This is a genomic window from Oceanobacillus oncorhynchi (genome assembly GCF_000821065.1).
Lineage (GTDB): Bacteria > Bacillota > Bacilli > Bacillales > Amphibacillaceae > Oceanobacillus > Oceanobacillus oncorhynchi.
In genome coordinates this window covers 3,918,015-4,148,700 of record NZ_CDGG01000001.1, presented here as the reverse complement: position 1 = coordinate 4,148,700, position 230,686 = coordinate 3,918,015, and the positions used below count along the sequence as shown (strand labels likewise).

The following is a 230,686-nucleotide window of genomic DNA, read 5'->3' as shown; positions in this document are numbered from 1 at the left end:
GCTACCGCTGCGGATTCCTGGGACTGCTCCACATGGAAATTGTCCAAGAGCGTATTGAAAGAGAATTTGGTATCAGTTTAATTACGACTGCTCCAAGTGTTATTTTTGAAGTTGAGCTGACGAATGGTGATGTATTTTCGGTTGATAACCCTTCTGAAATGCCAGATCCACAAGTAATTGAGGAAGTACGTGAGCCATACGTAGAAGCTACAATTATGGTTCCGAACGATTACGTCGGAGCAGTGATGGAAATTGCCCAAAAGAAACGCGGGAATTTTGTAGATATGCAATATTTAGATGATATTCGTGTAAATGTAGTCTATCATATTCCGCTTTCGGAGATTGTATATGACTTCTTTGACCAGTTAAAATCACAGACAAAGGGATATGCTTCATTTGATTATGAGCTGATCGGCTACCAGCCTTCCCGTCTTGTGAAAATGGATATATTGCTTAATGGCGATTCAATTGATGCGTTATCGCTTGTTGTCCACCGTGACTTTGCGTATGAACGCGGAAAGCAGATTGTTGAAAAGCTGAAGACACTAATTCCAAGACAGCAATTTGAAGTGCCGATTCAAGCAGCAATCGGTAACAAAATTGTAGCCCGTTCTAATATCAAAGCGGTACGTAAGGATGTAACAGCAAAGCTTTACGGCGGAGATATTTCCCGAAAAAGAAAGCTTCTTGAAAAGCAAAAAGAAGGTAAAAAGCGTATGAAGATGGTAGGTTCTGTAGAAGTTCCTCAGGAAGCGTTTATGGCAGTCCTGAAGATGGATGAGGATTAACTGCTGAAATAATCTATTGTCGCTATTAATTAATCCCGTTACCGTGTTTTCTGCCGGTTGCGGGATTTTTTAAAGAATAAGAATGCTTATAAAAATAGCTGTAAATAGCCGCTGCGGAAAAATACTACGCTTTCCATGGGCCCCGATCCGAGCTCATCTCCTTTAAAGAAGACTTGCTGATTGGCAAGAATATCGTGTTTTAATGACTAAGCGATGTTCTTGCCTTTGAATTAGGAGGTCACAGGCCGATTTTTCGTTTACATTGCGAGAGGACATAAAGTATTATAAAATAACTTCAGAAATAACAACTGGTGTTTCTGAAGAGGAAAACAAGAAAGAGTTATCTTATCTGTTTTTTTAACAAAGGAAGGAAGTTCAATCGATGCAAGTTCAGTCAGTATATATTCATATTCCTTTTTGCAAGCAGATCTGCCATTACTGTAATTTTGTAAAATACTTTTACATGGAGACGAAGGCAGATGCCTTTATAGATGCTTTAATAAAAGAAATAGACACAGCTATCCCAGGAAGGAAAAATGTCTTTCGGACGATTTATATGGGCGGAGGAACACCAACTGCTTTGTCGATGGAGCAATTGCAGAAGCTTTTTCAGTTTTTAAATGAAAAGTTTGACCTCTCCTCCTGCGAAGAATTTACAATCGAAATCAATCCGGGGGATATTGATACGGATAAAGCAAAATTACTTCACGGTTATGGTGTAAATCGAATTTCTTTTGGAGTTCAGGTAATGGATGATGAGATGCTTGAAAAAATCGGGCGCATGCATCGAGTGAAGGATGTTTATACAACAGTTGATATTCTTACACAGTCAAATTTCTCTAATATTAGCCTGGATTTAATTTATGCTCTCCCGGATCAAACCGTTGCCCACTTTGAAAAAACTTTAAAGGAAGCACTGCAATTCGGTCTGCCGCATTATTCAACCTATGCGCTGCAAATTGAACCGAAGACCGTGTTTTATCATAAACGGAGAAAAGGAGCCCTGCACCAGCCACCAGAGGATGATGAAGTAGAAATGTATCAGCTGCTTCAGGAAAATATGAAAAAGCAGGGCGTCTATCAATATGAAATAAGTAATTTTGCCAAGCCGGGGTTTGAGAGTAAGCATAATTTAACCTATTGGAATAATGATTATTATTTTGGTTTCGGAGCAGGGGCTCATGGTTATTTACCGGGAAAGCGGACGGCAAATTATAAACCGCTGGGGACTTATATGAAGGAAATTAGCCGCAGCGGATCAGCAGTCGAACATTTTGAGGAAATAACCCTGCAGGATCAGATTGAAGAAGAATTATTTCTGCAGCTCCGAAAAGCAGAAGGAATTAATACAGAAGCATTCAGGGAAAGATATGGACTATCGCTGGATAAATTATATCAGGAAGAGTTACTTCAGTTAACAAACGATAAATTAGTAACTTACCATGATGGAAGCTATGTATTGACAAATAGAGGAATGCTTCTCGGGGACAGGGTTTTTCAGCAATTTTTATTATTGGAGAACTTTGAACAAAAAATAAAGGAAGTAAAAAGCCAAACGGTTTGACAAAAGAAATTGAATTTGATAATTTTATTATAGATTTAGCACTCAAAAGATGAGAGTGCTAACAGAGGTGATCATCATGTTAACAGATAGGCAACTTATGATATTGCAGGTGATTATTGATGATTTTATAGAATCTGCTAAACCGGTCGGCTCCAGGGCATTATCTAAAAAAGATACCCTGCCGTACAGTGCCGCAACCATTCGAAACGAGATGGCGGATTTAGAAGAATCGGGGTTTTTAGAAAAGACGCATACATCTTCTGGACGCGTGCCTTCAGAAAAAGGATATCGTTATTATGTTGATCATTTAATTGGTCCTGAAATCCATCAGCATGGACTGGGTATCATTGAAAGATTAACAAATAACGGGATATATGAGTTTGAACAGATTGTGCAGACGGCAGCAGAAGCCCTTTCTAAACTGACCAATTATACGTCTATCATTCTTGGACCGGAAATGTTTGAAGCAACCGTAAAGCAGATTCAGGTATTAGCACTATCCGATCAATCAGCAGTAGCGATTTTGGTAACAAACACAGGGCATGTAGAGCACCGTTCCTTTACATTGCCAAAAGGAGTTTCATCATCTGATATCGAAAAGCTCGTCAATATTTTAAATGACCGTCTTCAGGGCGTTCCGCTTTATCGAATTCCCGAGGTGATTCAAAATGAAGTAGCTTCCTTGATGATGAAATATATGAATGGAGTTGATTCTTCTATCAATTGGATTCGCACGCTCTTCACGCAAGAGCAGGCAGTTAAGCTTTATTTTGGCGGGAAAGCCAATATTTTAATGCAGCCGGAATTTAATGATGTGGATCGAATTCGTTCGTTTTACTCCCTGATGGAGCGTGAGGATGAAATTGTAAATCTCTTGAAAAACTCCAATCAAGGTATTAAAGTTTCTATTGGCCATGAAAATGAAGTGGAAGAGATTAAAGACTTGAGTTTAATTACTGCTTCTTATCACATTGGCGGCGGCCAGATGGGTACCATTGCACTGCTTGGTCCTACGAGAATGGAATATAAAAAAGTATTATCCTTAATGGAAATCATTTCAAAGGAAATGACTGGTGCAATGGGGAAATGGTATAGTGATAAATCATAAGGAAAACAAGGATTTTAGTTTTCTAACTATATCTTCTATGGTATAGTTTTTAATTGGAAATTAGAAAAGAGGTGCCTGAGTAGATGTCAGAGAATGAAAAAAAAGAAGAAGCAATGCAAGAAGAACAGGAAATTGTAGAAGAGACAGCTGAAGAAGCAGGTACAGATGCAGAAACTGCAGAAGAAAATGATGCGTCAGAAGCTCAAATAGAAGCACTGAAAAATGAAAAAGAAGAACTGGAAGGCCGCATGCTTCGTTTGCAGGCAGAGTTTGATAATTATAAACGACGTACATTAAAAGAGCGCGAAGCAGATCGTAAATACAAAGCACAGGATATGGTTCAGGAATTGCTTCCTGTGATGGATAATTTCGAACGCGCGCTGCAAGTAGAAGTATCTGAAGAAAATAAGAGCATCCTGGAAGGAATTGATATGGTGTATCGTCAATTAAAGGATGTATTTACGTCACAGGGTGTTTCAGTTATTGAAACAGAAGGTGCTGACTTTGACCCGAATGTGCACCATGCAGTAATGCAGATTGAAGATGATTCTGTAGAAGCAAATAAAGTAGTGGAAGAGCTGCAAAAAGGATATCTCTTAAAAGATCGGGTTATCCGCCCTGCAATGGTAAAAGTAAACAAATAATTAAAAAAAGTGTCGCAGAAGTATTGAAGGAGGAAATAAAGAATGAGTAAAATTATCGGAATCGACTTAGGAACAACAAACTCATGCGTATCAGTGATGGAGGGTGGCGAAGCAGTCGTTATCCCTAACCCGGAAGGAAATCGTACAACACCATCTGTTGTATCCTTTAAAAATGGAGAAAGACAAGTTGGGGAGGTTGCAAAACGTCAAGCAATTACCAACCCGGATACAGTTCAATCTATCAAACGTCATATCGGTACTGACTATAAAGTAACGATTGGCGATAAAGACTATACACCGCAAGAAATTTCAGCGATTATTCTGCAGCATATTAAATCCTATGCAGAAGATTATATTGGCGAAAGTGTAGATAAAGCAGTAATTACGGTTCCTGCTTACTTTAATGACGCAGAACGTCAAGCAACAAAAGATGCTGGTAAAATTGCTGGTCTTGAAGTAGAACGTATTATCAACGAACCAACAGCTGCAGCGCTTGCCTATGGTATTGATAAAGATGATCAAGATCAAACGATTCTTGTATATGACCTTGGCGGCGGTACCTTTGATGTATCTATCCTTGACATTGGCGATGGCACATTCGAAGTTGTTGCAACAGCCGGAGACAATCGTCTTGGCGGAGATGACTTTGATGAAGTCATTATCAAGCATATGGTAGAAGAATTCAGAAAAGAAAATGGCATTGATCTTTCTAAAGATAAAATGGCTGTACAGCGCTTGAAAGATGCTGCAGAGAAAGCGAAGAAGGATTTATCTGGTGTTGCACAGACACAAATTTCTCTGCCATTTATTACAGCAGGTGAAGCTGGTCCATTACACTTAGAAATGACATTATCACGTGCGAAATTCGATGAGTTATCATCTGATTTAGTAGAACGTACAATGAAACCGACTCGCCGTGCGCTTTCTGATGCAGGCTTGTCGAACAAGGATATTCATAAAGTTATCTTAGTCGGCGGTTCTACACGTATTCCAGCTGTACAGGAAGCAATCAAGAAAGAATTAGGTCAAGATCCTTCTAAAGGCGTAAACCCGGATGAAGTTGTAGCACTTGGTGCAGCAATCCAAGGCGGTGTCCTTCAAGGAGACGTGAAAGACGTATTATTACTTGACGTAACACCACTTTCTTTAGGTATTGAAACAATGGGCGCTGTGTTTACAAAACTGATTGAACGTAATACAACTATTCCGACAAGTGCATCTCAAACATTCTCTACAGCAGCAGATAACCAAACTGCAGTAGATATCCATGTACTTCAAGGTGAGCGTGAAATGGCGGCAGATAACAAAACGCTTGGCCGTTTCCAATTAACAGATATCCCGCCTGCACCGCGCGGAATGCCTCAAATCGAAGTATCCTTTGATATTGATGCGAATGGTATTGTTAATGTTAGAGCGAAAGATTTAGGTACAAATAAAGAACAATCAATTACGATCAAGTCTTCTTCCGGTTTATCTGATGATGAAGTAGATCGCATGGTCAAAGAAGCAGAAGAAAACGCGGATGCGGATAAAGCACGCCGTGAAGAAGTAGAGCTTCGCAACCAGGCAGATCAGCTTGTATTCACAACAGATAAAACATTGAAAGATTTAGGCGATAAGGTTTCTGCTGAAGATAAACAACAGGCAGAAGCTGCAAGAGATGAATTGAAAGAAGCTTTAGAGTCTAATGACCAAGAACAAATTAAAGCGAAAAAAGAAGCTTTGGAAGAAAAAGTACAGCAGCTTTCTGCTAAGCTTTATGAGCAGGTACAACAAGAAGCTCAAGAAGCACAAGGAGCAGAAAATGCAGAAGGTCAGCAAGGTGACGATGTTGTTGATGCAGATTATACAGAAGTCGATGATGACGATAAAGAAAATAAATAATGAATAACTGCTGAATAAAAGTCAAAGTCAGGATTCTCTTGGCTTTGGCTTTTTTACAGACAGGATAGAAGCAAGATAGTGCTTACAGGTAAATTAGTTTGAAGCTGATATTCATTGTTGCCATAGACAAATGAATGATGATATGATTAAACTTATGCAATCAGAGTATCGGGAGTGAATAATTTGGCAAAACGAGATTATTATGATGTCTTAGGTGTGGATAAGGGCGCCTCAAAAGATGAGATAAAGAAGAGCTACCGGAAACTGGCTCGTAAATATCATCCGGATGTAAATAAAGAAGAGGGCGCAGCAGAAAAATTTAAAGAAGCAAAAGAAGCTTACGAAGTATTAAGTGACGATCAGAAAAAAGCACAATATGATCAATTTGGGCATGCAGGCGCACAGGGTCAAGGCTTCGGAGGCTTTGGCGGCGGTGGCGGAGCTCAAGACTTCGGTGGTTTCAGTGATATTTTTGATATGTTTTTCGGTGGCGGCGGACGTTCACGTGATCCGAATGCGCCACAGCAGGGCGACGATTTACAATATACGCTGATTCTTGATTTTGAAGAAGCGATTTTTGGAAAAGAAACCGATATTGAAGTTCCAAAAGAAGAAGAATGTGATACGTGTCATGGTTCAGGAGCCAAACCGGGAACAAAAGTAGACACATGCTCCCATTGTCACGGCTCGGGTCAATTAAATCAAGAACAAAATACGCCATTTGGCCGTGTTGTCAATCGCCGCGTGTGTCATTACTGTAATGGTACAGGGAAAATCATTCCTGAAAAATGTGAGACCTGTGGCGGTGCTGGAACAGTTAATAGAAAGAAAAAAATTCATATTGATATTCCAGCCGGTATCGATGAAGGACAGCAAATCCGTGTAGCCGGCAAAGGAGACCCTGGGAAAAACGGCGGTCCAGCAGGGGATTTATTTGTTGTTATTCGTGTTCGTAAACATGATTTCTTTGTCCGCGAAGGTGACCATATTTTCTGTGAACTGCCACTTACCTTTGCACAAGCGGCTTTAGGCGATGAAATTGAAGTGCCTACGGTCCATGGGAAGGTTAAATTACGAATTCCTGCCGGCACTCAAGCAGGGAAAACCTTCCGCTTAAAAGGAAAAGGGGCGCCAAATGTTCATGGCAGAGGCCAGGGCGACCAGCACATTAAAGTAAAAGTAATGACGCCGACAAATCTGTCAGATAAACAAAAAGATTTACTGCGTCAATTTAATGAATTAGGCGGAAATGAATCCACCGATGAACAAGAGGATAATATTTTCCAGCGTTTTCGTAAAGCGTTCAAAGGAGACTAATCAGAGTAGTCCTCCAGCTTGTAGTTTTGATGATATTTTCAGATAAGCAGGCTGGAGGCATCTCTGTTTCTTGGTATAATTAAATATAAATTTTTGGATGAACTTATTTTTATTCAGGAATAGCCACGTCCAGCTCCAAGCGCCAAAAACTAGGAGATTTCACGTCGCGCCCTACGATAAAGAAGACTAGGTGATTGACAAGCCGACAGGCGCAGTCAGAGCCGTAGTCGCACTTATGCCCTGTGGGTGAAAGTCAACATCGGTTCGTCACCTCACCGTGTTTCCTTTATCTCTTTAAGTAATGGAAGTTCGACCAAGGTCGAACCACCCCAAAGTTCGGGGCGCAATCTCTACGTTTTTAAACGGGCGCTTTGCGCTTTTGGCTTATAGATATTTCAAAAGAACGGCGGTGTACAACATGAAATGGTCAGAGATTACAATTCTTACGACAAATGAAGCAGTGGAGCCTATTTCAAATATTTTGCATGAAACAGGTGCGAGCGGGTTAGTTATTGAAGATCCATTAGATTTAAAGCATTTTGAAGGGGAAGGCTTTGGAGAAATTGTGGAGCTTGATCCCGAAGATTATCCGGATGAGGGTGTCCGTATCAAGGCGTATCTGCCGATGAACAGCTTTTTAGGTGAAACGGTTGAAGAAATCAAACAGGCAATCAACCAATTACTGCTTTACGATATTGATTTAGGGAAAAACGAAGTAAGCCTAAGTGAGGTTCATGAAGAAGAATGGGCGAGTGCCTGGAAAAAGTACTATAAACCGGTTAAAATATCCAATCGGATTACAATCACTCCAACTTGGGAGGATTATCAGCCGGTCTCTACGGATGAATTAATTATTGAACTGGATCCGGGGATGGCTTTTGGAACAGGGACCCATCCTACAACCATATTAAGTATTCAAGGTTTAGAAGCGTATGTGCAGCCTGATGATAAGATTATTGATGTGGGCTGTGGTTCAGGCGTCTTAAGCATTGCTTCGATTAAATTAGGCGCTGAATCTGTACAGGCTTTTGATTTGGACGATATAGCTGTTAAAAGCACCAATTTGAATGTGAAACTAAATCATCTTCAAAATCAAGTGACGGCGAAACAAAATAATTTACTTGATGGGGTAGACAGTCAGGCTGATGTCATTGTCTCCAACATCCTTGCTGAAATTATCGTCCGATTTGTAGAAGATGCTTATAAAAACCTTCGACCTGGTGGTCATTTTATCACTTCAGGAATTATTCAGAAGAAGAAACAATTTGTCCGTGATCGTCTGACAGAAGCTGGTTTTGAGATTATCTCTGTCAGTGAATTGGAAGATTGGGTTTCCATTGTTGCCAAGAAACCAGAATAAAAGCAGGTGATGGCTGATGCAGCGCTATTTTATTTCGAAAGAACAAGTAGAAGATCAGACAATCAAAATTACTGGAGAAGACGTGCACCATATCGCCAGGGTGATGAGAAATAAGCCCGGCGATGAGATTATTTGCAATACGGATGACGGAAAATCAGCGCTTTGTAAGATTGAAGAAATACATGAAACAGAAGTGCAGGCAGTCATCGAAAGCTGGTTGGATGAATCTGTTGAATTGCCAGTGGAAGTAAGTATTGCACAAGGAATTCCTAAGGGTGATAAATTTGAATGGATACTCCAAAAAGGAACAGAGCTCGGTGCAGCGAAATTTATTCCCTTTGCAGCGGATCGTTCTGTTGCTAAATGGGATGAACAAAAGTTTCATAAAAAAGCAAAACGTTTCGGTAAAATCATAAAGGAAGCCAGCGAGCAGAGTCATCGCAACCAGATTCCTGAGCTGTTACAGGTGATGCAGTTAAAAACATTGATAAAAGAAAGTGAAACCTATCATGTAAAGCTGTTTGCATATGAAGAAGAGGCGAAGGGAGCGGAAGGAAATACTTCTGCTTTTGCATCTGTATTGGATAACCTGTCTGATCATGACCGCATTCTGCTGGTAATAGGTCCAGAGGGTGGTATCTCTGCAGAAGAAGCTGCTAGTTTGAAAGGTGCCGGCTTCCAGCAAATCCGGCTTGGAAAGCGGATATTGCGTACCGAAACGGCGGCGTTATATGCGCTTGCCAGTATTTCTTATCATATGGAAGAATTAAGGAATAAGAATTAAAAGGTAAACCAGCCTCTTTTCGGTTGTTTTACCTTTTTTCTTATATATCCATAATTTTAAGCCCGGCGATATGTCAATTCAGATAAGCTTCTATTATTTGCAGGACGCCGGATTCATCATTGGAAGGAGCTCTATGTTTAGCGGTCTTTTGCACTTCCGGGCTGCAGGTTTCCATTGCATAACTGTGTTCTGTTAAAGCCAGCATCTCTAAGTCATTATTGGCATCTCCAAAGGCGAGCAATTCATGTGGGGAGATATTCCATCTGTCTAATAATATGTTTAATCCGTTTCCTTTGTTTACTCCGGGAATAATCATATCGATACTGCCATGGCCGCTGGAAACCGCCTGCATCTCTCCTTGAAAGGCTTGATTTAATTGATAAACGATGTGACTGGTTTGATTGACTTCTACATTTAAAGCAAATTTAACAAACGTATCATCCGGCAAAGAATCAAAATGTTCCACTTCTTTTAATTGGTGATAATAATGCTTGGCAAATTTTTTAAAATCGTTGTCAGCGCTTTTTAAAATATATGCACTGTGTAATCCACATAAAATAAACGCTGCTTTATCTATGCTGTGTATTAAATAGTCAACCGCTTTTTGAACAAATTCATTAGGAAAGCTGTCGATTGTTTCCAGTTTAGGAGAGTCATAGATAATCGCTCCATTTTCCGCTACAAAATAAATGTTATCTTCTTTTCCTTTGAAAAAAGATGTTAATTGGGCGTATTGATCTCCGCTTGCAACAATAAATTTTATCTCATTTTCTTGAAGCTGCTGAAAAATACCGTCAAATCTTTTCCGGTCATAATTACTGCTGGAGTCTAAAAAAGTTCCGTCCATATCCACTGCAATTGCCTTTATCATTGGTAAACCCCCATTGTTTTTGATAGACTTGCATATACTGTTAGTTTATCATCTAATCATGACATACTCACTTGATATACTTTGCAACCATGCGTTCATTTAATAAATCAACTATTGTGTTTGAAAGATTTGACAGGCGCACCAGGAAAATATAAAATTTTACTGTTTAAAGTCATTTGCCATGACGCTGTTAGGAGTGAGAATGATTGAATTTTGAAAGAGAAAAATCGATAGAGCATAATCCTACGGGAGCAGCCCGATTAGGATTAGCATTGCTTCTTGGTCTGCTTGCTTTTTTAGGGCCGCTTAATATCGATATGTATTTACCTAGTTTTCCTGAGATTGCGCGAGATTTAGACACAAGCGCTACACTCGTACAGGCGAGTTTAACAGCGTGTCTGCTAGGTCTGGCGATTGGGCAATTATTTGCCGGCCCCATCAGTGACGCTCAGGGCAGAAGGAAGCCATTGTTGATTGCTACGAGCCTGTTTGCGGTAGCCTCTATACTATGTGCTTTTGCTCCAAATATCATCTTATTGATTGCCATGCGTTTTTTACAAGGCCTGACTGCCTCTGCAGGAGTCGTTCTCTCCCGCGCAGTTGTACGTGATGTGTTCAGCGGACAGGCACTTACGAAGTTTTTTTCGTTATTGATGGTTATTAATGCGATTGCTCCCATGATCGCTCCGATGATAGGCGGTTTTATTCTGTCATTTGATTCGACCAGCTGGAAGAGTATCTTTTTCTTTTTAAGCGCGGTCGGACTGCTCACCGTTACCATTGTGGCAATAAAGCTTAAAGAGACGCTGCCGCCGCATAAGCGTATTCCAAGCTCAGCAGGAGCTTCGTTAAAAACAATGGGCAGTCTGCTGAAAGACCGTTCTTTTATCGGCTATGCCCTGGTCGTTGGTTTTATCCACGGGGGAAGCTTTGCTTATGTATCTGGAACGCCATTTGTTTATCAGGATATCTATGGGGTCTCCCCGCAAGTGTTTAGTGTATTATTCGGTATCAATGGACTGGCAATTATCACAGGCAGCTTTCTCATTGGACGCTTCAGCGGGATTATAGCAGAAAAAACAATGCTTCAAGCAGCGGTTATCACTGCACTTACAGTCACAACCTTATTGCTTATCATGACCATTATCGAAGGACCTTTAGCATTGATTGTTTTATTCATATTTATTTATATGATTACAATGGGAATGATATTGACAAGCACCTTTACATTGGGGATGTCCAAGCAGGATCATCGCGCAGGAAGCGCCAGCGCCGTTTTAGGGATGCTTCCATTACTACTTGGTTCTATTTTTTCACCGCTTGCAGGTATTAATGAGGCATCAGCTGTTCCGATGGGGGCAATCATATTTACCACCACGCTCATGGGCTCTATTGTTTTCTTTACCCTTGTTAAAAAGGATGAGGTAAAGGGATAATTGAAGATTTAACTATCTGATGTGAACTAAAGGACTGACTGCGTCAATCATATATTACTTCATAATAAGGGAATCAAGAAGGAATATATGAGAAATAAAAAGAGATAAATACTGGCTTTCAAGCACTTTTGGCTTTCCCAGTGCGTTTATTTTTCAATTAATCTTTCGCCTTATCTTTGAACATAAAAATTGTTTTCGTATGCTGGATAGTAAGAAGTTCGCAGATCTTCCGACGAAAGATACGGTTTATCGCTTTTTAAACAAGTCTACTTTTAACTGGCGACGTTTCCTGCTTGGCTTCTTCTGTCATCTCGAAAGTATGCCATCATCGTCCTAAAGTATTTATCATCGATGATTCCTCTTATGACCGGGAATAGAAGCAAAAAAGTAGAATTATTAGCCCGGTGTTTTGATTATGCTTCTCAAAAGATGGGGTTTTATAAAGGATTCCGCATGTGACTTTGGGTTGGTCCGATGGCGTAATTTTTATGCTTGCAGCCTTCTCTTTATTAAAATCGAAAAAGCATCAAGTCAACGGTGTTTCTAAAGATATCGATAAGCGCAGTTCCGGATATAAACGCCGTCAGGAAGGCTTACAAACTGCACCGGAACAAATTCTGGGTATGCTTCAGCGTGCCATGAATGCCGGGATAGATCCCTCTTATGTGTTGATGGATTTCTGGTTTACTCTACCACCCTCTGATCAAAGACATCAAAGAACAGGGTATTGATGTGATTGGTATGGTTAAAAATTTAAAACAACGTTATCTGGTAGATGGCAAACATGTCAGTTTATAAGAAGTTTATCGTCTGGCAAAATCGGCATTCGGCAAGAAAAGCATTCTTCGTTCCATTCACACCACATAAGCCAATGGTGTGCCTGTCAAAGTCGAATTTGTGCGTAATCGTAATAAAAGAGCGACTGGCTCGCTATTTTGAGTACAGATTGTACTTTTAGCAATCAAGAAATTATTCGTATCTATGGATGCACTGGGGAGTCTTTTTCAAGACAACCAAATCGATTTTGAACCTACAAAAAGAGTTCCAAAGCCGTTCTTATGATGCCTTTATCAGTCATACCACGATTGTATTTACAAGGTATATCGTGCTTTCTTGGCAAAACCGTTGTAACACGGATGATCGAACACTCGGCGGTCTATTTTATGAATTGTGTGATGAATTGATGAACTGGATTGGGCTGTTGCTTTACAGAAATTAATCGAGACTCTTGATGATGCCATCCAGCATATCAATAAAGCAATACAAAAATTAATCAAAAATCAAGTACAGTAATGAGTGGCAGGTTTACTTAACTATATCAAGGGTTACATGTCTATTTCAGTGTGCGAAAGTTGAGTTAAAAACAAAAAAATCCTTTTTTAAGATGAATCTCTAGAGATTTTTTCTATATTTAAACATTACTGATAGCGTTTCCAAATAAAGAATGATAACATATAAGGAAGAAAGGATTAATTTCCTTGTAATTTGTATTAAAGGAGTGATATTTTTTTCTTAGTCTTGTAGATGCTATGCCGCATACAAAAAAGTAAAGGATGATTAAAATGAAAAAAGTAGGAATGTTGTTTTTTCTGACGTTTTTGTTGTTACTGTTCTTTACGGGAAATGTATTAGCAGCAGAATCAAGTGATAGTTTGGCTAAAGAAGAAATTAAGATGAATGAGTCGATATCGTACGATGGAGAATCGGAAGAAAAAAATCAAAATGTCGCACCTATAATACAAAGGGATTCTGAAAATAATGTATCCTTACCGTCTGAAGGGACAGGCAATACCTCGCATACATTGATTGAGGATGATTTATCTGATGTTACTGAAGGAACTTACGATAATTATAGTATTATAGGTCCCGATCAAAGAACTCGTATAACTAATACTACTGCTTTTCCTAATAGAGCTGTTGTAAGTTTAGTAATACAATTCCCAAATGAGCCAAATAATTTAATTGGTTGTTCAGGTTTTTTAGTAAATGAGGATACTGTTATAACTGCGGGACATTGTGTTTATGACCATGGAAAAGGAGGCTGGGCTGAAGAAGTGACCTCTTTACCCGGCAGAAATGAAAATGCAGCCCCATATGGTAGCTATGGATTTGAAACGTTGTATACAGTTACTGGGTGGAGAGCAGATCAAAACTCAGAATATGACTATGGAGCTATTAAACTAGCAGGAGCTCCAGGAAACGATACTGGATGGTTTGGATATAGAACTACAAATGCAGAATCAAATCCATCTGGGCTAACTTTTAATGTTACTGGATATCCTTGTGACAAACCAAATGGTACTATGTGGACAGATTCTGGAACTATTCTTTCTGTGACTGACAGACAATTAGGATATGATGCAGACACATATGGTTGTCAAAGCGGATCACCTGTTCACAGAAATTATTCAGATACTGGTCATACTGCAATAGCCATCCATGCTTATGGAGTAGGTGGAACTAATCCCCCTTTAAATAGAGGAACACGTATAACACAAGATGTATTTGATAATATTCAATATTGGAGTAATGAGTAATTGATTCGTTTGTTAAGCTGTCTAACTATTTTTTTTCTAGTCTTATTTGGTTGTCAACAAGAAGAATCCTCAAACGAGGCTAATTTACAGTCAGGAGTAGTTTTTATTATTTTAAATAAGGATCAGTCACCAGTAGAAAATTTTACTATAACTATTGTACAAACAAGCGAGCCTTCTCCAGATATAGGTGTAAAACCAAAACCTACTGATGTTAATGGTAGGACTGAAATGGAATTAGCAGAAGGAGAGACTTATGAAGCTGCTCTTGTTATAAGTGACTATACAACTCAATATGAAGAATTTACTGTTTCAGAGGATAAAAAAGATAATGAATTTACGTTTATCCTTGAGAATTAATAAAATACAGTCGGTATTTTATTATGATTTTTGAAAAGAGGCTGGGACAAAACCCAGTAAAAATAGGCTGTTGAGAAACCTTCGACAGTCTATTTTTATGTCCAATAGGCCGTAATTATTTGGTATAATAGAAGTACCAAACAAAGACGGTGATGAGCTTGTTTCACACGAGAAAACGCACGCAAAACGAAATGGAATTTGTTTGCTTAGAAGACTTAGTTCCCCAAGACTATTTATTACGAAAAATAGATAAATACATTGATTCCTCTTTTATTATTGAAAAGTAAAACCTTATTATTGTGAAGATAATGGTCGTCCTACTCTAGATTCCCTTATTTTATTCAAAATGATGTTTGTTGGGTATTTTTTTGGCATTTGTTCGGAACGCCAATTTGAAAAAGAAATTCAAACAAATAATGCTTACCGCTGGTTTCTAGGTTTAAAACTGACCGATCCAGTTCCCCATCATTCTACCATCAGCTGGAATCGTCGAACTCGTTTTAAAGATACGGAGATTTTTCAAGAAATTTTTGATGAAATTGTTCTCCAGGCAATCAATCACCGTATGGTTGGAGGAAGAGTCCTTTTTACGGATTCCTCTCATTTGAAAGCGAATGCCAATAAACATAAATTTAGCCGGAAAGAAGTCGAAGTGGAAACACGAGGCTACATAGAAGAACTAAACCAGGCCATTCAAGAGGATTGGAAACAGAATGGGAAAAAGTCCCTAAAAGATAGAGAGGAAGTGAAACAAGTCAAAACCATTCGAAAAAGTAAAACAGATCCGGAAAGTGGTTTTATGTCCCGAGACCACAAACAAGAAATGTTCTGTTACTTAGATCATCGAACCACAGATATGAAATATAATATTATTACAGACGCCTATGTCACTCCGAGAAATGTACATGATTCGGTTCCTTATTTGGAACGGTTAGACCGGCAGATCAAACGGTTTGATTTTATCGTGGAAGCAGTAGCTTTAGACTCGGAGTATTTAACGAATCCAATCTGTAAGGGGTTAGCTGATCGGAATATATTTGGTGGCATCGCTCACCGTCGCTATCACCCAACGAAAGGATTATTTCCGAAGTGGAAATTTCGTTATGATGAAGACCGAGATAGTTATACTTGTCCGAATAGAGAAGAATTGCCATCTGCCTATCCAAGCAAGGGTAGATAGATGGGAGTTTATTTCCGTGATATATCTTGTTTTTCTCTTGTTTTTTTAAAACCATATAAAAAAGCTTGTAGAGAAAGTATGGTATTTTCTCTACAAGCTGACCACTAGTGTGAACTGGTGTTTTTTGATTGTAAACTAATATTTAACAAATTAGTAGATTGATTCCTTGAAGGTGTGCCCTATTATTTATCAAGTAAGGTGGTTATTCCGAATTCATCACTCTTGGCTTTGTTTCTTTTTGTGATTGAAAGCGAAATTTATAGAAGGTAGTGAAAAAATAAGCCTTTTACGACTCTATCCCTATCAATAGCGTACCAAAGGAAATCAATTCTAAGATCTGTTGGCGAGGCCTAGACCCAATAGTCATTAAGCTAACAAAGATGAGACCTTGTAGAGCCCCTCTTTTGTTAACTTGATAGTATGCTATGAATCCAGACCTCTTCCATCAAATACTAAAAATCGGGTGTTACAGTCAACGGTAAGCAGCTTTGCTATGGTTCTTATTATTGTTATTTAAAAAGCTGTTGTATTATTAATGGCTCTTGCCTCAGCAGAAAGTGGCTCTATTTCTCTCAATCGGTGGTAAAAAAGACCGCTCAAGTGGTTAAAAATCGTCCGCTGTATTCATTTTGTATTCTATTTCTAATTATTTATGATATCATTAAATACGGATAAACTAAAATTAACTGTGAATGAAATGAAAGGATGATATATAAATGGCTGAAAAATTGCCAAAAACAGTGAGCTTCCATACGCTTGGCTGTAAAGTAAATCACTACGAGACCGAGGGCATCTGGAGAATGTTTAAAGAGCAGGGCTATGAGCGAGTAGACTTTGATCATGATGCAGATGTGTATGTTATTAATACATGCACAGTTACCAATACAGGGGATAAAAAAAGCAGGCAGACCATCCGTCGTGCCATCCGAAAGAACCCTGACGCAGTCGTTTGCGTAACAGGCTGCTATGCACAGACTTCTCCTGGTGAAATCATGGAGATTCCCGGAGTAGACGTGGTTGTCGGCACACAGGAGCGTAAAAACATCTTCGCATATATTGAAGAGCATGAAAAAACAAAGGGACCTGTTAACGGCGTGTCGAACATTATGAAAAACCGTGTGTTTGAGGAAATGGATGTTCCAGTATTCACAGACCGTACACGGGCATCACTCAAAATCCAAGAAGGATGTAATAATTTCTGTACGTTTTGTATTATTCCATGGTCAAGAGGGCTGCTTCGTTCCCGAGATCCTGAAAATGTTATTGCGCAGGCAAATAAATTAGTAGAAGCAGGATATAAAGAGCTTGTACTTACCGGAATACATACAGCAGGATACGGAGAAGATTTAAAAGACTATAATTTTGCGATGCTGCTGGAAGAACTGGAGCAGGTAGAAGGATTAGAACGTATCCGTATCAGTTCGATTGAAGCGAGTCAAATTACAGACGAGGTTATACGTGTGCTGGACAGAAGTAAAAAAATCGTCCGTCACCTGCATATTCCGCTGCAATCTGGTTCTGACCCGGTATTGGCCAGAATGCGCCGTAAGTATTCCACGGACTTTTACCGTCAGAAAGTGAAAAAGATACAAAAAGCATTGCCTGGACTTGCTATTACATCGGATGTTATTGTCGGATTCCCTGGAGAAACAGAGGAAGAATTCCAAGAGACCTGTGATTTCATTAAAGAAATCGGTTATTCGGAGCTTCATGTATTCCCATTCTCCAGAAGAACCGGCACGCCGGCAGCAAGAATGGACAACCAGGTGGAAGATGAAGTAAAAGAAAGACGTGTGCATGAATTGATTACATTATCGGATCAGCTTGCAAAAGAATATGCTTCCAAATATCAAGACGAAGTGCTGGAAGTCATTCCGGAAGAGCATGCAAGTGAACAGGAAGATAATCAGCTTATCGGTTATACAGATAACTATATGAAAGTGCAATTTGAAGGCTCAGCTGATTTGATTGGTAAAATTGTTAAAGTGAAGATAATAGAGTCTGGATATCCTGTGAATAAAGGTGTTTTCGTACGTGTGATGGATCACGCGACACATGTTGCAGAAAAAAACGCATAAAAGGAGATAACAATCATGAATTTAGCATCTTATATTGACCACACATTATTAAAACCTGACTCGACAAAAAGTCAAATTGCAAAAATTGTCGAAGAGGCAAAAGAAAATAGGTTTGCATCTGTTTGTGTTAATCCGCATTGGGTTGTTTATTGCGTGAGTGAACTAAAGGATTCCCCAGTGAAGGTATGTACAGTCATTGGCTTTCCTTTAGGAGCTACGACGACAAAGACAAAGGTTTATGAAACGAGAGAGGCCATCGAAAATGGAGCAACAGAAGTAGATATGGTTATTAATGTCGGAGAACTGAAGGCTGGCAACGAAGCATTGGTGAAAGCAGATATAAAAGCAGTTGTAGATACCGCAAAAAACAAAGCTTTAACGAAGGTCATTATAGAGACAGCTCTATTAACAGACGAGGAAAAAGTATTAGCCTGTCAATTAGCAAAAGAAGCTGGAGCAGATTTTGTAAAGACCTCGACAGGATTCTCTGGCGGCGGCGCAACCGTGGAAGATATCAGATTAATGCGCGAAACTGTCGGACCGGAGATGGGAGTAAAAGCATCTGGGGGAATCCGAGATCTGGAAACAACGGAAGCGATGATTGAAGCTGGAGCAACACGCATCGGTGCAAGCGCCGGAGTAGAGATTGTCTCTGGTAAAGAAGGAACTTCAGATTATTAATAAATAACCATTGACCGCTTAGCGGGATTATATTATAATTTAAAAAGGCATGAAAGTATGTTCATGCTCGCATTAAAAATGGTTTTGTGCTTCGGAGGGAGGGAAATTAGCATGTCAAATACAACTCGCGTTCGTAAAAACGAGTCTCTTGAGGATGCTCTTCGTCGCTTTAAGCGTAGTGTATCAAAAAGTGGTACATTACAAGAATATCGTAAACGTGAACACTATGAAAAACCTAGTGTACGCCGTAAGAAGAAATCAGAGGCTGCTAGAAAACGTAAATTCTAAAGAAGGTGTGACGTATGACGCTACTTGATCGATTAAATCAAGATATGAAGCAGGCGATGAAGAACAAAGATAAAGAAACCCTGAGCGTTATTCGCATGGTAAAAGCTTCTATTCAGAATGAATCGATTAAGCTTGGAAAAGATACTCTATCTGAGGACGAAGAATTAACTATTCTTTCGAGAGAAGTTAAACAGAGAAAAGATTCCCTCCAAGAATTTAAAAATGCTGGAAGAGAAGATTTGGTTGAAAAGACCGAAAAAGAATTGGAAATACTGGAGCAGTATTTACCAAAACAGCTTTCAGATGAAGAATTAACATCGATCATTCAGGAAACAATAAAAGAAGTTGATGCTGGCTCCATGAAAGATATGGGGAAAGTAATGGGCTCCGTGATGCCTAAGGTTAAAGGACAGGCAGACGGTGCCAAAATTAAACAAATAGTAGAGCAGCAATTGCGATAAAGAAAACCAACCCTAAATCGGGGTTGGTTTTTTAATTTGTCCAGAAAACCAATGGCCGCAGTGAAACGAAGGAAAAATGAAAGAATCATTCAACTTGTCAAACTTAGATGAAGCTTTCTCTAACCTGAGGAGATATGGTACTATCAAAGTATACCCATCCACGAAAAATGAAACCTTTTAGGGATTACTTTCGTAAATATAGATAAGGTGCAGGAGGAGGGGGTGACTCAAGTTGAAAAGACATCGTAAGCGGTTAGCTGTATACATATTGTTTGTAACAGTTTTAACCATCGTATCCATATTTACTGGAACGCAGACAGAGGCTGAGCAGGGTGAAGGTGAAACAGTTTATATTGTTCCAATTGAACGGGAAGTGGAAAGAGGCCTGGAAGCATTTATTGACCGGGCTACCACAGAGGCGATGGAAAGCGGGGCAGATCATATTATTTTTGAAATCGATACGCCTGGCGGCCGTGTTGACTCTGCCGGACAAATTGGTTCGCATATCCAAAGTATAACTGTCCCGACAACGGCTTATATTGTCAATGAAGCATTATCTGCCGGATCTTATATTGCGTTGTTCTCTGATAATATTTATTTTAATCCGCATGCAACCATGGGAGCGAGCGGGATTATTAATCAAGATGGAACAGCAGCAGATGAGAAAGCACAATCTGCCTGGCTTGCGCAAATGAGAAGTGCTGCAGAATCAAATGACAGAGATCCTATTTATGCTGCGGCAATGGCTGATAACAGTATTGATTTACCGGAGTATGGAGCTCCTGAAGGACAGTTCCTGACACTCGGCCCGAGAGAAGCAGTTGAAGTTGGATATGCAGAAGGAATTGTTTCTAACCGTGCTGAACTTCTGGAAGAGCTTAATCTGTCTGAAGCAACGGTTGTAGAAACAGAAACTTCGATGGCAGAAGAACTGGCGAGGTTTTTAACGCATCCGGTTGTTATTCCTATTTTATTATCTGTTGCCAGTATCGGTTTGATTGTAGAACTGTACTCTCCAGGTTTTGGCGTGCCGGGAATATTAGGACTGGTATCCTTAGTATTATTCTTTTATGGGCATGTTGTTGCCGGATTAGCAGGCATGGAGGCGCTGCTGCTTCTTATTATCGGTATTGGTCTGATTGTAGCAGAATTCTTTGTAACCGGCGGGATTCTGGGAGTGCTGGGAATAGCTGCGGTGATCGGTTCCTTATTCATGTCAGGGTATGATATGGTCCACATGTCAATGAGCATAGGGATTGCCTTTTTGATTGCTGTGATTCTTGCTATTATCTTATTTAGAAGAATAGGTATGGATAAAGGGGTTTTTCGCCATATTGTTTTAAGAGACAGTACAGCAACAGAAGATGGTTATGTATCCTCAGTAAACCGTTTAGAACTTGTCGGACTTGAAGGAAACTCATTAACAGCGCTGCGCCCCTCTGGACTGGTAGAACTAAATGATGAAACAATTGATGTCGTGTCAGACGGCACTTTTGTTGACAAGGGTAAGAAAGTGAAAGTAATTCGTGTAGAAGGTGTTCGTGTCGTTGTTAGGGAAGTGAAATAATTATTTTTTAAATCAGGAGGAATCAGCATGGACGAAAATATTTTAATGCCGCTTATTATTATTGCGGTCATCGTTATTGCTTTAGCTATTTTATTTACTTTTGTACCAGTTGCGCTATGGATTAGTGCCTTGGCAGCCGGAGTAAAAATCAGTATCTTTACACTTATCGGTATGCGTTTGCGCCGGGTAGTGCCAAACCGTGTTATTAATCCGCTTATCAAAGCGCATAAAGCCGGGATGAATGTGAAAACCAACCAGCTGGAAAGCCACTATCTGGCAGGCGGTAATGTAGACAGAGTAGTAAATGCACTTATCGCAGCACAGCGGGCAAATATTGATTTATTATTTGAACGTGCAGCTGCGATTGACTTAGCGGGCCGTGATGTATTAGAAGCGGTACAAATGAGTGTAAACCCGAAAGTAATTGAAACACCATTTATTGCCGGTATTGCAATGGACGGCATCGAAGTAAAGGCATTAGCCAGAATTACCGTGCGTGCCAATATTGACCGCTTAGTCGGTGGTGCAGGTGAAGAAACAATCATCGCCCGTGTCGGTGAAGGGGTTGTAAGTACCATTGGTAGCTCTAATGCACATACAGAAGTTTTAGAAAATCCAGACATGATTTCTCAAACTGTATTAAGTAAAGGTCTTGATTCTGGAACTGCTTTCGAAATTTTATCCATTGATATTGCTGATGTGGACATCGGTAAGAACATTGGGGCAATCCTGCAAACTGACCAGGCTGAAGCAGATAAGAATATTGCTCAAGCGAAGGCGGAAGAACGCCGTGCAATGGCGGTAGCACAAGAACAAGAAATGCTTGCCCGCGTACAGGAAATGCGCGCGAAAGTAGTAGAAGCCGAAGCAGATGTACCGCTTGCATTAGCAGAAGCATTGCGTTCAGGCAAAATGGGTGTCATGGATTATATGAACTATCAAAATATTGATGCTGATACAGATATGCGTGATTCCATTGGTAAGCTTTCTACAGATAATAAGGATGACGACCAAAATAAGTAATTAAAATGAAAATAAAGGAGGGGGCATATGGACTGGATATTTGAAAATCTGTTTCTTATTATTATCATTATTTCTGGAATAGTTGCATTTCTGGGGGATTCTAAAAAGAAACAGGAAGAACAGAAAAAAGAGCAGTCTAGACCTCCAAATAAACAGGCGCCGTCAAGACAAAGACAGCAGCGTTCCCCGCAAGAAATGAGAACGAGGCAGCAGACACAAAGAAAAAGAGAGCAGCCTCGTGCCGAGCGTCAAGTCTACAGAGAGGGAGCACGTCCGGATATTTCTGCTGGAGGTATTGAAGAGCAGCAGAGAAAACAGATGGAGCGGATGACAAATCGCTATCAAACCTCCTCTCAAGAAGATGTGGAAGACGCAAAGCAAAATTTCAAAGACTTGATTGTGGATCGCAAGGATGAAGCAGATAGCCCAGGAAAGAACGAAATGAAGAAGCGTGTTTCTGGAAATCTTGATGGAAAAGGATTAGTCAACGGTATTATTATGGCAGAAGTCTTAGGACCGCCGCGTGCGAAACAGCCGTATAGAAGTATCGTGCAAAGAAGAAAATAAAAGGAAATATCAAACACCTTAATCGGCATTGTTATGCTGGTTAAGGTGTTTCTTTGTTTTTCCTCGTATCTAGTTCTGTTCAAAGCATTATTTACATATGTATCAATGAGGGGGGATCATCATTGAAAAAATGGCAACAAAGAATCCGTTCGCTTTTAATGGAGCAATTCTCTCTTCCATCCGATGTTGTTATGGAAATGCCGCGCATAACTATCATTGGACATTTGCATTTTTATATTGAAAATCATCAAGGCTTAGCACTGTATACAAATGAAGAGCTTAAACTAAAGGTAACAAATGGGTTTGTAAGCATTAAAGGACATTCCTTTGTGCTTAAAATGATGCTTCCAAAAGAAATTATGCTGGAGGGAACGATTTCTGAGGTAATTTTTTTAAATCATGAAGGTGAAAAAGAAGATTGATGCTTCCATATTTACAAAACTGATGGAAACTTCCTTTTTAGAAAACGTCTTTTGATAAGCGCAGCATGATTTTATGTAAAGTTCAGGATAGCAGATAAGCAATGGGAGGTTGAAATGAAAAAACAAAATCCGCCGTCGATACGTGCTTACGTTACTGTTCGTGTGAAAGGTGTCAAACCGGAATTATTTCTGCAAAAATGTGCCAGCAAGGGCATCCCTATTTGGGATGTAAAAAAAATAGATGCTGCGTGCTGTGAGGCTACAATTATGTTTAAAGATTTGGGAGCCTTAAGAAAGTTAAGGAGAAACTCTTTGTATAAAGTTTCCTTTGCCGGTCAAAAAGGCTTTCCTTTTTTTCTTTCGAGGCTCAGCCGAAAAAAATTCTTACTTGCTGGTATTTTTACTGGTTTTTTATTTTTTTTCATTTTGTCTAATTTATTATGGTCTGTTCATATCACTGGCGTGCCAAAAGAAATTGAAGAAAAAATAGAAACAGAGCTGGAGGCGTTTGGAGTGTATCCCGGTGTCTGGTTATTCTCTCTTGCTACTCCAAAAGATATCCAACGGCAGCTCTTAAATGAAGTTCCGGAGCTGCTCTGGACAGGCGTTCAGCTTCAAGGGACCTCATTGCAACTGGAGGCTGTTGAAAAAACGATTGTGGAGGAAATCCCTCCTGGAGAACCAAGAGATTTAGTGGCAACGAAAAAAGGTGTTATCACTAATATGTATGTTTCTAGAGGACGAGCTGAAGTTAGTGTGAATGATTACGTGGTTCCGGGGAAAATATTAGTGTCTGGTAATTTAAATACGGAGGAAGGAGAAGATAATACAGAAACGGAAGAAGACCCGGACAAACCAATTGCTGCAGAAGCAGAGGTGTTGGCAAATACGTGGTATGAAGTTCATGTCACTGTGCCGCTTCAATACCAGACAGAAGAGATAACAGGAAATCAGAAAACGAAGCATTATTTGCGTTTTGGTGATGTACAGCTTCCATTTTGGGGATTTAAAAACCCCGATTATTCCCATTCACAAGAGGAGCGGAAAGAACAGCCCATTCATTTTTTAAAATGGGAGCTTCCTTTCTCTTATGTTTCCAGTGAAATTAGTGAGACAGAAAAAACAGATGAAGAGCGATCCAATGAGGAAGCAATTAAGGCAGGGGTGGAGCAGGCTAAAATACAATTATTAAATGAGCTGGGGCCAGAAGCGACGGTATTATCGGAAAAAATTTTACATGAACATATAGAGCATGGTAAAGTTGAATTAGTCTTATATCTTTCGGTAGAAGAAAATATTGTAAAAGAAGAACTTATTATTCAAGGAGACTGATTATGCCCGAAAACTTAGTGGATATTGATTTACAATTAGAAGGTGCCAATGAAGCACTTGCTTTATTTGGTACAAATGATAAACATTTAAAACAGCTGGAAGCTTTACTTGATGTAGACATTATATCCAGAGGCGAATCCATCCGCGTTTCTGGAGAGAATCAAGCAGTGCAGTTAGTACAAGAGATTCTGCTGACTATTTTAAGCGTTATCCGGAAAGGACAGACAGTTTCGGAACGGGATGTTGTCTATGCTGTAGACTTGGCGAAAAAAGGTAAGATAAAACAGTTTGAAACGTTATTTGAAGATGAAATTACAAAGAACTATAAAGGAAAGTCCATTCGTGTAAAAACACTTGGACAGAAACAATATGTCCAGGCAATCAAGTCAAAGGATCTTGTCTTTGGCATAGGCCCGGCCGGAACAGGAAAAACGTACCTGGCTGTGGTGATGGCCGTTCATGCGATGAAGAACGGACTGGTGAAAAAAATTATTTTAACCAGACCTGCCGTGGAAGCAGGCGAAAGCCTAGGATTTTTGCCAGGTGATTTAAAGGAAAAGGTAGATCCTTATTTGAGGCCATTGTACGATGCTTTGCATGATGTATTAGGCACAGAGCATACAGCTCGTTTAATTGAAAGGGAAACGATTGAAATTGCGCCGTTGGCCTATATGCGGGGCAGAACCTTAGACGATGCTTTTGTTATTTTGGATGAAGCCCAGAATACAACACCGGCTCAAATGAAAATGTTTCTGACGCGCTTAGGGTTTGGCTCGAAAATGATTATAACGGGAGATATGACACAAGTAGACCTCCCGAAAGGTATTGTATCCGGATTAAGGGTTGCTGAGCGGATGCTTAGCCCAATCGAAGGCTTAGCCTTTGTTCATTTGCAGGCTGCTGACGTAGTGCGCCACCCACTCGTTCAAAAAATAATAAATGCTTACGAAACAGAAAGTGAGAACGAAGGGTGAGACAAAAGAATGTCTCATCCTTGTTGTTCATCATAAAATTAATCTCTGATTAACGTTTAGATATCCATGCTGCATATGGACAAAGTTTTTCAAAGGCTTTTTAGAGCTAATGATGGAAAATTAAGTAAAAATATCAGGTGAACAGTATGTGACTTTGTTGTTTTGCTATGATCAAGGAATTCACTTAATTTTAGATAATTTCATCCCAATCCGTTGGATGGAAGTGGTAAAATAAAAAGAGGAGGTGAAGGTGTTGAAAAAAAGATGGAAGAAAATACTTCCTTTTTTTAAAAATAATCGAAAATACTTTATTGCGATTGTCCCGGCTCTTATTATAGGAGTACTTGTTTTTCTGACGTTATTAGATAATGTACGTACAGATACATATGATATTCAGCGTTTTGCTGTTTCTGAAGAGACAATACGTTCCCCGATAACGATTGAAAATAAGCAAGAAACGGATCAGCGAATCAGGGAAGCAGTCAATGCCGTTCCTGATCGGTACAGCATTTCCGAAGAGGTGACAGAGGAGCGATTAAATTATGTAAACGAAATTTTTGACGCTGTATTAACCATCATTGCGGAACATGATGAAGGAGCTTTAGAAGAGGTATATGAAGAAGAAGCAGTTGAATTAAGAGCGTTACTATCGGAAGAAATTCGTTCAGAAATTTCGGAAGATGTGCTGATTTCCTTGCTGCAGCAGCCGGAAGAGGACTTGGAAGAAGCGGGGGCAGTATTTTCCGAGAGTTTGGAAAGCGTATTAGAGCAAGGTATCAGAGCAGAGAATATTCAATCTGGAATTACCAATATAGAGCGTGATTTAGCTTATTCGGAAATGAATGAAGGTTTACAGGAAGATTTAATGGAGTTAGCAGAATTTGCGGTCGTAGAAAATGCTTTCTTTGACTATGAGGCAACGGCTCAAGAGAAGAAGGACGCCGCAACACTTGTGGATCCTGTTGTTATTCGTGCTGGTGAAACCATTGTTCGCGAAGGCCAGACCATTACAAATGAAATCTACGAGCAGCTGGAGCTGGTAGGCGTATTATCACAGGAGGGCAATATTTACCCAATTCTGGCGTTGGGATTTCTGGCAGCGATAATTGCATACTTTTTCGGGATGGAATGTCTGCAAATTGCAAAAGATAAGAAATGGAACCTTCTGCCGATTGTAGCTGTTTCCCTGTTAAGTGCACTGGCTATTTTTGTTATGAAAATCCAAAGTTATTTCTTTGACCAGTCAAATGCACTCTATTTGGTAACACCTATTGCAGCTATTGCTATTTTATTAAAAGTATTAATCGGCGATCGTTCAGCAGTACGTCTCAGTATCTTATATGCAATTTTAGCAGCATTTATGTTTAACAGTTATATTGCCGGAATGCTGCACGTCGAAGCGGCTATCTATTTCCTTTTTTCTCAGCTCGCCGCAATTGTGTTAATGAAGAAATTAAGTGAACGCCTTGTTATTTTAAAAACAGCGATTGGACTGATTTTAATTCATTCTGCTGTCATTATCTTATTTCTATTCCTGTCCTTTGAAAAATATACGTGGTTCGATGTCTTTTTATACCTTGGTTTAGGGATAGTTGCAGCTTGCCTTTCAGCTATTTTGGCAATTGGATTATTGCCGTTGTTCGAAAGCTTTTTAGGTATATTGACAGATATGAAACTCCTGCAATTATCTAATCCTAATCAGCCGCTGTTAAAACGGCTGCTGGTGGAAGCGCCGGGAACGTATCATCATTCGGTAATGGTAGCCAACATTAGTGAGACTGCCTGTGAAGCGGTGGGAGCAAATGGTTTGCTGGCACGGGTGGGCGCTTACTATCATGATATTGGCAAAACTGTGCGGCCGGCCTTTTTCATTGAAAATCAGATGCCAAATAAAAATCCACATGATAAATTGCCGCCTAAGGAAAGCGCAGATATTATTATCCGCCATACAACTGATGGAGCAAATTTGTTAAAGGCGCATAAAATGCCTAAGGAAATCATTGATATTGCGAAGCAGCATCATTCGAATTCTTTAGTGCAATTCTTCTATATGAAAGCAAAGGAGCTGAATTCGGAAACAGAGGAAGCAGATTTCAGATATCCCGGGCCGAAGCCGGAAACAAAGGAAACGGCGATTGTCTGTATTTGTGATTCTGTCGAGCCGGCAGTCCGTTCCTTGCAGGAACCGACACCGGAGACGATTGATTCCATTGTGTCATCGATTATCAATGGCAAAATTTCAGATGGACAATTAGATAACAGTCCTTTAACATTAAAAGAGTTAAAAATCATTCAACATACGGTTTGTGATTCTTTGAAAGGAATTTTCCATTCTAGAATTCAGTATCCGAAGAAGGAAGGGGATAAATAATGCTTATTGATTTTCAGGATGAAACCAATGCTGTGTCTGATGAACATAGAGCGCTTGTCGAAAAGCTGCTGACCTTTGCCGGAAAAGAAGAAAAAACAGCTGCTGAAGCGGAAATTTCAATCAGCTTTGTGGATAATGAACAAATTCAAGTAATCAACAGAGATTATCGGGATAAAGATAAACCGACGGATGTTATTTCATTTGCAATGCAGGAAATGGAAGACGAAGAACTTGAAATTGTTGGCGAAGGGCTGCCGGTTGTACTGGGAGATATTATTATTTCGATAGATAAAGCCAAAGAGCAAGCGGAAGAATACAATCACAGCTTTGAGAGAGAGCTGGCCTTTTTAGCGTTACATGGATTCTTACACCTGCTTGGGTACGATCATATGAATGCAGAAGATGAGAAGGAAATGTTTCAGAGACAAGACGAAATTTTAGGTGCATTTGGCATTGAAAGATAAGAAAAGAGTTGTTGGATTCCGTTATGCTTGGGCAGGGCTGAAAACGGTGGTGAAAAAGGAGTCGAATTTCCAGCTGCATCTTGCCGCTATGACGATTGTAGTTGCAGCAGGCTTCTTTTTCCATCTTTCTCTCATCGAATGGGCGGTTATTTTATTAACCATTGGTTTAGTGCTTATCACTGAAATGATAAACAGTGTCATTGAGCGGGTCATGGATTTTATTCAGCCGGGTTATGATGAAAGAATAAAGGAAATAAAGGATATTGCAGCTGGTGTTGTCCTCGTGACGGCGCTGATATCCGTTGTAGTCGGAATACTTATTTTTGGTCCTAAAATAATGCAATTTATATAATAGTATGATAAAAATAATGTTTATTGAACGATTATCCAGCTTGATAACGTTATTAGCAGATGTGGTTGTCATCAGGCCTTTTGCCGGCAACCGTGTTGCGTTAATGCAGTTAAGAAAGTCTGAAATTAACTGTCAAAAGGGAGGAGCTTGACCAAGCTCCTCCCTTTTTGTAATTCATTGTATGATTGTTAAAGGTTTTGTCGATATAGTGAAACTAATTAAAAAATGTAGTATGATAGGAAGCAAGCAAACAATGAATACTTCCGCCACTTCATTTCTAAAGAAATTGGAGGTGTGGGTTTCTGGGGTGTCGACTTTCAAGATGACGATTAACCGCCAGTGGAGTTGACACATCGGTGTGCTAAAAACACCCAACCCCGCTATCCCATTGGTCCTGCCTTTGGGGCTACTTTTCAGCTTACCTGAGGTTCACACATTTGTGTGCCTTGGCTGACATATTTGGCTTGAACATTTTACGTGGCAAAGCAACGATTCTCGCCACAACCTGCAATGTTCAGTTTTCAAAGAGCGTCTTTCAAGAACATTATAACATACGAACTTAAGTTCGTGAATGCAAAAAGGCGATTCATCTCTCATTTACTCATTGGATTTTACCCTGCACATTCCTTGAGGTTGGGAGTCCTCTCGCCTAATCAAGAATAGAAATTCGGAGGAAAACAGCATGACAAATAATTTCAAATCAGGCTTTATTGCTATTATAGGCAGACCAAATGTTGGAAAATCAACATTCATGAACCGAGTGATTGGTCAAAAGATCGCTATTATGAGTGATAAGGCACAAACAACACGAAATAAAATACAAGGTGTTTTGACAACAAAGGAATATCAAATGATTTTCATTGATACACCGGGAATTCATAAACCGAAGCACCGATTAGGCGATTTTATGGTACAGGTGGCAGAGAATACCTTGAATGAAGTAGATCATATTTTATTTATGATTAATGCGGATGAAGGTTACGGCCGCGGGGACCAATATATTATTGATTTGCTTCAAAAAATAAAACAGCCGGTGTATCTGATCATTAATAAAATCGATAAGATTCAACCGGAAAAGCTTATGCAGCTGATTAATCAATATAAGGATTTTTATGAATTTGAGGAAATTATTCCTATTTCTGCATTGGAAGGGAATAATGTAGATCATTTACTAGAGGTGCTCGCTAAGCAATTGCCGGAAGGTCCGCAATATTATCCGGAAGATCAAATCACGGATCATCCGGAAAGGTTTGTTATTTCTGAGCTTATCCGCGAAAAAGTATTGCATCATACGAAGGAAGAGATTCCGCATTCGATTGCCGTTGTCATTGAAAATATAGAGAAGAACGAAAATGATAAATTATTGGTACAAGCAACGATTGTTACGGAAAGAAGCTCTCAAAAAGGTATTTTGATTGGCAAGCAGGGCGGTATGCTGAAAAAAATCGGCCAGCAATCACGCCGCGATATCGAAGCATTGCTTGGGTCTAAGGTATATTTAGAACTTTGGGTGAAAGTGAAGAAGGATTGGAGAAACAAACAGAATCAATTACATGAATATGGCTTCCGGCTTGATGAATATTAAAAGATATGGCAGACCGGATACGCTGTTTTGATTCGTTTTTTGAATATCCTCTTAAAGATGGTAATATTTTATACTAATGAAAACGTTAAATCGAACCAACCTATAAAAGAAGCGGGGCATTCATGTCAGGCTGTCCTCTTTCGCCAGAAAAACGTCTTATTCGTTAAAGGAAGTCTTAAAACCGGATTTCGTATTCTTAGAATCCCTTCTGCAGTAAAGTCAAAGCTTTAGAAAATGCTTGGTTGCACTTGAGAAGTAAATAGAAAAGTTTTTTCTTTCCTATTTGTGATGAGTCAGTTACAGCAAAAAAATAATTAGAAAGGTGGGGTTTCTTGTGTTAGATGCAACATGGAATTTGTTTTATCAAACAGGAAACATTGAAACCTATTTATTATTAAAAGAACTAGAGCAGCAAGGACAATTAAGTCAGGAAAAAAGACAAAATGAAAATACCCAATCTTCTATGGGCGACGGTATAGATTTGCCATCTTTGTAACCATGTCGCTTGAAGCATGATAATTCCTGCGATAAAGTGAAGCTTTATTCAGCCGGGGATTTTTCATCTCCCTGAAGGAATTTAGTGAAACTGTGATAACAAATGAGGGCGGGTGATTTTACGTGCTGGAACAGATAGATGGTATGGTATTAAAAACAAAAGATTATGGTGAAACACATAAATTAGTGACTATCTACAGCGGAAAGTTTGGTAAATTCCAAGCTCTGGCAAAAGGTGCAAAAAAACCAAAAAGTCGAATGGCTGCAGTTACTCAGCCATTCGTTTTTGCCCGTTTTTTTGTTTATCTTGGAAGCGGATTGAGTACGATTCAACAGGGAGAATTATTAAACTCCCATCGTAAGATACGTGAGGATTTTGTGAAGACGGCTTATTGCTCCTATATTGCAGAGCTTACAGATAAGCTGCTGGAAAACCAAAATATAGATCCGTACCTATTCGATCAATTTCAACAGACTATAGCTTGGATTGAAGAGAATGATCAGGCTGAAATCCCGATAATGATGTATGAATTAAAACTTTATAAAAAAGCTGGATTCGCTCCAGTGTTAAATCAATGTATCAATTGCGGGTCGACGCAGCAGCCTTTTGTGTTTTCTGTAGTGGAGGGCGGTTTCCTGTGTCCGAAATGCCGTCATCTGGATCCGGAAGCAATCGAGCTTGCGCCGAAACTGGCAAAGCTTCTCTATCTCTTTTCTGAAGCAGGATTAGAGCGTATCGGAACAATTCAAATGAAACCGGACAATGTGAAAATGTTTCAGGCTATTTTAAAAGCTTATTACGAACGCTATGGCGGATATTATATTAAATCCCGCAAGTTTCTGGATCAGCTCGATTTGTTTAAGAATTAATTGACAAGCTGCAGGGTAATGGAGTATGATTTGTACATAAATTAACGTATTTTAATTTTATACAAGTTGATAATTACATGATAACTGCAATGATGAAGAGAAGTACGGAAGCATATTCTGTAATAAGCGAGTCCGGGATTGGTGCGAGCCGGATGTATAGAGGCTTTTGGAAGGAACTTCGGAGCAGTATGAAAAAGAGGCTCTTGTTATAGAGAGCAAGTAGGGTGGAACCGCGGTTTAAGCCGTCCCTATGTCTGTCGTTCAAGCAGACATAGGGACGGCTTTTTAGGTTTTCAGCTGATAGCGTGGCTATAATGAGGTTTTTTATCATCACCAAAGGAAATACTTACAGTAAATTTCGATCCATTAAAGGAGTGGAGTAAATGAATATTCAAGAAATGATTTTAACATTGCAAAATCATTGGTCAGATCAAAATTGTATTTTAATGCAGGCATATGACACTGAAAAAGGTGCAGGAACGATGTCTCCTATGACATTGCTGCGAAGCTTGGGACCAGAGCCGTGGAATGTTGCCTATGTAGAGCCTTCCAGACGACCGGCGGATGGCAGATATGGGAAAAATCCGAATCGTCTGTATCAGCATCATCAATTTCAGGTAATCATGAAGCCATCTCCTGAGAATATTCAGGAACTGTATTTAGAGTCCTTGGAAAAATTAGGGATTGATCCGCTTAAGCATGATATCCGCTTCGTAGAGGATAACTGGGAAAACCCGACGCTTGGCGCAGCCGGTCTGGGCTGGGAAGTATGGCTGGACGGGATGGAAATCACACAGTTTACCTATTTCCAGCAAATCGGCGGTTTGGAAGCAAATCCGGTAACGGTCGAATTAACATACGGGATTGAGCGGTTGGCTTCATATATCCAAGATAAAGAAAATGTATTTGATTTAGAGTGGAATAATGGAGTGACTCTTCGTGATATTTTCTATCAGCCGGAATATGAGCATTCTGTCTATACATTTGAAGCATCCAATACGGATATGTTATTTGATTTATTTACGAAATATGAACAAGAGGCCAAAGCAGCCATGGAGAAAGGACTTGTCTTCCCGGCATATGATTATGTTTTAAAATGTTCACATACCTTCAACCTGCTGGATGCAAAAGGGGTTATTTCCGTAACAGAAAGAACAGGCTATATCAGCCGAATTCGTAATCTTGCCCGCAGTATTTCAAAAATTTATGTACAAGAACGTGAAAAATTAGGTTTTCCGATGTTGAAAAAGGAGGCAAACTAGAGTGGCACAGGATGTATTGATTGAAATTGGATTAGAGGAGCTGCCGGCTCGATTTATAGATGATGCAGAAGCGCAAGTATTGGATAAAACAATCAAATGGCTGGATGAACAGCGTATTTCCTATTCGTCTGCAGTCTCCTTCTCAACGCCGCGAAGATTGGCTGTCCTTATAGAAGAAGTGGCAGAAAATCAGGTATCCATAGAAGAGGAAGCAAAAGGACCTGCTTTAAAGATTGCCAAAGATGATGAGGGAAATTGGACAAAGGCCGCGGAAGGCTTTACCAGAGGTCAGGGAAAAACAACCGATGATATTTATATCAAAGAGATCAAGGGAACTTCCTATATCTATGTAAAAAAATTCATCGAAGGAAAAACAGTGCAATCATTACTCCCGGAATTTAAGGATATTATTGAGTCCATCACATTTGGGAAAAATATGCGCTGGGCAAATGAAACATTGCGCTACGCCAGACCGATCCGCTGGCTGGTAGCACTTTATGGAAATAAAGTGATTCCTTTTGAGATTGCGCATGTGAAAACAAGTAATTTCACCTACGGACATCGTTTTCTCAGCGATAAGCTGACCATAGGGGAACCCAAGCAATACGAACAGCTGTTAAATGAGAATTATGTCATTGCAAATGCTGAAAAACGTAAAGAGAAAATTGTAGAGCAGCTGGATACACTGCAAACCAAAAATGGATTTCAGATTCCGGTGGATACAGAGCTTTTAAATGAAGTGAAAAACCTTGTAGAATATCCGACTGCTTTCGTAGGCAGTTTCGCAGATTCTTTCCTTGCTCTGCCCAAAGAAGTACTTATTACGTCTATGGCCGAGCACCAGCGTTATTTTCCGGTAGAACGAGACGGAGAGCTGCTGCCTAAATTTGTAGGAGTAAGAAACGGTGATGATTACGAATTGGAAACCGTCATCCGGGGAAATGAGAAGGTACTTCGCGCGCGTCTTGCGGACGCAGAGTTTTTCTTTGAAGAGGACAAAAAACTTTCAATTGATTTCTTCCAGGAGAAGCTGACCAGAGTTGTATTTCAGGAAAAGCTGGGTACGTATACAGACAAAGTAAACCGGGTTAAAAAAATTGCGAGTCATTTAGCTGAAGAACTTGCTTTAAAAGATGGAAAAGAGATTGCCCGAGCTGCAGAAATCAGCAAATTCGATTTAATGACCAATATGGTAAATGAATTTACGGAATTACAGGGCGTAATGGGCGAGAAATATGCTGCATATTTTGGAGAAACAAAGGAAGTTTCTCAAGCCATACGTGAACATTATTTACCAAAACAGTCTCACGGTGAACTCCCTGCAACAACAGTCGGCGCCGTACTGAGTATTGCAGATAAGATGGATACCATTGCCGGCTGTATCAGTGTCGGACTTATCCCGAGCGGTTCACAGGATCCATATGGTTTACGAAGACAGGCAACGGGAATTTTACGTATTTTGCAGGATCAGCATTGGGATGTGACAGTAGAATCACTCATTAACTATACTTTATCTGTATTAGCGGATGCCGGTTTAACTGTAAATGCCTCTGCGAATGCTGATTTGCGCACATTTTTTGGCTCCCGTGCTGCCTATTTGCTCCGTGAAGAGAACGTAGAATCAGATATTATTCATGCAATTACAGACAATCAGCTTGGCGTATTTCATTTTGCAGTAGATAAAGCACATGTTTTATCTGTGAAAAAAGCAGATGAAGCTTTTAAAAACTCGCAGGAGGCGCTGGTGCGTGTTCTGAATCTGGAAAATAAGGTAGAGGATAAAAATCATGAAGCAGACGCTGCGCTTATCCAAACAGAATCAGAACAAGCATTTTACGATGCTGTGAAATCTGTGAAATCAAATTATGCTGCACATTTAGAGGCACAAAACAGTGAAGCGGCATTACAGCTTCTTGCGGATCTTGCTGATAATATCCACGCATTCTTTGATCATAATATGATTATGGACGATAATGAAGAAGTAAGAAAAAATCGTCTATCTATGATTCATGAGCTTTCTATGCTTATTTTGCAATATGCGGATTTACGAAAAATAGCGTGGAAGCAGCATGCATAGAAATATAGGAAGACTTCTGCGATGACGACAATTAATCTAAACAATTTTAAACTTTCTTCACTTTAGAGGATGTTTAAAAAGGTTTTCTCTCTTAAAAAAAGGTTTTTTAGTGAATAGAGTCGAATAGTAATGAATGTACCATGTTTTAAATATGAAAAGCATGGTACATTATCCTTCAATATGCCAAATTTGATGCAGCTGATATCTGGAAAGCATCCTATTTATTTGCAAATAATGCGGCAGTTTAGGTGGTGAAAAAGTGGACTTATCGAAAAGACAGCAGCGGATTATAGAAATAGTAAAAGCAGACGGTCCCATCACGGGGGAGCAAATAGCAGACCAGCTGGCGCTGACCCGGGCCACATTGAGACCGGACCTGGCTATTCTGACGATGGCTGGTTTTTTAGACGCACGTCCTCGTGTTGGCTACTTTTATACAGGTAAAACAGGTTCAGAATTGCTGACAGAAAAGATAAAGCGGTATAAGGTTCATGAATTTCAGCAGGTCCCAGTAGCTGTAAATGAAAAGGTATCAGTATACGATGCAATATCAACGATGTTCTTGGAAGATGTCGGCACACTTTTTGTTGTCGATGAAAATTCATGCTTGGTGGGAGTTCTTTCCCGAAAGGATTTGCTGCGTTCAAGTATGGGCAGGCAGGACCTGAGCTCTATCCCTGTACCGATTATTATGACAAGAATGCCTAATATAACTGTTTGCCGAAAAAATGACCTGCTGGTCGATGTAGCTCATCAGCTTATATCCAAGCAGATCGATGGTGTCCCTGTAGTAAAAGATACCGAAAATGGTCTTGAGGTTATCGGCCGTATTACAAAAACAACGATGACGAAACTGTTGGTTGAATTAACAATGGAAGATACAATATAATTTTTTAGGTGCTAAGGGGAGGATGTCGAGATGAAGGAGCAGCAAGTTATTTATGTGTTATCTGATTCTGTTGGAGAAACGGCCGAGCTGGTAATTAAAGCAGGCTTAAGCCAATTCAAAAGCGGGGATTATAAAATTCAGCGTATTCCTTATGTAGAAGATAAAGGAACGATTGATGAATTCTTACAACAGGCAAAATTGAATTCAAGTCTTATCGGTTTTACACTGGTTAATCCAGAATTGCGAGCGCATTTAAACAAGCGTGCAGCTGAACTTGATATTGAAGCAATTGATATCATGGGTCCGACTATGGACGCCATGGAGCGTGTTTTTAGTGATCAGCCCCGTTTAGAGGCAGGACTTGTTCATAAACTGGACGAAGATTATTTCAAAAAGATTGAAGCGATTGAGTTTGCTGTTAAATACGATGACGGGAGAGATACGCGGGGCATCACCCGTGCCGATATCGTATTGATAGGTGTTTCCAGAACCTCCAAAACGCCACTGTCTCAATTCTTGGCACACAAACGCTTTAAAGTAGCAAATGTTCCGATTGTTCCAGAGGTAGACCCGCCGGAAGAGCTGATGATGGTCGACCCTAAAAAATGTATTGGTTTACGTATCTCTTCAGAAAAATTGAATGGCATTCGGAAGGAACGTTTAAAAGCGCTGGGACTGGGAGACCAGGCAACGTATGCAAATGTAAGCAGAATTGAACAGGAGCTCGAATTTTTTAATGATGTCGTTGAAAAAATTGGCTGTCCTGTTATTGACGTGTCTCATAAAGCAGTGGAAGAAACAGCAAACCAAATTATTAGAATGTGGCAAAGCAGACAATAATAATCATTTTAAAGCTTTGCAAGAGATATAATAACAGTATATTTTCAGGATAAAAATGGTAGGAAAAGCATTCTGTACGCAACTCTCACGGAATGTTTTTCTTTGTTCCATAGATTTATATACAAATTAATAGAAATCTATTAAAAAATATATTATAATGGTAAATCGTATGAGCAGATTTAAATAAAATGCAATTTTAATCATAATTTGCTCTGAAAAAGAAGGAATCTATGTATCCTTTGTAGAATCTATGTTAAGGCTATTTTTTTTGAGAATAAGAAAAAAATATGTCGAATCATGAAAAATGGAGCAACTAAGTTTAAAAAGGAGGATTTTGCATAATCTCTCTAAAATGTGTTTTAGCATCCTATAAAATCAAATAGAATAGTTGGTGGTAAACATGGCTAATCAAATACCTGAACCAATTATTGAGGAAGTGAAAAAAACCAATGATATTGTCGATGTCATTGGAGAGTACATTCAATTAAAAAAACAAGGTAAAAACTATTTTGGTCTATGTCCCTTTCATGGCGAAAATACACCCTCATTTTCAGTTACCCAGGATAAACAGATTTTTCATTGCTTTGGCTGCGGAAAAGGCGGAAATGTATTCTCGTTTCTAATGGAAATGGAAAATTTCACATTTTATGAGGCGCTGAAATATTTAGCTGACCGAAGCGGTGTAGAGCTGCCGACAGCATCCATTCCCAAAGAAACTTCTTTATCAGAGGAAACAGAGCAGATGCTCTCTGCGTATGAATGGTTGACAAAATTATATCATCATCTCATAAAGTATCAAAAAGATGGGAAGGATGGATTAGAGTATCTAAAAAGCCGCGGGCTTACGAAGGAGACGTTAGAAGAATTCCAAATCGGATATGCTCCGGATAAGCGCGATTTCACAGCGAAGTTTCTTATACAAAAAGGATATTCTAAACCATTGCTTTTGAAAAGCGGTATTTTAGCAGGAAACGATAATAATGAAGTCATCGACCGTTTTCGCGGCAGAATTATTTTCCCTATACGGAATGCATTGGGGCGCACTGTCGGTTTTGGCGGCAGAGCAATGCATGATGACAGCGGTCCGAAATATTTAAATAGCTCGGAAGGCGAACTTTTTCAAAAAAGTAAGCTTTTATATAATTTTGACTTGGCAAAGCGCCATATCCGAAAAGAAAATGAAGCTGTTTTAATGGAAGGCTATATGGATGTTATTTCTGTTTATCAGGCTGGCGTGAAAAATGTAGTGGCTACGATGGGGACCGCTTTGACAGAAACGCAGGCAAAGCTTTTAAACCGCTATGTCGATACGGTTATTATTTGTTTTGATGGGGATAGTGCAGGGATAGAAGCCCGTTATAAGTCGGCACTTCTATTGAGGTCTGTCGGCTGTGATGTCCGTATTGCCAATTTGGATGCAGAGGAAGACCCGGACAGCTACGTCCGGGAGCATGGAGGCGAAGCTTTTAAAGAAAGGGTTCTGCGCACAAGTGACAGTTATATGAGTTTCTTCATGCGATATCAGCGCAGACACTTCAATCTGCAGCTGGAAAGTGAGCGTATTGAGTATATCGAGCGCGTTTTAAAAGAACTTTCTATGATTGAGAGTGCGCTGGAACGGGAATATTATATTCAGGAATTGCATAAGGAATTTGATTTGTCTGTAGATACCTTGATGAGCCAGCTGGCTCAGTATCAGAAAAGCCAGCCTTCCGCGAAGGATAATCAGCGTGATAAGAGTTATACTAAGCCATATGTACCTGCAAATAAGAAAAAGTTATTTCCGGCATATGTTAATGCTGAAAAAAGAATTTTATCCTATATGCTTCAGGATGCCTATATAGCTGAAAAAGTACAATATGAGCTTGGAGCGGGATTTAATGTAAATGACCATAAAATTGTTGCAACACATTTATATGCTTTTTATGAAGAAGGTAATTCACCCGATATTAGTTTATTTATGGAGAGACTGTCTGATGAACATTTAAAGAATCAAGTCATTGAATTGGCGATGTCCAGCGATGTCCAGCATAGTACAGAGGAAGAAATCGATGACTATCTGCGAATGATTCATCGGGAGGCGGATCAAAGTCCGGCGAAAAAAAGCTTAAAAGAGCAGCAAAGGAAAGCGGAGCAGGAAAATGATCCATTGGAGGCTGCCCGCTTGGCAATGGAGTTAATCCGGCTGCAGAAGCAAAATAACGAAAAATAATTCAACAATTTGGAAGGAGGGGGACTCATGGCCGAACAAAAACCTTCGCATATGAAAGAACCCGAACTGACATTAGAGCAAGCAAAAGAAAAATTGGTTGACATGGGTAAGAAACGCGGTACACTTGCGTATGAAGAAGTGGCTGACGGTTTATCTAATTTTGACATGGAACCCGAACAAATGGATGAGTTTTATGAGTATCTGGAAGAACAGGGTGTCGATGTGTTAGGTGAGTCTGAGGATGACCCCGAGATGCAGAAAATCGCAAAAGAAGAAGAAATCAACCTGAATGATCTCAGTGTTCCTTTAGGGATAAAGATCAATGACCCGGTCCGTATGTATTTAAAAGAAATCGGCAGAGTAGACCTGCTTTCTGCAGCAGAAGAAATTGAACTCGCTTCCCGAATTGAAGAGGGAGATATTGAAGCAAAGAGAAGGTTAGCGGAAGCCAATCTTCGTCTCGTTGTCAGCATCGCAAAACGCTATGTTGGACGGGGGATGCTTTTCCTCGATTTGATTCAAGAAGGAAACATGGGTCTGATCAAAGCTGTTGAGAAATTTGACTACCGCAAAGGGTTTAAATTCAGTACCTACGCAACCTGGTGGATTAGACAGGCAATTACCCGTGCAATCGCGGACCAGGCCCGTACCATTCGTATCCCGGTTCATATGGTGGAAACCATTAATAAATTAATCCGTGTACAGCGCTCTCTGCTGCAGGATCTGGGACGTGAACCGACACCGGAGGAAATCGGCGAAGAAATGGAATTAAGCCCGGATAAGGTGCGCGACATTCTAAAAATCGCTCAAGAACCTGTATCTTTAGAAACACCAATCGGAGAAGAAGACGATTCACATCTAGGTGATTTCATTGAGGATCAGGAAGCAATCTCTCCATCCGATCATGCAGCTTACGAATTACTGAAAGAACAGCTGGAAGATGTATTAGACACATTGACAGACAGAGAAGAAAATGTGCTTCGTCTGCGGTTTGGATTAGATGATGGAAGAACGAGAACACTTGAAGAAGTAGGGAAAGTATTTGGGGTAACCAGAGAACGTATCCGCCAAATCGAAGCGAAAGCATTACGTAAATTAAGACACCCAAGCCGAAGCAAGCGATTGAAAGACTTCCTTGATTAAGGTGTTATACTGAAATAAGTTCATTCTGAATACTGGAATATGCAAGTTCCCGTTTAACGGCTTGCGTATTCCAATTATTGTTTTATATGAATTCATAGAGGATATTCAAAAGTCCATAAAATAAGATTTTGCTTTTTTAACATTTAAATGGTGACGCTTCCGGGGTGGATTTATGAATAATCATGAAAAAAACCAATTGATTATCCAGGAAATTTTAAAGTGGAAAGAGAATCGTTTATTGCCGGAAGAACAATGTGATTTTTTATTAGCATTATATACTAAAGGCGGAGAAATAGAAATAACCAATAAAAATAAAAATTGGCTATCTACATGGAAAAAGCTTCATTTTACCATGATGTTGATGATATTGGTAAGCGTTATCTTTTTAGATTATTATTATCAATTAGCCGGCTCTGTCGGGGCAGGTATTTTAAGTTTTGTTTTCTTTATAAATATTCTAATCTGGTCAGGAACTGGAAAGAATGCATCACGGCGTTATCGTTATTTATTTATATCTATTCAATTGTTATATGTGTTGCAGCTTTCTATTTGTATTATGGATACTTTTGGATTAGGAGCTTATAATAATTTTATGATTACTGCCAATGGCATTGGATGGATTGTTTTTGGATATTTGAAAAAGCTGCCTGTTATTCGTTATTTGGGAGCAGCTTTGACTATAGGAATCATCACTTTTGTCGTTTTTTTTAAATATCTTGGATAATCCTTTAAAAATTTTTAGATTTCGAGTAAACTAATAGTAGTATTAATTTATAATATTTGGATTACATAAGGAGGAAGCGTAATGAAAAAGAATCCGGTTATACCATATGCAATTATTGCCGGGCTGGGGCTGATAGCTGTCATTATTATTTCTGTAATTGGTATTGATCAAAGACAGGCTATTCAAGATGCTGAAGAAAATGGTGGAGAACAGACAGAAGAGGCAGAAGGAGGAGAAGAAGGCGGCGAGTCTACCAGTGCTGATGCTGGAGAAGAGGTTTTCCAATCCAATTGTGCCAGCTGTCATGGTCAAGATTTAGCAAGTGGTTCTGCTCCTGATTTAACACAAGTTGGAAGCACTTATTCTCAAGAAGAAATTGCTGATATCATTGAAAATGGAACTGACGGAGGCATGCCGGCTTTCCCTCAGCTTGCAGGTGAAGAATTAGATGCACTCAGCGAGTGGTTAAGCGAGCATGAATAATATATAATAAAAGAAATGAAAGCTTTCTGATTCGTACAGAAAGCTTTTCTTATTGGAGAAATACAGAAAAGAACTGTCTTTAAAAGGAGAACAAATAATGAACCAGAATGTCACCCTATCGAATCGTTTGAAAATAGTTGCTGAATATCTGCCTCAGGGAGCGCATTTCGCAGATATTGGTTCAGATCATGCATATCTGCCTGCCTATGTCTGCCAAAGAGATAAAACAGCAAGCGCTATTGCCGGAGAAGTGAATCAAGGGCCTTTAGACAGCGCCAAAAAAACAATTCGATTTCATCAATTAGAGGAACGAATCGATGCCCGTTTAGGAGATGGTTTATCTGTCATAAATGAAGGCGAGGTCAAACAAATCGTCATTGCAGGGATGGGCGGAGGATTGATTACTTCCATCTTAGAAAACCATGCTCCTATTGCTAAATCTGCTGAACGAATTATTGCACAGCCTAATGTAGACGCAAGAGCAGTCAGACGATGGTTTGATCAAAATGATTTTATACTGAGAGCAGAAGAGATTGTGGATGAGCAGGGACATATCTATGAAGTGCTTGTTGCGGATCGTTATACAGAAGCCTCTTCACCATACAGCGATAATGAACTGAAGAAGGGCAGGCAGCTTTTATTAGGTCCCTATTTAATGAAAGAGAAGAATGCTGCTTTTATTAAAAAGTGGTCACAGGAAATAATGAATATCGAACGAATCATTTTGCAAATGCAGCAGGCAAAGCAAATAAATCATGAGAAAATAGCTGATTTCCAAACAGAATTATACTGGATGAAGGAGGAACTTGATCATGAAGGAACAAACGACGAAACACGCTGATTTTTTTCGGATTATGGACAGCTGGGCACCGAAAAGTTTTGCCTATCATTGGGATAATATCGGTTTACAGACTGGACGGTTTCATGATACGACATCTCAAATTCTGATTACACTGGATGTGACGGAGGAAGTAGTTGATGAAGCAATTGAAAAAGGGGCGAATTTGATTATTGCCCATCACCCTTTGCTGTTTCAGCCTTTAAAACAGATTAATGTCGATCATCCGAAGGGGAGAGTGGTACAAAAGCTTTTAAAAAACGATATAACGGTCTTTGCTGCACATACCAATCTGGATATCGCCGAGGGTGGTGTAAATGATTTATTAAGTGGCGCCCTTGAATTGAAAAATAAAGAACCCTTAGAAGTGTTAGAACAAGAGTCGCTGCTTAAAATTGTTGTTTTTGTTCCAGAGTCGCATGTACAGGAATTACGGGATGCTCTGCATCAGGGCGGAGCTGGCCAAATTGGCGATTACAGTCATTGCACCTTTCAAAGCGCCGGACAAGGGACTTTTCTTCCGTCAGAGCAGGCTGTCCCGTATATTGGCGAGCAGAATGAAATGACTTTTGTCGATGAAAAGAAGCTGGAAGCCGTTGTTCCTAAGAAAAATCTAGCCAGGGTGATAGATGCTGTTATTTCAGCCCATCCTTATGAAGAACCGGCTTATGATATGTATCCATTGGAAAATAAAGGACAGTCGATTGGAATCGGACGCTTTGGTGTCCTGGAATCCCCGGTTTCAATGAAGGCATTCATTGAAACGGTGAAAAAGAATTTAGACATGCCTCGCGTGCGTGTTTCTGGTAATATAGAAAAGAATGTAAAAAAAGTTGCTGTCCTGGGAGGAAGCGGGGAGAAATATGTCAGTCATGCGCTCCGAAAAAAAGCGGATGTATATATTACAGGAGATATGACATTTCACGCTGCTCAAGATGCAGAGCAGATGGGACTGACAGTCATTGATGCCGGTCATTATATCGAGAAGATAATGAAAACAGCAACCAAGGAAAAACTTATACAGGAAATACCTGCATTCAGGTCAAAGGTTTATGTATCTGAAGTAAATACAGACCCGTTCGTATTTATGTGAAATAGATAGTTAAATGATTTATTTGAGTGATAAGCATTTTAACCAGCATAGTGTTTTTGAGGTCTCCCTCTATAACACGTGGTAGAAAATGTCATAGGCTGGATATTTATCACGGAGAACTGTCCGTAAAACTCCCGCCTTAAAATAAAACGTAAAAATAAATGTATTTGTATTTAGGCGGGAGATAACGGATGCTAGCTCCTTGAATCACTCAACTAACTCTCAGTGGGTGAAGAATATAAACCAATGTTGTCAGGTTAATGAATTTTATGTTTGTTATAAATAGGTAGTAAAAATCTAACTAGCGTAGTTTTTTTTCGTAGCGGCTGGCTATTAACCTGAAAGCGTTGGAAGAACAAAAACTTCCGCTGAGTGAAGTTTCGTTTTATTTCAACTTATTATAGAAAAGATTTCAAAGGAGGGAAACAGATGGAAAAAACATTTGCAGAACTATCCCTGGATATGGATATCCAGGATATTATTCAAGAATTGGATTTTAGAAATCCGACTGCAATCCAAGAAAAAGTAATACCTGCTATCTTGGATGGAAAAAGTGTTATTGGTCAATCCCGGACCGGTTCCGGCAAATCGCATGCATTTTTATTGCCGATGTTTCAACAGCTGGATGAGAATCAAAAGAAAGTGCAGTTTGTAATTACTGCGCCAACAAGGGAACTGGCAACACAGCTTTACAATGAAGTAAGGAAAATCATTACAATTGCGGATAAGACAGAAAAATGGACAGCCAAGCTGCTTGTCGGCGGTACCGATAAACAAAAGGCAATTGAGAAATTAAAAACACCGCCAATGATTGTGGTGGGGACACCAGGGAGAATTTTAGATTTGGTAAAGGATGGAGCATTATCCATCTATAGTGCGGAATCGTTTGTGATTGACGAGGCGGACTTGATGCTTGATTTAGGCTTTATTGAAGAAGTAGATCAATTATTAGTACGCGCGAAGCAGGATATTCAGCTGCTGGTCTTCTCGGCAACTATTCCACAGCGCTTACAGCATTTCTTTAAAAAATATTTAAGAAATCCGGAATATATTAAAATGGAAGAGCATTTTTCTCCGGAAACGATGGAGCATCGGCTTATTCTGAAAAAGCATCGGGATGAAGCGAAGATTATTTGGGATATTTCCAAGACAATCCATCCCTATTTAGCGCTGGTATTTACAAATGGGAAACAACAGGCTAATGAGCTGGCAGAAGCGCTTGGAGGCTATGGCTTGGATGTTGGTGTCATTCATGGCGGTCTGACGCCCCGGGAGAGAAAGCGTGTATTGAAAGAGATACAGCAGCTGCGCTATCAATACGTAGTCGCAACAGATTTAGCTTCAAGGGGAATTGATATCAAGGGTGTCAGCCATGTAATTAATGCCCAGCTTCCAAAAGAAGAGCATTTTTATATTCATCGTGTCGGCAGGACAGCACGAGCCGGACTAGAGGGCACAGCAGTCAGTATTTACAGCGAAGAGGACGCCCGTTTAATCGAAAGATTGGAGCAAAAGGGACTCACGTTCTCGTTCGTAGAGGTTAAGCAGGGTGAATGGACCGAGGATAAATCCTGGAATGAAAGAACACGCCGGAAAACTGAAGACACAAGTAATGACCGGGAAGCGTGGAAGCGCGTAAGAAAAGCAAAGAAAGTAAAGCCGGGCTATAAGAAAAAACAAAAGCAGCAGCAACAACAAATTAAAAGACAGCTGACAAAAGAGCAAAACAGGAAGAAGCGTTAGGAGGAATAAATATGGTGAAAATCGGTTCTCATGTTTCAATGAATGGCAAGAAAATGTTATTAGGATCCAGCGAAGAAGCTGCTTCCTACGGGGCAAATACCTTTATGATTTATACAGGCGCACCGCAGAACACAAGAAGAAAGCCGATTGAAGAATTAAATATTGAAGCTGGATTAGAACATATGGCATCTCATGGAATAGCTGACATTGTTGTGCATGCGCCGTATATTATTAATATCGGCAACACGGTAAAACCGGAGACATTTGAATTGGGCGTTAATTTTCTGCGGAGTGAAATCGAACGTACCGAGGCTCTGGGGGCAAAACAAATCGTACTTCATCCGGGAGCGCATGTGAGAGAAGGCCCCGACAAGGGTATTCCGAAAATTATCGAAGGATTAAATGAAGTGCTTGAACAAAAAAATGATGTTCAAATTGCATTAGAAACAATGGCTGGAAAAGGCTCCGAAATGGGCCGTACATTTGAAGAACTGGCTGAAATTATTTCTGGTGTTACGCACAATGAACATCTCTCTGTTTGTTTGGATACATGTCATATTCATGATGCAGGCTATGACCTCGTCAATGATTTTGATGGGGTATTGAATTCATTTGATAAAATCGTCGGATTAGACCGTCTGAAAGTAGTCCATGTCAATGACAGTAAAAATGACCGCGGAGCTCATAAAGACCGTCATGAAAACATCGGTTTTGGCTACATTGGCTTTGATGCCCTCCATAAGGTTGTTCATCATCCGCAGCTTAGCGAGCTTCCTAAAATCCTTGAAACACCTTATGTAGGCACAGATAAGAAAAATAAAAAAGCACCGTACAAGTATGAAATAGCAATGCTGCGCGAAGGTGATTTTCAAGAGAATTTAAAGGAAATCATTATGGAAGGCTAGTCCCGTATAAAATCAAACTTTATTCAGCGGGGGTTTATGGTCAATTAATCATGATAAATTAAGAAAGATGAGCACCCTATATATGGGAATGCTCATCTTTTTTAATTTCAGCCGGTTTTAGTTTTCAAATAAATGCTCCATCCCATATGATTTAATGACCTCATCCATTAACTGCTGTGCTGCTGCTGCTGTTTTCTGATCCGTGATTTTTGTAAGCTCCATCATAAAGCGGTCACGATCTGCCTGGTCAAATGGATTAGGTGCAGAAGTTCTTAAATAATGTACAATCTGGTCTGCTTGTGTACGTGTGATAGCAAAGCCGTATTCGGCACTATAATGTAAAATTTCATCTGGGGTTAATTTACGCAGTTTATTTTTAATCATTTCTTTGATAAAGAAAGACATATCATCCCTCCTTTTGAATATCCTCTTATTTTCTTCCATCATGTAAATATATGCAGACAACAAAAAGATTATACCATTCTTTGCTAAAAATTCCGCATGATACCTGTATGAAAACCTGTAGATTCCGTATGCTAATCATATAATTCTAAAGTATAAGGAGTTTATCTCATGAATGATAATGATAAAGACAAACGTATACAGGATATGCCGAACCATGGACAAAGACCACAGCATGAACATACAAATGAACAGTTAGACAGCAAAAGAATGGAAGAATTTTCAACAGAATTAACCGATGCCAACCTGTTGGAATTTGAAGATGAGAAAAGCTTTAACCCGGGGACAATATATGGATGGGGAAGTATCATCTTAGCAATTATTTCATTTTTTACCTGGCCGGTTATTTTAGGAGCCGCCAGCATTGTATTCGGGTTTGTAGCACGAAGCAGAGGGACAAATATTCTTGGTATTATCGGAATTATAGCAGGAGCTCTTTCTTTGATTTCCGCTTTTTTCATTATCCCTTTCTTTTCCTAGGCGGCATTTCTAAGCATTAAAATTATTTAGCAAAAAGCTGCATTTCATAATAAAAAGCAAGCATTCACTTTGAAAAATAAAGCGGATGTTTGCTTTTTCTAATGCTCCTCTTGAAATTGTGGGAAATAGTAAACTTCATGTACATGGATGTCATTGGAGGAGATGTTTGGGTTCAATGATTCAAAAGCCTTTAAAATATTCTCAACAGAGACAGTGTTGACCGTTATGGTTTGGATTTCTTCTGTAATACTGAGAACCGTATCTCCAGGATTTACTTTTACCGGAACAGCTTCAAAAGGAGGCAGTTCCAAATTTTCATTATTTGAAACGGAGGTTGTCCCGTCTGAATGAGCTAAGTCTTGAAAAATACTGACTGCAACTAATATAATAAACGTAATCAGGGAAATTCTACGCAAAAATTCCATAAAAAATCTCCTTTAATGAAACTATTTTCTTTCCTCATACGTACATATAATATAGAAGAGGATGTCAAAAAAGTCCTTCTTATCGTTTTTATATATACATGATAAGCAGGGCAACGAGAGGGTGTGAATGGTATGGACGTGGTTGAATTACAATGGGTTGGATTTCTTGCCTTATTTTTTGGAACTTTATTTATATTAGGTGAAATGTTTGTAAATATGCGTGGTATATTTGGTGTATTAGGGCTGGGATTTATAACTGTTTATTTTACGGTATACACAGAAACCAATTCGGTCTTACTCATGTTTATTATATACTTCCTGGGAATATTACTGATTATTATTGATGGCAAAGTGTTGAACGATGGAACCTTGGCTACAATTGGACTGGTTTTGATGATCGTTGCCGTTGCATTGCCGCAGCCGGATTTTGCAAACGGTCTTTATGCGGTAATCAGTATCGTCATTGGAGCATTTTCATCTCTGGCGTTTTTAAAAGTATTTAAACGGAGACAGATGTGGACGAAAATCGCTTTAATGGACCAGCTTACAAATGAACAGGGCTACAGCTCGCTCAGTAAAGAGTATGAAGCTTTGCTGGGAGAAGAAGGCGTTGCGCTGACCGATTTTAGACCTTCCGGTACGATTGAAGTGAATAAAAAACATTACAGTGCTGTATCTGGCGGACGCTGGATTAAAAAAGGAACGCCGATTAAAGTAGTGGCAGTGGATGGAACCAGTGTCCGGATAGAGGAGCTTAAAGAAGATTAATTAATAGTTCGTAATTAAATAGAATAACCCTGAAACAGGATTCATTTCATAAAGCTGGAGATGAATCCTGTATTTGTATGCGATTGGTCCTAATATTATACATATTTTCATGAAAAAAGCAGATACTAAGCATCCCTTTCTATTCGAATGTAAACAAATATTAAATCTATGTAAATTTTTCATCAAACATGTTTACATTCTCTTTAGAATCATCAATAATGAATGAGGCGCAAAATTCTACAAAAGTTTACATAAGAGGTAGAAGGGATGAAGTTTTCGTGGATATCGATGTTCAAAGTTTAATTATTGAATTTCTCGGAGGAATCGGCATATTCCTAATGGGGATAAAAATGATGGGAGATGGACTCCAAAAATCAGCAGGAGATCACTTGCGGGATATTCTGGACCGGTTTACAACCAATCCATTCCTGGGTGTGCTTGCTGGGATTATTGTAACTGTGCTTATTCAGAGCAGTTCGGGAACTACTGTTTTAACTGTAGGGCTTGTCAATGCCGGTTTTATGACATTAAGACAGGCAATCGGTGTTATTATGGGAGCGAATATCGGTACAACCATAACTGCTTTTATTATTGGAATAGATGTTGGGGAGTATTCGTTATTATTTTTAGCTTTAGGTGCGTTTACAATCTTTTTCTTTAAGAAGCAAAAAATTGTAGCGGTAGGACAGGCGATATTCGGTTTTGGAGGTCTATTTTATGGGCTTGAATTAATGAGCAGCGGGATGACACCTCTCCGCTCTTTACAGGCATTTCAAGATTTGACAGTTTCTATGAGCGATACACCAATTCTCGGAGTAGTTATTGGTACCGTATTTACTGTAATTGTACAAAGTTCATCAGCAACCATTGGTATTCTGCAAGGATTATTCGCTCAGGGTGCAGTTGACTTAAAGGCAGCTGTTCCTGTATTATTTGGCGATAATATCGGTACAACCATTACAGCTGTTATTGCAAGTATAGGTACATCTGTTGCTGCCAAACGAGCTGCCTATACACATGTAACGTTTAATTTACTAGGTGCGATTATTTTTATTATCTTGCTCTATCCGTTTACTCAATTTATTTACTATTTACAATCCAGCTTAAGTTTAAACCCGGAGATGACCATTGCGTTTGCGCATGGAAGCTATAATATCGCAAATACGGTTATTCAATTTCCATTTATCGGTGCTTTGGCATGGCTCATTACGAAGCTGGTGCCTGGAGATGATGTCATTATTGAGTATAAACCAAAGCATCTGGATTCTATTTTCCTTCAGCAGTCTTCCTCGCTGGCACTGGGCCAGGCTAAGATGGAAGTTGTCCGTATGGGGAAATATGCGTATCAAGGTTTAGAGGAAACCCACAGTTATGTCACTACGCAGAATCCGAAAAATTCCGAGATGGCTCTGCAAATTGAAGGAGCGCTGAATAATCTGGATCGTAAAATAACGGAGTATTTAGTGGATATCGCTTCTACCAACTTAACAGAACCGGAAAGTATAGAACATACCAGCTTAATGAGTACAATTCGTGATATTGAACGAATTGGCGACCATTTTGAGAATGTGGTTGAACTGGTGGACTATAAAATGTCCAACAAAGTTTCGCTGACAGATCAGGCAATTGAAGATCTCAACAAAATGTTTGATTTAACGTATATGACAGTTAAACAGGCTGTTGAGGCTTTAGAGGCAAACGATCGGGAAGCGGCTTTAGAAGTTATTCAAAAAGAAGACCAAATCGATAAAATGGAGCGGAAATTCCGTAAAAACCATATTATCCGTATGAATGAAGGCACTTGTAATGGATCAGCAGGAATCGTTTTTGTCGATATCATAAGTAATTTAGAACGAATTGGCGATCATGCTGTAAACATTGCTCAGAACGTCTTAGGAGACCATTAAGGATGATCTGATATAAAAGGGCTCTATCTGTTGTAATGAAGCGGATAGAGCCCTTATTTCATCTATTTCGGGATAAAAGGGGAAGAGAACGCTTTTAACGTGATAACTGTCGGTCATTATTATGCAGCGCGGAGGTGCATAATTTATCAACAGCATTTATGGAACATCTGATTATTTTGAAGCATGCATATTAAAAAGAGGGGATAACAGATGCGATAGAAATACAGCTTTTTCTATATATTACCGGAAATGAAAAAAGTTTTTATAAGTTTTTGTTGAAATATGTTATATTACATGCTATTATAATTCTTGCAGTCAACTTCTGATAAAAACTTTTGCAACACCGCAAAAAAAGTTGTTGACATAATCAACAGAACATGATAAATTATATTTTGTTGCTAATTAAAACAAACATTATTCCACAGTAGCTCAGTGGTAGAGCAATCGGCTGTTAACCGATCGGTCGTAGGTTCGAATCCTACCTGTGGAGCCATGGCGGTGTAGCTCAGCTGGCGAGAGCGTACGGTTCATACCCGTGAGGTCGGGGGTTCGATCCCCTCCGCCGCTACCAAAAAATATACATACATTTGCTATTTCATGGCGGCCGTGGCGAAGTGGTTAACGCACCGGATTGTGGCTCCGGCACGCGTGGGTTCGATCCCCACCGGTCGCCCCATTCAATAATAGTAAAAGGACCCTTAGCTCAGTTGGTTAGAGCTATCGGCTCATAACCGATCGGTCGCAGGTTCGAGTCCTGCAGGGTCCACCATTTATTCTGTCTGGAGGTATACCCAAGTCTGGCTGAAGGGGTCGGTCTTGAAAACCGAGAGGCGGGTCAAACCGCGCGGGGGTTCGAATCCCTCTACCTCCTCCATACATATTTCACAACAGAATGATGGAGAGCTTTTATATCAAAGCTCCATGTACGGCTTGGTAGCTCAGTCGGTAGAGCAGAGGACTGAAAATCCTTGTGTCGGCGGTTCGATTCCGTCCCGAGCCATCTAAAAAACAAGCACAAAGCTTGTTTTTTTGTGTGCTTTTTTCAGATTTTGCAAGCGGAATCTGATTCTTTTTATAAATATTTTGTTGTTTCTTTAAGGGAAAAAAGTTTCCCTAAATCAAAATGGGATAGTCAATAATATGTAAACGGTTATTTAATAAGGAATGTTTGATACATATCAGTGCAAAATATTTGCAAGAAATTCTTACCTTTGATAACGTATAAATTGTAGAAATAAAATCATCATTTATTTTAAGGAGGAGTTACACATGGCAAAATTTGAATTACCGGAATTACCTTATGCATACGATGCATTGGAACCATCTATCGATAAAGAAACAATGAACATTCACCATACGAAGCATCACAACACCTACGTTACCAAATTAAATGATGCATTAGAAGGACATGAAGATCTGCAAAACAAATCAGTTGATGAGCTTGTGAGGGACTTAAATGAGGTTCCTGAAAGCATCCGTACTGCTGTACGCAACAATGGCGGCGGACATGCTAACCACAGCTTCTTCTGGAAGACTTTGTCACCAAACGGCGGCGGAGAACCAACTGGCGAGCTGGCCGATAAAATCAACAGCAAATTCGGTTCTTTTGACAAATTTAAAGAGGATTTTGCAGCTGCGGCAGCAGGACGTTTCGGTTCTGGCTGGGCATGGTTAGTATTAAACAATGGCGAGCTTGAAATCACAAGCACTCCAAACCAGGATTCTCCATTAACAGATGGTAAGACGCCACTATTAGGATTAGATGTATGGGAGCATGCATATTATCTTAAATATCAAAACAGACGCCCGGACTATATTTCTGCATTCTGGAATGTTGTTAACTGGGATCAAGTAACAAACAATTACGAAGCAGCAAAATAAAGAATAATTATAAAAGCTTGCAGATAACTTTATGTTTCTGCAAGCTTTTTGTATAGATACGGCTCCTTCGCTAAAAATAAAAGAAGAAGGAGTCGTTTTCTATGCAATTACAACAGCAGTACAGAAGATATAAACAACAAAAAGATGAATATCGGGATCTTTGGATACTCTTGCTTATCGGCGCTTTATATGCAGCAGGAATCTTTTTATCAAATACATTTGTTAATGTGTACCTATGGAAGCAATCCGGAGATTTTTTTGTGATTGCTAATTATCACTTGGCAAGCTATGTATTCCAGGCATTATCTTTTATTTATGCTGGAAAATTATCCAAAAAAATCGATCGCATCATTATATTGCGAATCGGAATTCTTTTTTTATGTTTCTTTTTTCTGTTCGTTCTTTGGATCGGCGAGCTGGCTGCATATTATAATTTTATACTCGGTTGTTTATTGGGAATAGGGTACGGTTTTTTTTGGTTAGCTTATTATGTACTGACCTTTGAGATTACCGAACCGGATACAAGAGATTGGTTTAATGGCATTTCCGGCACACTGACCTCGTTTGCAGGTATGATTGGACCGTTGCTTGCAGGATGGATGATTTCAAAAATGGCCGGGGATTTTGGCTATACCGCTATTTTTATCATTTCCTTAAGCCTGTTTATTGCTGCCATTATTGTAAGCTTTTTTATTATACGAAAGGGAAGCAGAGGAAGCTTTGCTTTACCTGCTGTCATCAATGAAAGAAAGAAAAATAAAAATTGGAAGCGTATTTTACATGCTCACTTTTTTCAAGGGCTGAGAGAAGGTATTTATGGTTTCTATATTACCATCTGGATTTTTCTTGTTACGAACAGTGAGCTTATTTTAGGGGTTTTTAATTTATTTCTTTCAGGATTATCCATTATTTTTTATTTTGTTGCTTTAAAATGGATTCAACCTGCATTAAGAAAAAAAGCCATTTTATTTGGCGGAATCTTACTGTTTGCTTCTATTTTTATTATTATTTTTGAAATGAGTCTGTTCTGGTTGATTGTATACGCGGTGATTATCGGAATTGCCTTCCCAATTCTGACCGTTCCGTATCAATCCCTGACCTATGATGTAATTGGCAGAGCGCGGATGGTCAGCGAGAGAAGAGTGGAATACATTGTAGTCCGGGAAATTTATTTGAATCTGGGAAGAATTGCTTCGATTGCCGTGTTTATATTTGGCATGTTCCTATTTCCGCATGACGTGATTATCCCTTCTTTACTGATTATATTCGGCGCTGGACATGCCATCATCTATTTTTGCATCCGGAACATTTTTATTGGACCGTCAAAAAAACAAAAAATCGCATTAAAAGAAGATTTTACGGACGAAAAAAGTCGCTAAATGTGGTAAAATCAAACAGTGGTCTCTATTATAACTTGAACGATTATAAGCGGAAGGTAATTGTGCCCCGAAGGGCGGAGTTTCTTTTTATAATTTAAAGGTTTAAAAAGATGCACATAAATGATTCATTGTATATACTTTTAAACGAGCTATACAGTTTAATGCGATGCAAGTTCAAAATAGATGTGAAGGAGGAGAAAAGTGGTAGACAAGAAGAAAAAGAAAAAACGGGCTCAGCTTCCCGTTCGCATGAATATTCTTTTCTTTGCTATCTTCTTATTATTTTCTGCACTCATACTTCAGTTAGGTGTTGTTCAAATTCTAAACGGGGAAGCTTATCAGGACGAAATTGAGAGAACCAATTTAGATACGACAAGTATACCTGTACCCCGGGGGAAGATTTATGATACAAACGGGAAATTAATTGTAGATAATGAAGCGATGTATTCCATTACGTATACGCCTCCCAAGGGTGTGCAGGCGGATGACCGTCTGAAAGTAGCGGAAACATTGGCACAATATATTGATATGAGTGACGACCAATATATTGATCGAATAACAGACAGAGACAAAAGAGAATATTATTTATTGTTACATCAAGAAGACATAGAAGAGCGATTAGAGGAAATTGATACAGAAGAAATGGACAATTCTGAGGTTTATAATGCGACGCTGGATTTGATTACGGATGAAGAAATTGCAAATTTTTCCGGTGGCGAATTGGAAATTATTGCAATCAAAAAAGAACTCGATAAAGCATATGCGCTAACCCCTCAAATTGTAAAGAATGAAGAGGTTTCCGCAGAGGAATATGCTTCTGTAGCGGAAAATCTGGATAAATTGCCTGGTATTAATGCTACAACGGATTGGAATCGTGTCTATCCAAACGGTGATACATTAACAAGTATTTTAGGCAGTATCTCCAGCCAGGAGCAGGGAATTCCGGCAGAGGATATGAGTGCTTACCTGACGAAGGGATACAGCCGGAACGATCGTGTCGGCAGGAGCGGGCTGGAAGAGCAGTATGAGGATTTTCTGCGCGGGCGTAAAGAACAGATTCAATATACGACACGCCAAAACGGGTCGATTGTCGGTTCGGAAACCATAGTAGAGGGAGAACGAGGCAAAGATTTGGTGTTAACAACAGATTTAGATTTTCAGCAGGAAGTGGATGAGATTTTATTAGATGAGTTTCAGTCCATGAAAGCAAAAAGCCCTTATGAAAATCGATTTGCAACCAATGCGTATGCTGTGGTTATGAATCCGAAAACAGGAGAGCTGCTTGCTATTTCCGGTCTGAACTATGATTCGGAGAAGAATGAGTACAGCGATGCAGCATTTATGGCTTTAGCCAATGCGCATGAGCCTGGTTCCAGTATTAAAGGAGCAACAATTCTTACTGGTTATGATTCGGAGGTAATTTCACCGGGCGATGCTTTCAATGATGCGCCGATGAAGTTAGCTGGAGCGCCAGTGAAAAAATCTGTTTCAGCAATGGGAACCGTTAACGATTTAAGTGCTTTAGAAAGGTCATCCAATGTTTACATGTTCTATGTTGCTTTACGGTTAGGGGGAGACTATCGTTACCCAATGCCGCATAATGCCAGCTTGAGCATAAATATAGGAGAAACCTTACAAACGCTGCAAAACTATTTTAATCAGTTTGGCTTAGGAGCATCTACGGGGATTGATTATCCATATGAAAGTACCGGCGTTAGAGGGGAAGCCCCGGATAACCCTGGTAATATTCTTGACTTTGCTATTGGCCAGTATGATACGTACACAACCCTGCAGCTTGCACAATATGTATCAACAATTGCCAACGACGGCTACCGTGTCCAGCCGCATTTCTTAAAGGAAGCGCGTGATCCAATCGCTTCTTTAGATGAGCTGGGGCCTTTGTATTATTCCAAAAACACATCGGTAATGAACCGGATTGAAATGACAAATGACCAAATCAGCCGTGTGCAGGAAGGATTCCGTCTTTCCTATCAAGGATCACAGGGAACAGGACGCGGTTTTTTTGCGAATAAATCCTATAATCCGGCAGGAAAAACAGGAACAGCGCAGTCATTTCAGTATGTAGACGGCCAGGAGTTTGCCCTTAATAATTTAACATTAGTCGGCTATGCGCCTTATGATGATCCGGAGGTTGCTTTTGCCGTGGTTGTACCGTATGTTGGAATTGGTGAAGGAGACCAGGTCAACCTGAAAATTGGTGAACGTATTTTAGATACGTATTTCGAAATAAAAGAAGAGCATGATGAAGATGCGGAAGGTGATTCTTCCGAAGACAGTGAAACTGAAAACGAAGAATAAAAAAACTTCTACCCGTAACGGGTGGAAGTTTTTTTGTGAATCATATAAAAAATGAGCAGCTCCCGGATGGAACAGCTCATTTTAAATTTGATGATTTTATTCGGAATACGTGGTGATGACATCGCCAATTTCGCTGAACGACATCTCGCTATCGATTTCATAGGTTCCAGGTATGACACTGCCGCTTAAATCATTATCATCCAGATAATCATTAAAGTCCCACGCGTCATCAATAATACCGGCATCTTCTAAAGCATTACTGATAGTGGAAGGCGGTGCGCCGTCCTCCAGTGTGATTTCTACTTCAATCACATCAGAATCCTCGGATGCTTCGTCATCTTCATTGCTTTCTGAGTCGTTATCATTACTATCTTCGTTCTCATTGCTTTCTTCATCATTACTATTTTCTTCTTCATCTGTGCTATCATTTTCATCCAAATCGTTGTTTGAATCGGAATCTGCTTCTTCGTTTCCGTTTCCTTCATCTGCATCGGAATTTTCTTCTTCCCCATCTTCTCTGCCAACGCTATAGGCAATGTATTCATCCTGAGTCAATACGGCATAACCTTGATCTTCCAAAACCGAAATCAATTCTTCCGGCTCGGTATCCTTCAGATTGCCTGAGGATTGACCGCCAAAAAGATAAATAGCGAGAAGCAGGGCACCGCTGGTTAATAGACCGACAGCAAACGCTCTTACATGTTGTTTCATGATAATACTCCTCTAATTATTATTTTTAGGTTGAGACGATACAGCGTCGTCAGATATATTTTGAGGCAATAATTCTTCTTCTAAAACAGATACTTTCTTTTTCAGCTGATATGTATCTTGCATTGTTGTAATAGACAATTGTTCAAGCTGACTCTCTACTTCTTCCAGACGATCGTTAATAAAGAATGACAGGATAAATAGAACAATTCCAATGACGACAACTGCCAAAATGGCAACTAACATTTTTAATTCCCTCCCTTTATGAGGATGTTCAAAAGCCTTCAAATGTACGCAGCGTAATAGGTCCGCGTTTACCCGTCGCAGCGGCTGCATTAAGCTGACCACATTGAGACCTGCGATTACTCGGTCTATTAAAACCGTTGCTGTGATTACTCGTCCCGCCGAATACCATTGGAAACTTTTTGAACACGCACTTTATGTATCATTTATAGTTATACCATAAATTAAAAGAAGTGACTATGCTAAAAGCTGGAGAAATCTTGATAAACGTCTGCTTTAACTTTAATAAATCAATGTATGAAAAGTTTTCGGATTCTTTGAAGAAACATTCTTGATAAATTGAAGAAACTTTGATAATATAATTAAAGTCTGTACAGTTATGTAAAAAGGCAAGTTGAAAAGTTTGGAGGGATAGATATGCGCGTAAATATAACGTTAGCTTGCACGGAAACAGGAGATCGTAACTATATTTCTACAAAAAACAAACGTAATAATCCGGAACGTATTGAGCTTATGAAATACTCACCACGTCTTAAAAAACATACCCTACACCGTGAAACTAAATAAGCATTCATAAAAAACTCTTATCTGATATTATTGGATAAGAGTTTTTTTATCTATGGAGGTGGATTTCTCATGTCAGAAAAAAAGATGCTGCGGCAGCATATGCTGACGTATATAAGCGGATTGTCGGAATTTGAACGGAAAAATATAGAAGAAAAACTGCAGAATCAATTAGTGGCAAGTCCTGTGTTTCAGCAGGCTGCGACAATAGGCATCACAATCTCCACGGCTCAGGAGTGGGCTACATCTTCCATCATGGAAAAGGCATGGGAGGAAGGAAAGATAATCGCTTCCCCTAAATGTATTGTGAAAACGAAAGAAATGCAATATTATGTTTGGAATCAGCTCGATCAAATCGAAGCTGGCTATGCCGGGATAAAAGAACCTATTCCAGAAAAAACGACACCTATAGCGCCTGCTGATATCGATTTGCTGCTGGTGCCTGGTGTTATTTTTGACAAGGACGGCTATCGCATCGGTTATGGCGGCGGGTATTATGATCGTATGCTGGCTGATTATAAGGGTGTAACGATTTCACTGTGTACGGAAAAGCAGCTAGTTGATCGTATTCCAAGAGAAAGTCATGATTTGCCTGTAGAGCTGATTATAACAGAAAAACGAACTATAAAAACTTCCAAATAGCATATCTGATGTATAAGATGGCTTTCTTCGTTGACAATAAAAGATGTAAAAGAGGTTGTTCAAAAAGGGTACTATCTCGAAGGAGGTCAGGAAAATGATGCGCTTTATCTTTGTATTTGCGATGCTGCTATCCATTGCATTCCTTTTTATGAAATGGAGGTACCGCATTTTAAACAGCATGTTAAATTGGAAACAGGGGAGAAAGTACCTGGTACCGCTGCTTGGTAATATGATTTTGTGGAAAAAGAAAAAGGAAATGGTTTAATTTCTAAATCACTATTTTTATTTTCTTCACCATTCATCTGCATGCTCCCTCTTTGTCGGCGAATCGAAACGAGAGCTTACTCAGGATGGTAAGACAGGTGTGCTTTACGAATCTGTTTAAAAATTATCTTTGCACCCTGGTTTACTGCAAACGGAAAATTGTACCTGATTATAAATATTTGGTATGCTTCAAAGAGGGGAGGATGATTTATGGACATACCTATGCAATATCGGGCGTATGAGCTGGTGAATAAATTAACAACACAAGGTTTTCGAATTATTGCCGGTGACTATAAAACGGATGAAATCTGGCTGGAGCGCAAAGCTGACAGAAAATCCGCTATTGTTCGAGTGAAACCGCAAACGTTTGATTGGTCGAATCACCTGCGTCAGGATTCGCAGATTGCCTACCAGCAGATGCAGCGGATCAGGCAGGCTATTGCGAGCTCAAATGCTGTCTTCTATTCAATTTATATCGCAGAAGAACTGCCGGTGGATGATTGGGAAGACGTAAAGCACCCGCGGGGAGAAGGAACAAAGAAAGCTCCAAAGATGCATACATATTATCTTGCTGAAGCAAATGAAGAGGAAGAAATCAGTCAATTAAACCATGATCTACATATTTCATTATCTTCGGATAGAGAAAAGTATGTAACAGAAACTGATAAAGAAACTGCCGCAAAGCGCATGAAAGATGTTTTATTTCAAGAAATACAGGAAGAAATGGAGAATCGTAAGAAAATATTTTCATTTTCGAAACCGTTGTTTACATACATATTGATTGCTTTCAACGTACTCATTTTTATTTTTCAAATAACCAGCGGAGAAATGGAGAATACACAGCATTTAATTGATATGGGGGCAAATTTTAATCTGCTTGTCATGGAAGGAGAATGGTGGAGATTCTTCACATCGATGTTTTTACATTTAAATTTTCTTCATTTGATGATGAATATGCTTGCTTTATTCTACCTTGGCGCAGCCATTGAACAGATATTCGGGAGGATCCGGTTTCTTTTTATTTATTTCCTGGGCGGTTTAACAGGTTCTATTGCAAGCTTTGCTTTTTCTATCAATGTGTCAGCAGGGGCATCGGGCGCTATATTCGCTCTGTTTGGCGCACTTCTCTTATTTGGGTTGATTTATAAGAAAATCTTCCTTCAGACAATGGGCTTTAATATCATGCTTATTTTAGGGATAAACCTTGTGATTGGATTTACTATTCCTGAAATCGATATGGGAGCGCACCTTGGCGGACTGGCCGGCGGGTTTTTGATTGCTGCAGCAGCCTATGTCCCAAACAAAAAAAATAAAAAGAATCAGCTGCTTGCTTTGGTTGGTTTTGTTGTGCTAAGTCTTGGATTGTTTATTTATGGCTGGTCTTTCAATTCTTCATCTCCAGAGTTGAAATTAATTGAAGTAGAGATGCAATTAGAAGAGAATCATTTTAACGAAGCCATTTCCATTGCAACAGAAGCTTTGGATGATACGAATGATGAGACGCTGATACCTTATTTCCTTTTCCATCGTTCGTTTGCGTATATTCAAGAAGGAGAGTATACAGATGCTGCAGAGGATTTGGAAGAGGCTGTTCAATACGACCATAGACTGCCGCAAATGTACAATAACCTGGCCGTTTTATATTCAAGGCAAGGCGCAAGTACCGCAGAAATCGAAGCTATTATTGATGAAGGCTTATCTCATTTTCCAGATGATGAAGAATTATCCAAGCTGAAGGATGATTTGCAACCTTACTGATTAAAAAACCAGACTGCTGAACGTGAATGGCAATCTGGTTTTTTAGTGTGTTTTAAATGATGTAGCATGTATAGATTTCATCTGGTGATATAAACTATCTACATCCTATGATATAAGGTGATAAAATTGACCAATCAGATGAAAAAAGTAGCTTCAAGTTTAGAAACCAATGTTTCTTATCTAAAGTCTTATCTGGGAGTGGATAAAAGCTTCGACATAATTAATTTAGACTTAAACTATGCCGGGAAGGATATGGCTATGTTTATGGTCGACGGGTTTGCAAAAGACGATATCATGCTTTATATTATGCAATCGCTGCAAAGGCTTCAGCCGAATGAGCTGGATACCGATACATTACGAAAATTAATGAAGAGAGATATTCCCTATATTGAGCTGGAAGAAATGAAAGAAATGGATAAAATAGTCGATTTTATCCTTTCTGGAGCCACTGTTTTATTTGTGGATGAAATGGATAAGGCAATTATCATTGATGCAAGAGAATATCCGGCAAGGTCTCCAGAAGAGCCTGATTTGGAAAGGGTTGTCAGGGGCCCCCGTGATGGATTTGTGGAAACCCTCGTATTTAATACGGCATTAACCAGGCGCCGGGTCAGAGATCGCTCCTTAAGAATGGAGTTTACACAGGTAGGCAGACGCTCTAAAACAGATGTGGTTATCAGTTACATAGAAGATATAGCTGATTCCAGACAGGTGGAGAGGCTGAAAGAGTTACTTGACGGCATAGATACAGACGGGCTGCCAATGGCAGAAAAGTCGATTGAAGAATTTTTTAGCCGCCGATATTGGAATCCCTATCCGGCGGTCCGTTATACCGAGCGGCCTGATACAGCCGCTTCTCATCTGTTAGAGGGTCATATCGTGCTTATTATTGATGGCACTCCCAGTGTGATGATTACGCAGACAACATTCTGGCAGCATTTGCAGCATGCAGAAGAATATCGTCAAAAACCGAGTGTCGGAGCGTATTTACGAATTGTTCGGTTTATTGCCATTTTTTTTTCTCTTCTCCTCCTGCCGTTATATTATTTATTTTCAGTACAGCCGGAGCTGCTGCCGGCAGCATTTGATTTTATCGGACCGGAAGATTCAGGTGTTATTCCATTGCTGGTTCAATTTTTAATCGCCGAGCTGGGCCTAGATATTTTAAGGATGGCATCGATTCATACGCCATCAGCACTGGGAACGGCTCTTGGCCTGGTTGCTGCAATCATGATTGGCGAGGTTTCGGTAGAAGTCGGCTGGTTTTCCCATGAGGTGGTTTTATATATTGCGACGGCAGCCATTGGCTCGTATGCCACGCCGAGCTATGAATTAGGGATGGCCAACCGCCTTGTCCGCTTATTTTTATTATTTACAACGGCTTTGTTCGGTGTCGGCGGATATGTTGTCGGTGTAACCATTTGGCTGTTATTTTTAATAAAAATGAGAACGTTGGATACGCCTTATTTCTGGCCGCTGGTTCCATTCTCCGCAAAGAATATGCGTGATACCTTTATTCGTTTTCCATTACCAGAGAGACATCTGCGTCCATCCATATTACGGCCGAAAGATCCAGATCGTTGATTCGATTTGGGTCTTTTTCGCATTTCCCATTTTCATGCCCTTTTGGTATAATGTTTTTGGTGATAGCATGGAGAATATACACGATGTACGAAAACTGCTGTTGAAGTTTGGTACTTTTATTTATACAGCAGATCGTTTAGGTGATTTAGAATTAATGATAATGGAAATAAATGAACTATATGAATGGAAATTGATCAGTGTAGAGCAATTTCAACAAGCGTTATTGCTTCTGAAAAAAGAGATAAGAGAATATAAAAAGGGGACGGAAAACAATGAGTGAACTATTAGCAGGCGTAGATATCGGCGGTACGACCGTTAAAATTGGATTTATTACAAAAAATGGAGACATCATTGAAAAATGGGAAATCCCTACGGATTTAACAAATGAAGGGGTCCATATCATTCCAGATATTTGGGCAAGCATTGAATCAAAATTACAGACGCCGTCATTCAAGGATGCTTCTATTAAAGGAATTGGCGTCGGAGCACCGGGCTTTGTAGATGCGCATGCCGGTATTATTGCAGAAGCTGTAAATATTGGCTGGAAAGATATTCATTTAGCGGAAGAGCTTGAAAAACTGGCGAACGTTCCCGTTTATGCTGAGAATGATGCCAATATTGCCGTATTAGGAGAGAACTGGGTCGGTGCAGGGAATCAATCCAGAAATTTAATTGCCATCACACTTGGTACAGGGGTTGGAGGCGGAATTATCGCAAATGGGTCCATCTTAAATGGTGCCAATGGAATGGCTGGTGAAATTGGCCATATTGAAGTATTAGAGAATGGTTATTTATGCAACTGTGGTAAAAGAGGATGCTTAGAAACTATTACATCAGCAACAGGCATCGTCAGACAGGGAATGGAAAAGGTGCAGACAAATCCGGACTCCAAATTGGCGAAATTATTTCAATCAGAGGGAAGTATTACCACGCAGCATATTTTTGAGCTGGCAAAACAGGGAGACCAGGCTTCCAAGGAGATTATTGACTATACCGCAGATGTTTTAGGTAAAGCGATGGCAAATATGTCAATGATTATTAATCCTTCCAATATTTTGATAGGCGGCGGTGTTTCCAATGCAGGGGATTATTTAATCGATGCTGTTACAAAAGCATTCAGAAAACACGCACTGCCAAGGATAAGCGAGGTATGTACGATTAAAGTTTGTCAGCTCGGCAATGATGCAGGCATTATCGGCGGAGCGTATCTGGTATATGAAAATAATAGTTAATTGATTTTCAGACTTGATTTTTTTAGATTATCTACTAAAATAGTAATTTATGAACGGGTATTAAAATAAAATGATTTAATGTGAAACCTTTTGCTTGCCAAATCGTATGAAAAAGATGTAGAATTCATTAATTGTAGGTTTACATTAGTTTATAAAATGGGAAGAAGTATGTTAAAGGATAAACTCGAATTCCTGTTTTTATTATTTAGGAGAGGATATAATGAAACGATTTAAAAAGCCAAAGATACCGCTCTATGTCATAGCGGCGTTACTTCTTGGCCTGAAAACGTATATTGTCTATCGATTTGTATTTAATATTGAACTTGATAACTCCATGCAGGAATTAATTCTGTTTATTAATCCATTTGTGTCAGCATTCTTAATACTGGCATTAGGGGTCTGGTTTAAAAAGTCTTCCAGACAAATGAAATATATTCGGTATGCGATGCTGGCGATGTCACTGATTGTCTGGGCAAATCTGGTATTCTATCGCCAATTCACAGACTTTATCACCATCCCGCAATTATTTATGGGAAGCAATATGACAGATTTAGGATCCAGTATCTTAACTTTGATTAAGCCATGGGACCTTTTCATTTTTGCTGATGTGGCGATTGTCTGGTATATAAGTAAGAAATTTGCAGGAAGTTTATCTGTCTTGTACCCTAGAAGTGGAAAAGTCGGTGTTCTGGCGTTTTCATTAGTTTTACTTGCAGGTAACTTTTTCTTAGCAGAAATGGAAAGACCGCAGTTATTCACCCGTGGTTTTGATCGCGAATATTTAGTGAAAAATATCGGGCTGCTTAACTATCATGTATACGATGTAGTTGTTCATTCTAAAAATGAATCACAGCGTGTTTTTGCTGACGGAAATGAAATTCCTGAAATTCAGGAATTTATAGAAGAAAATGTAGATCATGAGCGCAGTGAAGAGATGAATGGTGTTGCGAAGGATAAAAATATTATTTTCCTTAATGCAGAATCATTGCAGCATTTTGTGATGAACAGTGAAGTTAATGGGGAAGAGGTTACGCCGTTCCTGAATGATTTAGCTCAAGATGAGGATACGTATTACTTTGATAATTTCTATGAACAAACTGGTCAGGGAAATACATCTGATTCCGAGTTCTTAGTAGAAAATTCATTGTACCCGCTGTCCCGCGGTGCTGTATTCTTTACCCACGGAGGAAATGATTATCATTCCTTCCCGGAAATGATTAAAGAAGCCGGTTATACTTCTTCCGTATTGCATGCGAACAACAAAAGCTTTTGGAATAGAGATGCTATGTATGACAGCTTAGAAATCGATGAATTCCTTGGTGAGGAATCATACGATGTCACACCAGAAGATTCTGTAGGATGGGGTTTGAAAGACAAACCGTTCTTTGAACAATCTATCCCGCTTCTGGAGGATTTGGAAGAGCCGTTCTATTCCAAAATGATTTTACTGACAAATCACTTCCCGTTTGAATTAGATGAGGAAGATGCAACAATTGATAAATTTGATTCCAATTCCAATACACTGAACAGTTATATCCCAACTGTCCGTTATATGGATGAGGCAATTGAAGAATTCTTTGATGAATTGAAAGAATCCGGTATGTATGAGGATTCCATTATCGTTATTATGGGTGACCATATTGGAATCAGCGCAAACCATAATAAAGCGATGGCCCAATATTTAGATCAGGATGAAATTACTCCGTATGATCAGGTGCAATTGCAGCGTGTACCATTATTTATCCACATCCCTGGAGACGGTAATGGCCAAGTAATGGATGAGATTGCCGGTCAAATCGACTTGAAGCCAACCATGTTGAACATGCTTGATGTCGACCCTGGCGAGGATATCTATTTCGGTAATGACTTATTCAGTGATGACAGAAAAGACTATATCGCATTACGTAATGGCGATTTTGTCAGTGATGATTATGTAAGTACAGCTGGAATCTGTTATGACCGCGAAACCGGAGAGTCAATGGATCAGGCCATTGAAGAAGAGACTGATTCTGAGGAAGAAGCAAGTGAAGAATTAGAACAAGTAGAAAGTGCTTGTGACTCCATTCAAGAACAAGTGGATACAGAGCTTTCTTATTCCGACTCCATCATATACGGAGACTTATTCCGATTTGTTGATTTTGGAGATGAGGAAGAAGAATAATAAAAACGATGCAGGTGATGAGCGCCTGCATCGTTTTTTCTGTATTAATTAATCAGCTGTTTCTATTGTTGTATTTTTGCTTTACAAATAATCTAATAAAATAAACAAAAACGATTGCTATAAATGCAATATTAAAGAATCTCGGCTCTTTCATAAAAGAATAAATAAAAAAACACAAAGAGTGATGAACATAATGATGCTGCCCAGCAGGTCTGCTTTAGAAAGTCGCATTTAATCACTCCTGGCTTCGTATTTATAATTACTTGCAAATGAGTATGTATAAAAGTGAAGATGCCTTAATCAGGCTTATTTTGCTTCCTGTGGTATTTTTTATTTTTACTATTTGGAGAACAGGCTTTTTTAAGATAAGAAAAATCAGGAGCACTATTAGACTTTTAAAACACAGTGTTGTTGTTAACGAGATATACGCTGCGGGAAGTGGAGTGTAGTTCTGAATCCTGATATTACTCACTTCATGAAACCCGTTGAAGCGGCCGCCACCAACTTTTTAGATACTCCTAAAAGTGCAATAAAAAACAGACTCCTTTCATGTTATGCAACATAAAAAGAATCTGTCCGTTTCGTTTTAGCCCGTAATTTCTGAAATAATAGTCGCGATGGAGAAGAATCCAAAGACAACTGCAGTCAGAGCAGAAAATAACAGCGCCAGTATATTTTTATATTTCAACTGACGAATCACTGATACGACCGCTAATAGTGCAACTGCTAAAAATATAACTCCTAATATAATATGGCTCATCCGAAATTTTCCTCCTTTTCAACGTAATTATTCTTGTGTAAAAAGTCAGTATTTAATACTATGTAATTATCGTTAAACTATTTATATTTTATAGTATTTCCAAGTGTTTGTCGAGTTATTATAAAAGAATGGAGAGATAGGTATGGAAATTATTGCGATGCCGGTAGGTTTAGTCCAGGCAAATTGCTATATCGTTTACAAAAAAGAAGAAAAAGATGCTTTAGTTATCGACCCCGGCGGTGAACCGGAGAAGATTATTGCTGCCATTGAAAAACATCAGCTGAACGTGAGGGCAATATTACTGACCCATGCTCATTTTGATCATATCGGTGGTTTGGAAGGGATTCGGGAATTTACAAATGCACCGGTTTATCTTCATAAAGCTGAATGGGATTGGTTAGGGGAGCCTAAATTAAATGGATCAGCTAAATTAATGGGTCAGCCTGTAACTGCGCAAGCGGCAGATAAAGAATTAGAAGAAGGACCATTGGAAGCTGGCGGATTTTTCATGGAGGCATTACACACCCCTGGTCATTCGCCGGGAAGCATCAGCTTTGTTTTCCCTGAAGATAATTTTGCTGTTTGCGGAGATGTCCTGTTTCAACAGGGGATTGGAAGAACAGATTTAGTCGATGGAGATATAGATATTCTTGAGCATTCGGTAAGGGAGAAATTATATCGTTTGCCGGAGGATCTGACGGTTCTTCCCGGCCACGGGCCAGCAACGACAATCGGCTATGAGAAGAAAAATAATCCTTTTTTTCCGGCATAGAAAGGTAGTATCTTTATTGCGGGGACCAAAATTAAATCGAGTAGAGGGAAAAGCTAAATAACTTTTCGCCCCTCTCACACCACCAGTACATACGGTTCCGTATACGGCGGTTCAATTTATATTTCAGTGTGTACTTTTAGATAACGGTCTAAGGCAAAGGGGATACCTCTTTGCTTTAGTCTTTTATTAGACAATGCTCTCTGAACAACTTTCGACAACCCAGTAAATCGGAAACCTTTCCTACAATAGGTTAGCCCCTTGGCTTCTTCCTTTGGTATACCAAGTTGTATGAGAGATTTAATTCTCTTTTTGTTGTTCTTCCATTGTTTCCAGATAATTACTCTTATTCTGGAGCGCAACTTCGCATCTATAGACTCTAAAACGCTCTTCATATTAGCTACCCTAAAATAGTTGACCCAACCATACATGACCTGTTTTAACTTGATGATTCTGTCGTTTAAGGAAATACTCCAATTTCGCTTTGTTAATCGGCGCAGTTTCCTTTGGAATTTTTGAACCGACGTTTTACTGGGTCTCGGTTGAAATTTCCTCTTATTTGAGTCATAGTAAAAACCAAAGCCTAGAAATGTTGTTTTCGTAGGGCGTGAGATTTTACTTTTCTCCATATTTACCTTTAGCCCCAGTTTCTCTTCGATAAATGTTGTAATGGAAGTAAGAACTCTATTTGCCGCCTTTTCACTTTTGACAAAGATAAGGCTATCGTCTGCGTATCTTACGAAACGCAGACCTCTTGCCTCCAGTTCCTTATCTAACTCATTCAACATAATGTTACTTAGAAGTGGACTAAGGTTGCCTCCCTGTGGGGTTCCTATAGTTGTATCTTCATATTTCCCATCGACCATCACACCACTTACGAGGTATTTTCGTATCAGAGAAATGACATCACCATCTTTGATTGTGTGCGAGATTATTCGCATTAACTTATCATGATGGACAGTATCGAAAAATCGTTCCAGGTCAATATCCACTAACCACTGGTATCCGTCATTGATATATTCCAATACTTGCGTGATTGCCATTTCGCAACTTCTTCTTGGTCTGAAACCATAACTGTAGTCACTGAATTGTTTTTCAAATATCGGGCTGAGCACTTGACTAATTGCCTGTTGGACAACTCTGTCAACCACTGTTGGAATACCCAATTTGCGCATCTTTCCATTTTCTTTCGGAATTTCTACGCGCAGTGCTGGCATTGGTTTGTATTTTCTTTTCTGGATTTGCGTTCGCAATTCCTCTTTGTGTTTCCTTAGGTATGCTTTCAGTTCATTTACTGTTACGCCGTCTACCCCACCTGCACCTTTGTTTCGGTACACTCGAAGATAGGCTTCGTTCATATTTTGATCGCTTAAAATCTTTTCTAAAATTTCCACACTCGTTTCTTCCTTTCCTTTCATGTGACGGAGAACACTTCTATTTTGACTATCCTCTGAGATACGCTCATACTTTCATCATTAACACATTCAGAAGTTTATTCTTCGTGCATTCATGGCGTAGAAACACTATAAATTGTTCAGCCCTTCATGATTTTCATCACTACTACGGCATCGGCTGACTTCTCACGATAAACCTTTTTCGACCAGCTTTCTTTTTAGGGGACTCCTCAGCTGTCCGTGAGACCTCCCAGGGTAAGACAACTATCTTTCCTCTTTTACTCGCCTAATTTACTCTGCAGGGTTACGCACATCTTTTGGATTTTGACTTGTTATGGAGCCTTATCCGCCTACAGAGCCTTCGTATCAGATTTCTGTTCGTCGAGCCAAGATTTTGATACACGCTTCCTTCAGCCTTTACCTCACGATAAATGCTTTGCGCTTCTCTAGTGGTTGGTCGATGTGTACCTCCACAGTGGATTTCCACCACCTAGATAGTCGCCATGCCTGGCGCACATAGAAAAAAGACCATCTATAATCCAATACAGATGGTCTTTTTTCGATGTTTTTAATGTCCAAATCCAGGTACCAGGATAAACTCAGAATACCAAGTATATCCAACAATAAATACCGTACAATATGCACCAAATAGATACATGTACATACGTTCAGACAGCTTTAAGTAACTCAGTGTAAGGAAAAACGCCGTTTGAACCAGGAATAATAGTGCAGTATTCAGCATGTCACCTACATAAAACATAACTGTAAAAATACCTGTCCAAAAGGCAAGAACACGAAACATGCGGTCCATGTCTTCCCCCTCCTTTATAGGTAACGTTCTCATAGTTATTATATACGAGCAAGAAAGGATTGTAAACGATTCTTAAAGATATCATGCCCAATTAGCATAGATTTAATTTCAAAACAATGAAAAATCATTCACATTAATGCTGAATCTGTCCTTTTATACGTAAGGGCGGGATAATCGATAAGTATGATTGCTATCTGTCGGTTTGATTAAAAAAACGATATAAATTGTATTGTTTCTTTCTTTGTGAAGTGTTATGGTAACATCTCCTTGAGGAAAAACATAATCAGTCTGATAGGGAAAAGAAATCTCATCATCACCTGTTTCGTTCCGTAATTGCTGATATGCCATTTGAAAAAGTGTTTCTATTTCTATATGATACAGCTGGTTTTGAGCGACAGCTTTTGACGTATGGTAATGATAAAGCAAAAACTGGATTGAAAGAAATACAATAAGAATTACCCAGACGACATGAAATAATAAAAACCCTTGCTGATTATGGATAATTGTAAATCGTTTTTTCATAAACGTCACCTGATTCTTTGGTAATGGTTAAATAAATGGCGTTTGCATGTTCTTCAAACGTAATATCAGCAACCTGACGAAGATAAATTTCATGGCCTAATCCATTTACCTGCCTGCGTACCGTATTATTGTAGAGGCTGACGCGGGCTATACTTTCTGTATGGTCGTTTCGATCGGCAGCACGGATATATAATTGATTATTCGCTACATGCGCAGAAGAGGAAGACATGACATCATAGTGTAATTGAGTGAAAAATTGTTGTACAGATAAGGCTTCCGTATTTGTTTGTTTCAGCTGCAATGCAGACAGAGCGTAAGATACAAAAGGCAGTGTTAATACCAGGACGGTCATAGCAACAAGCATTGAAATGAATGTAAAACCTTTTGTATTACTCCATAATCGCGTAGAGGCATTTACTCTCTTTTTTTTGTTTTGCATTAGTCCATTCAGCACATCCTTTCAGGTACTCACCTTCCAGCGAAAAAGAGAAGGCTGCAGGCGTCTGATATGGAGTTACGGTGTAGTAGTCCTGAAAAGGTGCCGCTCCCGCCAGCACGCCCTGCATGTCATCATGTAATTTACTTGTGATTTGTACTTTTTCAATGGAATTGTACTGTTCTTTGGCAATGATGGAGAGAAGCGGCAAAAGTATCGTGAGCATGGAGAATAGAAGCAGGGATGCGATTAAAGTTTCAAATAAGGTAAACCCTTTATCTTTTTTCCACATAGTATCTGCCTTTCCCTAACGGAAATACAATCTGATAAGGCTCTCCTGCCAAGCTTACTCGAATCGTCTGGGGGTTTTTTATAACCCCGCTGATGTAGAATTCAACATTTTTGGGAAATGAGGTTACTAACGAAAATTGAGCCGGATATTCCCGCTTGATTTCTCTGAATCGATCAAGCACAATGCTGTAGCTGTCCGGGTTAAACTTTAGTACATATGGGATATCGTTTTCCTGCATGCCTGCTGTGCTTTGCAAGTAGAGCACATCCATTTCTAATGTATCAAAAAAATGCTGCAGCTCTAATTTTTCTATTTGCTCCACCTGCTGCCTTGGAATGAGTAAAAGAATAATCGACAGGATGGATAATGCGAATAATGCCTCAATCAGTGTAAACCCTCGTTCAGTTTGAAGCATTTACAACACCATTAGAAATGGAGAGCTCATTTCCGTTTGAGCATGTCCGCTGGTCTTCGGTGATATAATCAGCGCTTACCAGCTGATTCATACTGGAAGGTAAATTGCCTGTATCAATATGATAAGCATCTGCCTGAGCTTGTACGACAGAAATTAATGCATCACAGCCCTTCGAGTGAACATCCCCTGTTTTCTTTCCCAGATTCGGTATAATTAAAATCATTATTACCGAGATAACCATTAAAACTATCAACATTTCAATCAGTGTAAATGCTTTTGAACTTTTTAACATAAAACCGCTCCTTTACATTGTATTCATCAATTCAAACATAGGCGACATCAGACTAACGTAAATCAATATGATAAATGCGCCGATAATTGAGAAAAAAACCGGTTGGATATAAACAATGCTTTTTTGAAGCCGCTGATACATGGTATCAATCGAAATATCTGCATAGATAGCTAAATCCTTCGCCAGGCTTTTCGCATCCATATTAGAGGATAAAATATCCGTCAGATGACTCTCTAAAAATTCCATTGTTGTTAACAGTCCGTGAATGGTTCTTCCTTTAAAGTATTCCAGCTGCATCTGCTTCGCGTAATAAGAAATAATCGGGAGCTTAGTCTGCCGGGACATATAATTTAATAATTCCTTCATCGGCATTCCGGTTTGCAGGAGAGAGCTGTATAATGCGGCAAAGTGGAAGGATGTTTGTCTTTTTACGTAAGAGCGGTAGAGAGGCACTCGTTTATATATAGACAGTTTTGTTTCTAAAGAGATATTATTTCTTGAAAATAGCCAAACAAGTACAACAAGGGTGGAAAAAACAAGAAGAATTAGGAGAGAATATCCGAGCCATGCAGAAAGAAAAATAACAGTCTGCAGCAGCATGGGAAGCTCACCAAACATCAGCTGCTGGAAGGAAGGGATGACGCGTGAATAAATAAAAAATAACAGCCCGCTGAAAATTATCATTAATATAAGGGGATAACGCACTGTTTGCTGAAATTTACGAATGTAGTGAACGCGTTGCTGAAATAATTGATAGCAATGCTCGATTCGTTCATAAATATCTGCTTTTTCCCTTACTACAAAAAGGTAAGAGACAATGGAATGGTGGAAACCAGCCTGATCCATTGCTTCATCCAGCTGCTTTCCCGCTTCCAGATTACTTAAAACCTGTTTGGAAATGTGTTCTAACTCACCGTAATATTTCATTGCATCTAAGGAATGGACGAGGGTAAGGCCTCTGGAAAGCATGCGCTGCAAAACATGTAAAAATTGCAGCTGGGTGGTAATCGTTAACCTTTGATTATTGGGGAGAAATCGTTTCAGTAAAGCCATAAGCAAATGCCTTTCTTTGTAAATTTTTAAATTGCTGCTTTTCCGGGAGAGCTTGCAGGCTGCCTTCAATGGCTTTTGTCAGGTGGATTCCTTCAATCAATTCTCCGATAGCACTCCGCTGCTGTTTATTCTTTCTTCTGATTGGAATAAGGCGCAAAGCACCTACTCCAATCAGAATCTGATGAAGATCGGCTGTTTTGATACCCATCTCTTTCAAACGGAAAATCGTACCGACAGCATTCTTTGCATGCAGCGTACTAAGGACGAGGTGACCGGTCAGAGCAGCCTCTACGGCAAAGTGCGCAGTTTCTTTATCCCGTATTTCCCCGACCATCAGAATATCAGGGTCATGACGCAACGCAGCTTTTAATCCCGCTTGATAGGAAATACCTGCACGCTCATTTATTTGAACTTGCAGAATTTGCTTTATTTTTCTTTCGATGGGGTCCTCTAAAGAAATGATTTGACAAGGTCTTTCTTTCATTTCCGTTTCTAACAGGGAATATAATGTAGATGATTTCCCGCTTCCTGTTGCCCCGGTTATCAGGATAAGGCCCGATTCATGGCTCATCCATCTTCGCATTTGCTTTATTTGTTTTGGAAAAAGAAATAAATAATCCAGCGGTAAAGTGTCATTTTGAGGAAGAATCCGGATGGCAATCGTTTCTTGCTGATAATGAGGAAGGGTTGAGATACGAAGTGCATAATCTTTTGATTCGAAACTCCAGATCATCGTACCTGCCTGAGGCTTTCTGCTTTCACCGATATCCATATTCGCACTAAATTTAAAAAATGTTCTTAAAAGCTGATATTGCTTTGTTAAAATGGTCCGGATGAAGGTACGTTTTCCGTGGATGCGGAAGTAAATTTCTGTTTCCTGCTCATAGGGATAGAAGTGGATATCGGATGCATGCTGCTTCGTGGCCGACTGAAAGAGATCGTCAGATAATTTTGTGACGTGATTCATTAGCTCACCTCCTTTACAACTATTTCTGACATAACTTATAATTCGACATTCTTTTTAAATGTCCTTCTTTTTATCAAAAAAGAATAGAATTTTTTTAATTGTTTAAACTAAAAATAGAACGGTCTTCAAAAAGGAGCGATGATAGAGTATGAAAAGCAATGACTATATCCGTTTTCTGACAGAAGAAGCGGTGAAATACATGAACTTATCTTCAGAAGAAAAAGCAGAGCGCAAACAAAAAAAGAAGAAATCATCTTATCCGATCTATGGTAACAAATGGCTGGGGGTTATTCCTTTTTCCATTCAGTCCTGGTACCATGAAAGAAAAAATAGCCGGGATTAATCCGGCTCAGGCTGTCGAGAAACCCTCGGCAGTCTATTTTTATGTGGGAAACAGCCCCAATTGACCGTAATTATTTGGTATAATAGAAGTACCAAACAAAGGCGGTGATGAGCTTGTTTCACACGAGAAAACACATGCAAAATGAAATGGAATTTGTTTGTTTAGAAGATTTAGTCCCCCAAGACCATTTACTACGGAAAATAGATAAATACATTGATTTCTCTTTTATTATTGAAAAAGTAAAACCTTATTATTGTGAAGATAATGGTCGTCCCTCTCTAGACCCCCTTATTTTATTCAAAATGATGTTTGTTGGGTATTTTTTTGGCATTCGTTCGGAACGCCAACTTGAAAAGGAAATTCAAACAAATAATGCTTACCGCTGGTTTCTAGGTTTAAAACTGACAGAACCAGTTCCTCACCATTCTACCATCAGTTGGAACCGTCGAACCCGTTTTAAAGATACGGAGATTTTCCAAGAAATTTTTGATGAAATTGTTCTCCAAGCTATGAATCACCGTATGGTTGGAGGAAGAGTTCTTTTTACGGATTCCACTCATTTGAAAGCGAATGCCAATAAACATAAATTTAGTCGGGAAGAAGTCGAAGTGGAAACACGAGACTACGTAGAAGAACTAAACCAAGCCATTCAAGAGGATCGTAAACAGAATGGAAAAAAGGTCCTAAGAGATAGAGAGGAAGTGAAACAAGTCAAAACCATTCGGAAAAGTAAAACAGATCCGGAAAGTGGTTTTATGTCTCGGGACCACAAACAAGAAATGTTCTGTTACTTAGATCATCGAACCACAGATATGAAATATAATATTATTACAGACGCGTACGTCACTCCGGGAAATGTACATGATTCGGTCCCTTATCTGAAACGGTTAGACCGGCAAATCAAACGGTTTGATTTTATCGTGGAAGCAGTGGCTTTAGACTCCGGTTATTTAACGAATCCAATCTGTAAGGGATTAGCTGATCGGAATATATTCGGCGTCATCGCTCACCGTCGCTATCATCCAACGAAAGGGTTATTTCCGAAGTGGAAATTCCGTTATGATGAAGACCGAGATAGTTATACTTGTCCGAATGGAGAAGAATTGCCATATAAAACAACGACACGAGAAGGTTACAGAGAATTTAAATCAGACCCAAAAAAGTGTATATCCTGTCCGCTTTTGAAACAGTGTACCCGCTCGAATAATCATCAGAAAGTAGTCACCCGTCATGTTTGGGAAGAACATAAAGAACACGTGCGATTAAACCGGTTATCCGTTTCCGGAAAAAAGCTATACAAATTTAGAAAAGAAAAAGTAGAGCGAAGTTTTGCAGACTCTAAAGAGCTGCATGGACTTCGCTACTGCAGGTTGAGGGGATTGCAGAATGCGGGAGAGCAAGTATTACTCACCGCAGCCTGCCAGAACATGAAGAAGATTGCCATCTACCTATCCAAGCAAGGATAGGTAGATGGGAGTTTATTTTCATGATATATCTTATTTTTCTCTTGATTATTTTAACCATATAAAAAAGCTTGCAGAGAAAATACCATACTTTCTCTACAAGCTGAGCCGGGATTAATCCGGCTATTTCTCATTCATTGTGGATGCAGTTAAGTAAAAAATCCCTCCGTTAATCACTTGAAATGTAATCATTGGTTTAAACCGCTTCTCCAATGCTTCTAATTCTTCTACATGCCTTGGATGATCAAGTTCATCCGCATAAAAATGCTTTAAGGTAGCTTTTTCCGATTCCAGCTGTTTGATAGATGCAGCAGCCCATGCGTTATCCTGGTTTTGAACATGTTGTAATAAAACGTTTTGAATACGGAGAAATCCGCTTTTGGGATTAATCATCGGCGTCAGTGTATAACAATAATCGGATATGGCTCTATCAAGCGGGATACGTTCTAAATAATCCATCATATTTAAAGCCATATGTCCATGAAGCAGCTGCAGGCCTACTGAAAATATTTCATCCCTATGCTGGACACCACGATAGCTGATTTTTATATTGACTACAAGCCAAGGATACAGGGGAGTGTTTTCCGATGTGCGGACCTCCTCAAATAATCTGGTATAACGTTCTTTCTCCGTTAATTTATTAATAATTTGATGCAGTCTCGGACTCCCAAAATGAATCCATTCCCCTGGTTCACTCGCTTTCTCTTTGTCCGTAATCAGACGCAGCGCCTGGGGCTCTCCTTCCCGGCCGATTTTTTTAATGTAATGCCAGTAGAAAGGGCGGTTCATTAATTCTTTATCCATTTCCTCGGTAAGCTGGATATGGATTTGTCCCTCATCCTTAGAAAGAATGGTACAATGTTTGGTTTCAAAATAGCTGGTTAGAAAATCGGATAAATCAATTTGCTGTTCCATCTCTATATTGCTCCTCGTTTTGTATTTCCTGGTTTGCCTGCTCCATCACGTATTTCAAGTTATCAAGCTTAATACGAACTTCTCCGGCTGAAGTGGATTCCTGATAGATAGATTCTATTTCTTTCTCCATACTATCTACTTTTAACTCTGCTAAAATGGCATCTAAATTACCAATTACATTCTCAAACAAGTTTATTTTTTCGTAAAGCATGGACAATATATGCTCTTCAATCGTCTGTTTAGTGACAATGTTGTAGATATGCACATCTGATTCTTGACCAAAACGATGAATACGGCCAATTCGCTGCTCTAAGCGCATCGGGTTCCAAGGTAAATCATAGTTGATCAGATGATGACAAAATTGCAGATTAATTCCTTCGCCGCCGGCTTCGGTAGCAATCAGAACCTGTGCATGATCCCTAAATAATTGCTTCATCCAATCTTTTTTTCCTCGTTTAAAGCCGCCGCGAAAAGGTACCGAAGAAATACCATGTTGCTGCAGATACCATTGCAGATAGTACTGTGTAGCGCGATATTCGGTAAAAACAATCACTTTTTCACCATTCAGCGATTTAATCAGATTGGTTAATTCCTCCGCTTTGGGATGCTGCTCCAGCTGTTCAATGTTTCCGATAACTTCCTGAATAGCTTCATGATTTCCATCTTGGTCTAATTTCAGTAAAGAGGTAAAGCAAGCTTCTCTGGAAGAACAGAATTCACGTAAATAAGTGATTTTAGCAAAGGATGCCATTCCAAAAGACAGCTCCATTAATTGATGGTAAACCTTGTGATAGCTTTCTGGAAGAGAAGTCCAAATGGTTTGGATTTTTCTTTTAGAATTGTTTAAGCTGGTATCTTTCCTTGTATTACGGACCATTACCTGCTGGACAAGCTTCTTCAGATAAGGATCCTGCTCCATTTTTTTGCGGTCCTTTCCATATTTCTCTGTAAAACTTTTATAATTCCCTAAATGTCCAGGCTTTAAAAGGCTGACAAGATTAAATAATTCTAACAGCTTATTTTGTACCGGCGTAGCGGTTAATAAGAGACAATACTTTTTCTTTAATTCCTGGACAAACTGGTAGTTTTTTGTCTGCTCATTTTTTAGTTTATGAGCTTCATCCACCAGGATAAAATCATAATCTATATCTAAAATAGCCTCCCGATGCGGAGAACGCTTGGCGGAATCGATGGAAGATATAATAATTGGATTATCGTCCCAGCTGTAATTTTTACGATAGGCAATGGCAGGAATGAGAAATTTTTCGTTTAATTCTTTTTCCCATTGATTTACGAGAGAAGCCGGAACAAGAATTAATGCTTTTTTCACCAGCCCTCTTACCATATATTCTTTTAGAACCAGCCCTGCTTCAATTGTTTTTCCAAGTCCTACTTCATCCGCTAAAATGGCCCGGCCATGCATCGTTTCAATTACTTGTTCAGCAGCTTGTAATTGATGATCTAAAATATCCAGATGCGGCAAATATTCCAGCGCCTGCAAGCCATTGAAAGAAGGGCGCTTTGTTAGATTTGCAGCCTGATATGCCATACGAAAAAGCTCCCAATTTGTTAAATTATTTTCATCACGAAAGGCTGACTCTAAGCCGGTAATGAATTGATTGTCTTGTTGAATTTGAATAGAATCCATTTATTCGATGCACATCCTTTCGGGTAAAATATGGTTTTTCAATTACTTTTTTAAAGAGTTATGATATACTTTTGTCAAATAGATTTTCCTGCTAACATAATATATGATGAAGGATTATATATCCTTTAGTATAACCAACATGAATATATTCAATCAGCGGATGAATACAAGGGGAGAGCTTACAGTTTATGTAACGCCGAAGGAGCAAGTTAAGAGCGAATCTCTCAGGCAAAAAGACTCTTGTAGGACGCTACTCTGGAGAGCGTTTATAGGCATCAGCTGTCTATAGACCACCCACGAAGCAAATATTCACATGATGAAGACCGTTTTCTTTGTGAATATGCAACTTTCTGGTTTGCGGACAGAGACTTCTTTTAGGAGGAGTCTCTATTTTTGTGCTTAAAATCAATTTTTAAAAAAATCACCAGCAAATGTTATAAGGATGTTCATGTATTTCAATCAACCTTAGTGAGGAGAGAAGCAGATGAGTGAATTAAAGCGTACACCGATTTTTCCAGCTTATGAAAGGGTTGCCAAGACCATTGATTTCGGCGGATGGGATTTGCCGGTACAGTTTTCAGGTATTAAAGAAGAGCATGAAGCGGTCCGGACAAAAGCCGGTCTGTTCGATGTGTCCCATATGGGCGAGGTTTTGGTGAGCGGTCCGGAAAGCGTCCATTTTTTACAGACGATATTAACAAATGATGTAACAAAGCTAGTGCCAAACAAAGCACAATATACGTTTATGTGCTATAAAAATGGAGGAACAGTCGATGATTTAATTGTATATATGCTGGCTCAAAATGAATACTTGCTTGTTGTAAATGCTGCTAATACGGAGAAAGACGTTGCCTGGCTGCAGGAACAAAATAATTTCAATCCGAATGTTACCATAAAAAATGTTTCGGAAAATTATGCGCAATTAGCTTTGCAAGGACCAAAAGCGGAGCAGATTTTACAAAAGATTGTAAAAAAACCGCTTCAAGATATCTCTTTCTTCCGTTTTAAAAAGGATATCGAAGTGGAAGGAATAGAAGGAAAGGCCCTCATCTCCAGAACTGGTTATACAGGCGAAGATGGTTTTGAAATTTATCTTGATTCTGAAAATGGCAAATATTTGTGGAATATACTGCTTGAAAAGGGAAGGGAAGAAGGCATCCAGCCAATCGGTTTGGGAGCAAGAGATACACTGCGTTTTGAAGCGAATCTTGCTTTATACGGGCAAGAGCTGTCAGTTGATATTTCGCCATTGGAAGCTGGTTTAGGTTTTGCTGTGAAGCTGAATAAGGGAGTAGACTTCATCGGAAAAGAAGCACTTGAACAGCAAGCTGCTAATGGGACGGAAAGAAAGCTTGCAGGAATCGAAATGATTGATAAGGGCATTCCAAGACACGGCTATCCAGTGTACCAGGGAGAGAGCGAGATTGGTTTTGTTACTTCCGGTACACAGTCACCTACACTAAACAAAAATATTGGGCTCGTACTGATTCAATCTGATTCCGCAAAGATTGGAGCAGAGGTGGAGGTTCAGGTCCGAAAGCGCCGCTTAAAAGCGAAGGTGGTCGAGACACCGTTCTACCGTAGATAATCATCGTACATTTTCACAGGAAAAAGAGTTCGGGGAAAAAAGTTTCACTTTATTAGTGCAGTAAAATAAGGGGGAGAAAAGATGGAGTTTCGTTATTTACCGATGACTAGGGAAGATAAACAAGAAATGATGGAGACCATAGGGATAGAGAATACGGAGGAGCTGTTTGCAGATATCCCAGGCAGCGTTCGTCTCCAGAAGGAATTGGAGTTAAAAGAACCAAAGAATGAATATGCATTGATGAAGGAATTAACAGCGATGGCAAATAGAAACACATCCACGAAAGACGTTGTATCCTTTCTTGGGGCAGGTGTATATGATCATTACACACCTTCCATTGTTGATCATGTCATTTCGAAATCTGAATTTTATACAGCATATACACCTTATCAGCCGGAAATTTCCCAGGGAGAATTGCAGGCAATTTTTGAATTTCAGACAATGATCTCTGAACTGACAGCTTTACCAATCGCAAATTCTTCTATGTATGACGGAGGTACGTCTTTAGCAGAAGCAGTAAATCTGAGTGCCGCCCAGACCAAACGTAAGAAAGTGCTGGTATCAGACGCCGTCCACCCTGAATATCAACAGGTTATTCATACGTACGCGAAAGGACAGGAAGTTGAAATAATTCCGATTCCATTACAAAATGGAAAAACAGATCTCGTCCATTTGGAGGAACTTCTGAATGAGGATATTGCGGGTGTTGTCGTCCAATATCCGAATTTTTTCGGGCAGATAGAGCCAATGGAAGCAATCCAAAAGCTGTTAGAAAATCAAAAGAAGACCATGCTGATCGTGTCCAGCAATCCGCTCGCCCTCGGCTATCTGACTCCGCCGGGAGAATTTGGTGCGGACATTGTAACCGGCGACACGCAGGTATTCGGGATTCCAGCCCAATTTGGCGGGCCGCATTGCGGATATTTTGCAACAAGTAAAAAATTAATGCGCAAGGTTCCGGGACGTCTGGTCGGTCAGACAAAGGATGAAAATGGAGTCAGAGGCTATGTGCTGACGCTGCAGGCACGGGAACAGCATATTCGACGTGACAAGGCAACTTCCAATATATGCTCCAATCAGGCGCTGAATGCATTAGCAAGCTCTGTTGCGATGAGCTCTATCGGCAAGCATGGGATATGGAAAATGTCCGAAATGAATATGCAAAAAGCCCGTTATGCAAAGAAGAAATTGAAAGAAGAAGGTATTTCGATAGTTTATGATGGCCCATTCTTCAATGAATTTGTCATTCAGTTAAATCAGGACATTACTAAAGTAAATGCTGCATTGCTTGAAAAAGGAATTCTTGGCGGTTTTGATTTGGGAAAAATCGACCCTTCCTATCATGGTCAGATGCTTGTGGCTGTGACAGAAATTCGTACAAAACAAGAGATAGACCAACTTGCAAAAGAATTGAGGGATATGCATGGCTGATAAAAATTTTCCATTATTATTTGAACGCAGTAAAGAAGGGAGAACGAGCTACAGCTTGCCGGAATTGGAAATAGATGCCTTTGATTTAGAGGAAGAATTAGAGGACGTCTATATTCGCAAAGAACCTCCTAAGCTGCCAGAAGTAAGTGAACTGGATATTATTCGTCATTACACTGGGCTGGCATCCCGCAATTATGGGGTAGATTCCGGGTTCTATCCCCTTGGTTCCTGCACGATGAAGTATAATCCGAAAATTAATGAAGACATTGCGCGTCTGGAAGGCTTCAGTCATATTCATCCCTATCAAGATCCAAACACGGTGCAGGGTGCTCTGGAGATGCTCTATGATTTGCAGGAGTCATTAAAAGAAATTACTGGCATGCATGAGGTTTCATTACAGTCAGCTGCCGGTGCGCAGGGAGAGTGGACTGCATTAATGATGATTCGTGCTTTTCATGAGGCCAATGGGGATTATAACCGTACAAAAGTCATTGTACCGGATTCTGCCCATGGAACCAATCCGGCGTCTGCAGCAGTAGCCGGGTTTGAAGCAGTTACCGTGAAATCAAATGAAGAAGGATTAGTGGATCTGGATGATTTGCGGCGGGTTGTCGGGGTAGATACAGCAGCCTTGATGCTTACCAACCCGAACACGTTAGGATTATTTGAAAAAGATATTTTAGAAATGGCAGAAATAATACATGATGCCGGCGGTAAGCTTTACTATGACGGCGCTAATTTAAATGCGATTATGGGTTATGTCAGACCGGGAGATATGGGATTTGATGCAGTACATTTAAATCTTCATAAAACGTTCACAGGTCCGCATGGCGGCGGCGGTCCAGGCTCAGGACCGGTGGGAGTCAGCGAAGAGCTGGCAGCATATTTGCCAAAACCATTAATTATGAAGGAAAAGGACTCGTTTCGCTTTGATTATGACAGACCGCAGTCTATCGGCCGGATAAAACCGTTCTATGGGAATTTTGGTATTAACCTGCGTGCGTATACGTATATTCGTACGATGGGAGCAGAGGGCCTGAAAAAGGTCAGCGAATATGCCGTACTCAATGCGAATTATATGATGCGTCAGTTAGAAAAAGTATTTCAACTGCCTTATCCGCAGCATTGTAAGCATGAATTTGTACTGTCGGGGAGCATTCAGAAAAAACTTGGCGTCCGAACATTAGATATGGCGAAAAGGCTGCTGGATTTTGATATTCATCCACCTACCATTTATTTTCCGTTGAATGTGGAAGAAGGGATGATGATTGAGCCTACTGAAACAGAATCGAAAGAAACGCTCGATTCCTTTATTGATATCATGACCCGTATAGCAAAAGAAGCAGAAGAAGACCCGGAAACTGTACAGGAGGCACCACATCATACAATTGTGAAGCGGATGGATGAAGCAACCGCTGCACGTAAACCAATCCTGCGGTACGAAGAATCGTAAACCATCATAAAAGCTGATTCAGAGGTTATGCTCTGAATCAGCTTTTATTTTTAGCCCAATTAACAGCTTTCACAAAATGGAAAACAAAGGCTTTATTTTTTCATTTTAATCTTTCCAGTCCATTTTTTAAATCCGCCTTTAAGCTGATAAATTTCTTCAAATCCTTTTTTATGCAGGAGCTGCGCAGCTCTTGCGGAACGGCTGCTGTTTTGACAATACAGGTAGACCGGCTTGTCCTTTCTCAATTCCACAAGTCTTTGCTTCATTTGCGTTACCGGGATATTACGCGCTCCGAGAATATGACCTTTATCAAATTCCTGCGGCTCACGTACATCGATCAATTGTGCTTTGCGGTAGCCTTCTACAAATTGATCTTCTGTCAGTACATTTAAATAAGTGCGTTGTCTATAGTAGCGAAAAATAGTAATCGCAAGCAGAACAACTAAAGCAATGAGTAAAAATGTCATTTTGTTTCCCCCGTCTATCTTTATATTCTACACTCTTATTATATGGGCAGCGTTTTTATTTTTCAAAGTTTTTATTTTGCAGACGGAAAATCATCTGAAAGTAAGGGTTAACACCAGAATCTATGGTTGGAAAATATAGTTAAATGAGATAAAAGCAACTCGCTGGCGTAGTGTATTTCCGTAGCAGTCGCTGGCCGCAAATTTATATCTACTATGTTACTCATAGATTTTGATGAAGAGCTAAAAATAATAATCAACTTTCAGGCTGCAGATATTATGTTTAGAAAAAAGGGGTGTTTCTAGTCCGCTTTAAGGGAATAAAAAAAGTAATCAGCGCTTGTATGAAAGGTACTTGCTTTTCTGATAATTAACTATATATTGTGTCAGAATAATGAATTGGATACTATATATTGTTTTGTGAAGAAGAGTTATGATAAACTAATAAGTAATCAATTGCAAGACAAGGAGCGATAACATTGACTATCCATTTAGAGTCATTAAGGCAGGTTAATATCGGGGCGCTTAATGAAGATATAAAAAAATTTGAAGCAGTGCATCCAATTACCAAAGAAATGCATATCACCCATCAAGGCGTGTCGAGATTGGTCATGCTGGATCGGTATGCATATAAAGATACAGAGAAAAAAACATTAAAAAAAGGTGATTTTGTTGTCTTGACCGTAAAAGCAGACCCTAAATTTCCCGCTCGGGGTCTAGGATTTATTATAGATATTAATTGGGAAGAAAACAAGGCGGAAGTAGCTGTCGCATCCGATTATGTCGGGGTTTTGGATAAGGAAGAAGAACGGGAAAGCGGGATGATCACGCGTTCACTCGATGTTATCGAAAAACCGTTGGAAATTTATTATGAACAAATTGCCAAAAGAAATGCGACCGGTCTTTCAGAAGTAGAAGAAACCGAAGAAAGAAAGGCCAAATCATTTGATGCCTTTTATAACCAATTGGCTTCTATGAATTTTATCCCGGCGGGCCGTGTGCTATATGGAGCAGGCGCTGAAACCGATGTAACTTATTTTAACTGTTATGTGATGCCTTTTGTAAAAGATTCGCGCGAAGGTATTTCCGATCATCGTAAACAGGTAATGGAGATTATGTCACGCGGCGGCGGTGTCGGCACGAACGGTTCCACATTAAGACCGCGAAATACACTGGCCAGAGGGGTCAACGGAAAATCTTCAGGAAGTGTCTCCTGGCTGGACGATATCGCCAAATTGACGAATCTGGTTGAACAGGGCGGTTCCAGACGCGGTGCACAGATGATTATGCTCGTTGATTCTCATCCGGATATTGTGGAATTTATTATCTCAAAAATGCAGAATCCGCGTATTTTACGCTATTTAGTAGAAAATACAGAAGATGAGCAGATGAAGCAGCTGGCAAATGAGAAGTTAAAATTCACCCCGCTGACAGAAACAGAATTTGATTTGTACCAGGGAATTGTCAATTATAAAGCCATCCCCGGCCAAGGCGGGTTCACAGATGCTGCCATGAAGCAGGCAACGGATTTATTGCGTGATGGCGGAACGTATTCCGTCCATAATCCGGATTTCCTGGCAGGTGCAAATATTTCTGTCTGTATTACAAAGGAATTTATGGAAGCCGTGGAAAAAGACGATTACTATGAGCTGCGCTTTCCAGATGTAGAAAATTATACACTGGAAGAAATGAAAGCCTATAATGAACAATGGTATGAGGTAGGCGATGTCCGTAAATGGGAAGAAATGGGCTATGGCGTTCGGGTTTACCGGAAAGTGAAAGCAAAAGAACTGTGGAACTTGATTAATATTTGTGCAACATACTCTGCAGAACCGGGCATTTTCTTTATAGATAATGCCAATGAAATGACAAATGCAAAAGCGTATGGTCAGCAGGTTGTTGCGACAAACCCTTGCGGTGAGCAGCCGCTTGCTCCGTTTTCTGTTTGTAATTTGGCTGCCGTCAACCTTGCTGAAATGGCAGATAAAGATACCAAAAAGGTAAATGTAGAAAAATTAAAAGATACTGTAGAAACTGGTGTGCGGATGCAGGATAATGTAATTAACGCAACGCCATATTTCTTAGAAGAAAATAGAAAACAGGCTTTAGGAGAAAGACGTGTCGGCTTAGGCGTGATGGGACTGCATGATTTATTGATTTATTGTGAAACAGCTTATGGCTCAGAAGAAGGAAATAAGCTGATTGACCAAGTGTTTGAAATCATGGCAGCTACTGCTTACCGCACTTCAATCGAGTTGGCGAAAGAAAAAGGAAGCTTTCCTTTCCTGGTGGGTGAAACAGAGGAAGAAACAAAAACGCTCCGTGAACGTTTCATCCAAACGGGATATATGCAAAAAATGCCTGCAGACATTCGGGAAGGCGTATTAGAGCATGGTATCCGCAACTCGCATCTGCTGACTGTCGCTCCAACTGGAAGTACAGGCACGATGGTCGGAGTAAGCACAGGACTGGAACCATACTTCTCCTTTTCTTACTACAGAAGCGGACGATTAGGTAAATTTATCGAAGTAAAAGCGGATATTGTGGAAGAATATTTAAATGAACATCCAGAAGCAGCGGATAAAGAGCTGCCGGAGTGGTTTGTAACCGCAATGGACTTAAGTCCGGAAGCGCATGCGGATACACAATGTGTGATTCAGCGCTGGGTGGACAGCTCGATTTCCAAAACAGTAAATGCACCAAAAGGATATACCGTTGATCAGGTAGAAAGTGTTTACCGCCGTCTGTATAAGGGCGGTGCCAAAGGCGGTACGGTCTATGTGGATGGAAGCAGAGATTCGCAGGTCTTAACCTTAAAAGCAGAGGATAACCAAGTAGGGGAGCAGACAGAATTATTCCCGGATGAGAAAGAAGATAAAAAAATTGTTCTTATGGACACCATTCAGGAATTAGATAAAACAAATGTAACAATCGGATCTGAGGTGGGAGATACCTGTCCAGTCTGCCGAGAAGGCAGTGTAGAAGATATCGGCGGATGTAATACGTGTACCAGCTGTGGTGCTCAATTGAAATGTGGATTGTAAGACATAAAGAGTGGTTCTGTTTATAAACAGAACCCTCTTTTTTGGTATATAATACAGTTTGATATATAAAATCTATGTACAGGGAGAGGTTTATTTGAAAATCCGTCTGTCTGAATACAACGAAAAATGGATTGAAATGTTTGAAAATGAGGTGCGACTTTTAAGTGGAGTGTTTGGAAGTGAAATAATAAAATTTGAACATTTCGGAAGCACAGCAGTCAAAGGAATGAAGGCAAAGCCTGTTATTGATATGATATGTATTGTTAAAGATATCAATAAAATGGATGCTTTCAATGATCAGATGCGTCTGCTGGGATACGATGTTGCTGGAGAGTGGGGAATAAAAAATAGACGATTATTCCGAAAGGGCGGGGAAAACAGAACACATCATATTCATGTTTACCAATATAATAATCCCGAAGTTGAGAGACACCTAGTATTCCGAGATTATTTAAGGAACCACCCTATTGAAGCAGAGAGAGAGAGTAATTTGAAAGAAGAACTGGCCTTAAAATACGATGATACTACTTTTTACAGTAAAGCAAAAAGAACATTTGTAGAGGGGGTAGAACAGCGGGCATTAAATTGGTTTAGGAATAAGTAAATGCGCATAAATTAATCAAGGAGTTGTAGGGTCATTGATTGCCCATTGCTTCTGTCTGTTCTATCAGCTTTATTGCATATTTAATCGGAATAAAGGTGAAAAAGGAAATAAAGTCTATTTCGCCTGCAGCTGATTATTCTTCCATAACCATCTCTTTCATGGTTAATACGCTTAAAATAAGCTGAAAATAAATCGGAATATTTAAAAAATCATTATGAAAGTTAGTAATCATCCTGCTGATTATAAAATCAGACAGGATGATTCATCAAGATTTAAACCTATATCAATACTGCCCCAACAATCCCTTTTTCATCGCCATGCGTTCACAGTATTTAAAAAAGAGCAGACCAGCGATAAAATAGACGAGAGCATTTATAAATAAAATTAACAGCGGCAGCCAGCCGATATCCATTAAAGTCTGTCCGTCGATCATGATATCTCTGACTAAATCAACGCCAATAACAAAAGGCAGAAAATACATAAGAGGGGATGCAGCAAGCGGAATAAAGGTCAGCCCAGCCAATAAAAATTGCAATATCTGCAGGAAGGCTTGAATTTGTTTATAAACAATGGCCAGCCCGCCGACCATTAATCCGACGCCATACATTCCGAAAACAGTTAATACAAAGACAGGGAAAATAGATACAATATCAATATTAAGCCATTGTCCTGCTGTCAGCATGGTAATAACCAGTAAAATAGAAATAATGATTCCGTAAATAATTGTACTGGCAATCAGCCTTGTGCTTAAAATACGCCAGATCCCCATCGGTGACATCGACAATTGTTCAAGCGTTCCGCGAATGGCTTCATTTACAATTTCGAAACCAAACATTTGAATGACGCTAAGTGCCAAAAACCAGAAGATATAGTTAACAATCACAAATTGAATATTCGCATCCTGTGTTGATGGATCCCCAAAAAAGTGTATTACTCCAAATAAACCTAAAAAGATAAAATAAAAGGTTAAAACAAGGGCAAGAGTATTTGGTAAATAACGCTTCAGTTCCAAGTATTCCTTTCGCAGGTTTGCTCGAAATAGATTAATCCACAGCATGTTGAAAGTCTCCTTCAATAATTTTTAAAAATACTTCATCAAACCGAATCGATTTTCGGTCAATCGAATCAATTGGTGTACGGTTCAATTGTAATACTTGAAAAATCTGATAAATATCCTCGCTTTTCTCAAGCTGTACAGTAAGATAGCTGAATAGTTCGTCCTCTACATAATCATTTGCCGGAAAACGGGCGGAAATGGCTTTTTGCTGATCTGGTGACAAAGCTTCATTTAAAGTCAGTCTGTAGGAGCGTACTTCAAACAGTTTTATCAGTTCATCGACGCGCTGATCGATAACGACAGTTCCCTGATTAATAATAACGGTGCGATCACAAATATCCTGAATCACTTCCATGTCATGAGAGCTGATGATAACGGTACGCTGATAATTTTGAACAATGGATTTCAGGATTTCTCTAACCTCCAATCCGGTTTGCACATCTAAACCAAGCGTCGGTTCATCTAAGAGCATGACTTCCGTATTAGCAAGCATCGCTACAGCTATTGCTAATTTTTGCTGCATCCCGCGGGAAAGCCGGTTTACCAACTCATTCTCTTTTTCCTTCAAACGGAATATTTGCAGCAGTTCATCGATCTCTTCTTTAACTTCCTTTCTTGACCTTCCTCTGTTTCCGGCAAAATACTCCAAGTTCTCTCTCACCGTAAGCCGCCAATATAAATTACGGTTGCCCTCCAGCACGGCGCTGATATGATGTAACGATTCTAAGCGTTTCGCGGTATTAGGTACTCCTTTTATCTTTATTTCGCCGCTGTCCGGGTATAACAAACCGCATATTAATTTGATCGTAGTCGTTTTTCCGGCTCCGTTAGGACCAAGCAGACCAAGAATCTCTCCTTTATAAACATTAAAATCAACGTCTTTGACCGCTTGAACAATTTCTTTTGATTTTCTTTTCCGGTAGCTTTTATTTAACTGGCTGATCTCAATTATCTTTTCCACGTTATCCCTCCTCTTTCTGAAATAATTGTAGCAATTAGCAAAAATCCGAACAACAATCCATCGAAGGAAATAACCTCCGTCTTTAGACGTATCTGAAGGAATATATGCTAATTTGTTCAAGAATAAGAATGTTAATAAAAAAGCTGAAAATAGCCGTTCAAACGGGTTTCATGGGGGAAATAATCTTAGGCCACAGAAATACACTTCGCCTTCCGTTGGGCCTGAGCTCATTTTCTTTAAAGAAGACTTAGCGATAAGCGCAGACAGAGCTATAGTTGGGACTGGAATTGCGGTTACTTGCCCATCCAAAAGCGTCGCTAGAATTTGGATTATTTCTTTGTAAAAAAGCTAATAAAACATAATTCTTCTTTGATGGGAGCGAAAGGAAGCCGATTTCTGCGGGAAAAGCAACAGGTGAAGACCCCGCGGAAAGCGACTTCCCGGAGCGGACATCTCCTTGGCAAGAAAACGGATGTTTTAAAGAACAAGTGAAGTCCTGTTTTTTTCTTATTGCCTGCTGCAAAGGATGCAAGCGGAAGTGAATATACAAATAAAGGATAATAACTTGAGTTTTATAAGGAAATCAGCTATTATTAAATTAGAAAAAAAGTTTCCTTTGATAAAAAAAATTAACGTTCTTATTGAAGGTGTTCACGTTTCTCTGTGGCAAAACATAGAAAGGAGCTTTTTTATGCCTACACCGAGCATGGAAGACTATATTGAAATTATTTATAATTTAATTGAAGCAAAGGGCTATGCCAGGGTTTCATCGATTGCAGAAGCATTAGAAGTGCACCCGTCCTCTGTGACAAAGATGGTCCAGAAATTGGACAAGGATAATTATTTAGATTATGAAAAATACCGCGGTTTTGTACTGACATCGAAGGGGAAGAAAATCGGTGAACGGCTTGTCTTCAGACATGATCTGTTAGAAAATTTTCTGGAGTTAATCGGAGTGGACGAAGAACATATATATAATGATGTAGAAGGTATAGAGCATCATCTCAGCTGGAATTCGATTGACAGGATAGCAGATGTGGTTGCTTATTTTAAAGAAGATGAACAGCGGAGAAAAGATCTGCAAAAAATAAATGAAGTTAATAAAACGTAACCGGTTATTCTCAGGAATGACTGGTTTTTTTGATGCGGTTTAACTGGTCATTTCTTCATCTTCAGGTGCGAAAAAGCATAATAAACAAGCTGATAGACGTATAAATCAATAAGCACCTATAAGGGATGGAGCGATGTCATGAAAATTGATGCTGTATTTTCTGGCGGGGGAGTGAAGGGGTTTGCATATGTCGGCGTGTTGGAAGCCTGGGAGGAGAAAAATTTGCAGGTGGAGCGTGCAGCTGGAACTTCTGCAGGAGCTATTATAGCCGGGCTTTTGGCAGCAGGTTATCATTCTAAGGATATTAAAGAATTAATGAAAACATTGGATGTTCAGAGTTTAGCTGATCCGCCGCTGTTATCCAAATTATTGCCGGCTACAAAGTGGTTATTTCTGTATTTTCAATTAGGATTATATAAAGGGGAGAAGCTGGAAGCATGGCTGGGAGATGCATTATCCAAGCGGAATATATATCGGTTTGGCGATTTAAAACCAGGTGTGTTAAAGGTAGTTGTCAGTGATTTATCGCTTGGTAAATTGGTTGTAATCCCAGATGATTTAGAAAGAGTTTATGGCATTCGTCCAGATACGTTTTCGGTAGCCGCCGCTATTCGGATGAGCGCCGGGTTTCCTTATTTTTTTATGCCGAAATCCATACAGGGTAAAAATAAGCAAAAAAGCATTATCGTAGATGGGGGATTGCTTAGCAATTTTCCATTGTGGATTTTTTCAGAAGCAGAAGAGAAGCAGGTACGTCCTGTCATCGGTGTAAAGTTAACAGATTCTTCCACATCTGTAGAGCCGCGTCAGATTCGAAATGCGCTCAATATGTTTCCTTCCCTTTTCACAACAATGAAGCAGGCGCATGATAACCGATATATTTCCAAGCATCAAGCAGATCATATTATTTTTGTCCCCACCCCTGAACAGAATTCCATGAATTTTAATATAACAGAGGAGAACAGAGAGAAGCTGCGTCGGATTGGAAAAGAATCCAGTGAAAAATTTTTGCGTAAATGGAGTGGTTAATTATTATTTTTCAGAGGTACGTAATGGATAAAGCGCGTTCGAATGGGATAATATTCGAACGCGCTTTATTGTGGGAAATGGGAGAATATAAAAAAGGAGCTTAGAATCTAAGCTCCTGCAAGGGTCTGCTCTATAATAATTTATTTCTAAGAAGAAACACGGTTCTTTTTCTTCGCTTTATTTCCTTCGATAACACGCAAATGACTTGCTCTTTTAGGATTTCTTTTCTTTTGGTTTGCTTTCTGATAGCTGGAACCAGCCGATTTCACAGCCTGTTTATGACCGTACTTGGATTTAGATTGTTTTACTGCCTGCTTATATTTTTTCATGTTGTCACGCTGTCGTCCGGAAGGCTGCCTATTGCGTATGAGAAAGAAATAAACCAATCCAAAAATAGCTGCCCCTATCCCGATAGAAATCAATAGTCTTGAAAGAAATGCAACGGTATTTCCAAATAGCTGTGTAAATAAACCGAAAGCTGCAAAAGCAATAATCAAATAAACAAAAATAGATACTGCTTTATTTCTCAATTGAAATCCTCCTTTCTCACACATTATTTATACTTCTATTTTACCATATCATGCTGCAGGATGCCTGTGAAGGAGCTTCTGCCAATCCGCTAATATATATCGGTCGGATGATTATCCGAGATACTCGAAGGCTGGACAGAAATCACGTTATCCTGTGGAAACTGTTTGCTTGTTAATTAATTATTCCCTCTTTCATAAAAAATATTCCCGCAGATTAACAGAAAGATTATTTCTTCATACGAGTTTCATGATTTGGTCATACTAGAGAGTGGAGGTGTTTATTAATGAGGCGCTTATCAAAAAAACAACAAATAAATGATAATGAGGAATCTGTATTAAAAAAATCGATGTACACAGGATTTGTAGGCGGGGTTGTATTCAGTTTACTTGCAAGTGTAATGTATTACTTTAATTTTTTGGAGGTCGCACCAAAGTTTTATCTGCTGACTTCCTGGGTATCAGAAGGATGGACAAACACGTGGCTCGGTATCTTCTTTACAACGATTCTGGCTGGGGTAGTTTCTCTGCTCACCGCGTTTGTATATTATATGATTTTCAGAAAAATAAAGTATATGTGGGTGGGAGTTATATACGGCTTTGTCTTATGGGCTCTTATATTCCTTTTATTCCGTCCCATATTTAACGATATTCCTGCTGTGACGGAATGGAATTTGAACACCTGGATAACAACCATCTGCTTATTTATTTTATATGGCACATTTATTGGCTATTCCATCTCCTATGATTATATGGATTCGCAGCAAACCGAAGACATCATAAAGAAAAGCTAGGATTTTTCTGTGATTATTCAAACGCATCTATATATGATAAAATACTTATGATACTTGAGATTTTGGAGAGGATGAAACCTTTTGACGAAATTGGACCGCTTACGTGAAAAACTGGAAGAAAACAAAGCAGACGCCATAATTATTGACAGTCCGTATAACAGACGTTACCTGACTAATTTTACTGGCACAGCTGGAACAGCATTGATTACTGCAGATAAGGCTCTATTTATTACAGATTTTCGTTATACAGAGCAGGCTGCTGAACAAGCGGCAGCATTTGAAATTATAGAGCATAAACAAGGAATGATTCAGGAAATTGCGAACCAAATCGACAAGCTTGGTGTAAAGAGGCTGGCTTTTGAGAAAAATTATACGACTTACAGTCAATTTGAAACATATCAAAATCAATTTTCTCAAGAGTTGATTCCTGTAGAAGGAATTGTTGAGGCACTACGGATGATTAAAACCCCTGATGAGCTGGAAATTATGAAAAAGGCTGCGAAAATTGCAGATGACGCATTTGCGCATATTCAATCATTTATCGAGCCTGGAGTGAAGGAAATCGATATCTCGAATGAATTAGAGTTCTTTATGCGCAGACAGGGAGCGACTTCTTCCAGCTTTGATACCATTGTAGCGTCCGGCTTACGTTCTGCTCTGCCGCATGGGGTGGCATCTGATAAACAAATGGCAGAGGGCGAACTGGTGACACTGGATTATGGTGCATTATATGAAGGGTATTGCTCTGATATCACAAGAACGGTAGCTGTTGGAGAAATTTCTGCGGCGCTGCGTGAAATTTATGATATAGTATTAGAGGCGAATCTTCGTGGAGTTAAAGGAACAAAAGCTGGCATGAGCGGGAAAGAGGCAGATGCTTTGACCAGAGATTACATTACGGAAAAAGGATATGGCGATCGTTTCGGTCATTCGACAGGTCATGCAGTGGGAATGGAAGTTCATGAGAGCCCAGGATTGTCGACTCGTTCTGAAGCAATATTAGAACCGGGCATGGTCGTAACGGTAGAGCCGGGTATTTATGTTCCAGGGGTAGGCGGCTGCCGCATTGAGGACGATATCGTTATTACAAAAGACGGCAATGAGCGATTGACCTTTGCTCCCAAAGAATTAATCCAATTATAAAAGGGTACAGGAGGAAAAAATATGATTTCAGTAAATGATTTTAAAACAGGTTTAACTATTGAAGTAGACAATGATATTTGGCAGGTTATTGAATTCCAGCACGTAAAACCAGGAAAGGGAGCGGCGTTTGTACGTTCAAAACTCCGTAATTTACGTAATGGAAATATTCAAGAAAAAACGTTCCGCGGCGGCGAAAAGGTAGAAAAGGCGCATATTGAAAATAACAAAATGCAGTATTTATATGCTTCTGGCGATGCGCATGCATTTATGGATACAGCGTCATATGAACAAATTGAAATTCCAGAAAGTCAAATTAAAGATCAATTGAAATTTATTAAAGAAAACATGGAAGTTTCTGTGGTCACCTATCAGGGTGAAATTATCGGAGTAGATCTTCCAAATAACGTAGAGCTTACGGTAACAGAAACAGAGCCTGGAATTAAAGGGGACACAGCGAGCGGAGGTTCCAAACCGGCTACGTTAGAAACCGGACATATTGTACAAGTTCCTTTCTTTGTTAACGAAGGAGATGTGCTCGTTATTAATACTGCGGATGGGAAATATGTTTCCAGAGCATAATTTAATAAACACAAGCAGTTTGCTGAATCTTCGGCAGACTGCTTGTTTTTTTATGTAAAAAAATAAATGACGGGCTTCAGCTATTTTTTGAAATCCCTTTGTTATCACTCCTCTCTCTTTCAAACCTTTCAATAAAGAAAAAGCTCTCAGGGCATAATTTCATTTTAAAAACATATATCTCTAAGTAAAACAAGCTGATTTTGTATTTTCAAAAAGCGGGGTTTTAGAATGAATGAGATTTTACGACTTTTTCCGCCATCTTTTCAGGACCGGATAGACGGTCTTATAGGTCATCGCTGGTCACAGCTTCAAGAAATTCGAGTACGTATTCATCAAAAAATAGAATTTATTTTCGACTCAGCTGTTTGCTGGCTGGACGAGCCGTTGCCACATAAGAAAGAAGCTGTTTTTATTCTGAACCAGCTGAGTGAATATTCGCTGTATCGGCTGGAAGAAGAGCTGCGTAATGGGTTTATAACCATTGAGGGCGGCCATCGTGTCGGTATTGCAGGAGGTATTATAACAGCGGATCAAAAAGTAAAAGCGATTCAGCCTGTTTCATTTTTTAATATTCGTATTGCCAAGCAAAAAAAAGGCTGTGCAGATATGCTGATGCCTTATATCTATGATGGGATATACCATCACACTATGATTCTTGGAGCACCGCAATCTGGAAAAACAACGGTAATACGCGATATCTGCAGGCAAATAGCCAGTCAATCTGCTACGGGCCGCTCTAAAAAAGTAACCATCGTGGACGAGCGTTCCGAAATAGCAGCATCCATCCGCGGTGTTCCGCAGCATGATATAGGGATGAGAACGGATGTGTTAGATGCCTGTCCGAAAGCAGAAGGGATGATGATGGCGATTCGTACGTTATCTCCCGATATTCTGATTGTCGATGAGATTGGCACAGAAAAGGATGTGGAGGCGATTATCGAAGCATCCCAGGCAGGTGTGAAGGTTATTTGTACAGTGCATGCAGGAGATATGGCTGATTTATACCGCCGCCCTATTATGCAAAAAATAGTTCAGGAATTAATTTTTGAGCGTTACCTGCTGTTAGGGCAGGGAAAAAAAATCGGAAAGCTAGCTTGTGCCTTTGACAAAGACGGGAATCCGATCAGTTTTAAGCAAAGAGGTGGTGAAGGTGAAGTGGATTGGCGTGCTGCTTTTAATTAGTATGTCTACAGTACTTGGCTGGGAATGGGGAAGATCATTAAAACAGCGGCCCAAGCATATTCAATTATTATTGCAGTCGCTTCAGATTTTAGAGGCGGAAATGGTATACAGCCAGGTCCCATTACAAGAAGCATTTCAACTAATCAGTAAGAAACTGCAGGGTCCGACTGCTTTATTTTATCAGGAGCTGGCTGAGGAGCTGGAAAATAAAGAAAAAGATTTTGATGAGATATGGGAAGAATGTGCGCAAAGGTTAATTGGACAATCTGCGTTGCAAAAAAGCGATCTGGAGATATTGCTTCAGTTTGGCAGAACACTGGGACAGCATGATATTGAGCAGCAGAAAAAACATATAAAATTAACCAATCTCTATTTAGAAGAGCAGTGGAAAAATGCCACAGAACGTTTTCAAACGTATGGAAAGCTGTCAAACGTGCTGGGACTTCTGTGCGGTATCTTTCTGGCACTATTGTTTATGTAATGAAATGAGTGGCATCAGGGAAGGAGCAAGTACATGTTTGTGGATGCATTGATACTATTTCAGATTGCTGGTATAGGCATAATTGTAGCGCTTATCCATACGATTTTAAAACAGATGGGCAAGGAAGAAATTGCCCAATTTGCTACGTTGATCGGCTTTATACTTGTTCTGCTCATCGTGGTGAACGGACTCTCAGATTTATTTCAGCAAATCAGATCTGTATTTCTATTTTAAGGAGATTGGATATGGATATTCTCCAGATTACGATTTTAGGTGTACTCGCAAGTATATTATATATCCTGGTAAAAGAGGTACAGCCTTCGCTTGCTTTTTTAATTATTCTTATTACGGGTATTGTTATCTTTTTCTCCATCATTCAGCAAGTCCAATTAATATTTGAAACCATTCGGAAGCTGGGCGACCAGGCGAATGTGCAAGGACTTTATTTAACAACGATTTTAAAAATTATCGGTATTTCTTATATTGCTGAAATCGGAGCTCATCTGACGAAGGACGCCGGTCTGAATTCTGTATCCAAATACATTGAATTAGCAGGAAAAATATTTATTTTACTGCTTGCTGTTCCAATTATTACTGCGGTAATCGAAGCGATTATCGGTTTTATCCCTAATGTTTGATTGGCGAAAGAAAATGAAGCCGGGAAAGGGAGTATCCAGATTGTCTAAAAGACCTGTCAACTTACTCCGAATACTATGTATGCTATTTATCGCTCTTGTTATTAGCCAAGGAAATTCAGCAGTTGTCCAAGCTGAGGATGCTCCAATGACCGAAGAGGAGGAGGAAACCCTTCAAAACTCTTTATTAGATGAGATTTCACTGGATGAAATTCAATCCTATTGGGACCAGCTGATCATGGAGTACGGAGATAACTTACCTGATTTACAAAAAATCAGTATCTATGAATGGATTAAAAATGGAAACAGCTTCTCCATTCAAGATATTCTGATGCATTTTTTGCGCTACCTCCTCCATGAGCTGATTATCAACGGAAAACTTTTAGGGACTCTTTTAATGCTGACCTTATTTGCTGTTGTGCTCCAGTCGATTCAATCTGCATTTGAGCAGACAACCGTCAGCAAGGTTGCTTATTTTGTGGTTTTTTTAGTCCTGTTGTTTATCGTACTGAATAGTTTTTATCTGGCAACTTCATATACAAAAGATGCGATTGATACGATGCAAAGCTTTATGATTGCACTGCTGCCTCTGGTATTGGGAATGATGGCGAGCTTTGGCAATGTGATTTCTGTTTCTTTCTTTCACCCGATTATTATATTCTTTATTCATTTTAGCGGTGTATTTATTTCAGCCTTTGTTTTACCTTTATTATTTCTTTCCGCCATGCTGATTATTATCAGCAGTTTAAATAGTCATTTTAAAGTAACGCATTTGGCCAATCTCTTTAGAAACGTTGCTGTAGGCAGTCTGGGAATTTTTTTAACTATTTTCCTGGGGGTTATTTCTGTTCAGGGGACTGCGACAGCAATCCAAGACGGAGTAGCAATGAAAACAGCTAAATTTGTAACAGGAAATTTTATACCGGTATTAGGACGGACATTTACCGATGCTGCGGATACCATTCTTAGTGCCTCCCTCATTTTAAAAAATGCTGTCGGCATGATTGGCCTGTTTATTATTTTGTTTATTGTCGCTTTCCCGGCTTTGAAAGTGGGAGTCATTGCAATAATTTATAAACTGGCGGCAGCAATATTACAGCCGATTGGCGGGGGCCCGATCGTGCAATGCTTAAATACAGTAAGCACGTATATTTTATTTATCTTAGCCTGTTTGCTGGCAGTCTCCCTGATGTTCTTTCTTGGGATTGTCATCATTGTCGCAGCAAGTAATTTAACCGTCTTACTAAGATAGGGGTTGATGAGAATCGAAATATTTACAGACTGGGTGACACAGATTATTTTATTTATCATTCTGGCCTCCGTAATCGATTTGCTTGTGCCGGCAAATCATCTGCAAAAATATGTGCGGCTGGCGATTAGTTTAATCTTGATTTTGATTCTGCTTCAACCTGTTTTTTATTTGTTTAATACGGATATAAATACTGCTATATCAAGCTCAATGAACAAAATAGAAAGTCAGTTTCAAGGACAGCCTTCGATAGAAAATCAAATAGATTTAGAAAAAAAAGAAATAGAAAGTGGACAAGATGCATATATTTTAGAACAAATGGCTATTGAATTGGAAAAAATAGCGGCAGAACCATTAAAAGAGGAATTTAACGCAGAGATTGCCTCTATTGATTTCCAATTTTCTGTAATGGACTCCGTATCCTACGAGGAGCTGACAGAGGTCATTGTTTATATAACAGAATCAGAACCAGGGGAAGGAGCGATGAACACGGTTGAAGATGTGGTTATTGAATGGGGCAATGAGGAGGAAACGCATTCGGAAGAGCCATTACAAGAGATGGAGGCCAGTTTAAAAGAAATTTGGGAAATTGAGGATAAAGAAATAACGGTCTATTGGGAAGGAGAGGGATTTTGAAAAATAAACTGACTCACTTTTTAAAACAGACCACGGATAGCGAACAAGCTTCGGGGAAAGAAAAAAAGCAGCCGTCTAAAAAAATAGGATTTATTGTTATTTTAGGACTGGTGGGAATTTTATTTATGATTATCAGTAATGTATTAAAACCGGAAGAGGAGGTTCAGCCCGTGCCTTATGACGATTCACAGCTGGAAATTTCGGAAGAAGCGGCTTCAGAATCGGCAGGTGGTGAAGTAGAAGACCTGGAGAATGAGTTAGGCGAACAATTATCCAGCATGCTGAATCAGATGGATGGTGTTTCAGAAACAGAAGTAATGATCAATTTAGAAGCAACAAGTGAGCAGGTCTATGAAAAAAATAGAACAACAGGTAAACAGACGACAGACGAAACGGATCGTAACGGAGGTTCTAGAGTGGTTGAGGATCAGACGGATGATCATCAGGTCGTGCTTTATCGTCAGGGCGATCAGGAAACACCTTTATTGGTACAAACCAAACAGCCGGAAGTACGGGGCGTATTTATTGTAGCACAAGGCATGGAAAGTCAATCGATGAAAAGTCAAGTCATTGAAGCAGTATCCAGAGTATTAGATGTCCCTTCACATAAAATCTCAGTGATGCCTAAAAATTAAGGAGGTAGAATGTATGTTAAAAAAACAAACAGTATGGTTACTCACGATGTTAAGCTTGATGGTTGTTTTAAGTGTCTATTATATCTTTTCAGCAAATGGGAATGATTTAGCTTTTGTGGACGATGGGCAGGACGCAGCTTCAGAGGATGTGGTTCCTGCAACCCAATCTGAGGAAGGAATTGAAGTGGATAATATAGAAAATGTAGACAGCGATGAATTGTTTACAACCATCCGTATGGAAATCCAGGATGAACGCAGCCGGAAGAAAAGCCAGTTAACGGATGTAGTGGCTTCTGCTAATGCATCAGCTACTGAAAAAGATGAAGCATTGCAAGAAATAGATGGCTTAGAGGAATTAGAAACGAAAGAATTGATTCTTCAGGAGCAGCTGCTGGCTTCTACGGAATATGAGGATGTACTTGTCCGTTCCAATAATGGAAAAGTTCATATCCATGTAAAAACCGAAGAATTGCCTGTAACAGAAGCAGCGAATATCATGCAAATGGCCCGTGATGAATTTGGAGAAGATGTCAAAGCAGAAGTTAATTTCCAGCCAACTGCTGAAACGACAGACATGGAAGATACAACGGAAACAGAAGAAGCAGCCGAAACAGAAGAGACAGAAGAAACGGGAGAAGTCCAAGAAGGAGAAGAATCAGAAGACACAACCGAAACGGAAGAGTAAAACAACAAGCCAGCAGCCCGCCTTGGGCTGCTGGCTTTACAAATGTAAAAAACAAGTTTATCCCAACATTAACAGGCATTAACTGTTATAATAATAAAAACAGCTTTTCATCCAGTTAATACAGATTTGATTACGGTAGACTTGATGTTTTTGTTCATTCTATCGTAATATATTAGAAGGTAATGAAACAGCCAGCATGAAATTATAAAAAGATAACAATCGAAATGAGGAGTGCCAATATGTTACAAGTAGATGAAATTAGAGAAATTATTCAAATGGTCGATAAATCATCATTAACCGAATTTTCTTATGAGGCGAACGGTGCAGTCATAGCTATGAAAAAAAATACAGGGTCTGTTACTACTACCGTTCAATCACAGTCTCAAGCCGCAGCAGAACCTCAAGCTCCGGCAGTTCAAGAACCAGAGCCTGAAGTAAACACACAGCCAAATATAAAAGCAGAGGAAATGCCGCAGGCTTCAGCGGATTATGATTATGAGATTGTTTCCCCGATGGTCGGGACATTTTATACTTCTTCTTCTCCAGACAGCGATCCTTTTGTGACAAAAGGAAGCACAGTAGATACAAATACAGTCGTATGTATTGTGGAAGCGATGAAATTATTTAATGAGATTGAAGCGGAAACCAATGGAGAGATTGTGGAAGTTTTAGCTGAAAATGGCGAGCTTGTAGAATATGGTCAGCCATTATTTAGAGTAAAGAAGAAGTAAGGGGATGGAATAATTGATTAAAAAGCTATTAGTTGCCAATCGTGGAGAAATAGCTGTCCGAATTATCCGTGCCTGCAAGGAGATGGGCATAGAGACAGTTGCAATATATTCTGAAGCGGATGAAGAGTCATTACATGTGGAGCTGGCGGATGAAGCATATTGCGTTGGACCAAAACTGAGTAAAGACAGTTATTTAAACATAACTAATATTATGAGTGTTGCATTGTCGACAGAGGCTGATGCGATACACCCGGGGTATGGATTTTTAGCAGAGAATGCTGACTTTGCAGAGATTTGCAGAGCATGCAATGTAATCTTCGTCGGTCCGACACCAGAAGCCATTCAAAAAATGGGAATTAAGGATGTCGCCAAGGAAACAATGAAATCTGCTGATGTACCGGTTGTACCTGGTTCAGAAGGAATTGTTGAAGGGGTAGAGCATGCAAAAGAAATTGCTTTGGAAATAGGCTATCCTGTTATCATTAAAGCAACTGCCGGGGGCGGCGGAAAAGGAATCCGCGTGGCCCGCTCCGAAGAAGAGCTAATAAAAGGAATGGAATTAACACAAAAGGAAGCGGAAACCGCCTTTGGAAATCCAGGTGTCTATATTGAAAAATATATCGAAGACTTTAGACATGTAGAAATTCAAATACTGGCTGATACGCATGGAAATGTTGTTCATCTTGGAGAAAGAGATTGCTCCATCCAGCGCCGTCTGCAGAAATTAGTGGAGGAATCACCTTCCCCTGCAATCAATGAAACACTGAGAGAACGGATGGGAGATGCTTCTGTAAAAGCTGCTCAAGCCGTGGATTATGTCGGTGCAGGAACGATTGAATACATTTTTGACAGACAATCGGAAGCATTTTACTTTATGGAGATGAATACCCGTATTCAAGTAGAGCATCCTGTAACAGAAATGGTTACCGGAGTGGATCTGATTAAAGAACAAATTCGAATTGCAGACGGTCAGGAGCTTGCGTTTACCCAAGAAGATATTACATTTGAGGGACATGCAATCGAATGCCGTATTAATGCGGAAAATCCATATAAGAATTTTATGCCTTCCGCAGGGGAGATTGAAATGTATCTGCCGCCTGGTGGACTTGGAGTTCGTGTGGACTCCGGCGCCTACAGCGGATATAGAATTCCACCATATTACGATTCCATGATCGCGAAGCTTATCGTTTATGCTTCCACCAGAAATGAAGCCGTAGAACGTATGAAGCGTGCTTTGGAAGAGTTTGTTGTTGAAGGAGTGCATACAACCATTCCATTCCAATATCAAATCATGAGCCATCCTGTGTTTAAAGAGGGAGACTTCAATACGAATTTCTTAACTGAATATCCAATCATCGAAGAAAAGGAAGATGAGGATAGCAAATAAGGAGTGAAGGCAATGAGTGATCAACTATTATTAGAGATACTTGAAGATGATAGCTTAGGCAGTGTACAGATTGTACCGGAAGTCCTTGAAGTTATCGCAGGACTTGCTGCAACGGAAGTAGATGGGGTAAAATCAATGCACGGCAGCTTTGCAACGGGTGTTGCGGAGAAATTTGGCAAAAAATCCCACGGTAAAGGGGTCCGCGTAGAATTAACGGATAATGGTGCTATTATTGATATTTATGTAATCCTTAAATTTGGAAAATCGATTCCAAAGGTTGCTGCCAAGCTGCAGACGAATATTAAGCATAATATTCAAACCATGACTTCTATCCAGGTGGAAGAAGTTAATGTTCATGTAGCAGGTATTCAAATGGATAATCAGGAAATTGTATAAATACAAGTACAATAAATGTTCAAATGAGAAGCGGAAAGATTTAGTTATTTTTTGAACATACCTTATGACTCATGCCTCAAAAAATAAAAATAAAGACAGATGTATGAATATACGTTTTAAAACAAAGAGAAGCACAGGCAAATGACCTGTGTTTTTCTTTTTGATAAATTGGCAAAAAAGGCTTCAGCTTTGTAAATTCTTTTTTATTTTTCTTAAAAAAGCGGGCATACGGTATCCTAGCCAAAAATAAGGGAAACGTGTTATGATTTTAACAGTAAATGAAAGAATGTAGAAGGAGACGTGTGATGAATCGACATAAAGCTAGAGAAAAAGCGTTTCAGACGCTTTTTCAGTTAGATATGAATGAAGATGAGGTAAGTTTAGCAATGGAATCATTGAAGGAAGAAGAGCGGAAAGACGTATTTCTGTCTATGTTGATTGAAGGCGTAATTACGTATAAAGAAACAATTGATTTAAAAATATCGGAGAACCTGGAAAAATGGTCGCTCGAGCGAGTTGCATCTGTAGAACGCACTATTTTAAGACTTGCTGTTTATGAATTATTATACATGGAGGATATCCCCCAAAATGTAACTATCAATGAAGCGGTAGAGCTGGCGCATACATTTGGAGATGAACAATCCGGTAAATTCATTAATGGTGTCTTATCAAAGGTTATTTCATAAGGAGGGAATTGATCATGACTGCAGAGTTATTAAACGGAAGAGAGCTGTCAGATGAGTTAAAAGAAGAAATGAAACATGAAGTAGAGATTTTAAAGCAACAGAATATCCACCCGCATTTAACGGTTATTCTGGTAGGAGATAATCCTGCGTCTAAATCTTATGTGAAAGGGAAAGAAAAAGCATGTGATTTCACGGGGATCTCGTCCAACTTAATTGAGCTGCCGGAATCGGTTTCCGAGCAGGAGCTGTTACAAGTGATTGAAGGGCAGAATAATGATAAGGATGTACATGGTATTCTTGTTCAATTGCCATTGCCTGATCATATTGACGAACAAAAGGTCATCCACGCTATTTCTCCTTTAAAAGACGTAGATGGTTTTCACCCGGTCAACATTGGAAAGCTTGTAAATGGAGAAGAAACCTTTTTGCCTTGTACTCCTTATGGGATTCTGACGATGCTTGAATCTAAAAATATTGAAATAGAAGGGAAGCGCGCTGTGATTATCGGACGCAGCAATATTGTCGGAAAACCGATGGGATTATTGCTGTTAGAGAGAAATGCGACAGTTACATATTGTCATTCCCGTACGCAGAACCTTCGTGAACTTGCGTTGGAAGCAGATATTTTAGTAGTTGCCATGGGCAGAGAGCATGCTGTTGACGGAAGCTATGTGAAAGAAGGAGCAGTAGTTATCGATGTTGGTATTAACCGCATGGACAATGGCAAGCTGACTGGTGACGTGGAATTTGAAAGTGCGAAGGAAAAAGCATCTTATATTACACCAGTTCCCCGCGGTGTCGGTCCGATGACGATTACAATGCTTTTAAAAAATACCATCAAGGCTGCTAAAGGACTGTCTGAAAAGTGAAAGATAATTATCTGACGGTTACTGCACTAACCAGGTATGTGAAGCGTAAGATAGATACAGACCCCCATCTGCGACAGGTTTGGCTGCGAGGGGAAATATCTAACTTTAAACACCATAGCCGCGGACACATGTATATGACCATTAAGGATGATAATGCCCGTATCCAGGCAGTGATGTTCTCTTCGAATAACAGCAGGCTTGTTTTTCGTCCGGAAAATGGCATGAGTGTGCTTATTCGGGGAGAGGTAAGTGTCTATGAAGCAAGCGGGCAATATCAGCTTTATATCCGTGACATGGAGCCAGACGGCATCGGGGCGTTGTATCAGGCTTTTGAGCAATTGAAAGAAAAATTGCAAACAGAAGGCTTATTTCTTGATGACCAGAAAAAAAAGATTCCTGCTTACCCGAATCATGTCGGCGTCATTACATCTCCAACCGGGGCAGCTGTCCGTGATATTGTGACAACGATTGAAAGAAGAGCACCTTCTGTGAAGATTACAGTGCTGCCGGTATCTGTGCAGGGTCCGCAGGCGACCAGTTCCATTGTGAAAAAGATTCAATATGCGAATGCTTTTCCAGAGGAGTATGACGTTTTGATTGTCGGCCGCGGTGGCGGGTCGATTGAGGAGTTGTGGAGCTTTAACGAAGAAGCAGTGGCACGAGCGATTTATGCATCGGAGATTCCTGTTATTTCTGCTGTGGGGCATGAAACAGATACAACAATTGCTGATTTTGTATCTGATTTACGTGCGCCGACGCCGACAGGAGCAGCTGAGTTAGCTGTCCCTTCGCAAAAGGAACAGCTTGATAAAGTATCGTATTTAGCGCAGCGTCTGTCACAGGTGATGCGTACAGATATACAAATGCATCGTAAACGATTGGAATCATTAAGCCAAACCTATGCATTTAAATACCCGAAACAGCTGATTGCCCAAAAAGAACAAGAACTGGATTCGATGCTGGATTCATTAAACAAGTCGTTAAAAGCAAGAATGGAACAGAAGCAGCTTCGTTACACGCATCTTAAACAGAGGCTGGATACACAGCATCCGGAGCAGGAAATAAAAACAGCAGCAGATAAAAATAGTAAATTGCTGGCGGAGTTAAACCGATCCATGAAACAGCTGTTTGCAAAATCAGAAAGCGACTTACAGACTTCTATCAACAAATTAACACTGGTTAACCCGCTTGCTGTTATGGCACGAGGTTATGGGATCAGCTATAGTCAAGATGGTGATGTGATTAAATCCATCAAGGATGTGAACGAAGGAGATCCAATCGATGTACGGCTGCAGGACGGATATCTGCATGCAAACGTACAAAAGATAAAGGAGGTAGATCAGAGTGGCGGAAGAAAAGAAATATGATGAATTAACCTTTGAGCAAGCGATGGAAAAGCTCGAAGTTATTGTCAATAAACTGGAGGAAGGCGATGTTCCTCTTGAAAAAGCGATTGAGTATTATCATGATGGGATGAAGCTCTCTAAGCTATGCAATAAAAAATTAACCAATGTACAGGAAAAAATGGTTCATATTTTAAATGAGCAGGGTGAACTGGAGCCGTTTGAAGTAGAGGAGGACAAATAAGATGGCGCATAAACGATTACAGGCATATTTAACGTATTATCAGGAGGAGCTCGAAAAAGCGTATACAAGCTGTTTTAACAAGCTGGAAATACCGGGTAATTTAAAACAGTCCATGCTTTATTCCTTAGATGCCGGAGGAAAGAGATTGCGTCCTATTTTATTATTTGCCAGCTATGAAGCATACGGCCAGGATGTTCAAAAAGCGATGTCATCGGCGATTGCTCTTGAGATGATACATACCTATTCACTCATTCATGATGATTTGCCGGCCATGGATGATGATGATTACCGGCGCGGTATGTTAACGAATCATAAAAAATTTGATGAAGCTACAGCCATTCTTGCGGGCGATGCCTTGTTGACCTACAGCTTTGAATTAATTCTAAATGATCCATTGCTTACTGCAGATGAAAAGGTGACGCTCACCAGAGAATTAACTGCCTGCAGCGGTCCGAAAGGGATGGTCGGCGGACAGATTCTTGATATGGAAGCAGAGAAACAATCTGTTTCGTTAGAAGCCATGGAAGAAATTCATGCCTTGAAAACAGGAGAACTGATTCGTTTCGCTATTTTTGCAGGAGCGTATTTAGCAAATGCAACAGAAGAGCAGGTACGTTATTTAGAGAAATATGCTTATTATTTAGGGCTTATTTTTCAGGTGCAGGATGATATCCTGGATGTTTCCGGCGAGGAAGAAAAGCTGGGAAAACGGGTAGGCAGCGATGAATTAAACGAAAAAAGCACGTACCCTAAATTATTAGGCCTGGAAGGTGCAATTGCGCAAAAAGAAAAATACGTTCAACAAGCATATGAGAACTTGAAATTAGCCGGCGCAGAAGATTCTCTTTTAAAAGCGTTGACGGATTACTTTAGTGAAAGAGACCACTAAAAGCGTGTGTTGACACATTATATTATGTAAAGGAAACGGGTTATGAAAAAAAAGAAAAAAATTGCTGAGCTATTAGTAGAAAGAGAATTGGCGGAAGATATGGAAAAAGCGAAACGTGCGGTGATGGCGGGACTGGTTTATTCAGGAGAAGAGCGTGTGGATAAGCCGGGAAGCCTTGTTCCTGTCAATAAGCCGCTCCGAATCAAAGATAAACGTTTAAAATATGTAGGCCGCGGCGGCTATAAGCTTGAAAAAGCTCTTCAATTATTTTCAGTGTCTATTTCAGATAAAATTTTTATGGACATCGGCTCGTCGACAGGTGGTTTTACAGATTGTGCTTTAAAAAATGGCGCTAAAAAATGCTATGCCATTGATGTCGGCTATAATCAATTAGATTGGAAGCTCCGGAACGACCCTCGTGTGATTGAGATGGAACGGACAAACTTCAGACATGTTACACCAGAGACGCTCGAGTATGGTTTGCCTGAAGTTGCTTCTATTGATGTTTCTTTTATTTCGCTGAAGCATATATTCCCTGTTCTGGCGACATTACTGCATGAAAAGAATGATGTTATTGCGTTAATAAAGCCGCAATTTGAGGCTTTAAGAGACCAGGTTGGTGAAAAAGGGATTGTCAGAGATCCGGCAATTCATCTGGAGGTTCTCGAAAAAGTGGTAAATTATGCAGCGATGGCTTCATTTACTTTAGTAGATATAACATACTCTCCTATTAAAGGAACAGAAGGCAATATTGAATTTCTGGCACATTTCAAATGGAGAAATGAAGAAACGCCAAAAGAAATCGGATTAGAAGAAGTTGTCAGGGAAGCACAGCAGGCATTGACTCAATAATTCTGGAACACATGACATATCACATTATAAGAAGATGTATGCACTATAAGGAGGGTTTATACGTGAGTAAAATACAACGCCATATTAAAATTCGTGAACTGATCACAGAAAACATTATTGAAACACAAGATGAGCTTGTCGATTCATTAAAAAATCTTGGCTATAACGTCACACAGGCTACCGTATCACGGGATATTAAAGAACTGCAATTGGTAAAGGTACCGACGAATACAGGTCAATATAAGTATAGCCTGCCTGCAGATCAGCGTTTTAATCCGCTGCAAAAACTGCAGCGGTTGATTGTGGATACGTTTGTCAAAATAGAGAATGCAAGTCATTTTATTATTTTAAAAACACTCCCTGGAAATGCCCACGCAGTCGGCGTCTTGATCGACAATTTGGATTGGGAAGAAATCATGGGAACCATCTGCGGGGACGATACTTGTTTAATTATATGCAGGACACCTGAACATGCGGAGGATATCAAAAATCGATTAATTGGAATGCTTTAAAATTATTTAGTCGGGGTGAGGCAGCATGTTAACTGAATTATCTATAAAAAACTTTGCGATTATTGAAGAATTATCCTTAAACTTTCAAGAAGGCCTTACTGTTTTGACGGGGGAGACTGGTGCAGGAAAATCGATTATCATTGATGCTATCCAATTATTAGCCGGAGCAAGAGGTTCTGTAGACTTTGTTCGACATGAATCGAATAAAGCGGAGATTGAAGGATTATTTTTCATCGATCACGAAAAGCACCCTATTTACCAAGTAGGAAAAGCATATGGGATTGAAATCAGTGATGAACAAATTGTACTTCAGCGGACCATAACCTCCTCTGGAAAAAGCATCTGCCGTGTAAATAGTAAATTAGTGACACTGGCTATTCTCCGGGAATTTGGAAAAACATTGATTGATATCCATAGTCAGCACGAGACGCAATCGCTGATGGATAATGAGCAGCATATTGATTTTTTAGATCTCTATCTTGGAGATGACATGAAGGAAGCAAAAAAGGATTATCAGGATATTTATAACCGTCTGGAAAATCTGAAGAAAAAGTACCGCAGCCTGAATGACAATGAGCAGGAGATGGCACAGCGCCTGGATCTGCTCCAATTCCAACAGCAGGAATTAACAGAAGCACAGCTTATCCCGAATGAGGATACGGCGCTTGAAGAAGAGCGCAATCAGCTTGCAAATTATGAAAGGATACATCAATCTCTTTCGGATGCTTATTTTTCTTTATATGGCGAGCAGCATGGATTAGAATTAGTCAGCCACGCACAATCAGCTTTACAGGACGGAGCAGATTTAGATCCTTTTATTGCTGAAAAATTGGACAGTATATCTAATCATTATTATATGCTGGAAGAACTCACGTATGATATTCGCAATTATCTTGACCAGCTGCAATTTAATCCGGAGCGCCTGAATGAGATTGAACAGCGGATGGATGAATTGAACAGATTAAAGCGTAAATACGGTCCAACGGTGGAAGAAATGTTAGACTACTTAGGACGCGTTGAAGAAGAAATCGAACAGATTACAAATCGGGAAACGCATTTAAATACACTTGTAACAGAAATTGATGAGGTTGAAAAGGATGCTTTATTAGAAGCAGATCAGCTTCATCACTTACGAAAACAAGCCGCGGAAACATTAACGAACGATATCCACCGGGAATTAAAAGACCTCTATTTAGAAAAGACGACCTTTTCCATTGATTTTGAGGATTCAACGCAGCGGAAGCTGAAATCAAACGGCTATGATAAAATACTTTTCCGCATTTCCACCAATGTCGGCGAGCCTTTAAAAGACCTCACAAAAATAGCTTCAGGAGGAGAATTATCAAGAATCATGCTTGCTTTGAAGAAGATTTTCTCAAAGCATCAGGGCATTACGAGTGTTATTTTTGATGAAGTGGACACCGGAGTCAGCGGAAGAGTCGCACAGGCAATTGCTGAAAAAATCCATGAAATATCGCTGGAATCACAGGTTCTGTGTATTACACATCTTCCGCAGGTCGCTGCTATGGCAGATACGCATAAATTTATTCAGAAAAAGGAAAAGGAAAATCGCACTTTTACTTCTGTTATTGAATTAAATAATACGGAACTGATTGAGGAATTAAGCCGGATGATTACTGGAACAAAATTAACAGATACAGCAAAAGAACATGCGAAAGAAATGTTAACATTGGCAGATCGTTTTAAAAAATCAAATTAAAGGGATAAAAACGTTAAAAAAATCGGACAATAACTGTACCGGTTTTTTCTTTTTCCTGTACTTACAAATTTCGTTAATCACATGTCCTTTTGCATCTTAAGAATAACAACACTATACGTCCGTTTATCTATATTTTTAGAGGAAAAGATACACATATCACATAGGTTGTTCCAGTTTAAACTGCCCTCCAACTGCAAAAAGTATATGTACAGAAAGATAATATTTTTTGTATGAGGAGGAGACGATTTATGAGCAAAACAAACAAAATCAGATGGACATATAAAATCAGCTCGCTATTATCGCTTGCTTTTATATTGTTTTTTATTTCCCCTTCCTTTATCCACGCAGATACTTCCATGCAAGGGTATAAAGAGGTTTTTCAAGACTATCCTATCCTTCCTTTTTTCAATAATGAAGAGCATACGAATAAAGAGGATAATCAGGGGCAGCATCAACGTCTGGAGGATGTAAGAGTAGTACCGGGAGGACAATCCATTGGAGTGCAGTTAGAAACGAAAGGTGTACTGGTTGTCGGTCATCATCAAGTGAAAATGTCTGAAGGAGTAAAGTCTCCGGGAGAAGCCGCTAAAATAAATATTGGTGATACAATTGTTGAAATAAATGGTCAAAAGATCAATCATATGACAGACATTAAACCGATTGTTGATCACAGCGGTAAGGAAAATAAAAAAATGCAAATCAAGCTGAAACGCGGAGATAAGTATATTGAAACAAACCTGCAGCCGATTTTCGACAAAAAAGAAAATGCTTACAAAATTGGTTTATATATCAGAGATACAGCAGCAGGTATTGGAACAATGACATTTTACGAGCCGGAAACAGGGAAATATGGCGCGTTAGGACATGTTATTTCGGATATGGATACGAAGAAACCGATTGACATCAAGCAGGGATCCATTATCCATTCTTCTGTAACTGCAATTGAAAAGGGTGATAATGGTTTACCGGGAGAAAAACAAGCTTCCTTTCAAACGCAAGAAAAAAGAATTGGTAATATCACGAAAAATACGGATTATGGAATATTTGGGGTATTAGAAAAGGAGGTAAATCATGAAAAATATGATGAAACCTTTCCTGTCGCACTATCCCATGAAGTCAAAGAAGGGCCTGCAAAAATTCTTACTGTAGTGGATGGAGAGAAGATTGAAGAATTTGACATTGAAATTATCAGCAGTGTTCCTCAAAAATCAGCATCTACAAAGGGAATGGTTATTCAAATTACCGATCCGCGATTATTAGAATTAACTGGCGGAATTGTTCAGGGAATGAGCGGAAGCCCTATTATTCAAAATGACAAGGTTATCGGTGCAGTAACACATGTGTTTGTAAATGATCCTACCTCGGGATACGGTGTTCATATCGAATGGATGCTTGAAGATGCAGATATTATTCAATCTGATTTGAATGAAGCTGCAGCGTAGCAGCTGCTGTCATTCCGGTTAAGCTTTCTTTTCCCTAACAGAATAAAATAATAAATCAATAATTAAAAATGTCTGTAGTAGCGTTTGCTATTATAGACATTTTTTAGTTTTTAAATAATCATTAAAATATAGTATGTTTATTGGAAATATGCATTTTATTTCCAACTACTATCTGATATAATGAAAACGGATACAATAATACGTTGAAAATTGTGTCGAAAGTTGGTGAAAAAAAGAGAAAAACGAAGAATACTTGAGAAAATCGAAATAAATCAAAAGTTTTTTGATTTTAAAGAGGATATTTATGTTTTTTGTAGAATATGATATAGGTGCATAAAAAGCAAAAGGAGGATTTTTTAGTGAGTAAAATATCTGTGTGTTTTGTTGATGATAATCGTGAGTTAATACAATTAATGGAGGACTTTTTTGGGGAACAGGAAGAAATTGAAATTGTCGGAACAGCATTAAACGGAAGGGACTGCCTCCCGTTGATTGAAGAGAAAACACCGGATGTGCTGGTATTAGATATTATTATGCCGCATATGGATGGAATAGCTGTTTTAAATGAAATTAAAAAAATGGAATTAACTAAAAAACCACATATTATTATGTTGACTGCATTTGGTCAGGAAGAAGTGATGAAGAAGGCAGTTGATTTAGGAGCTTCTTATTTTATCCTGAAGCCGTTTGACATACAGAATCTGGCTGATCAAATTCTGCAGGTTCAGGGAAGTGCGGTTTCCAGAGTATCAAATGTGACGAAAACAAATATTGAAAGTAAGAAAAAGCAGGACCTGGAAGCGAATATAACCAATATTATTCATGAAATAGGCGTGCCTGCGCATATTAAAGGATATATGTACTTAAGAGAAGCAATTACTATGGTTTATAATGATATTGATCTTTTGGGGTCCATCACAAAAGTGCTTTATCCGGATATCGCCAAAAAATTCAATACAACTGCTTCCCGTGTAGAAAGAGCAATTCGCCATGCAATAGAGGTAGCTTGGAGCAGAGGGAATATTGATTCCATTTCAGCATTATTTGGTTACACCATCAATATTTCTAAAGCAAAACCGACGAATTCTGAATTTATTGCGATGGTAGCTGACCGATTACGATTGGAGCATAAGGTATCGTAATATGGCCTGCAAGTATTGACAAAAAGCTTTAAATAACTAGCAACCCGTATTGTCACAGAAGGAAATTATATAAAACCTGCCGATGCATCCAATAAACAGGAAGCAGTACAGCCATTTATGAAGAAAAGAGTTGTACAATTTTATTTGTTATAAGTAAATTGCAAAATTTGTGTTTTTAATAAATATTCTAAAAAGTTGGGACATTACTTATTTTTTGATTAGAACGGTTTTCTTTTTATAAAATGAAAGGCTGTGTATATGCTTTATTCACTTATCCAAGAATAAAAACAGCAACCTGGTACCAAAGTGCAAGAGCAATAATCACAAGAGCAGAAATGATTTTTATCAAATTCTTTTTGGAAAAATAGTTCTTGTCCGGGTAAACTTCTAAAAAAGTGACAATGATGAGAAGAGCTGATAAAAATGGCAGTGTTAAATAATCTGCAACCTTTGTTAAATAGATAATTCCCAGAATAAAGCTGATAATGGTGATTGGAAGATAAAGCCAGCGTTTCTTTTTTAACGTTTCAGTCAATTTTATACACTCCTTATACTTGTACTTTATATTAAGCATATTATGAATGGATTAATTTTATACTAGAAAAAAGGTTAACAGGCACATCTGACAAATGTGCCCGTTAACCTTTTTTGACTGGCCGATAAAATCACCTATAGAGGATGTTCTAACGTTTCTGCTATGTGCAGCTTATACTGCCCGCATGCTCCTGCTCTAAAGCACATTCCTTTTAGTGGATATGACGGTATAAGCCGATTACCTTGCCGAGAATAGATACGTTTTCGTAATAGAGAGGTTCCATCGTTGCATTTTCGGGCTGGAGGCGGAAACGGGTCTTTTCTTTAAAAAAACGTTTGACAGTCGCTTCATTTTCATCCGTCATTGCTACAACGATATCTCCATTATCCGCAGAGCTTTGCTGTTTTACGATAACCATATCTTTGTCGAGGATGCCTGCTTCAATCATACTGTCTCCATCAATGACAAGTACAAACAGATTATCCTCCGGTCCGGCAGAAGAGCTGGGAACGGGAATAAACTCTTCCACATTTTCAATCGCAGTAATCGGGATTCCGGCTGTTACCTTCCCTATTACAGGTACATAAATGGCCTTATCCTTAGGCGCATCATTCTCATTATTATATATGATCTCGATGGCACGAGGTTTGGTCGGGTCTCTCCGAATATATCCTTTGTTTTCTAATCTTTCTAAATGACCGTGAACAGTAGAGCTTGAAGCTAACCCGACAGCTACTGCAATTTCACGTACGGAAGGCGGATAGCCCTTCTGCTCTACTTGATCTTTAATAAAGTCAAAAATCATCTGCTGTCTTTTTGATAGTTTTGTCATGACTTACTCCCCTCTAGCATAGGTATTTGTTATTCATAGTATAGCATTGAATGAATCAATTTACAAACAAATGTTCTAAAAAGTATTGACAGGAACAGTTGTTCTGAATATACTATAGTAAGAACAACTGTTCCGGAACCAGATAAAATATCGAAGGGGAGTTTTAATATGTTTGAAAAACTGATGAAGTCTGATGCTTTTTATATTGTAGCTTTTATTATTGCGTTAATATTTTTATATACGATGATGGTTACAATTTAAGTGATTGACCAGACGACTGATTTCCTTGCTTATTTTGTAGAGAGCAAATATGCTGGTAAGACAGATTCTGTAAAGAATTGTCACCGAAAAGTTGAAAAAGAGCGGTTTATTATTGGAGGATAAAACATTGAGAACGATTATTTATTGTCGGGTAAGTACAGAAAAAGAAACACAAGAAACATCACTTCAAAGACAATATGAAGAGTTATCTGCGCTGGCCGATAAATTAAATTTTACGGTTGTGGATTGTATTCAGGAGAAGGCCAGCGGCTATGACATTGATAGAGATGGCATATTTAAGCTTCTTGATTATTTTTCTCATCAAGAAGCTGATTGTCTTTGTATTCAAGATGAAACAAGGCTTGGAAGAGGAAATACAAAAATTGCTTTATTTCATCAGCTCCGGAAAATTAATATCCCCATTTACACGGTTACCCATGAAGGAGAACTTGAGCTGAATGAAGCGGATTCGATGGTGTTGAACATCGTCGGTATAGTGGAAGAATATCAGCGTAAACTACATAATATGAAAATAAAAAGGGGAATGCGACGTGCTGTATCAAATGGGTATAACCCTCAAGAAAATTTACATCATATCAATCAATCCCCGGGAAGAGAACGCGCTGAAATTCCGATGGAAGAGATTGTGCGGCTGCGGCAGAATAAATTAACGTTTCAAGAAATCACAACAGTTTTAAAAGGACTTGGATTTCATGCATCAAAGGCAACCATCCATCGCCGCTACCAGGAATATATCAATTCCTTGAATGAAAGTGAATCGTGACGTAAGATAAAGAAACAGGAAGGTTATTTTAACTCCTGTTTTTTTAATCGAAGGAGGGACAAGCTATGTTGTCTAAAGATAAATTAAATAGAATAAATATGTTAGCTAATAAAGCGAAAAGTGAAGGCTTAACAGAAGAAGAAAAAACAGAACAGCAAAATCTTCGAAAAGAATACCTGGCAAATGTACGGGGTTCTTTTAAAAATCATCTAAAAGGGATGACAGTCATTGACCCGGCCGGGAATGATGTGACCCCGCAAAAGCTTCGTGATTACCAGGAACGTAATAAGAAACACTGATACATCATATTAACTTAGCTTGTATCGTATCGGATTTCATTATAAAATAGAGGAAGAAACAGAATATGTTTTGAAGTGGAAGGAGAAAAACAATGACACAACAAGTTGAGGAACTATCCATCAATACCATTCGCACGCTCTCCATCGATGCAATTGAAAAAGCAAACTCCGGGCATCCGGGATTACCGATGGGTGCGGCACCGATGGCGTATACACTCTGGACAGATTTTATGAATCACAATCCAAAGCATTCCAAATGGTTCAATCGTGACCGTTTTGTATTGTCTGCAGGTCATGGTTCCATGCTGCTGTACAGTCTGTTACACTTATCAGGCTATAATGTATCTATCGATGATTTAAAAGGATTCCGCCAATGGGATTCGAAAACACCGGGACATCCGGAAGTGCATCATACGGATGGTGTAGAAGCAACAACGGGTCCATTGGGACAAGGCATTGCGATGTCAGTAGGAATGGCAATGGCGGAAGCACACTTAGGTGCTGTGTATAATAAAGAAAAGTATAATGTGGTCGATCATTATACATACGCGATTGTCAGTGACGGAGACTTAATGGAAGGAATCTCGCATGAAGCTGCATCGTTAGCCGGCCATATGGGCTTAGGTAAACTGATTGCTTTGTATGATTCCAATGATATTTCATTAGACGGCGATTTAGACCGTTCTTTCTCTGAGAATACGGAACAACGCTTTAAAGCATATGGCTGGCAGGTATTGCGGGTGGAAGACGGCAATGATGTCAACGCCATTCGCCAGGCAATCAAAGAAGCACAGCAAAACCAGGACCAGCCGACATTGATTGAAGTAAAAACAGTTATCGGTTATGGTTCTCCAAATAAATCTGCTTCCAGTGCTTCCCATGGCGCACCGCTTGGGGCAGATGAAGTGAAACTGACTAAAGAAGCCTATAAATGGACGCATGAAGATTTCTATGTGCCGGAGGAAGTATATGCTGACTTTAAAGAAAAAATCGTGAATGACGGTTCCGAAAAAGAAGCAGCATGGGACGAGCTGGTTGCTGCTTATCAAGAAGCCTATCCGGAATTAGGAAAACAGTTCGAGCTTGCTTTAAAAGGAGAGCTTCCTGAAAACTGGCATGAAAATCTTCCTGTATTTGAAGAAGGATCTAAATTTGCTACACGTGCGTCCTCCGGGGAAGTATTAAACGCTGTAGCTAAATCCGTTCCGAATTTCTTTGGCGGAAGTGCCGACCTTGCCGGTTCGAACAAAACAACAATCAATGACGAAGCGGACTTTACCAAGGCAGATTATGCCGGACGTAATATCTGGTTTGGTGTACGTGAACATGCAATGGGTGCTGCTTTAAATGGCATGGCGCTTCACGGAGGACTTCATGTCTTCGGTGGAACCTTCTTTGTCTTCAGTGACTATTTACGTCCATCCATTCGTCTGGCGTCGATTATGAATATGCCGGTAACGTATGTGTTTACGCATGATTCGATTGCAGTCGGGGAAGACGGTCCGACCCATGAGCCTGTGGAGCAATTAGCTGCTTTACGTGCGATGCCTCATCTTTCATTAATCCGTCCAGCGGATGCGAATGAGGTACAGGCAGCATGGCGCTTAGCTTTGGAATCAACAGATCAGCCGACAGCGCTTGTATTGACACGTCAAAACCTGCCTACCTTAGCAAATACCGCAGAATTAGCCTATGAAGGGGTTAAAAAAGGTGCGTACATTGTAAGTAAATCCGAAAAAGAAACACCGGATGCGCTTCTTTTAGCTACCGGTTCCGAGGTTCAACTGGCAGTTGCAGCACAGGAAGCATTGAAGGAAAAAGGTGTCGATGCACAGGTAGTAAGTATGCCTTCATGGGATCGCTTTGAAGCGCAGGATGAAGCATATAAAAACGAAGTACTTCCAAAAGAAGTCACAGCCAGAGTCGGGATTGAAATGGCTGCGTCATTCGGATGGGACCGTTATGTAGGCTTTGAAGGAAAAACACTCACAATTGACCGTTTTGGTGCTTCTGCGAATGGCGATTTATTGATTGAGAAATTTGGTTTTACAGTAGATAACGTTGTTCAATTAGTAGAAGAAGTGACGAAATAAGGAATATTTAAATATTTTATGTCATGAGGAAGAGAGATGCTAGCATCTCTCTTCTTTCGTATCTATTATAATTGTTGCTCGATAAAATGGATGATTTCTTTCCGTTCTTGTTCGGTGCAGGAAAACTGTTGCTCTATAGTTTCCAAATATTTTCCAGCCTTTTTCAGCTCTGCAACGCTTTTTTTCATATAGGATTTATAATGGTTATTTATTTTGTTAATTTCACCAGCATATTTCTCATCTGTTCCAGGCGTGACGGTTTCTTCGTATAAATCAATAACTACTTCCCCTTCTCTAGTTGGGAAAAATTCATGGGGATCAGTACTGTCAAATATACAAAAATCCAAATCTGGAACTAATACCATATCAATACTATTTGGATCAAAACTACAATGATAAATTTCAGTATCATAACCATATTCAATACAAGCACTCGCTACTTTTTTCATAAATGTTGACTTGCCTGTTCCAGCTCTCCCTTTTACATAAAAAACGCAGGATAGTTTTTCTGTAATATGAGGGACGACATTGACCGGACCATCTACAGTTGTGGTACCAAAAAGGCGGTGATACTCGTGGCCATCTTGATCCTTCTTCGATTGTCCTTCTAAGACTTCTTGAATAAACGTATCGGCAATTTCATTCGCCCGCTTAAAGTTCATTTCTTTAATATAGATCTCTTCCAGATCATCATGTATGCGTAACCCTGTTTCCAAATGTTTATATGCTTTTTCTGTGTAGTGAATGAATTTTTCTTCTAGTTTCTCTTTTCTTACCGAAATGTCTTGTGTAAATCGATTTAAATCCAGTTCGATTCCTTCACGCATATCATCTGGTATAATGGAATCATTTAAAAAAGCGAGTCTCTTTTCAGGTATAACCACACCATCCAAATAATGTTCACCCAACGCACTTTTTAACACTTCTACTTCATAGGTAGCTTCATATTTTGTGATTATATCTTTTAAAATTTTTGCTTTCACCGTTTGAGAAGAGTGTTTTAAACGAAAGATTTGCTGTATACGTTCTAAATTGGAAGGCAGTAAATTCACAAATCCCACCGCTGTATTTGCCGTAACATAATAATAATTTCTCAAGAAGACACTTCCTTTTTGATTTGAAATTTTGGGCTTTTGTTTAATTAATTTATGCTGCTTCCCATTTTTGGTGAATGTAATTGGTTGTTTGATAGTGGATCAATACCAAAATCAATGGTTGACAGACAGTAGTTAAATTGATAGTGGTAACCGCTACGGAAAAATACTGCGCTAATTAGTCTCTTTACTCATATCTATTCATTAATATCAACCATTGATTTTGGTGAAGAGCCTTGATAGTATAACATAATTATTTGATATGATAATTGTATCAATGATGATATGGAAAAAATGTTTCAAAAGAAATTCAAGTAGGGGAAAGCAGAAATCAAAAATCAGCAGATTGACAGACTTCTCTTAAATTCCTGAAAGAGAAAAGTAGACGCCAAGTTTTCTTTATTGTTTCGACAAAAGAAGTTGTTCTTTGCACACTATTATGACAACTTTCGGAAATAGATTCCTCTATAATGATAGTCAAAGGGGGAATACGTGATGAATGAATACGCAATTTATTGGATAGAAGAAAATGTAGCAAAAAATTATTATCATAAAAGTGATTTATTACATCGTTTCTTTTTAGAATGTGCTGAAAAAGAGGACGAAGTAATAATTAGAAAGCAATTTCGATTTATCACTCGAAAAATCCATTTTTACAAGTTTGCTATGCATTTAAAGACGTTTTCTTCGCCGGATATTTATGTGAAACGAATTGGAAATAGAGTGCTTGTAAAAAAAGGAGAAGAATCACTCTGCTTATATATTGAAAATGGGGAATTGATTTTAAGGTGTCGCCATTTAGCCGTTGCGGTATCACTGCTTTTTCCTATATTAGAAGATATTCATCCTTATTTCTTTGTCCAAGGAAAAGATACACCACAATATGGATGGATTTCTCCTAAATCTATAAAAGAGCTCAATGATGAAAGTCAAGTGTTGTATAATTTCCTCTAATCTAATATACTGTATTAGAGACAACACGAAGGAGGAAATTTTGTAACATGAGTACGATATGGGTAGTATTAATTGCAATTGCAGCTTTAATTGCTGGTGTTGCTCTTGGATTTTTCATTGCTAGAAAATATATGATGAACTACTTGAAAAAGAATCCGCCAATAAATGAGCAAATGCTTCGTACATTGATGATGCAAATGGGCCAGAAGCCGTCACAGAAGAAAATTAATCAAATGATGCGGGCGATGAATAATCAGAATCAGTCTGGGAAATAATTGATAATTATTTTATGGACAAGCACTAAAACCACTTTTTAGAAGGTGGTTTTTCTTATTGGTCAAAATTTTTTTCAGCATAGTAAAAATTTAAATTGTGCAGGATCAAAGTGCTCGGGTTTAGAAGCGCTTTGTCAGTATACATAGGATGTGCGGACACGTTGGAATCAGTATATGGTCATCCAGGTAAAGCTTAACGAAGGGGAGTTTTTCAAAAAAAATAGTCATTCGCCTTCCCAATTTGAATGAAGCTGCATAAGTTAAAGTAGTTCGAATAGAGGAGGTTATATACACATGGGTAGAGAAGAATGTTGTGATAATCGTCAAAGCTTTGGCTCAGCGGGCTTTGCGTTATTAGTTGTGTTATTTATTTTGTTGATTATTATTGGAACAGCATACTCCGGCGGCAACCAGTGCTACACGGGTGGCTACTACTGTTAATGATTAAAAAACCTGGTATTCGTGAAAGGGATTTCGATAAGCGGGCTTCTGCTTTCAAAAATCTCTTATGCACTGGCGCCCAAGCCTTTGCTCGAATGCCCTATTTGCTGAAAAACAAGAAGACGTCCTGGCGGATGAATTGCCAGGGCGTCTTTTTTCAATTAGTTTCCCAGGTTTTGCAATGTTTTTAACGATACTTTTTTACGTAAATAAATGTGTGCTATATCGGTAACAATGAACGTGGAAAGCAGTAAAATAAGCATAATCAGATAAACATTCGTTATATTCATATTCCAAAGAATAATCGTTATCATCCCGAAAAGAGCAATTTGTCCAAGCGAAATAAAGAAAGGGATGAATCTCCCTTTAAATAATTCCTGTTCGTCTGTCCAGTGAAGCTTTGGATGATAGACATCAATAAAGAAGTTAATCACGACGGCTAACCAATTATACAGCAAGGTAATTCCTATCCAGCCAATGAATATATGAATTGGAATGTTTACATAAATGCCGACACCAATAAGCAATAAAAACGGCAGCATAGACATAAGATAGGCAACATATAATTTTGCGTTTATCAAATGCTGAAATGGTATTGGCAAAAATAAATTTAATTTTATGCTTGCTCCTTCTCTGGAAATAGCAGTGGAGGCTGTAACATTGGTACTTAATAAAAAAATCGATATCATAAATAAGGTCAGAAAAAGATTTTTTTCTGGTGCAGCAGAGACAAGTGCTGCCAGATCATTTCCCATATCCAAAAATAGAATCACCGTTATAAATACCGGGAAAAATAATGCCTGAATGACACACTGCATTAGAAAAGCAGGGGTGCGAAAAATCATTTTAAATTCCTTCAGCAGATATGTTTTTAAAATTGAACGCTGCTGTGTTAATTTTTGAGATGCTTTAGCTGATAAATTTCCTTTGCTTCCCGAACTCATTCCCCGGACACCCTTCAAATAAAATCGCTGTCCAGCCCAAATAAATAAGAGAACACAAAGGATAAACACAGCCAGAAGTGCAAGCAGGAAAAGAAGACCGGACCAATCAGCCGCAAAATGGAGACTGCCTGCTCCGAAATAAGCCGGTGGAAAGATCATGGTTATCATTCGCAGTAAACCTTCTTGCTCCTGCATATAGGTCGTAAACGTATCAAGCATTGCCGCATCGTCCATGTTGAGACGAACAAGTACGTTAACGAGAATAACAAATAGTAAGGAACCGATACCCATAAAGATTTTGGAGCGATCCTTGTTTTTGGCGATATTGACATAACGCATGATAAACATCAGGATAACCGCTACAAGACTAAATGGAATAATTGGAAAAATGATAAACAAAATGAAGCCATAGACATAAAATAGAATAGGCGCACTGCTGATACTTCCATACATAAATAAAAATGGCAGAAATAAAAGTGCTGCAATGCCATAATTATAAATTAGCGGATTTGCTGCTTTGCCAACCAATAATTGATAAGGATGTACCGGCAGTGGAATATAAGCTGTAATATCATCAGAAAAATAAAAAGCAGATAAAATCATAATAAATGAAAGAAAAAACAGGATAGCTGCAATAAAAAGCAATGCCAAACCGAGTAGCATACTTTCCTGGTTTACTTCAGCCAGCATGTGATAAGCATGTGTAACCATAGAATGTATTCCTTGCATAAGCATAATAAAAAATGGAATAAGAATCAGGGAAACAATAATATAAATCCATGTATTACTTTGTTTGCCTGCTGAAGAATACTGCATTCTTAACATTATTTTTGTAATTGTCCATGTATTACGCATCATTGGTTAGCTCCAAAAATACATTTTCCAGAGATTGGTCGGTTTGATATTCTGCCTGCAGTTCATCAATTGTTCCATAAAATAAAAGCTCTCCGTGATTAATAATTGCCACTTCATCACAGAGCTGTTCTACGACCTCCAGGCCATGGCTGGAGAAGAAAACCGTATTTCCTTTATCAGCGTGCTCCCGCATCATTTGTTTTAAAGCATAGGACGATTTTGGATCCAGACCAGTTAATGGTTCGTCTAAAATCCAAATATCCGGATCGTGCAGCAGTACAGAAGTAACCATTATTTTTTGCCGCATTCCATGAGAGTAACTCTGAATATAATTTCCCAAGGCATGGTCGATTGAAAATTGTTTTGTATAATAGGCTATCTTTTCCTGCCGCACGTCCTCAGGAACCTGATAAATATCAGCAATAAAATTAAGGTATTCCAAGCCTTTTAGCCTCAGAAAAATATCAGAACGGTCTGGAACAAATCCAAAAATCTCTTTTGCCTTTAAGGGCTCTTTATCAATATCAATGCCATTTAAAGTAATTGTTCCTTTATCGATGGGTAAGATACCGGTCATCATATTGATTGTGGTAGATTTCCCAGCGCCATTTGGTCCAAGAAAGCCGACGATTTTTCCATCTGGGATGGTCAATGATAAATCTTGGATAATATGATGATGTCCATCAAAGCTTTTATTGATTCGAGAAATTTCTATCATCCAAAAACCTCCATTTCTACACTTATATTAGAAATTGTATTGTCAGGTAAATATAAACTTATCGTAACATGCGGCTGCATTTTCACAAAATTAATTTCCCATCTTTAAGAAATAAAAGGCATTTTCTTTTCGAAGGTGATTGGATTTATCACCTTGCAAATAATAGCCAGCAGTATGGTTTCTTTTTAAAAAATGAGCAATGCTCATACAAGCAAAGGTAAGATACTGTTCGTTTCAGAAAGGTTGTGTTAGAATTTACAATGGACTCTGGGTATGAAACCTCATTTAATATTTAATGGATTTCTTATAAAGTATCGTGTATATAGAAGACAGAAAGGAAGAAGAATGAATGATAACAAGAAAAAGTAAGCGGGAAGTTCAGCAAATGCAGGAAGCAGCTGATTTGCTGGTAGCCACACATAAAGAAATCGCAAAACGGATTAAACCGGGCGTAACAACACTCGAATTGGACGCATTTGTAGAAAGATTTTTAGAAGAGCATGGAGCAACGCCGGAGCAAAAAGGCTATAATGGCTATCCTTATGCGATTTGCGCTTCTTTAAATGATGAAATTTGTCATGGCTTTCCAACAGATAGACCCTTAGAAGACGGAGATATTGTAACTATTGATATGGTTGTTAATTTAAATGGAGGCTTGGCTGATTCTGCGTGGACATATGCTGTCGGCAATGTAGACGAAAAAGGACAGAAGCTGATTGAAGTAACGAAGGAAGCATTGTACAAAGGTCTTGCTCAGGCAAAGCACGGCAATCGTTTGGGTGACATAGGCCACGCGATTCAATCGTATGCGGAGGCGGAAGGTTTTTCTGTTGTGCGAGATTTTACCGGCCATGGAATCGGACCGACGATTCATGAAGATCCGCATGTACCACATTACGGACTGCCAAATAAAGGCATTCGTTTAAAAGAGGGAATGGTTATTACGATTGAGCCAATGATCAATGAAGGCGACTGGCGCAGCAAGATGGATGATAATGGCTGGACTGCAAGAACGGTTGATAAAGGACGCTCCGCCCAGTTTGAGCATCAAATCGTTGTTACAAAGGAAGAGCCGATTATTTTAACAGAGCAGGATAAATAATAAAAATACTCCCTAATGTGTGAGCATGAAATTTCGCATTAGGGAGTATTTTTTCGATTATTTTTTCGCTGTTCGGGCTCCAAATAAAATAGTAATCACGGGACTTAACAGGCAGAAAAATGCAAACGGCAGGTAGGTCAGTACAGGAATGCCTAAGACATCTGCGATAAACACTCCGCATACGCTCCAGGGAACAAGCGGATTAATTACTGTTCCTGCATCTTCCAACGTACGGGATAATGCTTTTTTCGTTAGCCCGGCTCTTTCATAAATTTGCTGAAATGTTTCGCCGGTTAACAGAATTGATAAATACTGCTCCCCGATAAAAACATTCACCCCAATTGCCGTCCCTGCAGTGGAAGCGATGATGGACCTTGTTCTTTTAAGTCGTTTTTGCAGTGCTTCTAAAATGGCCGGCAAAATACCAGTAACAAACAATAATCCGCCAAAGCTTAAAGCGAGAAGTACAAGGGCGATCGTGAAGAACATGCTTTCCAGACCGCCTTTTGTAATTAATTCATTAACAGGATCAAAATCAGAATTTCCAGTATAGCCGCCAAACCAGATAGCAGGAATAGCGCTTAAAGGAAATTTATTAACAGCAATCGCAATGATACTGGCAACGACACTGCTTATAGATAAAGATAAGAAAGCAGACAATTTAATAATTGTACAGCCAATCAATACTATCAATGGGATCCAGGAACTCCAATGTATCAATCCTGTTCCTTGTAATGCCTCCTGATACTGTGCAATATTATTGCTGGCATGGGAGCCACTTGGTGATAGTATTGCAAAAGCAATAAACGAAATAATAAATGCAGGAATCGTTGTTAAACTAATATGTTTAATATGTTCAAATAAATCGACACCGACGATCGTTGAAGCAAGGTTGGTTGTATCAGATAATGGAGACATTTTATCACCAAAGAAAGCTCCGGAAACAATTGCTCCTGCTGTAATCGCCAAAGAAGCGTCCATCGCCCCGGCCATTCCTATCAGAGCAACGCCGACAGTTGCAGTAGTAGTCAGGGAGCTTCCTAAAGAGATACCAATAATACCGGTAATAGCAAAAACAACCGCATAAAACCATGTAGTTGAGATAAGAGATAAACCAGTTGTCATCAAGACAGGAATGGTTCCGCTTATCATCCAGCTGCTGATTAGAATACCAATTACAAAGAATAAGAATACCGCTCCCATTGCAGAACCGGCTCCTAAGCCCATCGCCTTTTGCAGAGATTGGTAAGTGATTTTATTCCATAATCCATAACCAACCAAAATAAATATAGCGATAAGGATAGGAATATGCGGTGCAGCTTCCAGTCCAATCATAAAAAAGCTGATAATCCCCACAAGCAGGATGAGGAAAACGACGGAAACAAGTAATGAAGGGTGGTGTTTTGCTTTAATTGAATTCATTTTTAATTACCTCCTTGGCTTTGCATATGTATAAGATATGCCTATTTTTCTATAAGAAATGTAAAAAGCTGCAGCATGATCGTTTTAAACCAATAAAAAAACTCCGCCCCTATAGAAAGGGACGAAGTAAATCTCCGCGTTACCACCCTAGTTGATGCACATAAGTACATCCGCTTGATTTCAGTGACAGGTTTTAAAATAAAGCCTGTAATTCAACTATTATATACCAAGGTTTGCACCAGCCACCTTGTCTCTAAATAACTGTCATATAATAATCTACTGCGGACTTTTACTGTCAAAACGATTGAATTGTTAATAATGACTATACAATTAATTTACTTGAATTGTCAATAAGAGATTCAAATAATTGCTATTTACGTATTTATTTTTTGAGAACAATAAGTGTACATGATGCCTTTTTCAAAAGTTGACTTAGCTTTCTCTTTTCGCAGACAAATTCACAAGAATTCCGGCACAAACCATCATTATAATAATGGAAGAGCCTCCATAGCTGACGAATGGTAATGTTACTCCCGTTATCGGTAACATACCAGAAATCGCTCCTAAATTAATCACTGCCTGGATCATAATCAGAAAAGTGATTCCTATTGCCAGTAATTGATAAAAGGAATTGGACAGCTGTTTGGCGATGAAGATACCTCTAAACAGGATAATCATATAGCAAGCAAGAACTATCAGTAAGCCTGCTGCTCCGAGCTCTTCTATCGTAATTGCCATAATAAAATCGGTATGTGCTTCTGGGAGATAGCCGAGCTTTTGTGTACTGTTACCTATTCCGTTTCCCATTAATCCGCCGCTATTGATTGCAAGCAAAGAATTTGCAAGCTGGTAGCCATTCTCTGAAAACTCCTCAAACGGCTGCCTGAAGGAAGTCAAACGATTCAAACGATAGGCTGAGCTTAGGGCGAAGTAAACCGTACCTACAGCAGCAACACTTCCCAATAAAAAAATATGCCGTTTTTTTACACCACTGCATGTAACAATAATTCCGCAAGCGGCCAAAATAATTCCGGCTGCTCCTAAATCAGGCTGTGATAAAATGAATAAAAAAACAAGCAGCAAGATGATGACCGGAGGCAGGACGCCATGTACGAAATGGTTGATATACGACTGTTTTTTTGCATAAATCGAGGCAAAGTAAATGACCATGGATATCTTCACCACTTCTGACGGCTGAAATAAAAATCCGCCAATCGCAATCCAGCGCTGGGAGAAGTTGCGTTCTACTCCTATATTTGGTATTAAAACAGCTATTAGCAGAATTAACGAGAGCATTACAAGCGCGGGACTCCATCTGGCATATAGTGCAGGGTTTATTAACGCAGCCAAGGTAAAGAAGGCTATGCCGATTAAGAGCCATTGCAGCTGTTTTACAAAAAAGTAATTTCCGCTATCATAGTACATTTGTCCAATTGGAAAGCTTGCACTGTATACCATCAACAGTCCAAAAATTGATAAAATACCTACCGCACCAATTAACAAAAAGTCCATTTTCTTTACTTTTGCCCAAAGCATATTCTCATCCTAACTATATAAAAATCATGCATGAATGCTCTTTTTTGAGAACAGTTCATGTTTGCCTCCCATAATTGAATATTGCCGGCCAGGCTGATTATTATTGAAATACTTAAAAATCATGGTTTTCGGTAATTCCTATTAAATATACTAGGGGTGTTGACAATTCGTCAAATTACGCAGCGTTTTTCTCCTGGATTGTAATAAATAGAGTACGTGAAAGGAGGTTGGAAATACTTGTTCGTGATATGAGGACCTTACTTGAACTAGAAGGAGGATTCATAATTAGTTAGTATTCACTGTCAGGGGTAGAAGGGGGCAGAAGAGGTAAAAAACGAATGATAACTTTGACGACAGGAACAACAGAGAAATTTTCCTGCTATCGACATTGGACGAAATTATTTTGACAGAGGAGCAAATGTAGCTTCATTTTATAAAAAAGGAAAATACAAATATTAAAATGAACCATTCTCTAAGGATATAGAAAATGGTTCATCTTGTTTCTGAAGTTTACTTTTTATTTTCTTCATAAGGTTCAATATGAATCAATGCGTGATTTATTCCGTATTCTTTGTAAAGATACTCCTCAATATGCTCTGTGATAGCATGGCTGTCAACAACATTTAAGGTGGGATCCACTAAAATAGTTATATCTAAAAGCTCTTGATTGCCATGAATACGGCCTTTAATATCAACAACCTCCCGTACATTTTTAAAGGTGCGGATAGCTTCCTTCATTTCATCTAATTTCTTATAATCAAATCCATCTGTCAGCGTAACCGTAGAATCTTTAAAAATATCCCATGCTGTTTTGCAGATGATTAATCCGACCAATATCGCTACAATCGGATCTAACCAAAATAGTCCGAATTGGGCTCCGATAATGCCGATAAATACGCCAATACTTACAAAAGCGTCTGAACGGTTATCCATTGCTGCCGCATAAAGTGCACTGCTTCCGATTTTTTTGGACAGTTTTAAATTATAACGGAAGACACCCAGCATAACCAATGCAGCGAATATAGCTACCCAGGCTGTCAGCATATCAGGCTGTTCATAATCGGATGCATAAAGTGTCCGGCCTGCAGTAAATATGACTTGAAGGCCGATAAACATCATAATAAAAGCGGCAAATAGAGAAGCGATACTTTCTGCACGGTAATGGCCGTAGCGGTGGACGGAATCTGCAGGTTTGACCGCTATTTTTAATCCGACTAATACAGCAACGGAAGCAATAATATCGGTAAAGTTATTTAAACCGTCAGCGCGCAGCCCTTCTGAATTTCCGATGGAGGCAATATAAAGCTTTAAAATGGCTAAAAAGATATAAGCGATGATGCTGAGCCAAGCTCCTTTTTCCCCGGTTTTTAAGTTTTCATTATGATTATTCATCTTTAATCCCACCATATTCTAAAATTAACTAGATATCTCCATACCATATTCAAGTTAGCTTATATAGTCTATCAAATCACTTACTGGTGGGTCTAGAGAAAAATAACAGACCACAGGAAGAGTTATTGAGAATTGTAAGCATATTTTCCTTTGGGAAACAATCATTGCTATGGCAGTATTTATTGTTTCTTTTTATATATAAAATGATTCAGAAAATAAGGCGCTTGCATAGATGAAAATAAATAAGAAAAAAATGGATAATATTTATAAGTTGAAATTTATTGAAAGTTTGTGCATAATGGGTAAAAGGCTTTAAGGGGGAAACTTCCATGAAACAAGAAAAAGTCGTATACCGTTTTTTTCAGTATGTAGGAGAACCGTTAACAGCACGAAAAGAAATGGCATTTGAAGAGAAGCTTGCTGCTCAATTATTATTGGACGAACTTGTATTTAAATGGAACAAATCTCATTTAGAAGAAGAAATAAATCAAGCCATTGAAACAAATAATTATGTAGATTTTAAAAAATATAGTGAAGCTTATAAACAATATGTGTGGGAAGATTAACTATAAAGGTATAGGTGCCTGAGACCAAGTGCGCCTATACCTTTTTTTTAGGAATAAGAAACCTTATAAAAGTTGAAGGCAGTCGATTCAATGGGTTTCATGGGGTGAGTAATCTTAGGCCCCGAGAGTAAAAAAAAAGTTTGCTTTTTTCTGCGAGGTCTTCCCGCTGGGACTGGGACTGCGATTACTCGTCCCACCGAAAACCATTGCGATTGCTCGCCCCATCAAAATCGTCGCTAGAATTAGCTTTATTTCTTTATAAGAAAGCTAATGAAACATATTTATTCTTAGATGGGAGCGGAGGGAAGTTGACTACTGCGGGAAAAGCAACAGGTGAAGACCCCGGAGGAAGCGGTTTTGTTCCGAGGAGGCTGAGCCGTTGCCCACGGAAAGCGACTTCCCGTAGCGGACATCTCTTCGACAAGGACACCGATGTTTTAAAGACCAAGCGGTATTCTTGTTTTTTTATTTGGAGTATGGCAGTTATCTTTTGCACGCTCCAAGTAAATAGCAGTTGTGAGAACATTCATGTCAGCATATACTGCATGCAGAAAAGACGGAATATAGGTTTTTTTAAGAAATAATATTAAATTAAAAAAATAGATAGGATTAACCAAATAAATCCATTATAATGCAAGTAAAGGAGGGGGATAAAGTGGACGCAAAATCGAGAAAGAAAATACAGCGCAGCTGGATGATGTACGATTTCGGGAATTCAGCTTTTGCAACAACGATGATGGCTGCAGTACTACCCGTTTATTATTCAACAGTTGCTGCATCTGGTCTGGATGATCATTTAGCAACAAGCTATTGGGGATATTCACAATCTATCTCTGTGCTGATTGTAGCTATTCTTGCACCGATACTTGGTGCCATCAGTGATTTTTCAGCAGCAAAGAAAAAATTTCTTCGTTTTTTCGCATTTATGGGGATTATTGCAAGTATTTTAATGATCTTCATCAGTGAGGGAGATTATTTACTGGCCTCTTTATTATTCATTATTGGTTCGATTGGATTTTCGGGCGGTAATATTTTTTATGATGGATTTTTACCGGAGATTGCTGAAAAAGAAGAGATGGACAAAGTATCATCAGGCGGTTTTGCCTATGGATATATTGGAGGCGGTATTTTATTAGCTGTTAATGTGATGATGATATTAAACCCATCCTGGTTCGGGATTCCTGATACAGAATGGGCAACCAGAATTTCGCTTGCTTCTGTAGGTATCTGGTGGCTGATTTTTACGATTCCGCTCCTGAAAAATATAAAAGAAGAGAAAAAAGAGAAAGTAAAGCGGGAAAAATCATATATAGCCATTGGTTTTTCCAGAGTCGGAAACACCTTCCGGGAGATAAAGCAATTTAAACAGCTGGCTATTTTTCTGATTGCATTTTGGCTTTATAATGATGGAATTTCTACCATCATCCGAATGGCAACTGTTTATGGAAGTGAGATTGGGATTGGTCAGAATGATTTGATTATTGCGTTATTGATTACCCAATTTGTCGGCATACCATTTACCTTCTTTTTCGGTTGGCTGGCAACAAAGATTACAGCAAAGAAAGCATTATTTATCACATTGTACATCTATTTAGGAATAGTCATTATTGGTTATTTTATGAGCACTGCTCTTCATTTTTATATGCTGGCAATTATTGTAGGAATGGTTCAAGGAGGAGCACAATCATTGAGCCGCTCCATTTTTGGACGTATGATACCAACTGGAAAGCATGCGGAGTTTTTTGGATTTTATGGTATTTCATCCAAGTTCGCGGCAGTAGTCGGCCCATTTATATTTGCGCTTATTGGACAATTGACGGGAAACAGCCGCTTAGGCATTTTATCGCTTATTTTCTTCTTTATTATCGGAATCATTCTCTTGAAATTCGTGGATATTGATAAAGGAATAGAAGAGGCAAGGAGAGCTTCGAATAAAAAAGAGGAAGTCAACGTACGCCCGCAATAAAGATAAGCACATGCTGAGAGGAGTCTTGAACCAAAGAGCATGTGCTTCTTTTTCTTATATAATTGGTACACTAAAGCGGTTTATATCATGATTCGCTACAGGTGTGCCGGTATCATATGAAATATTGCCGATACGGCGGATAAGCTGCGCTTTTACTGATTCTCCGCCTTCATTCCAATAATCCGTAACCAAAGGAAGCAGGCTGACAGCATCATTTAATGCATCCGTATATAACTCTGCAAAGCTTTCCTCCTGTTTTTCTCCAGTAGCTGCATGCACCCACAGCTTATTTTCTTCATTAAGATAATCGATATTTTCATGGATGGGCTGATGAGAATAAGAACTGATAAAAGCTTTTAAGATTTTATTTTTCCAGCCGCCCGGGTCTGCAAAAAGTTTTTGAGCAGTAATCATATCCTGGTAAGCAATCTGAATATCCTTCGTCTGAAAAGATAATTCGGGGTGAAACCTGCGGATAGCATCATCTAATATGTATAAAATGGATACAGGCAATGTGTCACCAACATTGATTTCTGCATATGCCGCATGCTTCCACAGTTCCATTTTACGTGTGTCTAAAGCCATTTTCGTATCAATAAGGGTTTCCAGCTTTTGGTGTTTACTGCCCTGATACCCGGCCCGGTAATGGATATAAGGGTGTGTATGACGGTCCAGCAGATGGTGGGTGATAAAACCTGCCACATAGGCTTTTACTTCATCAGACCCTTCCTGAGCCTGTTCAATCAGGTATATTAGAAAAGGGCCGCATTCTTTTGTGTGCAATGTGTTGCCGATTTCCTGTCCGGTCTTTTGACTGGAAAGCCATGGCCAGAATCGGTAATAAAAGAAAGGGTCAGGTCCTTGAGCGCCTAGAAAGAGAGCATGTCTGGAAGGGGAATGGTGGATATCCCAGGATAATGCATTGCAAGCATCTTCTGCGAAAAAAATATGTGTCCAGATATTCGGCATGATTTATTCTTCCTTTCTTCAATTCAATTGGTATACGTAAAAATAGCTGATATTCTCTGGAAATATGCTTATTCTTATCATATCATGAAAAAGAAATCGAAAAAAATCAAAAAATTTGATACACTAGATATGATTCGAGGAAAAGTTCAAGGAGGAATTAGGATGGATTATCGTGTTGAAAAAGATACTATCGGAGAAATTAAGGTGCCGGCCGACAAATATTGGGGAGCGCAGACACAACGCAGTAAACAGAATTTCCCGATTGGTCAGGAAACTATGCCTGTCGAAATCATTAAAGCGTTTGCAATTTTAAAAAGAAGTACAGCTGTTGCCAACTTTGAACTGGGGTTAATGGAGGAAGAAAAAGCGGAAGCAATAAAATATGCTGCAGACCAAGTATTAGCAGATAAATTAAATGACCATTTTCCATTAGTAGTATGGCAAACAGGAAGCGGAACACAGTCAAATATGAATGTAAATGAAGTATTGGCGTATGTTGGTAATCAATGGCTTCAAGAGCAGGGGAGCGAGTTAAAACTTCATCCGAATGATGATGTAAATAAATCACAAAGTTCAAATGATACATACCCTACAGCGATGCATGTAGCAGCTGTATTGAAATTGGAAGATACCGTACTTCCTGCCGTGAAGCAACTCAAGGACACACTGGAAGAAAAACAAAATAAATTTACGGACATTGTAAAAATAGGGCGGACCCACTTGCAGGATGCAACCCCATTGACGTTAGGCCAGGAAATCAGCGGCTGGCACCGGATGTTAGAAAAATCATACACCATGATTAAAGAGAGTAATGAACATCTGCGGGAGCTGGCTATCGGTGGAACAGCTGTCGGAACGGGTTTAAATGCACATCCGGATTTTTCAGAAAAGGTTTGTAAAGCTATTTCAGCATATACTGATAAAACATTTATTTCTGCTAAAAACAAATTCCATGCATTAACGAGCCATGATGAGACGGTTTATGCGCATGGGGCGTTAAAAGGTCTTGCTGCAGATATGATGAAAATTGCCAATGATGTACGCTGGTTAGCGAGCGGACCGCGTTGTGGTATTGGAGAAATTACGATACCGGCAAATGAGCCTGGAAGCTCGATCATGCCAGGAAAAGTAAATCCGACACAAAGTGAAGCCGTAACGATGGTAGCGACACAGGTGATGGGAAATGATGCGGCAATCGGATTTGCTGCCAGTCAAGGGAATTTTGAACTAAACGTCTTTAAACCGGTGATTGCCTATAACTTCCTGCAATCCAGCCAATTGCTGGCAGATAGCATTCTTTCCTTTGATGAGCGCTGTGCGGTCGGAATTGAAGCGGACCTGGAGCAAATTGAGAAAAACCTGCATGGATCATTAATGCTGGTAACTGCTTTAAACCCGCATATCGGTTATGAAAATGCTGCAAAAATCGCCAAAACAGCATTTGCAGATAATGCAACATTAAAAGAGACAGCAGTTAGGCTTGGTTTATTGACTGCTGAACAATTTGATGAGTATGTAAGACCAGAGGAAATGACACATCCCAAATAAGCTTAGAAAGCAGTACTTTTGAATACGAACATGAAGCAATCAAAAAGCTGAATCCATGCATAGGGTTCAGCTTTTTTAATTTCCAAAAATTAGCTATCATAAGTTGGACGAAACTGCAGAAGATACTTGTACAGGAGGTGATAATCATGGCAAACAACAATTCAAACCAATTAGTAGTGCCTGGAGTACAACAAGCTCTTGATCAAATGAAATATGAAATCGCTCAAGAATTTGGTGTAAACCTTGGTGCAGATTCAACTTCTCGTGCAAACGGTTCTGTAGGTGGAGAAATCACAAAACGCCTAGTGCAGACTGCTCAACAACAAATGCATGGTAAATAATTTTATTAAATAAAATATTACTGGCTAAAAAGGGGAACTTATAATGAGTTCCCCTTTACCAATATCTTCTGTCTTAACGTATCCGCTGTTCACTCTCATTATCAAAGAAGTGGACCTTATTCATATCAAAGGAAAGCTCTAATTCATCCCCGCCTTGAATATCTGCACGAGAATCGACGCGCGCAACAAATTCTTGATTATCGATACTGGAATAAAGAATAGATTCTGCTCCCATCAATTCCGCAACCTCAATTTTGGCTGTCAATTTAGACTCAGGAGAGGATTCTAAGAAGACTAATTCATCATGAATATCTTCCGGACGAACACCGATAGTCAGCTCTTTTCCTTCATAGCCCTGTTCTTTCAGCGGTGCAAGCTTTGGCTGCGGAATCAGGAAGGAATGGTCACCGATTTGGAACTTGTCTCCCTGCAATGTGCCAGTAAAGAAATTCATAGATGGAGATCCGATAAACCCGCCTACAAAAATGTTTTCCGGTAAGTCATACACATCCTTAGGAGCACCAACCTGCTGAATAACACCATCTTTCATTACAACGAGTCTTGTTGCCATTGTCATTGCTTCGGTCTGGTCGTGAGTCACATAGATAGTTGTGGTTTGCAGTCGCTGGTGCAGCTTTTGGATCTCTGCACGCATTTGCACACGCAATTTTGCATCCAGGTTAGATAAAGGTTCGTCCATCAGGAATACCTTGGCATCCCGGACAATCGCACGTCCTAAAGCAACACGCTGTCTTTGTCCGCCGGATAATGCTTTTGGTTTTCTGTCTAAGTATGCTTCTAATCCTAAAATTTTAGCCGCTTGATCAACACGTTTTTTGATTTCTTCTTTTTTAAATTTGCGAAGCTTAAGTCCGAATGCCATATTATCATATACATTCATATGAGGGTATAAGGCATAGTTTTGGAATACCATTGCGATATCTCGATCTTTTGGTGAAACATCATTCATTAATTTCTCATCAATATACAGTTCCCCGTCAGATATTTCTTCCAAGCCGGCAATCATGCGCAATGTAGTTGATTTCCCGCACCCGGATGGCCCGACAAATACAATAAATTCCTTATCTTGAATATGTAAGTTGAAATCTTTTACCGCTAATACATCCTTATCGTATTTCTTTTGAATATGATTTAATTTTAATTCTGCCATGATGACATCTCCTTAAAATGATTTAGTGTTAAAATAAAATGAAAGCGTTTTTCTTATGTTTTTAATTTTACTGAAAAAGCTGTAAAAACAATATGGAGATGTTGCACAAAATTATGACTGGATATTGTGCATATTTGCTAAAATGGCTAAATAAACGGTAAATGCATTATCAAACTGCTTGATATCAATGCCTGTACTTTCATAAAATTTATCGAGTCGATACTGCAGGCTGTTCCTGTGGATATATAAATTCTTTGCTGTTTCAGATACATTTAAATTACATTGAATAAACATTCGAATCGTTTCTAAAGCCTCCAAGTCTGTTAAAAACTCTTTCAAAACCCATTCACTTAATTGCTGCCGTTGCTTATGGGAAAGAATTTCAATAAGAAACGAAGGGTATACCTCGGTATAATCAATCACAGCTGTGTCCATTTTTCGAAAGCTTCTCTCTGCCATGGTGGTAATTTGCTCTATGCAGTCTGCCAAGTCTTTATCATTTTCTAAGTAGGGGCCGATGAAAAACATGATTTTCACATATAATTCACCTGTTAATGTATCGGCGATCTGGTGATAAGTGATGCCCTCCTCTAAAAAACTGGCCGGTTCCTCGATAATAAACCCTTCATTTGTATGATTCCATAATATAGATAAATCTCCTGAAAAAAATTCCTGTAACGTTTTTCTGAATACATTTGTATCAATCTGTCCTTGTTCGATTCGAAAAAAAATATAACGGTAGCGCCCGGCTTTACCAAGGTTTGCGTCTTTTTGCCGGTGAATCCGTGCTTCCCACTGTTTTTCTTTAGGTGTTTGAATGGGCAACTGAACATGGTAAGAAGTAAGAAAAGTGCCCAGAAGGATTTTATCTCTGTCTGTTAATTCTTTATTATCAATACCGATAACGGTATTTTCCAGTTGGTACCACTTAAAATCAGGGTTTACTTCTTTCTGGTTTTTGGGAAGCTCTGTCAAACTGGGGTAAAGCTTCTTCAATCGTTGTAAATGCAATCGTATTCCTCCTTTTAAACTGAGATAGCAGTTCTATTGCATGCTGCTTTTATTATACTATGAAAATGCAGGATTTATTTTTTAATCCATTAAATAGATATGGCTATACATACGTTAACAGCTTTGTTATAGTAGCAAGAGACGATGAAGGAGGAGTTATATTAATGTCAAATTTACAAGAACAAGCAAATCAATTAGAACAAGCACTTCGTGAAAGCAAAGAATTTCAGGATTTAAAACAAGCTTATGAAGCAGTAATGTCTGACGAAATTGCAAAGCAAATGTTTGAAAACTTCCGTGAAACACAATTAAACCTGCAGGAAAAGCATATGCAAGGTCAAGATATTTCTGAAGAAGAAATTGAAAAAGCAAGACAAATCGTTGAGACGGTTCAACAGCATGATGCCATCTCAAAATTAATGGAAGAAGAGCAGAAACTAAACAATGTGATTAATGAAATCTCTCAAACCATTACAAAACCATTAGAAGAACTTTATGGTGCAGCTGAATAAAAAATGAACGGATACATCCCTGCCGCTGCTTTACCTTTTGCAGCAGCAGGGATTTTAACTTTTTAACGATGAAAGAGCACCAGCTTAGCATTTGGGCTGACACATCGATGTGTATGTTCAGCGTACCCCTCTTTATCCAGCTTTTCCTTTCCAATTTCCTTTGCTTCTGCATGCGTGGAAGCATCAAATTGTGTATCAAGCAGTTTTTCTCCTGATTGTGAAAATACCGTTAAATAATATGTCCCCATCGAATGACCTCCTCCAAAATGTAATCGCTTTACTCTAAATTATAAAACAGATGAAATACTTCTTGCAATAGTTATGAATTGGTATTCATTTTTTCTTGAAGAATAAGAAGTATATAAAAAATGCTGAATATAGCCGCTCCAACGGGTTTCATGGGGTGAGTAATCTTAGGCCCCAGAAATAAACTCCACTTTCCATGGGCCCGAGCTCATCTCCTCTAAAGAAGACTTAGCAATTGGCAAGCCGACAGGCGCAGACAGAGCTAAAGTCGCACTTATGCCCCGAGGGTGAAAAGAAGACTTAGCAATTGGCAAGCCGACAGGCGCAGACAGAGCTAAAGTCGCACTTATGCTCTGAGGGTAGAAAAAAAGAAATTCACTTTTTTCCTGCGGGGTCTTCACCCTGCGCATTCCCACAGGAGTCTCCGTGTATTTCTTCTGGGACTGCGATTACTCGTCCCATCAAAAAGCGTCGCTAGAATTAGCTTCATTTCTTTGAAAGAAAGCAAATAAAACATAATTCTTCTTAGATGGGAGCGGAGGGAAGCCGACTCCTGCGGGAAAAGCAACAGGTGAAGACCCCGCAGGAAGTGATTTTCTTCCGAGGAGGCTGATCCGTTGCCCGCGGAAAGCGACTTCCCGCAGCGGACATCGCTTCGGCGAGGACACTGGTGATTTAAAGACCAAGTTGTGCTCTTGGTTTTCTAATCATAATGATTTAGATAGAAGCGCCGGGGAGGTAATGATAGTAAACAGGATAGATATAATAAAAAAATGAAACGAATGGATATGTTTGTACGTATAACAAGTGGATGAATAAAAATTTGAAAAGTTATATGAACCTTTTGATTCGTTCAATTGTATAGTCAACAGAAGGGAGAGAAGTATGTGCTAAAGCTATCAAATGTCACAAAACGGTTTGGAAATCATACTGCAGTAAACAATTTATCTCTGGAAATTCCTGAAAGAGAAATGTTTGGGTTTTTAGGCGGAAACGGGGCAGGCAAAACAACAACATTTCGTATGATTCTCGGCCTGCTGGATAAAACATCCGGCGATATTACCTGGGACGGCGGCCCGATTTCTTATAATGAGAGTCATTTAATTGGGTATTTGCCGGAAGAAAGAGGGCTGTATCCGAAATTAACGGTGAAAGAGCAAATTATTTATTTAGGACGGCTGCGGGGAATGAAAAAACAAGAGGTTCTTAAAAAGCTGGATGAATGGCTGGAACGGTTTAAAGTACCGGAGTACTTAGATAAAAAAGTGCAGGAGCTGTCTAAAGGGAATCAACAGAAAATACAGTTTATTTCTGCCGTGATTCATGAGCCTAAACTGTTAATATTAGATGAGCCATTTTCTGGATTAGATCCAGTCAATGTAGAAATGCTGAAAAATGCTGTCAAAGATTTAAAAAATCAGGGGACGTCGATTGTTTTCTCTTCTCACCAGATGGAGCATGTCGAGGAAATGTGCCAGCATATCTGTATTCTGCAAAAAGGAACGCCAGTTGTTCATGGCTCCTTACGCGAAATCAAACACAGCTTTGGAAAGAAAAATCTTGATATCCGCGGTGATTTTTCAACAGAATTTTTAAAGAATTATCAAGGTGTGGCTTCTTATAAAGAACTGCCGGATGGATGTGCATTGCAGATTGAGGATGAACAAATTGCACAAGATATATTTTCAGAGCTGCAAGGGAAAGGCTTTGTCCGGAAATTTGAAATTGAAGAGCCTTCTTTAAATGATATCTTTATTGAAAAGGTAGGTGCTTCCTATGAATAAATTCTGGACGATTGTTGGTCATACGTATCTTTCGCGGGTAAAATCGAAATCATTTATTATTACCACGGCAATTACATTAGCTATCATTATTGGTTTTGCAAATATATCCTCTATTATTGATATGTTTTCAGGTGATGAAGAATCGGATCAAGTGCTTGTCATCGATGAATCCGGAATATACGGTGATTATTTGCAGGGGGAAGGGATAAGTGAAGGCGCCGGAATTGCCTTTGAGAATTTTGAAGGAACAGAGGAAGAAGCGAAGGATGCAGTCTCTGCTGAAGAATATGATGGCTTGCTTGTCATTGCTGCCGATGAAAATAATCTGCCCGAAGGAGACTATTATGCGAACCGTATTTCGGAAACGGGCGAACAGGTAGAAATTGAGCAGATTTTGCAGCAGCTGAAGGTGGTTGTTGGAACGCAGGAGGCGGGAATTGACCAGCAAACGTTAGATATGATTTATGCCCCGGTGAGCCTGCAGACAGAGCAGCTGGATGACAGTGCCAGAACAGCAGAAGAAATGAATCAATCTCGAGGTCTGGTATATGTCATGCTGTTTGTTCTGTATATGACCGTTCTTCTATACGGTCAGATGATTGCTACAGATGTTGCAACAGAAAAATCATCCCGCGTCATGGAGCTTCTTATCTCCAGTGCTCCGCCTATGATGCATATGTTTGGAAAGATTGTCGGGATTGCTTTGTTAGGATTGACACAAATGATTATCCTGCTGGGCGGAGGTTACTTTGCCATTCAAGCAAATCAAGATTCTGCAGCAGGGGAATTTTTTGAAGTAATGGGAATTATGGATAATGATCCGGTTATTTACATTTATGCAATTGTCTTTTTCCTATTAGGCTATTTCCTCTATGCAACTCTGGCGGCCATGCTCGGATCGTTAGTCAGCCGGATTGAGGATGTTAATCAATTGATTATGCCGATGACGATGCTGATTGTCATTGCCTTTGTCATTGCAATGACAGGTCTGGGTATGCCTGAATCAACATTGATTACGGTGACATCCTATATCCCATTCTTTACGCCGATGATAATGTTTTTACGTATCGGTATGCTCAATATCCCATTTTGGGAAATTGGTTTGTCTATCGGGATTATGATTGTAACGATTGCTTTGTTTGCTGCATTGGCAGCCCGCGTATACAAAGGCGGGGTACTGATGTATGGCAAATCAGGATCGTTAAAAGATTTTAAACGTGCCATCAATTTATCAAAAAAAGAATAGCTGTATGATTGATTTTAAAATAACCGCTTTGCCTGTGTGGCATATGAAGCGGTTATTTTAAAGGAGTAACGGGAAAGATAATGATGGTTGAACCGGAAGAAATTATCAGCAGGATGATTTATACAAACCTATAGAAACAGACTCTAAAAATAACTCCTGTTCAGGATACGTTTTATTTTGATTAATGATATAATGGACTTTTAAGCAGAAGTCTTCTGCATTGACATATATACGGTAGGGTGGTATATTAAAAGAGAAGATTAAAGGAGGGATACGATGGATTCCTTACATGAGCATACATTGAAACCAAGAACAGATGCCGAGAAAAAAGCAGTGACAAATCGTTTAAAACGAATTGAAGGTCAGGTCCGCGGTATTCAAAAGATGATTGATGAAGATAGATACTGTGTAGATATTCTTGTTCAAATCAGTGCGATTAATTCCGCGTTAAAGCGTGTTGGATTTGAAGTTGCTGAACGTCACATCAAGCATTGTGTCAGCGATGCTGTGAAATCTGGAGAAGGCGATGAAGCAATTGACGAACTGATGGATGTGCTGAATCAGTTTACAAAATAATAAATAAATCATGATAAAAGTCTACACGTACGGTAGGCTTTTTTTATTGTGCTGGAGAATAATCAGCGGATAGAACGTGCATTCTGTTATTGCCTCTGTTAAAATAAGGATATCATAAAACTGGGAGTGGAGACAGTGAATGCAGCAGTTACTTTTATTCATGCAGCTGATTTACATTTAGACAGCTTATTTAAAGGCCTGAGGCATGTGCCTGCCAATCTATTTAAAGAAATTCAAGAAAGCACATTTACTGCTTTGAATCACCTGGTTGATGAAGCGATAAACAATAAGGTAGATTTTGTTTTATTAACAGGTGATCTGTACGATCAAGAATCACAAAGCTTAAAAGCGCAAATAAGACTGCGACGCGCATTTGAAAGGCTGGCCGATGAAAATATTGCAGTATTTTTATCTTATGGAAACCATGATTTCAGAAAAGGGGATGCCTTTGTCGTGGAATACCCCGATAATGTATATATCTTTCCTGATGAATCCGTAACATCTATTCCTTTTTATAAGAATGGAGAAGCGGCTGCGGCTATATACGGATTCAGCTATGAAAATAGAGCTGTATATGAAAATAAATCTTCAGAATATGAACGGACAGAGGATGAATTTCCACTTCATATCGCTATGCTGCATGGCAGCGTGGCAACAAATACAGAGCACGACTCTTATGCGCCATTCCAGCTGAAAGACCTGTTAAACAAACGCATGGATTATTGGGCATTGGGCCATATACATAAACGGCAGCAGCTCCATACAGATCCTCCGGTTATTTATCCGGGCAATATACAAGGGAGGCACCGAAAGGAGACGGGAGAAAAAGGCTGTTATCTGGTTAACTTAAGCAGACATCAGGTAAAGCAAACCTTCCTGCCGCTTCAGGCAATCCGTTATGAAGAAGCACAGGTGGACATTCGGGATTGTCTCACTCCTTCTCAAGCAGAAAAAGCCATTATGAGGCAATTGCCGGAACACAGTGTTCCAAGCTTATTGTATTTGAACATAACTGCAAGAGAAAATGATGCATTTTCCCCGGATGATATCCTTGTTCAAGAGTTAGTTGAAGTGATAAATGAATCTTTGACAGAAGCTTTTCCATGGCAGTATATTTACCGTTATCAGCTTGTTTTGGAGGAAGAACCAGCTCAGCTGAAAGACGCTTTTTTAGAAGATATATTAGAAGAAGCTGATATGGCATTTATTCAGGAAGGATTAAATGAAATTTATCATCACAAGGATGCGCGAAAGTTTTTATCCCCTCTGTCGGAGGAAGAGGAACAGATAATTAAATCGGATGCTTATAAGTTGCTGAATACGCTATTGCGGAAGGAGAGAGCAAAGTGAGGATAAAGGAAATTACGATTTACGGCTTTGGCAGATGGGTCGACCAGTCTTTCTCCTTCTCTGGTTCTAATTTGATAACGCTCTTAGGCGATAATGAAGCCGGGAAGACAACCCTGCATCAATTTATTTTATATATGCTTTTTGGAATGTCCAAAAAGCAATGTGATTTTTATCGTCCCAAAACCAGCAGTAAATTAGGAGGAAGGATGATATTAGAGCATCCTGCGGAAGGAAATATAATGATTGAACGGTTGGATGCGTCTGAGGTCAGATGCTTTGATAACGTTGGAGCGGAAAGAGACATGACCTGGTTCGGAGCTTTTTTGGGAAATATGAATCTGGAAACCTTTCAATCGATTTATTCCTTTTCTAATCAAGATTTAACCGTGATGCAGGATATGAATGAATCGGATATCAGTGAGCTTCTATTAAGTGTCGGTTTAACAGGTTCAACAGCGATTTATAAAGTGGAAAAGAAGCTGCAGGCAGAGCTGCAGAAGCAATTTAAGCCTTCTGGCACCAAGCCGGTTATCAATGAAAAACTAAGTGCGTTACGAATCAAAGATAAACAGACTGGAGAAAGCAAGCAGCTGGAAAAATCATATAAAGAACAAATAGAAAAAATGCGTGCATTGGAAAATAAACATAGGTTGAAAAAAGAGCAGATTGCAGAGAAAAATGAACAGCTGGAAAGAGAAAAGCAGCTGGAAAAAATACTGCCTATACGAAAAGAAATGCTTCGTGTTTCCGAAGAATTGCAAAAACTGGCGGATGTCCGTGATTTTTCATTAGATTATCAGAAGCAAATAGAGACAATCCATGCAGATATGAATCAGGCAGACAGAGAAATCAGCTCCCATCAGGCTACCTTAGACACGTATATGGAGAAAAAACAAGATTTAGAAACGATTTCCCTGCAGGACGGAGAAAAAGAAAAATTAAATCATTTCCTGAATCAAAAAGCAGAAATAACCTTTATGATAGAACGAAAGAAAACGTTGGAAGAGGATTATCAGTATAAAGCCCGTGAAATTACAGAGATGATTCAGGAAAAGCAGATTCGTATAACCGCTGAAGATTTAGAACAGCTGGAATTACCGTTTTATCTTGAAAAGGAATGGGCGGCATTACGTGAAGAGCTGGGAAATGTACAAAAAAGCATCGCTGATAATCAACAGCAGAAAGACCATTTGGCCCAGGAAAAAGCACGAATGGAGGAGGAGCAGAAGCAAGCAGAAAAAGAACTGCTTGCTGACGTGCACGTAGATGAATTAAAACAGCGGATCCAAGCTTATCACCAGACCAATCAACGCAGCGAAACACAGCAACAGTATATGCATCAAATGCTTGGTCAAATGATAGAAGAGAAGCAGAAGCAAACAAAAAGATTTACAGCTGTTGGAATAGGGATTTCCTTGGCAGCAGCCTTTATTGGATATGCAGGAAGCATGCCGTGGCTTTTTTTATTAAGCCTGGCAGGCGGAATTGGTATATATTATTTCCGGCATGTACAACAGCAGGATATCCAAAAATTAAAACAGCAGCAGGAAAGCCGGCAGACCGCCCCCTCTGAACAGGAAATGGACGTGACAGAAGCAGAATATCTGGAAGCACAGGAAATTTTGGAAAAGCAGCAAATATTGCGCAGTAAGCTCTCTGCTTTAAATGAGACGTTACGAGAAACGATTCATCAGCTAAAAGTGAAGGGTACGGCTGAATCTAACCTAATCAAGCAGCAAAATAAATTAGAAGAGGGCAGACGGAAGCAGCAAAATCAGTTTCCATTTTTACAATCCATCGATGTCTTTTATTGGCAGGATATTTACCATTTATTACAAAAGCTGCTTCAGCTGACGAATGAAAAGCAGCATATCTATACAGGATTAGTCAGAGTAAAAGAACGGATAGAGCAGTTTTCAGACCAGGCCAAGAGTTGGCTGAAGCATAAAGGGCTGGCGGAGCAGACTCATATGGATGAAATAATGCATGCCCTTGAAGAAATAGAACAGCAAGAACAGCAGCGCCAGCATGAGCTTCAGCAGCTGAATCAATTTATAAAGGACACCAGCAATAAACAGGCAGCTTTCATCCAAAAAAGAAACCATGATAAGAAAGAAATAGATAAACTGTTAAATATGGCAGAAGTGGAGTCTGTAGAAGTTTATTTTGAAAAGAAGACAAGAAAAGAACAATATAATAAACTGTACGCCAGACAAGAAGAACTGAGAGAAAGAATCCACATCCTGCTTCCGGAGAAATGGCAGCAGGAATGGATAAATGTTTCCATAGAGGGTGCTGACCATTATAAAAAGAAAAAAGAATTAGAGCTGGCTTTAGCGGATGAGGAAGAAGCGTTAGAACAACTAAAGAGTCAGCAGGCAGAATTGAAATTACGTATTGAACAGCTGGAAAGAGCGGAGGATATATCTCTGCAAATGCACCAGCTGGCAATGGAGAAGGAAGAACTGGAGGACTTGGTCAGAACCTGGGCTGTACAAAAAACAGCTTTACGGATGCTGGCTGCTGCGAAAAGCCAATACAAGGATAAATACTTGTCGCTTGTAATTGAAACCGCCCAAATCTATTTTAAAGAGATTACTAGAAATCAATATGATACAATATATTCACCTGCAGCAGAGCAGCCTTTTCAAGTAGAAAACAGCAGGGAAAAACGGCGGTTTCGCGTGGAGGAGCTTTCTCAGGGAACAAGAGATCAGCTTTATATTTCCCTGCGCCTTGCGATTAATGAGGTGATGGCAAAAGCGAGCGGTCTGCCATTTCTGATGGACGATGTTTTAGTGCATTTTGACGGGAAACGTTCAGAACGTATGCAACAGGTACTGGAGCGGATGGCGGAAAATCAGCAGGTTATTGTATTTACATGCCATAGAGAGCTGGCTGAAGCTGCAAATGGAGAAATCATTCATCTTAATACTAGGGATGCTTGATTTGGAGGGAGGAAAAAAATGAAAAAAGGAATCGCAAATTTAACAGTCGGTGATAAATTTGAAGGATTTTTATTGATCAATGATGCTACGAAGGGTACGACCAGCAACGGAAAACCATTTTTAACGTTAATGCTTCGAGATGAATCTGGCGAGATAGAATCGAAGCTGTGGGATGCTACCAAAGAAGATGAAGAGAACCTGGTTGGCGAGCAGATTATCCATGTAACGGGAGATATTAATCAATTTCGGGGGAAAAATCAACTACGCATTCATTCCATCCGCTTATCTCAGGAAACAGATCAGGTTCAGGTCAGTGACTTTGTCGGTAAGGCTCCCGTAGGCAAAGAAGAGCTGGGAGAAAAGCTGACAGAAGCTATTTTTGAAATGAAGAACCCAACGTTGCAGCGTATTGTGCGGGGGTTTGTAAAAAAATATCAGCATGAATTACTCATTTATCCGGCTGCTGCGAAAAATCATCATGATGTCGCATCAGGGCTCGCCTATCATATTGTCAGCATGGTGGGGGTTGCCCGTCAGCTTCATGAACTGTATCCCTCCATCAATAAAGATTTATTATATGCAGGTATTATCCTGCATGATATCGGAAAAATAAAGGAATTATCTGGTGTCGTGTCAACAACATATACGCTGGAAGGAAAATTGCTTGGACATATTACCATTATGGTAGAAGAGATAGCAGAAATGGCGAAGGAGCTGCAAGTAGAGGATAAGGAAGAGGTGCTTATTTTACAGCACTTGATTTTAAGTCATCATGGAAAAGCAGAATGGGGCAGTCCGAAGCCTCCAATGGTCAAGGAAGCTGAACTGTTGCATTTAATTGATTTGATTGATGCAAAAATGAATATGCTGGATAAAGCACTGGATAAGGTGCAGCCGGGCGAATTTACAGAGCGGCTTTTTGCAATGGACAATCGCTCTTTCTACAAGCCTTCCTTTGAGTAGCTCTTAAAAAATATTGAATCCATCGGATTGCTGTGAAGATTATGTCATTTTCTATTTACTTGTTCATATATATTTATTAAGGAGTGGACAAGGGGGATTTAAGATGAGCTCGATTCCAATTTGGGTCTTTGCAGTGATTCTGTTAATTTTATTCAGCGGATATATGGCAGTGCGTGCGTTTTTAGCTGAAAGAAAGCTGGATCGGCAGTTTATTGAACGAGAAGGTAAGATATATATGGAACGTATTCAAAAGGAACGATTGAAAAAAAGAGAGCAGTAATAAAATGAAAAAATCGCTACCCATTTTCAAAATGGATAGCGATTTTTTTATTGTTCAGATTCCGTGTCTTCTGCAGGCTGCTCTTCTTCAGAAGGCTGTTCAAATAAATCTTCAAGTCCTTCAGCAGAGATATCTACATTCGCATCTTCAATTAAATTTTGAAGTTTTGCTTGAATATCTTCCTGATTTGCTTGTTGAAGAACGAGTTCGCTTCTTAATTCATCTTTTAATTCTTCAAAATCGCCAATGGATTCTTCTTTTTCACGTACATCATTTACTTTGATGATATGGAAACCAAATTGAGATTGCACAGGGTCGCTGATTTCACCTGGTTCCATAGAGAATGCAACTTCTTCAAACTCAGGAATCATATCGCCGGCAGAGAAGTAACCAAGATTACCGCCGTCTTCTGCACTGCCATCTGTTGAGTATTCTGAAGCAAGGTCTTCAAACTCTTCCCCATCATCTAATTTTTCTTTTACTTCATTTGCTGTTTCTTCATCCTGCACAAGAATATGCTGTGCATCTACTTCTGAATTCTTTCTGTCATAGTAATCCTTCAGCTCTTCATCCGTAATTTCCATATCTTCAGAAATAGCGGCTTCCTGAAGCATTCCTACATAGACTAAATCTCTAAGTTCTTCTTCATCACCGAATTGCTGAGCCACCATGGAATCAAATTCATCTTCGCCAAGTTCATTTTTCATGGTATCGATTTCTTCATCTACTTGCTCGTCAGTCACTTCGTATTGGTCTTCTAACACTTTTATGGTAACAAGCTCTTCAAGAACAGCTTCTCCATTACGTTCTTTTAATTCATCATAAAACTCTTCTTTTGTGACGTCGCCTGCGTCTGTAGTCGCGACCACTTCATCATCGGAAGAATTACATGCAGCCAATGCAAGCACACTGGCAGATATTGTTGCTGCTAATGTCCATTTTTTCATGTCTGATACACACCTCTACTCTTTTCTCATCTTACTTTTATTGTTTACCATGATTAATATATCATACTTTTCCAGTTTAAATAATTATTTTCAACTTTTTACTAAAAAATCACATTAAACTGTCACATTTAAAACACGCAGATAAGAACAAACTAGCATAGCTACCAATATCATATTCGTAACCCGATCCATTCTTTCTGATTTTTGCTTGGAAAGCTCCATTTTTGTACTTAAAGCACTAATCATCACATTAAAAATAAGTAATATAAAAAAACCAAAAATGATATAAAAAATAGCCATGTTCTATGTACGCCCCTTTACAATAATGCTACTTCTCTAACTCTATCAAAAACAAATCGCATTGAACAGTCATAAAGCGCAACTTAATAGAGTAAATCACGTTTTTTCTCTTCCTGTAAAACCATATTTTTATGATTGCGATAGAGAGGCTGCGGACACGCATGCTGTAATAAAGTAAAAAAAAGCTTTTACCAGCGGAATTTTGCCAGCAAAAGCTTTCTTTCTATGAATTGGCATTTGTGTTTTTAAGTTTTTCTTCTAATTCACGGATACTTGATTCAATTTGTTCCAGTGACTGGTGAATATTATCCTGCTGAGGTTCTACAGCGTTTTTCCAGTCTTCAACGGATTTTCGCATTTCTTCCGTCAATTCTTTGACTAAAACAGCACCTTCTTTAGAAGTTCGAAGCAGCTGCTCTTTGATTCGAATGCTGTCTTCTTTTAAATTCATCAATAGTTCTTTTAATTCTAAGGATTGATTTTTGACTCTTACACGAACATCCTTGCCTGATTCAGGTGTGCTTAATAGTGCAATGCCAGCACTGACAGATGCTCCAACGATAAAACCCAGGGTTAATGATTTTTTCTTAGACATAATAGGAAATGCACTCCTTTCTTCTTTCACATATACCTTTTCCTTTTACGATATGTACTTAAACATCTTCCTGCAAAATAAATGCAATATACATATTATAGGAAAAAGAATCAATTTCTGCTAGTATGAATGTTTTTTTACTATCTTTATTTTAACACAAAATAGATAAGATATGATAAATATACTTTTTTAGAATGGAAAAAGCATTCGCTCCAATTTAAAATGGAACGAATGCTTCGGAAGACAAAGAAGAGCTGAAAGTATTTTTAACTCTCTGATCTCCTTTACGAAACCGCAGCTACTTTACTTCGCTTCATAATTCCCTCTACAATTGGATAAACAACCAGCATGATAACGGTATTCATTACTGCTGCTGGAAGAACAACAGCTGCAAATAAAGCAAGAAAACCGCCTTCTAAGAATCCTAAGAAGAAAAGCGCAACAGATAAAAAGATACTGCCGCTGATCAGTGTCCCGGCAAATGTTAATACAGAAGCTGTTACTTTTGTATTCATCTGCTTTCTTACCAGCAAAAATAACAGAAAGAAAGCAACTGCTGTCAACGGTTTATCAATCAGGTTGGCAATTTGCCCTCCCGGAGCCGCTGTGGTCAATGCGGAAATAGCACCTGTTGCAAATGCAAGCAGAATAACATAATTCCATTTAGGGAATAAAATAATACCTAAAAACATCATTGCCAGCATCATATCAGGCTTTACACCAAATAATAGCGGGGGCATTACAAAATGCAGTACGGTTCCGATACTTACCAAAAGGGCAAGAATGGTTAAAATTTTTGTCTTCATTACTTAACTCTCCTCTACTTTTCTATACTCTGCTTTCCGGTTGTGCGCTCATCGCCAGCCGCGAAAGGTTATAGTCAGTATATCAAATGCTGTTGAAAATAAAAAGAACGAAATGGATTGTTTCTAGTGTTTGATTTGCTCATTGATTGCTTTTGCAACCGCCTGTAAATCATCTGATGTGTAATCCTCTGTATGCGTTATCCAATTTGGTGTGTACCCATCTCCATCGCCGTAGCGCGGAATTAAATGAACGTGCAGATGGAAGACTGACTGCTCAGCAACCGGTTCGTTATTATTAAGCAGATTGATTCCTAATGGCTGATAGGCATCGCGAATAGCGTTAGCAATAACGGGTATTCTACTGAATAATTCTTTTGCTGTTTCTGGCGGTGTTTCATAAATATTCTTAGTGTGTTCTTTAGGAATAACAAGTGTATGCCCTTTGGTTACTTGACTGATATCGAGGAAAGCATAAACCTTATCATCCTCGTAAACTTTGGCAGAGGGAATGTCTCCATCGATAATTTTGCAAAAAATACAATCTTCATGTGCCATCTTTTGTTCCTCCCTATCTAATTTAAAATGTAATCTTTTATCTATTGTATAGAGTTGGACCGGGTAAAGTAAAGGGTTCTGTATTAAACTTGTTAAAGGATGTCTAAAAAACTTCCCGTAATTTGTAGAACGGTTCATTTTGGAATCTTCTTCGAATGATGATAAAATCAGATTAGTGAACAAAGGGGGTTAACAAGGTGAGTTCCTTATTACATATTGAAAACTTGTATGGAGGCTATACCCATAAAAATGTACTGCACGATATATCATTTGATTTAAATAAAGGAGAAATCGTCGGGCTGATTGGATTAAACGGTGCTGGAAAAAGTACAACCATTAAGCACATTATCGGTCTGATGCAGCCAAAAAAAGGGGAGGTACAGGTAGAGGGGAAAAGCTTTCAGGATGATCCTGAAGGGTATCGTAACCAGATGGCATACATTCCGGAGATGCCTATCCTGTACGATGAGCTGACTTTATATGAACATCTCAGGCTGACAGCCATGGCCTACGGAATTGAAGAAGAGGTGTTTGAGCAGAGGCTGCCTAAGCTTTTAAAAGAGTTTCGGTTAGAAAAGAAATTGAATTGGTTCCCGGTCCATTTCTCAAAAGGAATGCGGCAGAAGGTTATGATTATGTGTGCTTTTCTGATTGAACCGCCGCTTTATATTGTGGATGAGCCATTTGTTGGTCTGGATCCATTAGGTATCCAGTCTTATCTGCAGATGATGGACTCGATGAAAAAGCAGGGGGCAGGCGTCTTAATGTCCACGCATATTCTGGCAACAGCGGAGAGATACTGTGACCGTTTTCTTATTTTACATGATGGAAAATTACGTGCGGAAGGAACATTAGAGGAGCTTCGCATGCAATTCCAGATGCCAGGGGCGACTTTGGATGATTTATATGTACAGCTGACAAAGGAAGATGATCATGTTTGATTCGCACGCACTTTATAAAAAACGTTTATCTTCCCATGTCAAAAATTTAAGCAGATATTTAAAATATATGTTCAACGGACATATTGCATTTGCCATGTTTTTTTTCATTGCTGCAACTGCTTATTATTATCAGCAGTGGCTGGAACAATTACCGGAGAATTTTCCGACTGGAATCATCATGGGAATTGTTTTAGGATTGCTGATCAGCTATAATCCAATCCGCACATTATTGCAGGAGCCGGATTTGGTGTTTCTTATTGCTGCTGAGCAGCAGATGGGATCGTATTTCCGTAATAGCTTGATTTACAGCTTTGCGATCCAGACGTACCTCATTGTACTTGCAGCGGCTGCATTCAGTCCGCTTTATTTCGCCAGTTTCAGCGGACGGGCAGGAAGCATATACCTTGTTACGCTTCTGTTATTTCTGGTTTTTAAAGGCATGAATATGCTGGCAAACTGGAATATGCTGAAGGTAAGAGAGAAGAGTTTGCGAACCATTGATTTAACAGCACGTACACTGCTTAATATTGTAACAGCCTACTTTGTGATTGAAGGACAGGCATTATACGCTGTGATAACGATCGTATTGCTGCTTCTTGTAATTGTATATGATTTTATTGTGGCAGCAAAACAGCCGGGCATTATTTGGGAATTGTTAATAGAAAAGGACCAAATCCGCCTGCAATCCTTTTACCGGATTGCGAATTTATTTGCGGATGTTCCGCATTTGAAGAATAAAGTAAAAAGAAGAGAATGGCTGACAAAGACCTTTATCAGCAGAATCCCATTCGAGCGTTCAGCTGCCTATGATTACTTGTATCAGATTTCTTTTCTCCGCAGCGGAGATTATTTAGGGATGTATCTCCGGCTTGTGGTAATCGGCGGTATTTTCATCTGGGTCATTCCTAATGTCTGGATAAAGCTATTATTTGCTATTCTGTTTATTTATTTGAGTGTTTTTCAGATGATGGCTCTATATCACCATCATCGTACGCAAATGTGGCTGGATCTGTATCCGCTGAAGCCCGGATTAAAACTGGATGCAGTGATTAAAATTATTCGCAAGCTCGGCTATATGCAGGCATTTGCTTTTACCTTCTTATTTATTTTTCAGCTTGAGTGGCTGGGGAGTATTATTGTATTAATTGGCGGTCTTGCTTTTGTCTGGGCATACGTAACATTCTACGTGCAACCTAAACTGGATAAGGTATAAAAAACAAGCTGACGAGAGAATAGCCTCGTCAGCTTGTTTTATTTGGCTTGTTCCTGATAGGTCAAATAAATATTTGCAAAAGCTTTTGCAGCTATAAGCATTGCTTTTTCATCAATATCAAACCTCGGATGATGATGCGGATAATCATTTCCCTCCAGATTCGCACCTGTCAGGAAGAAAGCACCTGGTTTTTCTAATAAATAATAAGCGAAATCTTCTCCGACCATTAACGGATCTGTAATCGCGGCAATGTCTACACCGTCAATTTCCTTTGTTGTCTGAAGGACAAGATCTGTCTGCTCTGGATGATTGATAACCGGCGGATATCCTTTAACATAGTCAAACGTATAGGAAGCGCCGAAAGAATCGCAAACCCCTTTTAGAATCTGCTCCATTTCTTGAATGATTTTTTCTTGCACTGCTGTATCGAAATGTCTGACGGTTCCGACCAATTTAGACTGGTCGGCAATGATGTTAAAGGCATTCCCTGCTTCAAAAATACCAATTGAGATAACGGCAGATGATAATGGGCTTAATCGTCTGCTCACAATTTGCTGGAGTTGGGAAACTGCCTCAGCACCAATCACGATGGCATCCTTTGTATCTTGCGGAATAGCGCCGTGACCGCCCTTTCCCTGAATCGTAATTTCAAACCGGTCCGTACCTGCCATGATTGCCTGATGTGTAGAATAAATACTTCCAAGCGGCAGGGTTGCCCATAAGTGTGTGCCAAATACAGCATCTACATCTTTCAGAGCACCAGCTTCAACAATCGGTTTCGCCCCGCCGGGAGCATATTCTTCTGCATGCTGATGAATAAAGACAATACTTCCTTCCAAGTCATTTTGAAACTGCTGCATTACTTTTGCAAAGGTAAGCAGGGTAGCAGTATGTCCGTCATGACCGCAAGCATGCATAACACCCGGAATCTGGGATTTATAGGGAACATCCTTCTCATCCTGTATCGGCAGTGCATCAAAGTCAGCCCGGAAAGCAACGGTTTTGCCCGGCTTTGCCCCTTTTAATGTTGCTACAATACCGTTACCGCCAACATTTTTTTCATATGGAATACCTAATTTTTCATAATAGTTTGCGATGTATTTAGCAGTTTCTGTTTCTTGAAATGACAGCTCAGGATGCTGATGCAAATATCTGCGGATGTCTACCATTTCTTCATATGTGTTATCAAGGAGTGAATGAATTGCTGATAACATGTTAATCACCTCTTTCAATTGATAGCCTTGTGACTCAACTTTCGCACCTAAGAATAAGCATATATATCATGCTATTCCAGAATGAACATGTTTTCGATTACCATGCTTGCTTTTTGGTTAAATATCCGGCCTTTTTGGAGATTAACTCCTGTTTCTATGGAAATAAAGTTACTTTTTAATGTGCGAAAGTTGAGCTTACGAAAAATAGAGAAAAGCCTTCTAATTTCAATCTCTTTCATTATATCACTAATCCATGCAGCTGTAGAACAAATATTTCGAGGATAAAAATACTTGCTTATGTCTGCAATATAAAAACCATGAAGCAGTAATCGCTTCATGGTCAGGAAGAAGTTCATATCAATTGTTCTTAATGGATACGCGGGTCTTCTAATAGTCTCTCTATTTCTTCTTTATGATGTGTTTCATCAGAGATCAAGTCCTCTAATTTCACAACCAGCTCTGTCAGCCCCAGTTCCTCAGCCTGTGCTTTTCTTTTTTCATAGCGCTTGATCGTATCTGTCTCAGATTGAAGGGAAGCCTTCAATAAATCTACAACTTGGGAAGGCTGCGGTACAGAAGCTGCTTCTGTAGTCGGAGTGCCGCCAAGTGATTTGATTTTTTCGGATAAATAAAGTGCATGTCCTAATTCGTCTGTTATTTCTGATTCAAAAAATGGTTTCAGCGCGGACCTGTATAAACCTGAGACAACGGATGCGCTGTACGTATACTGGATAGCTGCAGCGTATTCATTCGATAAATCTTCATTTAACCCGTCAATTAATTCTTGTAATTTTGCATCCATACTTTATCACCCTTCTTTATGATTTTTACTTCTTTATATATATTTCCCATTGTTATTTTTGTCAAACCTGTTTAGCATAAAAAAAGAGAACAGAAAAGGAGAGATTATATGAAAAATAAAACAGCAGCAGTTTTGTTCAGCGTATGGATGGCTGCTTGTTTACTTAGTATTGTCTGGATAATACAAATAAAACGTGATATTTTGCCATATACCGATCAATGGACCAGAGGAATCGTTCCTCATGTGCATGGAACAGGTTTATTTGATTTTTTTAGAGTGATTACGGAGTTAGGCTCTTCGCATGTGCTTATCCCGATAGCCATTGCTGCAGCGGCAGGACTTATGCTGTTGTATAAGCATTGGTATCCGGCGCTGCTGCTTTTAGGAGGAACGTTATTTGCGCATTTACTTAATACATGGATAAAGCAGCTTGTAGCCAGAGAAAGGCCGAGTGTCTCTGTTACTTTAAATGCTGAAGGATTTAGTTTTCCATCGGGACACAGTATGATTTCCATGGTTTTTTACGGGCTGCTGGCTTATTTACTATGTAAAAAAATACATTCAGAGAAAGGAAAGCTGACGGTGCAGATTCTATCAGGAATGCTCGTTTGTTTAATCGGAATCAGCCGCTATTTTATTAATGTACATTATATAACAGATATTATCGCCGGATTTACAATTGGTTTTGCGCTGCTTTATATTTATATTCGTATAGATAAAAACGTCTCAGACTTAAGACGGAGAAGAGAACCTGCTTAAGCTGGTTCTCTTTTAATCCTATTCTGAAGTAAAATAGAGTCATAGAGAAAGGGGTTGATGAAACACATGAGGAGAGTTTTTTCTTATTTTATAGCAATTTGCTTCATTTGGATTGGAATCATGTTAATTGTAAACAGTTTAAATATAGATGGTTTTGAATTAAATTTTGGCTGGACATATATTTATCCATTATTCTTTGTGGTTGCCGGAGCTGTGCTGCTGGGAAGTGCTGTAATCAGAAAAGGCGGCAGGTGGATGATAGGCACGTTCTTGCTCATTTTTGGAGGACTCTTGTTAGCAGATCGGTTTGGGCTGGTTGATTTTACATTTTGGAATGTGTTTAAGCTCTGGCCGCTGATTCTGATTTTTATAGGAATCAGTCTATTTCGCGGACTTCATTTTTTGACTGTGTACAGCGGCAGTTCGAAAAAACAAAAAAAAGATCGCTGGTATGCCTTCTCTGAACCTAAAAAGAATGATGCAACATTCACGATAGGTGATATGGAGAAGAAGGGAAACTGGAATTTGGAGCCGATGAATATTAGCACCATGGTAGGCAATTTTTATTTAGACCTGACTGATGCGTATATCCCGGATGAAGAAACAGAAATAAATATTCGTTCGCTGGCGGGCGATGTCACTATCCTGATTCCCGGAGAAGTGGAATTTCAAGCCAAAGCAGCAGCTAAGGCTGGAGATATCAATATTTTGGATGAGGAATCGACAGGAATCAATACATCCTTGTTTTATAAAACGGATCAGTTTGAAACTGCTACCAAAAAATTATTTATCGACATTCGCTTAAAGGCAGGCTCTATTCGGGTAGATCGAGTATAAGATGGGAGGGGGGAGAAAATGAAACGTTGGGGAAAAAGTATCCGATTCAGCTTTATAAAATCTCATCTTTATGTTTTATTTTTAACAACATGCATCCTGCTGGCTATTATTCTATCCTTATTTGTTATTTTGGAGCCGGACTGGCTAACGGCACAAAGTATCTTTTTATTTATCGGCTTATATATTATCATTGGATTTATTTTGTCCCTGCAGGCCGGATTTACACAAATCGGTAATTTATTAAAAATTCGTTTAGATGCTATCTCCATCCAAATTAAGCAATTTGCCAACGGAAATTATACTTCTAAAATCACGAATGTTCATGAGGATGTGGATGAAACAGATCGAATTATTGCTGAGCTGAATGATTTAGGAGATAAATTGCAACGGCAAGTGGAGTCCTTACAGCGGATGGCCGATGAGAAATCAGATTATGCGAAATCAGCACATAAAGCAGCAGTTATTGAAGAACGGCAGCGGATTGCCCGGGACCTTCATGATGCTGTCAGCCAGGAGCTTTTTGGGCTGGCAATGCTATCAGAGACAGCATTAAAGCTATTTGATAAAAATCCTGCTACAGCGAAAGAACAAATGGAGGAAGTCGTACATTCTGCGCATCAGGCACAGGCGGAAATGCGTGCATTATTGCTTCATTTACGGCCGGTTTATCTTACCGGCGGAGAAACGTTAGAAGAAGGCATTCAGAAATTAATCGATGCTTTAGAACAAAAAAGCAATCTGACATTCCAAATCGATATGGATGAAGGCTTAGATTTAAAAGAAGTAGTCGAGGAGCACATTTTTCGAATTATTCAGGAATCCTTATCGAACATCCTGCGGCATGCGAATGCAAATATGGTTCAGGTAGAAATAAAACAGAGGCAAGAAGAGCTTTATGTCCGTATTGAAGATGATGGCATCGGCTTTGAATCAGATGATCAGCAGAATAATAAAGCTTCTTATGGTCTGAAAACAATGAAGGAACGCAGCGAAGAATTAGGTGGAACATTTACCATTCGTTCCAAAGAAGGGCAGGGTACATATATTTATATTCGAATTCCCAATCAGGGGAATTAAAAAGGGGAGAATGTATTATGATTCGTGTAGTTGTCATTGATGATCATGATGTAGTGCGTAAAGGAATTATTTCTTTTTTACAGACGGAGGATGATATTGAAATTGCAGGGCAGGCGGACAGCGGATTTAAAGGAGCTGAGCTTGTTATCCAGGAGAAGCCCGAAGTCGTGCTGATGGATTTAATTATGGAAAATGGAAATGGTATCGAAGCAACCAGACAGATCATGACTTCTTATCCAGAATGCAAGGTGATTATTTTGACATCCTATTATGATAATGAACAGGTAATCCCTGCCTTGGAAGCAGGAGCATTCAGCTATTTGCTGAAAACCTCTAATGCACAGGAAATTGCAGAAGCTGTACGAAAAGCAGCCAAAGATGAAAATGTGATTGAACCAAAGGTTGCTAACACAATGATGAACCGTTTTCGCACCCCTGCGAAAAAACCCCATGAAGATTTGACCGAACGGGAATTAGAAGTGCTGCTGTGTATTGGGGATGGAATGACCAATCAAGAAATCAGTGAAAAACTCTATATCGGAATTAAAACGGTGAAAACACATGTAAGCAATATTTTAAGTAAGCTGGAAGTGAATGACAGAACCCAGGCTGCTGTTTACGTACACAGGAATCAATTATTTAAAACAGCAGGAGATTGATTCGCTTCACATGAAGATACGCCACCAACAAAAAAGGTTGTCCGCAGGGGAACAACTTTTTTTAGAATAAGAAAGTATAAAATGTTAAGGATAGCCGCTCCAGAAATACATTACACTTTCCGTGGGCTTGAGCTCAGCCTCCTCTAAAGAAGACTTAGCAATTGGCAAGCCGACAGGCGCAGACAGAGCTAAAGTCGCACTTATGCCCTGAGGGTAGAAAAAAAAGGAGTTCACTTTTTTCCTGCTTAGGTCTTCACCCTGCGCATTCCCACAGGAGTCTCCGTGTATTTCTTCTGGGACTGGGACTGCGATTACTCGTCCCATCAAAAAGCGTCGCTAGAATCAGCTTCTTTTCTTTGAAAGAAAGCAAATGAAACATATTTCTTCAAAGATGGGAGCGGAGGGAAACCGACTCCTGCGGGAAAAGCAACAGGTGGAGACCTAAGCAGGAAGCGGTTTTCTTACCGTGCGGCTGAACGTTGCCCGCGGAAAGCGACTTCCCGTAGCGGACATCTCTTTGGCGAGAACACTGATGTTTTAAAAACAAAGCGGTATTCTTGGTTTTTCTTGATGAAACGATTATTAAAGGGAATTGTCCGAAAACAACCTGCTGCATAGATGTTCGTTTTCTGTATTTATTCTTCCTTCTCATGCATATGCCCTGAAATAACAAACGGACGCTCCATAAAGTAACTCGGCTGTTTTGCCTGCTGCGAATCATGAGCTTTTTTAAATTGATCGGAGTTTTTCCAGTTCTCAAAATCAGCAAACGATTTCCACTGTGTTAAAACCACATATTTACTTGATTTTTCCTGACGTAAAAAACGCCATGCTTGAAAGCCTTCCATTTTTTCAATGCCGCTGTCACTATGCTTCATACGATATTCAAAGGCGGGGCTGCTGTCTTCTGAGATAGGGAGATGATTCATAACCACATACCCTTCCTTAGATAATTCGCCAACCGATTTTAATACATCAAAGGCTTGACCGGCTGAAAAAATATTTTTAGAGCTGTTTTCATAATAGGCGATACCGCCATCATTACTGGCGATAAAGTAAAAGTCAATATGCTTATTTTTTTTCTCCAATGTTTCTAAAAAATGAATCGTTCCTCTGGACATAAATGCTTTCATAAAATTCCTCCTTCAATTGTCGACCTTCTTTGAATATCTACTTATAATTAAATTGTACACAAATACAAATAATATTGAAAATAATACCCTTTTGTCGAATGTACTTGTAATTTAAGGATGTCCATTCTTTATCAAAAGATGAGAATAACGTATAATGAATGCGTATATGCTACTTGAGGTGAACTTATGAGAAGCGAGCGAAGAAATGAAAAAAGAAACGAACGCAAAAAACAGCAGAAGAATGTTTTTCGACAAAAAATCAAATGGCTGGGAATAGCCGTCGCTGCTGTTTTTCTTTTATTATTAAGCGGCTATGGTCTGCTCATTTTAGGCGGGAAAATGATTGCCAATGAGGAAGATTTACAGCTTGATTTGACGACCACTATCCGCACAGAGAATGGAGAAGTTATCCGGACATTATACAACGAGAACAGAGAGTATGTTTCAACAGACCATATACCAGACCATGTTCTGGAAGCATTTGTTGCAGTGGAAGATCGCCGGTTTTATGAGCATCAGGGAATTGATCTGCAGTCGATCAGCAGAGCTGTTTACCGTGATATTTTAGCGAGAAGCAAAGTAGAGGGCGGAAGCACCATCACACAGCAATTATCTAAAAATCTTTTTTTGTCAAATGATAAATCCTGGACAAGAAAAATAAAAGAAATGATGGCGTCACTTTATCTGGAGCGCAGACTCAGCAAGGACGAGATATTAGAGTTATATGTGAACCAGGTTTACTTTGGAGAGGGAGTATATGGCCTGCAGAAGGCTTCAGAATATTTCTTTTCAAAAGATGTTGATGAGTTAACGATATCTGAGGGAGCACTGCTTGCCGGGTTAATGAAGGCACCCAATGGATATTCGCCTTTAAATCATCCTGATAAAGCAGCAGAGCGCAGAAATGTTGTTTTAATGACCATGGAATCAGCCGGCTTTATAGATGAAGAAACAATGGCTGCAGAGCAGGAAAAAGGATTAGGAATCAATCTGAAAGAAGAAGAAAGAGGAACGAATCCCTGGGTCGACAGCTATGTTGATATTGCTATAAAAGAGGCTGCGGAAGCGCATGACTTAAGCTTTGCCGAATTGCAAAGCGGAGGCTATGATATTACTGTCTATATGAATGAAGATTTTCAGCAGGTTGCTTATCAGAACTTTCAAGAGGATGCTTTCTTCCCTGGGAATACAGAGGGGACAGAGGGAGCCTTTGTTATGCTGGATAAGAATAACGGACATATTGTCTCGGCTATCGGCGGACGGGATTATAGCTTTGGTGATTTAAACCGGACAAATGTACAGCGGCAGCCGGGGTCAACCTTTAAACCAGTTGCTGTGTATGGACCTGCGTTGATGCAGGAAGACGAGTATAATCCTTATACAATTATCCCTGATCAATATATGGATATAGACGGGTATGAAGCAACCAATGTTAGTGGAGAATATAAGAATAACATAACGATTTATCAAGCGATTGTTGAATCAACAAATACCTCTGCAGTCTGGCTGCTTAACGAAATTGGAATAGACAATTCGAAATCCTATCTGGAGAAAATGGGGATGCCAATCGAGGATAAAGGATTGTCGATTGCACTGGGAGGTTTAAATAAAGGGGTCACGCCGCTGCAAATGGCCCAAAGCTTCCAGACCTTTGCAAATAATGGAGAAATGTCGAAAGCGACAGCAATAGCGGAGATAAAAGACCGTAACGGGGAAATTATTTATCAGTCGGAATCAAGCAGCGAAGAAGTATTTACCCCGCAGGTTGCCTGGGATATGACAGAAATGCTTAAAGAAACCGTCCGGACAGGGACAGCAAGCTCCGGCTACTATGGTAAGGAGCTTGCTGGGAAAACAGGAACAACACAGCATCCAGCTGTTGACGGAGCGTCAAAGGATGCCTGGTTTGTAGGCTATACACCCGATTATGTTACGGCTATGTGGATGGGCTATGATCGGTCTGATGCAGAGCATTATTTGACAGGAGGAAGTTCTTACCCGACGTCCTTGACCAAAAAAATATTGACCGATATCGATAACCAGACGGGTTCTGGATTAACAGCGTCCTTTGAGATGCCAGAAGGTGTAGAAGCTTTGCCGGAGCCGATTGATTTACCAGTCATCGAGCATGTAGATGCAAGCTATACCTTTGGCGGATTTGCTTTATTGAAAGGAAAGCTTAGCTGGGAAGGCTCCACAGATGATCGAGTCGTCTACCGTATTTATAAAGAAGAAGAAGGTACAGATGAGCTGGTCGGAGAAGTGGAAGGAGAAACAGAATTTATCGTTGATGATGTTTGGTTCCGCAACGAAACGTATTATGTCGTTCCGGTTGATCCCATTACCAATATGGAAGGTTCTCATTCCACATCCGTATCCTTTTTCTAATATCTTGCCGGTTCGTTTTATCACAGAGAACCGTCCGTAAAATCTCGCCTCAAAAAAAAGCGTAAAGATAAATTTATTTATGCGGGAGATAACGGACGCTAACTCCCTGAATCACTTAGGCTAACCCAGTGGGAGAAGAACAAAACTCCTACTGAGTGAAGTTTCGTTTTATAAGAAATATCTTTTTAGAATGATTATAAAATGAGACAATTTGATGACAAACAAATCGTAACCCTATACAGAAATGCGATAAATAGATATAGTTAGAGATGGAAAAAGAATATAAAGGATGAACGTTGCATGGCAAAAGTAAAAAATACAACTATTTTAGACGCATATCGCGGAAAGAAAACAGACTACACGCCAGCTTGGTTTATGCGCCAGGCTGGAAGGTCCCAACCAGAATACCGGGCATTAAAAGAAAAATATTCCCTGTTTGAAATTACTCATCAGCCGGAGCTTTGTGCTTATGTTACAAGACTTCCGGTAGAAAATTACGGAGTGGATGCGGCGATTCTTTATAAGGATATTATGACGCCTCTGCCGGCTATCGGGGTAGATGTAGAAATCAAAAGCGGAATTGGACCAGTGATCGACCAGCCAATCCGGAGTATGCAGGATATAGAAAAGCTTGGTGAGATCAATCCGGAAAGTGATGTTCCTTATGTGCTGGATACCATACGCCTGCTGACAGAGGAACAGCTTGATGTACCATTGATCGGCTTTTCCGGAGCGCCGTTTACATTAGCGAGCTATATGATTGAAGGCGGACCTTCAAAAAACTATACGAAAACAAAAGCGTTAATGTATCGTGAACCACAGACTTGGTTTGCATTAATGGATAAATTGTCAAAAATGATTATTCGTTATGCAGAAGCGCAAATTAAAGCTGGTGCAAGTGCGATTCAAATCTTTGATTCTTGGGTCGGCGCATTAAACGTGGAAGATTACCGTTATTTTATGAAACCAGTCATGATGGATATTTTTTCAGCGTTAAAAAAATATGATGTACCGCTGATTACCTTTGGTGTAGGAGCAAGACATCTTCTGCTCGAGTGGAATGACCTGCCTGTCGATGTCATTGGCCTGGATTGGCGCACTTCCGTGGAAGAAGCGAGAAGCTTAGGTGTAACGAAAGCACTACAAGGAAATCTGGACCCTGCAATTTTACTTAGTAATTGGGAGACAATTGAAAAAAGAACGAAAGCGATTCTTGATCAAGGAATGAACACAGAAGGCTATGTCTTTAACCTTGGTCATGGTGTTACTCCTGATATTAAGCCGGAAACCTTAAAACGGCTGACAGATTTTATTCACAGCTATTCCAACCAAAATTGAGGAACAAACCCGGGCTAATGAAGCCCGGGTCAAACAGTTAAATCCTATCTGTCAAACAGATGTATAAAATGGTATAGTTTCTAACTACGGAATAACAAAATGTAACGAGGTGTATTGGAAATGGAAAAAAAGAAATTAGGATTATTAGTAATGGCATACGGTACGCCATATAAAGAAGAAGATATTGAACCTTACTACACACATATTCGTCACGGCAGAAAACCTGATCCAGAAGCCTTACAGGATTTAAAGGATCGTTATGAAGCAATTGGCGGCATTTCCCCTTTAGCAAAAATAACAAAGGAACAAACAAATGCTTTAGAAAACAAGCTGAATGAAGTACAGGATGAATTTGAATTTAAAGCATATATCGGTTTAAAGCATATTGCTCCATTTATTGAGGATGCCGTAGAGGAAATGGCAAAAGACGGTATTGAAGAAGCAGTTTCCATTGTTTTAGCGCCACATTATTCTACATTCAGCGTGAAATCATATAACGAACGGGCGAATAGTACTGCTGAAAAACATGGTATAAACATTGAATCTGTACAGGATTGGTATACGGAACCAGGGTTTATTGACTTCTGGGCAAAAGGTGTGCAAAATACCTTTGCAGAAATGCCTGCCGAAGAAAAAAAGAATGCGGTATTAATCGTATCTGCCCATAGTTTGCCGGAGAAAATTCTTCAAAATGGCGATCCGTACAAACAGCAGTTAGAGGAAACAGCACAATTAATAGCAGAGGCTGCTAATGTGAAAAATTATGAAGTAGGCTGGCAAAGTGAAGGGAACACACCAGATCCTTGGCTTGGTCCAGATGTACAGGATTTAACTCGTGAATTGTATAACAAAGAAGGGTACAAAGCATTTATATATACACCTGTCGGATTTGTAGCAGATCATCTTGAGGTGCTATACGATAATGATTATGAATGTAAAGTAGTCTGTGATGAGATTGGAGCAAGCTACTACCGTCCGGAGATGCCAAACGCTCACCCAGCATTTATTGAAACATTAGCAAATGTTGTATTAAAGAAAGTAAAGTGTGCTTCCTGATGGATAGAAAAAAAGTAGTAATTGTCGGCGGCGGGATGACAGGTTTATCAGCCGCCTATCACTTGCAAAAACAAGTGAAATCAGCAAACCTTCCAATTGATATTACATTAGTGGAAGGTTCTAACCGGCTGGGAGGACGCATTCATACGATAAAAAGAGACGGGTTTACGATTGAGAAAGGACCAGACTCACTTTTAGCACGTAAACCGGCTGCAATGAATTTGGCAGAGGAATTGGGTATACTTGATCAAACAAGACGTAATTCTACCGGGCAGTCCTTTATGCTGATTAAAAATCGGCTGCATAAAATGCCAAAGGGTGCATTTATGGGTGTGCCAAAAGAAGTTGGACCGCTTCTGCGTTCAAATTCCTTTACGTTGACAGGTAAAATCCGTGGATTAATGGATCTGATTATACCAAGAAAAAAACGGTCCGGGGACGAATCATTAGGACATTTTATGCGTCGCCGTTTTGGGGACCAAGTGGTAGTTAATCAAATTGATCCGCTGCTTTCCGGAATTCATTCTGGTGATATTGATCAAATGAGTCTGGAGGCAATATACCCTGTTTTTGGAAAAATGGAGCAGGAATATGGCAGTGTTATGAAAGGTCTCCGTAAGACCATGTCGAAACCGGCAAAAAACAGTAAGCCTGCCCAAGGACAGTTTTTCTCTTTTACAAACGGTTTACAGAAGCTTGTTGATGCGCTTGAAGCAAAGCTGGATACGGTGAAAATTCTCCGTGAAAATAAAGTGAATCATATAGAGAAGAAGGAAACAGGGTATCATCTTCTATTAGATTCAGGAGAGGTGTTAGCAGCAGATTTTGTTTTAGCAGCAGTTCCGCATACTCAGGTTCCCGGAATGCTGAGTAAGCATGCTCCGCTGCAGGAATTATATGCTATTCCGGCGACATCCACAGCAAATGTCGTACTTGCTTTTGATGAAAAACAAATTAAGCGTGATTTAGATGGAACCGGGTTTTTGGTTACTAGAAATAGTAATTACCGCTTCACTGCATGCACGTGGACCCATCGTAAATGGGAAGGAACTGCACCTGCAGGGAAAGCTTTATTGCGCTGTTATGTCGGAAAACCTGATGATCAGGAGATTGTAAAAGAATCAGACGAGACGCTTGTGGATATTGTCTTGAAGGATTTAAATAAAGTAATGAAAGTAAAGGGAAAGCCTTTATTTTATGAGATTACTAGATTTATTGAGGCAAGACCACAGTACCACACAGGGCATTTAGAGCTTGTCAGCAGGGTCCGCGATTATGTAGCCAGCCAGCTTCCAAACCTGGAGCTGATTGGCAGCTCCTATGACGGTACAGGACTTCCGGATTGTATTGAGCACGGACAAAAGGGTGCAGAATTGGCAATAGAAGCATTGACTCAAAATAAATAAGTTGGATATATGATTTAAAACAGCTATGGAATATTTGTTTCTGTAGCTGTTTTTCTTATGGACAGAAGTAAATAAGTGATAGAATGAAGAAAATAACTTGTTTTAAAAAAAGGCATTCGTTTATCATGAAAAAACGTGAAGCTTAAACGCGAATGAACGAGAAGGAGGAGGGGGAGCAGCTGCTATATAATCAAGTCAATCCAGAGATCATGATTTCGTTGCTGGAAGAAAACGATGCAGAAAACTTATTTGATTTAGTCAGCGCCAACAAAGATTTTTTAAGCAACTGGTTATCCTTTCCGTCTGTAACCAATCAGATGGAGGATTCCAAAAGTTTTATTAAAAGGTCCTTATTTCGTTTCGTAAATAAAGAGGGCTTTTGGGCCGGGATATGGTATAAGGAAAAATTAGCCGGGTCCATCGGTTTCTTATATTTTGATTGGAAAGTAAAGAAAACGGAAATTGGATACTGGCTTGGAGAAGCATATACAAATAAAGGAATCATGACACTTACCTGTGCTGCAATGGTGAATTATGCATTTCACGAATTGGAATTAAATAAAGTGGAGATTAAAACAGCCGTAAAGAATAAAAAAAGTGCGGCGGTCCCTGAAAGACTGGGTTTTAAACATGAAGGAACCATACGGGCGGATGAAGTGATAGGGGATACGATTCATGACCGGGAAGTATATGGGATATTGCGAGCCGAGTGGGACAGGTGAGGCGCAGCTTTTCCAAAAATACCAAAAAGCCAGACTGGCATAATACCTGTCTGGCTTTTTGGCGGAGCTGGGACTGCTATTACGATTGTTGTCAAGTTAGATAGAAAGCATTAAAATTTAAAACAAATTATTCCGAATAGCTTTCGATTAACTTATCGATTAATGAACCGACATAATCCACCGCAATCTCGATATTTTTTGGATTGGACATATCAATGCCTGCATCGTTAATTAACTCAAGCGGGCGCTTGGTACCGCCTGATTTTAAGACGTTTAACCAGTCATCCACAGCAGGCTGTCCTTCCTCACGAATCCGCTTAGCCATGGTTGTTGAGACGGTTAAACCGGCAGAGTAGGTATATGGATACAGACCCATATAGTAATGCTGCTGGCGCATCCATGTTAAGCCTGCACCATTATCAAAAGTGACGGTGTCTCCCCAGAAGGATTCTAATACTTGACGTTTCTCTCTGCATAAAACATCAGCTGTTAACGGAGTACCTTTTTCAGCCAAATCATAAACCTTACGCTGGAATGCGCCTTCTAATAGATGTGTAATAAAGTTATGATAATAGGTCCCCAATAATTGGGTAATCACCCAGCGTTTCATCCGCGGATTATCTTTGTTTGCGTGCATTAAATGATCAGCAAGCAGCAGTTCATTTAATGTAGAAGGTGCTTCAATAAAATAAGTTGACGGTCGTGTATTAAAAAGCGTCTGATTTTTACCGGCTAAATAGAAGTGACCGGCATGCCCTAATTCATGTGCAAGAATAAAGGCGTTGCGCATTTTATCGGCCCAGGTCACCAGAATATATGGATGTGCTCCGTATGGGCTCGAACAGAATGCGCCGCTTGCCTTACCAACATTTTCAGCACGGTCTACCCAACGGTCTGATAATGCTTTTTTCATTCCTTCGATATATTCCGGCCCCATGATATCGAGTGCGTTTAAAATGGTCTCGGAAGCCTCTTCATAGGATGTACTCGGATTAAACGCAGGGTCCAGCGGAGCTTTTAAATCACAGAATCGCAATTCTTCCAGCCCGAGCTTTTCTTTTAGTAATTTCGCGTACTTCTGCATGTGCGGAGCTAATTTTTCCTGGATAACATCTAATTGATTATGATACATTTCCGTGGTTGCCTGCTGTGGTGCTAAAAGCATATCCGTGACAGAATCATATTTTCTTAACTTGGAAAGCTGTACCTGTTTTGTAATCTCTGTCTGATAGGCAGCAGCATACGTATTTTTATATTGTTCCAATGTTTCTATAAAGGACTCATAGGCGTTCCTTCTCAATACAGTATCCTCTGAATACTCATAACTTTCTTCGTATAACGGTTCACTCATTGGCTGTGTTTTTCCCTGACTGTCTGTTACACTTTTGAACTGTATATCGGACTGTTTGCTTCGTGAAAAGATATTGTGTGGAGCTTCTAAAACTTCACCCAGCGCAGATAAAGCCTCCTCTAATTCAGGTGAGAGAATATGCTCCTTCTGCTCTAAAATATCAAACAAATATTTCCGGTATGTTTCAAGTCCAGGCTCATCTTCTATAAACTGCTCGATTTCAGATGAAGTCAGGTTAAGAAGCTCTGTTTCAAAGAAAGAAATCTTGGAGCGGATTGCAGCAAGTGCAGCCCCGCTCTTTGCAGCAGCCCCCTGATTCACAGGATCGCTCCCGTCTGCACTTACTAATAAATTTGCATAAACGGCAACATGAATAACCTTCTGCTGGTAAGCTTCTACAGAGTTAATAGCTTGTAATAAAGTGTTTGCATTTTCAGAAAGCTTTCCTTTAAAAGTGGTAATTTGATCAGCTTCTTCGACAATGTCCTTCAATGCTTTCTCCCAGCTTTTTTTGTCAGGAAAAAGATCTGTTAAATCCCATGTCTGTTCAACAGGCACATCTTTTCGATATCTTCTGCTTTCTTCTATCATTGTCATTCCTCCCAAATGCTTGAAATATTACTGTCTATCAAAGAAAATATAGATACAGCAATATGTTAGCCATTAATTCGATTACCTAATTAATTATAGTACACAGAAGGGGAAATTTATAGCGTTTTATCACAGAAGCAATAAATGTGCAAAAAAAAGAGAATAGCCGAGTACAGGCTATTCAGGAGAAGGATATAACTTATGGGAATTCTTCATATTAAACAGAGCGAGAATAACAGTAATGCCTTACTAATCGTTTTACTGGTAACATCTATTAACGCCCTGGATAATCGCAATCGTCACAAATGTTGCCATAACAATCTGCCTTTTCATTTACCATTGCATTTCCACATTTTGCACATTTCTTCTTTGGCAGATTTTTAAAAAATTCGATAATTCCAGTCATTTCGATTCCTCCTAATGTTTTAAATGATTTAAAAGTATTGTACTATAACAGAATATTGATGTCAACACTGTATTGCTACAATTTTTAAAAATTTTAAGGAGCTGTTTTTAAGATGCAATTAACTATTATCGGCTTTTGGGGCGGCTATCCAAATAAAGATGGCGCTACTTCAAGCTATTTATTAGAAAAAGACGATTATAAATTGGTGCTGGATATGGGGAGCGGAGCCCTGTCCAAGCTGCAGAAATTCACATCTGTACCTGAACTGGATGCAGTGATTTTATCGCATTATCACCATGATCATGTAGCAGATATCGGTGTACTCCAATATGGAAAACTGATTGATTATTATGTGCATAATAATGAAAAAAAACTAAAAATATATGGACATACAGAAGATGAAGAAGGCTTCTCGTCCTTGTCCCACCAGTATACAGAGGGGGTTGCTTATAACCCGGAGGAAGAATTGAAAATAGGGCCTTTTTCCATTACATTTCTAAGAACAGCGCATCCAGTTCCATGCTTTGGCATGCGTATTACGGACGGGAAAAAGACGATTGTATATACTGCAGACAGCAGCTACACAGAAGTGTGGATTCCATTCGCAAAAGATGCGGATGTACTTATAACAGATTGCAATTATTTTAAAGAACAGGATGGAACAGCAGCCGGACACATGAATAGTGAGGAAGCTGCCGGCATTGCGCAGGCTGCAAATGTGGGAAAATTAGTGCTTAGCCACCTGCCTCAGTTTGGTGTACTAGAACAGTTGAAGGAGGAAGCTGAACAAATATATACAGGTCCGGTTATATTAGCAGAGGAAGGGTATGTTTGGAAGTAACTTATAAGAGGTGTTCAGTAAAGCTGTTATAGGTTTTCAAGGTGACGAGTTATCATCGGGCTTTTTAAACGCCTATTTGCAGGTAGAAGTTTTGATTTGCAATAATTTATACGTTAGAATAAAAATAGTGAAAATAAAGGGAGGAATAGTAAGTTGAAATTTATTGATAATAAAGGAATCACAGACCCTCAAATTAATCTGGCTATTGAAGAATATATTCTTGAAAATTTTGGTGAGAAAGATACATACCTCTTATTTTATGTAAACAGTCCTTCTATTATTATCGGACGAAATCAAAATACAATTGAAGAGATTAATACGGATTATGTGGATGAACAAGGAATTAAAGTTGTTCGACGTCTTTCCGGCGGCGGCGCAGTTTACCATGATGAACAAAATTTAAATTTCAGCTTTATTACGAAGGATGATGGCAACAGCTTTCAGAATTTCGCTAAATTTACACAGCCAGTTGTCGATGCTTTGAATAACATCGGTGTGCCGGTTGAATTGCAAGGAAGAAATGATTTAGCTGTAGAGGGAAGAAAAATATCTGGCAATGCGATGTTCTCTACCCGCGGCCGTATGTTCAGCCATGGAACGTTAATGCTGGATTCCCAATTAGAAGAGTTAACTAAAGCGTTAAAGGTGAAAAAGATTAAAATTGAATCAAAAGGAATTAAATCAATTCGCAGCCGCGTGGCAAATATTGCTGAATATCTGGACAGCCCAATATCTATGGATGAATTTAAGGAATTGATTTTACGCTATATTTTTGATGTGGAAGACGTTAACGATGTACCGCAATATGTATTAACCGATGAAGACTGGGCAAAAATTCATGAGATTTCCGAAAAACGTTATCAGCAATGGGAATGGAACTATGGAAAATCTCCTTCATTTAACTATCAGGAGTCTAAAAAATTCCCAGGCGGGCTTGTTGATGTTCGTTTAGATGTGAAGAAAGGCATCATTGAAAATTGTACCATCTTTGGCGATTTCTTTGGCTTGGGCGATGTAAAAGTATTAGAAGATGCACTGACCGGTATCCGCCATAACCGCGATGCTGTCAAAGAAGCTGTAGATCAGGTTGATGTCTCCCATTATCTTGGCAGAATTTCTAAAGAAGAATTTCTAGAATTGCTTTACTAAAATTTCTAGCAGAATACGAATCATTTAATAAAACTTCATTCTGAAGCGTTAAGAGCTCTGCGCAGAATGAAGTTTTTTGTCGATATTAATTCTAGAATTTAACACCTGAATTTTCTTTGTTTTTTAAAATAATGCAAAATTTTTAAAATAATTATTTCTTTTTCCTCAGTTTGGTGCTATAATACTTTTAACTCATCCATATCACTAGGGAATAAGGAGGAAAAATAAAATGCAAATGAGAGAAATCACCCCTTATACGATGGCAATATTGTCGGATAAGGACGAAAATGGAAAGAATATCACCCGTATTTTAGAAGATGAAGTAGAGTATGTATTAAAAGGCAGGCCGACTAAAGTGATTGAATACGCATGCGCATATTTTGGATCTGATTTAAAAGGCCGGCAAAATGGCATCAAAAGTATATCCCACATTACACATAAAACTCCAATACCGATTGATCCAAGAAATAAAATGTATTTCTTTCCCACAAAATCTCCATCCCATGAGAGCTGTTCCTGGATATCACATACTCATATTGAAGATGTTAAAAGAATAGATAGTAAATCGACGGAAATTTTATTTAAAAATGGACGAAGCATCACATTGGATATTTCTCACGGCATCGTTATTAATCAAATACAGCGTACCGCTCATATACGCTATCTTATGGATGAGCGGGGCAGTGCATTTTAGTAACCCTGCAGTACAGGATTTCAAATGGGATTAAGAGATAATAAATGATTAGAAGAGTTGTTACTTTATCTTCGTTTTTCTGCTTTTTCCTCAGTCTCCTCTCAAAATCACCTCAGCCAACTTCAGTCATAATAATATAAAGCTACCTAGAATAAAAGCCGGTATTTTGGCAGGCCTCTGCATAAAATAATGTTATTGCTTAAGAATATGATTATAAAACTTTCTCTGCTTCCATTCATGATGATAATAAATATAATTATAATAGGGTACCCTGGTGATAGATTGAGTTTCATTGGGCAGAGAAGTTTATACTTTTCAAAAAAACTGCAGTAGCATATAATCATCAATAAGATTGTTGGAATTTTGAGGGAGACTGACCGTATGTACGTAATGAATATTACATTTTCAAATTGGCAGACATTTCTAAAAGAAGAAGGCTGGGAGGAATTTATCCGCCAGCTGTTGGAGCAATATGAAGGGCTCGGTCCGTTGCCTGGTATTGCGCTTCCTTTTTTTGAAGCTTTTTTACCATTTTTGCCGCTTATTGTATTTGTACTCGGAAATGCTGCTGCTTACGGCTTGTTTGAGGGTTTTCTCTATTCTTGGCTTGGTGCCAGTTTAGGTGCTGTTCTAGTGTTCCTTGTTATCCGGCGTTTAGGAAATACAAGACTCTTAAAACGGATACGCCATAACAAGCAGGTGTCCAGGATTACGAATTGGGTAGAACGGCATGGCTTTGGACCTTTGTTTTTATTATTATGTTTCCCATTTTCTCCATCATCTGTTATTAATGTGGTGGCCGGGCTGTCAAAAATCAGTTTCTACCCATTTTTATTAGCGGTGCTGTTAGGGAAGACCGTGATGATTTTTTCTATTTCTTATATTGGCTCCAGTATTATGGAATTTGCACAAAATCCGGTACGGACCATTTTAGTGGGAATAGGTATTATCATTTTTTGGGTGTTCGGCAAGTATTTAGAGAAAAGACTTCAAAAAAAGGTGGACAAGCATCAAGTATAGTAACAGAAGTCAAATCAGCTAGTATAACAAAAAGAATAAAAAGACGTTCATATATTTTTTTAAATTAAACGAATACTGTCTGCGGATAAAAGGTTAAAGTTCTTTGCTTTGGGGTATGATATTAATAATTAAACTAAAGCGAAGGAAGAATAACAGTGAAAAAATATAACTATGTAAGAGTTTCTATTGTCGCTGTTTTGTTAATCGCTGTGTTTTTACTTATCCGGACATTTTTATTCGAAAACTATGTGGTTAACGGAAAATCCATGGAACCCACACTGTATGACGGAAATTTAATGATGGTTAATACGTTTACAAGTGATATTTCAGATATTTACCGTTTTGATGTGATTGTATTTCATGCCTCGGAAGAAAATGATTATGTAAAACGGGTTGTCGGGCTTCCGGGAGAAAAAGTAGAATACAAGGATGACCAATTATATGTAAATGGCGAGTATATCCCTGAGGATTTTCTGCAGGAAGAAAAAGAAAAGACGGAAGCGACACCTTTGACAGAAGACTTTACACTTTTGCAGGTGACTGGGGAACAAACGGTGCCGGAAGATGAACTGTTTGTATTAGGGGATAACCGCAGAGACAGCTTAGACAGCAGATCAATCGGCTTCGTCCCTGTAGAGGAAGTAGTTGGCAAGGTGGATGTGACGTATTGGCCGATAACACAGTTATTTAAGCAGCCGCACTAAGACGGATGGAAAGCAGGTATATGTTCGTGTAAGATGTATGAACAATCCTAGCATTCACCATTTTAGTGCAGGCATGAAACAGATGAAAATAAAATGAAACTTCCTTCGGTGGGGGTGCTCCGTCCCCCCACTGAAGGACTAAAGGAACAAAGGCTAAGTTCGCGACGTCCTGGGGCTGCGATTACTCACCCCATCAAAAAGCGTTGTCGCAACCCCTTTGTGACCTACATCCTGTAGGCCGGAACGAATTGGACCGTTACTGGCTGTTGGATCTCCCGCTTAGCAATAACATGTATTCGTCATTTCTGGAAGCAGGAGTCTTACAAAAGCCCTTCGGTGGGGCTAGCAATCGTAGCAATGTTGTCAGTCAGGTTAATTAATTTTCTTAAATTTAAAACAGATAGCAATAAAACTATCTAGCGGAGGAAAAATACGTAGACTCCTATGGGAAAGCACAATGGTTTTCGCTGGGGCGAGTAATCGCAGTCCCAGTGTGAAGACCCCGCAGAAAAAAAGTGAACTTCTTTTTTTCGAGGAGGCTGAGCGCAAGCCCATGGAAAGCGTAGTGTTTTTCCGCAGCGGTCGCGTTAACATGTCAACATTGGTAATCGCCGTCCCAGTCTCAGCCAGTTACACTGCGATAAATTACTTTTATTAGGAACAAGCTTCTATCTTTGATAAAATAAGGATAGAAGCTTTTGTTTTGAGGCAAGTAAGGTATAATGTGAAACAAACAATAACGAAACTGCTTTCTGCGGGAAATTTGCAGAAGGTTATCCGTAATCCATACATATACCACTAAAAAGGAGTGTGTATCAGATTGACTGTGCGATTTATTTTAGGCAGGTCCGGTACAGATAAAAGCGAGTGGATGATGAAGGATATTGAACATCGTCTGCAAAAGGAGCCGATTGGTCCGGCTATTTTTTATATTGTACCGGATCAAATGACCTTTCAATTAGAAACAGCTTTATTCAGCCGGGAGCATTTAAATGGGAGTATCCGGGCGCAGGTTGCCAGTTTTTCACGGCTTGCATGGCGGATTTTACAGGAAACAGGGGGCGGATTAAAGCCTTTTATCAGTTCGGTTGGAACCCAAATGATGCTTCGGAAAATCATTGCTGAAAAAAGCGGAGATTGGATGGCTTTTCAAAAAGCAATCAAAAAACAAGGATTTTTGGACCAGTTAGAATCTGTTATTCAAGAATTTAAGCGATATGAAATTACACCTGATGCACTTCGGTTACAGCAGGAGCAATTCAATAAATTTGTGCATCAATCTCCCTCGGAAACAGGGTTAGTCCGAAAATTGGATGATTTCATTTACATTTATGAACAGCTTCTTAACCAGCTGCAGCATATGTATATGGACAGTGAAGACAGACTGCAGATATTAATGGAAAAAATTCCGCAGGCAAGCACGCTGGAAGGAGCACATATTTATATTGACGGCTTCCACCGCTTTACGCCGCAGGAGCTGTCCGTAATCACGGAATTAATGAAGAAATGTGCGCAGGTTCATATTGGTTTGACATTAGATCCGACAGCCACAGAGAATCTGGAGGAACTGGATATCTTCTACCAGACGAATCAAACCCATCACCAATTAACAGCTGCAGCGGAAGAGAACGGTATTTCGCTGGAACAGTCTGTTTATTTAGATCCGGCAAAGGATCAGTTTAAAGAGCGTGCCTACTTTGCTCACTTAGAACAGAATTTTGACGTACGGCCTTTACCGGAATACAAAGGGGAGGCTCCGATTCAAATAGCTGAAGCAGTGCATCCGCGTGCAGAAGTAGAGGGTGTTGCGGGAGAAATTCTTTCCCTTGTCAGAGACGAAGAATACCGCTATCGGGATATTTCCATTTTAGTAAGACAGCCGGATGTATATGATGATTTAATAGAAACGATTTTTGGCGATTATGATATTCCTGTTTTTATTGACCAGAAGCGTTCGATGCTGCATCACCCATTGATTGAACTGATTCGTTCGATGCTGGAGGCAATTGAAAATGGCTGGCGTTCCGATGCCATTTTCCGGGTTTTAAAAACCGGCTTTATCCCTGCCAGTGATGAGGAGTTTCCTTTAACCAGTGACGCCATTGATCAATTAGAGAACTATACGATAGAATATGGTATTCGTTACCGGAAGCAGTGGTTAGATGATAAACCTTGGAAATATCAACGTTTCCGCGGCTTTGAACAGGCTGCGCAGACAAACACGGAAAGGGAGATGCAGGACAAAATCAATCGTTATCGCAACCAAATAACGCATGCACTCCGTCCTTTTGATGAAAGCTTTCGTGCAGCAGGAAGTGTAAAAGAGCGCTGTGAAGCTATTTTTATTTGGCTGGAATCGCTAGGCGCACCCGAAAAGCTGGAAGAAATGCGTGCATCCTTCGATGAACAGGGCATTCCTGAAAGAGGAAGGGAGCAGCAGCAGGTCTGGGATGCAGTGCTCCAATTAATGGATGAAATGGTAGAAATAGCTGGTGACGAAGAAATGGATATGACTACTTTCAATGCTTCCATCAATGCCGGCGCAGAAGCTTTGGAATTTTCACATGTGCCCCCGACCATGGATCATGTGTTAGTAGGAACGATTGACAGGTCAAGAATGTCTGATGTCCGTTGCATGTTTTTACTTGGTGTGAATGAAGGAATATGGCCAATGAAGCCGACAATTGATGGCATGATTGACGATGAAGAAAGAGATTTGCTGGAGCAAAATGGCTTGAAGCTTGCGGATAATGGAAAACGACAGCTGCTGGATGATTGGTTTTATATCTATTTATCTTTAACTGTAGCAAAGGATAAGCTGATGATTAGTTATCCAATTAGTGATGAGGAAGGAAAAGCGAAGGTCCCTTCTCAGGTTGTTCATCGAATAGAAGGCCTGTTTCCGGCAACGCAAGAGCATGTATTATTTCAAGATGTGGAGGATACTGCGGATACAACGCGATTTATTACGACCAAAACGAAAACAAGAGCAGCTCTGACAACGCAATTTGCAAGATTGCAGCGCGGCTATGAAATAGATCATGCCTGGTTTGCTGTATATAATTGGTATGTAAAAAATCAGCCGAAATACCGTATGACCTATCGCATATTACAAGGCTTATTTTATAAAAACCAGCCGGAGCATTTAAAAAAGGAAACAGCGGAAGAACTTTATCCAAAACAAATCAAGGCAAGCGTCAGCCGTCTGGAATCTTATTACAGATGTTCGTACCAGCATTTTGCCCGTTACAGCTTGAATTTGAAAGAAAGAGAAACATATAAATTGGATGCTCCGGATATCGGACAATTATTCCACGAAGCATTACGCCTCATTACAGAGTGGGTTCAAAATGAAAAAACAGACTTTAAGCAGCTTACCAGGGAGACATCGGCAAATTATGCACACCGGGCAATCCAGAAATTATCTCCCGTACTGCAGCATCAAATCTTGCACAGCTCGAACCGTTACACATTTATTCAGCAAAAGCTGGAGGAGATTATTGCCAGGGCAGCATTTATATTAAGTGAGCAGGCAAGACAGACAGATTTCAGCCCAATTGGTCTTGAACTCAGCTTTGGAGAGAAGGATAGCCCGCTGCCTCCGCTTATTTTGCCGCTTGAAAATGGGTATGAACTGCTGCTGCGCGGAAGAATTGACCGGGTAGATAAAGCACAGCTTCATCAGGATTTATATTTACGGATTATCGACTATAAATCAAGCTCCCGTGCGCTGGATTTATTGGAAGTTTACTATGGACTTGCCCTGCAAATGCTGACGTATTTAGATGTTGTACTGACTCATTCCGAAAAATGGCTCGGTCAGCAGGCGAGCCCGGCAGGCGTTCTTTATTTCCATGTGCATAATCCAATGATCAATATGGATAAAGAGAAATTAGACAGCGATATCGAGGAGCAAATCTTTAAGTCTTATAAAATGAGAGGACTGCTCTTATCTGATGAGGACATCGCCAGAATGATGGATGAGTCATTAGAATCTGGGAACAGTCATATTATTCCTGCCGGACTGAAAAAAGATGGTACATTCAACAGCAATTCGAAAATTGCGGATGAAGATACATTTGAACAATTGAAAAATCATATCCATGGATTACTGAAGCAGGCAGGACTGGATATGACTTCAGGCGGAGTAGAAATTAATCCGTTTCTGAAAAAAGAGACCGAAGCATGTACGTATTGTCCTTTTCATGCAGTTTGTCAGTTCGATCCTGCGTTAGAAGGAAATAATTATAGAAAAATAGCAAATATGAAAGAAAAAGAAGTGATTGAACGGCTAAAGGGAGGGGAAATCCGTGGTTAAATGGACACAGGAACAGGAACGGGCAATTTATCAAAGCGGCACGGATATCCTTGTAGCCGCAGCAGCTGGTTCCGGAAAAACAGCTGTCCTTGTAGAACGTATTATTCAGAAGTTATTAAAGGAAGAAGATGCAATTAATATCGATGAATTACTCGTCGTTACGTTTACAAATGCTGCTGCCCAGGAAATGCGGGCGAGAGTTGGAGCAGCGTTAGAAAAGGCTCTGGCTGAAAAGCCTGGATCACTTCATTTAAAAAAGCAGCTGTCCTTATTACAGAGAGCTTCTATTTCGACATTACACTCTTTTTGTTTAGATATTGTACGAAAAAATGCCTATATGATCGAGCTGGATCCTTCTTTCCGGATTGCCGATGAGGTAGAGATGGATATGATCAAACGGGAGGTTCTGGATGAGCTGCTGGAGGGCTGGTATGATGATTCGAATACGGAGCAGGAAACGTTCTTTGAAGTGGTGAACCGCTTTTCTAATGACCGAAGTGACAGAGATGTGGAAGAGTTAATTTTACGGACGGCAAATTTTGCAGTCCAGCATCCATCACCCAAAGCATGGCTGCACCAGCTGACGGCTAATTATGAAATAGATGAGAATTGGACGGAAGAGACCATCCCCTGGATTCAGGAGGTGAAGGAAGAAATATCGGGTCAATTAGAAGCGATGAAGCAGGAGAATGCATTAGCTATTGCTGTGGCAAGAGAGCCGGATGGACCGTATCATTATCTGGATGCTTTGGAAAAGGATACGGCGATACTGGATACAGCGATGGAAAAAATAACGCATTGGGAGGCATTACACCAATTTGTCCAAGATGCAAAGTTTGCTGCTTTATCCAGAAAAAAAGCAGACGATAATCCAGAGAAACGGGAGCAAGTGAAGGATTTTCGGAAAAAAGTCAAGGACAGATGGGACAAGATGAAGGAAAAATGGTTTGTCCGCAGCTTGCCTGCTCATATTCAGGATATGCAGGAAATGGCACCTGTTTTGAAACAAATGACCTTGATGGTAGAAGACTATATGGATAAGTTTCAAAATCGAAAAAAAGAACAGGCTATCGTTGATTTTAATGATTTGGAGCATTATTGTCTGGACATTTTAACAGAGACAAATCCAGAGGATAACAGCAGACAGGCTTCTTCGATTGCTTTCCAGCTGCAAAAGCAGTTTAAAGAGGTACTCGTTGATGAATATCAGGATACGAACCTGGTGCAGGAAAGTATTCTGCAATTAGTCCGCAACCCGGAAGATAATGGGAATATGTTTATGGTTGGCGATGTGAAGCAAAGTATCTATGGGTTTCGTCATGCAGAGCCTTCCCTGTTTATCGAAAAATATAAACAATTTGCCGCAAACGATGATCCCGCAGAAAGAATTGATCTTAACCGGAATTTCCGGAGCCGGGGAGAAGTGTTGATTGGTGCAAACTATTTATTCCGTCAGCTGTTCGATGAATCGGTCGGGGATATTGCCTATGATGAGGATGCTGAATTGATTTATGGTAACCGCATGTACGATGAATTTCCATTCGACTCTAATCCGGAATTGCTGCTGATTGATTCTCCACAGGGACAGAAATCCGATGGAGGAGAAGAAACAGAGGAAGATTTAGAAAAGGCGCAAATTGAAGCGCGCGCCTATGCTAAAAAAATACAGGAATGGATTGGTACCGGAGAAAATGGAACACCGATGCAGGTGGTGGATAAAGGAAAAGGGCAGCACCGTAATTTGATGTACCGGGATATTGTTATTTTAATGCGTTCAATGACATGGGCCCCGGTAATTATGGACGAGCTGAAAAAACAAGGTATACCTGTCTATGCTGAACTGACCTCTGGCTATTTTGAAGCGATTGAAATCAGAGTCATGATCAGTTTATTAAAGACTGTTGATAATCCGCGTCAGGATATTCCGCTGGCTGCAGTACTGCGGTCGCCTATCGTCGGGCTGCAGGAAAATGATTTAGCGGCTATCCGCTTAGCTGATCGTCACGGTAATTTTTATGATGCTCTCTTAGCATACATGGCAAAAGAAGATAACAGCGTAACTGAGCAATTAAAGGAGTTTCAAGAGCTGCTGGATAATTTAAGGTTATCTGCCCAGCAGGGAGCGCTCTCGGAATTGATTTGGCAGATTTACCGGGAGACCGGCTACTATGATTTTGTCGGCGGTATCCCTGGAGGGAAGCAGCGTCAGGCAAATTTACGGGCGCTGTATGACCGGGCAAGAAGCTATGAAGAAACGTCCTTTCGCGGTTTATACCGCTTCTTGCGATTCATTGAAAGAATGGAAGAAGAGCAAAAGGACTTAGGTGCTGCCCGTGCACTCAGTGAGCAGGAAGATGTTGTCCGGATAATGACGATTCATAAAAGTAAAGGACTGGAATTCCCGGTCGTTATCCTCGGCGGCATTGGCAAATCGTTTAATATGATGGATTTAAATCAAAAGTATCTGCTTCATAAGGATTTGGGCTTTGCCAGTAAATTTATTGATCCCGAGAAACGAATTCAATATTCTACGTTGTTTTATCATGCGATGCGGGAAAAAATCAGGAGAGAACAATTATCTGAAGAAATTCGTCTATTGTATGTTGCCTTGACACGTGCGGAAGAGAAGCTGTTTATGGTAGGGACAGTGGATTCGGCGGAGAAGCGGAAAGCAGCATGGTCCTGGATTGCACACCATCCAGACTGGGTGCTGCCGGCTTATTTCCGGGTTGGAGCAAAGGCTTATCTGGATTGGATTGGCCCTGCGCTTATCCGTCATCCGCAGGGACAAGTCCTGCGGGAAGAGGAGATAGGTAATCAGGTTTTATCTGCGATTACGCAGGATGCGTCCAAGTGGGAGGCAAATATTTATCCACGTCAGGATATCGTTGCCTTTGAAAATCGGGTACAGGAGAAACAGGATGCCTTAAAAACGCATATCAGAAATTGGGATCCGATTGAACAGAAAGATAAAGCGTTAGATGCTTGGGTGGATCACCGTCTTTCTTATCAGTATCCTTATCAGGAAGCTGCTCATTCACGTGCGAAGCAATCTGTAACCGAGTTGAAACGTCAGCAGGAGCAGAAGGATACGTATAGTGATGAAAAAATGCTTCCTGCAGCGACGAAGGCTCCAATTACGAAAAGACCAAGATTTATGCAAGCGGAAAAGAAATTAACACCGGCCGAAAAAGGGACCGCACTTCATACCGTGATGCAGCATCTTCCTCTAAAAGGCATGCTTGCAAATGAAGAAGTAGAGGAATTTATTGAAAAACTGGTGCAGGAGGAGAAAATGACAGCTGCAGAAGCAGAAAGTGTATCCACTTCGGATATTATCGCATTTTTAGAATCCGCTATTGCACAAAAGATTTTTGATAAGAAAAAGTTGTATAAGGAAGTGCCATTCAGTTTAATGCTGCCGGCCGAAAAGGTATATGCTGACTGGCAGGGGGCCTCCTCAGAAAAAGTGTTGATCCAGGGAGTTATTGACTGTATTATCCCTTCAGAAAACGGCTGGATTATTCTTGATTATAAAACAGACCGGATTACAGAAGAAATGTCAGAGAAATTGGAAGAAAAATTGAAAAAACGATATAAGACCCAGCTTGAGCTTTATCGATACGCTATAGAAGAAATCTGGAAGCAGCCTGTGGAGGAAACCTATCTCTATTTCTTTTCAAAAGGACTGCTTATCAAAGGGGAGTAGCCGGTGCAACCTTATCAGGGAAACAAACGATTAGAATGGATAGATGCAGCAAGAGGCTTTGCGATTTTTGGAATATTTATGGTCAATATAGGAGCATTTTCTGCTCCTTATTTTCTCTATGGCGGAGCAGAGGATGCCTGGACGGCTAAAATAGATCAGTACAGCTTGTTTTTTATTGATATTTTCTTTCAAGCGAGCTTTTACACGCTGTTTTCGATTCTTTTTGGTTTTGGGATTCAAATTCAAAAGGACAGCTTAGATAAAAAGGATATTTCTCCATACGGCTTTTTTGGACGCAGGCTGGGAGTGTTGATTATTTTTGGAATCATTCACGCCTTTGCGATATGGAGCGGAGATATTCTTCTGACTTATGGAACAATGGGATTTTTGCTATTATTCTTCTTATACAGCGGGGAGAAGGTTTTAATGGGCTGGGCGATTGGTTTATTAGGTGCATCTACCCTTGCCTTGACAGGTCTGCAGTATGCGGCAAGGAATTTTATTGATATAAGTTATACAGCGGAAATAAACCAAGCTTTTCAAAGCTATCAATCCAATGATTTTTCCATTATTCTGGCGCAGAATTTTCAGGATTGGCAGTTATCAAACGGGATTTTCAGCTTTTTCCTGTTTCCTTTTATTTTCCTGCCGCTGTTTTTATTTGGGATGTACTTAGCAAGAAAGAGATGGTTTCATGAGCCGCTTGTCCATAAGGGAATATTGAAAAAGGTTTGGGTTATTTCTCTAGTTGTGTTCATCGTATTTAAGATAGGACCGTATACATTTGGCAACCCGCTCTGGTTTAGTCTAGTTCAGGATAATATTGGCGGGACGGCATCGGCCGTCTTCTACCTGACGTCGATTACATTATTATGGGAGAAGGATAGGGCGCAGAAGGTACTTGGTGTCCTGAAGCCGATCGGAAAAATGGCATTATCTAATTACTTGCTGCAATCGATTATCTCTTTTTGGCTTTTCTATGGCATCGGTTTTGGATTATACGGGGAAATCCGGCCCGTTCATCAAATCGGTCTCGTGATTGTGATTTTCTGCTTACAGATTATCGGAAGTATGATCTGGCTTCGATATTTTCGGTTTGGTCCCGTGGAATGGGCATGGCGATCCATTACGTATAAAAAATTACAGCCAATGAAACGCTAATCATGGCAATTTGTTGACAAAGATACGTTTAAATGTCATCTTAGGGAAGAAAATGGTATCATTATAAACGAATTATTAGTCATTTTTGTGAAATATGACAGATGATGATGACATGTATTTATAAAATTGAAGGAGGGAACATGAATGACGCATATGCATATTACATCGTGGGCGCTGGGTCTGATTCTATTTTTAGTAGCTTTAGCCCTTTACAAGAAAAACAGTAACAAGCCTGCAACCATTGTTCATATGATTTTACGACTTGTGTATTTGTTTATCATCGTTACCGGTGGATTATTAACTTGGGACTATATTCAAGGCTATGGCATGCCGCTTCTTGGGGAAGCTATTGTAAAAGCACTTGCCGGTCTTTGGATTGTTGTGGTAATGGAAGGAATTCTGGTTTCTACGAAAAAAGGAAAAGCAGTAACCGGCAAATGGATTCAATTCTTTATCGCACTGATTATTGTTATTGTTTTAGGCTTTTTCCGTCTTCCAATGGGTTTTTATTTCTAAAATAAGAGGATGACGAACACTCCTGTGAGGATAGTGTAATACATTCTCGACGAACAGGAGGAGACAAAGTGCCTTGGTCCATTGCCGAGGCACTTTATTTTAAAATAAGAATGTTTATAAAAATAGCTGGAAATAGCCGCTACGGAAAAAATACTCCGCTAGAATCAGCTTCATTTCTTTGAAAGAAAGCAAATAAAACATATCTTTTCAAAGATGGGAGCGGATGTTGTCGACTCCTGCGGGAAAAGCAACAGGTAGACCTGAACAGGAAGCGATTTTCTTACCGTGCGGCTGAGCCGTTGCCCGCGGAAAGCGACTTCCTGGGGCTGGGACTGGGACTGCGATTACTCGTCCCACCGAAAACCATTGCGATTACTCGCCCCATCGAAAACCGTCGTAGCGGACATCTCCTTGGCGAGAACACCAATGTTTTAAAGATAGTGGTGTTCTTGTTTTTTCTGTTTAATTGTGAACGCTTTTTTACATCATTCCAATCAAGGTATGATTTTTTTAGAAAATAAGTGATAATAAAACAAGGGTGGAATCGTAATTACAGTTTTATTATCATTGGGGGAAAATCTATGATTAAAAAAATAAGTATTGGATTTGCTGCTGTTATCAGTATGTTTATCATGCAAATACCGGTACATGCACAGGACGAAGATATACATAATGAAGTATTTTATCAGGTATTGATTGACCGCTTTAATAATGGGGATACGGAAATTGAAGGAGAATTAGATATTAACGATCCTTATCATTACCATGGAGGGGACTTTCAGGGAATTATAAATAAATTAGATGATTTGCAGGATATTGGAATTACCACGATTTCCCTGAGTCCGATTACGGAAAATAAAGAAAGAGGATATCATGGTTATTGGATCAATGATTTTTATGAGATCAATCCGCAATTTGGAACAATGGAAGATTTTGAGCGTCTTGTATCCGAAGTGCATAATCGTGATATGAAAATAATGATTGATTTTGTATTTAATTATGCTGCGGATACCAGTCCGTTAACAGATGATGCGGACAAGGAAGATTGGTGGCTTGGAGCACCTGAATCAAATGACGAATGGCTGTCAGAAACAGTTCAATTTGATTTAACAAATCCGGAGGCTGCGGAATATGTATTAGACGCTGCGAGATATTGGCAGGAAGAAACCGAAGTGGATGGATTTAAGCTTCATGATGCAGACATGGCGCCGCAGCCATTTGTCGAAGAGCTGACAGCAGCTTTGAAAGAAAACCGTCCTGATTTTTATCTGATTGGTGATACAAGTGCGGCAACGATTGATGAAGCAGCTTCGTTAATGGAAAATACATCCCTCGATCTCATCAATTATCCGGGTTTCAATCAAGTATTAAGCGAAACATTTGCAGATAGCGATCAGGATGTTTCAGCCATTTTTGATGCGTGGGAAGAACAAAGGCTGACCGATTTTTATAAGCAAATCGACGGCCTTCAACAAGAACGTTTTACAAATATCTTTTCAGAGAATCAACGTAATGCTGTCACTGCTTGGACGCTTGCCTTGACCTATATGTATACTACACCGGGGGCAACAATGGTAACGCAGGGGACAGAGCTTCCCATGTACGGAATGGATGCGGAAGAATCGCAGCGGCTTGTTCCTTTTAATAGCGGAGATGAAGATTTAAGGGAGTTTCATAAGCGTATTGCTGCGCTGCACAATGAATTTCCGGCATTAAGGTTGGGAGATTTTGAATATGTCGGCTCCGAAGCATCCATGCTGGTTTTCCGCCGCAGCTATGAAGACGAAGTGATGTATGTCGCTATTAATAACGGAAGTGAATCAGCATATATTGATGAAACTAATTTAGAATCTGGTATGCAGCTGACCGGTATTTTAGAGGATAATTTAGTCCGTGAAAATGAAGAGGGCAATTATCGGATTGGAATACCGAGAGAATCTGTAGAAGTCTATCTTTTAGAAGAAGATAAAGGCTTTAATTGGTTATTTATCGGCTTTATTATTTCTGTTCTTTTATTATTTGTGATTGCTGTTGTACTATTAAAAAGAAAGCAGAAGCAAAGAGAGCATGCAGACAATTAATACTGTTAATTACCTTGGTGAATTTGAAATATAACTGCATAAAAAACATGTGTCTGATTTATTACTGACGCATGTTTTTTATGATTGTACGTTTGGAACATCCTTTCTTAGGGACTTTATTCACCCCTATGTATAGAATAATTTTAGAATATATAAATATATATCGTTCCATTCTCCTGCTTATATTGTATAATAAAAGAAGAGAGTATTTGTTTAAAGGAGGTGCCCAGTATGGAGCGGAGCGCAATAAAGAAAGAATTCTATTTGCTTTGCAGAATTATTCTTTTTGTTGTTATCGGATTATTTATTGTTAAAAATTTCCTTTTAGCTCCTTCGGTCGTATGGGGTGAATCGATGCAGCCCACTTTTTTCGATCAGGATAAAATCATTGTTAATAAAGTAGCTTCAATAGACCGGTTTGATGTGATTGTATTCCAGGCCCCTGACTCTGACAATTATTACGTGAAACGGGTTATTGGTGTACCAGGCGATCATATCGAATATAAAAGTAATACGTTATATTTAAATGGAGAAGCAGTGGAGGAATCCTACTTAATAAATGATGACAGTCCGGCGAAAATGGGTTTTCAAACTGGTAATTTTACATTAGAAGAATTAACAGGCTATTCCATTGTTCCGGAGAATACCTATTTTGTTTTAGGCGATAATCGCGGAAACAGTAATGACAGCCGCTTCTTCGGCTTTCTGAATGAAGAGGCAATTATTGGGGAAGTAACATTCCGATTCTACCCATTTAATAATATCGGCAGGCCTGAATAAACCTGTATCTAAAAAGGAACTTCCTGATTTAGATGCGGGTTTTTTTATTTTATTCGTCTTTGCTATTTAAGAAAGGCAGAAAGCGGTTTTTTCAAAATTAATCCAGCTTATATATCTATCCTAATTCAATTGCAGCTGTATTTGACATTTTGTCAACATCCCTCGTATAGTAGAATTAAGAGGAAAAGATAACTGAAAATAGAAGGGTTTGTATAACGAATGAGCCAAAATATAGGAGATTACTTAAAAGAGCAGCTAAAGGAAAAACATATTTCTATGCGTGAACTAAGTAAACAGACGAATATTAATGTTTCGACGATATCCCGAATTATCAACCATAAGCGTAAACCGACAAATCAGCATTTAGTGGAAATTTCAAAAGCACTGGATGTTCCTTTTGATGAATTACTTCAGAGAACCGGACTGCCGGTCAAATCTTCAGAGAATCATACTAATGATATACAGACATCTATTGTAATGATAGATCAATTTTTAGAGCAATCAGATGATCATTATGATTCTTTTTCAATGGAAAAATTAAAAAAACAACTGGATTGTTACGAAAAAGATGCAGAAACGGAAGAAGGGCGCCGTCTCATTCTGGATACATTTCATCAGAAAAAAGAAGATGCAGGAGCCCGCGGGGCCTATATGAAAAAACTTTCCACTTTTTTTCATCGGATTTGTCATAAAAAAGGAACAAGGAAAGAATTAATTTTAATGGGTGCAGCACTAGTTTATTTCATCAGTACAGCTGATGTTATTCCGGATTATCTTTTTCCTGTTGGTTATTTAGATGATGCTGTAGCAGTTCAAGTGGTAATGAATGCACTTGCTAATAAAACGTAATTAATGAGGGTTTGGATATGAATCGGAAGAAATACAATTTGGATTACAGTATAATCACTATTTTGTTCTTGTTATTATTAATTAGTTTAATTGCAATTTATAGCGGTTCGGGACAATATGCGCAATCACAGCCTTACTATTTTGTGATTCGCCAAGGTATTTGGTATTTTTTTGGTGCGTTGATAATGCTGGCAGTGATTTTCTTTGACTATGAGCTCTTAAAAAAACAGGCATTTAAGTTGTATGCGATTGGCGTGTTCCTTTTATTAGGCGTTCATTTTTTTGGGGTTTTTCGCAACGGTTCTCAACGTTGGCTGAATTTAGGAATCTTTGAGATACAGCCATCTGAATTTATAAAAATATTTCTTATCATCTACTTAGCTGTTTTATTAGAGAAGTATGGCAATCGAAAGCTGCCCTTAAAAAAGAGTATTCAATTAACGCTGAAAGTAGTGGCAGTAACATTAATTCCATTTGTTTTTATATTTTTACAGCCGGATTTAGGATCTGCTTTGATTGTATTAGCCATTGCTTTTTCCATGATTATTGTTTCCAGTATCTCTGTTAAAGTTATTTTACCGGTGCTATTCACCATAGCTGCTTCTATAGGCGGTTTAATTTTTTTGTATTCTTATAATGAAGATATTTTTTCCCGGTTATTTCAATCACATCAAATGGACCGTATTTATGGGTGGTTAAATCCGGCGGAGTATGCATCTGATTATGGGTATCAGCTTCAGCAGGCAATCATGGGAATCGGTTCAGGACAATTGAGCGGCGCCGGATTTAATCAGGGGATGCAGATTCAAAATGGGAATGTACCTGAAGCACATACAGACTTTGTTTTTACAGTAATTGGAGAAGAATATGGTTTTATCGGAGCAAGTATTCTGATTTTATTATATTTCCTGCTTCTTTATCGAATTACAAAGGTTGCCTTCGAAGCAGATAATCTATTCGGGGTCTATCTTTGCGTCGGCATCATCGGAATTCTTGCCTTTCAAGTATTTCAAAATATTGCGATGACCATTGGTTTAATGCCGATTACTGGGATTACCTTGCCTTTTATCAGTTATGGAGGAAGCTCGCTGATAACCAATCTGATTATGATGGGGCTGGTCATCAATGTGCAAATTCGTTCCTCCAATGATTATTTATTTCGAAAAAAAGCAATTAGTGAATAAAGGGGAAGCTAAAAAATCAGCCTGGGAAGATTTTTTAGCTTTCTTTAATTATTTTTTAATACATTCAGGATCCCGGATTAGGCAGAGAAGTTGAAAATTTATTATTTCTTAATAATCAGAATCACTGCTTCGGATGAATTATTGACATTAAAGTCCCCTTCCAAATGAACTCTATGATAAAATAGCGATACAGGTCAAACAAATAATGATATAAACACATAGGATATAGGAACAATCGTAATTATGTCATTAGAGTCAATGAGGAGAGGATTGGAATGAAGAAAAAAGTTGGTATTGTTTTTGGAGGGAAATCATCAGAGCATGAGGTTTCTCTGCAATCTGCCAAAAATATTGTGGACGCAATTAATTTAGATAAGTATGAAGTATATCTGCTGGGGATTGATAAGCAGGGGAATTGGCATGTCAATGACCGTTCTCACTATTTAATAAATGAAGAGGATCCAAGCCTGATTGCATTAAATAAAACAGGGAAGGGAATTGCCATTGTCCCTGGAGCGGAAGAGAATCAAATTATTGAGACCGGCTCAAGTGTAAGCATGGACCAATTAGATGTTATTTTTCCAATTGTCCATGGCACACTCGGTGAAGATGGAAGCCTGCAGGGTATGCTGAGAATGGCCAATATTCCATTTGTAGGTTCTTCTGTACTTGGTTCAGCTATCAGCATGGATAAGGATATTGCCAAGCGTCTGCTGAGCGATGCAGGCTTACATGTTGCCCGCGGATACAGCTTCCGTAAAGCCAAACAAAATCAAATCTCTTATCAGGATATTGCTGCGGAATTAGGAACACCATTATTTATTAAGCCGGCAAATCAAGGCTCTTCTGTTGGCGTACACAAGGTGGAGACGGAAGAAGCATTTAACCATGCTATTCAGGATGCATTTATGTATGATCACAAAGTTTTAGTTGAAGAGGCTGTCTCAGGAAGAGAGATAGAGTGTTCGGTTTTAGGTAATGAAAACCCGATTGCCTCTGTACCAGGCGAGATTCTTCCAACCGTCGAATTTTATTCTTATGAAGCGAAGTATATTGATGAATCTGGAGCAAGCTTAGAAATACCTGCTGTATTGGACAAAGACGTGGCAGATCGAATTAAACAGACTGCTGTTCAAGCTTTTGAGGCTTTAAATTGTGAAGGCTTAGCCAGAGTAGATGTATTTTTAAAAGAGGATAATACGATTATTATTAATGAAATTAATACATTGCCCGGATTTACGAAGATAAGTATGTATCCAAAGCTTTGGGAAGAGAGCGGCGTTTCCTATCGGGAACTGATAGAGAAATTAATTGAACTGGCAATCGAAAGACATCAAAGAGATCAGCAGCTGAAGAGCTCTATTCAAAATTAAAGACGTAAAAGGATGATTGAATGTCTAGCGACAACATAGAAAACGGCGGTATCAAAGCATATTTACAAAACAATTTGCCGGCGCTGATTTTTCACTTTTTCCTGACAGTGTTTGCCATGCTAATGGTACTTTTCACGAATCAACTGCAAATGGTATTTTTCGGAGTTTTAATCGCGTATGTATTATTTGGATTTGCATTGAAAAATCAAGGAACGCTTTTAAAAAATAGTTTGACGGTTTCCCTGGTTTTTATCATTAATCTGATAATGTACACCTTGGTCCCGCTGGCAGTATCTGAGGCACTTATGTTTTATTCCTTGCCGTATCTTTATTTAGCATTGATTAATGGACAATTGATTTTCCTGGCTATTATATTGCCATCCATTTGTATGCTGATCGGGTTATATGTGAAAATAAGCATTATAAAACTAACAAATAAGAACGAGGCATAAATTTACAAAGAGGAGCTGTCATAGGGAAAACAGTTCCTCTTTGTAAAATAGCCTGGATTTCCTGTTAACAGATGGATAAGAATGGGTATACTATCAATAGGAATTAAACGGGAAAGGAGGGAACCGCGATTCTTAATAAACGTATTCGTCATATACAACGTTATCGAGAAATACTTGTTGCATTTTCCCGTAATGGCTTTGGGTATATTGTAAAGGAATTGGGATTGCAAAAGGTTGTTTCTTTGCCGGAAAGAGTTCTTAAAGGGAAGAAGGAAATACATAGAAAAACAACAGGAGAGCGAATTCGGCTTTTCCTGGAAGAATTAGGTCCGACCTTTGTGAAGCTTGGACAAATCGCAAGCACAAGAAGTGATTTGATTCCCCAAGGTATTATTAAAGAGCTGGAGAAGCTGCAGGATCAGGTCGGGAAAGTCTCCTATACCGAAATTCAGGAAATTATCGAGAGGGAATTGGGAGAGCCGATTCATGATATATTTAAAGAGTTTAACAAAGAGCCTATCGCCGCCGCCTCCATCGGACAGGTTCATTATGCTATTTTGCAGAGCGGGGAAGAAGTAGCTGTGAAGGTACAGCGCCCGAATATTGAAAAGAAAATTCATACGGATTTAGAGATTTTAATGAATTTTGCCACCCTTGCAGAAACACGTTTAGAGTGGGCTTATCAATATAAAATCACCGAAATCATTGAAGAATTTAAAGCATCCATCCTGGCCGAATTAGATTACACTTTGGAAGGACGGAACGCGCATAAAATTGCGATGAATTTCAAAAATGATAAAGAAGGCGTGAAAGTCCCTGATGTGTATTGGAAATATACAACCGAACGTGTGCTGACAATGGAATTTGTCAAAGGGATAAAGTTAGATGAGAATGTGCAGCTTATCCGGGAAGGCTATCAGCCCAAGGTAATTGCAGAAAAATTAATTCATAATTTATTTGAACAAATATTATTAGATGGTTTTTTTCATGCAGACCCGCACCCGGGTAATGTGATGATACTCCCTGGTCATCAGCTGTTATTTATGGATTTTGGAATGGTCGGCCGGCTCACACCGTTAATGAAGGAGCATCTGACGGATATGATTATTGCGCTGGCCCGTCAAAATACGCATGCTATCGTGAAGGCTATCTATCGAATGGGTGTGGTTCCTGATGAGGTCAATGATGATATGATGCGTGCAGATATTGAAGAGCTGCGGGATAAATATTATGATGTTCCATTTAGCCAGGTTAGTCTGGGAGAAGCGGTGAATGATTTATTCAGCGTTGCTTCCAGGCATCAAATTCGTATTCCCGCAGATTTATCTTTAGTCGGGAAAACGCTGGTTACCCTGGAAGGGACCGTAGAAAGATTAGACCCGGATATCAGTATTGTTAAAATAGCGCAGCCTTTTGGAAAGAGGCTGATTAAAGAGAAATATCGACCTAAAAAAATGGCAGAGGAAGTTTACGAGCAGGTTGATGATTATAAGGATATTATTTTAGATTTACCGGAGCATGTTAATGCGGTCTATAAGCTGATTCGGAAGGGTAAGGTGCCCTTGGAAATATCCGTTTCCAGAGTGGATATGATTCTTAAGAAGCTGGACAGAATCAGTAACCGTTTATCGTTCAGTATCGTCCTGTTATCGTTCAGTATTATTATGGTTGGATTAATTGTCGGTTCAGCAATCGCGGGAGAGGTTTCTTATTTTTGGAGTCTGCCAGTTATCGAAATTGGCTTTGTTGTTGCTGTACTGATGTTTATATGGCTTATCTTTGCGATATTCAGGTCAGGAAGGTTTTAGCTTTAAACAGAGAAAAAGCTTATGTCAGAAGGGCTTGTCCCTTTCCTGACATAAGCTTTTTTAAATGCTATTTAGAATACCTTATCGCCGTTAAAGATAGAGTTTTTCACAACCACATAATCCACTGTGCGGATAGCATCTAACTGTCTGCCGCCGGCGTAAGAAATAGAGGATTGAAGATCCTGTTCCATTTCTGTCAATGTATCCTGAAGGGCACCTTTATGCTCTACGTACATTTTTTTGCCCTCTACGTTTTTCTTTTCTCCCTTTTGGAACTCTGATGCAGAACCGAAGTATTCCTTCAGCTTCTTGCCATCTTTTTCAATGGTATCTCCAGGAGATTCTTCGTGACCGGCAAATAAAGAACCAATCATGACCATGGATGCACCAAAACGTACAGATTTCGCAATATCGCCATGTGTACGGATTCCGCCGTCTGCAATAATTGGTTTACTTGCAGCTTTTGCACACCAGCGCAGTGCTGCCAGCTGCCAGCCGCCCGTTCCAAAACCAGTTTTGATTTTAGTAATACATACTTTACCAGGCCCGATTCCTACTTTTGTAGCGTCCGCGCCGGCATGCTCCAGCTCACGTACAGCTTCAGGAGTACCAACATTACCAGCAATTAAAAAGCTGTCTGGTAAATGTTTTTTAATATGCTTGATCATACGGATAACAGGTTCTGAATGACCGTGTGCAATATCAATGGTAATATATTCTGGAACTAAGTTATTTTCAGCAAGTGATTCCACAAAAGCATACTCGTCATCCTTCACTCCGACACTGATTGAAGCGAATAAATCTTGTTCTCGCATTGTTTTTATAAAATCAATACGTTTCTCAGGCTCGAAACGGTGCATAATATAGAAATAATTATTTTTAGCTAAATAAGTTGCAATATTTTCATCAATAATCGTCTGCATATTTGCAGGAACGACCGGTAATTTAAAGCTTCTTCCGCCAAACTCAATGGAGGTGTCACATTCTGACCGGCTATTTACTACACATTTTGCGGGAACTAATTGGATATCTTCATAATCAAAAACATTTTCCATTTAAAACACTCCTAAACACGAATAAATTTTGTATTGGATATTAAAAACATTCGCCTTTAGTAATTTAACCCAATCCAGGTATTTTGTCAATGTTTTATGCCTGTTTATCGACATAATAATTTGAAAAATAAGGCACTTCATGACAATCTATAGTTGGATTAATAAATATAGGGGGAAAGGTAAGGGGGGGTATTGTATACGCGACAACAACGTTTAATTAGAAAAGAACAATCATGCTATAATTGGAGGATAATCATATCAAAGTAATGAATTGGAAGGGGAATACACCATGGCCATATTTTCAAAAGATGCATTAGAAGGAAGACATGTATTAATAACCGGCGCAACTGGCGGAATAGGAAGAGAAACAGCGAAGATTGTCGCACAGATGGGGGCTAAGGTCACCATAACCGGACGGAATGCCGATAAGCTTGCAGAACTTAGACAGGAGCTGGAAGGTCTTACTGATGCTTCGAAGCTATTTGTGCAGCAGGCAGATATAACAGAGGAAGCGGAAAGAACGCAATTGGTCAGCAACGCACGGGACGCATTGGGATTTATCTCTGATTTAGTCAATGCCGCTGGAATTGCGGGAAACAAGACGGTGAATCAGCTGGAAGAAGCGGATATACAAGCCATGCTTACTGTAAATTATTTATCTGCATTCAGTCTGACCAAAGAAATTTATCAGGAGATGCAAGAGAAGCAGCAGGGGAATATCGTCAACGTGGCGTCTTTATCCGGTTTGCGGGGGACATATGGAAATAGTGCTTATGCTTCTTCTAAATTTGCGATGATCGGCTGGACACAGTCTATGGCTTTGGAAGCAATTGCATATAATATTCGTGTCAACGCAGTTTGTCCCGGTTTTGTTGATACAGAAATGGTACAAGGTTTATTTGAAGCAAAAGCGGAAAATACGAATCAATCCTATGAACAGGTAAGAAAAGCAGCAGAGGATTCGTTGCCTTCTCAAAAAATAACAGCTCCGGATGAGGTGGGCAATACGATTGCGTACCTGCTGACGGATGCTGCGCGAAATATTGTAGGGGAGTCGGTGAAAATTTCGGGCGGGGCTGTGATGCGTTAATGCACTAACCTTTTTCATTGGAAAAAGCTAATGGTTCAAATTGCACCATTAGCTTTTTTATACTTATTTTAAATTAAACTCTACTTCATGTCCTTTGGAAATATCTTCAGCATCCATATTTCTCATCGGGCCAATTTCAATTTCCATACTTTTATCTTTCCAAATTTTTTCATACATTTCTTTGTCTAACAGGAAAGTTTGCAGCAATTCTCCTTCTTCACCAGATGCGATACTACTACTATTGTCATAAGGATGAAACATTCCTTCACTTAAAAGATATTGAGATCCATCATTTACTGTGAGCCTTGAAGAAAGAGAGCTTAAGCCAATTTCTTCATCACCCTGGTTATCAATTTCAAATCTTATCGTAGCAACTACGATGTTATCAGGATCCTCATAACGAGCTGCTTCTTCGGCATTTGGAGTAAAATCAACAAATTGATAACCATCTAATGTAATTGTTACGTCTCCTAATTCGTCGCTCTCCCCAATGCCATCTTCTTGTTCAATCATTTCTTTATCGCCCATATTTTCAGCACTCAGTGCATCCTGATAAAAACCTTGGCTCTCTGTTTCCGCATTTTTTTCAGCACTGTCACCATCTAAAGGAAGGCTAAACTCGGTACCAGAACCAATACTGGAAGAATATTCATTATACTCTGTAGTTGGCGTAGGAACATCCAAAATAACATTTCCTTCTGCCAATATTGCTCCTAAATCTTCTGATCCAAAAGGATAAGCGTAATAGCCGGTCACTTCATCTCCAGCTTCCACTAAGTATTCATTATCGGGGTTTAGCATACTTGATAATTGCTCATCTAAAGGGAGAAGCTCCCGATAATTTGTATAGAATTTTGTTGCTCCAACAAAATCTAAATCTAATGAAGGCATGTAATGTAAATCCTGATCAGAATCATTTTCTACCGTATATTGAGCTAAAATAACGCCGCCATCTGTTTCGTCATTAAAAGGAATACTGAAATTGGTATGAAAATCTTCTAATTCTACTAATTGGTATGCATCCAGTGTTACAGTTAAGCCTTCCATTTCATGAGATTGAGACTCATCGTTCTCATAAAGAAGCGTAGCAGTACCTTCTGTTTCCTCTTCCATTGCAGTAATTAATGCATCAAAATCTGCATTAGAAGATTCTGCTTGAGCCTGTTCTTCCTCATCAGCATCTTCTTCGGCTTCTTGTTCTGCATCTGCTTCATCGGAAGAAGCATCTTCATTTTCTACTTCTTCTTCCATTTGTTCTGGTTCCTCAGCTTTTTCCTCTGAGTCTTCTTCTGTTTCGTTTTCTTCTTGATTTGTTTCTTGTTCTTCCGCTTCTGCTGCGTCATCTTCATCACTAGAGCCGCAAGCAGTTAAAGCGATTGCGAATACCGCTGCAAGAAGAACATAAAGCATTCTTTTTGACATCTAATACCTCCATATATTTAAAATATATATAATAGTAACATAATTTTAGGTGGAAAAATGTAAAAAGTCATAAAAAATTATTCTTTTTTGAAGAAAATTACCTGTTTTATTTGATTTTTTAAGAAATGATAGTTGATAATTGATGGGGATATGATAAGGGCAGTTAAAAAGTTAGTATCAATTGAAGAAAAATTTTATTGAAATTTTTTAGATAAAAGAGAAAGTTCATGAAGAAAATAAGCAAAAAAAATTTTATTACCTTATTGAATAAGAGGCATATTAATAACAAAAAAGTATTTCTAATTGTAAGGGGGGTTTAATTTGATAGAAAATAAAATAGAGTTTTATCATTCAAAAGGGAAGCTTTTTCTCGGAATCATTTTTTCATTATTACTTGTCGTTTTTGGGACCTTAATAATGTATATTGCCTATATAGAAGAAGCTATACTAATTATCGCTTTGGCATTGTTTATTATGGTTTTATTTAGTTTCTTTACCATTGCAAATATATTGAAAATATTCCGGGGTTATCCTTATATCACGATAACAGATGAATATCTGCAATTAGATTCATATACAAAAAGTGAAGTAACCATTTATTTTACGGATATCGAATACATAAAGGTATCTAAAGTCTCATCTCAAAGCATCTTCGAGATTGTTTTATATAACGAAGGTGATTATTTTGCTCAATTATCCTTTCATAATAAAGTGAGATTATGTATGAATCGAGTAACTGGTTATTCTCCATTTACGATTAACCCAAAAGCTACACGAAAACAAGATCGCTCTCGATTACTAGAGACGTTAAATCTGATTATGCAACAATAAGTAAACAACGAAACTTCAATCTTTGAAACAGCACAAAAACAAAATGAAGAAACGGACTTTGTGTGAAAATATGATCTTACCCCGCCAATCACCCAAGCTTTCATTAGAAATTGGTGAAAAAAATCTAAACAAAAAATCAATAATTTGCATGTTAAAATCCGATTAAAAGAAATTGCGGAAAGAGAGTAAATCATGTAGAGGATGTAGAAATATGAAACACAATGCATTAAAAAAAATTAAGAATTTAAAAAAAGATATCTGGCGTTTAATTGTACTATTTGTTTGGATATTAATAATTGGTACTTTTGAAATTGAACTCACTTTTTGGACTACTTTCATTGTTGTTATGTCAACTATTATAATAGGTACCATGTTAAAACGTATTGTCGATAAGTGTGGAGATAATAATGAATTATCCTAATTTGTTCCTCGATAGGGAGCAAATGATGATAAAAAAGTTTACATAGGTGGCGGTCCAAAAAGTTAAAGTTTTTATTATACTTTTGAATGGCTGGATTTAATTCGATATTAGACTGGACTTCATTTGGCTAATTTTCTTTTATAATATACACCGGTAAATATATTTTTCAATTTGTCTTATTGATGTTTCATAGCTTGCTAATACTTTTATAAAAGAATTTTTGATTTAAAATTTCAAGTGAAACTAGAACATAATGGAAACCACCGTTAGAGTGGTGAGATTTCTTATATGCCTGTAAAACGAACAATACGCCGCTCCTATATTTTAAAAAATTATAACCTGCTAATAAAGCCAAATCCTTAGACATAATTGGATTTAGGCTTTATTTTATATTGCGCACTTTTGACAAATAAAATGAAGTTTTTTACTCGAAAAACCAGTTGTCTGCGAATGCTGTTCTTAATCTGGTCTGCTAACTAATATAGAATTACGGTTCAATGAATATATCAGAATATGTACCTCCAGTTTATTCATCCAGCAATGAGCGTGTACTTTCGCGTGGAATAAGGTTAGCTCCATCGATAGTCTCTCCTGGGAACTTAAGCTTTCGTTCGCTGATTGCATTTATCAGCTGGGCAACTGCTCTGGATCCCATTTCATATAAAGGCATATCGACAGTAGTCAGAGAAGGGGACAGTCCTGACGCGAAGAAAACATCATGGATACCGATAACGGAAAAATCAGCTGGTACTTGAAATCCATTATCATGGATAGCCTTGATTGCGCCCATTGCTACCATTACATTTGCTGCAAATATTGCTGTTGGAGGAGAATCCAGCTCCAGCAGTTTTTCCATGGATTGATATCCGCCCTCCATGGTGTAGTCGCTTTCCTGAACATATTTTACTTCAAATGGAATGTTTTTCTCCTGGAGCATTTCCCGGTAGCCTTGAAATCTTTTTAAAGCAGTTCCTGTATATAGCGGTCCGGTAATATGGGCAATATGACGATGCCCTAGATCAATTAAATGCTTCGTTGCTAATTTTCCGCCGCGCTCATCATCCAATATGACATAATTCTCAACATCCTGAATCATTCTGTTGACAAGCACAAAAGGTTTTTTGGTCTCATTTAAGCTGAGAATATGCTTGTTATTAATGTCTGATGTAGCGATTAAAAGCCCATCAATGCGTTCCTTGAGCAATTTAGAAAAGAAATCCTTTCCCAAGCCTTTTTGTTTCATGCTGTAGACAAGCAGGTGGTAGCCTTCCATAGCAGCATGATCTTCAGCCCCATGAATAATACTGGAATAAACAGGGTTGTTAAAGTCTGGGATTGCCATTCCAATCATTCGGGATTGATTTGTTTTTAAGCTTCTCGCAGCGGAATTCGGGCTATAATTTAATTCGTTAATGGCTTCGTTAATTCTTGTTCTTGTCTCTTCTTTGATATTTAATGTATTGTCCTTATTTAACACTCTGGAAACAACTGAGGGATGTACATTTGCCAGCTTGGCAACCTCTTTTAAAGTAGTCAATGTGCAGCAACGTCCTTTCTCTGGTAACGATTCCTCTTTCTATTCATTATAACGTATTATGGATTATTTTGTTTATAATCAAGATATTTTTGTGAATTCGGGCTCTATCAGTTTAGTAAATAGTCAATAAGTATTGAAAAGTAAAAAAAGAGTTGACAAGGAACATTTTATACCTTAGGATATTTTTAAACATATAAGAAAAACGTTTTCCTTATAATAATTATAAATAATCGTTATAGATGGTTGTTTATAATAGGATTAATGGAAACACAAAAAGAAAAACGTTTTCCTTTTATGGAAGCGATTACCTTGGAGGGATAAATAATGAAATCAAGTGTTTTGGATTCCGATTTATTGCGTGGCATTTTTGTTTCAGAAGAGATGAGAGAGGTTTTTTCAGATGATAGCCTGCTTCAGAAATGGCTGGATACTTGGATTGCGTTAGCAAAAGCAGAAGCAGATGTTGGTGTTATACCGAAATTTGCGGCGGAAGAAATTGAAAAGAAAGCAGATATTAATGATTTTGATCGGGAAATTATTCGAAAAGGGATTGTGGATACGACCCATCCTTTAATTGTTCAAATACGGGAATTTACAAAATCAGTTGGAGGGAAGGCTGGCGGTTATATTCATTGGGGAGCTACGACCCAGGATATTATGGATACCGCAGTTGTATTGCAAATAAAACAAGCACAAGAGGTGTTGGTAAAGCAATTAAAGCAATTTCTTAAGAAGCTGCTGCAATTAGCAGAAGAGCATGCAGAAACCGTGATGCCTGGAAGAACACATGGGCAGCATGCGCTTCCCATTACACTAGGTTACAAGATTGCTATTTGGGCAGATGAGATAGGTAAGCACATTGAAAGATTAGAAGCAGGCAAAGAAAGATATTTACTAGGTTCCTTTGGGGGAGCAGCCGGCACATTGGCCTCGATTCATAATGACGGGCTGGCGGTACAAAAACGTTTTTGTGAATACTTAGGTTTAGTACAGCCTACGATTACCTGGCATGTACAAAGAGATGGATTTGCAGAATTTGCAAGTATTATTGCGATGATTTCAGGAACGATAGGAAAAATAGCAAATGAAATAATTAATTTGCAAAAGTCAGAGATAGGGGAAATGGAAGAAGGATTTAAGATGGGACAAGTCGGCAGCAGTACCATGCCGCATAAGCGGAATCCTATGATTTGTGAGTATGTTGTCGGTTTAACTAGAGTAGTGCAAAGAAATGCCAGTTTAAGTTTTGATGCAATGATCCAAGAGCATGAAAGAGATATGACTTTTTGGACAACGGAATGGTCCTACCTGCCGCAAATATGTATGCTGACAAGCGGCGGATTGGAGCAGATACAAGGCGTGCTGGAACGATTTATCGTGTATCCAGATAATATGGAACGCAACTTAAATCTTTTACAAGGTCTAATCGTATCTGAAAATTTAATGCTGTCCTTAGGTGAATTTGTGGGCCGGGGCGAGGCGCATGATATCGTTTATGAAGTCTCTATGAAAGCATTTGAAGAAAAGAAATCTTTGATAGATGTTGTTTTGACCGATGAACGAATTACGAATCATATCAGTGAGGAAGAAGCTAAAAAACTGCTGGAGCCGAAGAACTATATTGGGTTATGTAAAACGTTTATTTCGAGAGTAGAGGAAAAATGGGGAAATCAGGATACATCTATCAACTAGGAGGTATGTAAAATGAGCCCGGCGATAATTACATTACTTATTTTATTGTTAGCAACGATATTATTTTTAACTGGGGTAATACCAGTTGCACTGACCGCACTTCTAGCCACCATGCTGTTATACCTTACTGGAATTATAGATGCTGAAACCGTATTTTCTGGATTGACAAATAATGTTGTACTGCTTATTTCAGGGATGTTTATTATTGGTGCAGCATTATTTGAAACAGGTGTAGCGAGAAGAATGGGAAATTTAATTACGAGATTTGCTAAAACGGAAAAGCAGCTGCTATTTGCTGTGATGGTAATTGGAGCAGGTTTATCTGCTTTTCTGTCAAATACAAGTACAACGGCAGTAATGATGCCGATTGTTATTGCAATTGCTGCTTCTTCCGGCTTTTCCAGCTCTAAATTATTAATGCCCTTAGCCTATGCAACTGCTTTAGGCGGCATGATAACACTGGTTGGAACGAACGGCAACCTCGCCGTTCAGAGTGTGATGGAAAATGAAAATACACCTGTATTCGGATTCTTTGAATTTGCCTATATCGGAATTCCTCTAACGATTATTGGTATTATTTACATGATGACGATTGGTTATAAGCTTATTCCGAATCGGGAAACGGCTTTGGAAGAAGCTGATACGAAAAATGAAGAAGAAGCTACAAGCGAAGAAGCCACATGGAAACAAATGGTTGCCATTGGAGTTTTGCTGGCAGCAGTCGTTTTTATGATCTTTGAAGAGCAATTTGGAATTCCTTTGCATATTGTTTCTGTTATGGGGGCAATGGTTATTGTTTTAACACGTACGATGTCGGAGAAAAAAGCATACCGTTCCTTAGATTTCTCCACAATCATTTTAGTAGCCGCCATGATGCCGATGGCGACTGCTTTAGCAGAAACAGGCGCTGCACAGATGATTGCGGATTATGTACTGGAGATGGCAGGAAGCAACGCCGGACCGTATGTTATTACCGCTTTAATTTTCGGAGTAACCACTGTACTGACCTCTGTCATGTCCAATACAGCAGCGGCAGCACTTATGGCTCCGATTGGATTAGTTATCGCAGCAAGTATGGGAGTTGATCCAAAAGCAATTTTAATGACGGTTTGTGTAGGTGCATCTGCAGCCTATGCCTCTCCTGTTGGCACACCGCCTAATACAATGATTTATGGTCCGGGAAATTATACATTCCTTGATTATATTAAATGCGGTTTTCCATTTTTGGTTATTCAGCTGATTGTATGCGTTGTCATTGTGCCGTTGATTTGGCCATTTTAAAGATTAATTATAATAAATAAGCAGTGAAAAATCATGCTGGATTTTTCACTGCAATACATCGAATTTATTGTTTCTATCCTTTCCTATATACAATGTTTCCATCAACAATCGTCATTTCAATATTGGTATCTACTAATTCGTCTGCATTCTTCATTTGAAATGGGTCGGCAGAATAAACCGTCATATCTGCCAGCTTGCCGCGGGAAATGGTTCCTTTTAGCTTTTCTTCATTTGTTGTATAAGCTGCGTATTTTGTAAATAGATAAAAAGCTTCGTGCATGCTTAATTTTTGTTCTGGGTACCAGCCGCTGTGTGTTTCACCGGGAGCTTTTCTGGTAACTGCCGCATGAATCCCGAGTAAAGGATTCAACGGTTCAACAGGTGCATCTGAGCCACCGCCGCAGATAATGCCATTATCAAGTAATGTTTTCCAGGCATAGGCATAAGGCATGCGTGCTTCGCCAAGACGCTCTGTAACCCATGGATAGTCACTTGCAAGGAAGCGAGGCTGAATATCAACGATACGATCCGGCGTTGCAAGGCGCTTTACTAGGTCTGGATTAATGACCTGCGCATGTATCAGACGGTCTCTATAGGCGGATGCCGGAAATTGGTCCAGGGTATCAAGGACATTTTCCAATGCCTGGTCGCCAATTGTATGAACAGCAACAGGCATACCCATTTCCCTTGCGCGTTTTACGATAGTGTACAATGTATCCTGCGAGAGCATTGCTTCTCCAAATTGCCCGGGCTGATCGGAGTATGCTTCCTTCAATAGTGCCGTTCTTCTGCCGAAAGCACCGTCTGCAAATATTTTTACCGCTCCGATTTGCAGCATATTATTCCCATATCCGGTGTACATTCCCGCTGTATGCAGATCCTCTAAGAAAGGATAATCAATTAATAGATTTGCCCGCAGACCCATTTTTTCTTCATTTAATAATTCCTGATAGAGCTGGTAGGTTTGCTGTAAGCCGCCTAAATAAGCCGGATCATTGGAATGCACACTGGTTACACCATATCCAGAAACGGTGGAAATGGTTTTACGAAGTGCTTTTTTCCATGTTTGATAGGATTTATCAGGGATTTTTGCTTTAAATAATACCGCTGCTGATTCAAGAATTAAACCGGTGGGTTCTCCATTTGCATCCGTTACAATCTCGCCGCTCTCTGGAACAGCAAGCGTGCTGGAATAATTAATTTCCTCAAGCGCCTTCGAGTTAACAACGGCTGCATGCTCGCATATTCTTGTCAGAAAAAGCGGGTGGTGCGGGGCAGCCGCATCAAGCTCTTCTTTCGTAGGCAGACCGCCGTCAGTGAATAGATTTTCATCCCAGCCGGCGCCAAGCAGCCATTCTCCCTTGTCCAATGTATCGGCACGCTGTTTTATTTTATTTAAAAATACTTCTTTCTTTGTGACGCCGGTCACATCTAAATCAATAAACTTCATTGCCTGCATAGAAAGGTGGAGGTGTGTATCTGTTAACCCCGGCGTAGCAGCTTTTCCACCCAGATCAATTACCGCATCACTTTTTGCGCTCCAAAAAGAAAGCATTTGTTCATTGGATCCCATATCTATGAAATGTCCATCTTTAATAACAACAGCCTGTATAACTGGCTGCGAAGTTTGAAATGTATGTATGACCCCATTGGTATATATCTTTATCATGGAAACGCTCCTTATCTAAATTATCGTATGTTTTACATCGTTCAAAACGTATATTAAAAACGGACAGAATCATTTTACAGACGATTTGTAAACCCTAAATAGGAAAGTATTCTGTAAATGGCACTATGAATATATTTTATCAAAATTGTTTCATTTTGACAGCAGGCAGGATTGACATTTTCAGAAATTTTATTATATACTTGATTCAACAAAGTTGAACAGAAGGAAACTGGATTGAATTTTATTTGTAGTATATAAAGAGGGGTAATTTGCATGAGGTTATTGTAATACCTTGCAATATCTATGCTGGCTTATTTGGCGGGTCATGCACAATCGAGGTATATTTTCATAGCTTGAATTGAAAACGCATACAAAGGAGGGGTATGAATGTGTGGATTACCAAGCAATGTTTATTTAAAGGAAGTCGGACCAAGAGACGGTCTGCAGAACGAGCAGAAATGGATTTCTACAGAGGATAAGGTTACATGGATTAATATGCTTTCCAAAACCGGCGTCTCGGAAATTGAGTATTCATCCTTTGTTCATCCAAAAATGATTCCTGCACTGAAGGATGCAAGGGAGGTAGGCAAACGGATCAACCGTGAAAAAGGGGTCGTCTATTCTGCTTTAGTACCGAATATGAAAGGGCTGGAGCACGCTTTAGAGGCTGGTATTGACGGTGCCTCCGTGTTTATGTCGGCGAGTGAGACGCATAACCTCAAAAATATTAATAAACGAATTCCAGAGACATATCCGATATTAACTGAGGTTATCAAAGAAGCTAAAAATGCCGGGAAAATAGTAACAGGCTATGTTTCTACGGTATTTGATTGTCCATACGAGGGACGGATTGCAGTAGAGGATGTGCTCAGTGTATGTGACCAATTAATTGAGAGCGGAGTGGACTATCTTTCCCTTGGTGATACCATTGGAACAGCTGTGCCGACGCAAGTGGAGAAATTGCTCAAAGGTCTTTTTCCTTATTTTCCAAAAGATAAACTGATACTACATTTTCATGATACGAGAGGAATGGCAATAGCTAATATCATGACGGCGCTTCACATGGGAATTACCCGTTTCGACAGTACCATCGGCGGCCTGGGCGGTTGTCCTTATGCACCGGGAGCTGCAGGTAATGTTGCTACCAATGATGTGCTGTATTTGTTAAACGGGCTGGGAATTGAGACAGGAATAAATGAGAAACGTATTCAGGAAGCAAGTATATATATTCAAAATAAGCTTGGAAAAACATTGCCGAGCAGATCGGTAGCTTATTTGAAAAATGCATGAAGATAAAACAAACAGCGGAAAAGTCTTGTCGAGCAAGTGATGGCAAGGCTTTTTGGTATGTTGCTAAGTATCGTTTCCCGTAAATGATATTCGAGAATAGATTGACTCTATTGGTTTGTCTGGATTATGATTAAATATACTATAAGAGGATGTTCAAGAAATATAATAGAACACGAATGACTATTTGGCAAAGGAAGGAATGAGCAGCATCGAATTACATAAAATTGGAGAGAAAATTAAGTATGCAAGACGCCGGGAAGATAAAACACAGCAAGAAATTGCGGACGCTTCCAATATCTCTAAAAGTCTGTTATCTAAAATTGAAAATGGACAGACTGCCTCCGCAATAGCGACGTTATCCCGAATTTGTGACGCTTTACATATACAGCTGTCATGGGTGCTGGATGATAAAGAAGAGCAGGATATTGTTATCCAAAAGAAGAGTAACCGCCCGCAAAAAGTAGGGGATGAAAGCATGGGGTATTCCTATGAAATTCTTGCTAACCGCTCCCAATATAGCGGGATTGAACCGACGATTGTCCATGTTACTCCAAAGTCTCTGAATTTGCGTGATGAAAAAACGTATACGCATTCACAGGACGAATTTATCTATATATTGGAAGGGGAAATTGAATTATTATATGATGGGAAAAAGCAGCTGCTCCAAACAGGCGACAGTGCTTATTTCGCAGGGTCCAAACCACATTTATTTCTCCCGGTAGATGAACAGGAGGCAAGGGTGTTGACCTGTTTTATTGACAGAGTCTGAATAAGGAAAGGAAACATAGGTCTAATTAATCAATATAACGTTTTTTATACTGGGAGGCAGAAGAATGAATTCACCTGAATGCCCTTTTTGTTATCCTTCTTTAATAAAAAATCAGCAAATCATATTGGAAAATGAAAAAGCAATGTTTTTACAATTAGAGGAAGCAAAGGAACCAGGGAGATCACTCGAAGGAGCTGGAGTGATTGTGACCAAAGCACATCGAGTCTATCCATTTGACTTAACAGATGGAGAATGGCTGGCAATAAAAGATCTTTTACAGCGAGCCAAAAATCTGATTGATGAAAAGCATGTGCCTTCCGGATATAACATTGGCTGGAACAGCGGGGAGGCAGCTGGTCAGCATATTATGCATGCGCATCTGCATGTATTGCCGCGCTATGAAGATGAACAGATGAGAGGAAAGGGCATACGTTATCTGTTTAAGCATGCATTAAATAGACGGCAGGGGAAGAAAGAAATTAATCTGGCTGCCGCCAGAAAAAGGCTGCATAATAAAAAATAGAAAGTAAACAAAAATCTTTGCTCATTTTAAAATGAACAGAGATTTTTATCTTTTGCTGCATTTGATTTCTGGTTTTATAACAATAAAGCTGTTCCTAAATACCTCTGGTTATGATTGGACATATTATTGGGCTATGGAGCAAAGTCCATTTGGCCGGTAATTAATAAGATAAATACGATTATCCAAAATATAAAGAAAGAAGAAGAAAGCATAAAAGATATAATCGGAATGATATTTTTTTCTGTTTTCTTTCCTAATCCAATAATTGATAATATGATACCTGCTGCTGTAAGAAAAAATGTGATATAATCACCAGCTAAGTTTCCTATGTTAGCTATCCTTGTAGGGGTTATGAAAACGATGAAAAAGCAGATAACACCTATGATAAGAGCAAAATAGCTAATAAGGCCATGTTTTTTCAGCCTATCAGGTTCATTTTTCAAATTAACACCTCTTTATTCAAAGTAAAGCATGATACATCCGGATAGTCAGAGAAACAACTTTATTGCCGTGCCGCAACTATTGCTGCCTTACATTAGTTATCATTATTTTCTTCGCTTGTTTTCGCTGCAGCTACTTCTGATGCCGCTGGTGCAGGAGTTTCTTTCGATTGCGGTTTAGCATTGCCTTTCGATGCACCTGCCAGTAATTCCTTAATATCGATTCCAGAGGTTTCTTTTAGATTTTCCTGCAATGTACTGATTAAGTTGGTTGCATAGCTGGAAACTTTGTTTGCTCCGCCATTAGCGCCATTGCTTCCTGTATCGACTACTGTAATCTTATCAATATTGGATAATGGGCTTGCAACTTGTTTTGCATAATCTGGAAGCATTTTGATAACCATATCAAGAATAGCTGCTTCTCCATATTGTTCAAAGGCTTGAGCGACTTTTTCTTTCGCTTCTGCTTCCGCAAGACCTTTCAAGCGGATAACCTCTGCTTCTGATTCCCCTTGTGCACGTTCTGCATCTGCTTTCGCAAGACCGTCAACACGGATTTTTTCAGCTTCTGCACGAGCTGCTGTTTCAATACGATATTGGTTCGCATCTGCGGTAGCCATTTCTCTTGCTTTTTCAGCAATTGCAGATTGCTCCACGGAATATCTGTCCGCATCTGCTTTTTTCTTAACTTCTGAATCATATTGCTTCTCACGACGCAAAATTTCTTTTTCTTCCAATTCAATTTGCTTTTGACGCTCGATGATTTTAATTTGCATTTCTTGTTCCGTAACTTCCTGTTTGGAACGGGCTGTTTCAAAATCATAAGCTTGGTCCGCGCGTGCTTTTGCAGTATCCTGCTCACGACGGTATTCAGATGTTTTTAATTGATTTTCTTTTTCTGATTCTGCAATCTCGGTTGCCCGTTGCAATTCTGCACGTTTTGCATCTTTTGCTGCTTCCGCACGCTTGATTCTCGTTTCTTTCTCTGCTTCAGCTGTAGCGATATCTGCATCACGTTTTACTTGTGCAATACGGGGCTTACCAAGTGATTCTAAGTATCCATTTGTATCTCTTACATCTTTAATCGTAAAGGATACGATAACTAATCCCATCTTAGCTAAGTCGTTAGAAGCAACCCGCTGTACTTCCTGAGAAAACTTGTCACGGTTTTTATAGATTTCTTCAACCGTCATCGAACCAAGGATGGAACGTAGATGACCTTCCAGTACTTCTTTCGCTTCCAGCTCCCGGTCCTGTTTAGATTTTCCAAGGAATTGTTCTGCTGCTGTAGCAATTTCACTGATTGATCCGCCTATTTTAAAAATTGCTGTACCATCTGCTAAAACAGGAACACCTTGTTCTGTGTAAACTTCTGGAGTAGTTACCTCCAATTTACTAGATAAAAGACTAAGTGGTTCTGCTTGTTGAAAGACAGGAACGACGAATGTTCCGCCGCCGCGAATAATTTTAATTTTATTTCCGGCTTCATCTACGTGAACATTCTTTCCACCTAAATAACTTCCTGTAACAATGAGCGCTTCATCGGGACCGGCTGTACGGTACTTGGTTACAAATAGACCAAGCAGTGCCAAAAGAAGCGCAGCTGCTACAATAATAACAATCCACAATTCTGACATGATTTTCCTCCTCTAAGTTTTATTTTTCCGGCTGCCGGCCCCTGCGGGTAAAAGGGGAGCAGCCGGAAATACTTCACTAACATTCTCTCTATTTAAAAAGGAATGAAGCTTCAGTATATGTGAAAAGCTAATCTTTAATTAGCTAATCCAACGATTGATAGGGGCTGACATAGAAAACACCATCTTTAATTTCGATAATTAAAACACGCTCATCCTGAGAGATTGCTTCATTATCATAGCTGACAGCCGGTTTTGAGATAACTCCGCTTTTCCATTGCACCATTACTTCTCCATAACCATCTATCGGAATAGATACAATCGCAGTCCCTACACTGCCAATGAGAGCATCTTCTGAATATCCCCATGATTGTTCAGCTGATCGGATTGGAACAAGAACAAATAAATGCAGGAGAGTTACAAAAATGATACTTGATATAGAAGCAATAATTAGAATGACTAGACTTGACCAGTCCATGAACCATTCGAGAATATATCCCATGGCAGATAAAAAAATGAAAAAGGAAAGAACGAGCACCGGATGCAGGAAAGGGATGGATTCAAAAATGCCATCCAATAAATCTCCAAATAATAAAACAACAACGGTTAAAATTGCTGCTATAATCAGTATCCATAAATATAAATCTTGTATAGCGTAACCAAATAAAGTCAATATGTACCCTCCCTTTTTCCTTGTCTTACTTATATGTACGTTTATTGTTACAGTTTGGTTTCAATTTTTTGGAGAAAACGATGCGTTTTATATTATTATAATAAAACAGAGGCTCTTTTATGAAAAGAGCCTCTTTCCCTATTTAATAGTGTATTGGTTTTGTTTGTACGTTTTTATGTTAAGTATCTAAAAGAACTAGCTGATTCATTAACTCATCTAATTCTTGGCTGCAGTTAACGGTTTCTTTGGCTCCCAAGCCATTCTTTTGTGCTTGTTGTAACATTTCACTTCTTTTTTGAACAATTGATAGTACAATGGCCTCCCTGTTGTACTCATCAATCTTTACTTCTTCTTTCATATCCTTTACGATGCACCTTTCTTAGTAATATTTGGCTGCGATGAATAATGTAATAAAAGCTTATTATTAAAGTACCAAAAGAATTATCGCAAAAAGAGAAAAAAAATGAAATGCTTTCGACAAAACTAGTGGTTTTTCTTTCTCATTTTTTTAAAAAATGGTCTGAGAGTCTTACTCATAAAATAGTAGTTTAGTGATTTTACTGAATAATCGGGCATCATTATTTTCCTTTTCCTTTAAAATATATCAATACAGGCCATTATCTAGCTGGTTGTAGAGGAAGGTTTCTGTTTAATTAGCAGTGCACGAGTGTATTCCTCGGAAATATGCATTAATATTTGATTTTTCGATATATTTAGTAAAAATATGATGTTGTTCTAAAGAAGAGTGCGGTGCACTCTTACAAAGATAGTCTCCTTATTTCACAGCGGGGAGGGGAACCGTTTTTTGCAAGCACGGTAGCTATAAGGCTAACATGCATTTTTCTAAAGCTTGGCTTGTTAATTAAGTAATGTTTTGCTTTTTAACCAATTAAATAAAGAGAGAAAAAAACTCTCTTTTTATTTAACTGTCTTTGATTTCATAAAAAAAGACATCTGTCCGCGGATATTTTTAGACCTGGAAACAGCTTTAAACGTTAATGAAAAAGAAGGTATATCAAATGTCGAGATGGTATTTTTTAATTTTTTGATATAAGGTAACACGGGATATACCAAGCTGTTTAGCTGCCTTTGATTTATTGCTGTTACATAATTCCAATGCTTGTTCAATTGATATTTTCTCCAAATTTTCCTTCTCCAGCGGCAGTGTTTCCGTATGCGGCAAGGGAGGATTTGAAAAGGAGACCGGGAGAAAGCTTAATACATCCTGTCTGGTTAAGGTTGTTCCCTCATGCAGGATAATGATTCTTTCCATCAGGTTTCTGATTTCTCTTATATTCCCAGGCCAATGATATTGCTGCAGGGCTTCCATTGTTTCGTCAGGTATCTCTGGAATAGAAGTCTGATACTTCGCAGCAAATTGCTTTAAAAATGTTTTTGCCAGAATGCTGATATCTTTTTTTCTATCACGCAGAGGAGGCATGGTCAATTGAATAACATTTAATCGGTAAAATAGATCCGATCTGAATTTATTCTCTTGCATCAGCTTTTCTAAATCCTGATTTGTTGCAGCTACAAAGCGGACATCAATTTGTTTTCCGCCTGAGTCGCCGATACGGTAAATACGGTTTTCCTGCAGAACACGCAGAAGCTTTACCTGCATATCTAAGGGAAGCTCACCTACTTCATCTAAAAAAACTGTGCCGCCATCAGCCATTTCGATTTTCCCAGCTTTCCCTCCTTTTTCAGCACCGGTAAAGGAGCCGCTCTCATAGCCAAATAACTCACTTTCAAACAACGCCTGCGGGATGGCGCCGCAATTGACAGGAATAAAAGGGGCATTCTTTCTTTTACTAGCATCATGAATCGCCCGGGCACATACCTCTTTCCCTGTACCGCTTTCTCCAAGAATTAAGGTGGTTGCATCGGTTCCGGCAGTTTTACTGGCGAGCCGGATCATTTGGTGAAGTGCCTGACTGTCTCCTTTTAATTTAGCAAAGGGAGAGCTGGAAGAGGCGGGAGTCATTTTTTGCTTTAGCTCCTGCAGCTCTTGGGAGGTGCTTTCTAAATTATCGTTCAGCTTCACGATGTGGGTAATATCCCGTTCAATCGAAATCACACCGATTAAAGTATTTTCCTGATTAAAGACAGGTGAGGAATTAACCACAACATGCTTATCTTTCCTTGGTCTGTGATAAGCATTTTTAACAGGCTCTTTTGTGTTTAAAACCTTCATCACCATCAGATCATCATGCGAAAAAAAGTTTGTGATAGGCTGATTGATAATTTGTTCTTTATCGATTTGATAGGTTTGTTCGGCAGCATGGTTCCAATAGATTACTTTTTGTTCCGTGTTTACAATGGTAATGGCGTCATCTTCAGATTGTAATAATTCCTCAAAGAAAAAAAGTTCATTCATAAACTCACCTCGTAAGTGTAAAGTAATCTGTAAACCGTCTATACAATATGTGTAATTTTCCTTTACACTATTGTAAAGGTGATTTGCAGTAAAAGGCAATAGAAAATCACAAAATAATGAAATCGCTTCCATTATTCACAAGCTTTCATCAGGTGTTTTTATTAATAATGATAATACTGGCATGTTTTTTGCATATAGATTGATAGAAAAACAGAATTAAATTATCTACTAGGAGGTATGTTACATGGTGCAGCCATTTACACATGAACCATTTACAAATTTTAAGAAAGAAGAGAATAGAAAAGAGCTGGAGGGAGCATTACGTTCTGTTCGCGCGGAGCTGGGTAAAGATTATCCGCTGGTTATCAACGGAGAAAAAGTTTACACAGAGGATAAACTGGTATCCATTAACTCAGCTAATAAGGAAGAAGTGGTTGGAAACGTATCAAAAGCAACAAAGGACCATGTTGAACAGGCTTTTCAGGCAGCAGTAGAAGCTTATGAAACCTGGAGAAAAGTACCTGTGGAAGACCGTGCGCATGTTTTATTTCGTGCGGCCGCTATTGTCCGCCGCCGTAAGCATAAATTTTCTGCTTGGCTGATTCAGGATGCCGGCAAGCCTTGGGATCAGGCGGATGGCGATATTGCAGAGGGCATTGACTTTTTAGAATATTATGGGCGCCAGATGCTGGAGCTTGATCAGGGAAAACATGTAGAAGACCGTATTACGGAAAATAATAAATATTTTTATAAAGCAATGGGTCCCGGCGTTGTTATCCCACCATGGAATTTTGCATTTGCTATTGTGTGCGGAACGGTTGCTGCTCCGATTGTTGCTGGAAATCCGGTCTTATTGAAGCCTTCTGAAAATACACCAGTGATTGCATATAAGCTTGTAGAAGTATTAGAAGAAGCTGGTCTGCCTAAGGGCGTATTAAATTTTGTGCCGGGTGATCCAAAGGAAATTGGCGATTATCTGGTAGACCACAAAGATACACATTTTATTAACTTTACCGGTTCACGAGCGACTGGTGTCCGTATTTTTGAACGTGCAGCTAAAATACAAGATGGACAGCAGCATCTGAAGCGGGTTGTTGCAGAAATGGGCGGGAAGGACACAATTATTGTTGATGAAACAGCTGATTTAGATTTGGCTGCTGAGTCAATTGTTCATTCTGCATTCGGATTCTCCGGGCAAAAATGCTCTGCATGCTCCCGTGCAATCATCCATGAGGATGTCTACGATGAAGTTATCAGGAAATCAGTTGAAATTGCCAAAACATTAACTGTCGGCAATCCATCCGAAGAAAATGTGTATATGGCTTCGGTCATTAACCAGACACAATTTGATAAAATCAAAAACTATATTGAAATTGGCAAGGAAGAAGGAGAGCTTGTTTTCGGTGGAGAAACAGATGACTCTAAAGGCTTCTTTATCTATCCAACTATTTTCAAGGATCTGAACCCTAAAGCACGTATCATGCAAGAGGAAATCTTTGGACCTGTCGTTGCGTTTGCAAAGGCAAAAGACTTTGATGAGCTGTTAGAGATTGCAAACAATACGGAATATGGGTTAACAGGAGCGGTTATTTCTACAAATCGCGCTCATTTAGAACGTGCCCGGGAGGATTTCCATGTCGGCAACCTGTATTTTAACCGCGGCTGTACAGCAGCAATTGTCGGTTACCAGCCGTTTGGCGGGTTTAAAATGTCAGGAACTGATTCAAAGGCAGGAGGTCCGGATTACCTGCAGCATTTCTTAGAGGCTAAAATTGTGTCAGAACAATTTTAATAGATAGCAGCTTGCCTGTGAACAGAAGCAGAAATCGTTTTTTCTGTTCACAGGAAGCATTTAAAATGAAGAGCTTGTTTTGAAGATGGGGGGATATTGGGTTATGGCTAATTTAGCTAGAAATTTTTTTATAGGACTTTCCAATAATGACTTTTTAAATAAAAGCGCGAGAAAATTTGGAACGCGGTTTGGAGCAGAACGTTTCGTAGCCGGAACCGTTTTCGATGCCATTGTTCCTGTGATAAGAGAGTTGAATCAAAAACAGATATCTTGTACAATGGACCACCTCGGAGAGTTTGTAACAGATAGAAATGAAGCGGTGCATGCAAAAGAGAAAATCATAGCGATGCTCCGCCAAATCAAGGAAGAGCATTTGGATTGCCATATTTCTATCAAACTGACGCAGCTGGGGCTGGATATTGAAGAATCTTTTTGTATTGAAAATGTGGAGCAGATTCTAGACGTGGCTCATGCATGTGACATTTTTGTGAACATAGATATGGAGAAGTATATCCACTATGAGAAAACCCTGGAGATTCTGAAAAGTCTTCGAAAAAGCTATACCAATGTCGGTACTGTTATACAGACATACTTGCTTGATGCAGAGAAGGATTTAAGCGGTCTTGAAGATGTGCGTCTGCGCATCGTAAAGGGCGCCTATAAGGAAGACAGTACAGTTGCGTATTCCTCTAAAGAGGACATTGATAAGAATTTCCTGATGATAGCAAAGAAAAGGTTGCTTGGAAAAGCTTTTACATCTATCGCAACGCATGATCATCGTATCATTCAGGAATTAAAGGAGTTTATCGAGGAACATCATATTTCAAAAGATCGTTTTGAATTTCAAATGCTTTATGGTTTTCGAGTCGATATGCAGCATCAACTAGTAAAAGAGGGATTTCGATTCTGCACATACATCCCCTTTGGAGAGGATTGGTTCGGATATTTTATGCGCCGTTTGGCAGAGAGACCGCAGAACCTGAATCTTCTTATGAAAGATGTTTTTTATACTGAGGAGGATAAGCTGAAAAAGCAGCCGATTATTATTGGAACTGCAGCGTTAACATTGTTGCTTTTTTTGGGGAGACGGAGGAAGAAGGAGCAGAATAACTGATAACTTAAAAAGGGTTGTTTCTAATACCGTCTTTTTCAACGCCTGTCGCTAGAGATAGGATGATGATCAAAATACAAATTACAAGTTTTACACTTGTTATTATAAATTTTATCACGGAGAAGCGTCCGTAAAACTCCCGCCTCCAAATAAAGAGTAAACACAAATTTATTTAGGCGAGAGATCAGGTGAGCTAACTCCCTGAATTACTTAGGCTAATTCAGTGGGAGAAGAACCAAAATTCCCACTGAATGAAGTTTCGTTTTATTACTTACAAAGGGAGAGGGAAGGATGTCAGAAACAACCTATCAAATTATGGCGATTGTCTTGTACTTTTTAGTGATGATTGCTATTGGTTTATATTCTTATCGTAAGACATCAAATTTAGATGACTATATGCTGGGCGGAAGAAGTCTGGGGCCTGTTACATCTGCACTGAGTGCCGGTGCTTCCGATATGTCGCAATGGCTGTTAATGGGACTTCCCGGCGCAATTTATGTATTTGGTCTGGCCGAGGGATGGATGGCCATCGGTCTGGCAGCCGGGGCTTGGGTAAACTGGCTGATTATTGCTCCGAGACTGCGGACCTATACCGAGGTATCAAATAACTCCATTACGATTCCGAGTTACTTAGACAGCCGCTTTAAAAACAATACGAAGGTATTACGCATCGCATCCGGTATTGTTATATTGCTTTATTTTACATTTTATGTCTCTTCAGGGATGGTTGCAGGAGGCGTATTTTTTCAGAGCGCTTTTGATGTAAACTATCATACTGGCTTAATGACTGTAGCAGCGGTAACAATAATTTACACGCTTGTCGGCGGTTTTCTTGCAGTCAGTTTTACCGATGTAGTGCAGGGAACGATGATGTTTCTGGCGCTGATTTTGGTACCGGCATTGACCATCGTTTCGCTTGGAGGAGTTGGCGAAACAGTAACCATCGTCCAAGACGTCAATCCCGATATATTAAGCTTTTTTGCTGCTGCATCAGCAACGGGGGTAATTTCATCCTTAGCATGGGGATTGGGTTATTTTGGACAGCCGCATATTATCGTTCGTTTTATGGCAATCAAGTCGGTAAAAGAAACCACCTCTGCCCGCCGTATCGGCATCAGCTGGATGGTCATTTCATTAGTCGGTGCTGCCGCAACAGCGATATCCGGATTTGCATTCTTTCAAGCCAATCCAGAATTGACACTTGCCGATCCGGAGGCTGTATTTATTGTTTTAGGGCAATTATTATTTCATCCATTCATAGCCGGCCTTCTGCTGGCGGCAGTACTTGCCGCAATTATGAGTACGGTGTCTTCCCAGCTGCTGGTAACTTCTTCTGCGCTGGTGGAGGATATTTTCAAGGCTGTGTTTCATGCAGATGCAAAGGATAAAACCTATGTGAATTTGGGTAGACTGGCTGTTTTAGCTGTTTCACTTATTGCTATGATATTTGCCTGGCAGCAAAACGACACCATCTTAGGGCTTGTTTCCTTTGCCTGGGCAGGCTTTGGCGCTTCTTTTGGACCGGTCGTGCTGCTGTCTCTATTTTGGAGGAAAACAACAGGATCTGGGGCGCTTTGGGGGATGATTGTCGGTGCAGTCGTTGTATTTGCATGGGGCTACTCTCCATTGTCCGGATATTTATACGAAATAGTACCCGGGTTTATCCTGAGTACAGCAGTCATTATTTTAGTCAGCCTTAAAACGTATAAGCCTAACAAAGAAATTGAAGCGGAATTTAATGAAACCATGAGCAGGCTTCAAGAGCATAAGAATAAATAAGAAATAGGGCCGGGGTGTGTAACTCCGGCTCTTTTCTTATTACTCAATTTTCGGACACTAAAAAGTAATTTCATTTCCACAGAAACAGGAGTTGATCGTTCCTTCGCTAACACCCTTGACAAAGAATAGAAGATGAAGTGTAAAGCACGGCTGTGGCGGACCGTTTGGCTTTCCGACGTACAAATGTTTTCGATGGGGTGAGCAAACGCAGGCTGGAGGATAACCGTTTTAGTAGCAAATTGAATTTTTAAAATGCTTATGTATGTAACCTTTTTGTCGAAAATGATACAATGAACAAATGAAAGAATAGTTTTTGAAGGAAGGATGCATTCAAATGAGCAAATACTTTGGTTACGCAGGAACCTACACAAGAAAGACAAGCCAGGGAGTATATCGATTCACCCTGGATGCAGAAAAAGGACAGCTGTCTGCTTCAGAGGTAGCAGCAGAGCTTGGAAATCCAACATATCTTAATTTTAATGAAAACCAGAATTATTTATATGCTGTTGCGCAGGAAGATGATATGGGAGGGGTAAATGCTTTCCGTGTTGATAAAACGAGCGGTGAACTAACTCCGTTAAATGGTCAATTGGTAGAAGGGAACCCTCCATGTCATGTAGAGGCAGCAGAAAACCTGGTTGTAACAGGAAATTACCATAAGGGCGATATTGGTCTTCATTTTACAACTGACGATGGAGAAGTAGAGCAAGGGCAATTTACCAAGCATGAAGGAAACGGACCGCATGAAAGACAGGAAAAACCCCATGTTCATTTCACTGGATTTACTCCAGATAAGAAATTTATCGTTGTTGCAGATTTAGGAACAGATCGTTTAGTGACGTACAAGGTGGAAGATTCCTCATTACAGGAAGTGAGTACTTTTCATGCAAAGCCGGGAAGCGGACCAAGACATATTACGTTCCATCCGAATAAACCAATTGCTTATTTAATTACAGAGCTTTCTACAGAGGTGATTGTTTTAGATTACAATCAGGAGACAGGCGAATTTACGGAGAAACAGACGATTCTTGCGAAACCTGCTGACTTTGAAGAAACAAATGATGCGAGTGCGATTCATATCACTTCAGATGGAAAATTCCTTTATACAGGAAACCGTGGGCATAACAGTATTGCTTCATTCAAAGTAGATGAAAATAGCGGGGAGCTGACATTTCTTGAATTCACACCATCCGGTGGTGAATGGCCAAGAGATTTTGTATTGGATCCGACTGAAAACTTCCTTCTTGCTTCTAACCAGCATAGCGGAAATGTAGTATTGTATAAAAGAGATGCAGAAACAGGGAAATTAACGCAGACAGATCAGGTAATCGATGTTCCAGAAGTGGTTTGTGTGAAGTTTCTTTCCTAATTAGCTATAAAAAAACTTCCTTTTGCGGAGGAGTACGAAAACGCTCCGCAGAAGGAAGTTTTTATTTTCTTAGCGCTGTTGTAATCTAGCAATTCGTTCATCCAGCGGCGGGTGAGAAGATAAAGCATTAAGGATACTGGATTTATTGCTGATTTTCATGGTTTGAATTGCTGTATCATTTGTGTGATCGTCTGCTTCTGCACGATTGATATAAGCTTTTAACGATTGTAGCGCATGTGTCATCTTATCACGGCCTGCTAAATCTGCACCGCCCCGGTCTGCGTGATATTCCCGATGTCTGGAATAAGCACTGACGACAAAGCTTCCTAAAATAGAAAATAAGATTTGGAAAATAATGATTGCAGCAAATTGAACAATCCATTGCAGCTCGGAACGCACAAATCTGGAAACGATCATTGCAGCGATCCGGGATAAGAAGACGACGAATGTATTGACGATTCCCTGTAATAAAGTCATTGTCACCATATCGCCATTTGCAACGTGAGCCACCTCATGTGCAATGACTCCTTCTACGGCATCATCATCCATACTGTCCAGCAGCCCTTGAGAAACAGCAACTAAAGAGCGTTTTTTACTTGGACCTGTTGCAAAAGCATTTACTTCATGTGACGGGTAAATACCAACCTCTGGTGTGTGTGAAAGTCCGGCAGCACGGGACAACCGTTCTACTTTTTCATAAACGTCACGCTCTTGCTGTGTAGTAATATTATTCGGATCAACTATTTTCACCTTCATCATGGTCTTAGCCATCCAACGGGACATTGCTAAAGAAATAAATGAACCGGTAAAACCTACAACAATACTGAATATCATGAGAGAAACATAATCAATTCCGCCATCTGAACGATAGCTTGGTCCAATATCAAATATACTTGTAAGGATGGACCAGACAATGACGATTGTCGTCATAACCAAAATATTTGTTAAAAGAAACAGTGTAATTCTTTTCCCCATACATAACCTCCTGATGAATTTTCTATACTATAAATCATATCATATTTTGCGGCTAAGACTGAACTGTTATCTAGCTGGCTATGGAAAATTATTTGGAAAGAGAATAACTGCTAATAATGTAAACGTGTTCAATTGCTGATATAATAGAAAGGAAGGTTAATAGAAAGGCGGGGGTTTTCGTGGAGGCATTTCAATGGAACAGTGCGGATGAATTACGTCAGCTCTTAAATGAGCTTGTGAGCTGGAAGAGTATCAGTCTTTCAGAAGGAGAAAAGCAATTTCCCAGAAAGCTATATGCAAAGCTTCAGGATTTAACTTATTTTCATGACCATCCTGCTTACTTAAAACTGCATGAGGCAGACCAGCGCCGGAAGCTTTTAACTGCTTTATATAAACATCCGGAAGCTACGCAGACGATTTGTTTGATCAGCCATTTTGATACGGTAAATACCGAGGAATATGGTTCACTTGAGCCGCTCGCAACACAGCCGGAGGAGCTTACGAAAGTATATCTGGAACAAAAGGATACATTTTCGAGAGAGATTCGTGCAGATATAGAATCAGGTGATTTCTTATTCGGGCGCGGCACAATGGATATGAAGATGGGGCTTGTGATGCATATGAGTCTGATTGAACAGGCCAGTATAGAGGAATGGCCAATTAACCTGCTTTTATTAACTGTGCCCGACGAAGAAGTGAATTCAGCAGGCATGCGTTATGCTATCCCTGTTCTGACGGAATTACAAAAACAGCATGATTTAACCTATACGTTATTTTTAAATAGTGAGCCGACATTTCGGCATGACCCAAAGGACAATACACACTATATTTACAGCGGGACAATCGGGAAAGTTTTAGCTGGAGCTTTATTCTACGGGAAGGAAACCCATGCAGGAGAACCATTGAGCGGAATGACATCTCCATTTATCTCTTCATTTTTAACAAGGGAGATGGAATGGAATCCCATTTTTCAGGAAACGGTACTCGGTGAAACCGCTCCGCTGCCGGTTACACTGCAGCAAACAGATTTGCGGCTGCGGTATTCCACTCAGACTCCGTACCGTTCTTCCGCTTTATACAATATTTTTCTTTTAGAACGGACAGCAGAAGAGGTTTTTGCTTTATTTGAACAGGTTGCCAAGACTGCTGCCGCACAATGTAATGAACGGTATAAAAAGATATGCAAGGATAATCAAGTGCAGCCGATTGGTCATGTAAAAGTAATTACTTATAAAGAGTTATTAGAGTATGCAGGGAATAAACTGGGCAGGGAATTTGTTGAAGATGTGAAAAAGGATATTCATTTTCATGATGACTATGATGACCGGGAAAAATCGCTTCGTATTACGGACAGCTTAATGATTCATTGTCAGGAGCTTGCGCCAGCCATGGTGATTTTATTTGCACCTCCTTATTATCCTGCTGTAAATTCCAGCGGTAACGGTTTTGTAGAATATTGTGTTGATTTTGTTGAAAAAGAAGCGAAAAACGAATTTCAATTAGATATCAAACGGAGTCATTTTTTAAATGGAATTTGTGATTTGAGTTATGTACATTATCAAGGCAGTGATACAGGCCTGCAGGTTTACGAGGAAAATACGCCGGTATGGGGGGATTCGTATGAATTGCCGTTTTCATTGATGCGTAAATTGGACGCACCTGTATTAAATGTAGGTCCGTTCGGACATGATGCACATAAACGTACAGAAAGGCTGCATGTTACCAATGCATTTGAGCAATTTCCATATTTAATGCGTCAGCTCATTCTGCAAATTTCACAAAAAGAAGGCAAATCGTTATAATTTTATGGGTGTAACCATTAAAAAATAGATCGAAATGATTTATAATGAAATCAGAATGGAGGTGTTGTTCCATGAGTCCAGCAAACATAGGTATTCCGGGTTTGATATTGATAGTTATCATTGCCTTAATTATTTTCGGTCCCAAAAAGCTTCCGGAAATCGGGAAAGCAGCCGGACAGACCTTACGGGAATTCAAAAATTCAGCAAATAATATAATGTCTGAGGAAGACAAAAAGAAAGAAATAAAAGAAGATAATGATGAGCCTGAAAAGGACCCGTCAAAATAAGAGGAACAAGGCGCCGATGTAGTTTTCCATCATGCGCCTTGTTTTTATATTACATATAAAAAATGCTTGTAAAGAGGTTGATGCATTATCTTTACAAGCGTTCATAATCACGATCTATTTTCTTAGCCAGCCGTACGTAAAGCTAATTAATTATAGGGAAGAGGAGGAAAAGATTTGTTTATCATGGCATCACTAGAATCCCCAATAAGAAGTACCTACAATAATCAATAAGATGAACAGGACTACCAGTAGAGCAAAACCTCCGCCAAATTCATTGTAATTACTCATTTTTTACACCCCCTGTATGTTTACTATATGAAATGATTTTATGTTTGAGAGGGTATTTGACTAGAAAAAAGGATTTTAACCTATAGATATCGAATTAGAAAATTAAGAACGTAATACATCATCCGAGGTGGAATCGATGCAAAAACTAAATAACTTTTTATTAAACAAATGTCACAACAAAGGAAGTGTTTCAGGAATAAGTGTGCGCTCCGGGACAAGCGGTGCAAGCTTGTTTAATTATTATGCATCAACACGGCTGCAGCCTGCTTCCAACTTGAAAATACTTACAGCAGTAGCGGCATTAAGGAAATTAGGTCCTGAATATACATTTCAAACCGAGCTTCATTTGGGGGGGAAAGTAGTGGAGGAAACCTGTCATGGTAATGTTTATTTGGTTGGAAAGGGAGACCCGACTTTACAAGAAAAGGATTATAAACAGTTTGTGGCTTCTTTAAAAGAGCGTGGGATCAAAAATATATCCGGAGACTTTATTCTTGATGACAGCTGGTACGATGATATCCGCTGGTCTGATGATTTAATTTGGGCTGATCAGCAATACGGGTATGGTTCAGAAGTATCTGCTTTAACACTTGCTCCAGATACAGATTATGATACGAATGCTATTAAATTAATCATTACCCCGGAAAAATTGCATACAACCCCAAAGATAGAAATCCTGCCGCATACGGAAGGAATTACGGTGACCAACGATGCTGTAACGACAGAAGAAGCAGATGAAGAAGCATTGATTGTAAGGCGGAATAATTCAGCAAATCACTTTTTTATATCAGGAAAAATCGGCAGGAAAGAAGGAAAGCAGGAAGTATATATGGCTATTAAACATATTGAAAATTATATCGCAGACACAATCCGGCAAATATTAAAAAAGGAAGGTATTGCGTTAGAAGGCCGGATAAAAAAAGGAAAGCTTCAGGGAGATGCAGCGTGTATTTACCATAAACAGTCACCGCCATTAACTGGCATTATTATTCCCTTTATGAAGCTTAGCAATAATGGGATTGGTGAGATGCTCACAAAAGAATTAGGGCGTAAAACATATGATGACGGTTCATGGGAATCGGGTCTGGCAGCAGTGAAAGAAGCTCTGGCTACCTATTCAATCAATCTGGATACAATCCAGTTAAAGGATGGTTCCGGAATTTCAGCAGCTAACTTTATTCCAGCCGAAGAACTGACGCGTTTACTGTACGAAATCCAGCAGGAAAAGTGGTTCCCTGAATTTTTAGCCAGTCTGCCGGCAGCTGGAGAAGCCGATAAAATGATTGGAGGCACTTTACGTGAACGTATGAAGGGACTGGATGTTCAGGCAAAAACAGGAACCATTGAAGGTGTCAGCACTCTTTCCGGTTATGTAACCAATGGAAAGGGAGAACGGCTTATCTTTTCCATCTTATTAAATCATTTATTAGATACGGATACAGGAAAAGAATTAGAAGATGAACTGGTTGCGATAATGGCGGAGATAGAAGAATGGTGTTGACCTTTGTCATTTGTTTTTTGGGGGGGGGGTTCATTATTTGATTTAAGCTGTTATTAAACAGAAGTTTAAGGGCGTATTGTGGAATCGTGAAGCCGGGGAAGCATATTTATAGAGCGAAGGAATAATAGCAGCAAGCTTTATTTCGATGAATTAAGCTTCATTTCATGTTTTTTTTATGACCTTACCATAGTTTTACCACATTTCCATGCTAAAGTGAAACTAAGATAGAAAAAATGGAATGAAGAAGCAGAAATGTTTTACTTTCATTTCATCATAATCACTTTGAATCTTGTAATGAATATGTCAAATAATAAGGAGAATGAATATGACAGTGCATATTTACGGAGTATCTTGCTCATCTACAAGAAAAGCGAGACAATGGTTTCGCAAAAATGGAATTGCTTATAAGGAACGAAATATTTTACATCAACCATTGACAATTGACGAACTAAAGAATATTTTACAAATGACTGTGGAAGGCACGGATGAGATACTTTCAACCCGTTCTAAAATTTTTAAAGAATTGAATTTGAATGTAGAGGATTTGTCTCTGCAAACTTTATTGAAATTAATTCACAAATACCCAAGACTGCTGAAAAGTCCAATTTTGGTGGATGAAAAAAGATTCCAAGTTGGGTACCATGAGGAAGATATTCGTCAATTCTTACCTCGTAAAACGAGACAGCTGCAATGGTTACAATGGAAAGTGGATTTAGGTTTAATAAAAGGGTAACGAACCTTAAATGAACCTTAAATTATGGAAGCATACGATGAAATGGCTGTATGCTTCCATATGTTGAATGTTGAGCAAATTAAATAATATGTAAGGAAGAATATAATTTCATCTTTACTCTAAAAAAGAGGCAGCTTTAAAATGAGCTGCCTCTTTTTTGGGGTATTGTTTTAAATTTTACTGACAACCTGCAGCGCCTGCTCAATATCTGCTATTAAATCCTCCGCATCTTCAATTCCTACAGAGAAACGAAGAAGGTCATCACCGATTCCTCTGTTATCTCTTTCTTCCTCCGGCATATCGGCATGTGTTTGTGTTGTAGGATAGGTAATAAAGCTTTCTACACCGCCCAGACTTTCGGCAAATACAATTAAGTTGAGGTTAGCTAAGAAAGAACGCACCTGGTCGGCATCTTCTAAACAAAATGAAAGCATGCCGCCTTTATTTGGATAATAAACCTGTCCAATTGACGAGTGGTCTCGCAGGTAAGCAGCAATTTTTTGTGCGTTTTCCTCGTGACGCTGCATACGCAATGCAAGTGTTTTTAACCCGCGGACAAGCAGCCAGCTGTCTGAAGCAGATAATGTTGCTCCTGACGCATTATGCATTTCAAATAATTTTTCGGAAAGGTCAGGACTTTTGGTTACGACCAGACCGGCTAAAACATCATTATGGCCGCCGATATATTTTGTCGCACTATGCACTACAATATCCGCACCAAGCGTAATTGGCTGCTGGAGATAAGGTGTTAAAAATGTATTATCAACAATAAGCAGCAGGTTATGCTTTTTAGCCAGCTCCGCATACTTTTCAATATCCACCTCCTGAAGTAACGGGTTCGTCGGTGTTTCTAAAAAGATAGCCTTTGTATTTTCGTTAATACATCGTTCTGTTTCCGTGATATTTTGACAGACATCATAGGTCACGGAAATATTATAAGCTTTTTCAAAATGATTAAAAATACGGTAAGTTCCTCCGTAGATATCTTTTGTCGCGATAAGGTGATCGCCCATACGAAACAGGGAGGAGAGAACTAATTGAATAGCTGCCATTCCTGAGCTGCAGGCGAAAGCAGCATCTCCTTCTTCCAGCTTTGCGAAACCTTCCTCTAAAACAGATCTGGTCGGATTCTTGGTACGCGTATAATCATAACCTGTGGAATGGCCAATTCCCTGGTGCTGATAAGCTGTTGACATGTAAATAGGCGGATTTATAGCCCCTGTCCGTTCGTCCGTTTTATTACCTAACTGTACTAATGCTGTTTCTATTTTTCTCATTTTCCTTCAGCCTCCTCAATCCAGAAACATGAATTCGCTTATCTTTCGCGAATATGCTGTTTTCTTATGATTTTCCCATGTGAAATCAATAAAAAACCCTTCTTATTCCAGAGATGAGATAAGAAGGGTATGATATCGTGATGATACATATCTTATCTTTAAAGGGGAGTTCCCTTCTGGAATTAGCACCTTGCTAGAAGCAGCTGGTTGCTGAGACATCGTCGGGCCAGTCCCTCCGTCTCTCTGGATAAGAATTGGAATTTTATTAAATTATAATTACGTTAACTTTACAAGAGCGAGGAAAAAAAATCAAGTCTTGATTTTTTTAAAAATGAAAAAGCCGGCAACACTGGCTTAGAGGCTGTGTATAGAAAGAAGAAGCTTGAAAAAAACGAAAAGTATTTGAAAAGGACTCCGATGACGATTACAATGGTAGTGTAGTGAACGTATTGTTGAATGGTTATAAAATGGACAATTACTCTGAATGAGTTGGATATGTCTGATAATAAAAAGGGTGAAATAATAAATATCCGAATGAAACTATTTAAAAAGGAAGAAGATATATGCGCAAAAAAAAGCTATTATGGGTAAACATTTCTATGTTAGCAGGTTGTATTATCATCATTGGCATGGGGATTTATAAGGATAACCGCTCTGTAGAATATTCAATGGAAGTGAGTACAGAAGACGGAACTGGACAAACTGGAGAAAGCGTAGAGATTTTTACAACCTCCTGGAATAATCGGTTATTAGGAGACAATGAACAAATTTATCAAACAGCTAATTTAGATTATCGCAACATACTTCAGCAGGAAGACAATGAAATAGAAGTGCAGGAAGAGCGTACTGTGACTCAAGGTACCGAAACAGAGGAAGAAACATACACAAATCCAGAAACAGAGGTGCAGGAAGAAGATTATATAGCTTCTGAGGAAGCATCATCTAATCAAATAACAAATGATGAGCCAGCTGACAGTGAACAAAGCAGTAACGCTTCAAATAAGGAAAACGCAGCTGGTGAAAATAATGAGAATACAGAAAGCCGAGAATCAGAATCGAATAATACGCAACGTTCCACAGCTTCTGTACATCAGAATCAATCTGAAAAAAATAGCCGCTTTTCTGATTCCAATAATTCTGGAGCTGAAACTGAGGCGCCCGGCACAAATGACAGGAATGAAGAGAATTCAGAGAAAGAAGATTCAAAAGATAAATCGGATCAACCGCCGAAACAGCCGGAAGAGGAAGAAAATGGCAACGATGATAATGCAAACAACAAGGAACCCGATTCTGAAGATGTAGAGAGTGAAGAGCCGGAATCAGAGGAAGGAAATCCTGAAGAAGAAGAAAATAATGGAGAGCATGAGACTGAAGAAGAGGGAGAAAACTCAGACTCAGAAACAGATAAAGGTTCTGAAGAGCACAAAGGTTCTGAGGTCGATACTGCATCCACCTATGCTGATTAAATTACGAAAGAAAGCAGCTGTTTCATAATTAAATTAATAAGGTAAAATAAAACTGCGAATTTGCTGTAGCCTGGCGAATTTGCAGTTTTTTAATATTAAAATCTCAACTTTCGCACCTATTAATAAGCATATATATCATGCGGGTTCTTTGATAAAACAAGTTTCGCTAAGTTTTCTAAAGAAATTATAATGAAAATTAGCCTAATCCCGCAAAATTTGATATTATAATAGATGCAGTGACTATTAAACGTGATAGTTCGAAATTACATTACATTTTATTTGTGGAAGATAGAAAGGATGGAAGATGAATTATGAGTAAACCAAAAGTAGTCGTTCTTGGTGCAGGCTATGCTGGATTAGTTGCAACAAGACGTTTAACTCAACAGCTGTCTCCTGAAGAAGCTGAGATTGTGTTAATCAACAAACATAATTACCATTATGAAAGTACATGGTTACATGAAGTAGCAGCGGGTACGATTACCCCGAATCAGGCACGTTTTATGCTAACAGATGTAGTTAACCCTAAGCGTGTACGTTTAATTTACGATACCGTTACGGAAGTGAAGCGTGAGGAAAAACGCGTTGTTCTTGAAAACAGCGAAGTGGCTTATGACTATCTTGTATTTGCACTTGGATTTGTATCCAACTCATTTGGCATTCCGGGTATGGAAGAGAATGCTTATGCAATCACAGATATTGATTCCAGCCGATTAATTGCAGAGCACATTGAATATCAGTTTGCTCAGTATTCTTCAAGCGAAGAAAAACGTGACGAGCAGCTTACCATCGTTGTCGGCGGCGGCGGATTCACAGGGATTGAATTTGTTGGTGAGCTTGCAGACAAAGTACCTGAGCTATGTAAAAAATACGATATCGATCGCAGCAAAGCAAAAATTATTAACGTAGAGGCAATGCCATCTATTTTACCTATGTTTGATGAAGATTTAGTTTCTTACGGAAAACAGTCCTTAGAAAATCGTGGCGTAGAATTCCGTATTGGTACTGCCATCAAAGAATGTACAGAAGACGGATTTGTTGTCGGCGAAGATAACGAATTAATCAAAGCTGGTACAGTTGTATGGACAGGCGGCGTAATGGGTAACCCGGTATTGGCTGAATCCGGATTTGAATTATTCAAAGGAAAAGTAAATGTTGGATTAGATTTACGTCCAGAAGGAGAAGAAAATATCTTTATCCTTGGAGACTGCTCATGGACAATGGATCCGGAAACTGGAAAACCATTCCCTCCAACTGGTCAGCTGGCTGTACAAGAAGGCGCGAAAGCAGCAGATAACATTGTTGCATTGATTCGTGATGAAGTGATTACTGACTTTGTTTTCTCTAACAAAGGAACAGTTGCATCTCTTGGCTTATCTGATGGTATCGGAAACGTGCTTGATGGTAAAAAACTAAGCGGTAAAGCAGCGGCAGCAATGAAAAAAGTTGTTGATGACCGTTCTCTATTCTTAGTCGGCGGTGCTAAAACATTACTTAAAAAAGGTAAATTCCGTCCATTCTAATAACCAAATAACATTCGAATTGAAGTTGTATTTGATAAATTACTCCACAGGAGGTAAGCGATATGAAGAATTTATTATGTTACGTTCTACTTGCTCTGACAGCCCTGGTAGGCTACCGTGTTGCAAGTGAATATTTAGAAGACAACAGGGACTTTAGATAAGCTTTTAAAAATTGCCGGGATAATCTCCCGGCAATTTTTTTGCTTTTTAACAAGGAATACTCTCCACCGCGTAACAGTAAATCCTAGCTTATTCACTGTATAGAAATAAAGCATCCCAAACATACTAAGTCTTAAGGGGTGTGTCATGATGCGAACGATTGTACTTTTATTGCTATTTTTATTTCTTATATTTCCTCATACAACGAATGCTGCTGTTATGGAACTTTATGATGAACAGGATGATTCTTGGCTTATCGATTTAAAGCCGTATATATTTGAAATGGATGAAGCGTTATTGGATTGGAATGAGATTCAAGGGTTAACAAAATATATGCAGGAGCAGGTCTATAAAAAACCGGAAAATGCTTATATAGATAAAAATGGAGAAATTATCAAAGAAAAACAAGGATTTACCCTGGACGTAAACCAATTTCATACTCTGATTAACGAAGCTTATTATGGCGGGGCAGGGAAAAACCGGCTACAAGTACCAAAACAAATGATTCCGGCACGCGTGAATGAAGACCTTTTAAAAGAATTAAAGGAGAAAGAGTTAAATCGTTTTACGACAAGGTTTAAAAAAGGGAATACTGAAAGAACACGCAATATTGAATTGGCTGCAGATGCAATCAATAATACAGTGATCTTTCCCGGTGAGCATTTTTCCTTTAATGAAATCGTGGGAGAGCGGACAAGAGAAAGAGGTTACCTGCCGGCTCCGGTAATCGTAAAAGGGGAGTTTAGTGAAGATATTGGCGGAGGGATTTGCCAGGTATCCTCAACATTATTTAATGCGGTGGATCTGCAAGGCATTGAAATAACCGAACGCTATGCACACAGCAGAGAGGTCCCTTATGTTCCGAAGGGCAGAGATGCTACAGTGAGCTGGTGGGGGCCGGATTTTGCGTTCCGTAATAAATATAACCGTCCGGTGCTGATTCAAGCAAGGGCTGAAGAAGGAGTGATGACGGTCGCTGTTTATACGAGTCGCGATGCTTCTCTTTTTCAGGCAAAAAACCCCTGATTTTACTGCTCAGCGTAAAATCAGGGGCTTGCTGTTTTATGATGGAAAGGCTAGTGATATTATTCAGCCTTTTGTAATTCTAATTCAAAGTTGATTTTTACTTCTTCTCCTACCAGAACTCCGCCAGTTTCGAGAGAAGCATTCCATGTTAAACCGAATTCTTTACGGTTGATGCTTGTTGAACCGCTGAAGCCTGCAACAATGCTTCCGCTCATTGGATCTTTACTTTGACCTTCAAAAACAACATCCAAAGTGACCGGTTTAGTTGTTCCTTTTAATGTTAAATCACCAGTTACTTCGTAGTTATTCCCAGATTTTTTGATATCTGTTGCAACGAAAGTGATTTTAGGGTAATTTTCTGCGTCAAAGAAATCAGCAGAACGAAGGTGGTCGTCACGGTCTTTGTTACGAGTGTTGATGCTTTCCACATCAATGTTTAATTCAATTTCTGCATCGGTTAAATCTTCTGCATCTGCAACGATTTTTGCATCAAAATTATCGAAGGTTCCTTTTGCTTTTGAAATCATCATATGCTTTACAGAAAATCCTACTTCACTATGCGCTGTGTCTAAATTCCAGTTTACTTTTGCCATTTACGATTCCTCCTAAATAATTAGTTACTTACTTTCTGTTACCAAGTGTAAAATAATAAATAAAGAAAGTCAAGTATCTTTAATTAAAAATATTTTAAATGCATATATGTATGATACCCAAGTAAATAGATAATGAAACTTCTAAAGGTTTCTGCCGTTCCTAAAACCTTGTTTTTGCAATAATAATATATAGGGTTGTATAAGGAGGGGGAGAAAGTGGACAAAGGTACTATGATTAGTATAATAGCCGTGATTATCGCAGCAACAAATCAAATTTTTGTGCTATTAGATAAGTCACCGATGCTTATCGATAGTACCCTGATAGAACAACTATTATCTGCTATATTCACCATTGCGGCGGTTTTAAATGCTTGGATAAGGCGGAAAAAAGCGGCTAAGGAGAAACAAAAAAAGAAGTCTTCTAAAAAGAAATAAGATAGCTGTTTAAAAATAGATGGGAAATAAATGCCTGTAATAGAATAAATTTTCTTTACAGGCTTTTTTTTAATGCTTTGTTTTAACAATTTCGTTATACTAAATATTAGATAATAGAATAAAAAAAGGGAGAGAAGCTGATGACTCAAAAATTACAACCAACATGGGATCTAGATGTTATTTTTCCAGGGCAAAGCGATTCTGAAGCGCTTCGTCAATTTGTAAATGAGCTAAGTGAAGAAATTGAGACTGTCACCGAAAGCGTAAATAATCTTGAAGCAAACGGATTTGGAGAAGATTGGGAGCATGTTTTAAAACAAATCGAGCTTATTACAAAAAAATTACGTGAGATGGGAGCGTTTATCAGCTGTTTAAGTGCACAGGATGTAACGGATAAACAGGCAGATATCTATGTTGCCAAAAGAGCGCAGATAGCGGCTGCGCACAGTGCGTTAACAAAAATAGTCGACCAGAAGCTGGGAGCAGTGACTGAAGCGAATTGGGACCTCTTGCTGGAAAGGGAAGCGATAAAGCCGCTTCAATTTATTTTAACAGAAAGAAGAGAGCGGGCACGTGAACAATTATCTAAAAATGAAGAAATTTTAATCGGGGATTTAGCAATAGATGGATACCATGCATGGAACCAAATGTATGAAACAATAGTCGGCAATATGAAAATTGATATAGAAGAGGACGGAAAAGTTCAACAATACTCTGTTGGGCAGGCTGCTAATAAGCTGTCGACACCTGACCGTGAGCAGAGAGAATATGTTTACCGGCGAATAAGTGATGCCTGGAAAGCGAATGAGGACTTATTTGGGCAGACATTAAATCACCTGGCTGGATTTCGCCTGCAGACCTATAAACATTATGGATGGGACAAAGTCTTAAAAGAGCCGTTAGCAAAAAATCGAATGAAGGAAGAAACATTAAATACAATGTGGGGAGCAATTGAAAAGCATAAATCCCTATTTGCAGACTACTTACATCAAAAGGCTTCTCTGTTAAATTTGGATAAATTAAGCATTTTCGATGTGAATGCTCCGATTCAATCAAAAATGGAAAAGAAAAGTTATGATGAAGGAGCTGCTTTTATTGTAGAGCAATTCCGCGGCTTCAGTCCCCAAATGGCGGATTTCGCACAAATGGCGTTTGAAAAACGCTGGATTGAAGCGGAAGATCGTGCAGGAAAACGTCCGGGGGGCTTCTGTACAAGCTTTCCGCTCAGTGAACAAACTCGTATTTTTATGACGTACTCTGGAACACCTTCTAATATAGCTACCCTGGCTCATGAGTTGGGACATGGCTATCACCAGTATGTGATGAACGATATGAACGGTTTGAATCAAGGCTATGCAATGAATGTTGCGGAAACTGCTTCGACCTTTGCAGAAATGATTGTAGCGGATGCATCGGTGAAAATGGCGGCGACAGATGAAGAAAAATTAACGTTGTTAGAGGATAAAGTATCGCGCAGTGTGGCTTTCTTCATGAACATCCATGCACGCTTTTTATTCGAGAAACAATTCTATGAAGAACGGAAGCAAGGTATGGTCAGTACGGAACGGTTAAATGAACTTATGGTGGAAGCACAGAAGGAAGCTTACTGCGGAAGTCTGTCCGAATATGATCCGCATTTCTGGGCTTCCAAGCTGCATTTTCATATTACTGGTGTGCCATTTTATAACTTCCCGTATACATTTGGTTATTTATTCAGCCAGGGAATTTATACTTATGCAAAGGATTATAAAGGAGATTTTGAAGCAAAATATACTGCTTTATTAAGGGATACCGGCAGAATGACCGTAGAAGAGCTTGCTGAAAAGCATTTGCAAGTAGATTTGTCCAAGCCTGAGTTTTGGGAAAATGCCATCGAAATATGTAAACAGGATGTGCAGGAATTTTTGGAATTAGCGAAGAAAGTTGAAAAATAACAGGGGCTATTGCGGTTTTTTAGAAAGTGATTTATACTAAGCCTATACAAAAAAGTGAATATAAAAAGCCTGCAAGGGGAGCCTTTGGCTGAGAGTGGACATTTTCTATGTTCTGACCCTTTGAACCTGTCAGTTAGCGCTGGCGTAGGGATTGTGGACTTTTTGATGGATATAAAAGCAATGTGTGAGTGGAGTTTAAGGTATTCTCTTAAAATGTATTTTTAAAGAATACCGCCATCAAGAAGACTCCCTTGGCATTGCTTTTTTGTTGTCTAAAAAAAGATTGTTCGATGTAAATGGGGGAGAGACGATTGAAGAATAAAACATTATTTTTAGTAGAAGTAGCTATTTTTACGGCACTTGCATTACTGCTGGACATTTTACCGTTAGGATTTAAGCTTTGGCCGCAAGGAGGCTCCGTTTCTTTTGCAATGATTCCTGTCTTCATTGTAGCCTTTCGCTGGGGTCTGAAAGGAGGTTTGTTGTCCGGTTTCCTTTGGGGAATATTACAGGTGGCAACTGGTACAGCTTATATCCTGCATCCCGTACAGGGAATCATTGAGTATGGATTAGCTTTTACGGTAGTAGGGCTTGCCGGAGTGTTTTCGAAGCAGGTTATCGAAAGCATGAAAAACAAGCGGGTAAAGAAATCCTTTGTCTATATATCCGTAGGTGTATTTCTGGGATCAGCTGCTCGTTTTATTTGTCATTATATTGCCGGAATGGTTTTCTTTGGTTCAGCCGTCGAAGGACAGCCGGCGTGGCTTTATTCATTAATATATAATTCATCCTATATGGTTCCATCCTTTATTTTAAGTCTTGTTATTGTGTTCCTCCTGTTTTATAAACAGCCGAGAACATTAGTAGGAAAAGTATAACAAAAGAAAACTCCCTCACACAAAAACCTGTAGCACATCTTGCTTCAGGTTTTTCTTAAACCATTATTTTTATTTGGATAGTTTTGTTAAGTTTTATTAACATTTACTTATGGAATAGGCGTTGAACGTGAATAATGGTAGAATAAAGAAAATAAAATATATAAAGATACATTCTCACATCTTCATTTAACAAAAAAAGGGAGCTTTAAAAGAAGGAATTTTTGTCTAAGAGAACGTATATATGAATAAGGGGGATTTTCTAAGTGGGAAAACAGATTCTAATTGTGGATGACGAGCAATCGATTGTTACTTTATTAAAATATAATATGGAAAATGCCGGATTCACAACAGAGGTAGCATACGATGGAGAAGAAGCCTATCAAAAAGCTGCTGCAGATAACTATGAGTTAATTATCTTAGATGTAATGCTTCCAAAACTGGATGGAATAGAAGTATGCCGGAAGTTAAGAAAGAATGATATTGATACACCGATATTAATGCTCACCGCAAAAGATGAAGAAATAGACAAAATCCTCGGTCTGGAGCTTGGCGCAGATGACTATCTGACAAAGCCGTTCAGCCCGAAAGAAGTCATTGCCCGTGTGAAAGCAATTATCAGAAGAACACAGCGTCCGCTCGAGAATCATTATCAAGCGCTACGGATAAAGGATTTAACGATTTACCCGGAACGTTATGAAGCAGAAATGAAAGAAGAATTGATTACTTTCACACGAAAAGAGTTTGAACTGTTGTACTATTTGGCTAAACATAAGGGAAAGGTCATCTCCAGAGATCAATTACTCAGCAGTGTGTGGGATTATGATTTTGTTGGAGATACGAGAATTGTAGATGTTCATGTGAGTCATCTGCGGGACAAAATTGAACCTGATTCCAAAAAGCCTGTTTATATTAAAACAGTCCGCGGATTAGGTTATAAATTGGAGGAGCCGGTTTAAATGCAAATATTATTTTCGAAACCCTTGTTTCCTAATATACTAGGTATCACGATTGTCCTGGTTTTATCGGGCTGGTTAATGGTACAAGCTCAAGGAAACTGGATATTTATCGCAGCAATTATTTTAGTGGAATTTTTAGTGATTTCCATTATATTTATGCAATTCTACAATAAATACACAAGACCGCTTAATAAAGCTTCAAAAACAGTAAATGAAATGATTAAAGGAAATTATTCTGCCCGTTTTAATAACAGTAATAGTGAAGAAATGGAGCAGTTAAGCAAAAATATCAATAAATTAGCACGAAATATGAATGAAATTACGATTCAGGAACAAATGCATGCCGAGCAATTAACTTCTATTATTGATAATATGAAAAACGGGCTTGCGCTGATTGATGAAAAAGGATACGTTCATCTGGTGAATCGAGGGTTTACGGAAATGTTTCAAGGAAAAGAGAAACAATACCGCGGTCATCTATATTATGAAGTATTTGAAAACGAGGCAATGCACGACGTTGTCCAAAAAACATTTCTGTATGAAGAGCCTGTCAAAGAACAATTTAAAAATAAGCGCGGTCTGACTAAAAACTATATGGAAGTGATTGCAGCTCCTATTTTTAATGAGCATAATATGATTAAGGGTGCTGTCCTGGTTATATATGATATTACGGAATTAAAGCGTTTAGAAAAAATGCGCAAAGATTTTGTTGCCAATGTTTCTCACGAGCTGCGTACACCAATAACTTCTATCCGGGGATTTGCGGAAACGCTAAAGGAAAAACAGCATGATGAAAAAGCAGCAGAAGAATTTATTGATATTATTTTTAAGGAAAGCCATCGATTACAGTTGCTTATAGAGGATCTGCTCGAGCTTTCCCGTTTAGAAAGAGAAGATTTTCAACTTCAAAAAGCAGATTTTAATGTCAAACAGATGATTGATGCGGTTTTGCCGTCTTTAGAACAAAAAGCAGAGAAAAAAGAGTTGCATTTTACGACATCTATTCCAGCTGATATTCATATGTATGCAGATGCAGAAAAATTGAAACAGGTTATTATCAACCTTGCAGACAATGCAATTAATTATACGTCATCAGACGGAAGCGTTAGTCTAAACGTCTCTGAAAAGAATAATCGAGTGTTGTTTTCAATCGAAGATACAGGAATCGGGATTGAAAAAAAGGCTATCCCAAGAGTATTTGAACGATTTTACAGAATGGATAAGGACAGAAGCCGGAATACTGGAGGAACAGGACTTGGACTTGCAATTGTGAAGCATATTGTAGAGGTTCATCAAGGGGAGATTGTTGTAGAAAGCGAAGTGAATAAAGGAACTGCTATTCACGTTTATATTCCGAAAGATTAAGTCATCACTAGCGTTATAGTGATGGCTTTTTTTCTGCGGGGGGCTTCCCTCCGTGCTTTCCCACGATGGACAGGGCGTCCTAGAGTCGGCCGTTGGTCAAAGGACGTGACCGTTCTTAGCTGGCCAGGAGTCTCCATGATTCTCCTTCGCTGATTAGTCTTATTGCTATCTACTAGTATTAAATATAATTTTTATAAAATTCATTAACCTGACCACATTGCTGCTCTTTATCTTCCCACCGAAGACCATTGCGCTTTTGGTTCTGAAAGATATCGATGTCATATAGAGACGAGTTTAACTGGTTATGCGATGTGTACAGATTGGAAAAACTATGTAATAAGAACGTGTGCATTATGAAGTTTTCCCCAAACATGATAAAATGAAGTTACTTAAACAGTTGATAGATAAAGGAGACGGAATTATGACCAAAAAGCTAATTCTAATGGATGGCAACAGTATTATTTATCGTGCTTTTTTTGCTCTGCCATTATTGAATAACGAAAAAGGCGTCTATACGAATGCCGTTTACGGATTTACTACGATGCTGCTCCGTATTTTAGAGGAAGAGAAGCCAACGCATATGCTCGTGGCCTTCGATGCAGGGAAAACAACATTTCGCCATCAAACCTATAAAGAGTATAAAGGAGGACGCCAAAAAACACCTTCAGAGCTTTCTGAACAATTTCCAGTCTTAAAAGAGCTGCTGGATGCTTTTGACATCAGGCATTACCAGTTAGATCAGTATGAAGCAGATGATATCATTGGCACATTATCAAAACAGGCAGATGATAAAGACTGGGAAGTAACCGTTATTTCTGGCGACAAGGATTTACTGCAGCTTGTTTCGGATCACGTGACGGTCAGTGTAACCAAAAAAGGAATCAGTGAAATTGAAAAATATACACCGTCTTATCTTCTTGAGAAAATGCAGGTAACGCCTGAACAGATTACTGATTTAAAAGGACTGATGGGAGACAGTTCAGACAATATCCCGGGAGTGCCGGGTGTCGGTGAAAAAACAGCAACGAAGCTGTTAACACAATTTCATACGTTAGAGAAGGTTTACGAGAATCTGGACGATGTAAGCGGGAAAAAGCTTAAAGAAAATTTAACAAACCACCAAGATGATGCGCTAATGAGTAAAGATTTAGCAACAATCAATCGGGACTCGCCCATCGAGGTTAGTCTGGATGATGTTATTTATGAAGGCTACTCTGCCGCTTCCGTCCGTCAAATGTTTATGGATTTAGGCTTCCAATCTCTGTTGACGCGTCTTGCCGGCTCCGACGAAACGGAAGAAGAGGCGATAGAGCATAAAGAGATTCAATATGACATAGTGGAAGAAATAACGGAAGATCTATTTTCAGAGGAAGATGTACTCGTAATAGAGATGTTGGGTGAAAATTATCATACAGCTCAAATAGAAGGTATTGGCATTGTCAACGCCGATAAAAAAAGCTTCATACCTACTTCGGTTGCGATGGACTCGCCTATTTTCAAAAAATGGGCAGAGGACCCTCAGAAAAAGAAAATTGTATTTGATGCTAAGCGGACAAAAGTTGCCTTATTACGGAATGATATACAAATAGAAGGCATAGTGTTTGATGCGCTGCTTGCTTCTTATTTAATCAATCCTGCTGAAAACAGTCATGATATACCTGCTATTGCAAGCAGAAAAGGAAAATATGACGTATCCTTTGATGAAGAGGTTTATGGAAAAGGCGCAAAACAAAAGGTTCCGGAAGAAGCAATTCTCAGTGAGCATGTGATCCGGAAAACCAATGTACTGCTTGAATTATATCCGGCGATGGAGAAGGAATTAGAGGATAATGAACAGGCGAAATTATTAAAGGAATTAGAAATGCCGCTTGCTTTGATTCTTGCTGAGATGGAGCATCAGGGTGTTTTAGTAGATGTGGACCGGCTGAAAGAAATGGGAGACGATTTAAAAGAAAGGCTCAGCAATTTAGAAAAAGAAGTATATGAATTAGCTGGCAAGGAATTTAATCTGAACTCACCGAAGCAGCTCGGGCCGGTGTTATTTGAAGATTTAGGGCTTC

Annotated in this window: 216 protein-coding genes, 6 tRNA genes, 2 pseudogenes, 3 riboswitches and 1 other annotated feature (2 of these 228 only partly in view); of the genes and pseudogenes, 167 read left to right on the top strand and 57 right to left on the bottom strand. The window is 39.3% G+C overall.

Annotated elements, in window-relative coordinates; all coding sequences use genetic code 11:
* The 8 genes from lepA to BN997_RS19825 form a co-directional block, all read left to right on the top strand.
* A protein-coding gene (lepA, locus tag BN997_RS19860) for a translation elongation factor 4 (protein ID WP_042534854.1) crosses the window boundary here: on the top strand, positions 1-788 show its 3' end. The gene continues 1,021 nt to the left of window position 1, outside the view; 788 of the gene's 1,809 nt are visible here — the last part of the coding sequence; its start codon lies off the left edge, out of view; its stop codon occupies positions 786-788.
* A 382-nt stretch (positions 789-1,170) separates the two neighbouring features.
* A complete protein-coding gene (gene hemW, locus BN997_RS19855) occupies positions 1,171-2,352 on the top strand; it encodes a radical SAM family heme chaperone HemW (protein ID WP_042534853.1) in 1,182 nt (393 codons plus the stop codon).
* Positions 2,353-2,428: 76 nt separating this feature from the next.
* Positions 2,429-3,460 (top strand): heat-inducible transcriptional repressor HrcA, encoded by a 1,032-nt coding sequence (gene hrcA / locus BN997_RS19850; RefSeq protein WP_042534852.1) that lies wholly within the window; start codon positions 2,429-2,431, stop codon positions 3,458-3,460.
* An 83-nt stretch (positions 3,461-3,543) separates the two neighbouring features.
* Positions 3,544-4,104, top strand: coding sequence for a nucleotide exchange factor GrpE (gene grpE, locus BN997_RS19845; RefSeq protein WP_042534850.1), 561 nt, complete (start codon positions 3,544-3,546; stop codon positions 4,102-4,104).
* A 42-nt stretch (positions 4,105-4,146) separates the two neighbouring features.
* On the top strand, positions 4,147-5,988 hold the full coding sequence (gene dnaK / locus BN997_RS19840; protein WP_042534848.1) for a molecular chaperone DnaK: 1,842 nt from the start codon (positions 4,147-4,149) through the stop codon (positions 5,986-5,988).
* Positions 5,989-6,171: 183 nt separating this feature from the next.
* A complete protein-coding gene (dnaJ, locus tag BN997_RS19835; protein WP_042534846.1) occupies positions 6,172-7,305 on the top strand; it encodes a molecular chaperone DnaJ in 1,134 nt (377 codons plus the stop codon).
* A gap of 418 nt (positions 7,306-7,723) precedes the next feature.
* On the top strand, positions 7,724-8,665 hold the full coding sequence (gene prmA / locus BN997_RS19830; RefSeq protein ID WP_042534844.1) for a 50S ribosomal protein L11 methyltransferase: 942 nt from the start codon (positions 7,724-7,726) through the stop codon (positions 8,663-8,665).
* A 16-nt stretch (positions 8,666-8,681) separates the two neighbouring features.
* Positions 8,682-9,449, top strand: coding sequence for a 16S rRNA (uracil(1498)-N(3))-methyltransferase (locus BN997_RS19825; RefSeq protein WP_042534843.1), 768 nt, complete (start codon positions 8,682-8,684; stop codon positions 9,447-9,449).
* A 73-nt stretch (positions 9,450-9,522) separates the two neighbouring features.
* Here the strand turns inward: BN997_RS19825 and BN997_RS19820 are convergent, their stop codons facing one another.
* Positions 9,523-10,320 (bottom strand): Cof-type HAD-IIB family hydrolase, encoded by a 798-nt coding sequence (locus tag BN997_RS19820; protein WP_042534841.1) that lies wholly within the window; start codon positions 10,318-10,320, stop codon positions 9,523-9,525.
* Positions 10,321-10,550: 230 nt separating this feature from the next.
* Between BN997_RS19820 and BN997_RS19815 the strand changes: the two genes are divergently transcribed.
* The 34 genes and pseudogenes from BN997_RS19815 (at position 10,551) to BN997_RS19660 (ending at position 45,569) form a co-directional block, all read left to right on the top strand.
* On the top strand, positions 10,551-11,756 hold the full coding sequence (locus tag BN997_RS19815; protein ID WP_042536328.1) for a Bcr/CflA family efflux MFS transporter: 1,206 nt from the start codon (positions 10,551-10,553) through the stop codon (positions 11,754-11,756).
* A 115-nt stretch (positions 11,757-11,871) separates the two neighbouring features.
* Positions 11,872-13,049 (top strand): annotated as a pseudogene (locus tag BN997_RS19810) (IS4 family transposase); the annotation flags it as partial.
* A 269-nt stretch (positions 13,050-13,318) separates the two neighbouring features.
* Positions 13,319-14,293, top strand: coding sequence for a trypsin-like serine peptidase (locus BN997_RS19805; protein ID WP_052485093.1), 975 nt, complete (start codon positions 13,319-13,321; stop codon positions 14,291-14,293).
* A complete protein-coding gene (locus tag BN997_RS19800) occupies positions 14,294-14,650 on the top strand; it encodes a DUF2606 family protein (protein ID WP_042534840.1) in 357 nt (118 codons plus the stop codon).
* A 152-nt stretch (positions 14,651-14,802) separates the two neighbouring features.
* Positions 14,803-15,803: pseudogene (locus BN997_RS19795) on the top strand (IS1182 family transposase); the annotation flags it as partial.
* Positions 15,804-16,546: 743 nt separating this feature from the next.
* On the top strand, positions 16,547-17,908 hold the full coding sequence (gene mtaB / locus BN997_RS19790; protein ID WP_042534838.1) for a tRNA (N(6)-L-threonylcarbamoyladenosine(37)-C(2))-methylthiotransferase MtaB: 1,362 nt from the start codon (positions 16,547-16,549) through the stop codon (positions 17,906-17,908).
* Positions 17,909-17,923: 15 nt separating this feature from the next.
* The gene (deoC, locus tag BN997_RS19785; protein WP_042534836.1) at positions 17,924-18,589 is read left to right on the top strand and encodes a deoxyribose-phosphate aldolase; all 666 of its coding nucleotides are present in this window, start codon (positions 17,924-17,926) and stop codon (positions 18,587-18,589) included.
* Positions 18,590-18,700: 111 nt separating this feature from the next.
* On the top strand, positions 18,701-18,877 hold the full coding sequence (gene rpsU / locus BN997_RS19780; protein WP_019377991.1) for a 30S ribosomal protein S21: 177 nt from the start codon (positions 18,701-18,703) through the stop codon (positions 18,875-18,877).
* Between the two features lie 14 nt (positions 18,878-18,891).
* Positions 18,892-19,338, top strand: a complete 447-nt coding sequence (locus BN997_RS19775; RefSeq protein ID WP_042534834.1) for a GatB/YqeY domain-containing protein — start codon at positions 18,892-18,894, stop codon at positions 19,336-19,338.
* Between the two features lie 232 nt (positions 19,339-19,570).
* Positions 19,571-20,905, top strand: a complete 1,335-nt coding sequence (locus BN997_RS19770) for an NfeD family protein (protein ID WP_052485092.1) — start codon at positions 19,571-19,573, stop codon at positions 20,903-20,905.
* Between the two features lie 27 nt (positions 20,906-20,932).
* Entirely contained in the window at positions 20,933-21,928 is a 996-nt protein-coding gene (gene floA, locus BN997_RS19765) for a flotillin-like protein FloA (protein WP_040980627.1), read from the top strand.
* 27 nt (positions 21,929-21,955) lie between these two features.
* Positions 21,956-22,495 carry a hypothetical protein gene (locus tag BN997_RS19760; protein ID WP_042534832.1) on the top strand — a complete coding sequence of 180 codons (540 nt, stop codon included), beginning with the start codon at positions 21,956-21,958 and terminating at the stop codon, positions 22,493-22,495.
* 122 nt (positions 22,496-22,617) lie between these two features.
* Entirely contained in the window at positions 22,618-22,917 is a 300-nt protein-coding gene (gene yqfC / locus BN997_RS19755; protein WP_084612996.1) for a sporulation protein YqfC, read from the top strand.
* A 114-nt stretch (positions 22,918-23,031) separates the two neighbouring features.
* Positions 23,032-24,249, top strand: coding sequence for a sporulation protein YqfD (gene yqfD, locus BN997_RS19750; RefSeq protein WP_042534830.1), 1,218 nt, complete (start codon positions 23,032-23,034; stop codon positions 24,247-24,249).
* A 2-nt stretch (positions 24,250-24,251) separates the two neighbouring features.
* The gene (locus BN997_RS19745) at positions 24,252-25,223 is read left to right on the top strand and encodes a PhoH family protein (protein ID WP_042534828.1); all 972 of its coding nucleotides are present in this window, start codon (positions 24,252-24,254) and stop codon (positions 25,221-25,223) included.
* A gap of 253 nt (positions 25,224-25,476) precedes the next feature.
* Entirely contained in the window at positions 25,477-27,594 is a 2,118-nt protein-coding gene (locus tag BN997_RS19740; RefSeq protein ID WP_052485091.1) for an HD family phosphohydrolase, read from the top strand.
* Positions 27,594-28,058, top strand: a complete 465-nt coding sequence (ybeY, locus tag BN997_RS19735) for an rRNA maturation RNase YbeY (protein WP_042534826.1) — start codon at positions 27,594-27,596, stop codon at positions 28,056-28,058. Before BN997_RS19740 ends, ybeY begins: the two co-directional genes overlap by 1 nt.
* Positions 28,048-28,410 (top strand): diacylglycerol kinase family protein, encoded by a 363-nt coding sequence (locus BN997_RS19730; protein ID WP_042534824.1) that lies wholly within the window; start codon positions 28,048-28,050, stop codon positions 28,408-28,410. The genes ybeY and BN997_RS19730 overlap by 11 nt, the downstream gene beginning before the upstream one ends.
* A gap of 16 nt (positions 28,411-28,426) precedes the next feature.
* A complete protein-coding gene (locus BN997_RS23730) occupies positions 28,427-28,561 on the top strand; it encodes a hypothetical protein (RefSeq protein WP_256704814.1) in 135 nt (44 codons plus the stop codon).
* Between the two features lie 531 nt (positions 28,562-29,092).
* Positions 29,093-29,995: a GTPase Era gene (gene era, locus BN997_RS19725; RefSeq protein ID WP_042534822.1), complete on the top strand. Its 903-nt coding sequence runs from the start codon at positions 29,093-29,095 to the stop codon at positions 29,993-29,995.
* A 334-nt stretch (positions 29,996-30,329) separates the two neighbouring features.
* Positions 30,330-30,491 (top strand): YqzL family protein, encoded by a 162-nt coding sequence (locus BN997_RS22785; protein WP_139089150.1) that lies wholly within the window; start codon positions 30,330-30,332, stop codon positions 30,489-30,491.
* Positions 30,492-30,613: 122 nt separating this feature from the next.
* Positions 30,614-31,360, top strand: a complete 747-nt coding sequence (recO, locus tag BN997_RS19720; protein ID WP_042534820.1) for a DNA repair protein RecO — start codon at positions 30,614-30,616, stop codon at positions 31,358-31,360.
* 80 nt (positions 31,361-31,440) lie between these two features.
* Positions 31,441-31,613, top strand: a binding site (T-box leader).
* 130 nt (positions 31,614-31,743) lie between these two features.
* The gene (glyQ, locus tag BN997_RS19715; RefSeq protein ID WP_042534818.1) at positions 31,744-32,622 is read left to right on the top strand and encodes a glycine--tRNA ligase subunit alpha; all 879 of its coding nucleotides are present in this window, start codon (positions 31,744-31,746) and stop codon (positions 32,620-32,622) included.
* Position 32,623: 1 nt separating this feature from the next.
* The gene (gene glyS, locus BN997_RS19710) at positions 32,624-34,699 is read left to right on the top strand and encodes a glycine--tRNA ligase subunit beta (RefSeq protein ID WP_042534816.1); all 2,076 of its coding nucleotides are present in this window, start codon (positions 32,624-32,626) and stop codon (positions 34,697-34,699) included.
* Between the two features lie 259 nt (positions 34,700-34,958).
* Positions 34,959-35,588: a transcriptional regulator CcpN gene (locus BN997_RS19705; protein WP_042534813.1), complete on the top strand. Its 630-nt coding sequence runs from the start codon at positions 34,959-34,961 to the stop codon at positions 35,586-35,588.
* A gap of 30 nt (positions 35,589-35,618) precedes the next feature.
* Complete coding sequence (locus BN997_RS19700; protein ID WP_042534812.1) at positions 35,619-36,428, top strand: pyruvate, water dikinase regulatory protein; 810 nt, start codon at positions 35,619-35,621, stop codon at positions 36,426-36,428.
* A gap of 400 nt (positions 36,429-36,828) precedes the next feature.
* Positions 36,829-38,640 carry a DNA primase gene (gene dnaG, locus BN997_RS19695; RefSeq protein ID WP_042534810.1) on the top strand — a complete coding sequence of 604 codons (1,812 nt, stop codon included), beginning with the start codon at positions 36,829-36,831 and terminating at the stop codon, positions 38,638-38,640.
* 27 nt (positions 38,641-38,667) lie between these two features.
* On the top strand, positions 38,668-39,783 hold the full coding sequence (rpoD, locus tag BN997_RS19690; protein ID WP_042534808.1) for an RNA polymerase sigma factor RpoD: 1,116 nt from the start codon (positions 38,668-38,670) through the stop codon (positions 39,781-39,783).
* 172 nt (positions 39,784-39,955) lie between these two features.
* A complete protein-coding gene (locus tag BN997_RS22365) occupies positions 39,956-40,507 on the top strand; it encodes a hypothetical protein (protein ID WP_052485090.1) in 552 nt (183 codons plus the stop codon).
* A gap of 81 nt (positions 40,508-40,588) precedes the next feature.
* Positions 40,589-40,990 (top strand): c-type cytochrome, encoded by a 402-nt coding sequence (locus BN997_RS19680; protein WP_042534806.1) that lies wholly within the window; start codon positions 40,589-40,591, stop codon positions 40,988-40,990.
* A gap of 97 nt (positions 40,991-41,087) precedes the next feature.
* Positions 41,088-41,831 carry a tRNA (adenine(22)-N(1))-methyltransferase gene (locus BN997_RS19675; protein WP_042534804.1) on the top strand — a complete coding sequence of 248 codons (744 nt, stop codon included), beginning with the start codon at positions 41,088-41,090 and terminating at the stop codon, positions 41,829-41,831.
* Positions 41,803-42,921: a Nif3-like dinuclear metal center hexameric protein gene (locus BN997_RS19670; RefSeq protein WP_042534802.1), complete on the top strand. Its 1,119-nt coding sequence runs from the start codon at positions 41,803-41,805 to the stop codon at positions 42,919-42,921. Before BN997_RS19675 ends, BN997_RS19670 begins: the two co-directional genes overlap by 29 nt.
* Positions 42,922-43,350: 429 nt before the next feature.
* A complete protein-coding gene (locus tag BN997_RS19665; RefSeq protein ID WP_042534800.1) occupies positions 43,351-44,664 on the top strand; it encodes a DEAD/DEAH box helicase in 1,314 nt (437 codons plus the stop codon).
* A gap of 11 nt (positions 44,665-44,675) precedes the next feature.
* A complete protein-coding gene (locus BN997_RS19660; protein ID WP_042534797.1) occupies positions 44,676-45,569 on the top strand; it encodes a deoxyribonuclease IV in 894 nt (297 codons plus the stop codon).
* Between the two features lie 117 nt (positions 45,570-45,686).
* Here BN997_RS19660 and BN997_RS19655 read toward each other — a convergent pair whose 3' ends face one another.
* Positions 45,687-45,974, bottom strand: a complete 288-nt coding sequence (locus BN997_RS19655; protein ID WP_042534795.1) for a DUF2624 domain-containing protein — start codon at positions 45,972-45,974, stop codon at positions 45,687-45,689.
* A 168-nt stretch (positions 45,975-46,142) separates the two neighbouring features.
* On the opposite strand from BN997_RS19655, the gene BN997_RS19650 reads away from it, so the two are divergent.
* Complete coding sequence (locus BN997_RS19650) at positions 46,143-46,511, top strand: DUF4190 domain-containing protein (protein ID WP_052485089.1); 369 nt, start codon at positions 46,143-46,145, stop codon at positions 46,509-46,511.
* 98 nt (positions 46,512-46,609) lie between these two features.
* Here the strand turns inward: BN997_RS19650 and BN997_RS19645 are convergent, their stop codons facing one another.
* On the bottom strand, positions 46,610-46,936 hold the full coding sequence (locus BN997_RS19645) for a hypothetical protein (RefSeq protein WP_042534793.1): 327 nt from the start codon (positions 46,934-46,936) through the stop codon (positions 46,610-46,612).
* Positions 46,937-47,068: 132 nt separating this feature from the next.
* Between BN997_RS19645 and BN997_RS19640 the strand changes: the two genes are divergently transcribed.
* From BN997_RS19640 to BN997_RS19590, 11 genes are all read left to right on the top strand, one after another.
* The gene (locus BN997_RS19640; RefSeq protein ID WP_042534791.1) at positions 47,069-47,704 is read left to right on the top strand and encodes an NfeD family protein; all 636 of its coding nucleotides are present in this window, start codon (positions 47,069-47,071) and stop codon (positions 47,702-47,704) included.
* Positions 47,705-47,982: 278 nt separating this feature from the next.
* On the top strand, positions 47,983-49,611 hold the full coding sequence (locus tag BN997_RS19635; RefSeq protein ID WP_042534789.1) for a Na/Pi cotransporter family protein: 1,629 nt from the start codon (positions 47,983-47,985) through the stop codon (positions 49,609-49,611).
* 418 nt (positions 49,612-50,029) lie between these two features.
* Positions 50,030-50,104 (top strand) — tRNA-Asn (locus BN997_RS19630).
* 1 nt (position 50,105) lies between these two features.
* Positions 50,106-50,182, top strand: a tRNA-Met gene (locus BN997_RS19625).
* A gap of 29 nt (positions 50,183-50,211) precedes the next feature.
* A tRNA-His gene (locus BN997_RS19620) sits at positions 50,212-50,287 on the top strand.
* 16 nt (positions 50,288-50,303) lie between these two features.
* Positions 50,304-50,380: transfer RNA gene (locus tag BN997_RS19615), tRNA-Ile, on the top strand.
* 12 nt (positions 50,381-50,392) lie between these two features.
* Positions 50,393-50,485: transfer RNA gene (locus BN997_RS19610), tRNA-Ser, on the top strand.
* 53 nt (positions 50,486-50,538) lie between these two features.
* Positions 50,539-50,611: transfer RNA gene (locus BN997_RS19605), tRNA-Phe, on the top strand.
* A 269-nt stretch (positions 50,612-50,880) separates the two neighbouring features.
* Positions 50,881-51,492 (top strand): superoxide dismutase SodA, encoded by a 612-nt coding sequence (sodA, locus tag BN997_RS19600; protein WP_042534787.1) that lies wholly within the window; start codon positions 50,881-50,883, stop codon positions 51,490-51,492.
* Positions 51,493-51,593: 101 nt separating this feature from the next.
* Positions 51,594-52,871 (top strand): MFS transporter, encoded by a 1,278-nt coding sequence (locus BN997_RS19595; protein ID WP_042534785.1) that lies wholly within the window; start codon positions 51,594-51,596, stop codon positions 52,869-52,871.
* Positions 52,872-53,072: 201 nt separating this feature from the next.
* Positions 53,073-55,190, top strand: a complete 2,118-nt coding sequence (locus tag BN997_RS19590; RefSeq protein WP_306432766.1) for a peptidoglycan D,D-transpeptidase FtsI family protein — start codon at positions 53,073-53,075, stop codon at positions 55,188-55,190.
* 96 nt (positions 55,191-55,286) lie between these two features.
* Here the strand turns inward: BN997_RS19590 and BN997_RS23605 are convergent, their stop codons facing one another.
* Together BN997_RS23605 and BN997_RS19580 are read right to left on the bottom strand one after the other, a co-directional pair.
* On the bottom strand, positions 55,287-55,901 hold the full coding sequence (locus BN997_RS23605) for an endolytic transglycosylase MltG (RefSeq protein ID WP_244882407.1): 615 nt from the start codon (positions 55,899-55,901) through the stop codon (positions 55,287-55,289).
* Between the two features lie 12 nt (positions 55,902-55,913).
* Positions 55,914-56,144: a hypothetical protein gene (locus BN997_RS19580; RefSeq protein WP_042534783.1), complete on the bottom strand. Its 231-nt coding sequence runs from the start codon at positions 56,142-56,144 to the stop codon at positions 55,914-55,916.
* A 414-nt stretch (positions 56,145-56,558) separates the two neighbouring features.
* Here BN997_RS19580 and rpmG point away from each other — a divergent pair, with 414 nt between their 5' ends.
* From rpmG to BN997_RS19545, 8 genes are all read left to right on the top strand, one after another.
* On the top strand, positions 56,559-56,708 hold the full coding sequence (gene rpmG, locus BN997_RS19575) for a 50S ribosomal protein L33 (RefSeq protein ID WP_040985278.1): 150 nt from the start codon (positions 56,559-56,561) through the stop codon (positions 56,706-56,708).
* A gap of 69 nt (positions 56,709-56,777) precedes the next feature.
* A complete protein-coding gene (locus tag BN997_RS19570; RefSeq protein WP_052485088.1) occupies positions 56,778-57,347 on the top strand; it encodes a 5-formyltetrahydrofolate cyclo-ligase in 570 nt (189 codons plus the stop codon).
* A gap of 94 nt (positions 57,348-57,441) precedes the next feature.
* Positions 57,442-57,612: a hypothetical protein gene (locus BN997_RS23320; protein WP_175297070.1), complete on the top strand. Its 171-nt coding sequence runs from the start codon at positions 57,442-57,444 to the stop codon at positions 57,610-57,612.
* A gap of 209 nt (positions 57,613-57,821) precedes the next feature.
* Positions 57,822-59,369 carry a rhomboid family intramembrane serine protease gene (locus tag BN997_RS19565; protein WP_042534780.1) on the top strand — a complete coding sequence of 516 codons (1,548 nt, stop codon included), beginning with the start codon at positions 57,822-57,824 and terminating at the stop codon, positions 59,367-59,369.
* A gap of 138 nt (positions 59,370-59,507) precedes the next feature.
* The gene (locus tag BN997_RS19560; protein WP_042536315.1) at positions 59,508-60,953 is read left to right on the top strand and encodes a spore germination protein; all 1,446 of its coding nucleotides are present in this window, start codon (positions 59,508-59,510) and stop codon (positions 60,951-60,953) included.
* Positions 60,954-61,020: 67 nt separating this feature from the next.
* Positions 61,021-61,233 carry a YqgQ family protein gene (locus tag BN997_RS19555; protein ID WP_042534778.1) on the top strand — a complete coding sequence of 71 codons (213 nt, stop codon included), beginning with the start codon at positions 61,021-61,023 and terminating at the stop codon, positions 61,231-61,233.
* Positions 61,226-62,185 carry an ROK family glucokinase gene (locus BN997_RS19550; RefSeq protein WP_042534775.1) on the top strand — a complete coding sequence of 320 codons (960 nt, stop codon included), beginning with the start codon at positions 61,226-61,228 and terminating at the stop codon, positions 62,183-62,185. The genes BN997_RS19555 and BN997_RS19550 overlap by 8 nt, the downstream gene beginning before the upstream one ends.
* Before the next feature lie 220 nt (positions 62,186-62,405).
* Positions 62,406-64,346: an LTA synthase family protein gene (locus BN997_RS19545; protein WP_042534773.1), complete on the top strand. Its 1,941-nt coding sequence runs from the start codon at positions 62,406-62,408 to the stop codon at positions 64,344-64,346.
* 586 nt (positions 64,347-64,932) lie between these two features.
* On the opposite strand, the gene BN997_RS22780 is transcribed toward BN997_RS19545, so the two are convergent.
* Positions 64,933-65,106: a DUF2759 family protein gene (locus BN997_RS22780; RefSeq protein WP_084612994.1), complete on the bottom strand. Its 174-nt coding sequence runs from the start codon at positions 65,104-65,106 to the stop codon at positions 64,933-64,935.
* 142 nt (positions 65,107-65,248) lie between these two features.
* Between BN997_RS22780 and BN997_RS19540 the strand changes: the two genes are divergently transcribed.
* Positions 65,249-65,878, top strand: coding sequence for an MBL fold metallo-hydrolase (locus BN997_RS19540; protein WP_042534771.1), 630 nt, complete (start codon positions 65,249-65,251; stop codon positions 65,876-65,878).
* A gap of 116 nt (positions 65,879-65,994) precedes the next feature.
* Here BN997_RS19540 and ltrA read toward each other — a convergent pair whose 3' ends face one another.
* The 9 genes from ltrA to comGA all read right to left on the bottom strand — a co-directional run bounded on the left by ltrA (position 65,995) and on the right by comGA (position 72,057).
* Complete coding sequence (gene ltrA / locus BN997_RS19535) at positions 65,995-67,269, bottom strand: group II intron reverse transcriptase/maturase (RefSeq protein WP_042528596.1); 1,275 nt, start codon at positions 67,267-67,269, stop codon at positions 65,995-65,997.
* Positions 67,270-67,837: 568 nt separating this feature from the next.
* On the bottom strand, positions 67,838-68,080 hold the full coding sequence (locus BN997_RS19530) for a DUF2626 domain-containing protein (RefSeq protein ID WP_040985302.1): 243 nt from the start codon (positions 68,078-68,080) through the stop codon (positions 67,838-67,840).
* 153 nt (positions 68,081-68,233) lie between these two features.
* On the bottom strand, positions 68,234-68,602 hold the full coding sequence (locus BN997_RS19525) for a hypothetical protein (RefSeq protein WP_042534769.1): 369 nt from the start codon (positions 68,600-68,602) through the stop codon (positions 68,234-68,236).
* Positions 68,574-69,041: a competence type IV pilus minor pilin ComGF gene (gene comGF / locus BN997_RS19520; protein WP_084612993.1), complete on the bottom strand. Its 468-nt coding sequence runs from the start codon at positions 69,039-69,041 to the stop codon at positions 68,574-68,576. Before comGF ends, BN997_RS19525 begins: the two co-directional genes overlap by 29 nt.
* A complete protein-coding gene (locus BN997_RS19515; protein WP_042534765.1) occupies positions 68,992-69,330 on the bottom strand; it encodes a hypothetical protein in 339 nt (112 codons plus the stop codon). Before BN997_RS19515 ends, comGF begins: the two co-directional genes overlap by 50 nt.
* Positions 69,314-69,745 (bottom strand): competence type IV pilus minor pilin ComGD, encoded by a 432-nt coding sequence (gene comGD, locus BN997_RS19510; RefSeq protein WP_042534763.1) that lies wholly within the window; start codon positions 69,743-69,745, stop codon positions 69,314-69,316. The genes BN997_RS19515 and comGD overlap by 17 nt, the downstream gene beginning before the upstream one ends.
* Positions 69,732-70,037: a competence type IV pilus major pilin ComGC gene (gene comGC, locus BN997_RS19505; protein ID WP_042534761.1), complete on the bottom strand. Its 306-nt coding sequence runs from the start codon at positions 70,035-70,037 to the stop codon at positions 69,732-69,734. The genes comGD and comGC overlap by 14 nt, the downstream gene beginning before the upstream one ends.
* A 12-nt stretch (positions 70,038-70,049) precedes the next feature.
* The gene (locus BN997_RS19500) at positions 70,050-71,090 is read right to left on the bottom strand and encodes a type II secretion system F family protein (RefSeq protein ID WP_042534758.1); all 1,041 of its coding nucleotides are present in this window, start codon (positions 71,088-71,090) and stop codon (positions 70,050-70,052) included.
* The gene (comGA, locus tag BN997_RS19495) at positions 71,059-72,057 is read right to left on the bottom strand and encodes a competence type IV pilus ATPase ComGA (RefSeq protein ID WP_042534757.1); all 999 of its coding nucleotides are present in this window, start codon (positions 72,055-72,057) and stop codon (positions 71,059-71,061) included. Before comGA ends, BN997_RS19500 begins: the two co-directional genes overlap by 32 nt.
* 148 nt (positions 72,058-72,205) lie before the next feature.
* Between comGA and BN997_RS19490 the strand changes: the two genes are divergently transcribed.
* Positions 72,206-72,400, top strand: a complete 195-nt coding sequence (locus BN997_RS19490) for a YqzE family protein (RefSeq protein WP_042534755.1) — start codon at positions 72,206-72,208, stop codon at positions 72,398-72,400.
* A gap of 107 nt (positions 72,401-72,507) precedes the next feature.
* The gene (locus tag BN997_RS19485) at positions 72,508-73,866 is read left to right on the top strand and encodes an IS1182-like element ISOih1 family transposase (RefSeq protein ID WP_084612992.1); all 1,359 of its coding nucleotides are present in this window, start codon (positions 72,508-72,510) and stop codon (positions 73,864-73,866) included.
* Positions 73,867-73,986: 120 nt separating this feature from the next.
* Here BN997_RS19485 and BN997_RS19480 read toward each other — a convergent pair whose 3' ends face one another.
* Together BN997_RS19480 and BN997_RS19475 are read right to left on the bottom strand one after the other, a co-directional pair.
* Positions 73,987-74,778 carry a YqhG family protein gene (locus BN997_RS19480; RefSeq protein ID WP_042534751.1) on the bottom strand — a complete coding sequence of 264 codons (792 nt, stop codon included), beginning with the start codon at positions 74,776-74,778 and terminating at the stop codon, positions 73,987-73,989.
* On the bottom strand, positions 74,762-76,426 hold the full coding sequence (locus BN997_RS19475) for a DEAD/DEAH box helicase (RefSeq protein ID WP_042534749.1): 1,665 nt from the start codon (positions 76,424-76,426) through the stop codon (positions 74,762-74,764). The genes BN997_RS19480 and BN997_RS19475 overlap by 17 nt, the downstream gene beginning before the upstream one ends.
* A gap of 160 nt (positions 76,427-76,586) precedes the next feature.
* Positions 76,587-76,676, top strand: a riboswitch (glycine riboswitch).
* A 234-nt stretch (positions 76,677-76,910) separates the two neighbouring features.
* Here BN997_RS19475 and gcvT point away from each other — a divergent pair.
* The 3 genes from gcvT to gcvPB all read left to right on the top strand — a co-directional run bounded on the left by gcvT (position 76,911) and on the right by gcvPB (position 80,898).
* Positions 76,911-78,014: a glycine cleavage system aminomethyltransferase GcvT gene (gene gcvT / locus BN997_RS19470; RefSeq protein ID WP_042534747.1), complete on the top strand. Its 1,104-nt coding sequence runs from the start codon at positions 76,911-76,913 to the stop codon at positions 78,012-78,014.
* Positions 78,015-78,095: 81 nt separating this feature from the next.
* Complete coding sequence (gcvPA, locus tag BN997_RS19465; RefSeq protein WP_042534745.1) at positions 78,096-79,445, top strand: aminomethyl-transferring glycine dehydrogenase subunit GcvPA; 1,350 nt, start codon at positions 78,096-78,098, stop codon at positions 79,443-79,445.
* Entirely contained in the window at positions 79,438-80,898 is a 1,461-nt protein-coding gene (gene gcvPB / locus BN997_RS19460) for an aminomethyl-transferring glycine dehydrogenase subunit GcvPB (RefSeq protein WP_042534743.1), read from the top strand. The genes gcvPA and gcvPB overlap by 8 nt, the downstream gene beginning before the upstream one ends.
* Before the next feature lie 92 nt (positions 80,899-80,990).
* On the opposite strand, the gene BN997_RS19455 is transcribed toward gcvPB, so the two are convergent.
* Complete coding sequence (locus BN997_RS19455; protein ID WP_042534741.1) at positions 80,991-81,365, bottom strand: rhodanese-like domain-containing protein; 375 nt, start codon at positions 81,363-81,365, stop codon at positions 80,991-80,993.
* 476 nt (positions 81,366-81,841) lie between these two features.
* On the opposite strand from BN997_RS19455, the gene BN997_RS19450 reads away from it, so the two are divergent.
* Together BN997_RS19450 and BN997_RS19445 are read left to right on the top strand one after the other, a co-directional pair.
* Positions 81,842-84,406 carry a vitamin B12-dependent ribonucleotide reductase gene (locus tag BN997_RS19450; RefSeq protein ID WP_042534739.1) on the top strand — a complete coding sequence of 855 codons (2,565 nt, stop codon included), beginning with the start codon at positions 81,842-81,844 and terminating at the stop codon, positions 84,404-84,406.
* 94 nt (positions 84,407-84,500) lie between these two features.
* Complete coding sequence (locus tag BN997_RS19445; RefSeq protein ID WP_042534736.1) at positions 84,501-85,010, top strand: GrpB family protein; 510 nt, start codon at positions 84,501-84,503, stop codon at positions 85,008-85,010.
* Positions 85,011-85,293: 283 nt separating this feature from the next.
* Here BN997_RS19445 and BN997_RS19440 read toward each other — a convergent pair whose 3' ends face one another.
* Together BN997_RS19440 and BN997_RS19435 are read right to left on the bottom strand one after the other, a co-directional pair.
* Positions 85,294-86,067 carry an ABC transporter permease gene (locus tag BN997_RS19440; protein ID WP_042534734.1) on the bottom strand — a complete coding sequence of 258 codons (774 nt, stop codon included), beginning with the start codon at positions 86,065-86,067 and terminating at the stop codon, positions 85,294-85,296.
* Positions 86,054-87,028: an ABC transporter ATP-binding protein gene (locus BN997_RS19435; RefSeq protein ID WP_042534732.1), complete on the bottom strand. Its 975-nt coding sequence runs from the start codon at positions 87,026-87,028 to the stop codon at positions 86,054-86,056. Before BN997_RS19435 ends, BN997_RS19440 begins: the two co-directional genes overlap by 14 nt.
* 691 nt (positions 87,029-87,719) lie before the next feature.
* Here BN997_RS19435 and mntR point away from each other — a divergent pair.
* Positions 87,720-88,139: a transcriptional regulator MntR gene (gene mntR, locus BN997_RS19425; protein WP_042536314.1), complete on the top strand. Its 420-nt coding sequence runs from the start codon at positions 87,720-87,722 to the stop codon at positions 88,137-88,139.
* Positions 88,140-88,277: 138 nt separating this feature from the next.
* Positions 88,278-89,168: a patatin-like phospholipase family protein gene (locus BN997_RS19420; RefSeq protein ID WP_042534728.1), complete on the top strand. Its 891-nt coding sequence runs from the start codon at positions 88,278-88,280 to the stop codon at positions 89,166-89,168.
* A gap of 146 nt (positions 89,169-89,314) precedes the next feature.
* Here the strand turns inward: BN997_RS19420 and BN997_RS19415 are convergent, their stop codons facing one another.
* Complete coding sequence (locus BN997_RS19415; RefSeq protein ID WP_042534726.1) at positions 89,315-89,698, bottom strand: SA1362 family protein; 384 nt, start codon at positions 89,696-89,698, stop codon at positions 89,315-89,317.
* Positions 89,699-89,982: 284 nt separating this feature from the next.
* Here BN997_RS19415 and BN997_RS19410 point away from each other — a divergent pair, with 284 nt between their 5' ends.
* The 24 genes from BN997_RS19410 (at position 89,983) to spo0A (ending at position 109,927) form a co-directional block, all read left to right on the top strand.
* Complete coding sequence (locus BN997_RS19410; protein ID WP_042534724.1) at positions 89,983-90,489, top strand: YqhR family membrane protein; 507 nt, start codon at positions 89,983-89,985, stop codon at positions 90,487-90,489.
* 81 nt (positions 90,490-90,570) lie between these two features.
* On the top strand, positions 90,571-91,632 hold the full coding sequence (locus tag BN997_RS19405) for a M24 family metallopeptidase (RefSeq protein ID WP_042534722.1): 1,062 nt from the start codon (positions 90,571-90,573) through the stop codon (positions 91,630-91,632).
* A 21-nt stretch (positions 91,633-91,653) separates the two neighbouring features.
* Positions 91,654-92,211, top strand: coding sequence for an elongation factor P (gene efp, locus BN997_RS19400; protein ID WP_042534720.1), 558 nt, complete (start codon positions 91,654-91,656; stop codon positions 92,209-92,211).
* A gap of 228 nt (positions 92,212-92,439) precedes the next feature.
* A complete protein-coding gene (gene spoIIIAA / locus BN997_RS19395; protein ID WP_042534718.1) occupies positions 92,440-93,393 on the top strand; it encodes a stage III sporulation protein AA in 954 nt (317 codons plus the stop codon).
* A complete protein-coding gene (spoIIIAB, locus tag BN997_RS19390; RefSeq protein ID WP_042534717.1) occupies positions 93,362-93,874 on the top strand; it encodes a stage III sporulation protein SpoIIIAB in 513 nt (170 codons plus the stop codon). The genes spoIIIAA and spoIIIAB overlap by 32 nt, the downstream gene beginning before the upstream one ends.
* Before the next feature lie 33 nt (positions 93,875-93,907).
* Complete coding sequence (gene spoIIIAC / locus BN997_RS19385; RefSeq protein WP_042534715.1) at positions 93,908-94,108, top strand: stage III sporulation protein AC; 201 nt, start codon at positions 93,908-93,910, stop codon at positions 94,106-94,108.
* A gap of 11 nt (positions 94,109-94,119) precedes the next feature.
* Positions 94,120-94,512: a stage III sporulation protein AD gene (gene spoIIIAD, locus BN997_RS19380; protein ID WP_042534713.1), complete on the top strand. Its 393-nt coding sequence runs from the start codon at positions 94,120-94,122 to the stop codon at positions 94,510-94,512.
* Positions 94,513-94,591: 79 nt separating this feature from the next.
* Positions 94,592-95,761 (top strand): stage III sporulation protein AE, encoded by a 1,170-nt coding sequence (gene spoIIIAE / locus BN997_RS19375; RefSeq protein WP_042536313.1) that lies wholly within the window; start codon positions 94,592-94,594, stop codon positions 95,759-95,761.
* A 6-nt stretch (positions 95,762-95,767) separates the two neighbouring features.
* Positions 95,768-96,394: a stage III sporulation protein AF gene (gene spoIIIAF / locus BN997_RS19370; RefSeq protein ID WP_226895092.1), complete on the top strand. Its 627-nt coding sequence runs from the start codon at positions 95,768-95,770 to the stop codon at positions 96,392-96,394.
* Complete coding sequence (gene spoIIIAG / locus BN997_RS19365) at positions 96,391-97,029, top strand: stage III sporulation protein AG (RefSeq protein WP_042534710.1); 639 nt, start codon at positions 96,391-96,393, stop codon at positions 97,027-97,029. Before spoIIIAF ends, spoIIIAG begins: the two co-directional genes overlap by 4 nt.
* A 13-nt stretch (positions 97,030-97,042) precedes the next feature.
* The gene (locus tag BN997_RS19360) at positions 97,043-97,714 is read left to right on the top strand and encodes a SpoIIIAH-like family protein (RefSeq protein ID WP_084612991.1); all 672 of its coding nucleotides are present in this window, start codon (positions 97,043-97,045) and stop codon (positions 97,712-97,714) included.
* 239 nt (positions 97,715-97,953) lie between these two features.
* Positions 97,954-98,445 (top strand): acetyl-CoA carboxylase biotin carboxyl carrier protein, encoded by a 492-nt coding sequence (accB, locus tag BN997_RS19355; protein ID WP_042534709.1) that lies wholly within the window; start codon positions 97,954-97,956, stop codon positions 98,443-98,445.
* Between the two features lie 13 nt (positions 98,446-98,458).
* Positions 98,459-99,832, top strand: a complete 1,374-nt coding sequence (gene accC, locus BN997_RS19350; RefSeq protein ID WP_042534708.1) for an acetyl-CoA carboxylase biotin carboxylase subunit — start codon at positions 98,459-98,461, stop codon at positions 99,830-99,832.
* A 12-nt stretch (positions 99,833-99,844) separates the two neighbouring features.
* Positions 99,845-100,228, top strand: a complete 384-nt coding sequence (locus BN997_RS19345; RefSeq protein ID WP_042534706.1) for an Asp23/Gls24 family envelope stress response protein — start codon at positions 99,845-99,847, stop codon at positions 100,226-100,228.
* A 305-nt stretch (positions 100,229-100,533) separates the two neighbouring features.
* Complete coding sequence (gene nusB, locus BN997_RS19340; protein ID WP_042534704.1) at positions 100,534-100,914, top strand: transcription antitermination factor NusB; 381 nt, start codon at positions 100,534-100,536, stop codon at positions 100,912-100,914.
* A 14-nt stretch (positions 100,915-100,928) separates the two neighbouring features.
* Positions 100,929-101,783, top strand: a complete 855-nt coding sequence (gene folD / locus BN997_RS19335) for a bifunctional methylenetetrahydrofolate dehydrogenase/methenyltetrahydrofolate cyclohydrolase FolD (RefSeq protein ID WP_042534702.1) — start codon at positions 100,929-100,931, stop codon at positions 101,781-101,783.
* The gene (gene xseA / locus BN997_RS19330; protein WP_042534700.1) at positions 101,780-103,150 is read left to right on the top strand and encodes an exodeoxyribonuclease VII large subunit; all 1,371 of its coding nucleotides are present in this window, start codon (positions 101,780-101,782) and stop codon (positions 103,148-103,150) included. The genes folD and xseA overlap by 4 nt, the downstream gene beginning before the upstream one ends.
* A complete protein-coding gene (locus BN997_RS19325; RefSeq protein ID WP_042534698.1) occupies positions 103,128-103,370 on the top strand; it encodes an exodeoxyribonuclease VII small subunit in 243 nt (80 codons plus the stop codon). The genes xseA and BN997_RS19325 overlap by 23 nt, the downstream gene beginning before the upstream one ends.
* Before the next feature lies 1 nt (position 103,371).
* A complete protein-coding gene (locus tag BN997_RS19320) occupies positions 103,372-104,259 on the top strand; it encodes a polyprenyl synthetase family protein (RefSeq protein WP_042534696.1) in 888 nt (295 codons plus the stop codon).
* A 42-nt stretch (positions 104,260-104,301) separates the two neighbouring features.
* On the top strand, positions 104,302-105,111 hold the full coding sequence (locus BN997_RS19315) for a TlyA family RNA methyltransferase (protein WP_042534693.1): 810 nt from the start codon (positions 104,302-104,304) through the stop codon (positions 105,109-105,111).
* Positions 105,112-105,173: 62 nt separating this feature from the next.
* Positions 105,174-105,623, top strand: coding sequence for a transcriptional regulator AhrC/ArgR (gene ahrC, locus BN997_RS19310; protein ID WP_040985350.1), 450 nt, complete (start codon positions 105,174-105,176; stop codon positions 105,621-105,623).
* Between the two features lie 25 nt (positions 105,624-105,648).
* The gene (gene recN / locus BN997_RS19305; RefSeq protein ID WP_042534691.1) at positions 105,649-107,343 is read left to right on the top strand and encodes a DNA repair protein RecN; all 1,695 of its coding nucleotides are present in this window, start codon (positions 105,649-105,651) and stop codon (positions 107,341-107,343) included.
* A 248-nt stretch (positions 107,344-107,591) separates the two neighbouring features.
* Positions 107,592-108,785 carry a SpoIVB peptidase gene (gene spoIVB, locus BN997_RS19300; RefSeq protein WP_139089148.1) on the top strand — a complete coding sequence of 398 codons (1,194 nt, stop codon included), beginning with the start codon at positions 107,592-107,594 and terminating at the stop codon, positions 108,783-108,785.
* 359 nt (positions 108,786-109,144) lie between these two features.
* Positions 109,145-109,927, top strand: coding sequence for a sporulation transcription factor Spo0A (gene spo0A / locus BN997_RS19295; RefSeq protein ID WP_042534689.1), 783 nt, complete (start codon positions 109,145-109,147; stop codon positions 109,925-109,927).
* Positions 109,928-110,198: 271 nt separating this feature from the next.
* Here spo0A and BN997_RS19290 read toward each other — a convergent pair whose 3' ends face one another.
* Both BN997_RS19290 and lexA read right to left on the bottom strand, forming a co-directional pair.
* A complete protein-coding gene (locus BN997_RS19290; RefSeq protein ID WP_042534688.1) occupies positions 110,199-110,462 on the bottom strand; it encodes a hypothetical protein in 264 nt (87 codons plus the stop codon).
* Positions 110,463-110,673: 211 nt separating this feature from the next.
* Entirely contained in the window at positions 110,674-111,294 is a 621-nt protein-coding gene (gene lexA, locus BN997_RS19285; RefSeq protein WP_042534686.1) for a transcriptional repressor LexA, read from the bottom strand.
* A gap of 388 nt (positions 111,295-111,682) precedes the next feature.
* Here lexA and BN997_RS19280 point away from each other — a divergent pair, with 388 nt between their 5' ends.
* The 3 genes from BN997_RS19280 to tkt all read left to right on the top strand — a co-directional run bounded on the left by BN997_RS19280 (position 111,683) and on the right by tkt (position 114,731).
* Entirely contained in the window at positions 111,683-112,339 is a 657-nt protein-coding gene (locus BN997_RS19280) for a YneB family resolvase-like protein (protein ID WP_042534685.1), read from the top strand.
* A 65-nt stretch (positions 112,340-112,404) separates the two neighbouring features.
* Positions 112,405-112,638 (top strand): DUF896 domain-containing protein, encoded by a 234-nt coding sequence (locus tag BN997_RS19275; protein WP_042534684.1) that lies wholly within the window; start codon positions 112,405-112,407, stop codon positions 112,636-112,638.
* 92 nt (positions 112,639-112,730) lie between these two features.
* Positions 112,731-114,731 (top strand): transketolase, encoded by a 2,001-nt coding sequence (gene tkt / locus BN997_RS19270; protein ID WP_042534683.1) that lies wholly within the window; start codon positions 112,731-112,733, stop codon positions 114,729-114,731.
* A gap of 65 nt (positions 114,732-114,796) precedes the next feature.
* Here the strand turns inward: tkt and BN997_RS19265 are convergent, their stop codons facing one another.
* The gene (locus tag BN997_RS19265; RefSeq protein ID WP_042534682.1) at positions 114,797-115,828 is read right to left on the bottom strand and encodes a hypothetical protein; all 1,032 of its coding nucleotides are present in this window, start codon (positions 115,826-115,828) and stop codon (positions 114,797-114,799) included.
* 492 nt (positions 115,829-116,320) lie between these two features.
* Here BN997_RS19265 and sirA point away from each other — a divergent pair, with 492 nt between their 5' ends.
* The 3 genes from sirA to BN997_RS22775 all read left to right on the top strand — a co-directional run bounded on the left by sirA (position 116,321) and on the right by BN997_RS22775 (position 117,495).
* Positions 116,321-116,779: a sporulation inhibitor of replication protein SirA gene (sirA, locus tag BN997_RS19260; RefSeq protein WP_042534681.1), complete on the top strand. Its 459-nt coding sequence runs from the start codon at positions 116,321-116,323 to the stop codon at positions 116,777-116,779.
* Positions 116,780-116,826: 47 nt separating this feature from the next.
* Complete coding sequence (locus tag BN997_RS19255; protein ID WP_042534680.1) at positions 116,827-117,054, top strand: YneF family protein; 228 nt, start codon at positions 116,827-116,829, stop codon at positions 117,052-117,054.
* Between the two features lie 294 nt (positions 117,055-117,348).
* Positions 117,349-117,495, top strand: coding sequence for a YjcZ family sporulation protein (locus BN997_RS22775; protein ID WP_084612989.1), 147 nt, complete (start codon positions 117,349-117,351; stop codon positions 117,493-117,495).
* 161 nt (positions 117,496-117,656) lie between these two features.
* On the opposite strand, the gene BN997_RS19250 is transcribed toward BN997_RS22775, so the two are convergent.
* Together BN997_RS19250 and BN997_RS19245 are read right to left on the bottom strand one after the other, a co-directional pair.
* Positions 117,657-119,297 (bottom strand): putative ABC transporter permease subunit, encoded by a 1,641-nt coding sequence (locus BN997_RS19250; RefSeq protein WP_042534679.1) that lies wholly within the window; start codon positions 119,295-119,297, stop codon positions 117,657-117,659.
* Complete coding sequence (locus tag BN997_RS19245) at positions 119,287-120,012, bottom strand: ABC transporter ATP-binding protein (protein ID WP_042534678.1); 726 nt, start codon at positions 120,010-120,012, stop codon at positions 119,287-119,289. Before BN997_RS19245 ends, BN997_RS19250 begins: the two co-directional genes overlap by 11 nt.
* A gap of 349 nt (positions 120,013-120,361) precedes the next feature.
* Between BN997_RS19245 and map the strand changes: the two genes are divergently transcribed.
* Positions 120,362-121,114: a type I methionyl aminopeptidase gene (gene map, locus BN997_RS19240; RefSeq protein ID WP_042534677.1), complete on the top strand. Its 753-nt coding sequence runs from the start codon at positions 120,362-120,364 to the stop codon at positions 121,112-121,114.
* 57 nt (positions 121,115-121,171) lie between these two features.
* On the opposite strand, the gene nhaC is transcribed toward map, so the two are convergent.
* The 3 genes from nhaC to BN997_RS19225 form a co-directional block, all read right to left on the bottom strand.
* Positions 121,172-122,536 carry a Na+/H+ antiporter NhaC gene (gene nhaC, locus BN997_RS19235; protein WP_042534676.1) on the bottom strand — a complete coding sequence of 455 codons (1,365 nt, stop codon included), beginning with the start codon at positions 122,534-122,536 and terminating at the stop codon, positions 121,172-121,174.
* 432 nt (positions 122,537-122,968) lie between these two features.
* Positions 122,969-124,072 carry a putative lipid II flippase FtsW gene (gene ftsW / locus BN997_RS19230; protein WP_042534675.1) on the bottom strand — a complete coding sequence of 368 codons (1,104 nt, stop codon included), beginning with the start codon at positions 124,070-124,072 and terminating at the stop codon, positions 122,969-122,971.
* A 510-nt stretch (positions 124,073-124,582) separates the two neighbouring features.
* Positions 124,583-125,464, bottom strand: a complete 882-nt coding sequence (locus BN997_RS19225; protein WP_042534673.1) for a cation diffusion facilitator family transporter — start codon at positions 125,462-125,464, stop codon at positions 124,583-124,585.
* A gap of 329 nt (positions 125,465-125,793) precedes the next feature.
* Between BN997_RS19225 and BN997_RS19220 the strand changes: the two genes are divergently transcribed.
* Both BN997_RS19220 and BN997_RS19215 read left to right on the top strand, forming a co-directional pair.
* Positions 125,794-126,030 carry an IDEAL domain-containing protein gene (locus tag BN997_RS19220; protein ID WP_042534671.1) on the top strand — a complete coding sequence of 79 codons (237 nt, stop codon included), beginning with the start codon at positions 125,794-125,796 and terminating at the stop codon, positions 126,028-126,030.
* 655 nt (positions 126,031-126,685) lie between these two features.
* Entirely contained in the window at positions 126,686-127,996 is a 1,311-nt protein-coding gene (locus tag BN997_RS19215; RefSeq protein WP_084612988.1) for an MFS transporter, read from the top strand.
* A 54-nt stretch (positions 127,997-128,050) separates the two neighbouring features.
* On the opposite strand, the gene BN997_RS19210 is transcribed toward BN997_RS19215, so the two are convergent.
* On the bottom strand, positions 128,051-128,965 hold the full coding sequence (locus BN997_RS19210; RefSeq protein ID WP_042534667.1) for a zinc dependent phospholipase C family protein: 915 nt from the start codon (positions 128,963-128,965) through the stop codon (positions 128,051-128,053).
* 162 nt (positions 128,966-129,127) lie between these two features.
* Here BN997_RS19210 and fumC point away from each other — a divergent pair, with 162 nt between their 5' ends.
* Both fumC and BN997_RS19200 read left to right on the top strand, forming a co-directional pair.
* On the top strand, positions 129,128-130,513 hold the full coding sequence (gene fumC, locus BN997_RS19205; RefSeq protein WP_042534666.1) for a class II fumarate hydratase: 1,386 nt from the start codon (positions 129,128-129,130) through the stop codon (positions 130,511-130,513).
* 146 nt (positions 130,514-130,659) lie between these two features.
* On the top strand, positions 130,660-130,854 hold the full coding sequence (locus BN997_RS19200) for an alpha/beta-type small acid-soluble spore protein (RefSeq protein WP_040981996.1): 195 nt from the start codon (positions 130,660-130,662) through the stop codon (positions 130,852-130,854).
* A 73-nt stretch (positions 130,855-130,927) separates the two neighbouring features.
* Here the strand turns inward: BN997_RS19200 and BN997_RS19195 are convergent, their stop codons facing one another.
* Positions 130,928-132,025 carry an ABC transporter ATP-binding protein gene (locus BN997_RS19195; protein WP_042534664.1) on the bottom strand — a complete coding sequence of 366 codons (1,098 nt, stop codon included), beginning with the start codon at positions 132,023-132,025 and terminating at the stop codon, positions 130,928-130,930.
* Positions 132,026-132,136: 111 nt separating this feature from the next.
* Positions 132,137-133,036: a PucR family transcriptional regulator gene (locus tag BN997_RS19190; protein ID WP_042534662.1), complete on the bottom strand. Its 900-nt coding sequence runs from the start codon at positions 133,034-133,036 to the stop codon at positions 132,137-132,139.
* A gap of 164 nt (positions 133,037-133,200) precedes the next feature.
* On the opposite strand from BN997_RS19190, the gene BN997_RS19185 reads away from it, so the two are divergent.
* A complete protein-coding gene (locus BN997_RS19185) occupies positions 133,201-133,548 on the top strand; it encodes a YlbF/YmcA family competence regulator (RefSeq protein WP_042534660.1) in 348 nt (115 codons plus the stop codon).
* Between the two features lie 62 nt (positions 133,549-133,610).
* Here the strand turns inward: BN997_RS19185 and BN997_RS19180 are convergent, their stop codons facing one another.
* Positions 133,611-133,796 (bottom strand): YhzD family protein, encoded by a 186-nt coding sequence (locus tag BN997_RS19180; protein ID WP_042534658.1) that lies wholly within the window; start codon positions 133,794-133,796, stop codon positions 133,611-133,613.
* 165 nt (positions 133,797-133,961) lie between these two features.
* Positions 133,962-134,195 carry a hypothetical protein gene (locus BN997_RS23315; RefSeq protein WP_175297069.1) on the bottom strand — a complete coding sequence of 78 codons (234 nt, stop codon included), beginning with the start codon at positions 134,193-134,195 and terminating at the stop codon, positions 133,962-133,964.
* A gap of 486 nt (positions 134,196-134,681) precedes the next feature.
* Between BN997_RS23315 and BN997_RS19170 the strand changes: the two genes are divergently transcribed.
* The 7 genes from BN997_RS19170 (at position 134,682) to BN997_RS19140 (ending at position 142,941) form a co-directional block, all read left to right on the top strand.
* Entirely contained in the window at positions 134,682-135,578 is an 897-nt protein-coding gene (locus BN997_RS19170) for an ABC transporter ATP-binding protein (protein ID WP_042534654.1), read from the top strand.
* The gene (locus BN997_RS19165) at positions 135,571-136,824 is read left to right on the top strand and encodes an ABC transporter permease (RefSeq protein WP_042534653.1); all 1,254 of its coding nucleotides are present in this window, start codon (positions 135,571-135,573) and stop codon (positions 136,822-136,824) included. Before BN997_RS19170 ends, BN997_RS19165 begins: the two co-directional genes overlap by 8 nt.
* A gap of 276 nt (positions 136,825-137,100) precedes the next feature.
* Complete coding sequence (locus BN997_RS19160) at positions 137,101-137,400, top strand: metal-sensing transcriptional repressor (RefSeq protein WP_042534650.1); 300 nt, start codon at positions 137,101-137,103, stop codon at positions 137,398-137,400.
* Positions 137,401-137,535: 135 nt separating this feature from the next.
* Complete coding sequence (locus BN997_RS19155) at positions 137,536-138,750, top strand: metallophosphoesterase family protein (RefSeq protein ID WP_042534648.1); 1,215 nt, start codon at positions 137,536-137,538, stop codon at positions 138,748-138,750.
* Positions 138,747-141,698: an AAA family ATPase gene (locus BN997_RS19150; protein ID WP_042534646.1), complete on the top strand. Its 2,952-nt coding sequence runs from the start codon at positions 138,747-138,749 to the stop codon at positions 141,696-141,698. Before BN997_RS19155 ends, BN997_RS19150 begins: the two co-directional genes overlap by 4 nt.
* Before the next feature lie 18 nt (positions 141,699-141,716).
* Positions 141,717-142,661 (top strand): 3'-5' exoribonuclease YhaM, encoded by a 945-nt coding sequence (gene yhaM, locus BN997_RS19145; protein WP_042534644.1) that lies wholly within the window; start codon positions 141,717-141,719, stop codon positions 142,659-142,661.
* A 103-nt stretch (positions 142,662-142,764) separates the two neighbouring features.
* A complete protein-coding gene (locus BN997_RS19140) occupies positions 142,765-142,941 on the top strand; it encodes a sporulation YhaL family protein (RefSeq protein ID WP_042534641.1) in 177 nt (58 codons plus the stop codon).
* A gap of 47 nt (positions 142,942-142,988) precedes the next feature.
* Here the strand turns inward: BN997_RS19140 and BN997_RS19135 are convergent, their stop codons facing one another.
* The 5 genes from BN997_RS19135 to BN997_RS19115 all read right to left on the bottom strand — a co-directional run bounded on the left by BN997_RS19135 (position 142,989) and on the right by BN997_RS19115 (position 146,282).
* Complete coding sequence (locus BN997_RS19135; RefSeq protein ID WP_042534639.1) at positions 142,989-143,888, bottom strand: peptidylprolyl isomerase; 900 nt, start codon at positions 143,886-143,888, stop codon at positions 142,989-142,991.
* Positions 143,889-144,002: 114 nt separating this feature from the next.
* The gene (locus BN997_RS19130; RefSeq protein ID WP_042534637.1) at positions 144,003-144,188 is read right to left on the bottom strand and encodes a hypothetical protein; all 186 of its coding nucleotides are present in this window, start codon (positions 144,186-144,188) and stop codon (positions 144,003-144,005) included.
* Positions 144,189-144,411: 223 nt separating this feature from the next.
* Positions 144,412-144,783: a YtxH domain-containing protein gene (locus BN997_RS19125; protein WP_042536304.1), complete on the bottom strand. Its 372-nt coding sequence runs from the start codon at positions 144,781-144,783 to the stop codon at positions 144,412-144,414.
* A gap of 284 nt (positions 144,784-145,067) precedes the next feature.
* Complete coding sequence (locus BN997_RS19120; RefSeq protein ID WP_042534635.1) at positions 145,068-145,589, bottom strand: tryptophan transporter; 522 nt, start codon at positions 145,587-145,589, stop codon at positions 145,068-145,070.
* Positions 145,590-145,712: 123 nt separating this feature from the next.
* Positions 145,713-146,282 (bottom strand): HIT family protein, encoded by a 570-nt coding sequence (locus BN997_RS19115; RefSeq protein ID WP_139089146.1) that lies wholly within the window; start codon positions 146,280-146,282, stop codon positions 145,713-145,715.
* A gap of 59 nt (positions 146,283-146,341) precedes the next feature.
* On the opposite strand from BN997_RS19115, the gene BN997_RS19110 reads away from it, so the two are divergent.
* Both BN997_RS19110 and BN997_RS19105 read left to right on the top strand, forming a co-directional pair.
* Positions 146,342-147,085 carry an ABC transporter ATP-binding protein gene (locus tag BN997_RS19110; RefSeq protein ID WP_042534631.1) on the top strand — a complete coding sequence of 248 codons (744 nt, stop codon included), beginning with the start codon at positions 146,342-146,344 and terminating at the stop codon, positions 147,083-147,085.
* A complete protein-coding gene (locus BN997_RS19105) occupies positions 147,078-148,298 on the top strand; it encodes an ABC transporter permease (RefSeq protein WP_042534629.1) in 1,221 nt (406 codons plus the stop codon). Before BN997_RS19110 ends, BN997_RS19105 begins: the two co-directional genes overlap by 8 nt.
* Before the next feature lie 38 nt (positions 148,299-148,336).
* On the opposite strand, the gene BN997_RS19100 is transcribed toward BN997_RS19105, so the two are convergent.
* Together BN997_RS19100 and BN997_RS19090 are read right to left on the bottom strand one after the other, a co-directional pair.
* Positions 148,337-149,512: a M20 family metallopeptidase gene (locus BN997_RS19100; RefSeq protein ID WP_042534627.1), complete on the bottom strand. Its 1,176-nt coding sequence runs from the start codon at positions 149,510-149,512 to the stop codon at positions 148,337-148,339.
* A gap of 367 nt (positions 149,513-149,879) precedes the next feature.
* Positions 149,880-150,314 (bottom strand): ferritin-like domain-containing protein, encoded by a 435-nt coding sequence (locus tag BN997_RS19090; RefSeq protein WP_042534623.1) that lies wholly within the window; start codon positions 150,312-150,314, stop codon positions 149,880-149,882.
* A 108-nt stretch (positions 150,315-150,422) separates the two neighbouring features.
* Between BN997_RS19090 and BN997_RS19085 the strand changes: the two genes are divergently transcribed.
* Genes BN997_RS19085 through BN997_RS19070 form a run of 4 tightly spaced genes read left to right on the top strand, consistent with a single transcriptional unit; the run spans position 150,423 to position 153,646 of the window.
* Complete coding sequence (locus tag BN997_RS19085) at positions 150,423-151,073, top strand: phosphatase PAP2 family protein (protein ID WP_042534622.1); 651 nt, start codon at positions 150,423-150,425, stop codon at positions 151,071-151,073.
* Positions 151,074-151,130: 57 nt separating this feature from the next.
* Positions 151,131-151,910 carry a cell wall-active antibiotics response protein LiaF gene (gene liaF / locus BN997_RS19080; RefSeq protein WP_084612986.1) on the top strand — a complete coding sequence of 260 codons (780 nt, stop codon included), beginning with the start codon at positions 151,131-151,133 and terminating at the stop codon, positions 151,908-151,910.
* Positions 151,911-151,928: 18 nt separating this feature from the next.
* Positions 151,929-152,987 (top strand): sensor histidine kinase, encoded by a 1,059-nt coding sequence (locus BN997_RS19075; protein ID WP_042534619.1) that lies wholly within the window; start codon positions 151,929-151,931, stop codon positions 152,985-152,987.
* 17 nt (positions 152,988-153,004) lie between these two features.
* A complete protein-coding gene (locus BN997_RS19070; protein ID WP_042534618.1) occupies positions 153,005-153,646 on the top strand; it encodes a response regulator in 642 nt (213 codons plus the stop codon).
* Between the two features lie 635 nt (positions 153,647-154,281).
* On the opposite strand, the gene BN997_RS19060 is transcribed toward BN997_RS19070, so the two are convergent.
* Positions 154,282-154,779: an antibiotic biosynthesis monooxygenase family protein gene (locus BN997_RS19060; protein WP_042534615.1), complete on the bottom strand. Its 498-nt coding sequence runs from the start codon at positions 154,777-154,779 to the stop codon at positions 154,282-154,284.
* Positions 154,780-154,965: 186 nt separating this feature from the next.
* Between BN997_RS19060 and BN997_RS19055 the strand changes: the two genes are divergently transcribed.
* The 5 genes from BN997_RS19055 (at position 154,966) to BN997_RS19035 (ending at position 161,689) form a co-directional block, all read left to right on the top strand.
* Positions 154,966-157,167 carry a transglycosylase domain-containing protein gene (locus tag BN997_RS19055; RefSeq protein ID WP_052485087.1) on the top strand — a complete coding sequence of 734 codons (2,202 nt, stop codon included), beginning with the start codon at positions 154,966-154,968 and terminating at the stop codon, positions 157,165-157,167.
* 300 nt (positions 157,168-157,467) lie between these two features.
* A complete protein-coding gene (hemE, locus tag BN997_RS19050) occupies positions 157,468-158,505 on the top strand; it encodes a uroporphyrinogen decarboxylase (protein WP_042534614.1) in 1,038 nt (345 codons plus the stop codon).
* Between the two features lie 120 nt (positions 158,506-158,625).
* On the top strand, positions 158,626-159,561 hold the full coding sequence (hemH, locus tag BN997_RS19045; protein WP_042534612.1) for a ferrochelatase: 936 nt from the start codon (positions 158,626-158,628) through the stop codon (positions 159,559-159,561).
* A complete protein-coding gene (gene hemY, locus BN997_RS19040; protein WP_042534610.1) occupies positions 159,561-160,967 on the top strand; it encodes a protoporphyrinogen oxidase in 1,407 nt (468 codons plus the stop codon). The genes hemH and hemY overlap by 1 nt, the downstream gene beginning before the upstream one ends.
* Positions 160,968-161,119: 152 nt before the next feature.
* On the top strand, positions 161,120-161,689 hold the full coding sequence (locus tag BN997_RS19035) for a GNAT family N-acetyltransferase (RefSeq protein WP_042534609.1): 570 nt from the start codon (positions 161,120-161,122) through the stop codon (positions 161,687-161,689).
* A 127-nt stretch (positions 161,690-161,816) separates the two neighbouring features.
* Here BN997_RS19035 and pepF read toward each other — a convergent pair whose 3' ends face one another.
* Positions 161,817-163,637: an oligoendopeptidase F gene (gene pepF / locus BN997_RS19030; RefSeq protein WP_042534608.1), complete on the bottom strand. Its 1,821-nt coding sequence runs from the start codon at positions 163,635-163,637 to the stop codon at positions 161,817-161,819.
* A 268-nt stretch (positions 163,638-163,905) separates the two neighbouring features.
* Positions 163,906-164,037 carry a protein YhfH gene (gene yhfH / locus BN997_RS22770; protein ID WP_084612985.1) on the bottom strand — a complete coding sequence of 44 codons (132 nt, stop codon included), beginning with the start codon at positions 164,035-164,037 and terminating at the stop codon, positions 163,906-163,908.
* A gap of 112 nt (positions 164,038-164,149) precedes the next feature.
* Here yhfH and BN997_RS19025 point away from each other — a divergent pair, with 112 nt between their 5' ends.
* The 16 genes from BN997_RS19025 to BN997_RS18950 all read left to right on the top strand — a co-directional run bounded on the left by BN997_RS19025 (position 164,150) and on the right by BN997_RS18950 (position 186,676).
* Positions 164,150-164,878: an MBL fold metallo-hydrolase gene (locus BN997_RS19025; RefSeq protein WP_042534607.1), complete on the top strand. Its 729-nt coding sequence runs from the start codon at positions 164,150-164,152 to the stop codon at positions 164,876-164,878.
* A gap of 153 nt (positions 164,879-165,031) precedes the next feature.
* The gene (locus BN997_RS19020; RefSeq protein WP_042534606.1) at positions 165,032-166,027 is read left to right on the top strand and encodes a lipoate--protein ligase; all 996 of its coding nucleotides are present in this window, start codon (positions 165,032-165,034) and stop codon (positions 166,025-166,027) included.
* A 229-nt stretch (positions 166,028-166,256) separates the two neighbouring features.
* A complete protein-coding gene (locus BN997_RS19015; RefSeq protein WP_042534605.1) occupies positions 166,257-166,721 on the top strand; it encodes a competence protein ComK in 465 nt (154 codons plus the stop codon).
* Between the two features lie 381 nt (positions 166,722-167,102).
* On the top strand, positions 167,103-167,741 hold the full coding sequence (locus BN997_RS19010) for a TVP38/TMEM64 family protein (RefSeq protein WP_042534604.1): 639 nt from the start codon (positions 167,103-167,105) through the stop codon (positions 167,739-167,741).
* A gap of 155 nt (positions 167,742-167,896) precedes the next feature.
* Positions 167,897-168,445, top strand: a complete 549-nt coding sequence (gene lepB, locus BN997_RS19005) for a signal peptidase I (protein ID WP_042534603.1) — start codon at positions 167,897-167,899, stop codon at positions 168,443-168,445.
* Positions 168,446-169,265: 820 nt separating this feature from the next.
* On the top strand, positions 169,266-172,763 hold the full coding sequence (gene addB, locus BN997_RS19000; protein WP_042534602.1) for a helicase-exonuclease AddAB subunit AddB: 3,498 nt from the start codon (positions 169,266-169,268) through the stop codon (positions 172,761-172,763).
* Complete coding sequence (gene addA, locus BN997_RS18995; protein WP_042534600.1) at positions 172,756-176,472, top strand: helicase-exonuclease AddAB subunit AddA; 3,717 nt, start codon at positions 172,756-172,758, stop codon at positions 176,470-176,472. Before addB ends, addA begins: the two co-directional genes overlap by 8 nt.
* A 3-nt stretch (positions 176,473-176,475) precedes the next feature.
* A complete protein-coding gene (locus BN997_RS18990) occupies positions 176,476-177,633 on the top strand; it encodes a DUF418 domain-containing protein (protein ID WP_042534598.1) in 1,158 nt (385 codons plus the stop codon).
* Positions 177,634-177,777: 144 nt separating this feature from the next.
* Positions 177,778-178,149, top strand: a complete 372-nt coding sequence (locus BN997_RS18985; RefSeq protein ID WP_042534597.1) for a YisL family protein — start codon at positions 177,778-177,780, stop codon at positions 178,147-178,149.
* A 581-nt stretch (positions 178,150-178,730) separates the two neighbouring features.
* Positions 178,731-180,230, top strand: coding sequence for an alpha-amylase family glycosyl hydrolase (locus tag BN997_RS18980; RefSeq protein WP_042534595.1), 1,500 nt, complete (start codon positions 178,731-178,733; stop codon positions 180,228-180,230).
* Between the two features lie 231 nt (positions 180,231-180,461).
* Positions 180,462-181,010 (top strand): signal peptidase I, encoded by a 549-nt coding sequence (lepB, locus tag BN997_RS18975; protein ID WP_042534594.1) that lies wholly within the window; start codon positions 180,462-180,464, stop codon positions 181,008-181,010.
* A 219-nt stretch (positions 181,011-181,229) separates the two neighbouring features.
* On the top strand, positions 181,230-181,859 hold the full coding sequence (locus BN997_RS18970; protein WP_042534592.1) for a helix-turn-helix domain-containing protein: 630 nt from the start codon (positions 181,230-181,232) through the stop codon (positions 181,857-181,859).
* Positions 181,860-181,876: 17 nt separating this feature from the next.
* A complete protein-coding gene (gene rodA / locus BN997_RS18965; RefSeq protein WP_042534590.1) occupies positions 181,877-183,043 on the top strand; it encodes a rod shape-determining protein RodA in 1,167 nt (388 codons plus the stop codon).
* Between the two features lie 275 nt (positions 183,044-183,318).
* On the top strand, positions 183,319-184,416 hold the full coding sequence (gene ddlA / locus BN997_RS18960) for a D-alanine--D-alanine ligase (RefSeq protein ID WP_042534588.1): 1,098 nt from the start codon (positions 183,319-183,321) through the stop codon (positions 184,414-184,416).
* A 20-nt stretch (positions 184,417-184,436) separates the two neighbouring features.
* A complete protein-coding gene (locus BN997_RS18955) occupies positions 184,437-184,868 on the top strand; it encodes a hypothetical protein (RefSeq protein WP_042534586.1) in 432 nt (143 codons plus the stop codon).
* A gap of 128 nt (positions 184,869-184,996) precedes the next feature.
* Positions 184,997-186,676: an ABC1 kinase family protein gene (locus BN997_RS18950; protein WP_175297094.1), complete on the top strand. Its 1,680-nt coding sequence runs from the start codon at positions 184,997-184,999 to the stop codon at positions 186,674-186,676.
* A 71-nt stretch (positions 186,677-186,747) separates the two neighbouring features.
* On the opposite strand, the gene guaC is transcribed toward BN997_RS18950, so the two are convergent.
* Complete coding sequence (gene guaC, locus BN997_RS18945; RefSeq protein WP_042534582.1) at positions 186,748-187,731, bottom strand: GMP reductase; 984 nt, start codon at positions 187,729-187,731, stop codon at positions 186,748-186,750.
* 289 nt (positions 187,732-188,020) lie between these two features.
* Here guaC and BN997_RS18940 point away from each other — a divergent pair, with 289 nt between their 5' ends.
* Positions 188,021-188,821: an SDR family NAD(P)-dependent oxidoreductase gene (locus tag BN997_RS18940; RefSeq protein ID WP_042534580.1), complete on the top strand. Its 801-nt coding sequence runs from the start codon at positions 188,021-188,023 to the stop codon at positions 188,819-188,821.
* Positions 188,822-188,884: 63 nt separating this feature from the next.
* On the opposite strand, the gene BN997_RS18935 is transcribed toward BN997_RS18940, so the two are convergent.
* A complete protein-coding gene (locus tag BN997_RS18935) occupies positions 188,885-190,243 on the bottom strand; it encodes a DUF5068 domain-containing protein (protein WP_042534578.1) in 1,359 nt (452 codons plus the stop codon).
* Positions 190,244-190,564: 321 nt separating this feature from the next.
* Here BN997_RS18935 and BN997_RS18930 point away from each other — a divergent pair, with 321 nt between their 5' ends.
* Both BN997_RS18930 and BN997_RS18925 read left to right on the top strand, forming a co-directional pair.
* The gene (locus BN997_RS18930) at positions 190,565-191,074 is read left to right on the top strand and encodes an STM3941 family protein (protein WP_042534576.1); all 510 of its coding nucleotides are present in this window, start codon (positions 190,565-190,567) and stop codon (positions 191,072-191,074) included.
* Between the two features lie 211 nt (positions 191,075-191,285).
* Entirely contained in the window at positions 191,286-191,495 is a 210-nt protein-coding gene (locus BN997_RS18925) for a hypothetical protein (protein WP_042534574.1), read from the top strand.
* A gap of 526 nt (positions 191,496-192,021) precedes the next feature.
* On the opposite strand, the gene BN997_RS18920 is transcribed toward BN997_RS18925, so the two are convergent.
* Positions 192,022-193,032: a LacI family DNA-binding transcriptional regulator gene (locus BN997_RS18920; RefSeq protein ID WP_042534572.1), complete on the bottom strand. Its 1,011-nt coding sequence runs from the start codon at positions 193,030-193,032 to the stop codon at positions 192,022-192,024.
* Between the two features lie 324 nt (positions 193,033-193,356).
* Between BN997_RS18920 and purB the strand changes: the two genes are divergently transcribed.
* Positions 193,357-194,724: an adenylosuccinate lyase gene (gene purB, locus BN997_RS18915; protein WP_042534569.1), complete on the top strand. Its 1,368-nt coding sequence runs from the start codon at positions 193,357-193,359 to the stop codon at positions 194,722-194,724.
* A gap of 12 nt (positions 194,725-194,736) precedes the next feature.
* Positions 194,737-196,005, top strand: a complete 1,269-nt coding sequence (locus tag BN997_RS18910) for an SLC13 family permease (protein WP_042534567.1) — start codon at positions 194,737-194,739, stop codon at positions 196,003-196,005.
* Positions 196,006-196,078: 73 nt separating this feature from the next.
* Here BN997_RS18910 and BN997_RS18905 read toward each other — a convergent pair whose 3' ends face one another.
* Entirely contained in the window at positions 196,079-197,674 is a 1,596-nt protein-coding gene (locus BN997_RS18905) for an amidohydrolase (RefSeq protein ID WP_042534565.1), read from the bottom strand.
* Between the two features lie 387 nt (positions 197,675-198,061).
* On the opposite strand from BN997_RS18905, the gene BN997_RS18900 reads away from it, so the two are divergent.
* The 3 genes from BN997_RS18900 (at position 198,062) to BN997_RS18890 (ending at position 200,256) form a co-directional block, all read left to right on the top strand.
* Positions 198,062-198,964 (top strand): hydroxymethylglutaryl-CoA lyase, encoded by a 903-nt coding sequence (locus tag BN997_RS18900; protein ID WP_042534563.1) that lies wholly within the window; start codon positions 198,062-198,064, stop codon positions 198,962-198,964.
* A 199-nt stretch (positions 198,965-199,163) separates the two neighbouring features.
* Entirely contained in the window at positions 199,164-199,733 is a 570-nt protein-coding gene (locus tag BN997_RS18895; protein ID WP_042536301.1) for a helix-turn-helix domain-containing protein, read from the top strand.
* A 64-nt stretch (positions 199,734-199,797) separates the two neighbouring features.
* Positions 199,798-200,256: an HIT family protein gene (locus BN997_RS18890; protein WP_042534561.1), complete on the top strand. Its 459-nt coding sequence runs from the start codon at positions 199,798-199,800 to the stop codon at positions 200,254-200,256.
* Between the two features lie 131 nt (positions 200,257-200,387).
* Here BN997_RS18890 and BN997_RS18885 read toward each other — a convergent pair whose 3' ends face one another.
* The 5 genes from BN997_RS18885 to BN997_RS18865 form a co-directional block, all read right to left on the bottom strand.
* Complete coding sequence (locus BN997_RS18885; RefSeq protein WP_042534559.1) at positions 200,388-200,699, bottom strand: hypothetical protein; 312 nt, start codon at positions 200,697-200,699, stop codon at positions 200,388-200,390.
* Between the two features lie 92 nt (positions 200,700-200,791).
* On the bottom strand, positions 200,792-202,333 hold the full coding sequence (locus BN997_RS18880) for a flotillin family protein (protein ID WP_042534557.1): 1,542 nt from the start codon (positions 202,331-202,333) through the stop codon (positions 200,792-200,794).
* 142 nt (positions 202,334-202,475) lie between these two features.
* Entirely contained in the window at positions 202,476-203,003 is a 528-nt protein-coding gene (locus tag BN997_RS18875; protein ID WP_042534555.1) for an NfeD family membrane protein, read from the bottom strand.
* Between the two features lie 178 nt (positions 203,004-203,181).
* On the bottom strand, positions 203,182-203,361 hold the full coding sequence (locus BN997_RS18870) for an aspartyl-phosphate phosphatase Spo0E family protein (RefSeq protein ID WP_042534554.1): 180 nt from the start codon (positions 203,359-203,361) through the stop codon (positions 203,182-203,184).
* Between the two features lie 657 nt (positions 203,362-204,018).
* Entirely contained in the window at positions 204,019-205,380 is a 1,362-nt protein-coding gene (locus BN997_RS18865) for a sigma-54 interaction domain-containing protein (protein WP_042534552.1), read from the bottom strand.
* Positions 205,381-205,624: 244 nt separating this feature from the next.
* On the opposite strand from BN997_RS18865, the gene pruA reads away from it, so the two are divergent.
* The 4 genes from pruA to BN997_RS18845 all read left to right on the top strand — a co-directional run bounded on the left by pruA (position 205,625) and on the right by BN997_RS18845 (position 211,431).
* Positions 205,625-207,172 (top strand): L-glutamate gamma-semialdehyde dehydrogenase, encoded by a 1,548-nt coding sequence (gene pruA / locus BN997_RS18860; RefSeq protein ID WP_042534550.1) that lies wholly within the window; start codon positions 205,625-205,627, stop codon positions 207,170-207,172.
* A 103-nt stretch (positions 207,173-207,275) separates the two neighbouring features.
* A complete protein-coding gene (locus BN997_RS18855; RefSeq protein ID WP_042534548.1) occupies positions 207,276-208,286 on the top strand; it encodes a proline dehydrogenase family protein in 1,011 nt (336 codons plus the stop codon).
* A gap of 288 nt (positions 208,287-208,574) precedes the next feature.
* On the top strand, positions 208,575-210,062 hold the full coding sequence (gene putP, locus BN997_RS18850; RefSeq protein ID WP_042534547.1) for a sodium/proline symporter PutP: 1,488 nt from the start codon (positions 208,575-208,577) through the stop codon (positions 210,060-210,062).
* Between the two features lie 334 nt (positions 210,063-210,396).
* Positions 210,397-211,431, top strand: a complete 1,035-nt coding sequence (locus BN997_RS18845) for a lactonase family protein (protein WP_042534545.1) — start codon at positions 210,397-210,399, stop codon at positions 211,429-211,431.
* A 69-nt stretch (positions 211,432-211,500) separates the two neighbouring features.
* Here the strand turns inward: BN997_RS18845 and htpX are convergent, their stop codons facing one another.
* The gene (gene htpX, locus BN997_RS18840; RefSeq protein ID WP_042534543.1) at positions 211,501-212,406 is read right to left on the bottom strand and encodes a protease HtpX; all 906 of its coding nucleotides are present in this window, start codon (positions 212,404-212,406) and stop codon (positions 211,501-211,503) included.
* A gap of 179 nt (positions 212,407-212,585) precedes the next feature.
* On the opposite strand from htpX, the gene BN997_RS18835 reads away from it, so the two are divergent.
* The gene (locus BN997_RS18835) at positions 212,586-214,208 is read left to right on the top strand and encodes a M20/M25/M40 family metallo-hydrolase (RefSeq protein WP_042534541.1); all 1,623 of its coding nucleotides are present in this window, start codon (positions 212,586-212,588) and stop codon (positions 214,206-214,208) included.
* Between the two features lie 71 nt (positions 214,209-214,279).
* Positions 214,280-214,495 (top strand): twin-arginine translocase TatA/TatE family subunit, encoded by a 216-nt coding sequence (tatA, locus tag BN997_RS18830; RefSeq protein WP_042534539.1) that lies wholly within the window; start codon positions 214,280-214,282, stop codon positions 214,493-214,495.
* Positions 214,496-214,687: 192 nt separating this feature from the next.
* Here the strand turns inward: tatA and BN997_RS22765 are convergent, their stop codons facing one another.
* Positions 214,688-214,783, bottom strand: a complete 96-nt coding sequence (locus BN997_RS22765) for a YjcZ family sporulation protein (RefSeq protein ID WP_084612984.1) — start codon at positions 214,781-214,783, stop codon at positions 214,688-214,690.
* A 136-nt stretch (positions 214,784-214,919) separates the two neighbouring features.
* Here BN997_RS22765 and dacB point away from each other — a divergent pair, with 136 nt between their 5' ends.
* Together dacB and spx are read left to right on the top strand one after the other, a co-directional pair.
* A complete protein-coding gene (gene dacB, locus BN997_RS18825; protein ID WP_042534538.1) occupies positions 214,920-216,284 on the top strand; it encodes a D-alanyl-D-alanine carboxypeptidase/D-alanyl-D-alanine endopeptidase in 1,365 nt (454 codons plus the stop codon).
* A 325-nt stretch (positions 216,285-216,609) separates the two neighbouring features.
* The gene (spx, locus tag BN997_RS18820) at positions 216,610-217,017 is read left to right on the top strand and encodes a transcriptional regulator Spx (protein ID WP_042534537.1); all 408 of its coding nucleotides are present in this window, start codon (positions 216,610-216,612) and stop codon (positions 217,015-217,017) included.
* A gap of 170 nt (positions 217,018-217,187) precedes the next feature.
* On the opposite strand, the gene BN997_RS18815 is transcribed toward spx, so the two are convergent.
* Positions 217,188-218,294: a methionine biosynthesis PLP-dependent protein gene (locus tag BN997_RS18815; RefSeq protein WP_042534535.1), complete on the bottom strand. Its 1,107-nt coding sequence runs from the start codon at positions 218,292-218,294 to the stop codon at positions 217,188-217,190.
* Between the two features lie 149 nt (positions 218,295-218,443).
* Positions 218,444-218,548, bottom strand: a riboswitch (SAM riboswitch).
* A gap of 309 nt (positions 218,549-218,857) precedes the next feature.
* Between BN997_RS18815 and BN997_RS18810 the strand changes: the two genes are divergently transcribed.
* From BN997_RS18810 to BN997_RS18800, 3 genes are all read left to right on the top strand, one after another.
* Positions 218,858-219,760: a hypothetical protein gene (locus BN997_RS18810; RefSeq protein ID WP_042534534.1), complete on the top strand. Its 903-nt coding sequence runs from the start codon at positions 218,858-218,860 to the stop codon at positions 219,758-219,760.
* 311 nt (positions 219,761-220,071) lie between these two features.
* A complete protein-coding gene (locus tag BN997_RS18805; protein ID WP_042534532.1) occupies positions 220,072-221,280 on the top strand; it encodes an NAD(P)/FAD-dependent oxidoreductase in 1,209 nt (402 codons plus the stop codon).
* 306 nt (positions 221,281-221,586) lie between these two features.
* Entirely contained in the window at positions 221,587-222,465 is an 879-nt protein-coding gene (locus tag BN997_RS18800) for a VanW family protein (RefSeq protein ID WP_052485086.1), read from the top strand.
* Between the two features lie 59 nt (positions 222,466-222,524).
* On the opposite strand, the gene BN997_RS18795 is transcribed toward BN997_RS18800, so the two are convergent.
* Positions 222,525-223,058, bottom strand: a complete 534-nt coding sequence (locus tag BN997_RS18795; protein WP_042534528.1) for a YceI family protein — start codon at positions 223,056-223,058, stop codon at positions 222,525-222,527.
* A 216-nt stretch (positions 223,059-223,274) separates the two neighbouring features.
* Here BN997_RS18795 and BN997_RS18790 point away from each other — a divergent pair, with 216 nt between their 5' ends.
* The 6 genes from BN997_RS18790 to polA all read left to right on the top strand — a co-directional run.
* A complete protein-coding gene (locus BN997_RS18790; protein ID WP_042534526.1) occupies positions 223,275-223,493 on the top strand; it encodes a phage holin in 219 nt (72 codons plus the stop codon).
* Between the two features lie 140 nt (positions 223,494-223,633).
* On the top strand, positions 223,634-225,427 hold the full coding sequence (locus BN997_RS18785; protein ID WP_042534524.1) for a M3 family oligoendopeptidase: 1,794 nt from the start codon (positions 223,634-223,636) through the stop codon (positions 225,425-225,427).
* Between the two features lie 64 nt (positions 225,428-225,491).
* Positions 225,492-225,596, top strand: a riboswitch (TPP riboswitch).
* Positions 225,597-225,738: 142 nt separating this feature from the next.
* Positions 225,739-226,305 (top strand): energy-coupled thiamine transporter ThiT, encoded by a 567-nt coding sequence (gene thiT, locus BN997_RS18780; protein ID WP_374705718.1) that lies wholly within the window; start codon positions 225,739-225,741, stop codon positions 226,303-226,305.
* 263 nt (positions 226,306-226,568) lie between these two features.
* On the top strand, positions 226,569-227,261 hold the full coding sequence (locus tag BN997_RS18775) for a response regulator transcription factor (protein ID WP_042534520.1): 693 nt from the start codon (positions 226,569-226,571) through the stop codon (positions 227,259-227,261).
* On the top strand, positions 227,262-228,626 hold the full coding sequence (gene pnpS, locus BN997_RS18770; RefSeq protein ID WP_042534518.1) for a two-component system histidine kinase PnpS: 1,365 nt from the start codon (positions 227,262-227,264) through the stop codon (positions 228,624-228,626).
* Positions 228,627-229,047: 421 nt separating this feature from the next.
* On the top strand, positions 229,048-230,686 hold the 5' portion of the coding sequence (gene polA / locus BN997_RS18765) for a DNA polymerase I (protein ID WP_042534516.1). Its footprint extends 998 nt past the window's final position; 1,639 of the gene's 2,637 nt are visible here — the first part of the coding sequence; it begins with the start codon at positions 229,048-229,050; its stop codon lies beyond the right edge, outside the window.

Coding starts and splice junctions, on each gene's coding strand:
- hemW (WP_042534853.1), top strand. CDS start 1,171: ATGCAAGTTCAGTCAGTATATATTCATATTCCTTTTTGCAAGCAGATC.
- hrcA (WP_042534852.1), top strand. CDS start 2,429: ATGTTAACAGATAGGCAACTTATGATATTGCAGGTGATTATTGATGAT.
- grpE (WP_042534850.1), top strand. CDS start 3,544: ATGTCAGAGAATGAAAAAAAAGAAGAAGCAATGCAAGAAGAACAGGAA.
- dnaK (WP_042534848.1), top strand. CDS start 4,147: ATGAGTAAAATTATCGGAATCGACTTAGGAACAACAAACTCATGCGTA.
- prmA (WP_042534844.1), top strand. CDS start 7,724: ATGAAATGGTCAGAGATTACAATTCTTACGACAAATGAAGCAGTGGAG.
- BN997_RS19825 (WP_042534843.1), top strand. CDS start 8,682: ATGCAGCGCTATTTTATTTCGAAAGAACAAGTAGAAGATCAGACAATC.
- BN997_RS19820 (WP_042534841.1), bottom strand. CDS start 10,320: ATGATAAAGGCAATTGCAGTGGATATGGACGGAACTTTTTTAGACTCC.
- BN997_RS19805 (WP_052485093.1), top strand. CDS start 13,319: ATGAAAAAAGTAGGAATGTTGTTTTTTCTGACGTTTTTGTTGTTACTG.
- mtaB (WP_042534838.1), top strand. CDS start 16,547: ATGGCTGAAAAATTGCCAAAAACAGTGAGCTTCCATACGCTTGGCTGT.
- deoC (WP_042534836.1), top strand. CDS start 17,924: ATGAATTTAGCATCTTATATTGACCACACATTATTAAAACCTGACTCG.
- rpsU (WP_019377991.1), top strand. CDS start 18,701: ATGTCAAATACAACTCGCGTTCGTAAAAACGAGTCTCTTGAGGATGCT.
- BN997_RS19775 (WP_042534834.1), top strand. CDS start 18,892: ATGACGCTACTTGATCGATTAAATCAAGATATGAAGCAGGCGATGAAG.
- floA (WP_040980627.1), top strand. CDS start 20,933: ATGGACGAAAATATTTTAATGCCGCTTATTATTATTGCGGTCATCGTT.
- BN997_RS19760 (WP_042534832.1), top strand. CDS start 21,956: ATGGACTGGATATTTGAAAATCTGTTTCTTATTATTATCATTATTTCT.
- yqfD (WP_042534830.1), top strand. CDS start 23,032: ATGAAAAAACAAAATCCGCCGTCGATACGTGCTTACGTTACTGTTCGT.
- BN997_RS19745 (WP_042534828.1), top strand. CDS start 24,252: ATGCCCGAAAACTTAGTGGATATTGATTTACAATTAGAAGGTGCCAAT.
- ybeY (WP_042534826.1), top strand. CDS start 27,594: ATGCTTATTGATTTTCAGGATGAAACCAATGCTGTGTCTGATGAACAT.
- BN997_RS23730 (WP_256704814.1), top strand. CDS start 28,427: ATGTTTATTGAACGATTATCCAGCTTGATAACGTTATTAGCAGATGTG.
- era (WP_042534822.1), top strand. CDS start 29,093: ATGACAAATAATTTCAAATCAGGCTTTATTGCTATTATAGGCAGACCA.
- glyQ (WP_042534818.1), top strand. CDS start 31,744: ATGAATATTCAAGAAATGATTTTAACATTGCAAAATCATTGGTCAGAT.
- BN997_RS19700 (WP_042534812.1), top strand. CDS start 35,619: ATGAAGGAGCAGCAAGTTATTTATGTGTTATCTGATTCTGTTGGAGAA.
- dnaG (WP_042534810.1), top strand. CDS start 36,829: ATGGCTAATCAAATACCTGAACCAATTATTGAGGAAGTGAAAAAAACC.
- rpoD (WP_042534808.1), top strand. CDS start 38,668: ATGGCCGAACAAAAACCTTCGCATATGAAAGAACCCGAACTGACATTA.
- BN997_RS22365 (WP_052485090.1), top strand. CDS start 39,956: ATGAATAATCATGAAAAAAACCAATTGATTATCCAGGAAATTTTAAAG.
- BN997_RS19680 (WP_042534806.1), top strand. CDS start 40,589: ATGAAAAAGAATCCGGTTATACCATATGCAATTATTGCCGGGCTGGGG.
- BN997_RS19675 (WP_042534804.1), top strand. CDS start 41,088: ATGAACCAGAATGTCACCCTATCGAATCGTTTGAAAATAGTTGCTGAA.
- BN997_RS19670 (WP_042534802.1), top strand. CDS start 41,803: ATGAAGGAACAAACGACGAAACACGCTGATTTTTTTCGGATTATGGAC.
- BN997_RS19665 (WP_042534800.1), top strand. CDS start 43,351: ATGGAAAAAACATTTGCAGAACTATCCCTGGATATGGATATCCAGGAT.
- BN997_RS19660 (WP_042534797.1), top strand. CDS start 44,676: ATGGTGAAAATCGGTTCTCATGTTTCAATGAATGGCAAGAAAATGTTA.
- BN997_RS19655 (WP_042534795.1), bottom strand. CDS start 45,974: ATGTCTTTCTTTATCAAAGAAATGATTAAAAATAAACTGCGTAAATTA.
- BN997_RS19650 (WP_052485089.1), top strand. CDS start 46,143: ATGAATGATAATGATAAAGACAAACGTATACAGGATATGCCGAACCAT.
- BN997_RS19645 (WP_042534793.1), bottom strand. CDS start 46,936: ATGGAATTTTTGCGTAGAATTTCCCTGATTACGTTTATTATATTAGTT.
- BN997_RS19640 (WP_042534791.1), top strand. CDS start 47,069: ATGGACGTGGTTGAATTACAATGGGTTGGATTTCTTGCCTTATTTTTT.
- sodA (WP_042534787.1), top strand. CDS start 50,881: ATGGCAAAATTTGAATTACCGGAATTACCTTATGCATACGATGCATTG.
- BN997_RS19595 (WP_042534785.1), top strand. CDS start 51,594: ATGCAATTACAACAGCAGTACAGAAGATATAAACAACAAAAAGATGAA.
- BN997_RS23605 (WP_244882407.1), bottom strand. CDS start 55,901: ATGAAACAACATGTAAGAGCGTTTGCTGTCGGTCTATTAACCAGCGGT.
- BN997_RS19580 (WP_042534783.1), bottom strand. CDS start 56,144: ATGTTAGTTGCCATTTTGGCAGTTGTCGTCATTGGAATTGTTCTATTT.
- rpmG (WP_040985278.1), top strand. CDS start 56,559: ATGCGCGTAAATATAACGTTAGCTTGCACGGAAACAGGAGATCGTAAC.
- BN997_RS19570 (WP_052485088.1), top strand. CDS start 56,778: ATGTCAGAAAAAAAGATGCTGCGGCAGCATATGCTGACGTATATAAGC.
- BN997_RS23320 (WP_175297070.1), top strand. CDS start 57,442: ATGATGCGCTTTATCTTTGTATTTGCGATGCTGCTATCCATTGCATTC.
- BN997_RS19565 (WP_042534780.1), top strand. CDS start 57,822: ATGGACATACCTATGCAATATCGGGCGTATGAGCTGGTGAATAAATTA.
- BN997_RS19560 (WP_042536315.1), top strand. CDS start 59,508: ATGAAAAAAGTAGCTTCAAGTTTAGAAACCAATGTTTCTTATCTAAAG.
- BN997_RS19555 (WP_042534778.1), top strand. CDS start 61,021: ATGGAGAATATACACGATGTACGAAAACTGCTGTTGAAGTTTGGTACT.
- BN997_RS19550 (WP_042534775.1), top strand. CDS start 61,226: ATGAGTGAACTATTAGCAGGCGTAGATATCGGCGGTACGACCGTTAAA.
- BN997_RS19545 (WP_042534773.1), top strand. CDS start 62,406: ATGAAACGATTTAAAAAGCCAAAGATACCGCTCTATGTCATAGCGGCG.
- BN997_RS22780 (WP_084612994.1), bottom strand. CDS start 65,106: ATGAGCCATATTATATTAGGAGTTATATTTTTAGCAGTTGCACTATTA.
- BN997_RS19540 (WP_042534771.1), top strand. CDS start 65,249: ATGGAAATTATTGCGATGCCGGTAGGTTTAGTCCAGGCAAATTGCTAT.
- BN997_RS19530 (WP_040985302.1), bottom strand. CDS start 68,080: ATGGACCGCATGTTTCGTGTTCTTGCCTTTTGGACAGGTATTTTTACA.
- BN997_RS19525 (WP_042534769.1), bottom strand. CDS start 68,602: ATGAAAAAACGATTTACAATTATCCATAATCAGCAAGGGTTTTTATTA.
- comGF (WP_084612993.1), bottom strand. CDS start 69,041: ATGCAAAACAAAAAAAAGAGAGTAAATGCCTCTACGCGATTATGGAGT.
- BN997_RS19515 (WP_042534765.1), bottom strand. CDS start 69,330: ATGTGGAAAAAAGATAAAGGGTTTACCTTATTTGAAACTTTAATCGCA.
- comGD (WP_042534763.1), bottom strand. CDS start 69,745: ATGCTTCAAACTGAACGAGGGTTTACACTGATTGAGGCATTATTCGCA.
- comGC (WP_042534761.1), bottom strand. CDS start 70,037: ATGTTAAAAAGTTCAAAAGCATTTACACTGATTGAAATGTTGATAGTT.
- BN997_RS19500 (WP_042534758.1), bottom strand. CDS start 71,090: ATGGCTTTACTGAAACGATTTCTCCCCAATAATCAAAGGTTAACGATT.
- comGA (WP_042534757.1), bottom strand. CDS start 72,057: ATGAATCACGTCACAAAATTATCTGACGATCTCTTTCAGTCGGCCACG.
- BN997_RS19490 (WP_042534755.1), top strand. CDS start 72,206: ATGAAAAGCAATGACTATATCCGTTTTCTGACAGAAGAAGCGGTGAAA.
- BN997_RS19485 (WP_084612992.1), top strand. CDS start 72,508: ATGAGCTTGTTTCACACGAGAAAACACATGCAAAATGAAATGGAATTT.
- BN997_RS19480 (WP_042534751.1), bottom strand. CDS start 74,778: ATGGAACAGCAAATTGATTTATCCGATTTTCTAACCAGCTATTTTGAA.
- BN997_RS19475 (WP_042534749.1), bottom strand. CDS start 76,426: ATGGATTCTATTCAAATTCAACAAGACAATCAATTCATTACCGGCTTA.
- gcvT (WP_042534747.1), top strand. CDS start 76,911: ATGAGTGAATTAAAGCGTACACCGATTTTTCCAGCTTATGAAAGGGTT.
- gcvPA (WP_042534745.1), top strand. CDS start 78,096: ATGGAGTTTCGTTATTTACCGATGACTAGGGAAGATAAACAAGAAATG.
- gcvPB (WP_042534743.1), top strand. CDS start 79,438: ATGGCTGATAAAAATTTTCCATTATTATTTGAACGCAGTAAAGAAGGG.
- BN997_RS19455 (WP_042534741.1), bottom strand. CDS start 81,365: ATGACATTTTTACTCATTGCTTTAGTTGTTCTGCTTGCGATTACTATT.
- BN997_RS19440 (WP_042534734.1), bottom strand. CDS start 86,067: ATGCTGTGGATTAATCTATTTCGAGCAAACCTGCGAAAGGAATACTTG.
- mntR (WP_042536314.1), top strand. CDS start 87,720: ATGCCTACACCGAGCATGGAAGACTATATTGAAATTATTTATAATTTA.
- BN997_RS19420 (WP_042534728.1), top strand. CDS start 88,278: ATGAAAATTGATGCTGTATTTTCTGGCGGGGGAGTGAAGGGGTTTGCA.
- BN997_RS19410 (WP_042534724.1), top strand. CDS start 89,983: ATGAGGCGCTTATCAAAAAAACAACAAATAAATGATAATGAGGAATCT.
- efp (WP_042534720.1), top strand. CDS start 91,654: ATGATTTCAGTAAATGATTTTAAAACAGGTTTAACTATTGAAGTAGAC.
- spoIIIAA (WP_042534718.1), top strand. CDS start 92,440: ATGAATGAGATTTTACGACTTTTTCCGCCATCTTTTCAGGACCGGATA.
- spoIIIAC (WP_042534715.1), top strand. CDS start 93,908: ATGTTTGTGGATGCATTGATACTATTTCAGATTGCTGGTATAGGCATA.
- spoIIIAD (WP_042534713.1), top strand. CDS start 94,120: ATGGATATTCTCCAGATTACGATTTTAGGTGTACTCGCAAGTATATTA.
- spoIIIAE (WP_042536313.1), top strand. CDS start 94,592: ATGCTATTTATCGCTCTTGTTATTAGCCAAGGAAATTCAGCAGTTGTC.
- spoIIIAF (WP_226895092.1), top strand. CDS start 95,768: ATGAGAATCGAAATATTTACAGACTGGGTGACACAGATTATTTTATTT.
- BN997_RS19360 (WP_084612991.1), top strand. CDS start 97,043: ATGTTAAAAAAACAAACAGTATGGTTACTCACGATGTTAAGCTTGATG.
- accB (WP_042534709.1), top strand. CDS start 97,954: ATGTTACAAGTAGATGAAATTAGAGAAATTATTCAAATGGTCGATAAA.
- BN997_RS19345 (WP_042534706.1), top strand. CDS start 99,845: ATGAGTGATCAACTATTATTAGAGATACTTGAAGATGATAGCTTAGGC.
- nusB (WP_042534704.1), top strand. CDS start 100,534: ATGAATCGACATAAAGCTAGAGAAAAAGCGTTTCAGACGCTTTTTCAG.
- folD (WP_042534702.1), top strand. CDS start 100,929: ATGACTGCAGAGTTATTAAACGGAAGAGAGCTGTCAGATGAGTTAAAA.
- BN997_RS19320 (WP_042534696.1), top strand. CDS start 103,372: ATGGCGCATAAACGATTACAGGCATATTTAACGTATTATCAGGAGGAG.
- BN997_RS19315 (WP_042534693.1), top strand. CDS start 104,302: ATGAAAAAAAAGAAAAAAATTGCTGAGCTATTAGTAGAAAGAGAATTG.
- recN (WP_042534691.1), top strand. CDS start 105,649: ATGTTAACTGAATTATCTATAAAAAACTTTGCGATTATTGAAGAATTA.
- spoIVB (WP_139089148.1), top strand. CDS start 107,592: ATGAGCAAAACAAACAAAATCAGATGGACATATAAAATCAGCTCGCTA.
- lexA (WP_042534686.1), bottom strand. CDS start 111,294: ATGACAAAACTATCAAAAAGACAGCAGATGATTTTTGACTTTATTAAA.
- BN997_RS19275 (WP_042534684.1), top strand. CDS start 112,405: ATGTTGTCTAAAGATAAATTAAATAGAATAAATATGTTAGCTAATAAA.
- tkt (WP_042534683.1), top strand. CDS start 112,731: ATGACACAACAAGTTGAGGAACTATCCATCAATACCATTCGCACGCTC.
- sirA (WP_042534681.1), top strand. CDS start 116,321: ATGAATGAATACGCAATTTATTGGATAGAAGAAAATGTAGCAAAAAAT.
- BN997_RS19255 (WP_042534680.1), top strand. CDS start 116,827: ATGAGTACGATATGGGTAGTATTAATTGCAATTGCAGCTTTAATTGCT.
- BN997_RS22775 (WP_084612989.1), top strand. CDS start 117,349: ATGGGTAGAGAAGAATGTTGTGATAATCGTCAAAGCTTTGGCTCAGCG.
- BN997_RS19250 (WP_042534679.1), bottom strand. CDS start 119,297: ATGATGCGTAATACATGGACAATTACAAAAATAATGTTAAGAATGCAG.
- BN997_RS19245 (WP_042534678.1), bottom strand. CDS start 120,012: ATGATAGAAATTTCTCGAATCAATAAAAGCTTTGATGGACATCATCAT.
- map (WP_042534677.1), top strand. CDS start 120,362: ATGATAACAAGAAAAAGTAAGCGGGAAGTTCAGCAAATGCAGGAAGCA.
- nhaC (WP_042534676.1), bottom strand. CDS start 122,536: ATGAATTCAATTAAAGCAAAACACCACCCTTCATTACTTGTTTCCGTC.
- ftsW (WP_042534675.1), bottom strand. CDS start 124,072: ATGCTTTGGGCAAAAGTAAAGAAAATGGACTTTTTGTTAATTGGTGCG.
- BN997_RS19225 (WP_042534673.1), bottom strand. CDS start 125,464: ATGAATAATCATAATGAAAACTTAAAAACCGGGGAAAAAGGAGCTTGG.
- BN997_RS19220 (WP_042534671.1), top strand. CDS start 125,794: ATGAAACAAGAAAAAGTCGTATACCGTTTTTTTCAGTATGTAGGAGAA.
- BN997_RS19210 (WP_042534667.1), bottom strand. CDS start 128,965: ATGCCGAATATCTGGACACATATTTTTTTCGCAGAAGATGCTTGCAAT.
- fumC (WP_042534666.1), top strand. CDS start 129,128: ATGGATTATCGTGTTGAAAAAGATACTATCGGAGAAATTAAGGTGCCG.
- BN997_RS19200 (WP_040981996.1), top strand. CDS start 130,660: ATGGCAAACAACAATTCAAACCAATTAGTAGTGCCTGGAGTACAACAA.
- BN997_RS19195 (WP_042534664.1), bottom strand. CDS start 132,025: ATGGCAGAATTAAAATTAAATCATATTCAAAAGAAATACGATAAGGAT.
- BN997_RS19185 (WP_042534660.1), top strand. CDS start 133,201: ATGTCAAATTTACAAGAACAAGCAAATCAATTAGAACAAGCACTTCGT.
- BN997_RS19180 (WP_042534658.1), bottom strand. CDS start 133,796: ATGGGGACATATTATTTAACGGTATTTTCACAATCAGGAGAAAAACTG.
- BN997_RS19165 (WP_042534653.1), top strand. CDS start 135,571: ATGAATAAATTCTGGACGATTGTTGGTCATACGTATCTTTCGCGGGTA.
- BN997_RS19160 (WP_042534650.1), top strand. CDS start 137,101: ATGGATTCCTTACATGAGCATACATTGAAACCAAGAACAGATGCCGAG.
- yhaM (WP_042534644.1), top strand. CDS start 141,717: ATGAAAAAAGGAATCGCAAATTTAACAGTCGGTGATAAATTTGAAGGA.
- BN997_RS19140 (WP_042534641.1), top strand. CDS start 142,765: ATGAGCTCGATTCCAATTTGGGTCTTTGCAGTGATTCTGTTAATTTTA.
- BN997_RS19135 (WP_042534639.1), bottom strand. CDS start 143,888: ATGAAAAAATGGACATTAGCAGCAACAATATCTGCCAGTGTGCTTGCA.
- BN997_RS19130 (WP_042534637.1), bottom strand. CDS start 144,188: ATGGCTATTTTTTATATCATTTTTGGTTTTTTTATATTACTTATTTTT.
- BN997_RS19125 (WP_042536304.1), bottom strand. CDS start 144,783: ATGTCTAAGAAAAAATCATTAACCCTGGGTTTTATCGTTGGAGCATCT.
- BN997_RS19120 (WP_042534635.1), bottom strand. CDS start 145,589: ATGAAGACAAAAATTTTAACCATTCTTGCCCTTTTGGTAAGTATCGGA.
- BN997_RS19115 (WP_139089146.1), bottom strand. CDS start 146,282: ATGAACCGTTCTACAAATTACGGGAAGTTTTTTAGACATCCTTTAACA.
- BN997_RS19105 (WP_042534629.1), top strand. CDS start 147,078: ATGTTTGATTCGCACGCACTTTATAAAAAACGTTTATCTTCCCATGTC.
- BN997_RS19100 (WP_042534627.1), bottom strand. CDS start 149,512: ATGTTATCAGCAATTCATTCACTCCTTGATAACACATATGAAGAAATG.
- BN997_RS19090 (WP_042534623.1), bottom strand. CDS start 150,314: ATGGATGCAAAATTACAAGAATTAATTGACGGGTTAAATGAAGATTTA.
- BN997_RS19085 (WP_042534622.1), top strand. CDS start 150,423: ATGAAAAATAAAACAGCAGCAGTTTTGTTCAGCGTATGGATGGCTGCT.
- liaF (WP_084612986.1), top strand. CDS start 151,131: ATGAAACACATGAGGAGAGTTTTTTCTTATTTTATAGCAATTTGCTTC.
- BN997_RS19075 (WP_042534619.1), top strand. CDS start 151,929: ATGAAACGTTGGGGAAAAAGTATCCGATTCAGCTTTATAAAATCTCAT.
- BN997_RS19070 (WP_042534618.1), top strand. CDS start 153,005: ATGATTCGTGTAGTTGTCATTGATGATCATGATGTAGTGCGTAAAGGA.
- BN997_RS19060 (WP_042534615.1), bottom strand. CDS start 154,779: ATGAAAGCATTTATGTCCAGAGGAACGATTCATTTTTTAGAAACATTG.
- BN997_RS19055 (WP_052485087.1), top strand. CDS start 154,966: ATGAGAAGCGAGCGAAGAAATGAAAAAAGAAACGAACGCAAAAAACAG.
- hemE (WP_042534614.1), top strand. CDS start 157,468: ATGGCAAAAGTAAAAAATACAACTATTTTAGACGCATATCGCGGAAAG.
- hemH (WP_042534612.1), top strand. CDS start 158,626: ATGGAAAAAAAGAAATTAGGATTATTAGTAATGGCATACGGTACGCCA.
- hemY (WP_042534610.1), top strand. CDS start 159,561: ATGGATAGAAAAAAAGTAGTAATTGTCGGCGGCGGGATGACAGGTTTA.
- BN997_RS19035 (WP_042534609.1), top strand. CDS start 161,120: ATGAACGAGAAGGAGGAGGGGGAGCAGCTGCTATATAATCAAGTCAAT.
- pepF (WP_042534608.1), bottom strand. CDS start 163,637: ATGACAATGATAGAAGAAAGCAGAAGATATCGAAAAGATGTGCCTGTT.
- yhfH (WP_084612985.1), bottom strand. CDS start 164,037: ATGACTGGAATTATCGAATTTTTTAAAAATCTGCCAAAGAAGAAATGT.
- BN997_RS19025 (WP_042534607.1), top strand. CDS start 164,150: ATGCAATTAACTATTATCGGCTTTTGGGGCGGCTATCCAAATAAAGAT.
- BN997_RS19015 (WP_042534605.1), top strand. CDS start 166,257: ATGCAAATGAGAGAAATCACCCCTTATACGATGGCAATATTGTCGGAT.
- BN997_RS19010 (WP_042534604.1), top strand. CDS start 167,103: ATGTACGTAATGAATATTACATTTTCAAATTGGCAGACATTTCTAAAA.
- BN997_RS18985 (WP_042534597.1), top strand. CDS start 177,778: ATGACGCATATGCATATTACATCGTGGGCGCTGGGTCTGATTCTATTT.
- BN997_RS18980 (WP_042534595.1), top strand. CDS start 178,731: ATGATTAAAAAAATAAGTATTGGATTTGCTGCTGTTATCAGTATGTTT.
- lepB (WP_042534594.1), top strand. CDS start 180,462: ATGGAGCGGAGCGCAATAAAGAAAGAATTCTATTTGCTTTGCAGAATT.
- BN997_RS18970 (WP_042534592.1), top strand. CDS start 181,230: ATGAGCCAAAATATAGGAGATTACTTAAAAGAGCAGCTAAAGGAAAAA.
- rodA (WP_042534590.1), top strand. CDS start 181,877: ATGAATCGGAAGAAATACAATTTGGATTACAGTATAATCACTATTTTG.
- ddlA (WP_042534588.1), top strand. CDS start 183,319: ATGAAGAAAAAAGTTGGTATTGTTTTTGGAGGGAAATCATCAGAGCAT.
- BN997_RS18955 (WP_042534586.1), top strand. CDS start 184,437: ATGTCTAGCGACAACATAGAAAACGGCGGTATCAAAGCATATTTACAA.
- guaC (WP_042534582.1), bottom strand. CDS start 187,731: ATGGAAAATGTTTTTGATTATGAAGATATCCAATTAGTTCCCGCAAAA.
- BN997_RS18940 (WP_042534580.1), top strand. CDS start 188,021: ATGGCCATATTTTCAAAAGATGCATTAGAAGGAAGACATGTATTAATA.
- BN997_RS18935 (WP_042534578.1), bottom strand. CDS start 190,243: ATGTCAAAAAGAATGCTTTATGTTCTTCTTGCAGCGGTATTCGCAATC.
- BN997_RS18925 (WP_042534574.1), top strand. CDS start 191,286: ATGAAACACAATGCATTAAAAAAAATTAAGAATTTAAAAAAAGATATC.
- purB (WP_042534569.1), top strand. CDS start 193,357: ATGAAATCAAGTGTTTTGGATTCCGATTTATTGCGTGGCATTTTTGTT.
- BN997_RS18910 (WP_042534567.1), top strand. CDS start 194,737: ATGAGCCCGGCGATAATTACATTACTTATTTTATTGTTAGCAACGATA.
- BN997_RS18905 (WP_042534565.1), bottom strand. CDS start 197,674: ATGATAAAGATATATACCAATGGGGTCATACATACATTTCAAACTTCG.
- BN997_RS18900 (WP_042534563.1), top strand. CDS start 198,062: ATGTGTGGATTACCAAGCAATGTTTATTTAAAGGAAGTCGGACCAAGA.
- BN997_RS18895 (WP_042536301.1), top strand. CDS start 199,164: ATGAGCAGCATCGAATTACATAAAATTGGAGAGAAAATTAAGTATGCA.
- BN997_RS18890 (WP_042534561.1), top strand. CDS start 199,798: ATGAATTCACCTGAATGCCCTTTTTGTTATCCTTCTTTAATAAAAAAT.
- BN997_RS18880 (WP_042534557.1), bottom strand. CDS start 202,333: ATGTCAGAATTGTGGATTGTTATTATTGTAGCAGCTGCGCTTCTTTTG.
- BN997_RS18870 (WP_042534554.1), bottom strand. CDS start 203,361: ATGAAAGAAGAAGTAAAGATTGATGAGTACAACAGGGAGGCCATTGTA.
- BN997_RS18865 (WP_042534552.1), bottom strand. CDS start 205,380: ATGAATGAACTTTTTTTCTTTGAGGAATTATTACAATCTGAAGATGAC.
- pruA (WP_042534550.1), top strand. CDS start 205,625: ATGGTGCAGCCATTTACACATGAACCATTTACAAATTTTAAGAAAGAA.
- BN997_RS18855 (WP_042534548.1), top strand. CDS start 207,276: ATGGCTAATTTAGCTAGAAATTTTTTTATAGGACTTTCCAATAATGAC.
- putP (WP_042534547.1), top strand. CDS start 208,575: ATGTCAGAAACAACCTATCAAATTATGGCGATTGTCTTGTACTTTTTA.
- BN997_RS18845 (WP_042534545.1), top strand. CDS start 210,397: ATGAGCAAATACTTTGGTTACGCAGGAACCTACACAAGAAAGACAAGC.
- htpX (WP_042534543.1), bottom strand. CDS start 212,406: ATGGGGAAAAGAATTACACTGTTTCTTTTAACAAATATTTTGGTTATG.
- tatA (WP_042534539.1), top strand. CDS start 214,280: ATGAGTCCAGCAAACATAGGTATTCCGGGTTTGATATTGATAGTTATC.
- BN997_RS22765 (WP_084612984.1), bottom strand. CDS start 214,783: ATGAGTAATTACAATGAATTTGGCGGAGGTTTTGCTCTACTGGTAGTC.
- dacB (WP_042534538.1), top strand. CDS start 214,920: ATGCAAAAACTAAATAACTTTTTATTAAACAAATGTCACAACAAAGGA.
- spx (WP_042534537.1), top strand. CDS start 216,610: ATGACAGTGCATATTTACGGAGTATCTTGCTCATCTACAAGAAAAGCG.
- BN997_RS18815 (WP_042534535.1), bottom strand. CDS start 218,294: ATGAGAAAAATAGAAACAGCATTAGTACAGTTAGGTAATAAAACGGAC.
- BN997_RS18810 (WP_042534534.1), top strand. CDS start 218,858: ATGCGCAAAAAAAAGCTATTATGGGTAAACATTTCTATGTTAGCAGGT.
- BN997_RS18805 (WP_042534532.1), top strand. CDS start 220,072: ATGAGTAAACCAAAAGTAGTCGTTCTTGGTGCAGGCTATGCTGGATTA.
- BN997_RS18800 (WP_052485086.1), top strand. CDS start 221,587: ATGATGCGAACGATTGTACTTTTATTGCTATTTTTATTTCTTATATTT.
- BN997_RS18795 (WP_042534528.1), bottom strand. CDS start 223,058: ATGGCAAAAGTAAACTGGAATTTAGACACAGCGCATAGTGAAGTAGGA.
- BN997_RS18785 (WP_042534524.1), top strand. CDS start 223,634: ATGACTCAAAAATTACAACCAACATGGGATCTAGATGTTATTTTTCCA.
- pnpS (WP_042534518.1), top strand. CDS start 227,262: ATGCAAATATTATTTTCGAAACCCTTGTTTCCTAATATACTAGGTATC.